This window comes from Prevotella sp. tc2-28, from assembly GCF_900107705.1.
Taxonomy (GTDB): Bacteria; Bacteroidota; Bacteroidia; order Bacteroidales; family Bacteroidaceae; genus Prevotella.
This window is the reverse complement of sequence record NZ_FNRE01000009.1, coordinates 1-176568: the sequence shown is the minus strand read 5'-3', so window position 1 is coordinate 176568 and position 176568 is coordinate 1. Positions and strand designations below refer to the sequence as shown.

Here is a 176568-nt window from a genome sequence, read left to right as displayed (position 1 = left end):
GGTAAGCAGACTCTTCCTCTATGGAGAGCCAGCGAGTAGGCTTCAATGAGAACCGCAGCGAGGCTCTGCCGTTGCGGGTATGCTGACGGGCAAGAGAGTGATTGATCAGCAGGTCGTAATTGGTCCATGAGTAACTTCCGTTCAGTGTTATACTGAGCTTTGCCCAAAAGATGGATTTGCCCAAACTGCCAGAAAGGCTAAAGGTCTCCCGGTCCTGACGGAAATCGGTAGCCTGACGAATATAGACATTATTCACAAGTTGGCTATGATAGATAACGGCATCACGCAGATTGCTGTACCCAGAAGTGAGCCTGCAGAACATTCCTGTCATCACGTTACGATAGCCTAATCCTAAACTTGCCATTTGTCCCGTAGTGTTTTCAAACTGTCCTGAGCCTTGCTGACAAGAGATGTAATCGGTGTAATAAGGCTGACAGGTGATAGTGGTGATGTCGCTGGGAGTCCATCGGTAACTATAACTGCCGCTGATGTCAAGTTTGGAAGTCAGACTGTAGCGGATGAAAAGGCGCGGCTCTACCAGAAGATCCTGGCTATGAGTTTCATGATACTGACGTATTAACCAGTTAAGCCGTCCGTTCAGGCTGATGCTCCACGCCCCTTCACGATAACTGAGTGATGGCTCCACGTATGGCTGGTATTCACTGTAGCGGTCTTTACCGTTTAGTGTCATCCATTGCGTTTTGGTTTCAAAGCCAGCCTGCCATGTTACTTTTACCTGCTTGATGCTATGTTGATAATAGGCGTATGCATTCCAATATAGCATTTGTTGAGTGATTTGTTGAGTGCTATCATTGGTTAGTAGTAACGTGCCTGGCAGATAACTATAACTAAATAATGATGTGACGGAATAACTTTGCCCATTCTTCAGTTTGTTGATGAGTTCGAAGTTATCCACGATGTATCGTTTGCGAGGCTCAACCCGCTGGGGCGTCGGGCACCCGTTTAGCATAGAAAGTCCCTCACTCTTTTTAAAGTCAATATAGCCTTTTAGTGTGTTCGACAGATAATGATTGTCGCGATTGGCCTTATAGAGCAGTTCTGCCTGCCACTCGCTACGGGTACTTTTTGCCGTTTGCTCTTCGGTGATAACGGCTGAGTCGGCATCAAGATAGACAGTCTTTCTGTCCTGTTTCTGTTGGTTACGGTCATAAAGGCCAGTAAAGTGCAACTTCAGGTCATCATCCTTCTTAGTCTTGAATAGCCAGTTAGTGGCAGCAATATAGGTATCGTTGAACTTGCTGCGACGCGCATCGAGACTTGGTGCCCCCAGACTAATATTTTCCAATATACCGTCCTCTGTAGGGGCAGTCTTGTCGGATTGTGTCAGGTCTGTCACTTCATGCTCTATATCTTTACCAGTATTGTTGGCCTTCACCATCGAAATGCTCTGTTTCTTGCGTCCAAACACCATTTCCAATAACCTACCATCTCGCAGCCACTCGTCACCATAACCCGTAGCCACATCCACCACTCCTTGCCATACATTCTTGGCTTCGTCTTTCAGTACCAGATTGAGTGCTGCCTGTTCAGAGAACTTTATATCTTTGAAAACTTTCACGGGTTGATGATTCTCATATACCTGTACGCTCTTCACTTTGTCGGCTGAAAGGTTTTCACTCGCCATAGCATACTTACCACCCAGCAAGTCCATTCCTTCTATATAAAACTTGTTGATAGCCTTGCCCTGATACCTGATAGTACCTGATGGGAGAACTTCCAATCCCGGCATTTTCGCTATGACATCTGCAATCGAACGGTCTTGCTTCTGCATGAATCCTGCTACTGAATAAGTTAGCGTATCACCTTGTTCGCGGATGCGCTGTGGCGTTACTTTTACTTCCTTTAAGGCAATGGTCTGTTCTTGCATCTTGATGGTCTGACCGTTCTTATAGTCTTTAAGCGGAATAACCACCTTGCCAAAACCCATCATCAGAAACTCAATACTCTTTGCTTCTTTCCCTTGTGGAATGGTCAGCGAGAAATGTCCATCCTGCCTAGCCCTTGCAAATGCAACGACAGAGCCGCCATCCCCTTTTGCCACGACGGAGGCAGACACAAGCGGTTTCCCGCTCTTGTCTGTCACCCGCCCTGTGAAGGTCTGCGCCCTACCAACGAGAGAGACTAATATAATAAGGTATAGCAGCAAGCGCTTCATTTTTTCTTTTTAGTAGATCTTTTCTTCTGTGAATATTTCTTCTTGACATTGACACCAGGAAACTTCTCATATAGAATTCGCGTCTTAGGAACTATCTTAACTTCATTCCCCTGAGGATTCCACATTCTTGTAACCTTTGCCGGCATGCCTGTCATTTGAGATAGATGAGCGGAAGGATCCCAATACTCCAACATCATGATCTCTGCAACACGTTCTGGCATATAGGTTTCAATGATACCAGCACTCGGCGTCTTCATCCTGATTTCGTGTCCGTCACCTTTCTCGATACCGATGCAGTTGAAGCGAAAACAACCATCTGAATCGTAAGCATGAAGAACTAATCCTGGTAAACCACAGAATTTCCACGGACCATCGCTGTATGGCAAATCAAGTGTATACCATACAGTCCATGTCCGGCCTCTGAATGTGGTAACAGCCTTATGACAAGGGTATTCACAAACAACGGAATCTCCTTCTAATAATTTCCATTCAAACAACCTGTCTATCTTGTCACGACAAGAAACCCAGCCCGGCATGTGAACAAACTGTATATAGCCACTTTTGGGAGTATTCTTATAAACTTCATCCCGCAATGTTGTATAACCTTCATAAGGAATCTTGATTTTCTTTGCAATAATATCATTCTTATGCTTGGAAACATATTCTAGTCTTACGCTAACATATTGCGATGAGTGCTCTCCAATATCCAAGCGCATAAGGTCTTTCTCGATCTTTGGCTCTTCTTCGAACTTTTGATAAAAAACATCATAAGTCACTGAAAGAATGGTTTCATCCAGCTTCGACTCAGCCGCTTTCACTTTCTTATTATTTTGCTGTGCATCAACTCCTGCCATGAATAGCATTGTCATCAGTAATAACAAGATAATCTTTTTCATATCGCAATTATTTTGGCGGCAAAGGTACAGAAAAAGTTCGATAGCCTGATACTATCGGAGTTTGCATTAAGTTTGCATTTGGTATTTAAAGGGTGCGGATTACCTCATCCCAATCTTTGGCACTGCCTTTTTTGCCAAATGTCTTTTCGTATAGACGACTGCGAACGGTAGAGACAGCAGACTTGCTGCGAAAGGTAAGTGTAGCAATACGTACGGGCTCGAAACCTGCCTTCAGCAGGAGACAGACATGATACTCGTGGGGAGAAGGATGGCAGAGCCGCATCAGTCGCGTAGAGAAGCCTTCGTAGGTTTGGTTGACAGTTTCTGATAGCTTTTGCCAGTCTTCATCCGATGGATGATCGTTATCTGAAAGGGTGGCAAGTCGCTGCCATATACTGGTGGATTCTAATGTCTCAACGGCCTGTTTCAGCGCATCCACGTCAGCCTTGGCATAGTCGCGCTTCAGCTGTTCCAGATGCTCTATGCGCATCTCCATCAGTTCCTGACGGCGGCGATGGCGATAAATATAGGTAACATAAAGTGCTGTCAAAACCACCAACAATGCCATACCTAATACAATAATATAGTACTTTTTATCATTATCAGCCCTTAGTTTCTCGTTCTCCTGTTCCTGCTTCTGGTTGTGGTAGAAAGCATCAGCCTGTGCTATGGCCTCGCTGTTGGCGATGTGCTTCAGTTCGTCATCCAACTCTATATATTGGTCCAAATGCCTCACGGCTTCATTCCTCTGCCCTCTGAGAATATCGATATAAGCAAGAATCTTGTGGGCATCGCGCTTACTCACGGAGTTGCCGTTTTCCATCACTTTCTCTCCATAATAACAGGCAGAGTCGGGCTGTCCCGTTTGATAGTAAATCTGGCAGAGCAGGGCATTCAACTTATGTTGTTCGCTTGCAGGCATCCTTTCTCTTAACGACACTGCCAGGGGTTTAGCCGTAAGATAGTGGCCTCTTTCTACAAAGTATGTGGCCAAAGCGAACTGGATTGAGTTCTGCAAACTGTCTTGCCCAAACTCCTTCGCAAGTTTGTTCGCTTTTTGGAGATGAGTAATTTCCTCTGGCAAGTTATGATATGTGGCGCTGATAAACAGTAATGCTTCCATCATGCCTGCCGTGTCGTTCTGCTGCCGGCAATAGTTAAAAACCAGTTTGGCATGTACCCTCGCGGCCTCTGGCATATTATGCCGCAACTGTAGTTTCGCCATCTTACCATAGAGTTTGTTTCTCAACTCCAAATCTTTTCTCTCGGCCAGCATGTCTTCTGCCTTGTAGAAATAGCTAAGCGCCTTGGGACTGTCGCTGCAGTTGGCATAGATTGTGCCCGCAACAATATAACTGCGTAACAGTTTCATCTTATCGCCCGATTCTTCATAATAGTCTATCAGTTTGCGAGCGGTGTCGATATTACGATTAGGTTTCACCTCCTCGCTCATCTCAGCTACGAGCAGAAGGTGATACATCCTAAGATCTTCCGATTGTCGGACAATCTCTCCACTGATGGCTGCAACCTCTTTCCTTGCCAGCTCTCTGTTCTGACGATGATCTATCTTTTCGAGTTCATGATAATAGTAGTCATGTCCCGTCTGGTGACAACTCACCATTGAGAATGCCAATATCAGGACTATTATGATAATCTTCGTTTCCCTCATGGCCTGCAAAGTTAGGCAATAAATACGAAAAACTCTCAGGGAATGAGCAAAAATCTGCCTTTGCAAACTATTTGCAAACTATTTCAGACCATCAATTGACAAGAAAGGCCCTTTGGTTCATCATTCGATGTGGTTGCTAAAAGCATGCACGCGGGGTCAGAAACAATGGGGAATCACGGGGTCGGTTCTCCTGATCATATTCAGGAGTCTGATATCTCTATGCTTTATTACTTGTCTCATTCGCATTTCACTTAATTTGAAAAATGATCAGAAGAACCGACCCCATGATGACCTATTCTACGTTTTCGCGGAAATATCCCGTTCGGGGCATTCACGTCATGCTGTAACCGCCTCCGAGAGTCATTCCGAGCCACAAAGTTACAGAAAGTCCCACGAAAAAGCCCCCGACAAGACCGAAAATCGGATGCCGGGGGTGAAACTCTGAAACTAGTTTCAGTGAATTTTTGTAAAAATGCTATTTTTGTGCTCCGAAAGAGATTTTTTTGCGAATTTTGGAAAGCATCTGCGGGGTGATGCAGAGGAACGAGGCGAGGTCTTGCAAGGCAAGATGCTCAACAATACCGGGACAACGCTGCAGCAGCAACTCATAGCGCTCGCGGGCTGTGGCGCGGTGGAGGTCGATGTAGCAGGCGCGGGCCTGACTGAGTAGATGCTCAGCTATGACACTGCGTAACTCCATCTTTTCAGCGTCTTGACGGAAAAAGTCCATTAGCTGTTCGCCGCTCACACGGAGCATGCGGCTGGGCATCATCGCCTTGATCGTAGTCTGAGCAGGACGACCGTCGAGGCAGTTGGGATAGTCGCCCGCAAACTCGCCCTCGAACGAGAACCATGTGATATGCTCCCTATCATCACTGATGCCATACGTTACATACTTGAAGTACCCTTCGGTGACGAAGCCGAACCATCGTGCGGGGTCGCCCTCGCGCTCCAGCTGATCGCCCTTACGGTAAGTCACCTCCTTGCCCTCGCGCTCGCAAAACTCGCGCAGCGCCTCAATGTCAATACTGTTTTTTCCGAATTTCTGTTCCATCGTCAGTGGTTGTTTGGCTGCAAAGTTACTAAATTTCCAACGAAAGCGTTCATGGCGAGACCTAAAAAGTGTCTGCCGAGGTGAAAGTCTGAACAAATGTTCAGGGGTTAGTTACATTTCGAAGGGTTACATCTGGTACACGCGGCTCATGCCGTCGGCCTCCATCGGGGCTATCGGCTGACGGAGGAGGACGAGGTAGAAGCGGGGGAAGGTCTCGACGGGTGGATGGTCGGCGATGTAGCGGTCTATCTTCTGTCGGGCATCGTTGCGCAGGGCATCGTCGTTGCAGGGCACGAGGCGTTCTTCATCGACAAAGGCGATGTGCCAGAAGGCCATGTAGCCGATGACGTAATGCTCCACGGCTGTGGCCTCGTCCTTGTCGATGCTGGGGATGCAGGACGAAAGGGGCTGGTGGGGATTCTCACAAATGCCCACCACGGCCCAACTCAAATCTATGAAATGATGAATAAGTTCCATATCAGAAGCGGCTCTTGACATCGTTACCGGCACCTTGTCCGCGATACTTGCTCTTGGCTGGGTTGAAGTTATAGCGTACGGTGAGTTCGAGGTTGCGGGTGTCGAGGCGCTTGTCAAGATAGATTTCGCGGATGTCGCTGTAGATGGTCGCTTTCTGGCGGATGCTGCCAAAGAGGTCGGTGCAGGCCAGTTTGACGGTAAGGCGGTCGTTCCAGAAGGCTTTGTAGAGGCTGATGTCGAACTGCCACGACTGTGCGAGGTGTATGTTCTCGGTATCGCCAGCCGAACGCCACGAGAAATCGGCATTGAGCCATGAGTCGAAGGGCAAGTTGATGGCATTATTGAAGCGAACGATGGTCATCGGGCTGTTCATCTTCTTGGTCTCGCCACGGTATTGCACTTCGAGGTTCTGCATCTGCGTGGCCACCATCAACTGCGGATGATACTTGCCGAAGGTGGGTGCAACCGATACCATCAGGGAAAGGTTGTCGTAGCTACGGGCATTGTCCTTACGCAGCAGGGCGATGGTCGGATCGTCCTTGTAGGATGAATAGGAGGTGATGATGTAGTCGTGAACGCGGGCATAGTCAATCATTCCCGTCAGCCATTTGTAATTGAGTGCTAGCGAGAGGTTGTCGCGGTACGAAGGTTTCAAGTAGGGGTTGCCGCTCTCGTAAGTGTAACGGTTGATGTACTTGACGTTGCCGCTGAGTTGGCTGAATGCGGGGCGGTTAATGTTGCGTGAATACGAGAGCCGGGCACGCACGTTCTTCAAGGGGTACATCAACATCAACGAGGGGAAGAGGTCGCTGTAGGTACGGCTCTCGTCGCCCATCTTCACGCCGCCCTCGTAGTAACGGCTGTCGAGGAATTCGTAGCGCAGTCCGGCTATGAGCATCAGTTTGTTCAGACGCTGCATCAGTTGGACGAAGGCCGCCGTGCTGTTTTCCTCAATCTTCGTGTCGCTGGCACTAATGATGTTTTCCACGTTGCCGAACACGTCGGTACGGTGAACGTAACTGCCCTCGGCACCAATTTCCAGCTTGCCTTTCCAAAGTGGGTGGCCTGCCACGAATTTGGCGGCATAGAGGCGGTTCTTCACGTCGTTGCGGGTGGTCACGGTGCGGTTGTCGCCCTGTGTGGCATCCTCAAAGGTTAGGTTGTCGGAGTTCTGTTTCTGTAGCAGCACGTCAGCATTGGCATCGAGCGACCATTTGCCCGTCTGTCCGGCATAGTAGCCGCTGATGATGTGCTGGATGTCGTCGCCGTCCACCTTGCCACGGCCTGTAATTTGGTCGTCAGTCTGCTGGCCTATGAGCATGGTCGTGAAGTAGTCGCTCGTCTGTCTGTTGGGGCGTGAGGTCACGGTGTAGGTCATGCCGATGGAATGTTTGTCGTTGAGCATGTAGTTGAATCCGAGTTTCCCGGCCAACATTTGGTTCTTGTTGTAGTAGTGCATCAGACTGTTCTGCTGATAGTGGCTCTGCAGGTAGGTGTCCTGTCGGCTGTCGTTGGTCTGACGGCTGCGGCGGTTCTCGTATTCGGCCATACCGAAGATGTCAAGTCCGCCCGTGCGGTAATTCAGGTTCAGTTCCTCCAGACCATAGACGTAGTGGTTCACGCCCGCCACCGTGCGGCTGTTGAAACTGAAACCCTCGCCGACGGGACGGATGGTCTTGATGCGGATGACGGCCTTGACGGTGGCGTCGTATTTGGCACCGGGAGTCATCACCACCTCCACATCCTTGATTTGGTCGCTGCTCAGTTGGTCGAGTTCGCTCTGGTTGCGCATCTGCCGTCCGTTGATGTAGATGAGCGGAGTGCCACGGCCCAGCACTTCCACGCCACCATGGTTGCTGATGACGCCGGGAATCTTGCCCAGAACGTCGCCCGCTGTTCCTGTCTTGGAAAGATAACTGCCCTCAACGGTGGTCACGAGTGCGTCATCCTTCATTTTCACCAGAGGACGTGAGCCTTTCACCACGACCTCGCCCAGCATCTGTGTGTCGGGCTGCATCTGGATGTCGCCCACATTGCCCGTCCGTGCGTCGAGAAACTTTGTCGTATATCCCACGCTCGTCACTTTCAGCAGACCGTCTTGTTTGTCGGTGCTGATGCTGAAAGTTCCGTCGTCCTTGGTCACGACTCCCGCAATGAAAGCGGAGTCGGCACGGCTGACGAGCACGACATTGGCAAATGGCATCGGCTGGGCTTGCTCGTCAATCACCCGTCCGCTGATGCCCTGTGCTGTCGAGGCGATTGCCACGAGGCACATCATTGAAACTAATACAATCCTTTTCATAATCCTTGCGATTTTATTACGTTTGACATTTTTATTCGATAGACGTACTTTTACACCGCAAAGGTTGCAATAGATTTCAATAAGTCCACTACCCAAATGGGTAATTCTGCATCGCGGGGATGAAAAATTACCCATTTGGGTAACAAAATATGTTAAAATCGTGGGGATGACGGCTTAGACGAGGCCGTAATTGGTAGCAAGGGCGAGGGCTTCGGTGATGTTCTGAACATCGAGCTTCTCGAAAATCTGGCGGCGGTAGAACTTCACGGTGTCGAACGAGCGGAGCATCTTCTCGGCTATCTCCTTCATAGTATAGCCCTGGGCTGAGAGTGTCAGGATCTGCTTCTCCTCAGGCTTCAGGGTGATGGTCTCGCGGCTCTTCCATCGGTGGGCCTCCAATGAGTACTCGCGCTTCTCGCCCGTATGGAATTGGAAGAACTCGATGTGTCCGGACTCCTTGTGGGGCGAGAGCGAGACGGTGCAGAGGGCGAGCCAGACGCGGCCTTCCGGGGTCATGGCAAGGGGCGTAATCTTGTGGTTGACAAGCAGCAGACGGTCACCGTGGGTGATGTGGAAGTCGTAGGACATCATGCACTGGCGGCGGTTCTCCACGGGCTCGTCGTAGAAGGCGCGGAAGCCGGAGCGGTTCAGTTCGGTGAGCATCGGCACCTCGTCCTCGGGCACGTGGCTCAGGTAGAAACCGTAGCCCATCTGGCGTACCTCGTCGGCAGTGTGTCCGCAGAGGAAGAGCGGATTGTCCGACACGTAGAGGAAGTTCTTGCGGTAGTAGTCGATGATGTAGATGCTCTGGTAGGTGGTCTGCGCGAAAGCCTGCGCCGCCTCCACATAGGGCTGTACCCGCTGGTAGTCGGCATCGGTGATGCCCTCCACGCGGTTCTCGTACATAAAGAAATCGTCTATCTGTGCCATATTGCTCTTTGTTTTATTCAGTTATACTGCTAAACGTGACGGCCTTGCGGATGCGTGACAACTGTTGGGGAGTGACGCAGAGGAACGAGGCGATGGCATTCAGGGGAAGATGGCGGGCGATGCCTGGGCAGCGGCGGAGCAGCAACTCGTAGCGTTCGAGGGGCGTGGCGCGGTGGAGGTCGGTGTAGCGGGCACGGGCCTGACTGAGCAGGTGCTCGGCAACGAGGCAGCGCAGATCCATCGACTTCTTATCCTGACTGAACCGCTTCACCAGCTGTTCGCCGCTCACACGGATGATGCGGGTGGGTACCATCGCCTCGATCGTGGTCAGCGCTGGGCCACCGTCGAGACAGGCGGGATAGTCGCCCGCAAACTCGCCCTCGAACGAGAACCATGTGATGTGCTCCTTGTTGTCGCTGATGCCGTATGTCACGTATTTGAAGCACCCCTCGGTGACGAAGCCGAACCACCGTGCGGGGTCACCTTCGCGCTCCAGCTGTTCGCCCTTGCGGTACTCCACCATCTTGCCCTCGCGCTCGCAAAACTCACGCAGCACCTTGATGTCAATGCTGTTTTTCCCGAATTTCTGTTCCATAAGTTAAAAGCGTAATATATATTCATCTTCTTCCTTGAAAGCGTTGCAGCGTTCCATGTAGTCGCGCATTTCCTCAAAGTTATCTCCACGGAGATTGTAGCTGAACAGCCGTACACGCTGGATGGCATTGATCAGCTTTTCGGGGTTGTCCTTTCGGGTGAGTTGGCGCAGTGCACTGAGATAGTCGGTGCGGAATACGGTGGGAATAATGACCTTCGACTGTCCGGCGGCTGTCAGTTCGGCATTCATCATGATGCGGGAGATGCGTCCGTTACCGTCGGAGAACGGGTGAACCTCGCTAATCATAAAGAGCATGAAGAGGGCACGGGCAAAGGGGTGACGCAAGGCGCTATAGACCTCGAAGCCTTTCTTCAGTGTTCCGCGAACCTGTTGGAAATCGACGAAATGGGTTTCGCCAGCGCGGTTGTTCTGTGTCTTGAACATGCCGGGATTGGCTTCTGGACGGGCAGACATCATCACTCGGTGACGATGCTGGAGGATGTCAAGCAGGTGGTCGGGCGAGGTGGGCGTGATGGCCATTTCCTTTCGGTTGGAAACGATGTAATATGTGCCCAGCACGTCGTGACTGTCGGCGTTGCGGGCAGGCATCGGGGTACGGGTCTCGATAATCTGTCGGGCATCCTCCACCTCGAACTCTGTTCCCTCGATATAGTTGGAGAAATAACTCTCAAAGAAGGCGAAGTTGTTGTAGGCGGCATCCGTCTCATTCGGCTCAGGGAAATTCTCAAACTCACGCTCGTTGAGTGCGGCCATCAGAATGCTAAAGAGCTTCAGTCGCTGACTGTCGAACGGCTCTCCCAAGGCACGGGCTTCGGCAACCGAGGAAGTGAGAATCTTCGAGGGCTTTGTGGAAAGGATGGCCCCGATGATGGAGTCCAGTTTCTTGAACTCGTCGGCCATGTCGAGCTGTCCGGCTATCTCGCGGGCTGTGTCGCGCAACTTGTTCAGTTCGTCCTCACCATTGGTCTGCAAGACTTTATCCAGTTTCTCTTCGATAACGTCCTGTGGCAGACACTTGGAAACGCCATCGCGGCTATAGCCTGTCTGTAGGTTTTCAAGATAGGCCCTGGCACTGCAAGACATGTGCAGACCTCCCATGAAAGGATAATCGGCGGGAAGGGCTTTCTGACCTTCAAGCAGATGGATGGTAATGCCTGGCAACGATACTTTCTTCGTGTAATTATAGGTGAGGTAGATGTGTCCGTCGTTAGTGGGGCGGCACTCGAAGGCACTACGATGACTCATGACGGCATCGGGGTAGAGTTCGCCAAGGATAAAGAAGAGATTTCTGCGGATGATGTTCTCTGGGGTGTCGTTGAGATTGGTAGTGTATATCTTCGTGGCAATCTTGACAAGACGGCCTTCTTTCTTCATCTTCGTAATGAAGTTGTTGGTTGTCTTGTCGGAAGAAGCCATTACGACTTCGTGATTCAATAGAGCATTTTTTTCCATAAATTATTGCAATTATGGTGCAAAGGTAGTAAAACTTTCCAAAAGAACATTTATTTTATGGAAAATCTTCCAAATTCAAGGTATTATTTGTTATTTTTGGCATTGGATTGCTTATAAAAGCGAGTTTTCACGGGTACAACGGGCCAAACCGCTCGTTGATGGCTACATAAATGGCGGTGCATATTCTTTTTGATAAAATCATGGTCTTGAATAGTGAAAATTGAACTGAAGGCATGAACATTTGTTCAGACTTTCACTTCGATGCCTACATTTTAGATTTGCAAAGGACTTATTGCTTGGTTGTTTTGTAACTTTGCTGTTTTTTGTAATCGGGAATAGTCCCGAATCAATTCAAATTTATTATTACTATGAAGAAAATTGTATTTTTTGCGTCAGTCCTGGCGGTGCTGGGGCTGACGGCGTGTGAGAGAACGCTCGACGTTGGGGAGGATAATGCCTCGGCGGCTACGGCTGTCACGGTGACTATTGCCCCGCTATGGCAGAGCCTGACCATCGGCGGGACGTACAGCACGACGAACGGCAGCAGCACCATTGCGCTGACTCGCCAAGAGGACGGGAGGACGTGGAAGAACAGCGGCAGTGCCTATCTGCTGCCACCAAGCAGTCAGCCCGCCAGCGTGAGCGTGAACATCACCGTGGGCGGCACAACGAAAACCTATACCTATTCGTGTAGCGACCAGTTGGAGGCGGGGTATAAGATCAATATCGACGGTACCTATACCGAGGCCGTGGGCGTCAACCTGACAGGAACCATTACAGGCGCAACGTGGCTTGGGGAAAGGACGATTAGCTTTACGTTTGACGAGGACGGCAGTAGTGTGTCGGGGAACGACAATAACGGTGGGGATAATGGTGGTGATACGCAGGACTTCCCATCGGTCGGTGACACGTACCAAGGATGCTACGTGCTTGCCGTGACGGTGGAAAATGATGGAAAGTCGGCTGAGGTTATGCTGCTTTCGCCCAACGAAAGGGCGGTGACGAGTGCCAGCGATGCCGAGTCGGCCCTGGCCAGCCTTGGTGTGGACGGCATAAGCGACTGGACGGTGCCGACCAAGGCGCAGATGGATGCCTTTGCAGCAGCACGGAACGACGTGACTCCTACACCTGCAGCCGGAATCTACCTCTATAAGAATAACAACGGGAATTATTGTCAGTACAATCTGGCCACTGGCGCAACTGGCTCTGCCAATTATCTTACAGGCATTAACCTCCGTCCTGTCGCCATCGTTTCTATCACTAAAGACTAAACCGCTATGAAGAAGTATTTGTTTATTGCTCTCACCCTGCTGGTAGCAGCGTGCGAGAAGCCTATCCTCGACGAAGAGGATGTTGTCACGAAGAATGAGGCGAATGTCATCCTACACATGAAGCAGTATGAGCAGGAGGCATTTGGCAATAGTGGAAATCGTGCAGCTACCCGTGCTGCTACCGACATCACGGAACTATGCTCGCGTCTGAACATCGCCATTTTCGATGATGAGGGGACAAAGGTCAAGACTGTGGCGCAGAAAGAGGGCGACGCGTCGTTTGGCACTGTTGCCCTGACGCTTGCTGCCGGGACGTACCAATTGGTGGTCATTGCCCACAACGCCGAAGGCTCGGCCACGATTACCTCGACCGAGAAGGTGACGTTCCCGAACAACAAAGTGACCGACACCTTCTATTACTATGGTGACCTGGTTGTGACCTCCGAGGTGCAGTCCTACGATCTCACGCTGACCCGTGCCGTCGCCATGTTCCGCATGGTGCTGACCGACGAGGAAATCCCGTCCTCCGTAGCAAAATTCAAGTTCTACTACACGGGCGGTTCTTCCACGTTCTCGCCATCGGCAGGCTATGGCTGCGTCAACTCAAAACAGACGGAAATCCGCACACTTGCCGACGGTGTAACCACTTTCGACATCTTCACCCTGCCTCATACCGAGGAAGATGTATTGACGAAGCTCACCGTCACTGCCCTCGATGCCAACGACAACACTGTGAAGGAGCGCGTCTTCGAGAACGTTCCTGTCACCCGCAACCAGATTACCCGCTACACCGGCAGTTTTTTCGGTAATGGCGGCAGCGGCCAAACCTCCGACGGCACCTTCCGCCTCACCGCCGATCCAGATTGGGACAGCGTGAACGGATATACGTTCTGATCTCACTAAACTTCGAGAGTCGAGGCAACTGCGCCCCGGCTCTCGTTGTACTAATCAATTTGGGATTTGAACCTGAAATGCGTTTCTAAACCTCAAATCAGCTTGTCATTCCATATTTTTCAAGGCTGCGACCAATGACGGGAGCAGCCGACGGACTGTAAGGGAAAGAAATGCCCGACACCGCTACACCGATTGATAACAGTGCCGGGCTGATGTTTCATAGTGTAGATTTTATATCTTGTAGTCTATCGTCTCTTTGAAAATGACCTCCCTATTCTCACGAACCGAGAGGCCGCCTAACAATATGCACAAACTGATGTGCAGACAGAAAAGTTCAATCAATAGCCGTACATCACCGCATCATAGACCTCGCAAGGTTGGCCGAACTCAGGAGTCAGAGAGAAATGTGGCTCTTGGCATGTGTCCCAATCAACGGAACATCCACGTGGGAAAGTCGCTGCCATAAAGCCGTCAATCAGCTCGATTTCGAGGTCACTCAGTCCTGTCGGGTCATCGTTGGCGATGTAGGGTACTGCATAAGCGGGAATTTGATACGTGTCGCAATGTCTCATATTTGCTATCTGTTTGAGGGTTTAACTTTTTCCCTTTGGTTTGGAGCCTTTGCTCCTTGCCGTTCGGGAATTGATTTTACGATGCCCGTAAAAGGTAGCCGTGCGGCGCATGACAATCGGAAGGTGTGTTGCCAACTGCCGAAAATACGCTCATCATGAAATAATGAGGAAGATTTTCGCCTGCTGGCAATGAAAACCGAGGCCATCCGACGACGGCTTCATACCTTTGCATCGTAAATTCATCTCCTGAACGCCAAGGAGTGGCTGGCAAGAACATCGGAACACCTTGCGGAGCAGCTTATGGCACGGCGGAAAGGGCAGGCGGAACGATGACAGAACTGCCAGCAGAGCCTCTGCCAGCAGTCAGCGGATTTCTGTCACAGGCTGAGTCATCGACCATCGGGAGTGCAGCCCGTGCGGAAATCTGCCGACTGTCTGACAATGGCTCGATGACCCTCACTTCCGTCCGTCCCTGAACGGAAGGCGAAAGCGGTGTCAGTAGTGACGTTCGCACTCGCTGCGGACATGACTACCGACACGGCTTTCGGGGAACTCCAGTATTCCAGGGATAAAGGCACAGTGCAGTATGACCATCGGAGATACCTATGTCCCGAAGCAGTGTCTGCGGCTCGTCCGCTGACTCTGAAATTGCCCTGCGCAATTTGGCCCCCTTGGACGGAACCTTTGCCTGCTGCCAGCAAGCCGTAAGCCGTCAGTCAGTACCGACTGATCAGTTGTCCGTGCAATACTTGTACTGCACAGACAGCGTAAGGAGCGTGCTGACCGACAGCCTACGGCAGCGGCAGTGGGTAGTGGTTCCGTCCCACATCCTCCCAATCCATCCGTAGCCCTCCCAATGATAAGGGCAAAGAACAATCGACCATCGGCGATACCTCTTTACGGGCGAAGCAGAACGGTTCGACCCGAAGGATGCGACCCATAGGGAGCATCCGACCCGACGAGGAAAAGGATGGAGAAGCCCTAAAGCTTCCCCACCTCATGATAACTGTAATAAGCCCCATCGGTCACTATCACATGGTCGAGGAAATGAATGCGCATCACCTCACATGCTTTCTTAATGGCCATTGTCAGCGTATCGTCGCACTTGCTTGGAGTCAGGCAGCCTGACGGGTGGTTATGCACAGCCGCGAGAATCGTGGCATTCGACAGCACCGCCTCACGCATCATCACGCGAATGTCGGCACACGTTTCGGTAATACCTCCCTGGCTAATACGTACCGACTTTATCAGCCGGTAGTTCTGATTCATCAGCAGGATATGAAACTCCTCCGTCTGCAGGTCGCGCATCCTTGGAAACATATAGTTGTAAATCCTCACTGCCGTACCCATGTCGGGCTTCGGCTCCGCTGCTGCCATCTGCCTGCGCCTGCCGAGTTCCACCGCTGCCATAATCTTACAAGCCGTCTGCACGCCCACGCCCTCGATGTCCTCCAACTCGTCGAAACGAGCCTTGCCGAGCGCATTGAGATTATTGCCGAACTTACGCAAGATGTTGTTGGCCACGTCAACGGCACTCTGCTGAGCCGTGCCGCATCCCACCAGCAGGGAAATCAGCTCTGCATCGCTCATCTGCTCTGCGCCGAGGTTCTGTAGTTTGTCACTTGGGCGGTCTTGTGGTGCCCACTGCTTAATGCTAAGTCTTAATGCTGCATTCATAATCAGTTATAATATTGTTTGGTTCTACGATAATTCTTTGTCTTGGCGAGGAAGAGCGTCATGCGCACGTCTGCCCCTGCTGCCTGCATCTGCTCGATGAAAGCGTTAGCGGTCTGACAGGTCGTGCAAATGTCATCTATCAGCAACACCCGCTTGCCTTGAAAGTAGTCGCTGTCTATCTGCACATTGCTCTCCGTCTGCTTGCCGTGCTTGCGGCTGATATGCACCTTTTCGCGCTTTCCGACCACTTGGATATGCTCAAAGCCGTTGATGGCTCCGCATTTGGCGCACACGTCAGCCGAGAACCGCTTATATCTGCGGTCGTTCGTGCGCTTGCAACTGGCAGGGATGCAAACGATGATGGTATTTGTCAAGTCCATCTGCGAGAGAGCCTTGCTTACAAGCTTCGTAGCCCAATGGGTAGCGAATCTCTGCCCTGCCTTGAACCCAAGCAGAAATCGGTCGGTCTCTTGCGTCTCGAAGTTCGCCTTGCGCATGTACCGCTGCGGAACGTAGTCTAAAAGTGCAATTTTGAGCATCTTGTATCTGAGTTTTAATCTTTTCCCTTTGGTTTGGAGCTTTTGCTCCTTGCCGTCTGCGGGACTTGTTTTTACGATGCTCACAAAAGGTGGCCGTCAGCGATAAGGCAGTCGGAAGGTTACGTTGCCAACAGTCCGAAATACTCGTTCACCAATGGGGAAAGGAAGATTTCTGTCTGCTGGCAATGAATACCGAGGCCATTCGACGACAGCCATTTACCTTTGCATCGGAAAATCTGGCACCGCCGACGGCCAAGGTGTTCTAAGACAAACAGGAAACAAAAAACCCACTCCAGTTACGAAGTGGGAATGAATATCGAAGATAACTGTCTCTACATGTTTTTCAGACTTTTCTTTTATAGAGGAAGACTCGATAAATTTTCTATAGGAATCTCATAATTATCCATTTCTGAAAAATCAATCATTCCTTCATTTGCAAATGCACCACAATCCTCACGGAAATCCAGCAAGAAATCACCGACAGGTCCTCTTACGTTCTTTGTAATGAAGATCTGAGCCTTATTATGGAGATCTCGCCCATAGCCATCCTCATAGATTTTATAAACAGACGGACGGTTGACTATCATAAGCACATCAGAGTAGCCATCTATGCTTTCTCTGTCATTGAGTTCTTTAATAGTTGGGTGCATCTTCTCATAATTAGATTCACCAACAACACCATTCATATAGGCTGTAATGAAGATAGGAACGTTCAATTCGCGAGCAAGTTGTTTCACTCTGCCGACCATTGATGTTTCAAAATGATGATGATATACCAATTCTATGCCATCAAGGAAAATTGCTTTGAGATGATGCTTTTCCACAGCATTCTTGCACATATCGCAGATTGGTCCTTCTTCAAAATGAAGGGAATCTTCAATAATAATGGGAGCTTGTACTAGTTTATCCATCTTGTCATTAAGAATTGACCATTGCCTGTCATTTATATCTCCATTAAGAAGGTTCCTAAGCGGCAATCCTGCTTGCAATGCAATCAACCGGTCAACACTTGCTTCCTTGACGTATCTTAATGAGTAGAACAACACGGGGATTTTATTCTCCACAGCCATATTCCTCATTATGGACATCTCCAATGACAACCTACCCATATTTGACCTGCCTGCTATCGTTATCAGTTCACCTTCTTGAAATCCACACACCGCTTCATCCAATCTATAGAAACCTGAGTGCAAGCCGGGTGTCCCTGTATTCAAAGCAGCCCTTCGAATAAGTCGCTCCAGCGATCTCTTGGTACAAGTACCAACATGTAGCAGCTCTTCCTGCCTATTCTCATTTGATTTATTCATATGCAATATCGTATTTTTAATGATAACTTTTGAAGTAAAAACCTCACGGCCTTCACAGGAGGTGAGGGAATGCATAATCTGATTAATCGTATGAACTAAAAGATATTATCCTGAAAATACTTAGTACCTTAATACTAACCTATTATATCTTGACCATAGCCGACTGGCTGCGACTGGCGAGCTGGCTTATCTCTGTGCCATAGCTCTGCTGGAGTGCCGATCTCAGCAGCACTTCTTTCTCAGCTCCACCAGTCAGCCGCAGGTATCTGATGCCCATTTCCGGCGTGATTTCCTTGTCGGGCAAGTCCACCCCATTCAGGCGAGCCCACACCATGTAGTCGCCATTGCGGGTTTTCTTGATTCCACTCTCATTGAAGTGTAGTGTCTCGTTCAGCCCTTCGTTCAGCGGACTCGGCTTCACGGCGAGTTCATCCCTCGACTCCATAATCCGGCTTTCCTCTATCAGAACGTCGTCCGCCTCGGAGAGAACCTTGTCCACCTGATTGATGTTCAGCATCACCATCGGCACGACGAGACCGTTACCAGCGTCTCTGTCCCAAAGCTTCAGATGATACTTGCTGGCCATCGACACCGCGTCGTCACCCAGAGCCTCGTAGAAGTCCTGCTGCTCCGTCAGCACATGGTCGTAGCGATACTTACTGAGGAAAGAGTTGTATTCCTCCATAATATCATCCGTCTTCAGCTGCCGTTGCATCTCCACCGAATTGTAGTTTAACAGCGTGTGCTTCACATCTTCGAGCTGAGTATTCAGCATGTTACCCGTACTGATGATATAATCTCCACCACCCATCATGTTCCATTCCTGGCCGTAAACCAGATTGATGGTCTTGCCGCTTTCTGTGAACAGATTGACGCTTCCGCGACCATCGAAATCGACGAAGCATATATCCTCTGTGGTGTCAATGTCGCCGTCTTTCGAGTAGATGGGGAACTTCCCAAGATTCACGATGGCATGATCATTGCGGTTAAACTGAAGCAGATAGTCCAAGGTCTGCTGAGCCAAAGAAAGCCTGTCGGCCTTATAATCCTCTTCCGATGACCATCCGGCAACATTGATTTCAGCGTGTTTCCAGAGACTGATAGGATTCAAGTCAGTGAGCAACAATGCTTCTCTGCCCTCATCACTGAGATTCATCCAACTGATGGCACCTTCATCCATCAGCTTTTCACTCGTCTGCCACCCCAGCACTTCAAAAATTCTGTTGGCATCATCGTCAAAGACAAACCAATTGTCACCATTCGGGAAAATAACAATGTCATCACGCCGGCTCTTTATCTTCGCGCGCTCTTTTCTCAAAGCCCGGATGTCATCCGAGAAAGTTTCGTCATTACCGACGGTATTCATTCTTTCTTGTGTCATAGTCGTTATGGTAATGGAAACTCGATAGTTTTGATAATCACACCATCTTCCTTGTCGAAGAAGAACCAGCGTTCGGCGCGGTAGTCCATTTCGTGCCCGCCTTTTGCCTCGTAGTCAATCTTCACCTTCCAGCCGTTCCATTCGCCTTTCTTGTCACACTCGGACAGCATTCCTCTCAGGTCGGCATTAGCCCTCATCTGACGCTCTGCCAGGTTGATGACATAATCATCACTGGGGTCGAAGGTTTCCATATTGTTCGTGCGGCTCATTATCTGCTTCGTCACCTTCTGCATTGTGGCCATCACAGCCTTCTTCTCTTCCGGTGACAGATAACTTGTCCCGAAAGTGGAGTCAGGCTCAGACACACCGAGGATCTTCACGTCCGTACTCTCGCCCAGGGATTGGCAGAGACTGATCTCCGCCAAATCCTTCATCTGCTGATTCTTGTCCGAGCATGCTGTCATTCCAAGCAGGACAGCCACTGCTATCATGAGTTTCTTCATTATTTCTGCAATTTAAATTCTGATTACCTGATTCTCCTTGTTCAATCCAAGGCGCTTGTAGTAAATCGTGCCGTCCTCCTTAAATAGTTCCAGCACTTCCTTGGTCTGTCCATCCTCACATATCTGTCTGGCTTCCTCCACAGTCACCTCATGACCCGAAATGTTCCGCCAGATGGAGAAGTTACAGGGATGATCCTTATCCTTGTAGTTACTGCAGTTGTAGGCTTTCATGCCCACATGTATCTCACCTCCGCAGACAGGACATTTGGTTATCTTCGACTCCAAGGACACACTTCCTTTCTCATTCAGCTGAAGCGTAGAGGAGAACATATGTCCGTCGTTCGTAGAAAAGCCGTCAAGTGTCAACCGCTCACCACTGAGGAATCTCTCCACTTCCTCGTCCGTAATCTTACGGTTGCAGATGATCCCCATCATATAGAAGTCGCAGGTAGGGTTTGGCCCGACATGATTTTCACAGGCATAGCCCTTACTCGTTTTCTTCACTCTTCCACCGCATATAGGGCAGCGGCCTTCCATATAGTGAGATACGAAATCCAGATGTACTTTACCATCTTCGATGATGAACATGGCCAGGAATGGCTGGTTCTTCTTGTTCTTCATCTCCATGATGCCCGTCCTGCCCTCACTGAGCAGCTGACGGCAAATCTCCTCCGTCATTTCCACCCCATGCATCTTGCGGTGGATGACGAACTGACAACGCCGACCCTCCTTGGTCGTGCCGTTGCAACAGAATCCCAATGGCGACTCCATTACGTCGCCACCACATACGGGACATTTTCCAATTACATTCTTTTCTGTCATTTCTATCTTTTCTCTTGTCATATTGTTAGCTTCTTCTTCCATCCCTTACAGATACTGCCAATCGTATATCAGACCTTCCACGATAGCCTTACCTGACATGACTGATGCCCAGCCTACAGGGTCAAGTCCGTACCAGAGGTCATTCCAAGAGTACGTCCTGATCTGCCATGCCAACAGCCAAAGGTCAGTATTGATGCTCTCCAGCTTAGTGACTACCTCATTGGCAACATAGTACCGTTCAGCCGAGTTCAGCAGGTTCACCTTGTGTTTCTTGTTCACTGGATTGCCCTTCTCGTCGTAATCCGATACGTTGTAGCTGCCACTGGTCACCAACTGCTTCATGAACGGATAGAGGCTAGCCATCTGCGTAGCTGCATCCGTCAGTTCGTCCGAAACCAGTATGGCGATAGCCGTACCCTTCAGATGACCAGGCAGCGACTTCTTCACAAGATTCATGTTCTGCGGAATCTCAGTAGTCACCAGTTCTGCAGCACGTTTTATCTGATAGAGGTTCTGCATGGCTCCCTGCGCATTCGACAGGTACTCCAGCATCTGATCCTCCACCTTGTGCATCCTGTCCATTGCTACAGTTACAGCCGTCTCAGCGGCAATAATCTTCTTCTGGGTCTTCTCACGCTTGCTGAACAGGCTGTTCAACATGGCACTTTGTGCGCCAACCGCTGCCGTCAGGGTAGGGTCAGTCTGCTGTGCAAAGCACTCATTCGAGAGTACCAGAAGCGAAATGAAACAAATCAGTTGTCTTTTCATCGTCTTTCCGTTTTTAAAGTTTCACACCTTTAGCCCTGTCCTCTGCCAGCTTCTCGTTGCGCTGGTATTTGTTAGCCAGAGCCATCGGCTCCATCGGTTTGTTCATGGCCTGGTCGTTCCAGTCCTTGAAAGCCTTGGCAGGCTTCCACTCAGCCACACGAGGGTTCACCTCCATGAACTTGGCCAGTTCGTGTATCGATGCCGTTGCTGCATCCATCACATGCTCCTGGCCTTTGACAGTCAGATGAACCTCCTCGTTTGTCTTTGAAATATTGAAATGAACGCCGTCCATCAGCCCTGCCATACGGATGCCATAGATACGTCCGTTCAGATCGTTGTCACAACAGTCAACCGCCTTAGCCAGACCATAATGACGCATGATGCCAGAAAACTGCTGATTGGAGAACGAACCACCAAGCGACACAAAAACGGAACTATCCTTCTCAATCTTCTGGCGGTTGAGTTGATAAAAGGCCATGATGTCATATCCACTTTCCCCAAAGAACACGTTCTTCACGTTATCGGGATTGCCGTCTGACATATCCACAATCCATGCAGCAGAGGAAGAATTAGTTCCTGCAGCCTTACTCTTATACCCTTTATAGCCTCGAATCTCGTAACCTGCCACTTCATCAGATCCAGGCACCTTGTAGGGGAAGCCCAGATTGAAGTTGTCGTAGTTCTTGGCCTGAAGGTCTTTGACACGGACAAGGTAAGGAGCGAACTCCTCCACCGTTTCCTGACGGATGCCGCGAGGCTCAAAGTAACTCATCACATGATGCATGTGCTCTGCTGCAGGAGTCACCTCCCAGCGTTTCGGGTCAAACGGCTGGTTGTCCTTGTAGCCAGCTTTCTCCAGATACTTGCTGTCACCATAGTCAGGAATAGGCTCATTGGCAAATTTTGCCATTACCTTTTGGGCTTTCTCCCATTTGTCCTTCCCCGATTCTGAAAAACTGTTGATATTCTCCATAATCAAATCTACTACATCACCGCCTTTCGCTCCACTCCGATGGAAATAGAGCTGACTGACCTTGGATTTCGGATTGCTGATGACCAAGGTGTCAGTGTTACCACCCCTGCCGTCTGGCAAGGCCATCTCGATATACTTGCCTACGCCAGCCTCTCTTTTCAACCGGTAGCCCAGGGAATAGGCGATGTCATCCACGCCTACCTTCTCTTTGAGTGCCTTGAAACTTGCATTTGTCATACTCCTCCAAATTTCAGTTAACCTACTTTATAACCTCTTGTCTGATGCAGATTCAACTTACTGATGTCAGCGGCATAGCTACTGTTCAGCGTCGTGGTCAGCAGACGTTCCTTCTCCTTGCCATCTGGTAGCGAGAAATAGCGGATGCCTATCTCACGGGCTACAGGCTTCATCTCCAGTTCCGTACCGTTCAGTGAGGCACGGGCTGCAAACTCACCATTCTTCTGCTTGACGATGGCAGCGTTCTCGAAGTTGGCACCCGCAGGCTCCAAATTCGTACCTTTCCGGTTAAGGATTGTAGTCTCACCGAGGGCAATCTTCTGCTCATCAATCTTCTCCAACAGCATGTTTGAAGCCTTGTTCACATCAGAGAGAATACTCAGAATGATCTTTGGGTTCTCCCGCAGGTTCTGAATCCACCCTTGGATATAGGCGGTGTTGTTATCGAGGATGCGCTTGTCGAAGCCGAGAGAGTTACCGACAACAGCGGCAGTCATTTCAGCTACATACTCCTCATGACCATACTGCTTGTCACCGAACTGCTTACCTTTGACACGGTTCAGGCGCTCAGGCGTACCTGTCGAGTGAGTGGCCTCATGGAGAAACGTTGAGTAGTATTCCATACCGTCCTTATAGATCTCCTCCGGCGTACTGCTGATGTTGAACTGTGACTTCATCGGAATGACGATTCGGTCTTTCGAGGGAGAGAAGGATGCACCAGAAGCCATCTGGTCATACTGCACAGGGCAGAGCCATTCCTGACGCTGGAGCATGCGGTCAATGGCTGCATTGACGTACATTCCCTTGTCATCACGCAGTTCGGGAGCCTTGAAACGTTCCTGAAGCTTCGCATATTTCTCTGGATTGACTTCTGCAAGATTCGTCTGATCGACATTGAACTCCTTATATACACGGAGGATGGGCGTAGATGTCAGTGCATTACGTTCCTCCTTGGTCATCATATCGATGTCGCTGCGGTCAACCTTCTTGCCGTTCTGGTCCTTATAGAGCATGTCCCAGAAGATGACAGGCATGGACTCCGCACCCTTATTGATGCGAAGTCCCATGTTCTGTGCTTGCAGGAAAGTCATATAGAGCGGCATCTTGTAGCCGTTCATGGCGGTGTCGAGCTGGAGGAAGAAGGAGTTACCACCGTTCAGGGTTCCGCTGGCGATGTTCTGCGGAAGGCCGTAGCCTCCTGTACCATCAATCCAGCCCTTTTTCCAGTGACTCTCCTTCATTTCCTCCATTCGGGCAATCATCATGTCGGCAAACTTCTCGATGGCAAGCTGCGTCTGCGGCTTGCTGTCGCTATGCTTATGATAATTCTTTCCGTTCTGCATAACTGATTAAGCTGTTGCCAATAACTCTATAGTCTTTGCGTCTGTCATTTCAACAAACAACTCGGCATTTTCTTCAGTGGGTTCTTCACCATGATCCTGGCACCACTGTTTGTACTCATCGGCATCGTCGCCTTTCATTACGAAGTCGAGCCAACCAATCTTGCCATCCTGCTTCATCTGCACCAGTTCATCGTAACTTTTATTCTGTTCCATTGTGTTCTTGCTTTAATGATTAAACCTGTTGATGATTCTCTTTATAGCTTCAGTCCCAGACTGGTTTCCTGTTTCACCCCCATCTTCTCGTTGATTTCGGGAGTGAGGTACTTGGCTGCCAGCTGCTGACGGGTAGCCGTCTTGGTATGGAACAGAGCATAGCCGTCATCAAAGCTCAGTTCCTTCTTGGCTGTAATGCCACGTTCGCCCATGTCGGCAGAGATACGCCACTTGTTGTCCGCGTCTTTTGAGACACGGATATCCTTGATTTCTGCTCCTTCGGGCAGTTTGAACTGTTCGTAGTGTGAAGCGAGGTGAAGACGCTGACCAAAATTCTTCTCCACAAGCTGGGAAGGAGTGGTCACGCGGTCGAAATAAGCATTCAGGTCATGGTTGGGGAGCGTCGTTGACATCTTCTGCTCACCCACCTGGGCATAGAGCATCCATTTGCCGAAGTTCTGGCTTTGTTCGTTAGCCTCCTTATAGACGTTCATCTTGTCGATGACGCGACCATCGGAAAGCGTGTTGGAAGCTTTGTATTCCTCAACAGGAATCTGCTTCATCAGCTTGGTGGGGTAGTAGGTCTGCATCAGCTGTTCCACTGTGCGTTCCTTCTTGCTGTATGCGGCAACATCCTCTGGAGTCATCTTCTGTGGATGCAGTTCCTTGCCGTCAATCTTGGCGGTAAAGAACCAGTCCTCCGGATTCTTGTTCGACTGGTAGGCATGGGCATGAGTGACCTTGCCACCATTGACAGTCACCATCTGCGGCTCACGGTGCTGCTTCTCGCCCTGCTGCTCTTCCTTCTTGGGAGCTTCAGCGGCAGACAGCTGCTTGCCGTCAGCCTTCTTCTCAGTCTTGGTGGATGACTCTTTCGGCTCCTCCTCTGATGTGGATGCGGCCTTATTCTTACTTGCAGACTTTTTCTTTGGCTGGGTTTCTGCCACGGCCTCGACGGGTTGCTGCTTAACCTCTTGATCCTTTTTCTTTGCCATAATCGTTTTTATTAAAAGTTTATGAAAGGTAAACTTCACTCAAAAACTGGGTTGTTACTCACCTGCTCATCAGGCGTATTTTCCCATCGATTATGCTTGGAAGCAAGGTGTTGCCACCCTACACCAATCGTTTTGCAACGTGGTTGTTGGAACCTTACCAGACCTTATTTCAAGGCCTGGCAAGGGGGAATATAAATAGAATGGCAACATTGTATTCAGGCATATCTTCAAGTGAAAATGCGCCATCGCCTATCTTTAGGCAATCAGGGAATACAATTTAAAGTCCCCACCTTATGGTACTCGGATTCGGGTTACGGTGGTTATAATATTAAAGCGACCCATCAAATGGTGCAACTGATATCTTATATAATCTCTCTTACCTTATTATATATAATACAGTGGGTTGATTACAGCTTCAGTCCGGAGCTGTTCTTCTCTTCTTTCTTAACGGTATTCTTTACGTTATCCTTCTTACTCTGCTCATTGACACACTTCTGGTATTCCCAGCGGTTCTCGTCCGTCTGGACATAGCCCATGTAGTCGTCATGTTCAAGGTCGTACTTGATCTTCATCTGACGGTTCCATTCATCCATATCGCCATTGACCACCTTAAAGCCCTGCTGCTCACGGAGGTCAACACCGACAACGACCTTCTGGTCACCGACATTCAGTTCAATAGGCTTGCCTTCCTGTGCCTGCTGTTTCTGGTTCGCACCCAGCTCAATGTGGTTGATCTTCTCCATGTCTTTAAGCTTTTCAGCAATACGGACATGGGCGACACTGCGAGGGATGAGAGCATTAGTCTCTTTGTCGAGCTGGATGAACTTCATCTTTCGGATGCCGTTCTCTTCCAGTTCCTTACGGATAACCTCACCGTTCTTCACACGATTCAACTCACGGGGAGTCAGACAATAGTCGTTCTGAATTTCCTTTGTACGCTGGTAGGTAAGCAGTTTGACACTACCGTCATCATCACGACTGAGCTGAATCTTCATGGGAATGGCAATCGTCTTACCGTTCTTGGCCTTGATGCGGGCTTCGATGATGGGTGACACCCTTCCGTTGATGATTGGATCGACCAGATTCTTGGGCATTGACAGGAATGCATCCTTGCTGATGCCAAGTTTCTCCAACTTCTCATAAGGAATTTCTTCCTCTAAAAAAGAATATTTACTTATCATATTTGTTAAAATATTGATTAACTTTGCTGCAAAGTTACGGATGTTTTATCAGAAAAGCAATATGAATAGAGTGATTTTTATGTTTTTATTACTAGAATTGGCATATATCAAGAGTTATGCCCAGTTTTTCACCATTATGCCCGATTCTGGTCAATCAACGAGATTGGCCGATGAAACTGCCTATGGTGACAGTATTAACAACCCTAACGCCCAGCATTCAGGCACTATAAGGACAGAAGCAGACAGTCTGATGATGGCTAAAAGGGAAGATAACCTGTTTCCGTCAACCAAAGGCCTTCCTATCTCAATAGAAAAGAGAGTGCTGGTATTTGGACACGTGAGAAACAACCCCCTTTTGCAGCTTCTCGAACAACGGGTGACGGTCTGCCTCCCCTTGGATTATATGACTGTCAACTCCAGATACGGCTACCGAAAGGATCCTGTATATAGATGTGAGCGTTTCCATGACGGTATAGACTTGAAATGCAACTATGGCAATGTCTATGCCATGATGCCAGGTATCGTCAAGGAGGTTCATCGTGGCACCAGAGGCTATGGGAACTATGTCATTCTCCAGCATGGAAGCATCGAGTGTCTGTATGGGCATCTGAGTGTCATTGCCGTTAATGAGAATGATGTGGTAGAGGCAGGTGACATCGTAGCGATCTCTGGAAATACTGGAAAATCGACAGGGCCACACCTTCATTTGCGGCTGAGGAAAGGAGGGAAAAGCATCGACCCGCAGCCCTTTGTCAACTATCTGAATGACTACATCGATGACCTTCAGGACAGAATAGCGACCTTGAAGTTCGGTGGAAAGCCTGACAGGGAACTGAATATCGAGAATCTTGCCAGAGTGCTGGAACAATACCATGTCAAATATCCCAAGATAGTCATTGCCCAGTCCCTTTTGGAAACGGGCTACTACACGTCGCGGGTTTGCTGGGAGTGCAAGAACCTTTTTGGCCTGCGCCGTCCAAGTGATGGCAGCTACTATAAGTTCGACCGATGGGAGGACAGCGTGAAAGCTTATCGGGACTATGTGCAGTATAAGTACAAGGGTGGTGACTATCTCCAGTTCCTCAACCGAATCGGCTATGCAGAGGATAAGTCGTATGTCCTGAAGGTGCGCCAGATTGCCAAAACCTTATAACGGCTATCTGAGCCAGTATATCAGCATCAGGTGTAAGGGGTAGAAGGCATAGAAAGCATATTTCATGGCCTTCCCCCTTATAAATCCTCGTTCACCGTTGTAGAGCCAGATGACGGAAAAGGCCATCATGATACCGATGATGCCGTATTCATACATCAGCGGTATGCCGAAAAGCGTCTGTATGTCAGGTCTGCCACGGAACATATAGAAGATGAGCACCAGCCCATATCCTTTCCAAGAGTAGTCCGTGTCAACGAGCAAGGTGACAAGTCCAAGGAGTGCAACAGAAACTGCTATTGCCCAATGTTGCTTCAGATTCTCAATGGCATAAAGCCCCAGAAGTCCGGCCAACAGCGTAAACAGGACATTATGACTGCCATCATGGTTCAGCAGCAGCCAGGGAATCTCCGATACCAGGGCAAAAGCAAAGAGGCTCAGCATATACTTCTGTCTGTTCCTTGAATAGACAAAGCCCTCTGCCAACAGGAAGGCGAATGTCGGGAAAGCAATACGTCCGACAGTCCGCATCAGTTCATAGAGATACGGATTGGAACAACCATAGTAATAAGCCACATGGTCTATAGTCATTGAGAGCATGGCGATAATCTTCAGCCAGCTCCCACTAAGATCTTTCGTCATTTCGTTATCCTAAAAAGTATTCAAAAAAGGCTGTCAGAAAAAACCGACAGCCCATTCATATCTTAGAGAAGTTCGATGGTTTTCTCCAGTGACTTTAATAAATCTTCTGACTGTTGCTTGGTGGCTTCCATCATGCGTTTATTCAAATCCTGAAACATGTCTTCCGTATGCTTCTCAATAATGATTTTTACGTTATCTTTGAAATCCTGCTGCATATTGGCTATATAGCCCTTGGAGTTTTGCTCCAACAATTGCAGGCGAGCCTTGACATGGCTTTGCAGAGCAGGATTCTTATCGTAGTTTTCATCATCGTCTGGATCAAAGTTCTTACTTAGCAATCTGTTCATATCAACGCTGATGGAGTAAAAGACAAGAGCGGCAACCGTAGAAGTCGTAATCTCACCCCTCTCCATACGCGAAATAGTAAGAGGTGCGCAACCTATTTCTTTGGCAACATCTGCCTGTGTCATCTTCAGGTGCTGTCTTACCTTCTGGAGTCTCTCGCCCAGAACCTTCACATCCAACTTCTCTACTAATTCATTCATACCTTACGGCGTTTGAGGGGTTATACCAAGAAGCTCGGAAATCATAGCGTCCACTTCATCATTTATACGCTTGAAATTGCGGTTAAGCATAATTTCTTTTTCCTTATCGCTTGCAAAGTTATACATTTTCGGCAAATTTTGGTAGTATTTCTCTTCCTTTTTGATCTTTTCCATATCAAAATTTGTCTTGCAGAAGTATTTGGTGGTCTTGAACTCCTCCGATTCCTCGATATTGAACACATCAAGAGATGCCTTGTCCGTTGGTGTGAAGTCACGGGCTGCCTGACCAGCAAGCCATCCTGTAGCCATGTCCGCTATCTTGGCTGCAGGAACGAGATAGTCCATCTTCTCCTGAATGGAGGTTGATACCCGCTGCTCATTGATAGTGACAGACTTGGAGGTTTGCTTGGCCTTGCCGAACACGTCATTCTGTGCCCATTCCAGCGTTTCCTTGTTACGGGCGGCACCCATGAAGATGTTACCGCACGTTGTCAGTATTTTCTGCATTCCGACCTTACCATAGTCGGCTTCGAGCTGCGGCAGTTCCTGAAAGCCCAAGGTAACGGCAACCTTATTGCTTCTTGCCGTACCTATCAGACGGTCTATCTTGTGGAAGTAGAGAGTCGGCAGCTCATCGACGATGATAGAGACAGGTATGTTGCCCTTGCTGTTCACACGAGTCACGAGACGGTTCAGGATCAGTGCGTTCAATGAGCCGATAACCTGTTCCTTTTCAGGGTCGTTGGCTATGACAAGATAGGAAGGATGTGCCGGGTCTGAGATTTTCAGATCGAAGTCATCACCCGTAAACACCCAGTAGGCTTCGGGCGATACCAGACGGGCAGCGTTAACACGGAGCGTACCGACCATACCTTCCAACTGGTCGTTGGCCTTGTTCTTGTAGGCAGACTGGAACGGAGCCATCAGCGACATAATCTTCTCATCCTGCATCAGAATGTCAAAGACCTCGCTGTAGGGTCGGCCCAGGAATGACAGTACATGGGGCATGTCAGAAAACTCCCCTGTGATGGTGTCCGGCTCAACAATATTTCCCTCATCATCCTCATACCAAGCCTTATCAATGATAATCAGGTCACCGTTCATGTCCTTATACATGAATCCGTTCAAGTCCACGAACATACCATCTTCATCGGTGGCCACATTCCGGCTATGCTCATCGAGGAAGTCAAGGACGACCTTACCGTTCTCATCGACAGCGTTATAGTCCGTCCAATAACGGGTCACCAGTTTCAGCCGTTTGCCATTATAGAGAATGTAACGGGTCAGCTTCTTGCCATTCTTATAGCCTGTCGGGTGGAAGTTGATGAAGAAGTAGATGATGCTTGCCAGGAAGTTCTCAGCAGAGTTCTGGAAGAAAGCCTCTGAGCCGCCTTTCTTCTCGCTTCCCTTATTCAGAGCCTCCAGCAGAGTGGCGGCAGTCTCGGATGCTCCTGCCAAATCGGGGATATACTTACGTTGGATAGGATTCACGCGGTTGGAATACTCCACATCGGAGAAGTTGACGATATGGAAACCACAGTTCTCAGGCAAATGACCATATCGTTTATTCTTGCAGTACTGGTAGAACAATGTCTTTCCAAGCGTCGGAAACTTGTAGTCATAGACCATCATCGCAAAGCCCTTCGCGGCATGTTGCCGGATGAAGGGATCGATAATGCCGAATGACTTACCAGATCCAGGTGTACCAAGCACAATCGTACCACGAAAAGGATTGATGATGTTGATCCAGCCCTTATGCATACGACGTTTGAAGTAGTACACCATTGGGATATTTACAGAATACTCGTTAGCATTCAAGTCCTCGGACTGCTCAAATGACTCGTTCTCGAAGTTGAAGCGATCCTCACCAAGCTTGTAATTGTAGTAACGGGCGATGCCGTCACCCCCCTGATGCACCAACATGGTTCCAACGATGCTTGACAGGGCATAGAGTACGCGGTTGGTGGCAAAACCGCCAAGCTCGCCTCCCCACAAGCCATGCTGTAATACGATACAGAGGATAATCAGTGAGAATCCCATGACGATAGGGTATATCACCATCGTCTTGACATTGAATCTCAGACTCACCTTCGCCCTTGTACCGATACAGGTCACGGCGATACAGACCAGCTCTATAAACTTGCAGGATGACACGCTATTGAAAATCTGGAATCGGCCTATCAGTTCCAGCACGAACTGCGTGGCACGGCTCTCAGAGGTGATAGGCAGGTTCATCACCAGCTCGATAATCAAAAAGATATAGATGCAGCTACGAAAGATGTTATACATCTGCTGCTGTTCCTTTGTCTCTTCTGTTCCCATTGCTTATGTCTTTATCAAGAGAGGGGACTACCACTATTGTAAATAGCCCCCTCTCCATCGATTATGAAAGGTATAAGTGTTATCTGATCCTCAATACAGGGCGTACCCTGCCGGGTGTTGTCTTGATGGTCGAAGTCACAAAACCGCTTCGCACAGCCACACTCAGATAGTACATCTGCTCACTCTCCGACGAACCGCCGTCCTGAGTCGAGCTGACATACTGGCCATCGGAAAAGGGCTCGCCACCGATCATACGCATGGAGTTCTCCACAACAGGCAGCATAGATGCCAATGCTCTCAGCTCTCCTGCCGACGGCAAAGCCCAGCTTGCCATAGGCGAACGGAAACCTGCCACAGCCTCGGCTGCAGGAGTGGGAATCTCCGATACCAGCAAGGCTGCTGTGTTCTCTGCACCGCACAGAGTACGGCTGTCACTATCCACGCTACCGACAGTACCTAAAGAGTCAGCATAGGCATAACTGCCCAGCTCATGGGTAGAGACGACCAGAGCCGTGTCGCGGTTGCAATAGAAGATGACACCGACGGCTTGCTGACCATCCGCATCATAGCCCTGTGGTGAAACGACGGAGTTATCAGCCAGCAGAATATTCCCGACTCTCAGGCTTCCGTCAAACTCATCAGTATGTTCCTCGCAGGAGGTCATGCCTCCCATCACGGCTACAGCCATCATCAGCATAGCCGCATTGTTCTTGATATATTTCTTCATATCGCTCATGATTAGAATGGAATCTTCAGACCTATCAGAAGACCGTTGCGGAAGGAATCGCCATGCAGGAAATTAACCTGGTTCTTCTGAATCAATGAAAACTGAACACCAGAGGGAAAGACATAATTATATTCCAGTCCACCCTCCACAGCAAAGAAGTATCTGCCAGTATAGGCACCGAACTCCGGGCCGAAACGCAGTCTGAGGTTACTGTTCTTAAACTTCTTCAGGCAGTGCTTGTAAAGCAAACCACCATCCCAGTAATAGCCCTTCCAGAACACATCCTTGCAGATCTTGCCACATACTGGGTCACGTTGCCATTGGTTTCCTATCTCTGCCGTCAGTTCAACGGCATTACCATAGGTCAGTTCATGCTCATAGCCCAATGTGGCATTGAGAGTACTGTTGAACAGGAAACCTGCATTAAACGTAAAATACTCGTCTTTCTCACCTGCCATCGCTCCAGTACCCACCAGAAAGGACAGCATCACAAACAAGAGCTTCTTCATAGTGCTTATCTGTTGATGTTAAACGGAAGACGGCGAAGCAATCCCTTGTCGAAACCATCGGCATTGAGGATGTCCTCGTATTCAATGGGGATATAGATGACACGTCCTGAAATCTGACGCTCGGCAATCTCAATCCTCAGAACCTTTTCGTCTGGGAACGTCAGCTTAGGCAAAACGATGACGTTTCGATAAGCCTTCTTGAAGCTATGCGCACTATTCAAAGAGTAAGTCGGAGTCAGCTCAATAGTCTGTGAGTTGGTGGCCTTAGCCTCCTTCTTGTCTGTCAGTTTGATGCGTACCTCGTCGATGTCATACTTGATCTTTGTGCGATTATAGAGTGAGTAGTCAATGAAATAGTAGTCATTCACCGTATAGATGTTATTTACCACAGCACGGATGCCGTTCGCGGTATAATGGATGTTGTTATAGTTGGGCTGACTGCCATAGATGGCCCAGGCGTATGCGGCCATCTCACTCTCAGGCATCAGCACGTCAGGGTTCTTGTAGCGTTTCATCTCGTCCAACTGAATGCGGTAGATGCTGTTGGCACAGGCAGGGCCAGCTGTATAGACCACATCATACTGAGCCAGATGACGCTCACCAATGACGGTTATCGTACCCACCAGTTCGTGGTCGCGCATCCTTGAAGACGGCTTTATCCGCACAATGTTATCCGCACACTGGTTGCCGACTATCTTATCCGTTGACATATCCACCAGCTTGATATTCTCCGGCATGATGACATGCGTAGTCACGTTCTCATTGACAAAGATGACATGGTTACGCTCAATACCCGGCATACAGTAGCCGTCTGTCTGCATGGTATAGATATACCTTACCTTGACGGAATCCTTCTTTGCTTCCGTATTCTCTTGGGCATTAGCCCCTGCCGACAGGGCTACCAAGCCCATGACGGCCAAAACAATTCTCTTCATACTGAATTTCTGATTTACTGTTTTACTGTAATTCATAATTTCTGATTTTCTATCTTTCTGTAATTCTGTCTTTCTTATTTTCAGTCTTTCTGCGCATCCTTGTTAATCAGATAGACGATGGTGTTGTATTTGATACGTGCCTTATTCTTGCGGATATTGCCCGAAATGGCCGTAGATGCGGACTGGTACATATTCTGTAGAGCTTGTAATGCTACTGCCTCGCCACTAAGACCGCCACCATAGCCACCATCCAAGCTGATATTGCTCTGCATGGCCTGCGCTCCTGCATCCTTCATCATATCTCGGAAAGCGGACTCAGGCACATAAAAGCCTTCCATGCCGTCGTTGTCAAAAACAGAGAGGCTGACCTTGATGAACTTGTCCCCCACAAGAATGCTGGTGATACTGGCCATGACACGCTGCTGCCCGAAGCCAGTGACAATGCCATAGAGGTAAGTTCCCTTTTTGAGTCGTACATCCTTGATGATGACATCATCGAGGAGTTTGAAGCGGAGTCGTGTACCCTCATGCGCCTTGGTGGTCTTGTCAATCATCGCCTTAATCAGCGGAGCATCAGCCGCCTGCTGGTCATTGATGGTATTGAACATCGAGGCACTGGCATCATCGGCTTTCTTCACAACCTCTGGCTTCACCTCGTTCTTCTTACGTTCCTCAGCCAGACGCTTTCGTTCTTCCTCTGCCTTACGCTCTTTCTCTTCCTCATCAGCACCGAAAGTTCGTTCCAGTACCCGCTGCCGTTCAAGGCTGCGCTGCTGTATCTCCTCCAGTTCACGGGCATAGTCATCCATTTCGGCGTTGCGTCCGTTACGGCTGCCAGCACCTCTGCCACCATAGGCACCACTACCTCCATAGCCGGAACCGCCATCATATCCGTAGGAATTGATGTGCTTGCGCGACTCTGCCAGACTGCGCTCCAGGTCTTCGAGTTCTTTCTGCTTACGTGTTCGCTTGGCATTCTCAGCATCGATGTCGTTCAGTTCACTCTCGGAGTAGCCGCTCATCGTACTGTCGGCTTCCTCCTTGTCATCACCCAATGCGCCGATGGCGGTATAGGCACCGTCCTCGCTGAAGTGCTTGTTCATTTCAGTCATCTTGTTACCCATCTCCTCATTGGCGGCATCGGGCAGCGACATGTTGATGTTGTCCGTCACCACGCCCTTCTTCGGGTCGTCACTTCCCTTGGTAAACTGGGATATTTCGTAAGCCAGGAATACGATGGGAAGAAGGATGACCAGCGGGAAGATGTACTTCGGCTGTTTCAAATTCAGTTTCTTCATTTGTCTATTGTCCTTTTTCTAAGTTGTTTACTATCAGTTCCAATTGCTTGTACTTGATGACAATCTGCAGGGAGTCATCATGCGTCTTGCGGGGCATCCTCACCAAAGAATCCAGTTCATGCTTCAATGCCTGGCCTTTCCTTGCCATCTCCTCCACCTGACTTACCTGATAAGCCTTGGCATTCTGGATCTGCTGCATACCGATGAACATGGGTTCTACAGGCTCTACACCTGTCATGAAGTTGTCGGTCTTGTCAGAATCCGTACCCAAGGTGAGGAATGCGCCGATGATAAGGGAGAACAGGAGGCAACCGACGGTAATCAGCATGGTATCACCCCTATTCTCATCTGCCCACTTGTTTGCCTTGGCCACCCGCTCACGGACTTTCCATTTGACAAAGAGCCTCCAGAGCAGAATCCTGAAACACCGGGTTGCCCTCGACTCTTTCCTGGCTTTCTTGTCTTTTCTAAACAGTCTCATAGCCATTAATAGTCAAGATCCTTGTTCTCCAATGTACGCCAGTTGGTCACGAGCAAGCCATGTGGATTGTTCTGTGTCCTTGGTACGGTCTCAATGCCCCCCACCGTAACGATGGAGCGTTTGACATCGCGGGAACGGCGTTTGATAATCTGCGTACCGTAATACTTGAACTTGCGTTCATGCTCGTCCAGATTGATGGAATCACAGATGATGGTACAGACAGCTGATGACGAAATGATGTCGGAATAAAAGCCGTTCTCGTCCATGGCCTGCTTCTGCTTCATAGCCGTACCGTCTGCCATGTAAAGTGCCTTGCCTACCGTCCACTTGATATAGTCATCGTCCGGGGGAAGGTTGAAGAAATACTGATGGAAGAGCTGGATATGTGCCTTGGCTTCCATCACGAAGTTGGCCTCCTGCTTGGCGCGTTCGGCCAGAAAGGGAATGTCACCGTCGATGACATAGATCTGTTCCCTCTCATCAGTGACCAGCTTGGCGCAGTAGAATACGGTGACGGCACATATCACCGTGCATCCTGCAATGGTGGCAAAGACTGTCATCAGCGCCAGCCTGGTCTTTTGTTCTAAACTCTGTATTAACATAATGTGAATCGTAGAAATAAAATGTTTATATCCTGTTGAAAGCCTCCTTCGCAGACTCATCACGGACAGTTACCCGTCCGCTCGCATGCTGCTCATAGACCTTGCCTCCCTCAGTCTTGCTGTTGATGACAGGGCCATTCAGTCCTCTCTCGCCCAGACTTCCTACTACTCCTGCAGCAGCTGCACCGCCGGACAGAACCATAGCACCACCAGCAATACCACCATAGATACCACCTGCAACACCTGCCGTAGCCACTGAGCCTGCTGCGCTGCCTGCACTGGAGCTGACACCACCGGGAATCAACCATGAGGCAACCTCTGGCACAAAGCGAAGGATAAAGGCACCAACGAGCATACCCATTGCATACATGCAGTTAGAGCCGATGCCCTGAAGACCGAGTGCGCCTATCTGGCTCCATGTATTCACCTGACCCTGCAACAACTTGGAATAGGCAGTAATATCCTCTTGAAGATTGTAAAGCAGGATGAAGTCGATATAGTACAGGCACATATAGGTCACGAATCCCCAAAGGGAAAGAGACAGGTACTTTGAGATCCATTGTGACCAGGCATTACTCCAAGGCGGCACTATCGAGAGTGCAAACATGATTGGTGCGAACATCGCAAGGATGGTCATAAAGATACGCTGTGCCACCAAGATACCATAGTAGGTCATCTGGAAGATAAGCTCACCGATAAACCTAATGACATCATTGATCCATTCCGACACCTTGGTTTCTGCTGCCACCGCTGCCTGTTGCGCATACTTGTTGATGGTAGAACCAAGATTTTCCATGCTGTAGATCAGTTTGTCCCACCAGTGGGCATCCTGTCCGATCTCCTGAATCTGCTTGGCCGTTTCTACGCTGTCCTGTACCTCACGTAGCCGTTTCAGATACTCTGCCTGCTTCTGAGCTACTTTGAGTTCCATAGCGGCAACCTGTTTGTTCTTTGCCTTGGCCATTGCCTTGGTGGTGTTCTCCAGAGCCTTGCCAGGCACCTGAAGCTCAGAGCATATCCAACTACTCGACGTGATACACATCGACAATGCTATGATTCGGGCCAGTTTCATGACATCCATAGCCCTGCGTCCAAGCATCATCATCCAGCATTCGTAAGAGCCGACACACAGAGCCAGCAGCAGACCGAGGACACGGGCATAGCCTACTGTGTCACCAAGAATGGCTGACTTCGGGAATGACTCCATCGCCACGAGCAATTTGTCAAGGCTCTCATCGATGGACGGCAGTCCCATGGTGAGGAACAAGTCCGATACGCTTAATAATAAATCCGTTGTCATCTTTAGTCCCTCCTTACTTGTAATAGTTCTGTGCCATGCCTACCAGATGGGCGGTACGGCTTACCAGTTCCTCCATCTGTTTCTTGGCATCAATGTAACCCTTCTGACGCTTGGCATTCTCCAACTCATAGCCGATGCCCGTCTTATGCAGATAGGCAATGTTCTGGCAGATGATATTGTTCTGGCGTGACAGTTCATCGACCTGGGCTTTCATCTTGCCCTTGCTCCTGGTCATGCAGAATACCAAACCCTCAGAAATGCTGTTCTGCATACGGTTGAAGTCATCCTTGAAGGACTTATAGACCAGATCGACGTTGCGGTCAGCCTGACGAAGCACGTCCTCCTTGTGAAGTTCCTCGATGTACTGTCGTTCGTCCTCGACCTTCTTCATCTTCTGCCGTTGCGTCTCTTCCGAGATAACACGCACAGGCATGATACGCTTTACATTGGAGTCCTCCTCTTCGAATTCGACATAAAGTCCACTATGGAAACCCCTCCATCTCCAGTGGAGCGATGCCCCGCTGTAGTTCTTGTGAAACAGATAATAATACCAATCGGGAGCAAAGTCCCAGGGGCCGTTCTCCATCGACTTCCATTGTTTCTCCTTCTGGTCATCGTGAGAAATCTGTACCCACTGTGCTGACATTCCCATCGGCAAGAGTGCCAAAAGGGAAAAGATTAATAGTTTCTTTCTCATACTTTATTCCATTGATTGATTAGTCCTGTTGCAATCTCATCAGTGACCTCGCTGTTCAGAATGTCCCAGATGTAATCATAGTGAAAGCCTCCGACAGCCACGATACTTGCCCAGCAATAGGCACTGTCTATGATGCCTCGCATGGTGTCTATACTTGTCTTGATGGAGTTCACAAGATTCAGTTTCTCGTCCATGGAAGCCTTCATCACGTTCAGGCCGCTGGCAGTCATCGTCAGGTAAAGTGCTTTGATGTTCTTGATCTCACGGGAACAGGCAAGGTTCGCTTCTGCGAAATACCAGGCTACCATCGGCTTCTTCGTGGAATACTGAACTGACAATTGGGCAAACTCGGAGTACTCCTGAATGAGCTTATACATGCTGCTGGCCGTGTAGCTAAGACTTGCTGCCAGCAGGACATAAGAGTAGCCGTTGGAGAGCTTGGAGTCCAAGGTGGTACGGGCATCATTGAACTTGTTGGCACCCTTGGTCACCATAGACTGCTCTCCGAAACTGACGGCAATCTTATCCCTTGCAGCATCCTCTTCACCCTTTATCATCTTGTGAAGACTGATCAGGGCCTCGATGGTTGGGAAATCCTGCGGCCACTCAATGGCTAACGCCTTTCCCTGTATAAGGAAGAAGGCCATCATTATCAGAATGATCCTTCTCATGTGCCCAGACCCTCCCAGTCGTTAATCAGTCCTTCAACCATGTTCTTGCCTGTGAAGTAGGTTGCCCATGAATCACAATCGATGGCCAGCAGGAGATTGTTCATGTCGCTGCAATACTGGCACATCATCGTAATGGCCTCCATCTTGTAGCGTATCTCCAGCAGATGGGTGTAGATACGGTTGGCCAGTGTCAGACGCTCATAGCGGTCAATGAAGTTATAACCGTCGCCGTTACCACTGGCGGCTGTCCCGACATTTGGGACATCCTTACTCTTCTTGATAGGGTTCTTCACCTTGCCGTTGTTGACAATATCCACGAAGTCCTTGACCAGCGACTCTGTTTCCAGTACGATGTCCGTCACCTCTTTGAGGCAGATGACATAGTTCTTGCCGGGCGACTTGTTCATATACTTCAGTACGACTGGCACATCTTTGAAGATTTCGGCCACACAAGAACCAATCTCCACATAATACTGTGACTCTGCACCGAAACCGCTGACATTTTCCATCGACATCTTGTAGAGTTCCTTGATGGTGGCCATCGTTGCCGTGTACTGCATGATCTTCTGCTGCTTGGAATTGATGGAGTCAAGCCTTGTGTTATGCTGACTCTCTATCAGTTCCTGTGAGGCGGCATTAGCGGTAACGGCTCCAGTCGTCCAAGGGTCAAACACTACCTTCCATCCTGCATGTGCTTGTACAGACAGCAGGACTGCGCCTAATACGATTGCTAATCTTGCTCTTACCATAGTGACATAATGTTTTGATGATTATTGATTTGTCTGGCAAAGTCGAGGTACTTTCCTACATTTGCCTTCTTACGGTCTTTCTCGATTTCTATGATGGCCTGTTGGATATTGCCGAAGTGACGTTCATAGATTTTCAGGGCTTCCTTCTCCAGTCGTTCAGTGGTATAAGCCCAGTAGCACTCAGGCGGTTCTTCTACTCCGAATACGTCCCAAGTGTCACCACGGCGAATCCATACCTCACGGAAATAGGCACGGCCTTCCTTGTTCTTCAGACTGTTGATAGTGAAGATCTGCTGAAGCTGTACCTGTGTCAGTCCGAGTTGGTCGGCCACATCCTGATAGTTGTCCTTGAACTTCGACTGGTCGAGAAGGATGGTCACGTCGGCATTGGCTACGACGGCTTTCTTCAGGATGTCCGATGAAAGCAAGTCCTCCAACTCCTGTGTCACCACGCCTGCGATACCGTTGAACTTACGGACAGTCTTGAAAAGGAACTGCAGGTAGGCAGCCATACGGGGTGTGGCAACGGCCTTCCATGCCTCTTCGATGATGATGGCCTTGCGACCTTTCTTCAGGCGCATTTTTTGTAGGAACACATCCATGATGATAAGCACGACGATAGGGAAAAGGACAGGATCCTCTTTAATCTTGTCAATCTCGAATACGACGAACTTCTGTTCAAAGAGTGAGGCGTCGGCATCGTTATTCAGCGTGTATTCCAGCTCACCACCCTTGTAGAAACGACTGAGCAGAGCCGAGAAATCAGCAATTCTGAACTTTACATCCTTATCCTTGCAAATCTGTGGGATGCGCTCGATGGCAAAGTCATAGAAGGAGTTGAAGGACAGCGTAGTCACCTTCAGCTTGCGGCGGCGCTCCTCCATACGGTCAACCTCCTCGTTGAGTTTCATGAGGTAGGTTCCCTCCATCACTTCTGGAGTTAGACGGGAAAGCTGGTTCTCTGCTGCAGCAACCTCTCCAGCAGATGCAGCCTTGTCATTGGCCAGGTTCTGAAGCTTCTCCACCCAGCGGCGTTTCTTCTCCTTCTCCCTGCGCATTTTCTCCTCAGTTTCATCTGATTGCTCAGTCTGCTCGACAGGTTCAACTACCTCTTGTTGCTTCTCCTGCTCTGCATACTTCTTCTCCAACTCTTCCTCAAACTTGTCGTATTCACCATTCATCTTGTGCTTCAGGGTCAGCAGATGGATGATATCCTGACGCTCCTGCTCAGTGTACTTCTCGAAGGGATGGAAATATGCCTCGTAATATTCCACGATGACCTGGTTAACTACCAGCTCCTCCACGTCATCAGGGGCTTTCTCACCGATATAGATGAGGAAGATAAGCGTTTTGAGGAAGTTCTTCTTCTCTCCGAAGTTATCGTCATACTCCTGACGGGTAATCTTGAACGGATTCATGGAGATTGGCCGTTCCTTGGAGTAGGTGATATAGGTTCCCTTGTAGTATCGGCAGATACCTTCATAGGAGTCACCTGTATCGACCAACACAATGTCGGTGTCCTGGATCAGCAACTGACGAACCACACTGTTCATATGAAACGATTTTCCACTACCAGATGGCCCGATACATAGGAAGTTGGCATTGTTGGTATGTTTAATCTTACCCTCCTTACCCGTGAAGTCGATACCGATGGGCAGTCCGTCACGGTCAGTATAATAGACCAAAAGGGGTGATAGTTCCGTCTGTTTGGTATGCTCCTTGAAAAAGAGGCAGACGGCAGCATCCGAAAGTGTCAGGAAGAGGTCATAGTCGGGATTGAAGGTGTAGGCATTGCCGGGAAAGGATGCCTGAAACAGCTCCAATTGGTTATAGGCAGTGCGTGACGGCATGATACCACAGCCATATAGCTTTGTCTCGATGAACGATGATACAGGTGTGACTTTGTTCAACGGACAGCTGACGATGATGTTATAGTTGGTGTTGACCAGCAGTTTATTGTCTGCTGCCAGCATATCCAGAACTGCGTCGATGTCTGCCTTGGCAATCTTGTTGGAAGGGTCAGGCATGGAGCCGTGACGCTTCGACTTGCTCTCCAGCTTGCGCTTCAGCTTCTGTTGGGCTGGAATCTGGATGACCTGATTGTAGATGATGCAGTCTGCAAAAGGAACATTGGTCATGAAGCCGAACAGATCGGTGGCGATGCGGTAGCCATTGATTGGAACCGGCAGATAGGGCTTTACCACTGTTGGCATGTCGATAACGTCCACATCAACCAGTGAGAAGGAGCGCACGGCACGGTCGCCGATGGTCAGGAACTCATCACTGGCCTTGAAATTGTTGACGCTGAAAGCACCGTCCTTGAAGTTGATGGTCATGAAACGGTGCAGATAGTCGGACACGTCGGTTTTGTTCAGCTTATAGAACCAGATGTTCTTGTCAGAGAGGATGTCGCACACCTTCGCCACCTTTGCGTGGAAGTCCAGCCACTTCTTCGGGTCGTACTTGACGAACATGTTTTTTCCTGCTTCCTGTGTGATGATGAGGAAGGTGCGGATGTCGGTATATTCCCTGCCCTCGAAATAGCGGAAGTAGCTCTGAGAAAGGAACTCCATTTCGGGCGGGATGTCATGATGATAGCCTCGCTTGCAGAAGATGTCCTGCTTCTGGAGGGCATAGCCCTCACCAAGCGTCTGGACGATATTGCTCAACACGTCACAAAACTGCATATACAGCTCTGCATCGGTGCTGAAGCGAGGCACGGGGTTCTTTATTTCGAGAATGACAGAGCAGTCGCCTTGCTTCGACCAGAGTACGGTGTTCAGATGTCTGCCGCGCTCGTCGTTGATGTCCTGAAGCTGGGCAAAGAGCTTGTCAAACGGTCTTTTCTTGTTTGCCATTGACAGTCGCTTTAATGATTGTACAGGCCCTGATAGACGAAGATTCCCCTGTCGTGCCGCTTGGCATGGAGTCCGCTGCGCTGCTTGACGTAAATCGTGATCAGTCCTGCGATGGCCAGCACAATCATGGCGATGAAGCCTGCCAACTTACCAATGAGGATGGAGAACACGATAAAGCCGATGAACGACAGTCCGATGGCTCCGGCGGCATAGGAAAGGAACCTGCCTCTGATTCCCATGAACTCCAAAGGACGCTGAAGCCCCTTGAAGACAGGATAGCCGTTGTAATTACCTTGCATGATAGTGTCTCTTGAAAACAAAGGAAGGAAATGCCCTGCTGTCGAAAGACGATGGCGAGGGCATCTCCTTCTGTCACGTCCTGCTTTACTTGAAGAACATGGGAAGAGCCTCCGACATGGCGATGAATGCCACGCATCCGCCGATGGTCATCATAATGGTCTTCTTCACATCCTGGTCGCCGTTCTGCATCTTGAAATAGACGTTGAAGGCACCCACCAACACGATGACGGCTGCGATGGCCTTCATCAGGTTGGCTACGGGGGTCTGATACGACGAGATTTCCGTCGTGGCCTTGGTGAAGCCACCTGCACCCTTGCTGCTTGCATAGGTTGCGACGGCACAGAAGAGGAACATGCCTACGAATGAGGCGATGCGCTTCTTGGGGAGATTCTTCCAGCCCTGCTGAAGGGCGTTCTTAATGGGGTTAACTACTTGTAACATAATTGTTTGAAAAGTTTTAATTTTAAATTCTATGTTACAATTTAAAGCACCACGTGTAGTGTGGGAAGGAAGCCTTAACAGGACTTCGGAGCATCAGCCCTCTGGCCGAGCTGCGGCATCATTCCCACTATAGCCGCTAACAAGTTAAAGTACAATATCAAAGCTGTCTGCCAGCTTATGCGGCCTCCGGAACCTCGTTCCAGTCGGCAAGGAGCTTACCGAAAGGACAGTCCTTGCCTTTTTCAGCAAGTTCGTCCACCTTGGGTATCAGCTCTTCGATTTCAATACCTCCACTCATAACTTCTTGTTCTGATTCTTCTTCCTTGGTCAGTTCCTTCTTCTTGTCCTTCACAATGTCCTTGGGGTGGAACTCGGCAGCCTCGCTGCTGATGTCGATTTCCTCTTCCTCTACAGCGGCCTCCAGAGGCAGCTCGTCCTTCTTGAAGAACTGGTCGTAGGTAATCATCCCGACATAGTAAAAGAAATAGCCGAAGAAAACAACCGTAAGTAAATTACCGAATGTCATACTTTTCTCTGTGCATATTGTTTGTTATCCTGTTTCCTCCGTCTCAAATCCACAGCCTGCCTGCCATTGACAGGACAGGGCTGCGGATTCTCTGAGCGAAGAAAATGAGCTTATGTAGTTGCAGCAGGGACGGGTGCGTCAAGACTCTCCACGTTCCAAGCTCTGTTGCTGCCATACCAGTGACCGTCCTTCTCGTCGGCGCGAGGGTCGTAGCTGACTTTTACGCGCATCTGCTCCTGAAGGGCATACTGTTTGATCTTGTCCTCCCCGAAAACGTCAAATAGACAACGTTTGGGGTACTGCTCTTCGGTTTCCAGCACATACTGCTGGCTCTTCCAACCTCCTCGTGCAGATGTGCCGCTCTTCTCCGGCAACACTGCGATAATCTTACCTTGAATTTCCATTTGCTTGATTACTTTTGATGTTTATTACTTGTGCCGGATGGTCATGCACCCAGCCACGTTTGCTTGTAAATCACTGCCGGTACGCTCCATGGGGCGAAGTCCAGTCCTGCCTTACGGGCATTCTCTTCACGGTGGCGATGGCGTTTCTGCTCTGGAGTGTAGTAGATGGTGTTGCTACCTCGCATCACGATATAGCCGTCATTCTTCAACTTGGTGCGGTACTTCACCTTCCTGGGGTTGGTGACCAGCTTGATATTGGTGTGCTGGTCCAAGCCAAAGACGATACGCGCACGTTCCTTCTTTATCAGTTTCCTACGGATTCTGGAGCGTATTTCTTTTTCTTCTTCCTTGGTGCGGGTCAGGTGGAGTCCTGTGACAACACGCCTGACAGTGCTCTTTGAGGTGTGTGTCGCCTCTGCTATCTCAACCTGCGAGAAGGTGGGATAGAGTTCTCTAACAGTTTCTTCATATTCGTTCTTGCTCATATCCTTGTCATTTTAGATGCTCATATCAGGCTGTCGTGCTGCTTGATGCACTCACGAAGTTCCTGCTTGTTCAGTATGATGAAGGAGCGAAGGATGGCGTTTATGGTGTCGGTGGCTGACATACGGTTGATGTCGCAAGCCTTCAGTGCGGTCACAATGTCCTCGTCAATCCAGTACATCTTCCGTCCGTCCTTCTTCACTCGGTAGCCATAGCCCTCTCCACATTTCAGAAAGGTGTTCCACCACTCGTTGCCCTCCTTGGGCATGGCGGTTGGTGTTGGCTTATGCTCAGTATTCACCCTTGGAGTCGGTTCGGCAACTGGCTCTTCCTGCGGCCTCTGTACAGGGGCGGCATTCTGTTTCTGCCGTCCCTGTACGTCGAGAACGATACCCTCAATGTCATCGGGTAGCGTCATCAGGTCGTCCGAGGTCATTTCATTTACCTTCTTTGCCATAGCCGTTCTCTCCAAAGATGTTGTCATAGATGCAATCAAAGGCAGGTGTCACAATGGACTTTTGGGTGTCCATTAGTCCCATCGTGTTATATCGCTGCATTTCCACACGCTGTTCAATCTTGGGGGTGACGATGCCGAACTTCGACCACTGCTCATCGGTCTCAGCCCAAAGCTTCTTTTCCCTCTCTGTGCCGTAACGCTTGTCGTGCTTGTTGACGATGAAGAATATCTTAGTAGCCATCGACTGCACACGCTTCTTCAGCTGCAGGATGAAGCCAAGGAAGGTCACGGTGGAGTTGATGGAAGTGGTCTCGTACTGATAAGGACATACAATATAGTCGGTCTGTACGAAAAGGGGAATGAGTCCCTGCTGGGCGAGGTTGCCGGGCGCGTCAATGAGTACCACACCATTAAGCTGGCGCAGATTCTTCATCAGATTCTTGACATTCTCAGGGTCTGCGATGCTGAAAGCCTGTACCTTGTACTTTTCCTTCTGGTCTGGGTACTTCTTGTAGTCAGCCTTACGCTTCTCAAAGATGGTCTGCTGACCGTCGCAGTCAATAACGATGGTTCTCTTGCCTCGGTTTACCAAATAGTTGGCAAACAGGGTACACAGTGTTGTCTTGCCTACGCCGCCTTTTTGGTTGGCAAACGTGATGATTGTTACTTCGCTCATAATTAATCGTCAATTTAAAGATGAATACTTGTTCTCTTCACTCTCTTTGGCTGCCGATAGTGACAGTCTTGACAGGCTCCCTTTTTTGTAGGCCAATTCTTACGAGGAGTCGGGCCCCAGAACAAGTATTCGTTGACGATGTACCAGTCATCACACACCCACTTTCGGGTGGTCAACCATTGATTTCGGGTGCAAAGTTACGCATAATAATTGAAACTGCCAAACAATTATTCAGAAATTTATAGTTTTGATATTTAATAATATCTAATTTTCCTAATTTTATCACATTAGAATACATAATACACGGAATTTTGTTACTAATTTAGAAATATGCCAATCTATCCCCTCTTGTTTATCGATGCAATCTTCTGGATTAAACATATCAAGAACTATTGATAATTATATTGTGGTTATTAGACAACTATGAATAGTAGTATTAATTATGCTTAATAATGATAATAATGATTCTTATTATTTGCATAAATGAGAATTTTTTGTAATTTTGAACAAAATTCTCATTTATGGGTAAACAATCAGATAGCATTGTCGCAAAGCGATTCCTAAAAATGGAGATGCTCCGTAGGGGCATCAGTACTGAGAAACTTCAGTCGCTTCATAATAAAAATAATCTGAATATCCAATGATTAATGGAATAAACTTGTAAAATTATAGAAAAATGGGACTGTTTTATTAAAAATCGACCTTTTCCCTTCTCAATACAATTCCTATCGTTTCAACTGCTGCTCATCATCGATGTCATTGTAACGAGTGTTGTAACCAACTTCCCACTCGCGGTTCTGATCTCGTGAGCCTTCCTTGGTAATAGTGGGCTTGCGCAGACGAGGATTGTTTGAGCGCTCGGGCTTTGGCTCTTTGTTGTGGTGATGGACTGTCGGATGCTGTTCGAGGGGATGCTCCTGCTGCCAGGCCTTGCGGTCGTTGGCTCGAAGGGTTTCTACCTGATAGTCCTGCAGGTCTATAAATTCGTCACCGTATGCGATGCGGCCTTTGGATATGTGGGTGCCGAACTGGCGGCGAAGCATACGGTTCAACTCGTGGGTGGTCAGGTCGGGATTGTCCTCCAGCATCGCATCGATAAACTCGTCCATGCGGTGCAGGCGTTCCTCCTTTGACTGGAATTGCAGGAGTTCGCAGAGCTTCCACACGTTGCCACCTTTGAAGACGGTCTTGGTCTGGTGGTCGATGATGGTATAGCCGTAGGGCTTGTCCTTGGAACCATGGAAAACGAGGTCGATGCCAAACTTCTCTTTCATCAGGGTGCGGAGTTCGTCTTTGTCGGCGGTCATGTCGCGGTACTTCTTCAGGATGGCACGGAGCTGTCGACGTCGCTTCTCATCAGGCTCGAAGGATTGCAGGTGCGACTGGACGGTGGCCATCGGCAGGGTGTCGATGACGTGGCCGTCGCGCTTGATGCAGAGACTGTCATCCTTCTCGTAGCACTCATAGCCGCTGGATTCGAGGATGGACTTGAACTGGTTGACGGTGGAGAAGCGGTAATCCAAGGCTTTCTTCACGGCATCGGATGCCCGCTGCTCCTGGTTCTCGCCCATAATGCGGTTGATGACTTCCTGAGAGCGGATGCGTTCCTGATTGTGGTCTATCTTGTGGCCATCGGGAGCCACACGGCTGGTGACGATGTGCAGATGATTGTTGTCGGTGTCGTGGTGAGCATAGATCAGAACAGGCTGGTTGGGGTCGCCATAGCCCATTTCATCGAGATATTTGTGGGCTATCTCCAGCAGTTGCTCATGGGTATATTCGTTTCCTCGGCAGGAAATGGCGAGGTGGAACTGGGGTTTCTGGATGCGATCATTATACTGATAAGTGTAATCGATGAACGCTTGTTTCAACTCTTCGGGTGTATAGTTCTGGTCAATGAGGTCGAAACCTTTCATCTCCAGAAGCTCGGCAACACCCTCTGAGACCTTTCGCTCGTTGTAATCGACAGCATGGAAGGTGGTGCTCGACGGTAGAATTGTTGCTATCATTTGCAGAATTACTGAAAAATAGAAATTATGAAATACAGTAATTCAGAAAGACAGAAAATATTAAAGAGACAATTTAAAGCGGCTCTGTCTCTGAATTTCAGATTTTATGAAAATCATAGTTTTGACACTTCTTTGGCTATGTCATGTAGTTCCCCCTTTATGCTGTTGATGAGTTTCTGAATTTCTGCAACTTGGGGATAGAGGGTCTGCTCGAAGAACTGCGGAGTGAGTTCTTCAGCGATTGCCAGCTCATTGGCTCGCTTGACAGTCTGGTTGAAGTTACCGCCAAGCCAGCTGAGTTCCTGCTGGTATTGGCGATAGAGGGCTGTCATTTCCTTCAGAGCCTTGACTTTGCCGTGGGTGGCGGTGTCGTCGAACTGTCTGACGGCATCGCGAATCATTGCGCTGACAGCCTTATAGCGGGCTGCTTTCCTCATGAATAGGGCATCCTCCTCTGGAGAGAGCCTCACTTTTCTTACGATAGTTCTCTTGTCCATTATTCCTTATATATAAGATACGAGTTGCGAGTATCGGCATCCCCAGGGCGGCAGCTCTGGCAAGGTGACTTTTTGGTCAGCAAATCCCGTCAGCGGGGTTTGTGGCCACAAAAGTACAACTTGCTATTCTGTTTCCGCAGGATTCGTCTTGCGGCTTGCTCGTCTGTTGCCTTGGTGGGCTGGCCTCGCATCTACAAAGGTACGGATTTTCGTTGATGTGGGCAAACATTACGTATCGAAAGTTACGATGAAATCAGCCGTTTCAGAAAGATAGAGTTTCTGATTTACTATCTTTCTGAATTACTGATTTGCTGTATTTCTTATTCTCTGAATATCTGAATTACTGATTTTTTGAAAATATGAATTTCAGTATTTCATAAACTTTGAATGATAGATTTGCTTAAACTCTGTCTTTCTTAATTTCTTATTTACTGAATAACTGAAACTCTTATTTTCTGTATTTCATAAAAACTGAATAACTGAATTTATGTACTTCATATTTACTGAATGATAGAATTGCTGAAAGATAGAATTACATAGTTTATAAGTTTATGAATCTCTGAAAATATGTCTTTCTGCATCGAGGGAAAAGAATGGATGGGGCGGCAGATGGAAGCCGGAAGCCTTGGTGGTCTCGCGGATTTTGTGTATCTTTACATAAACAAAACGTAAGTAGTATGCAGATATTTGTACTGTTCTTCATGCTCGGCTACGGCATTGTACTTGGAGCATTTAAGATACTCGCATGCATCGCCAAACTCGGATGGCTTCTGGCGACGCTTCTGTGCCGTGTAGTCGGCGAATTGGCTGGCGAAGTTCACTGCTAAGGGTAGTGGCCATCGACTGCTGAGAGCCAGATTTCAAGTTTCAACGCTTGGAGCCTGGCCAATATTTGTGTTCCTTTCGCTCGATGAAATGGACAAAAAAGGGGACTTTACTCACATGCTCAAAAGATGGCAAGACGAGGTGCTTTCGCTTTTTGAGCTGGTTTTTCGGCAAAAAAGTTGCATCAGGCTAAAAGGGAAAAGAAGTCTTGGCACTCTATCATAGAATTGCATAGAACATCGAACTTAGGAGAAAATGCGCTGAAATGTGCCTGAAAGCCTCGATTTTCTTTTCCCTTTGGTAAATCCATCGTATCATAGACCTTCATCTTTTTCCCTTTAAGCCCAGCCGCCTCTCTCGTGCGCGTATAAAGCTTTATTTATTAAATTATTTATTATAGCTTTATTTAAAGGAAGCCGAATTATGTGTATTTACAGGGTTTTCAGGAGTTTTTTCAGGAGAAAATGCGCTGAACTTAGGAGGTTTTGCGCTGGAAGTTAGGAGATTTTGCGCTGAACTTAGGAGAAAATGCGCTAAATGGTTGTCCCAGACGTTGACCCAAGAGCGGCGGGATGTGATATTCTATGAGAACAGAAATCGAACTTAGGAGGTTTTGCGCTTGTCTAAATAAGAAATCGTGACTTGGAAAATTAACATTCTTATTTTTATCATTACTGAATAGTTGTAGTAACTTTGCATCGAGAAATTCAAGCCATAAGGCAAACGTTTAACAGAAATGATCTTTAAAATGAAGCAGAAGATAGAAAACGAAGTCAGCTGCCTGAACCTTTCAGAGCCGATGAACATAACACTTCGCTATCCTGCGGTTGGTAAGATAACCCATGAGCAGGTGCGCTGGAGTAATGCAATCGTCAATTCGCCCGTCGTCTATGGACTGATAGAACGGAGGACGCTCTATTTCATTACAGGCGAGGTGAAGCACAAGTACACTGAGAAGAACCTTGGTGTGCCGGACAGCTGGAAGGATCTCTACTTCCATCTGACTGACGATGACCTGGGGCTTATCGGTGGTCAGAAGAATGTTCCTCGTACCTATGCTGCACTGCGAGAACTCGCAAAGAAACTGGTTCCCGTGATCTTCAAGAATGAGCAGGGACAGTTAATCAGGGGAGAAGTTCACTGGGTGGACTCGTTCTTCTATAATACAGAGACAGGTTTGTATGACGTGCGCGTATCGCCAGAGATTATGCCATACCTGATAGACATTTCCAAGAGTTTCACGACCTTCGACCTCGGAACGGCCATGCTGCTCAGATCGAAGTATTCGCAGAAGATGTATGAGCTGTGCAGCCAGTTCTGTGGCGATTTCCGATTCCTCGACAGTGGAGAGAAGGCATTGGGACATGTCTATAAGAAGAGGGTAGTGCCGATTCAGATGGAGGACTTCCGGCGCATCTTCAACCTCGATGAGGTGCGCGACCCAAGAACCAAGAAGATTATCACACCTGCCATCTACACCAGTTTTAAGGAAGTACGCCAGTTTATACTGGAAGCAACCCAGATGGAGCTGTTTGAACTGTATGCTGCCAAACACTCGAATCTCTGGTTCGACTTCCAAGAAGGGCCTCGGAAGGGGCGTGGAGGTAAGGTTTCATCGATATTTATCTTCATCTACACCAAGGATTTCCCCAAGGAAGGACTTGAAAAGCCCTGGCAGAAGGGTGACGAGCCACTTTCTCCATTTGAGGAGTATGCGGAGCCTGTAGAACACACCGACATCCATCAGCGAATGAGGGAGAATGTTTGGTACAATGCAGGCAAAGATGCCCAAGAGGTTGCCCTGCAGACGCTGCTCGGCCATTATCTGCATGAAGATGAAGTGCTTTATTACATGAAACAAATCCGCTTGAAGGCTGGTAGGAGCTACGATAGTTACATGCAGGTGATCCAGGTAATCCAAGACAAGGAGAAGCAGCCGAAATTCAAAAGTGGCACCGATGCATACCGCCGGAATAGCATCATCAAATATGCGCTCAGAGTTAATCTGAAGGAGTTCGGATGGTCATTGGAGCCAATGAATGCACCAACAAAACGCAAACAGAAGCCTATACAGCAGGATTTATTCTGCATGTAGATATAAGTTGTCCTTTGCGTCATATTTGATAGAAGAAGTACCCGTCACGCTCGAAAGCAGACCGCTTATGGCATTAGTTAAAAGTTCGAGGTCAGTTGACGGGCTTCTTTGTGTTTAATTCTTTTACTTTTTAAATGTCGAGTGCGAGTAATATAAGCATAGTGGATTTGCCAAGCCGAGATAACAATCCGACAAACAGAAAGACCGTCAGAATGGCCATTTTTGAAAATTTAACAGCACTGGTTCAAGGCGTTTTAGGAAGTCTTAATCTTCAAATAAACTATCACATGATAGCTAAAGAACGCTAAAAACGTTCAATTTTATTACTATTAGAAAATGAGTCTTTGTTCCCTGTTTGTTCCCAAAGTATATATAAGGGCAAAAAAAGAGAGTCACGCTTCTTGCGTAACTCTCTCAAAATCACCAACTTGATTTTGTGGACCAGCCAGGGCTTGAACCTGGGACCTCCAGATTATGAGTCTGTTGCTCTAACCAACTGAGCTACAAGTCCAGTGCTCGTAAAAGCGGTGCAAAGATAAGCAGATTCTTGCAAATCTCCAAATATTTTCCGAAAATAATGACTTTTATGCCTTTGCAAAGTGCTTTTTTAAGGTAAAGCAATCCGATGCCCATCGTATTCGACGGTCTTTGACGTACCGTCTGGGAAGACGATGGTAAACTGGCGCTTCTCTGTCATGCCGGGATAGCTACCCTGCCTGTCGCCAATGGTGAGCACACGATGGTTGTTGTCCCAATGGAAGGTGATTGTCGTGTAGAGCCCTTGTTCGTAATGATAGTTGTCGCCTTCGTCTTCATAAAGCGTGAAGTTGCCGTCGGCTCCCGGGTAGATACGGATTTCCAACTGGTTCCAAGGCTTCTCGCCAACATATTGCACTACTGGTGCCAGTAGGAGAATGGTGCCTGCTGCGACGAACATAGGAACGCGGTCGATGCTGGTCTGTAGTGTCACTTGTTGTCCGCCCTGATATTTTTTGTTGGTCCAGAAGTCATACCAAAGGGTTCCTTTAGGCAGATACTTTGTAGTCGATTTCGGATTGGTCCAGTCTGCTGTCTGGTTTTCGCCTGTTGCCTTGTTCTCCTTCCGGTCCCATCCGGTCATGGCATCTTCTTTGATAATCTGCTCCTGCGTGTACTGGGCTTCTAGGATGGGTGCTGCCAGGATATGGCGACCAAACATAAACTCGTCAGTTATGTTCCAGACGCGCTTGTCATTGGCATAGTCGGAGAATAGTGGACGCATATAACTGTCGTTGTTGCTGGTGACCTGCCAAGCAATGCTGTAAAGATAGGGTAGGAGGCGATAGCGCAGACGGATGGCCTTCTCTATGGCATCGTAGACGGGTTCCCCCTTCTTTCCAAACTGCCATATTTCCCTAGGGGCGTCAGCCCCATGACTGCGGAAAACTGGACAAAACAGAGCATACTGCATCCAACGGATGTAAAGTTCTTGGAACTGTGGGTTGCGAGGTGCTGATGCCGGACCATTTGTGTTGTAGGCATTGCAGAAGAATCCACCGATGTCGGTATTAAAGTTAGGGTTGCCGGTAAGCGTGAAGCTCAGTCCTGCCGGAACCTGCTTGCGCAGCATATCCCACGACGAAGCAACGTCGCCGCTCCACATATTGGAACCATAGTGTTGCTGGCCGGCAAAGGCAGAACGTGTCATGATGAACACACGTTTGCTGACCGATTGCTCTTGACGCTGTCGTTCATACACGCCCTTGACAGTTGCTAAGGGGAAGGCATTGCGCAGGGAGCGCCAGGTGCCTCCATAGACGGGGTGGGCATAGTCGCTCTCGGTAGGATAAAAACAGTCGGGGTCAGTTGAATCCATCCACCAGGCATCGGTGCCATAGTTGAAGAGCGTCTTCAGGTATTTCCAATAGATGGTACGTGCCTCGGGATGGAAGGCATCGTAGACCTTGACACCAGAGGGATAATCCATAACAGGGGGCCAAATGTGTGAAATTCCACTTTGGGGCCAGGTCTGGAAGGGCAGTAGCATCCCCTTCTCATAAAGTTCGCGATATTGACGAGTCTGGGGACCGAAACTGGCCCAGATACTAATCATGAAGTGGGCGTGTTTCTGGTGAACATTCTGTATCATCTGCGGACCATTGGCAAAATCTTCTGATAGAAAATCCATAGCGTTCCACAGATAGTTGGAGCCCCAATACTGCCAGTCCTGAATGATTCCATCCAGTGGAACCTGCAATTCACGATATTTGTCGACAATACCCTCTGTCTCACGAGCACTCTTGTAACGCTCCTTCGATTGCCAGAAGCCATAGGTCCATAGGGGGAACATAGGAACGTCGCCTGACAGGTGTCGCATCTGGGCTATCACGCCATCAGCAGAGCCGCCATACATGAAATAGTAGTCAATGCCTTTGCCTACCTCAGAGGTGAAAGACATACCGTTCTCGTCGTCGTCAAACTGTGTGGGCGAGTAGTTCTCCCAATACAGTCCCCATCCCTTGATGCTCTGAAGCACATTTTGAAAATCTTCCAGGTTTGACTGCTCCATGCGCTTATGCTCACCACGGCGGTTCATCTTGCCGTTTTGGAAAGTGCCCAGTCCGTAGACGGCCTCTTCTTTGTCAAGTATGAAAGTCTGACGCACCTGAGCGATATCATGGCTTTTCTCGCGCAGCAGCACTTTCCCTTTGGCTGTCAGGAATGTCAGACGTCCTTGAGTGTCCTGTCTCACAGTCAGTTGAGAACTGGATATACTGTTTCCTTTCCGAGTGACAACTACTGCCTCTGGTTTTGCTGTGACCACCATTGTTTTGGTTGGTTCACCTTTTGTTATGTGAACGATTGTTGGCGTAAAAAACTCAATTTTCACTTCCTGAGCCCAACTGGTTAGTGTGGCCAATAACAGCATCCAGCCTAAATGTCTCTTGTCCATATTTAACTAAATAGTAATGAAATAGTGTGCAAAGATACAAATTAATATGTATTATCGTTGTAAAAAAACATAATTTATTTTGCAATTCTATGCGTTTGCACTAACTTTGCAGACAATTATGAAAGAAAAGAATCAGGGACTGACCGCAAGAGAGGTTGAGCAAAGCAGGGTAAAGCACGGAGAGAACGTGTTGACACCACCCCGCAGACAATCGATGTGGCGGCTATATCTGGAAAAATACAACGACCCGATGGTGCGCATCCTATTGGTGGCAGCCCTTGTGTCGCTAGTTTTGGCATTTGTCAAGGATGACTATATCGAGACTCTAGGTATTATTGCTGCCGTTTTGTTGGCTACGACGGTAGGTTTCTACTTCGAGCGTGATGCTGCCCGCAAATTTGACGTGCTGACGCAGCTGGGCGAAGAACAGCCCGTGAAGGTGGTTCGCGATGGGCAGGTAGTAGAGATTCCACGTCGTGAAGTCGTAGTTGGTGATGTCGTCGTGGTGGAGACTGGAGACGAGGTGCCTGCTGACGGACAATTGTTCGAAAGTACAGATTTACAGGTAGATGAGTCGAGCCTGACGGGCGAACCAATGACTCATAAAGCGGTTCCAGTTGATCAGCAAGCGGTAAACGGAGAGGCTTATCCTAAGGATATGATGTTACGCTCGTCTATGGTGATGGGCGGTACAGGACGATATGTGGTGTCTGCCGTTGGCGATGCCACGGAGATTGGTCATGTAGCGCGACAGGCTACGGAGTTGACGGGTGTGAAGACACCGTTGAACATACAATTGGACCGGTTGGCTAAGTTGATAAGTAAGATAGGCGGCGTGGTGGCAACAGCCAGTTTCCTGATATTCCTCATACATGACATGCTGACCAACGACCTGTGGCAGACTGACGACTACCTAGGTATGGTTGAAGTGGTGTTGCGTTACTTCATGATGGCTGTGACACTGATAGTGATGGCTGTGCCAGAGGGATTGCCGATGGCGGTGACGCTGGCGTTGGCGCTGAACATGCGACGTATGCTGAAGTCGAACAATTTGGTACGTAAGTTACAGGCTTCTGAGACGATGGGTGCTGTCACAGTCATCTGCACAGACAAAACCGGTACACTGACCGAGAACCGTATGACGGTAAGTGATGTAAGAAGAACGAAGGAGGATAGAATAGGTGATCCCTCCGATCTCTTCAAAGCTATTGCCTTGAATACGACGGCAACTCACGAAGTGGGCAACCCGACGGAACAGGCTTTGCTACGCTGGTTAGTCAGCCAAGGTGTGGACTATGAACAGCTGCGTGAAGAGAACCCGATGACAAGTCGTGAACCGTTCTCTACAGAGCGAAAGTATATGTCGACAACCGTTGGTGATGTGACCTATATTAAAGGTGCCCCAGAAATCGTGATGGAGAAATGCAGTATCGAAGCTGATATGCGTCAGCAAATGGAAGCGCAGCTGCGTGACTGGCAGCAACATGCCATGCGTACACTTGCCATTGCACAGGATAAGACGCTGTTGGCCATCGTCGCAATCAGCGACCCATTGCGAAAGGAGGTGCCTGAGGCCATTGGACAGTGTCGCCAGGCAGGCATCGATGTCAAGATAGTAACGGGCGACACGTCGGCAACTGCGCAAGAGATAGCCCGTCAGATAGGTATAGAAGGGGATGTCATGACTGGCAGTGACTTTGCTGCCATGAGTGACGAGGAGGCACTTCAGCGAATAACGTCGTTGAAAGTGATGTCGAGAGCCCGTCCTACCGATAAGCAACGACTGGTATCCCTCTTGCAACAACAAGGCGAGGTGGTGGCTGTCACTGGTGACGGAACCAATGATGCACCAGCCTTGAACCGTGCCCATGTAGGACTGTCATTAGGCTCTGGTACGAGTGTGGCCAAGCAGGCCAGTGACATCACGCTGATTGATGACTCGTTCCGGAGCATTGTACAGGCCGTGATGTGGGGACGTTCGCTGTATAAGAACATTCAGCGCTTTGTCTTTTTCCAGTTGGTAGTCAATGTGACGGCACTGTTGTTGGTTCTTTTTGGTTCACTGATAGGAACGGAACTGCCACTGACCATCACGCAGATACTATGGATAAACCTGATTATGGACACGTTTGCGGCAATGGCACTGGCTTCGTTGCCCCCCAGTCGTGAAGTGATGCACGAGCGCCCTCGTAGTCGTGATGCCTTTATCATCACGCATGGTATGATGCGAGGCATAGGATTCATCGGTGGTCTGTTTTTCATTTTCATGGGTTCATTGCTCTGGTATTTCGAGCGTGTGGCGGGTGTTGACGATGTGGAGCTGACAGTGTTCTTTACCATCTTCGTCATGTTGCAGTGGTGGAACTTGTTCAATGCCCGTATGCTGGGCTCCACCCATTCAGCATTCCGTCGTCTATGGGCTTGCAAAGCTTTTTTGATGGTGCTGATGTTGGTCCTGGTAGGCCAATGGCTCATCGTCACCTTTGGCGGACAGATGTTCCGCACCGTCCCCCTCAGCTGGCAGACATGGCTATATATATTCATTGGTACGTCGCCCGTATTGTGGGTAGGAGAAGTTTATAGGAGGGTAAAAGGATGGAAGGTTATGTAGCAACGATAGGCATGTTTGACGGTGTACACCGTGGTCACCAGTTTGTGTTACACCAGGTCGTTCAGGCGGCTCGTGAGCGAGGGTTGCATTCGTTAGCTATTACTTTTGACCATTCGCTGCGCCGTGAGCAGGTGCTTACATCATTGGACGAGAAACTGGCACTCATCAAGGGTACAGGCATCAATCGTGTGGAGGTGTTGTCGTTTACGGACGCACTAAGGCAGATGACTGCTTATGACTTTATGCGACAGGTGTTGTTGCAACAACTGGGTGTCAAGGTGCTGCTGACGGGATATGACAACCGTTTTGGTCGGAACCGTGAGGACGGTTTCGAAGACTATGTGCGCTATGGTCGTGACATGGGCATTGAGGTCTTACAACTGCCTGCCGAGGGTGAGGTCAGCTCGTCGCTTGTCCGCAAACTGTTGGCTGAAGGCCATGTTGCTGAGGCTGCTGAACTCTTGGGGCGTCCTTATCAGTTGATTGGTCATGTCGGTCATGGTGAACATATCGGTACGCAGCTTGGTTATCCGACAGCCAATATCACGCCTGATGAGCCCTTACAGCTCATTCCCAAGGCAGGTGTCTATGCCGTCAAAGTACAGCTTCCGTCGTCCTTCCATCCACATAAGGGCATGATGAATATTGGAACACGTCCCACTTTCGGGCAACATCCTCAGACATTGGAAGTGCATGTGTTCGATTATGAAGGGGACCTCTATGGTGAACAGCTCCGCCTGATATTCTCATCGCGTTTGCGGGGTGAGCGTCGCTTCGAGAGTGCCGAAGCACTGGTGGCACAATTGAAAAAAGATATGATATTAGCAAAGAAACAATCATGAAGAAGGCAATCAGTTACTTACTCATATTCATGGGTATTCAGATTATCGGAGGCGCTACCGTTCCTCTTATCTGGCGCCTGGTGACAGGCAATAGCGACCAGACTGCAGGGTTGCTTATTACTATGGCAACCGTTAGTGCGGTACTTTCTATCGTCGTGTTCCTAGCCCTGCGTTACACTCTCGTGTCGCCCAACTGGTTGCGTACGCAGCCTTGGACGGTGCTGACATGGAGTGTCATTGCAGCCTTAGGTGCCCTCATTCCGTCGGCATGGATACAGGAACAAATCCCTGAGATGCCCAACCTGATGGAGCAGGAGTTCCAGTCTATCCTGAGTTCACCTTGGGGCTATGTTGCTATTGGGCTGCTTGCTCCTTTGAGTGAGGAGATGGTCATGCGTGGTGGTGTATTACGCATGTTGCTCGGATGGAGTAGTGAACCCTATGAGGAGGCTGAGCGGGTGAACAAGCACTTGCGCCCATGGACTGCCATAGCCCTGTCGGCTTTGTTCTTTGCCCTCATTCATTTTAATCCTGTACAGATGCCCCATGCTTTCATCATCGGCTTACTGCTGGGTTGGATGTACTGGCGTACGGGTTCTATCCTGCCGGGTGTGGCTTATCATTGGGCAAACAATAGTGCAGCCTTTGTATTCAGTGCTTTCTATCCCAACCCGGACATCAAGCTTATAGATGTGTTCAAGGGTTCTGAGATGCATGTCTATCTGGCTGTGGCTTTCTCACTGCTTATCCTGCTGCCCTCTCTTTACCAATTGCATCTGTGGATGCGTCGGGTTGAGCGGTGATGTTTCACGAAAAAAGAGAAATCGAATGGGCTGCCTCTGACACGTCAGACAGGCAGCCCATTCACCGTTAGTATGTTATGAAAAATTTGAGAGATTGAAACTTCACAGTTTCGCTTGGTGTTTTAACTAAACATGATTAAAATATAGAGAAAGCATAGAAAAATTCGTCAGTCTTTCGATTGGTTGGGAATCAGCACTTGTGTGCTGTCCACTGCCTTGTCGATGATGTTCTCGGCTTGTATGGGACTGCCCACATCGACAGTGTCTATCTGGAAGCTGGTATAGTCGTTGACAGGTGCATTCCAGCTCTTGTCCCACGGAGCCTGCAAGGCTCCACCGAGCGTGAGGATAATCGCAATGACAGCAGCGGCCTTGAAGAGGGGCATCATCCGTTGGGTGAGCTTGACCTCCTGGGCCTTGACAACCTTAGTTTCCTTGTTAGCTGTCTGCTCGTTTTCAATCATTGCTAAGATACGGGCATCGAAGTCGTCACCGAGTTGCTCGTTGGCATCAGCCGTGAAGAGCGCACGCCACTGCTGCATCTCTGCCGGGATATTCTCCTGACAGAAGAAGGTACGCAGTATGCTTTCCTCTTCCAAAGAGGTTTCTGCGTTGAAATAACGCTCCATGAGCTGCTCGATGTACTTGTAATCCATATCTTTTATTGGGTTCTCTATATTCAATGACGTTTGTTAAAACAAAAAGTTACAGAATAGATGAAATTTTTTCTTTGATGGTTTGGCGAGCCCTGAAAATATTGACTTTTACCTGCTGTTCAGTAATGTCGAGAATGGTGGCGATGTCGCGATAGCTCTTGCCTTCGATGTCGCGCAACTGCATGCAACTGCGCTGCTTTTCAGGTAGCTGGTTTATAAGTTTACGCACCAGTTGGATGCGGTCGTTCATGACGGCTTGTTCTTCTGGGTTGGAATAGTGACTGGAATCAGTAGGATCTATGCTGATATCGAGTGTCAACGCTTGATTGTCCATACGGCGTAGTTTATCGAGTGCCAAGTTACGGCAGATGGTTAGGCAGAATGCCTCCATCGATTCGATTTTTTCCCACTCCTCGCGTCGGTTCCATACTTTCATCATGGTTTCCTGTACCACGTCTTCTGCCTCCGCATGGTTTTGAGTGATGCGGAGTGCCAGTCTGAACAGTTCGTTCTTCAAGGGCAATACGTGGGTTTGGAAACTTTTGGTCATTCTCGTCTTATTTCTTGATGATGGTGCCGTGCAGTCCATCAATGGCTGTAGCCAGTGTGATGATGACTTTCGAAACACCGGCATCAACGGCATGCAAAGCGTTCTCTATCTTAGGCAGCATACCGCCGCTGATGGTGCCGTCGGCCTTGTAGCGTTCAAAGTCAACATGGTTGATGGTGGCTATCACACTGTCGTCGTCATCAGGATTGCTGAGTACGCCTTTCTTCTCAAACGAGAAGACGAGTGTCACGTCGTAGTGGGCAGCCAGTGCTTTGGCCGTCTCTGAAGCGATGGTATCTGCGTTGGTATTGAGTATGTGTCCTTCGCCATCATGCGTCAAGGGAGCCATCACGGGGGTGATGCCTGCTTCTATCAGTCGGCTCAGCATGTTGCCGTCGGCTTGGTCAACATCACCTACAAAGCCGTAGTCCACACCATTTTTCAAAGGACGTTTATGGCTACGGATGACATTGGCATCAGCGCCTGTTAGTCCCAAAGCATTCACACCGTTGGCTTGCAGACGGGCTACGAGATTTTTGTTCACCAGTCCGCCATAGACCATCGTCACGACTTCCAGCATGTCGGCATCGGTAATGCGTCTGCCTTCTACCATTTTGGTTTCGATGCCCAAGCGCTCTGCCATCTTTGTGGCCTTCCTTCCGCCACCATGTACTAGAACCTTCCGACCTTCGATGGCCGAGAAGTCACGTAACAACTGAGAGAGCTGCAGTTCGTCCTCGACTACAGCACCTCCCACTTTTACTATTGTCAGTTTCTCTTTCATCGTATTATAATCGTTTACTTTTTCTTGATGACCAACATGTCTTTACTACGGTTAGCAAAGAGTTCGAAAAGTTGTTTAATCATGTCGTACTCGTTATTCTCGTAGTTGACTTTGGTAAGTCGGAACTGACAGGTAATGGTAACCATGCGTTCGTCAGCGGACTCATAGAGGATGTGTCCAGTTATACTCTTGTCTTTTGAGAATACTCTGATGTTCTGTGGCATTTCCTCTAGTTTCCATCCCTCGGGTAATGTCAGTTGCAGAGACGTATTGAATGCCTGTTTGTAGGGGAATTCTATAGGCAGCAAGCGCTCTTTTTCAGTGAACGGATTGTTGGTAATGGGAAATGAGATATAAGGATTTAAATATATGTGGTCACCAGACGTTTCACCTTGTTTGGTAAATTGAATAGTCTCTGTGACATTAGGTGCAAAGTCACGTAATCCCTCTATGTTACACTGGCTAATCTTAATGCCGTTATCAGAAGATTTGCGAGCAATGAAAGCAGAACTATCGGTGACCGAATGGAAGATATCTCTTTCATTGGCAGCTGCATTGCCGGAATAAAGCGTCTGAATCTCACCTTTCATTTCTCCGTCAGCGGATAGCGTGGCCTTGACAGTCATCATGGTACGAGCCTCTCCCATCTTTTGCAGGTCAACCCATTGTCCTTCTTTCCCTTTTTGGATGATTCGTGCCCTATCCGTATAAAGATTGGCGGGCAATACATTAATATAGCCATTTACCGATGAGGCATCGATGTAAAGCCATGAACTGCCATAAGGAATGCCTACAATAAAGGTGCTCAGCTTATTCAAAGTGGGGTAGGTCTTTGGAATTCGTCCGTGCTTGCGCGTGCTCATGACGACAGGATAGGCTTTGACGCCAACATCGCCCAACATGTTAATGAGCATCATGTTAAGATCTGCATTCGTCCCATTTCTTTTCTTGGCAATCTCAGAGAATGATTTTGTCAGCAGTTCATATTCACCGTCCCAGGCCAGTCGTTGTTGCAAGAACTTGAAAGTAGCTGCCACTTTTTCCTTTAAATCGGTTATCTCACTGATTCCGCTTGTGGCCAGTTCATCACGATATTTGCTGTGTTTATACAACTTATGACCAAAATCAGGATGGTCAAATAGAATGTCGTCTATCTGTTCCCATTTTCTCTTCATGTCACGATAGCTTCCATCAAACTGATTGATCCGTTGCAACTCAGCTGTTATCTTGGTAAAATAGTCGTGGACATTCCAAACATAATCGTCTTTCTTAAGACCCTTTAGGTTCCGTCCAGTACAATTGTAAATATTGGTAAGACACTTGCTTTGTTTCGTCATGTTGCCACTATTGCTTTTATAGGCTAGCGAACCTGCAGTAACGGTGCTCTGTAATTTCTGTAGTCCTGAGTATTCCACGTTATAGATAAAGATGGAAGGAATCTCAAGCCGATAGTTGGCAAAAGCAACGGGAATCTCTGCACTGGCATACCAGTCGTGAATGTGGTAGAAAACATTGCTGTGTAGTTTGTACTCATATTCAACGACAGTGCCTACCTTTACCTGTGGAATGGCAATTTTGGCCAGCATATAGTCTTTGTCAATACGCTCAGAGTAAATTTGATCTATTCCGATTTTTGTCTTCTTCACTTTGCCGTTCTCCAGATTATAGGCTGTGGCTTTGAAAGATGTGAATTCTTCTTGGGAATAATTCTCATTCAGGTTGGATATATAAGGAATGCTGATATTAGCATACTCCTTACCCTCTTCTTTCAGGATTTTGATACGTGTTTTAACCTCATAGTCAACGAGGAAGTTGAATGAGTCCATCGTGTAATTTACATTAGTTAGGTGGCAAAGTACAACGGCAGATGCTTCCGGGTCTTGTTCATAGACGATCATTTGCATCTCTTCGTCAGTTGGTTTGCCGAACTTCAGGTTCTGTGCTTCAATAGTTGTCCAGCCCAGTGTCAGGCATGCCAAAAGGAATAATAGTTTTCTCATAGTGATAATTTTTTCAGTATTATTTTTTGATTGTAGATGTTGCTGATTGATTGCAGGAACTCTGTGAGTTGTGGAAAGAGTGACTTGTCAAACGTCCCCGACTTCATTAACAGGTGATTCTTAACATGAATAGTCTTATCGTTTTTCTTTATTGAGAATGAGAATGAGGCGAAGGGTTGTTCGATGTTAATGTCCTTGGGGCAAGCTTCAATAGCGTATCCCTCTGGAATGGTGAGTGTGATATCGTCCTCGTCTTGATAGCCCAATTCCAGCCAGATATCCTCTTGACGTCCTGCCGTGTCGTTGGGTACAGAGTAGCCGTGATGTAGTGGACAGATGGGCACAAAGAGCCGTTGTCCTGTCTGGTTAGCATATTTCTGGCTTTTGATTTCCGTGTCCATTGAAATTCTGGCACCATTCTCGCTGATGTCAATGCGGTTGATTTCAGTCAATGGGGCATAGACAATCCGTGGAAGTATCTTTTGGCGATCCTTTTCATTCATCTTAGTCAAAGGGATGCGATCTTCGTATTGTCTGTTGAAGGTCTCTTGTGACACCTTTAAGTCTGCAGTTCCGTCTTGGGAGAGATGGATATTTACGGTGCTTCGCATCAGATTCGTGCTGTCTGCATATAAGGGCAGACGAACAAGTCTGCCTCCCTGTTCAGTAATTTCAATGGCATCATGTCCGGCAATGTCCTCATGCACATAGCCCATGGGCAACTGAGGATTGGTACATTCCAGCCAAAGCGTATCGTTGGGAAGTGGTACCTGTAGGATAGCGTGGTTCATCTGGCCAGCACAGGTGTAGTCTTTCATAAACCTGCGATTGGTGGTGCTGATGAGTATGTAGTTCGAGGCAATACCCACCTCTTTCAGCATAGCGCGCATATAGTTCGTCAGACCTTTACAGTCGCCGAATCCGCTTTTATAGACACTGGTGGCTGTGGCCGGCTTCATTCCGCCAATACCCAGAAGGATGGCCACATAACGAGTGGTCTTGCCAAGATGCCGGTAAAGAGCCTCCACCTTCTCACGGTCTGTCTTCATGGTGTCTGTCAGTTGATGCAGTTGTTGACGGACATTTTCAGGCAGGACATCAAGTCCTTGGATGAGGCTGTATTGCCATAGACCAAGGTCTTTCCAGCTGCGTTGACTTCCCTGTGTGCCATAGTACGTGAAGTCAGCAGGGGCAAACCGTGCCATAGGAACCTTCTCCCTCAGCGGACGCGAATAGGGCTCGTTCTCCAGCATAGGCAAGTCGTTGACTTCAAGAGTGAGGAGCTGGGTGTATTTCGCACTTTTGTCGATGTTCACCTCGCTCGGAATGTTCTGCTGTGCATGGAGAATGGTCATGCTCTTCGGAACTTTAAGTCTATAGCTTGCTTTCTTGACACTGACGTCATAGCTTGTCTGGGGGCAGAAGCGAGGAAATGTTATCAGGTCATCGCGACTGTCAATGGTCCATTCGTAGGTAATGGTAACAGGATAAACAGGTGGTGCATAATCAAGATACATCGTGTAGTCGTCAACGGCAAGATATGGGGAAATCTCGTTCTTTTGCAACTCACTTTCTTTTAGTTTCCTGATAACACGTCCATTGGCATCCGTCACCAGACCTTTAAAACTGGTAAGCTTGTCCTTGTCACTGCAAGAACAGGCGAAATTTGCCAAAGAAGCCCCTCCTTGTGGGTTGAGGATAGTAACGACCTCTTTATAGTGAGTAATAGCATGGGTGGGACCGTCGCAGACAATATCTGTCACAGATTCCTCGATGACTGCCTTTTGTGCGTTTATAGGCAGCATCATGGTTATCAAAAGCCCAATCAACAGACCCTTTTTCATTTAAGCTTACTCCAAATAGGTGTAACCATACAGTCCTGAGCGGTAGTTGGAGAGGAACTCCTTGCCTTCTTCGAGCGTAATCTTGCCTGCCTTGACACTCTTGGCTACCCATATCTCTAACTGTCGAACCAGTTTCTTGGGATTGTATTGCACGTATTCCAAAACTTCCTCCACCGTTTCACCGTCGAATATCTGGTCGATGTGATAGTGGCCATCCTTCACGGAGATATGGACGGCTGTGGTGTCTCCAAACAGGTTGTGCATGTCGCCTAAGATTTCCTGATAGGCACCAACGAGGAATACGCCCAGGTAATAGTTCTCATTCTTCTTTAGTGCGTGGACGGGCAGTGAGTGCGAGTTATGGCGGTTGGTAGCAAAGTTGGCTATCTTACCATCTGAGTCACACGTGATGTCCTGGATGGTGGCATTACGAGTGGGGCGCTCTGTCAGTCGCTGGATAGGCATGATGGGGAATACCTGGTCGATAGCCCATGAGTCAGGCAGCGACTGGAACAGGGAGAAATTGCAGAAATACTTGTCTGCCAGCAACTTGTCGATGTTCATCAACTCTTCCGGCACGTGTTTCAGGTTCTTGGAAAGGGCATGAATCTCATGACAGACGCTCCAATACATGGCTTCCACCTCAGCTCGTGTCTTCAGGTCTACAATGCCATGAGCAAACAAGTCGAGCACCTCTTCACGGATTTGTTCCGCGTCGTGCCAATCTTCCAGCACGTTGCGTGGTGTTAGGTTGTCCCATATCTCATAGAGGTCTTTTACCAGTTGGTGTGAGTTCTCGTCGGGCTCAAACTCCTCCGGCATCTCGGGCAACGAAGCCGTCTCCAGCACATCGATGACCAGCACGGAATGGTGGGCAGCCAGTGAGCGCCCGCTCTCGGTAATCAGGTTGGGGTGGGGCAGTCCGTTCTTGTTGGCGGCATCCACGAAGGTGTAGATACAGTCGTTGACATACTCCTGGATGCTGTAGTTGACAGAACTCTCACTCGATGGTGAGCGTGTTCCGTCATAGTCAACACCCAGTCCGCCGCCACAATCAACAAAGTCGACGTTATAGCCCATCTTATGCAGCTGCACATAGAACTGTGACGCTTCGCGCAAGGCAGTCTGGATGCGACGTATCTTCGTAATCTGGCTGCCGATATGGAAGTGGATGAGACGCAAGCAGTCGCGCATATCTTTTTTGTCCAGGAGATCCAGTGCCTCCAACAGTTCAGCACTTGTCAGCCCGAACTTGCTGGCGTCGCCACCGCTTTCTTCCCATTTTCCGCTGCCCGAGGAGGCCAGCTTGATGCGGATACCGATATTGGGACGGACTCCCAGCTTCTTTGCCTCACGGGCAATAATCTCGAGTTCGTTCAGTTTCTCAACGACGATGAAGATGCGTTTGCCCATCTTCTGAGCCAACAGGGCGAGTTCAATATACGACTGATCCTTATAGCCATTGCAGATGATGATACTGTCGCTCTGGCACTGTACTGCGATAACGGCGTGTAGCTCTGGTTTGGAACCGGCCTCGATGCCTAGGTTGAACTTGCGTCCGTGCGAGATGATCTCCTCGACTACGGGCTGCATCTGGTTGACCTTGATAGGGAAAACCACGTAGTTTTCTGCCTTGTATTCGTATTCCTTGGCGGCTTTCTTGAAGCAGCTCCACGTCTTTTCGATGCGGTTGTCAAGGATGTCTGGGAAACGAAGCAGCACAGGTGAAGTGACATCGCGCAGTGACAGTTCGTCCATTACCTCACGTAGGTCAATTTGTGTACCGTCTTTACAGGGAGTCACAAAGACATTGCCCTGTTCATTGATACCGAAGTAGCTGGTACCCCAGCCATTGATGTTGTAGAGCTCCTTGGAGTCCTCAATCGTCCATTTCTTCATATCTTCAGCAGTTCACGTATATTTTGTACAGATAGCTTTATCTTGTCATAGTCATCCATCAGACTGACATCCAGCGAATAGCGTGCCTTCGTGTAGAACGGTTCACGCTCTTTTAGGTGCTTCGTGATGTAGGCAATCAGCTCTTCCGGTGTCTTGTCCTTTAGCAGGGGGCGTTCAACCTTGGCCATCAGCAGGTGTTTATACAGTACTTCCGGGGTGGCTTTCAGGTAAACCACGTCACCTTGTTGGTTCAGGTAGTCCATATTGTCAAAGAAACAAGGTGTTCCGCCTCCGCAGCTGATGATGACGTTTTCAAATTCTGCCACTTCGTGCAACATGTTGTATTCGATTTTACGGAAGCCTTCCTCGCCTTTCTCTGCGAAGATCTGGGACACAGTCTTTCGCATACGGCTCTCAATGTACCAGTCCATGTCATAGAACATCATGCCGGTCTCTTTGGAGAGTGCCTTGCCGATGGTGGTCTTTCCTGACCCCATGTATCCGATGAGGATGATGCGTCGCATTATGATTTGCTGTTTTGCTTTTCTATAATTTCCATACACTCGTCATAGGTCAGTTCTGCTGCACGACTATGCAAGGCCTTTGGCATTCGGTAGTTCTTGCCGTCGTAAGCCAGATAGGGACCGTAGCGACCATTGAGCACTTCCAGTTTCATGTCTTCCGGGAAGGTCTTCATGTGTTTCTGGTTCTCCTGGAGACGCTTCTCATTAATCAGGCGGATAGCCTCGTCGAGTGTGACGGTCATGGGGTCAGCGCCTTTGGGCAGGGATGTGTACTTCTTCTTATGGAGAATATAAGGACCGAAGCGTCCGGCACCGATAACGACGGGAGCACCTTCGAAATCACCTACTGTACGGGGCAACTTAAACAGTTCCAGCGCCTCTTCCAGGGTTAAGGTCTCCATGCTCTTGTCGCTGGGCAGTTGGGCAAACAGGGGCTTGTCAATGTCCTCTGCACTGCCAATCTGGACGACGGGACCGAAGCGGCCTATCTTGACGAAGACGGGCTTACCGCTCTTGGGATCTTTGCCTAATTGGCGCTCACCGGCCTTGCGCTCCTGGCGGGAGTTCATAGTCTTCTCTACGATGGGTTCGAAGGTCTTGTAGAAGTTCTTCATCATATCGGTCCATTCCTCGTCGCCTTCCGCAATTTTATCGAAGTCCTGCTCTACCTTGGCGGTGAAGTTGTAGTCCATGATGGTGGGGAATGACTTCATCAGGAAGTCGTTGACAACGATGCCGATGTCGGTAGGCAGCAGCTTACCCTTGTCGGAACCCGCCATCTCCTTGCGCTGCGTCTGCTTGATCTGCTTGCCTTTCAGCGTGTCGATGGTGTAGATTCTCTCCTCACCTTTCTTGTCACCCTTGTGAACGTATTCACGTTGCTGGATGGTCGAGATGGTAGGAGCGTAGGTAGAGGGTCGGCCGATACCGAGTTCCTCCAGTTTATGTACTAGCGAAGCTTCCGTATAGCGTAGCGGGCCTTGGCTGAATCGCTCTGTTGCCTGTATCTCGCGACGTGTCAGTTCCATGCCTTTCTTCAATGGAGGCAGGATGTGGCTTTCTTCTTCCAGCTGTTCCTCATCGTCAACGGACTCGCGGTATACTTTGATGAAACCGTCGAATTTGACTACTTCACCCTGAGCGACAAACTGCTCATCGCTGCCGCTGACAGCAATGTTGACAGTAGTCTTCTGAATCTCAGCATCAGCCATCTGACTGGCTATGGTGCGCTTCCAGATGAGGTCGTAGAGCTTACGCTCCTGAGCCGTTCCCTCTATCTCGGTACGATCCATATAGGTGGGACGGATAGCCTCGTGAGCCTCCTGGGCACCCTTTGAACTGGTGTGGTACTGGCGCACCTTGCTATATTCCTCGCCATAGAGCTTGACAATCTCATCCTTGCTGGCATTGATACACAGGGCAGAGAGGTTGACGGAGTCCGTACGCATATAGGTAATCTGTCCGTGCTCATACAGGTGTTGGGCAACCATCATGGTCTGTGATACGGTGAAGCCCAGTTTGCGAGCAGCTTCCTGTTGCAAGGTAGACGTGGTGAAGGGAGGTGCGGGAGTGCGTTTTAGCGGCTTGTTGCTTACAGACTCGACGGTATAGGTGGCGTCGATGCACTGTTCCAGGAACTTCTGCACCTCTTCATGGGTCTTCAGTCGCTGGGCGAGTGTGGCCTTTACCTCAGTTTGTGAACCGTCAGCATTAGCGATGGCAAAGGTACCGCTGACACTATAATATGGCTCGCTGTTGAACTCTTGTATTTCACGCTCACGCTCTACAATCAGACGGACGGCGACGCTCTGTACGCGACCTGCTGAGAGGGCGGGCTTCACCTTGCGCCACAGGACGGGCGACAGTTTGAAACCTACCAGACGGTCGAGCACGCGGCGAGCCTGCTGGGCGTTTACCAGATTCATGTCCAGGTGGCGTGGTGTTTCGATAGCTTTCAGGATAGCGGGTTTGGTGATCTCGTGGAATACGATACGGTTGGTCTTCTTCTCGTCCAGTCCCAGTACTTCACACAAGTGCCATGAGATGGCTTCTCCCTCGCGGTCCTCATCGGATGCGAGCCATACTTTCTCTGCCTTTTCAGCGTTGGACTTCAGGTCCTTGACCAGTTTTTCTTTCTCTTCAGGGATCTCGTATTCAGGTTTGAGCGTGTTGGTGTCAATGCTCATCTCCTTCTTTTTCAAGTCGCGGATATGGCCGTAGCTTGACATTACCTTATAATCGCTGCCCAGGAATTTCTCAATGGTCTTTGCCTTGGCAGGAGACTCTACTATCACTAAGTTCTTTTGCATATCTCGTTATACTTTTATTTCATTACGGGCTGCAAAAGTAGGCAAAAGATTTGGTTACACCTTATATATATAGTGGTTTTTTTATTTTCTTAACTTTTCGCGAAGGAATCTGATGACGGCATTGCGGATGCTGGTCAGCCCGAATTCGGCGGGATTTACCTCGTTGATGGGTATCCACATGGCCTCTGCGGCATCGTCTTCCGCGGTGACGGGGATATGGTCGCCGTGGACGCGCACCAGGTAGTCCATGTCGAGGGTGTGGACCCCCATGCCACTATACACGTAGACGTTGGGTGACGAGAACAGGTACTGGATGTCCGTCACGTCCAGTCCTGTCTCTTCCTTGATTTCGCGTATCATGCCCTGTTCCACGGTTTCGCCCATGTCGCAGAACCCGCCTGGGAGGTCGAGTGTTCCCTTGGCAGGCTCTTTTGCCCTGCGCACCACCAGCATCTCATCGTTGTCATTCACGATAAAGGCTGCCGTGGCAGAGCACGGATTGGCATAGTAGGTGAATCCGCAGTCCTGGCAATGCTTGCTCTTGAAGTTGTTGACCACGAAATGCCGACTGCCACAGACGGGACAGTATTTGAATTTCTCTAAGGGATGTTCCATTACCAGTTGTCTGTTCTGAAGGGGAATAGGGGTAGTCCGCCGGCGTTGGCAAGGTTGCCCAGCTGCCAGTTGCGGAAACAATAGCGCACGGCAACGGGCTCTTTCACGGCATCGCTCTTGATGACGATACACTCATCCCAGTAGCCGCCGCCCGGCTGCCAGAAATGGCTAGCCTTGGCAGGATGGAACACGTGGTCGGCACCTGCCAGTTCGAAGCCCTTGATGTCTTCGAATCGGCTGATGGCTCCGCATTCGTTGTTGAGGTGAATCATCGCGGTGTCGCCCTTGACCTGCATGTCCTTGTACGATGGACTCTCGCAGATAACGGACTGCATGCCGTAGGTCTTGTTCAGCGCCAGGAAGGCCAGTCGCTCACCCACCTTCTGCTTCTGGGCAGGGTGAATCTGTGTGCCCTCATAGGGATAGACGGCATCGTTGGTGCAGACCAGTCCGCTGTTGGGAATAATCTGCGAGGCGCGGAACTGCTGTTCCTGCAGCAGGGCGTTCCATGTGCCCTGCTTGTCACCGCTGTCGAAGGGGGCTATCTGTACGAAGTAGAAGGGTATCTCGCCCAGTTTGAACTGCGCGCGCCACTGTTCCACCAGCAGTTTCAGTCGCTCGGAGTATTGGTTGCCGGGGTCTCCCACGTTCGAGCAGCCTTGGTAGAACAGGATGCCCTTCACGGTGTAGTTCAGGATGGGGTTGAACGTGCCGTTGCCCCACACCAGTGCGCGATGGTAGTCCCATTCTTTCTTGAAGTTCACGATGCCCATCGAGTCGGTAGGCTCCTGCGTGTATTTCTTCAGGTTCTCCTTGGTCAGCCAGCTCTCCACGCGCGTGCCGCCCTTGTTGGCTTCAATGAGTCCGATGGGGATGTCGAGCGCTTTGTTGACCATTTTGGCAAAGAAATACCCTGTTGCGGAGAACTCTGCGACGGTCTGTGGCGAACACTCGCGCCACTGTGTGTCAGCATCCTCCTGTGGTGTCATGCGCATGATGCTGGGTATCTTGGCTGAGCGCACCTGGCGCTTGCCGGCGGCATTGATAACCTCCTTGTTGTAGTTCAGCACGGGACAGTTGCCGAAGCCCTTGACGGGCATTTCCATGTTCGACTGTCCGGCACATACCCACACCTCGCCCGCGAGCACATTATTGATAGTCACCTTGCCGTCACCGTCGTCGAAGGTGATGCTCAGCGGCTCGTAGCTCGCCTTGGGCGACTTCACCGTCAGCAGCCATCGTCCTTGCTTGTCGGCTTTTGCCTCAGCCTTCTCTTTCGACCATGACGTGGTGGCTACCACCTTGCTGCCCGCCTTGGCCCATCCCCACAGGCGCACGTCCGTCTGCTGTTGGATTACCATGTTGTCACTTACCAGGTGGGGCAGCTTCACCTTGGCTTGACCGCCCATCACCATTGCTGCCAGTGCAGCCATCAATGCTATTCTCTTGTTCATGTTAGTAGTTTTATTTCTAAACAATGGTGCAAAATTAATAAAAGTCTGGCGAAAAAGAAAATAAAACAGAAAAAAACAGTCGAGGGTGGATATGGTTGATGATAGGTATTAATGGTAGCAATTGTTACTATTAATTCTAGCAATTGCAAGTATTAATGGCTGCAATTTGTACTATTAATAGTCATATAAGTTTTATACAGTAATACAGTTTATATAGTGTAATATAGGTATTTTCACGCGTACCGCGTGCGCGGTACGCGTGAGAATACCTTTGGGAAATACTGTATTTGTTGTATCTTCTGTATTCAAGATACATTGAAGACTGCAAAGATAGTAAATTTTTGGGGCATTTCCAATTAATTGACTGATTTTTTCTTTTCTCTTTGTGAAATAGGAAGAAAAACAGTATCTTTGCAATCAGAAAACCAGATGATATGAGACAATTACTTATTTTTGCAATGATGTTAGTGGCAACAGCGGCTAACGCACAGAAGCCGATAGAGATGAATTTGTGGCCCGACGGTCCACGTGTGAGCAGTGGCGACCCGGAAGACCAGGCTAAGATATGGGTGTACTTGCCCGACAGCAAGAAGGCTACGGGACGGGCGGTGGTGTGCTGTCCGGGCGGCGGCTACCAGCATCTGGCGATGCAGCATGAAGGTCACGACTGGGCTCCGTTCTTCAACGGGCAGGGCATTGCGCTCATCGTGTTGAAATACCGTATGCCCCATGGCCACTACCAGGTGCCCCTGGAGGATGCGGAGAAGGCGATGAAGGTGGTGCGCGGACATGCTGACGAGTGGCATATCAACAAGAAGGACGTGGGCATCATGGGATTCTCGGCAGGCGGTCATCTGGCCTCGACGCTGGCTACCCACTCGTCGGGCGATGCTGCGGCGAATTTCCAGATACTGTTCTATCCGGTCATCTCGATGGAGCAGGGCACCACCCATCAGGGCTCACGCGAGAATCTGCTGGGCAAGAAGCCTAAGCGGAAGGAGGTGAATGAATATAGCAATGAGCAGCGTGTCAGCAAACACACGCCGCGAGCCTTTATCGCACTGGCCGGCGACGACCGCTCGGTGCCTCCAGCCAACAGTCTGAGCTATTATGAGGAGATGCGCAACAACAAGGTGCCTGCGACTATGCACATCTACCCGGAAGGAGGCCACGGCTTCGGCATCCGCCAGTCGTTCCCCAGTCATCTGGAGATGATGATGGAGCTGAAAGCGTGGCTCGGAAGTTTCTAAGTACTTTAGAGGTGAGAGGTTTTGGCTTAGAGCAGGTTTTTAATAGCCTGCTCTATGTCTTTGATGGTCTGTGAGCGACCTACGAGGTTGTTTCCACGGTCGATGAGGAAGAACTCGGGCACGCTCTGCACGTTGTAGAGATTAAGGATGGACGAGTTGAGGCCCTGGTCCTCGCGAACGTTGATCCACGGGAGGGCAGCCGTCTGCTGCTTCCAGAAGTGCTCGTCGGGGTCGAGGCTGACCTGATAGATCTCAAAGCCCTGATCGTGGTATTTGTTGTAGAGCTCGCGTAGCAAGAGGATGCGGGCGGGCGACTCGTTGGTGGCAAAGACGTGGAAGTCGAGCAGCACGACCTTGCCGGTCAGCTGGTTCAGGTGGCGCAGCTGTCCCTTGTTGTCGTTCAGCGCAATGTCGATGAGTCCGGCAGCCTGAATCTTGCTGGCATCGATGGTGCGGGCGCTGTTAGCCTCGCTGATGCGCACGTTCTTCATGCCCTCGATGGCGATGTTGTGCAGGTTGGCACCGCGCTCGGCGTTGGGGTAGTAGGTGTCCCAGCTGGTGGCGACGGCGGCATACACCTTGATATCGTCCTTGTTGGTGCGTGGATTGAAGAGCAGCATGTTGCCCAGCGTCTGGAAGAGCGCGAAATAGGCATACGACTTGTCGGGAGCCGGGAAGATATACTGCTTCTTGACCTCGTCCTTGTATTGCTGAATCATGTTGAGGATGCTGTCGTTCGACTGGTCGACGGTGAGCTGCTCGTTGTTGCTGACAAGGATGGCACGGCGCTGGAGGTCCATCTGCTTGAGGGCGAGCTCCTTGATTTTCTGACAGTTGTCGGAACCGCTGACCTCGTATTGCGTGGCCATCTGCGGATAGGCAGCCTTGACGGTCACCGTCTCGGTAGAGTCGATGGCGACGTTGATAATCTGGTCGCTGATGCGCAGTCGGTAGAACTCGGGAGCCTCCGTAGCCTCGCCGCTGAACGAGAAGCTGCCGTCGGCACTGAGCTTGACGGAGTCGACAGGTGTGATTTCGCTGATGCCGACGTTCTCCAGATAGAGCACGGAGTCTTGTGCCTCGGTGATGTTTCCCTCTACGTGAAATTTCTTTTCGCTGCACGAAGCCATGCCCAGCAGGGCCAGTGCCATGATAACATATTTCTTCATTTGTTGCGTCTTTTGTTTTAATTTGCGTGCAAAAGTACGAAATAATTATGAATTTCGCACTATGAAAAGGCAATTTATTTCAGAGTCGTCCGCTTTCGCGATAGCTGTAATAACTGCCGTCAGTGATGATGACATGGTCGAGGAAGTGGATGCGCATCACGTCGCATGCCGCCTTGATACTGCTGGTCAGCTGGCTGTCCTGCTGACTGGGACGGAGGTTGCCCGAGGGGTGGTTGTGGCAGACGGCGATGATGGTGGCGTTGGTGGTGACGGCTTCGCGCATGATGATGCGGATGTCGACAGCCACCTCTGTGATGCCGCCGTGCGAGATGCGTACCTTGCGGATGAGGCGGTAGTTCTGGTTCATCAGCAGGAGCCAGAACTCCTCGACGTCCAGGTCCTGCATCACGGGATGCATGTGGTTGTAGATGCGCGTGGCAGTGCCCAGGTCGGGGCGTTCCTCGGGTGTTTCCATCTGGCGCCGCTTGCCCAGCTCGCAGGCTGCCAGGATGCTGATAGCCTTCGCCTCGCCAATGCCGTTGTACTGGCATAGTTTGCGAATGGTCATCTTGCCGAGTGTGTTCAGGTTGTTGTGGCAGTCGGCCAATACGCGCTTCATCAGGTCGACGGCACTCTCCTTGGGAGAACCGGAACCTATCAGGATAGCCATCAGCTCGGCATTCGACAAGGCTTCAGCGCCTTGCTGCATGAGTCTTTCGCGGGGGCGGTCTTCTTCAGCCCATTGGTTGATGTTCAACTTCTCCATGTCCTATCGCAACTTTCCGCTGAAGAGTGACTCGAGGAATCCGATGCCGTAGCCTATGAGCTGTACGAAAACGGCTGCCACCGAGAGGATGCCTACCTTAAGGCTTTTCGACTGGATGCTTGAATCGATGAGGATAAGCAGGGCGTAGAGCAGCAGGAGAACCAGTGACAGTGCGCAGGTGAACGGTGCCAGTAGCAGCAATGCGGCTACACCGACGGTGAACACGGAGGGTAGGGCATGGACGGGTTTCAGCGCCTCGGGATACATGCGCCAGAGATTTACGCGGGCATAGCCGCTGTTATAGACCTGGCGCCAGAACTTACGGAAGTCGGTGCGGCGCTTGTGCCACACCCAAGCCTCGGGGAAGAGCCGACAGCTGTAGCCTGCCTTGTAGATGCGGATGGAGAAATCGATATCCTCGCCGTAGAGTGACATCTTCGAGAAACGCGTCTTGGAGAATCCGCCCAGTGCGAGGTAGGCCTCGCGTCGGATGCCGAGGTTAAACGAGCGGGGATAGAACTTGTCGAGTTGCTTCTTGCCGCCACGAATGCCGCCGGTGGTGAAGAATGAGGTCATCGCATAGGAGATGGCCTTCTGCACGTCGGTAAACGACTCGTGGGCAGCATCGGGACCACCCCAGGCATCGGAGGGCTGGCGCTGCAACTCGTCGTCGATGGCTTGCATGAAACCATGGGGCGCTACGGCGTCAGAATCGACAATCAGCACATACTCGCCACGGGCGCGCTCCACACCATAGTTACGGCTTTGTCCCGGACCGCTGTTCTCCTTGTAGTAATAATGCAAATCAAGGATGTTTGCGTATTTTTCGCAAACATCCTTGCATGTGATTTTTGAACCGTCCTCTACAATGACTACCTCAAAGTCCTTGAATGTCTGGGAACTGAGGCTCTCAAGCAGCTCGTCCACTTCGTCAGGACGATTGTAGACCGGTACAACGATGGAATATTTCATTATTCCTTAGCGCGAGCCAGATAAGAACCGTCGCGAGTGTCTACCTGAATCAGGTCGCCCTCGTTGATGAACAGGGGAACGCGAACTTCAACGCCAGTCTCCAATGTTGCGGGCTTCAAGGTGTTGGTAGCGGTGTCGCCCTTGATGCCGGGCTCAGAGTGGGTGACGCGAAGAATGGTCTTCACGGGCATCTCAGCGTAAAGAATGGTACCGTCGGTGGTGTCGCTGACAACAGAAACCACGTCGCCTTCCTTCATGTACTCGTGGCCGATAACAAGGTCGTTGGCAATGGGAATTTGCTCGAAGGTCTCCTGATTCATGAAGATGCGGCCTTCCTGATCCTCATACAGATACTGGTAGTCGCGGTGCTCGATGACAACGTCCTCCAGCTTCTCGCCGATGTTGTAGCGACGCTCCAAAACGCGGCCGTCAGTGACGTTCTTCATCTTGATGTTCATAATGGTGTTTCCCTTACCGGGCTTACGATGCTGGAAGTCGATGCAAACCCAAATGGCACCGTCCATGCGGATGGCGGTTCCTTTCTTAATGTCTTGTGAATTAATCATAAAAATAGTACTATTATAATATGTAAACTTTCATTTTCCGGCTGCAAAGGTACAACTTTTCCATGAAAAATGAGTAAAATATAGAGAATTTTCGCTCAAAACTTGCGTAATTCGAAATAATTACGTAATTTTGCAGCCCGAAACTCCGAATTTCAACAATAAAATTAAGATAGAACAATGAAAAGAACATTTCAGCCGCACAATCGTCGTCGCGTGAACAAGCATGGCTTCCGCGAGCGCATGGCAACGAAGAATGGTCGTCGCGTATTGGCTTCTCGCCGCGCTAAGGGCCGTAAGAAGTTAACTGTATCGGACGAGCATCACGGAAAGTAAATCCTGACACGTCTCAGTGATAAGAATTGGGTATGTTTTCAAGAAATATACCCAATTTTTTTGTTGTGTCAATTATTCTTTGTAATTTTGCTCCATTAAATCTTAATATATTAATGAACACAAAGGATTTTGGATCTAAGATATTCAGCCGTTACCTGATAGGACATCTGGTTGCGATGGCCGTTTTCATCGTGCTGCTGTGTGTGGGTATCAAGTTCGGTCTGGACTTATATACCCATCATGGACAGGGAATCGTGGTGCCGGATTTGAAAGGCATGACTTACGAGAAAGCTTTCCGTCTGCTTGACGAAAACGGACTGCTCATTGTGGTCAGCGACTCGGGGTATAACAAGAAATTGCCTGCCGACTGCATCTTGGCACAAACACCAGGCTTCGGACAGCGAGTTAAGGAGGGACATATTATCTATGTGACCGTCAATTCGCCCTCATCACCATCGTTCACTATACCGGACATTGTCGACAATTCCAGCTATCGTGAGGCAGAAGCCCGTCTGATGGCGCAGGGTTTCAAACTGACGGAGCCCATGAGGATAGATGGCGAAAAAGACTGGGTCTACGGCATCCTGTGCCGGGGACGCCGTGTGTCAAACGGAGACCGCATCCCTATTGAGTATCCGCTGACGCTTATGGTGGGCAGGGGAGCAATCGACGATTCAACTGCTGTGGAATTTGTTGAGCCCGTGTATAGCCAGGAAGACAGTGAGGTCGATGAGTTTGTAGAAGTAAAGGAACCGCCAAAGGCTAACTGATATGACAGAAGAACAGGATGATATGGAATTGATAGAAGACGAGGTGGACACAGCGTCTGACGGACAACTCTACGAGCATATGCGCATGGAGGTGGACCAAGGTCAGGTGCCTGTGCGCATTGACAAATATATGTCGGAGCATCTTCCTCACTCGTCGCGCAACCGCATCCAGAAAGCCGCTGATGCTGGCTTCATCCAGGTAAATGGGACTCCCGTCAAAAGTAACTACAAGGTAAGACCAGGCGATGTCGTCACACTGATGTTGGACCGTCCGCATTACGATACAACCATCGAACCGGAGGACATCCCGCTGAATGTCGTCTACGAGGACGACCAACTCATGGTCATCAATAAACCGGCAGGTATGGTGGTGCATCCAGGTGTGGGAAACTTCCACGGGACATTGGTCAACGCCATTGCATGGCACCTGCGCAACCTGCCTACCTACGACCCCAACGATCCCAGTGTCGGACTGGTACACCGCATCGACAAGGATACCAGTGGACTGCTTGTCGTCGCCAAGACACCTGAAGCCAAGACGGAGCTGGGCGCACAGTTCTTTAACCACGATACGCACCGCTCGTATCAGGCGTTGGTTTGGGGCAACTTCACAGAGGACACCGGGCGCATAGAAGGTAATATCGGACGAGACCCGAAGGACCGCCAGCGTATGGCGGTATTCCCGCCAGGATCAGACATCGGCAAGAGCGCTGTGACGCACTATAAGGTGCTGGAACGCTTTGGCTATACCACTCTGGTGGAATGCCGGCTGGAAACAGGACGTACCCACCAAATACGTGCCCATATGAAACATATTGGTCACCCGCTGTTTGCTGACGAACGCTACGGCGGCATGGAAATTCTGCGTGGGGAGCGCACCGCCTCGTATAAGGCATATATCCAGAACTGTCTTAGGCTCTGCGGGCGACAGGCACTGCATGCCAAGACGCTGGGCTTCGTTCATCCTACCACCCACGAACAGATGGACTTTACCAGTGAACTGGCTACAGATATGAACGAGTTGATAGACAAATGGAGAAAATATGTCAATGGTAAGATAGCTCAATAAATAGAAAATAGTTAAATTGTAAATTAAGATAATGAAACAACTGAAACGCAACATTGCCATCGTCTGTGGTGGCGACTCTTCTGAGCACGACGTATCGCTGCGCTCGGCACAGGGGCTTTATTCGTGGTTTGACAAAGAGCGGTACAATGTGTATATCGTGGATGTGAAAGGACAAGACTGGCACGTGGAGCTGCCTGGCGGAATCACAGCCAAGATAGACCGCAACGACTTCTCGTTCGTAGAGGATGGCAAAGCCAAGTTGTTCGACTATGCCTATATTACCATTCACGGAACACCCGGTGAGAATGGTATCTTGCAGGGCTATTTTGACCTGGTGGACATCCCTTACTCGACGAGTGGCGTGCTCGTTGAGGCTATGACGTTCGACAAGTTCGTGTTGAACCAGTATCTACGTGGCTATGGTGTGGCTGTGGCTGACTCGATGTTGATTCGCCGTGGTTATGAGCACCTGGTGAGCGAGGATGAGATAGAGCGCCGCATCGGCATGCCTTGCTTCGTGAAACCTGCCACCGACGGATCCAGTTTCGGTGTTAGCAAGGTGAAGAATAAGGACCAGTTGGCTCCTGCCTTGCGCAAGGCTATGCTGGAGAGCGACGAGATCATGGTGGAGCAGTATCTGGAGGGAACGGAAATCACCATTGGATGCTACAAGACCAGTGAGAAAGAGGTGCTGTTGCCCATTACCGAGGTGGTGACTAAAAACGAGTTCTTCGATTATGACGCCAAATACAACGGACAGGTGGAGGAGATTACCCCTGCCCGCATCAGTGAGGACTGGGCGCGCAGGGTACGTGAGATAACCAGCCACATCTATGACATCCTGCACTGCAACGGTATTATCCGCATAGACTACATCATCTCGAAGGATGGTAAGATACGCATGCTGGAGGTGAACACCACGCCAGGCATGACACCAACCAGCTTCATTCCCCAGCAGGTGAAGGCAGCCGGACTCACCATGACGGAAGTGCTGACGGATATTGTAGAAAACCAGTTTTAAGGAAAAGAGAATAACGAATGGTGAAAAGGGAAGAGTTTGACGAGATAAGGCCTTTCGAGGAAGGCGAGATGCAACAGGCGTTTGAGGAACTGCTGGCAGACCGCCAGTTCTCACACTTGTTGCAGGGCTTCGTGCCCTGGTTGCCCAAAGGTCTGCGCAATGGCGTGCTGAAACTGCTGTTCACGGGTATCAAGACACCTCTGGACTTCCAGAAGCGGTTTATGAAACCCATCGTATGGCACATCATCCACAAGCATACTGACGGCTGCTCGTTTGGCGACAAGGCGTTGCCAGCAGACAAATCGCTGCGATACACCTTCCTTTCGAACCACCGCGACATCGTGCTCGACTCCGCCTTCCTCGACGTGATGCTGGTTAAGAATGGCTATCCTACCACCGTGGAGATAGGCATTGGCGACAACCTACTGATATACCCATGGATTAAGCAGTTGGTACGTATGAACAAAGCCTTTACGGTACGCCGTGGACTGACAGCCCACGAAATGATGCGCTCCAGTCAGTTGATGAGCAGTTACATCCACTATGCCGTGACTCAGAAGCATGAGAACATCTGGATAGCACAGCGTGAGGGACGTGCCAAGGATTCGAGCGATCATACACAGGATTCGGTTCTGAAAATGCTGGCGATGGGTGGCGAAGGTGACTTTGCCGACAAGCTGCGCGACCTGAACATAGTACCGCTGACTATCAGCTATGAGTTCGACCCGTGCGACTACCTGAAGGCACAGGAGTTCCAACAGAAACGCGATAACCCCGCCTTCAAGAAGAGCAAGCAGGACGACTTGGACAACATGCGGACGGGCATCTTTGGCTATAAGGGACGTGTGCACTACCAGTGTGCACAGCCTATCAATACTTGGATTGACGAGTTGCGTGAACTGCCTAAGAATGAGTTCTATGCTGCACTCAGTCAGCGTATTGACCATGAGTTGCACCGTAACTATCGCCTGTATCCTTGCAACTATATCGCCCTTGACGAACTTGAGGGCACCACTGCTCATGCCAGCCAGTACACCGAGAAGGACAAGGCTCGTTTTGAGAAGTATCTGCAAGGTCAACTGGCTAAGATTAACATCCCTAATAAGGATGAAGCCTATCTCCGTGAACGTATGCTGACGATGTATGCCAATCCCGTCCGTAACTATCAGGCTGCACAATGAGGAAACTGCTCTTATATACCTTCTTGCTTCTGCTTTTCTCGTGTGAGACCGACAGTTATGAGAAAGGCCAGGGTAAGTATTCGCTCATGCGGGCTGATTTTGCAGAACTGGCAGTCAACAGTCAGCAACAGGGTGTCAGCTTTGTAACGGATGAAGGGGAACAGCTCGCATTGGCAAATCCGCTGACGGCATCATGGATAACACGTCCTGATACGACCTATCGCACTATTGTTTATTATAATAAGGTGGAAAACGGACGTGCAGAGATCGTTTCCCTTGGTAGAATGGGTGTGCTGTCGCCTGTTCCTCACTGGCGCCTCAAGGAGATGCCTCAGGATCCGCTTGGCGTAGAGAGCGTATGGCTGACAAGAAATGGGAAATACATCAACCTCGGTTTATTACTGAAGAACGGACGCATTGAGGATGAAGAGGGTACCCATGTACTGGGACTTTGCCGTGATACCGTGCTGAAGAATGACAACCAGACACAAACAGCCTACTACCGCTTGTTACATAGCCAAGGTGATGCCCCTCAATATTACACCAACCGTCGTTATGTCAGTATCCTGCTCCCTCAGGAGCATCTTGATACGGTGCGCCTGAGCATGGAGACTTATTCGGGCAGGTTAGAGAAAGTGATAGCCCTTCAGTAAGCTATGTTGTTCATCAGACGCTGGCTCGTATGGTTGAGCCGTATTCACCGTGTGTGTGGCTTCGGCATCCAGTCGCCTACCGACTATGCTTTTGTCCGCTACGTGGTGAACGAGCACTGGCCGTATTATGCCTATGAGGAATTGACTGACAAAGACTGGCTGACGGAGAAACTGGGACGGCTGTACTTCCGGCTAGCCAACTGGCGACAACCCAGGGTGATGCAGGAAGACCGTTATCAGCGCTATTGGCAGGCAGGATGTCGGAAAACTCGTTTTACTGCGGATGTGGATACCGTGGAACTGGCTCGCATTGAAGTGGAGGATATCATGACATGGAACCAATTGTTGCCAAAATGCAATGACCAGTCGGTTGTCGTAGTGGAGGACATCTGGCGGAACAAGGAACAATGGGAGAGCATGTCGCAAGACAAGCGGGTCGTCATCTCCTTTGACCTCTACTACTGCGGTATCGTCTTGTTCGATACACATCGATATAAACATCATTATCAGATAAATTTCTAAAAACCTGGAACAATGAAAATCACGAAAGTTTACACTCGAGGAGGCGACAAGGGAAAGACGTCGCTCGTGGGAGGCCAGCGCGTGTCGAAAGCTTGCATACGACTGGAAGCTTATGGTACGATTGACGAGCTGAGCGCGCATCTGGGACTCCTGGCTGCAGAACTGCCGGAGGGACGTGAGCAGATGATGGTGGAGCGTATCCAAAACTGTCTGTTCAATGTCTGCACCAATCTGGCTACCGACCAGTCAAAGACGCCACTTTACCCCTCTGCTCATCTGCCAGAGGGCGAAATTGCCTTGTTGGAACAGGAAGTGGACACCATCATGCATGAGTTGCCTGAGGCACAAGGATTCATCCTCCCTGGTGGCACCCGAGAAGCTGCTCAGGCACATGTCTGCCGCACTATTTGCCGGCGTGCTGAACGTCGCATCGTAGCCCTTTCCGAAGAGGCTGATGTGTCTCCGGAAGTACAACAGTATATCAATCGTCTGAGTGATTATCTGTTTGTTCTAGCCAAAAAGTTGAATTTTATTGCAGGTAAGCAAGAAAAAATTTGGCAAAATGCTTGCAAATAAGAAAAAAAATATTACTTTTGCGGGCAAATTCACGAGGTGAACTAATTATCGAAAATTGTAAATCGTCAAATTGTAAATATTATTATGTATTGGACACTTGAATTAGCTTCAAAATTAGAAGATGCGCCTTGGCCAGCAACCAAGGACGAACTGATAGATTATGCCATCCGCTCCGGTGCACCCCTTGAGGTGCTGGAGAACCTTCAGGAGATAGAAGATGAAGGAGATGTCTACGAAAGTATTGAGGAAATTTGGCCAGACTATCCCTCGAAAGAAGATTTCTTGTTCAACGAGGATGAGTATTAAACGTTAGATTTTAATCTAAGTAATTTAAAATCAGCGAGATAAGTAAATTTTATTTGTTTGTCTCGCTTGTTTTTTACCACCTAAAACTACACTATTTATTTGTCTAAATCACATCTTTTAACTCTAAAAACAGGGTTTGTTTGTCTAAAAGTTAGTACTTTTGCACATCCTCAGGAATAATAAGACAAACAAATAGTAATTATGGGAAGACCAAAGAGACTTTATCCGTTGGGTAAGTATCGTCTCCGCACTCCGAAGACGATAGACAAGAGTAAGACCTATCCTATTGAGTTGGAATACACATGGAATAGGCAGGTTCTAAGGAAGTCAGCTAATATATTCGTGAAAGCAGCTGACTGGAATCAGAATGGAAACCAAGGGCGTGGCGAAATACGTTCGAGTTACGGTAATGAGTATAAGAGACTCAACAAGGTGCTAATGGAGCGAGTTGATACCATGGATGCACAGCTTGCGGAATACAATGTCAAGCATCCGAATCAAATTACTGCGGAGGTGATCGCTGGCTTCTTGTCACACAAACCACTGACACGAAAAGATCAAGGTAAAGACTTCGCAGAGTTTGTATTGGAGCGATTGGAGTCTGAATATTCCCGTCATAAGATTGGACGCAGTAGATATAAGAATGGTATTTGCTGTATGAACGTTTTCACAACCTTCTTGCGAGCAACGAACCAAGGAACATACGAAAAGGACAAGATATATGTGGGCGATATTACCCCAGAGCTGATAGACGGCTATATAACTTGGCGACGAGATATAAGGCAGAATGGTGACGAGACGATTAATCACTCTCTGACTCCAATTCTCAAAGCATGTTCGTATGCTGCCGAGTTAGGTATGATCGAGCAGAGTGTGAATGCCCGTATTCAAGACATGATGATTGTAACCAAACCGTCACTATCGGATGAAGAGAGTGAATTTGATGGTAAGGCATTGACAAAGGAGCAGATGGATGCTCTATTGGAATATTACAAGAATTGCAAGGAACCTCGGCGAAAGGAATTCATGGAAATGTTCTTCTTTGCTTTCCATGCTTGCGGCCTTCGTATTGTTGACGTGATGACACTTCAATGGGGTCATATCAACTTTGAGAAAAAGGAGTTGAGGAAGATAATGATCAAAACCAGCAAACGCCATGTGATACCACTAACAGTACCAGCATTGAAAATCCTGCGTAAGTGGCAAGAGAAGCGGGTGGGATGTCGTTACGTTTTCGATTTGGTTAACGATAATCTGGATCTGAATGATGAGGAAGCTCTATACAAAGCCCGCATTAATGCCACGAAGTGCATTGGCCAATCATTGGCTGTGGTAGGTGAGCAACTTGAATTCCCCTTTAGTCTGTCGATGCATGTAGCCCGTCACAGCTTTGCCGTTATGGCATTAAACAAAGGACTGTCAATGTCAGTCGTGAGTCGCCTACTAGGGCATGGTAGTACTGACATCACGGAGAAAGTATATGCTCACTTCCTACCAGAGACTTTGTCTGCAGAAATGGATAAACTGCATGATGATTTGGTAGAGTTGGAACCATTTTAGTCAAAATTAGTGGAAAGAAGTGATACTTCAAGTGTTAAAATGTGGTTTTTCGAAGAATAATTCGTAATTTTGCAGGCTCAAACGATTGGTAAGATGGCAAACGATATAGTATCAGTAAACGAAGTGCAAGGTGAGGTAATCTTTTACCAACCTGATAACACCATGCGCCTTGAGGTTAGATTGGAAGATGAGACTGTTTGGCTGACCCAGCAGCAGATGGTTACGCTATTCCAATCCAGTAAGGCTAACGTGAGTGAGCATATTAGGAATATTTACGACCAAGGGGAATTAGAACAGGAGGCAACCGTTCGGAATTTCCGAACAGTTCGAAAGGAAGGTAATAGGATGGTCAACAGAACGTTAACCTATTACAACTTGGATGCTATTATCTCTGTGGGCTTTCGTGTTAATACCAAAAGGGGTATTATGTTTCGTCAATGGGCAAATAGGACGCTTAAGGAGTATCTACTCCGAGGTTATGCATTTCATCAGCAGATGATAGCCATGCAGCGGCAGATAGACGTACGCTTGGAAGAACAAAATGAACGATTGTCTGCGGTGGAGAATCATTTGCACGAACATGACCAGAAGTTTGACATGATAGTTAAAACGCCTGAGTTGCCGAATGAAGGCGTGTTCTTTGACGGACAGATTTTCGATGCTTTCAAATTGGTGATGCAGCTTATAAAGAGTGCTGAGCATAGGATTATTCTTATTGATAACTATATCAACGAGGAGATTTTGACGATGTTTGATCAACGCGCAAATGGTGTTACTGCTTGCATCTATACGGCAAGAATAGACAGTGCTATGCAACTTGCCATCCAACGGCATGACGCGCAATATGATCCAATACCAGTTAATGTGTTCCGCATGAGTCATGACAGATGGCTTATTATCGATGACAAAGTGTATCATTTTGGAGCATCATTGAAAGATCTGGGAAAGAAATGGTTTGGAGTCTCCCTGTATCAGGATATAACCCCAGAAGAATTGTTGTCAAAAATTAGCTGATGATGTTTCAAATTTCTTTTTTGGCGATAGGACTATCTGTTTTAATGCTTGCAATCGCTTATATTTTCAAAAGACATCAACGAGCAATCCTATGGGCTGCGGCGTTGATACTCTTTATAGGAACTGCATTGTCACTTGGTCTCGGTCTGGTGAAGATTGTTGAGAATGGTGTGGTTAATCAAATCGCAGTATATTCCATAATTCTCTCTTTTATTTGTTCTGCCATTTTTGCTTGTAATGCGGAAAAGGTTCATGCGGCAATGCAAAAGAAAGATTCTGTTTTAAAAATCTCATCAGAATCGCAGCTTGAAGAAAACTCTGAAGAAGATAGTAATCATGTAGATGATGATGGAGTAAATGAAGCTAAAGAACATGTCCAACTTCCCTCCAGACTTAATACACAACTTGCTTGTGAAATATTCTCAAAGGCAATAGAGGCGGGACTGATGGAAGAGAATGGCGACCATTACAAGTGGAAGCAGTCTAAGGTTCTTTTAGCTTATATGTGTGGAAGAATTTATTGCGAGGATAGACCCAAATATGACCGAATAGAAGATAAAACCTTCTGGAAATTTGGTCGAACAGAGTTCTTTCCAGAGTCCGACTTGAATGAATTGTTTGAAGTAACGGACTTAGCACAATCTCGACAAAATAGAAAAGACAGCCCTGTTCCACAGGGAAGTGACAAAATCGACGAATTATTTTGAGTAGCTGTATTAGCTACTCTTTTTTTGTTTATAATCAAGGAGTTATGGGTCTTTGGATAACTTCATCCTAACTTCATCCTAATACCATCCTAACATGTTATGCAGTGTTAGCCAAATTCAGGCTAACACCGTGTCTATGGCAATATAGGTACCTTTGCCGCCGATAAACGCAGACGCAAGTGCACAATTGCTCTGCATAATAATAATCGGTAAAGGACTTGAGTGTGCAATCAAGCTCTGGAGCCATAGCATTTTTAACATGAAGAAAAAAAATAGTGATTTTTCTGAGAAGGAACTTTTAGAAAAGATCCTCTCAATCCTGGCAGGAAAAGAAGATTCTCCTGTCAGAGCGAAGCAGGTATGCACACGTCAACTCTATAGCAATAAGGAACTGATGGACTTGCTTCAAGTTAAGGATAGGTACTTAAAGAAGTTACGTGACAATGGCTATATAGGCTATTCGCGTGAAGGCGATAAGTATTGGTATACGCAAGACGATGTAAACAAGTTCCTGCGCAAATTCCATTATGAAGCTTTTGCCACCAATCCAAACTTACCAGAGCGGAAAGGAGGTGATGTATGGTGATTGATACTGACCATCTGGTTAACCAAATCCATGCACAAGTGGAAGGAGTTGCTGAAACTGGCTTTCCGATGGATGTGTTCCCTGAGCGCATACAGAAGATTATCTATGATCTGGTAACTTACGAGAACTACAACATGGAATACACGGCTTCCATCATTCTCTCTGCCTATGCTACAGCCATTGGTAATACCTACCATGTGAAGATTAAAGGTAACTGGGTTAGCAGTTGCGCCCTGTTTATGATATTGGTGGGCAGACCGGGACTCGGCAAGACACCGCCATTGGGTTTCCTTTATCAGCCCATCCGTGAGAATGACCGCCAGTTGCTTGCCAAGGCACACAAGGAATATGAGTTGTACGAACAGCAGCAGGTCGTAAAGAAGGACGGTGAGGTGAAGGAACCGATGGAGAAGCCCCGTCTGGTGCAGACTGTTATTTCTGACTTCACCCCAGAGGCCATGTTAAGCATCCATTACGACAACCCTCGTGGCATCGTACTACTCGTTGATGAGGTGGTAGCACTGTTCAATTCTGTAAAGCGCTATAGTGCAAAGAGCAATCTGATAGAGGATTTGCTGTCTGCTTATAGTGGCCAGCCGATAAAGGCTGTCAGGAAGACAGAGGCTTTTCCGATGAGTATCCCCCGTCCTTGTATCAACCTGATAGGTGGTGTACAGACCAATATCCTTGATGAGATATTCAGGAAGGAGTATGTTGCCAACGGACTGACCGACCGTTTCCTGTTCGTATTCCCCAAGAACAAGAAAATTCCTGAATGGCAGTTGGGTATAGACCAGAAACAGCACCCTGACACCATGAATACGTGGTCATGGTATGTCAACAAGGTACTGAATATCCCCTTCCAACTCTGTGAAGATGGGGTTACCGCTAATCCGAAGGTGCTGGAGATGACGAAGGATGCCAAAAACTACTTCTATTGCTGGAATAATGAGATTATTGACAGGGTGAATGCCATTGAGGATGACAATGAGGTAGAAAGCCGCCAAATGAAACTCAACGGCAATGCAGCCCGTCTGGCTCTTATCCTTCAGGTGATACGCTGGTCGGCTGGAGAGTGCCAGATGGATGCCATAGATCTGATTTCTGTTAAGGGAGCGATAAGTCTGATAGACTATTTTGAGGAGTCCTATCAGCGGGTAAAGGCTTGCACCATCACTGAGCCCAATTCAAAGAGCAGCGATGATTGGTTGGAGTTTGTTGGCGATACCTTCACCTCAGCCGATGCAGAGGCAGCAGCTATGAGTATAGGGCTTTCACGCCGTACTGTCTATAGTTCTCTCAAAAGACTATGCGAGTCCAGCCATCCTACAGTGATAAGGGTTAAGCAGGGAGTCTATTCCAAGATAGTGCATGATTTCACTTCTGCACAATGCACTTCTGCACTTTCGGATTCAGACTCGTCAGAACCCTCCAGTGAAAAGGAAGTGCAAAGTGCAGAAGTGCAGAGTGCAAGCGGTGCACAGGAAGGAGGCAGCGATGAGTGATTTCAGGTTCCATCTCCAGAAGTACAAGCATGGTAGCAAAATCACCTGCCCTGAGTGTAAGAGGAAACGCTGCTTCACCCGCTATGTGGATGAAGAGGGTATCATTGAGTTTCCTGACACGGTAGGCCGTTGCGACCATGAGCACAGTTGTGGTTATCACTACACTCCCAAGGACTACTTCCATGATTATCCAGACAAGGCACCCAAGGATTGGAAGGATGACAACACCCATATATATAATAAGGTGACGAAATCAACAATAGGGAAAGAGAAACCCAAGCCCATGGAACCGTCGCTGATTCCCTATGAGATTGTGCAGAAGAGTATCGCCAGATTTGATATGAATCCTCTACATGCCTATCTGTGTAGCATCTTCGGCAAAGAAGAAACCAAACGTTTGTTCCAGTTGTATTTTGTAGGGACAGGACATAAGTGGGGCGGATGTACGGTCTTCTGGCAGATTGACTTCAACGGCAATGTACGCGGTGGTAAGCTGATGGGGTATAATCGCGAGACAGGCCACCGCATAAAAAAGCCAACAAGTCAAGTCACATGGGCACACTCAGAACTGAAGTTGCAAGACTTCCATCTGGTTCAGTGCCTGTTTGGCGAGTATCAGCTTCGTCAAAGACCCACAGCAATCGTTGCCCTTGTGGAAAGTGAGAAGACGGCTCTTATCATGGCACACTTCATGCCAGATTTCGTATGGCTGGCCACTGGCGGCATGGATGGCTGTTTCAATGAGAAAACGATGCAAGTACTCCGAGGACGAACGGTAGTTCTCTTTCCTGATCTCGGCGGTTGGGATAAGTGGCAGAAGAAAACACAAGTTCTGAAGTTCATCTGCAAACGGGTCATTATGTCTGATGTGATAGAGCAGCAAGCCGCAGACGAGCATCGTGAGGCAGGTCTTGACATTGCAGACTTCTTCCTGATGAAAGCTACCTCTCACGAGATTCTGGCAGACATGATAAGACGAAACTCTGCTGTTCAATCACTCGTTGACAAATTAGGCCTAGAGATATGCGATGAAGAAGAATCACACTATGTGGGAAATTTGCCTAATCTCCGTTGGAAACTCATTCAGCGCAAGAAAGGTTAGTACTTCGTGACATGCGTGCAGGGAGATAAAGGGCTTGCCCTTGATATAGCCCACTATAACTACGAGCTTCGCTTTCGTAGTTGTGGGCTCTTCCGAGGGACTCAGGGCTTTGCCCTAAGAACCTACCAAGGGCTGCTTGCCCTATGGAACCTCGCAAGGGGGGTGACCCTCCCCCTTGACCGCCCCGCTCAGTGGCATCTGCCCCTAAGAACCCTGAGCAGGAAGTGACTCTCTCCCTGCACCCACCAATCAGGGTTCACACCCCGATACCTCTTTGGGGCAATAGCACAATAATATAACGTATTAAACAGGAAAAGATATGGCTACAATAGCAAAAGCATCTGAGCACATCAAGCCGTGCAATATTGCTCAGTGCGAACGACACAACAGAAGAGACGAGGACTATATCAAGTCTCTCGATCCAGCACGGCTATACATACGTCTTGAATTGACCCACAACAACGAAATGTATATCGCACCTGGCATGGAAGGTGTTACCCTTCAGCAGCACAACGACTATTTGAAGGCATTGGTCAAGGAAAAAACTGGCAGGGCCATGCAGGAGAAGGATGTGGAGTATAAGGACAAAAATGGTAAAACGAGAGTTCGTAAGGGCAGCAGTCCCATTCGTGAGGGTGTGGTAAACATCAAGCCTGATACCAAAATGGACGATTTGTTGAACTATGTCAATCGAGTGCATGAGAGGTGGGGCATCAGAGCCATCCAGATACACATGCACAGAGATGAAGGGCATTATGAGAATCCAGAGGACAAATCGACATGGCAGCCAAACCTCCATGCGCATATCATCTGGGACTGGATAGACCACCAGACAGGCAAGTCCTTCAAACTGAATGCCGATGACATGTCCCAAATTCAGGATATGGTTGCAGAGACATTGGAGATGGAGAGAGGCAAGCGCAAGGAAGAGACGGGTGCCGAACATTTGGAACGAAAAGACTTCATCTTGGCTAATCAGAGAAAGCAGAGTGCTGAACTTGACAACGAGATTGCCGAGAAACGGGATAGACTGAATACAGAAAACGGCAATGCCATCGTTTCTGGAGTGGCCAACCTTTTTGGTAAGGGCAAGTATGCTGATATGGAGAAAGAAAATAAGCGCCTAAAAGAGGAACTGCCAAAGCAAAAAGCAGCCATGCAGCGTCAATATCAAAAGGCTTTAGATGCTGAACGGAACCACCATACCCAGCAACTTGCAGAGAAGGATAAGCAAATTGAGGATCTGCAGGGCAAGTATAAGGGTGAGGTATTCCGCCATCAGCAGGATAATCAAGAGAAAGACAGGATCATCCGTCTAAAGGACAGCATCATCAATGATTATCGCGAACGACTCGGTCATTATCTGTCAACCCTTTCAGAACTGCTAAGAGGTGCTGTTAAAGCTGTAATTGATTATATTCAGTCTGGCTATCGCAGTTTCAGTTATCGCCAGGAGTGCGATGTCAAACGCTACATGAATAGCCAGCCCGATAAGGAGAAAGCTGCTGTCACAGTACTTAATGCCTCACTTCCCTTTTTGAAGAGCGATGAACACGAACGAGTGAAGGGACAACTTTCCTATATCGTTCAAGACATGAAGGAAGAACGACAACAAACTCTAAGCCGTGGATACCACATGTAATACACCGAAAAACAAGCCTGTCAGTAATTGCTGCTGGCAGGCTTGTAATAAATGGAGTTAAAAACTTGGCTCTTGATTGCCGCGAAGGAAGGTAATCCATCCATCCTTGTCTTTGAAGTAAAATCCTTCGAATCGAAGCGTCGTTTCATCGGCGTAGTCGAAGGTGGCGATATTAGAGTAGGCCATGTGTCCACTATTTGCACCTTCATACTGGGCATTTAGAAATAGGCAGTTGCGCTTCTCGCCGCTATTGCCCTCGGGACTCCAGTATCTCAGCTGCCATGTTCCTGTGAACGTGCCGCTCAGTTCCACGTCCTCCCAGTCGGTGTAGCGTTGCTCGCCGTCGATGGTGACGGGCTTGCGGGTTTGCCATTTGCGCATTCCCGTCAGTGTGCCGTCGGCCTGGAATGTGAGGCGCTCGAAGTATCGCTGCGTGTCGCTGATGTTCTCGTAGTGCCATGTGCCGACTATGAGCGGCCCGTACTGTTCGTTCAGCTTCACGGTCTTTTCGTGTGCCTCCGGGTCGGCATATCTTGGTTCGTCGCTGCCGCAAGAGGCGAATGCGAGGGCGGCAATTAGGAGAAAGAGAAGTTTTGTATGTTTCATCTTGCTTATGCTTTATATCGTTTCTTTTGTCAATCCGTAAATAAGCAAGTCATAATCATTCCCATCCTTTATGACGGCATTTGGTATAGCACTTTTATACTTGAAGCCATTCTTCAGTAGCACCCTTATTGAAGCTATGTTTGGTTGAAAGACATTAGCCGTTATCTGTTCAAGTGACAAGACCTTGAATGCAATGGGGCATATCTGTTTGACTGCTTCTGTGCCTATCCCTTTGTTTGAATAGGCATTATGGAGCATATAACCGATTTCTGCATCATCATCTTTCTTCTCAACCGATATGCTGCCTATGGGTTTCCCATCACATACTATAGCCCGATAGATACCAGTAATTGTATCATTTTCGGTAACCATCTTCAACCATTCTTCCGCATCCTTTTCCGTATAAGGATAGGGCAGACGGTCTGAAAGGAAACGCCTGTCAACAGCATTGCACAGGCTTGTCAGTTCCATTGCATCTGCTTGCGTCCAATGTCTTAGTTCCAATTTCAGATGTTTCATTTTACAATAATTTTGTCATTCCGAGCCACAAAGTTACAGAAAGTCCCACGAAAAAGCCCCCGACAAGACCAAAAAAGTGTCTGCCGAGGTGAAAGTCTGAACAAATGTTCAGGGGTTTTGTAACATTTCGGGGGTTACATCTGATACACGCGGCTCATGCCGTCGGGTTCCATCGGGGCGATGGGTTGGCGAAGCAGGACAAGATAGAAGCGGGGAAAGGTCTCGACTGGCGGATGGTCGGCAATGTAGCGGTCTATCTTCTGTCGGGCCTCGGTGCAGAGTACATCATCTTGACATGGCACGAGGCAGTCCTCATCCACAAAGGCGATGTGCCAAAAGGCCATATAGCCGATAACGTAATGCTCTACGGCTGCGGCCTTATCCTCCTCGATGCTGGGGATGCAGGACGAAAGGGGCTGGTGGGGATTCTCACAAATGCCCACCACAGCCCAAGAGAGATTTCAGTTGAGTTTTGCTATGCTATGAGTCTTATAATACCAGTATGTAAGAATTGATAACGACATCAGCACACCAATGTAGATGCAATTCCTCGTGGAGACTTCTTCGCGGACGTTTGCAGCGACGTAAGCAAGTACGGAAAAGAAGAATACACATGATAGCATCTTGGCAATCTTAGAAAAATACTCGTCCCTGAATGCTTTGTTAAGAAGTTCGTCGCTGACGGATGGGTACTGATTGCGACACGCTTCTTTCTTTTGCTCGTAGTCGCGGCTATAATGCCGACCGATGGCAAACCAAATGAGTGCCCACACCACGAAGAAGGCCAGCGAAATGAGTCCGCCAGTCTCCTTGTCTAACAGTCCTTTCAGTGGAGCGTCCTGCACATAGGAATATGTGCCATACAACACAATCAAGAACAGAATCCAACACATCATAGAGACAAGCCCGTTCTTCGTATGCTTGTCCATGTTTCTTAAAAGTTTCATTGTTTTCATATTGCTTACACTTTTATTTAAGATAAAACTACTATGTCTGAAAGTTTTCTGATGCAAATTTACGACAAAATGCAGAACTCTCCAAAGAATTTGATTCTCAATGATTCTCAATAGTTCGCAAATGTCTTGCTGGTTTGCAAAAGTATGCAAACTGCCAAATAAATCTACTACCCAAATGGGTAATTCTGCATCGCTGGGATGTTTCTCCAGAGTTTCATTGTTTTCATTATCTTATTGCTATCTTTTCCATTTTACATCAAAATGCCCATCGGTTATAATGCAGTGCCTTGTCGTGCCATCCAAGAATTCGGCATCGCCCTCGAACTCGAATGTGCCAGACAGGACTTCGCCTGGCTTGCAGGAACGGATGCTAACGCGCGATTTGATGATGTCGAGGTTTCGGTTATGATAATGAGTGACATTACCCTCCTGAACCGCCCCGGCATGGTATGTCAGCCCGATGTCTGCCACGTTATCCAAGACTGCACCCGCTGTAAGTTTACTAATGGGCATGTCGATAGTTATAACTTCCGCCCCCATCAATTCTTCGATAGATTCCAGGTGTGCATAGATACGGAGTGTATCATTGCCATATTCTAAGGCTTGCACTGGTTCCGAATAATCGGTGAAAGGCAGAATTGGTTGCCAAGCATATTCCACTTTCTTCCCGTTCAGTAGGAAACCAAAGGTATTCTTGCCAGAATCAGTTTCCACAAACGGGTCGTCCTTGTCGCAAGAGGCGAGGGAGAATGCTGCGAGCAAGGCAAATGTAATTCTCCAGAGTTTCATTGTTCTCATTTCGATAATTGTTTGTTGTTAATGTTTCTGTCTATATAAACGCCGTGAAGCGGGAAATCCTGCATCGTAGGGCGTTAAATGTTCTTAACCGCAGGGCATAAAGAAAGCGTGAACAACCCATATCTTTCCCTCGTGGCTGTAGGAAGTGCCAAAATAGTCAGATAAGTTTCGCCCACGCTATAACGTGAACGCTCACCTTATCTATTCTCTGACTATTATTCCTTGAAACTTCCTACATTTCGAGGTCATTGAATGAGATAGCGAACGCCATTTCTCTTGCCCACAATGTCTTTGGGTATCGCACTAATGCGAAATCCAGCGACAAAGGTACTACAAATAATTGAAAAATGATAAAAGCATCCCCCACCTTTTATATATTTTATACATAAGAGGCTCGTTTTCATTCGTTTTTGGAGCCGAAACAAAGTTTTTAATTAAAATCTTGCATTAATTCAAAAGGAATTTGTATCTTTGCACACAGATAATAAGTTTGTCGAACTCACCAATGAATCGCCTTTGACCTCCTCAGGCCGTGCGGTTTATTTGGCTAAAAATAGTTAATTATGATGCAAGTAATTGAAAATCAGTATAGAATCGTCGGAAACCAAGTTTTCAACGAGGATGAGTATTAAGAAACAAGCGAAGTAGCATTCAAGTTACTTCGCTTATTTCTTATTTAGTATCATCCAAAGCGCCATTCATTCGAAACATCTCATGTTACTCTCCAGCATATCTCATGCATATCTCCATTCTATCTATATAGTAGCCCCCGCGTAGCGCCTATGCACCTCCTGTTGTTGTCCGCTATATGTTCGGTACTTGCCCGGTACATGTCCGCTTTTATACCGGACATATACCGGACATCTACCGTACAAGTACCGGACATGAATAGGAGATACTGACTTGTTATGTGCTTATTCCATTGGGGCGCTATACTTGATATGTTGGAGATCTTTACTTGATTAATTGGAGATCTTTACTTGATTAATTAGAGATCTTCCTTTGTTTTGGCAGAGACATCATGTACTTATGCCAGGGCTCCACGATGCAAAGTTACGAAATTTACAAAAATAGTTACGGAATATACAAAATGTGCGTACCTAACGTGATTTTTTGTTGCAATTATTGAAAAATTTGGTATCTTTGTAGCTCTCTATAGGCTATATAAATGCAATGGTTGAAAAGAAGATGTATACACTGACTACAGGAGGTGATTATAAACAGTTTTTGGCTGATACACTGAATGGAAAGGTTGACAAACGAGCAATACAACAACTTATTGTCGTGTTGGAGATTGTCATCACGGAGATGAAGGATACAGCCTACCAGTTGGTGCTTAGCATCGACTCTCAAGGAATCCGTATTGATATTTCCCATAGTGGCATCCCTATCAATACAGATTTGTTGAGTATTGTCAGAGATCTTATAGACCGCTCTCATTATAGCCACCCCTCACGTAACCACCATGTGCTAACCATTCGCAAAACTAAATCAAATGACTGACGAAAAAGTAATCAAGATGATTAATGAGGCTCTTTGGGCCGACAGTATGCGTATCCGTAGTAGGATAGATGAGACAACCTTTGCACCTCCCATGCAGACCCAGGAGGATCTGTTGATGCGTTTGCTACGTGATAATTCCCACACGGAGTATGGTGTGAAGTATGACTTTTCTAGCATTCAGTGTGTCAGCGACTATCAGCAACGTGTGCCCGTCTCTACCTATAGCGATTACCTCCCATACATCACTCGTATGATAGAAAAGGACGAGAAAAATCTTTTGACTGCTTACCGCACAGAGCATTTCACGCTTTCGTCCACTCACCATCGTGTACCACTCACAAGGCTAGGTGTCCTCTCTGTTAATGAATATACCCTAGGAACAGCGATTTATACGGCAGAATACAACGGTTTCCTACTCGATGGCTTCGTCCTTAATTTGTTAGACTGCCAGGTAGACACACTGACCAGCGGTGCTTCAACGGGTACGGTCTTCGGTTCTATGATGCGTAGCCGTCAGACTCTTTATGAGAAAATCAGTGTTCCACCCATTGACGTCTTGATGTCGCCTGATGTTATCAAGACCCGCCGCCTTCGCGCACATCATGCCCTAAGCCACGAGAACATTGCTTATGTCCTTTGTAATCGCTATGGAGATTTCGTCGAACTTATACGTTTTATTGAGAAACACTGGCCTGTTTTGTGCGATGAAATCGGGGATTCTGAACGTGCAAGTGTCGTTAAGGAAGTGATGCAGGTACATGCCATAGGTACTCAGCTCGTTACTCAGTTGTGGTCTAAACTGCGCTGCATTATCGTATTCGGAGAACATCGTTTCACTTCTGATACTGAAGTGCTCCGTAACTATTGTGGTACTGATGTTCATCTCATTTTGACAGGTATATGCATCCCTGAGGGTGTCGTCTCCACCACTCTTCATATTGACGATGCAGAGTCAGTCTTGCTGCCCGATAGTATGTTTTATGAATTCCGCCATTTGAGCGACAAAAGTTACCGCCATCTGCTTACTATTGATCAAATCAAGGCAGGACAAGACTATGAGCTCGTTATCACCAATCTTTCTGGTTTCTATCGGTATAGGACAGGTATGAATGTTCGTGTCGTGGGACGTTATCATGAATGTCCCACAGTAGAGCTGATAGATTTCGATGGAATGGGATAAAATGAATTAAAAATTCTCTATTTTATCGGAAAAGAGGTGTCGTAATCTCCTTCGTGTGTATGGGCTTGGCATTTCCCTCCATATCAAAGGTGAGCACCGTTTCTTCTGCATTGACGTCTAGATGTGCAAAGGCACCTTCAATGATGGGTAGGAAACTGTTGCTACCTAAAGCAGGTCGGCTGCCCGCTGGTCAGCCGTCCCTGCATAAGCATTGACATTCAGGTCTTTGGTATGCGGTCCTATCACAGGCACCAATCCCCATGACCTGATGACATTTGCTGCCATTTGGATTGCATTTTGTGGTATCCAATAGGCGGGTGACACAATGGCCACTTTGTCGCCCGCTTTCAAATAAGCGGGCTCAACAATCTTTCTACCTTGCTGCATTTATTATAAATGATACAGTGTAAACACATCACAAGGTACATAATTTTTTCATATTGACTTCCAAAATAATGCTTTCGGACTCACATTTTGTAAATTTCGTATCTCTTTTGTCAATTTTGCAACCATTTTTGCGAATTTTGCTAATGTTTGGCAAATTTGTAGATACAATAAACGAACTCGATTTGGAAGAGAAAGAAGATCCGGCATTCAGTACAACGGACGTCTCTGGAACAGCCCTCGACGTGTCGGCAGGCTTGTATTATTCACACCGCAATTGGAGCCACAAGCATGAGGGAGATGGGAAAGGTAATGGGCACAGCCCGCAAGCAGTTGGCAGGAAAGGCTGATGGCCGAGTCATCTCTGAAATTGTAAAGAACCTAAGTATGTGTATTAAACTTCAACGAGGTGTGCAAATTATTATTTTTTTGCACACCTCGTTTTTTGTGTATAAAAAGCCGTTTTTAGTGGCACAATAATGGCACAAATGCTCAATATTTGAACAGGGTTTGTCCGTATTGCCTTTGCAAACACTATTTTGTATGCAAGGCACTATAGCGCTGGAGGCCCTGTTGCAGGAAGTCCAGGTATGCCTGAACATCCTCATTGTAGGCACGGCTGGGACACAGGGGATGCCCCTCATTGTCGAGCAGCACATAGAACGGCTGGGCATTTGCCCCGAACTTATGGCTCTGCAGATAGCTCCACTTGGCACCAACGGTACGAAGCGTCTTCTGATTGCCCTGTGCATCGGTAACCTCCATCGGCTCAGCCAGCGGAGTCTTGTCATCGACATAGAGTGAAATCAAGACATAGTCCTTCGTCAACTTGTCAGTCACCTGGGGGTCTGTCCAGACGGCAGCCTCCATCTTGCGGCAGTTCACACAGCCGAAGCCCGTAAAGTCAACCATCACAGGCTTACCTTCCTGACGAGCAGCGGCCATTCCCAGGTCATAGTCTGTGAAGCGGGCCTCAACCACCTTGGTATTGAGGTTGAAGTCTTGAGTACTTATGGGTGGAGCAAAGGCACTGACAGCCTTGCAGGGCGCACCCCACAATCCCGGCACCATGTAGACAGCAAAAGCAAGTGATGCCAAGCCTCCCATGATGCAAAGGACGGGCATGGGCTTATGGAGTTCTCCTCCCACCTCGTCGGTCTGGAACTTGAGCCAGCCACAGAGGTAGGCACCCAACAGGGCGAAGATGACAATCCAGAGTGAGAGGAACACCTCGCGGTCCAGTATATGCCAGCCATAGGCCAAGTCGGCTACAGAGAGGAATTTCAGCGCAAAGGCCAGTTCCACGAAGCCCAAGACCACCTTCAGCGTGTTCATCCATGACCCCGACTTGGGAGCTTGTTTCAACCAGGAGGGGAAAAGTGCAAACAATGTAAAGGGCAGAGTCAGAGCCAAGGCAAAGCCAAACATGCCGACGGCGGGAGCCACCCAATTGCCGCTGGTGGTAGTCTCCACGAGCAGCAGTCCGATGATGGGTGCTGTGCAGGAGAAGGAAACCAGCACGAGGGTGAATGCCATGAGGAAGATGCTGACCAGTCCGCTGGTAGCCGATGCCTTGGTATCGACAGAATTAGCCCACGAGTCGGGCAGTTTGATTTCAAACCAGCCGAAAAACGATAGGGCAAAGACAACCAGCAGCAGGAACAGGAACACGTTAAAGACGGCATTGGTAGACATGGCATTGAGGGCATCGGAGCCAAAGAATGCCGTCACCAGCAGACCTAGCCCCAGATAGATGACAATGATACTCAGACCATAGGTCAGTGCATCGCGAATGCCCTTGCCCTTGTCATTCTTAGATCGTTTCAGGAAGAACGAGACGGTCATGGGTATGATGGGCCAGATGCAAGGCATACATACCGCCAAGAGACCTCCGACAAAACCCATCAGCAGGATATATAATAAGGAGTGACCTGCCAAGTCGTCTGCCCCACCCTCGCTGCGCAACTCATCGACGACGGACTGCCAGAGAGGTGCATTGGAGGAGGGAGAAATGTCTGCAAGTGTAGAGTCAGCAGAAGTAGAGTCTATAGGAGCTGTTTCCGAGGCAGAAGTTGTCTCCTTCTTCTCCTCACCGTCCGCTGGGAGGACCTGCGCTTTACCGCTCTGCTTAAAGTCTACCTGGGTGGGTGGCATACACATCTCGTCGTTACAGGCACCATACTCCAAGTAGCATTCAATGGTGTATTGCGGCTTGGTGAAACGTACCTGCTGTACAAACTCTGCCTTGTGCTCGAAGAAGCGCAGTTCCATGTCGAACATCTTGTCGAACTGCTTCACCACATGGCCGCGAGGTTTCAGCTTGCCCACCATTTCCACACCATCCATCTTGACAGCAGTAAAGGTGGCCGACACGGGGCCATCGTTGCCCAAATCGGTGGAATAGACATGCCAGCCGTTGTCGATGGTGGCCGAGAAGACAATCTCACCTTTATTGCCCTCCAACGTCTTTAGTTGTGAGGAAAAGTGTACGGGGTCCATCATCTGGCCCCGCACACTTATAGAGAAGATAACAGCCAACAGGCTGACAAATATTCTGTTCATTACAAATTACTTGAAGACAACTTTGCGAGTGACAGTTTCGCCATTCTTCAACTGCTGAGACTGGATATAAACACCGTTAGAGGGCAGAAGAACCTTGCGGCCAGAGAGGTCGAAGTACTCAGTCTTCACCACACGGTCGGCAGCAGCGTTCAGGTCGCGAATGCCTGTGCCGATATCTGTCACCTTACACTTGTTGGCATTGAATACCTCATTCCAGCTAACCAGCATGGCAACCACTTTGACCTTGTTCTTATCCTGAATGGCAGGCAGACCTTCAGTATTGACAATGTCTGAAACATTGAACGAGAACTCATGGGTATAGGGAGTACCCTTTACAATGGTCTCAGGCAGACTGCCCTCAACACCTTCGTAAGCAGAAGAAGCCACCAAAACGTCGTTGAACACGAGGCCAGTGACGTGGGATTCACCATTGGTGAACTTATCCATATACTGCGGGAAGCCCATCGAGCCTTCGCTGTAATAGTTAGACTGAGCCCAGCCGTCGCTGATTCCTGTCAGTCCGTCGGCCACAACAGCATAGCTGATGGCATAGTTGGCATACTCTTCGCTACGGGCGAATGTAGTGGTTGACTTGATATTGATGGTCTTCTTATCCTCAGACCATGAAGCCTCCACGTCAATATCAGCTACACCAAACTCTTCACTGCGCAGGAGCCATGCCTTGTCGATGCCGAAGGCGTCCTTTTCCAGACCATAATAGGGGTCAACTTCCCACTGACGGTCAAGATAAGCTGTTGGGAATGCTGGGTCGTAGGTGGGGAAGTCAGTTGTCACCTCCATGGGGTCATCACTATGATAAGCCATAGCCACGAAATCCTCAGGATAGAGTTCGTTCATCTTCTCCAAGCCGACGAAGCCACGCGGGCAGTAGCCACACCAGGTGCCGGTATACTCTTCCATCAATGGGCGCTTCTTGGGCACGAAATTCATCACGAAGACATTGCACTGGCCTTTGTTGTCCTCGATGGCATTAACCTTGTCATTAGCCTTGGTCACATCAGCATAGAAAACGTAGTCGTAAATCTTCTCGGCAGCAGGGATGTCCACAATGGCTGTTCCATAGCCGCCAAACACTCTCGGTATGTTGAGACCAGTAATCTCGCTCTTGCCTGACAGGGTAATCGGCTGGTCAGATGCTTCGTCGTAGCCCAACATCTCATAGTCATAGGCAATGCTCTTCAGACCATTATAGCCGTAGTTGACAATGCGGGCAGAAGACTTGCCAGCGGAACCGGCCTTCAGGAATACATCCTTTATCACGCTCACATCGGCAGCGTCAGCATCGCCACCTGCCAGGATGGCTTCAATACCCAGGTCGCCTTCTGCACCTGTCATGTCAGCCCACCCCAGACGGTAGACCTTGTCACTATGAATCATAAAGCCACCCGTGTTGGTATTGCCAGTCAGTGCAATAGGCTGGGCTGCCTCGTCAGTGTAGGCCTGCGTAAAGCTGTAGCCAATATATACGCCATCCTCAGGAATCTCATAAGGCTCATCAAACCTGACCGTGGTGAAGCCGTTGTCATGCAACGTGAGTGTCTTGGAAGGACCGTTAGGTGTGAACTTGCCGTCAGCACCCAGCTCGATAGAGGTTGACAGCCATACCTTGACATTGCTGATGCCATCGATGCTGATGAAAGGAACGCTGACACCCATGATCTTCTTTCCGGCTAGTTTGGCAGGATCCCACCCGTCTGCAATCTTCATGGCGACATCATAGTTCTCGGTAGCTTCACGGCCCGAACCGAAGGCGTAAGCCACCTCACCCAGGTTGAGGGCCATTTCACCCGTGGCCAACTCGCTGTTTACAACAGGATTCTCCACCTGGGGGAACAGACTCTCATAGCCTACTGCACCATTGTTTTTCCAGTACCATGTAATCTCGGAAGCGTGCTCTTCGCCACCGCCCTTATAGATGACCTGGAAGCCAATGTTCTTGGCCAGGTTGAAATAAATAGCAAGCTCATGTGACTCACCTGAGCACCAGAAATCACCATCATTGTAACTGAAAGGAATCTCTGTTACAGGACCATTCAGCGAAGCGTACTCTTCAGGGGTAAAGGTAAAGACGGAGTGGTTTTCATCGTCGCCTACATATACCTTATAATATAGCTTGTCCGTATCAAGATAGTTGCCCGAAGCATCGAACTTGGAAATAGAGAAGTCCACATATCCGTAGCCGTAAGAGGGCATGTAGTTGTAACCACTGATGGAGAGTTCGTCAACAGGCTGCGGAGTGGCAGCAGTTTCTACGAACGGGAAGATTTCCGGGTCTTCATAGAGGCTCAAATAATAAAGCTGGCCCTTGCCTCCATTTGCATAGATGTAAAGTTTAGAGTTGCTCAGCTTGTTGGTAGCGGGATCATAGTCGAATACTACATTCTCCGGGAAGTTATCATCCGCATCTCCTGCGAGGAAGTATGCCTGTTGCCCGTAAGAGCGGTCAGGGCCTAAATACTGGCGATTGGCAAAGGTAGCCTTGTTGCCAGAGATAGTACCCTTAATCCAGCTGTCGATGGATGTATAGTACTGCAAGTAGATATCGCTGCCGCTGACAGCTATCTTTACCTTCTGGGCATCTACAACAGGTGAAAGGGTGGTACCACCGTCTTCCGACTCAAGTTCCTGATAGCCGCTGATGTACTTCATTACCATCGTCTGAGGCTCTACACCTGCAGGCAACTTGGTAATGGCAACATCTGTCATAGGAGTCATGGTGACATTCCAGTTCATGACACTGCTCCAATAGCCACTATCGTCATAAGCACTAATGGTCGTGGCGAGGCTGTTGGGGTTATTAAATTCTGAGGCGGTACGCAGTATGCCGTCCTTCCAAGTAACCTTGATGTCGGTATTCTTGGCAGGAACCATCTCACCCGTTATGGCGTTATACACCGCCTTCATGATAGAATAGGTGTAGAGTTCACCATAGTAGTTCTCGACATAGATAGGCTGCTCATGGATGACATAGGTATCGGCCTCACCGTTCACCTTCTCTGCCTTGACCCAATAGCCTTCTTCTGTTGACATCTCTGTCAGCAGGTTGTGGATGTAGAGGCAACCATCGGTGCCTTCCACCACTTCGCCTAAGGCATCGCTATACTCACCAGCATACTGACCACCTATCCAGCTATAGCCAAAATAGCTGCATGCGTAGGCCATGTTGTGATAAGTGCCAGCGGGCTGGTCAATGATGACACCAGCCGCACGGCGCTGTGCCTTGTTGGCAGCAACGCGCTTGCGGGGCTGCAAGTTAACACCTTTTTCTACCTGCTTGCCAAGCGAAGGCTGCTTTTGCAGAGAAGCCTTAGGCAATTGGTGCTTGAACTTGCTGACAGCATTGTTGTCCAGTTCTGTAACTTTCAGCACCGGTCTTTCCGGAGCCTTTGTCTGGACCGTCTTCGAGACTTTCTTTTCGTTGGTCTGAAGCTTAGCCTTCGACTGAGCCGTTGCACCGACTACAGTCATCAGTGCAGCAACTATAAAAAGCGTAAATCTTTTCATAACTCGTTGTTTTTTTGATATATTAATAATTACTTGCGGATATACTTATGCACACTACCGTCACTGCTACGGACGATGTTCAGTCCGCGCTGAGCAGACATGCTCTGGTGTCCCATCAGGTCAAAATACTGACAACGGCCTTCATACTGGCTGTTCTTCACCTGTTCTATACCGGTTGCGCCAGCATACTTGTACTTAACGGTAACCGTGTACTTGTTCTTGTTCTTGGGGAAAGCACCTTGATAATTCTGTACGGTGTATTCCACGATACACTCGCCGTAGGCTGTGGGCAGCCATTCTGACAAAAGGTCTTTGACTTTACCTTGCTCCAATGCTGCCTTATCGTCGCTACCATGTATACCCACCTTGTCATAACTGTAACAATTGGTGGGGAAGCACAACTGGACAGCACCATTGTCAATGCGGGTAATATTGGCCTTGACGGTTGCCGTGTAGTTAGAGGGGGCATCGACGTTTTTCAAGTAAAGTCCCGACTTAAGCAACACGCTAAAGCCATCGTCCTCGACCTCTGTACGGGTAATGGTTGCCCCGTCTTCAATGACGTTGCCGTCTTTGTCTGCAAAAACATAATACTGTTGGGCAAAAGCCATCGCACCCAACATCAGAAATGATAAAAGTGTAAAAATCTTCTTCATAAGCATCTTGTTTATTTGATTATTATTCTACTTTTGCCTTGATAGCCTGCTCGACACCCTGGTCGTTATATACGAAAGCAACGACGCTGAGGTTTGCCTTATTCCATGAGGGGTCGACAGCAAACTTGTAGGTCTGATCTTTCGCCTTGCCCTCGGCAACTTGCAGGTCTTCACCCCACGTGCCATTGACTACAGCTCGTAACACATGCTGATGAACATACGCAGGATTGGTGGAACCATCGGGCATCTTCTGAGATGCTGTGATGCCATCTTCCAGAACCCACACCTGCACTTTTCCTTGATATCCGCCTCGAAGCGACTGTTCACCGACTTCTATCAGTATTTGATTATCTTGCAGCACCGCAGAAAGGGACATCTCCACATATGAGTCTTTCAGCACTTCCGCTTTCACGGCCGCTATCCAGTTTGTGTAGTTGACAGCCCCATGACGGTTTATCAATCCTACTGGCTGGTACTCTAACTTCCAATGGTTGTAGTACTCATCGCCTAACTCCGTAGCCAGTCCCATGGTTCTGCTATTGCCTTTGAACCCCAAGGGACCGCCATGTATGCCTACTGCTATCAAGTTATCCGGATAGGCTTCTAATAACTGTTCTATCACTTCGCTGCCATTAGGACAATTCACGCACATCTGGCCTGTATAGTCTTCCAGCAGCACTACGCGTTTTGCGGGAGGCTGAGGAACATAAATCAGTTCGTCACTTGAATCTATGTGGTCGCAGGCTGCCAAAAGGGGCAACAGGGAAAAGAGACACAAAGCCCAGATGACTCTCGTCAACTCGTCTACCTTATTCATATATATATGGCTCATCTTTTATGGTTACCATTAGAAGTTGTAATTGTACGTCAATGTCACACCTTTCGTGGCAGGCACATAGCGACAGACACCGCCTGAACAGTTATAGCCTGCACGAGTACGTCCGTAGCCTAACTGGATGCGATGCGACTTGATGTTATATGTGACAAGGCCTTGGTAGTAATGATAGTGGGTGTTTTCGCTATATTGCGCCATATCGCTGTCACCACAGTTCCACATATCGCTGACGGTTACCATCCAGTGTGGAGCCAACGAGAGTTCCAGCAGTCCATATACCCAGTCGCCTTGATCCTGCTTGGTCTGCAGATATTGCAATTCGCAACGCAACTTGGTCTTGGGTGCCAACTGGAACATACCGTCACCGACAAAGATATTGGAATGTACCATGCCACCCTCGCCTTCTATCACGCTTTTATTATAGCGTTGGTTCATATACATGAAATTCAACTTGAAGCCACGGGTAAAGCGGCGCGTCAGCTGAACATTCAAGTCTTGATAATAGGTATCGGTTCCCCACTTGAACCACGCTTTCTGAATGGAACGGACATAAGAGTAGTTGAACTTGACATTCATGCCATATTTACCGCCAATAGCCGTCTTACGCTTGAAATTGTAACCCAGTTCAGCTTGATAGGCCCATTCGCCCGATGCCAGCTGGGTGGCGTATGGGTAGAGGGCTGCCAAAGCATAGGTATGGTCAAGGGTAAAGGCGGGCAAGTGATTGATAAAGGCTGATGTACCCATCATATTCCGTTGACTGCGAAATGACATGTTCTCTGAACGCTTTGCCTGCAACAGCACGCTGAGTCCATGGCGGGAATAAGAACCAGAAAACATGGCGACCTGTCCGGCATCATAGTTAAAAAGATTGTCAAAGGACGGATCCTGCGTCTTTCGGGCATATTCTACCAACACGCCCCATGGGCCATGGTTCAGATTGGCGCGCACATCCCAAGCATTGACATACTTTGGCAGATTGTAACGATGTGTCAAGTCTGCAAAGATCTCTTCATCCTTTTCATATTTGTTCACCCAAGAGGCGCCAAGGGTCAAGCGCGTGTCATGTTGCTGAAGAGCCGGGAACCATTTATCAAGATTAATCTCTGCATCTGCACCCGAGACCAGTCCTCCTTTCCAACTCCAATAACGTCGTTGCTTACCGGAGAGGACTTTCAGTGTAAGGCCATCTATAGGCTTAACCACAAGTCGGCCACCCAGCAGCGAGTTATCAATGCCCAAGGAGCGTTCCTCATAGGTACGCAGGATAAAGCCCGAGCCGAATTGCTCATAAAAGGTTCCTGCCGTCAGTTCTGCACAACCTAACCGCCCTTTTACCCAGAAATTGGGGACACCCCATCCTTTGAAATCATTCTCAAAGCCGGGCAGTGGATGTTCCAAATATTCCAAACGGGCACCGGCATCAACATGCTGGCTCTGCAACAGCAAGTCCACATAGGTATTGGTCAGGAAATCATCCGTCTTTTTAGCCCCTATCTTGTCATCATTTTGGGGTATCAGCATGTCACTCTGAATGCTTCCAGAGAGGGTTAGTCCCTGTTGCTGCGACTGATCTTCCTGAGCAGCAACGGCAAGTGAACAGCTTAAGAATGCTGCATATAGTGAAATTCTCTTCATTTACTTAATCAGTTCACGGACTTTCTCTATCAATTCTGTCTCGGCACCGTCGGTATAGCCATTGTGCTTGTAGACAATGTTACCCTTGCCGTCGACGATGAGCACGTAGGGTATCATTTGGATGCCCAAGGCGCGCTTGAAATCGCTGTTGGGGTCGAGCAGCACCTCATACTCCCAACCATGGTTTTCAACGAGGGGCTTCACCTTGTTAATATTCTGGGCCTGGTCAATGCTGACAGCCACAATCTTGACACCTGTCTCCTTCTGCCAGTCCTCATAGACTTCCGCAATAGCATCCAGTTCCCTGTTGCAAGGCTTGCACCACGTGGCAAAGAAGTCTATGATGAACGGCTTACCATCATTTGACAGCGTGTCAGTGTTTACGCTTTGCCCGTCCATAGTCTTTAAGTTGACAGAGGGCAGTTGGGCATGGACAAAGTTCAAAGAGAAGAGCCATACCATAAGACTGAGTAGTATTATTTTCTTCATACACTTAGTAATTTTTTATCATTTAGGCTGCAAAAGTACAAAAAATGTAACAAATGATAAACGAAATGCATAATTTTTTTGTTGTTTTGTTACTTTTTTCGCATAAAATACCATTTCCATGTTACAATTCAACCCCAAAAGAGGATATTCGTTTGGGTATAGGCACGCGATAATTAGACAGGCATTAGCTCCCTGTAATCCTTAGGAGCCAAGACTTCCAATGCCCAAAGCAGGTCGGCTGCCCGCTTGTCAGCCGTCCCTGCATAAGCATTGACATTCTGGTCTTTGGTATGTGGTCCAATCACGGACACCAATCCTCAGGACCTGATGACATTTGCTGCCATTTGGATAGCATCTTGTGATATCCAATAGGCGGGTGACACAATGGCCACTTTGTCGCCCGCTTTCAAATAAGCGGGCTCAACAATCTTCCTACCTTGCTGCATTTATTATAAATGATATAGTGTAAACATATCACAAAGGTACATATTTTATTTCATATTGACTTCCAAATTAATGCTTTCGGACTCACATTTTGTAAATTTCGTATCTCTTTTGTCAATTTTGCAACCATTTTTGCGAATTTTGCTAATGTTTGGCAAATTTGTAGATACAATAAACGAACACAATTTGCGTTTATGATAACGTGATAAAACAAAAACTACTCCTGTTTGGCATGTTTTGGATGTTGATGTTGACCGCATCAGCACAACAAGAGCCATCCTTCTCCCACTATTGGGCGATGGAGACCTCGTTTAACCCAGCTGCAGCCGGCAAGGAGAAAAAACTAAACGTGACAGGTGCCTATGCGATGACGCTGACGGGCTTCGAACATGCTCCGCGCACGATGTATATCGGTGCCGATATGCCCTTGATGCTGCTGAACAGCTATCATGGGGTGGGGGCGCAGTTGATGAGTGACCGTATTGGACTCTTCGACCACCAGCGCCTGGCGTTGCAGTATGCCTACAAACATCGGATGTTTGGAGGTATGCTCAGTATTGGTGTGCAGTTGGGTATGCTCAGTGAGAAGTTCAAGGGCAGCGAACTCGATTTGGAAGAGAAAGAAGATCCGGCATTCAGTACAACGGACGTCTCAGGAACCGCCCTCGACGTGTCGGCAGGCTTGTATTATTCACACCGCAATTGGTATGCTGGCTTCTCTGTGCTACGGGCCACGGCCCCCTCTGTTGAGTTGGGAGACCGTTCTATTTTGAACATCAGTAGAACGTATTATTTGACTGGCGGATACAATATTAAGCTAAGAAATCCGTTTCTATCAGTACACCCCTCTGTGCTAGCCCATACCGATGGGACCGCTTATCGGGTGAATGTGACAACGCGTGTGAAGTACACGAATGGCCAGAAGATGTTTTATGCCGGTGCGGGGTACAGTCCCACCAACTCAGTGACGGCACTCATCGGAGGCTACTTTCATGGTGTTACGCTGGGTTATAGCTATGAGATATACACCAAGGCTCTCAAGTTAGGCAACGGCAGTCACGAGTTGTTTGTAGGTTATCAGACGGATCTGGACTTTCAGAAGAAAGGTCGCAACCGTCATCAGAGTGTGAGAATATTATAATAATAAATAAGGTATATGAACAAAGTAGTAAACATAGTGCTCTGTTTCTCAGCATCGCTGTTGCTGACGGCCTGTTTCGGCAGTAAGATGACCTCGTCGGCAGGCGGTGAGGTAACTGGCGTGAGCGGACGGCCCTTCAGCGAGCCGACCCCTTATGGTATGACACTCATCAAGCGTGGTCATCTTAAGATGGGTATTGACAAGCAAGACACGCTATGGGGCAAGCAGACGCCCGTTAAGGATATCTCCATCGAGGGCTTCTGGATGGACGAGCATGAGGTGACCAACTCCATGTATCGCCAGTTTGTCAATTACGTACGCGACTCTATTCTGCGTGAGCGCCTTGCCGACCCTGCCTATGGTGGTGACGAGAGCTATAAGATAGAGGAAGACAAGAACGGTGACCCCGTGAAGCCTCACCTGAACTGGAAGAAGGCGCTGCCCCGCAAGCCCAACGAGGATGAGCAGCGTGCTTTCGAGAGTCTCTATGTGACCAATCCTGCGACAGGTGAGAAGATGCTCGACTGGCGTCAGATGAACTACCGCTATGAGATTTACGACTATACGGAGGCTGCCAAGCGCAAATACCGTGAACGCCATGAGGAACGTGTGTTGAACACCGACGTGCGCCCTAATCCCAACGAACAGGTATGGATTTCGAAGGATACCGCCTATGTGAACGATGAAGGTCAGATTATCCGTGAAACTATCACCCGTCAGTATACGGGACCATGGGACTTCCTCAACACGTATATTGTCAATATCTATCCTGATACTACCTGTTGGGTGAACGACTTCCCTAATGCTGAGAACGAGAACTATATGCGCTATTATTTCTCGAATGCCGCCTATAACGACTATCCTGTGGTAGGTGTTACATGGGAACAGGCCAACGCCTTCTGTGCATGGCGCACGGAGTATCTCTTGCGCGGACTGGGTCCTGCTGCCCGTTTTGTGCAGCGTTACCGTCTGCCGACCGAGGCTGAGTGGGAGTTTGCTGCTCGTGGCAAGGACCAGAATGAGTTCCCTTGGGAAGACAAGAACGTGATGTCAGGCAACGGCTGTTTCTTTGCCAACTTCAAGCCCGATAATGGTAACTATACCAAGGACGGCAATCTGATAACCAGCAAGGTAGGTATTTATAGTGCCAACTCCAACGGTCTTTACGATATGGCTGGCAATGCTGCCGAGTGGTGTTCTACCATCTATACCGAGGCCGGTGTGGAGGCGATGAACGACATCAATCCGCAGTTGCGGTATAATGCTGCCCGCGAAGATCCCTATCGCCTGAAAAAGAAGAGCGTGCGCGGTGGCTCGTGGAAAGATCCTGAGAGCTATATCCGTTCTGCATGGCGTTCGTATGAATATCAGAACCAGCCCCGCTCGTACATCGGATTCCGCTGTGTGCGTAGTCTGGCCAATACTACCAGTGATAAGATTAAAGTGAAGAAAGGAAAGAAAAAATGACAACATACAGCAAACTGAACTTTATCTACCGCTTGCAGAAGTGGATGGACAGTGTGCCAGGCCAAACGTTTCTGAACTATGCCTATTCATGGGGTGCGTCCATCGTTATCCTAGGTACGTTGTTTAAGCTGACCCACCTGCCCGGAGCCAATTTCTTCCTGTTCTTGGGTATGGGTACTGAAGTCTTCGTGTTCTTCCTGGCTGCCTTTGACCGTCCGTTTGACAAGACAACAGATGGTATGGAACTCAACATCCATCCGGAAGAAGAAACAGCAGATGCTGCATCATCACCTGCCGTTGCCGGTGGTGGTACTATTGTTATCAATGGTGGTGGAGGAGGCCCCGTCGTAGGTGGTGTCGTCGGAAATGGCGATGAAGCCTCACGTTGGGAGGGCCAGCCCATCAGCTTTGCTGGTGGTCCGGCAGTCGTTACTCCGCCGCAGCCAGTAGAGCAACCGATGGTTGAAGAGCTGAAAGATGCAACCTCTAACTATATCGAGGAATTGAACCGTCTGACTGAGATGCTGACATTGGTCTCTGAACAGAGCAAGCGCCTGACGCGCGACTCTGAGGAGATGGAGAACTTGAACCGCACCCTGACAGGTATCAGCCGTGTCTACGAGATGCAGTTAAAGTCGGCCAGTTCGCAGATTAGCACCATCGACGAGATTAACGAACAGACACGCCACATGGCTGAGCAGATTCAAGAGTTGAACAAGATCTATGCTCGCATGATAGAAGCCATGCAGATTAGAAGTCAGATGTAAGAAGTAAGCTATGGCAATTAAGAAGAGACCCGTTTCGCCCCGTCAGAAGATGATCAATCTGATGTACGTTGTTCTGATGGCTATGCTGGCATTGAACATCTCTACGGAGGTGCTCAACGGCTTCTCTATTGTGGAAGAGAGCCTGAAGCGCACCACGCAGACGTCCATTCAGGAGAATCAGGCTATCTACGACGACTTTGCCACCCAGATGAAGAAGAACCCGCAGAAGGTCCGTCAGTGGTACGACAAGTCGCAAGAGGTGAAGCAGCTGAGCGACAATCTCTACAACCTCCTTGACGAGTTGAAACTGGCTATTGTTCAAGAAGCCGACGGCAAGGATGGCGACGTACATGATATTCGTAACAAGGATGACATCGAGGCTGCCAATCAGGTGATGCTCGCTCCAGGACGCGGACGCGGTAAGGAATTGTTTGACGAGATTACCGCCTATCGCAACAAGATGCTCCAGATGGTCACTAACTACCGTCAGAAGAAGACAATCGCGTCGAACCTTTCCACCGATTTACCCGACAATGCGCAGACGATGGGCAAGAACTGGCAGGAATACATGTTCGAGTCGATGCCTGCTGCTGCTGCTGTCACGCTACTCAGCAAGATGCAGAGCGACGTGCGCTATGCTGAGGGTGAGGTGCTCCACACGCTGGTCAGCAACATCGACGTGAAGGATATCCGCGTTAACGCATTCAACGCCTTCGTCATCCCCAACTCGCAGACTATCGTGCGTGGTGATAAGTTCTCGGCACGCATTGTTATGGCTGCTGTCGATACGACACAACAGCCTCAGATATTCATCGGTGGCAAGGAGGTCAACCTGCCCGGTGGACTTTATGAGACCATTGCCGGTCGTACGGGCGATTTCACGCTAAGCGGTTTTATCCAGGTGGAGAACGGCAATGGCGAACTGCTGAAACGTAACTTCGAACAGAAATATACGGTGGTAGACCCGTCGGCAACGGTTTCTGCCGACTTGATGAATGTGCTCTATGCCGGCTATAACAACCCGTTGAGCGTATCGGTTCCTGGTGTACCCGTCAACAAGGTACAGGCCACGATGAGTGGCGGTTCTCTGCAACCCGTCGGCCCAGGGCGTTACATCGCCCGTCCTACTGCTGTAGGACAGAATGTTACCATCACGGTGACGTCGACGAACACAGGGCGCGCCCAGCAGATGGGACAGTTCACTTTCCGTGTTCGCCGTCTGCCAGACCCCACACCGTTCATTGCGATGAAAGACGAGTCAGGAAGCCCTATTCGATACAAAGGAGGTGGCTTGTCTAAAGCACAGCTGATGGCGGTAGACGGCATTGGCGCGGCTATCGACGACGGCATTCTCGATATTGCCTTTCGTGTGCAGAGTTTCGAGACCGTCTTCTTCGATAATATGGGTAATGCGGTGCCTATGATTAGTGATGGTGCCAGCTTCTCAGCCCGTCAGAAGGACGCCTTCCGCAAGTTGCAACGTAACCGTCGCTTCTACATCTCTAGGGTGAATGCTATCGGTCCCGATGGTATTTCGCGTAAGCTGAATGCGTCGATGGAGGTGATTGTGAAATAATAGAGAAATGACAATTGATAACAGATAATTATGAAGAGAGTATTGTTCTTATTGATGATAACGCTGATGGCTGGTGCCGTAAGTGCGCAGCCTAAAGCTCGTCGCCAGCAGCAGAGATCGCAGCAGCAACAGCAGCAGAAGCAGGCAACTCAGAATCAGGGTATGTCGATGCGCGCTCGTCTGATGTTCCCTACAGCCATCGATATGCCTGAGGATGTGGTGTGGCGTCGCGACATCTATCGCGAAATCGACCTCAACAGCGACAGCAATGCAGGCCTCTACTTCCCCGTGGAACCTATTGACAAGCAGGTGAACCTGTTTACCTACATCTTCAAACTGGCGCTCAACGGCTATATCCCCGTCTATGAATACCGCTTGGATGGCAATGAGGCATTTAACGATTCTGCCCGTGTGCAGATGAAGACGGTACTCGACAACTACCACATCTTCTATGAAGAGAAGAACGGCAAGTTGCGTGTCGAGAATAGCGATATACCTTCTGCTGAGGTTAAGCTATACTATCTGAAGGAGAGTGCTTACTACGACCAGGCCAACTCCACCTTCCACCGCAAGGTGCTCGCAGTGTGTCCTGTCATGTTGCGTGAGGACGATTTCGGAGGCGAGGCCTCCAAATATCCCCTGTTCTGGGTGCGCTATGCTGATTTGGAACCCTTCTTGAGTCGCCAGACCGTGATGACTTCCAACTTGAACAATGCTGCTACCATGTCAATGGAGGATTACTTCACGCTGAACCGCTACGAAGGTAAAATATACAAGACCACCAATATGTTGGGTAAGACGCTCGCCCAGTATTGTTCTAACGACTCTGCTCTGGCTAAGGAACAGAAGAAGATTGAGGCTGAGCTGGTAGCCTTCGAGCAGAATATCTTCGGTGACAAGCATCGTAAAGATTCGCTGGATTCCATAGCCCGTCTAGACCCACAGCAGATGAAGCTGGCAGCCAAGAAGGCCCGTAAGGGCAGTTCAGCCAGCGTTCGTAAGTCGCGCACCAAGAGCAGTGGCAGTTCTTCGTCGTCAGGCTCAGCTCGTGTCACTGTTCGTCGTCAGCGCCACTAAAGTTTAAAAAAACAACGGGAAAAGGTTGCAAATATGAGCAGAAATGCTTATCTTTGCAGACAGAAAAGCAATTCATTAAAGTATACAGGATATGAAGAAGATATTGATGCTCCTTTTTGCGGCAGTAGCATTGTCTCTGCCCTCGCAGGCTCAGGTGAAGTTCGGTCTGAAAGGTGGATTGAACCTGACGAACCTATCGCTGAGCGAGTCAATCGGTAACAACCTGAAGAGTAAGGAGGGTTTCCACATCGGACCCACGGTGAAGATAGGCCTGCCTGTCCCAGGATTGAGTGTCGACGCTTCTGCCCTCTATGACCAGCGCTCAGCCAAGGTCAGCGTGACGAGGAGAGTTAGTGGCGCAGAGGTTGAAAGTACCCTGAAGAGCCAGTCACTCCAGGTGCCCATCAATATTCGCTATGCCGTAGGTCTGGGCAGTGTTGCCAACCTGTTTGCCTTTGCTGGTCCTCAGTTTGGTTTCAACCTGGGTGACAAGAACAAGAAGATTCTCGACGATGCCGCAAACTGGACGCTTCGTTCTTCCAATGTCAGCGCCAACCTTGGTATTGGTACGACGATTCTCGATCACCTTCAGATTACTGCCAACTACAACTTTGCACTCGGCAAGACTGGTGAGGTTGAGCTCTGGGATGCTACCAAGCAGACGTGGAATGCCTTTACTGACGGCAAGGCCAGCTCTTGGCAGATATCAGCGGCCTATTTCTTCTAGACTAATTTTCGTCCCCATATTTTATGCGACCCACTGCCTCGTGTAGTGAGGTCGCTTTTTTAGGGCTACCAAATGAAAAGAAAATCGGGTTTTCGTTTTGCGTTTCACTTGCTTATTTGTACCTTTGCAAAATATGATGCACTACGCCGACTTGATATTACCTGTGCCCCTACAGGGGTTGTTCACCTACGCCATTCCTGAAGGGATGAGCGTGAGGGTTGGAATGCGCGTGCTGGTGCCTTTCGGCCGTAACAAGACGTATATGGCTATTGTTGCTAAGGTGCACGACGTAAAGCCAGAGGGCTATCAGGTGAAGCCGATAGCGCAGGTGATGGATGAGGAACCCATCGTAACCGAACGACAGTTGCAGTTGTGGCAATGGATCAGCGACTACTATCTATCACCCATCGGCGACGTGTATAAGGCGGCTTTGCCATCAGGGTTGAAAGCGGAGGAAGGGTATAAGCCGAAGACCGAGACATACATACGGCTGACGGCGCAGTATTGCAACGTGACAGCTTTGCATATCGCACTGAACGTGTTGGGACGTGCGCCCAAGCAGTTGGAAGCTTTCACGGCTTACCTCGAGTTGTCTCACTGGGACGAGATGGAGGATGGTGTGAAGCCTGTCGAGGTGACGCGTGAGGAACTGCTGAACGCCAGTCACGCCTCGGCAGAGACGTTGAAGCAGTTGGAGAAGCGCCAGATGCTGGAAACGTATGAGGTGGAAGTGGGACGACTGAACCATAGTGGCGAATATCGTCCTGAACTCATCCAACTGTTAAGCGAGGCACAGCAAACGGCCTATAATGCCATTCTGATGTCGATGATGAAGCACCGCGTGACACTGTTGCACGGTGTGACGTCGAGCGGAAAGACGGAGATATACATCCATCTTATCAAACGGGCTCTGGAACGCAAGGAACAGGTGCTATACCTGTTACCAGAGATAGCGCTGACGGTGCAGATGATGCAACGACTGCAGCGAGTATTTGGCAATCGGTTGGGCATCTACCATTCCAAATATTCAGATGCGGAACGCGTGGAAATCTGGCAGAAACAACTCTCGAAGAATCCCTACGACGTGATTCTGGGAGCGCGCTCTGCCGTGCTCTTGCCTTTCCAGCAGTTAGGACTCGTTATTGTCGACGAGGAACACGAGACAAGCTACAAGCAGCAAGACCCTGCTCCCCGCTATCATGCCCGCAGTGCCGCTATTATGCTGGCACAGCAACAGGGAGCCAAAGTGGTACTGGGCACTGCCACACCCTCGATGGAGAGCTACCATAACGCCAAGACGAGTAAGTACGGACTGGTGGAATTGACGGAGCGATACAAAAGCATTGAACTGCCTGAGATACAGGTGGTTGACATCGCAGATCTGCAACACCGTAAGATGATGGCAGGGCCTTTCTCACCCCTCCTGTTGACAAAGGTCAGGGAGGCGTTGGAGCGTGGAGAGCAGGCTATCCTCTTCCAGAACCGGCGAGGCTTTGCGCCTATGATCGAGTGCAGGCAGTGTGGGTGGGTGCCCCGTTGTCAGCATTGTGATGTAAGCTTGACACTACACCGCCAGTTGAACCAGTTGACGTGTCATTATTGTGGCTACACCTATCGTGTGCCGACGGAATGTCCTTGTTGCGGGTCGACAGACTTGCGCACCAAGGGCTATGGCACGGAAAAGATAGAGGAACAGGTCAGGGAAGTGTTCCCTGAAGCGCGTGTGGCTCGCATGGACCTGGATACCACACGGACACGCAATGCCTACGAACGCATCATCACAGACTTCTCTGCAGGACGTACGAATATCATGATAGGTACGCAGATGATATCCAAGGGACTTGATTTCGACAAAGTGTCGGTGGTTGGTATCCTGAATGCCGACACGATGCTGAACTATCCCGACTTCCGAGCCTACGAGCATGCCTTCATGATGATGGCACAGGTTAGTGGAAGAGCTGGACGCAAGGGCAGGCGCGGACTGGTTATCCTGCAGACGAAGCAGAAGGACCTGCCTGTCATCCAACAAGTGGTTCGCAACGACTATACCTCTTTATATAAGAGTCTGGCTGCCGAACGACAGGCTTTCCATTATCCGCCTTACTACCACTTGGTATATGTCTTCATGAAACATAGTCATGATGATGTGGTCAATACGGCAGGCATTGAGATGGGAAGCCGACTGCGCCAGTGGTTCGGAGGACGCGTGCTGGGACCAGACAAACCTTCCGTTGCCAAGGTGAAGTCACAGAATATCCGCAAGCTGGTGCTGAAGCTGGAGAATGGCATAGACATGAAACGAGTCCGCAAGTACCTGCTGCTTGCGCAATCGCAGATGCTCGCGGACAAACGATATGCCTCGTTGCAAATCTATTATGATGCAGACCCGCTTTAGAGGTGGAGCTGGCAACCTACACCGAACACACGGTTGGTGCGGGTGAAGGAATCCTTCACTTGTGGATTGGTTGCTGATGTGCGGTCGTAGTCACCATAGTAGGTCTGGAAATAGGCTGCCTTTACAGATACCTTTGAAGACAGTTTGTAGTTGAAGCCGAAACCGATGCTGTAGCTGTTGACAACGAACGACATGTCGTTGATGTATTCGTCAGTATTACCATAGCGTGTCAGCTGACCACCAGCAGAGAAAGTGAGGTTCTCGGTGGTATCCCACTCAGCACCCAACAGGAATTCGTTGGTGTTGTGGCTCAGCAGTTCCTGTGAGTTGTTGTACCATGAGGCATCCTTATCGAAGAAGTGGTGCCAGCCGGCATTGATGCGAACAATGTCAATAGGAGAGTACTGAACACCGATAGTCAGCAGGGCTGGCATGTCCTCGTTAATCTTCTCTCCATCACGGAATTTGTTGACAGCAGCAATCTCGCTGGCCTCGTTGACAGTAGACTCATTCTTCATGCGAATCTGAGTGCGGAACTCGTACTTGGCAGCGAAGTTGAACTTATTCAGCTTGTAGTCAATACCAATGATAGGGGCAAAGCCGACACCATCCTGGTTACACAAGAGGTTAACACCATCGGCATACTTCTGCAGTTCTGCCACTTTGTCGCCATAACCGGCAGCGGTAACCTGCTGAAGGTAGCTGCCGAAGTCAACATAACCGGCACCTGTTTTCACCTGAATATTGCTGATCTTAGCCTTGTAAGTAGCATCACCATATACCATGCGCAGACCTCCGTAGAGCGAGAGGTTAGGAATGACCTTGCAGGCTGCACCCACCGTGACTCCATAATAGTACTGGCGACCTCTCATGTATCCGTCCATATCGTAACCTTGAGCGCCAAAAGGTTTCAGCATAGCGGCAATGTTGCCGACAACGCTCTCGAAGGAACCCAAACCATCTTCAAACTCACAAGCACCGCCACCACCAGGAACGGACAGGTTAGCCTGCAAACTCCAGTTCTCCATGTTGTAAGCAACCTGGATAGAAGGAATGATAGGTGCATTGGCTGTTCCTTCGAATGTCTTAACAGGGCTGGTTTGATTGTTCTTTCTTCCTAGTTGGAAAAGGGGATTAGTTGACGTGATGGTACGCGTCTGGTGAGCATACTGCCAGTTGATACCCAGATGGAAGCCTTCTGGCATAAAGACTACACCAGCAGGATTTGAGTAGACACCATCGAGGCTGATGGCAGCATCGCGTGCGGGATTTCGCAAGAAGTCAACACTTTGGTTGGTGTTAGTAAGAATACCACCGGCAAAGGTGGTGGCTGTTGTCATCATGAAAACAACGAATGAAACTAAAATCTTTTTCATTACTTTTAAACTTATTTTGCCAAAAACGGCTGCAAAGGTAAGGAAATTGCACAAAATGGCGCTAAAAGTGCATATATTATTAATACTTATTAACTAAAAATGGCACACTTCCTGCACAAATGTGCGAAAGTGTGCATGTTTTTGTGTGCGCAAACAGAGGCCGGCCTGTTATCTGGAACTAATTCTTTTTTTCTGGATAACTGACGCGTGTATGATAGATGGTCTTCAACTTCTCAATGAGTACCGTTTTGGCATATTGGATGTCGCGGAAGGTGATAGGACACTCGCGGAAATAGCCTTCTGCTACCTGAGTATCAATAAGTCGTTCTACTAGTCCGCGTATCGATTGCTCTGTATAGTCGGGCAGTGAGCGTGAGGCAGCCTCCACGGTGTCTGCCATCATGAGACAGGCTTGTTCGCGGGTGAAAGGATTCGGCCCAGGATAGGTGAACAGCAGGTCGTCAACGGGTTCGTCGGGATGCTCGTTGTGATAGCGGATATAGAAGAACTTGGCCTTGCCTTGTCCGTGGTGGGTGGCAATGAAGTCTCGGATGACCTGTGGCAGGTCGTATTTGTCAGCCATCTTCAACCCTTCAGTGACATGACTGATGATAATTTGGGCGCTCTCAATGTCGGTCAGTGTTTCATGTGGATCAATGCCCGACTGGTTTTCTGTAAAATAAATAGGGTTGGCCAGTTTTCCAATGTCATGATATAGGGCACCTGTGCGTACCAGTTGTGCTTTTGCTCCAATTTTGTTGGCAATCTCACCTGCCAGGTTAGCCACCTGAATGGAGTGGTTGAAGGTGCCGGGAGCCACTTCGCTCATCTGGCGAAGCAGTGTGCTGTTGGTATTGGACAGTTCGATAAGCGTGATGTCACTGGTAAAGTCAAAGGTCTTCTCGATGAGATAGAGCAGTGGATAGGCAAAGAGCAGAATGACACCATTGGCAATAATTGAGTTGTAGGTATTATAATCTATCTGTGTGATGGTGTCAGCTGTCATCCAGTCGAAAGACAGGTTGACAATAACGCTGGTTATGGTGATGACAATCGCTGTCTTGAACAACTGAGAGCGCTGGGATAGTTCGCGGAGTGACGTGATGGCTGCCAGACCTGCAATCAGTTCGATGACTACAAACTCATAAGGGTGTTGCAGCATGGTGGCACATACGAGAACCATGATAGTATGTGTCATGAAGGCTGTTCGGGAGTCCATGAACACGCGCACGAAGATGGGCACCATCGCATAGGGTAGGATGTAGATGTGGATGAACGTGTTGCGCATGACTAGTGCCGTCAGCAGGACGAACATGATGATGAGTGTGTAAAGCATGGCGATGCTTCGGGGCTTCTCGAAGTAGTCCTTGCGGTAGAGCGTCAGGTAGAGGGTGAAGCAAAACATGAGGATGGCAACATACATTACCTGCCCGAGGATAGAGATACGGTTCTGGGTGGTGTCCTCGTTGCGTCGTTCGTTCTCCTTCATGAACGACTCGATGATGCGGTAGGTCTTGTCCGTCACGATTTCACCGCGCCCGATAATCTTCTGTCCTTTCTGTACCAGTCCGCTGGCTAAGGCGATGCCTGCCAACAGGTCGTTGCGGCTTGTTTCGCTACGTATTGCGTCGTAGATAAGGTTAGGCACGATATAGGTGTTCAGGTTGCACTTTTGCAAGATTGGACGTACCACTTGAAGTTGCTCCTCGCTAAAAAGTTGTTCGTAGGCAGCTTTGGGGGAATAGACCTCTTCAACGGAGATGCTGGCAGCCTCCTTTCCACTGACGATATGTATCATCTGTGTCGTGTCGTTATGCAGTCTGGCATATTCCTTCTGCTCAATAATACCTTGTTGGTATAGGCTGTGGAGCCGGTTGGAGATAATGCTGACGAATACGGTGGGCAGTCCGGGGATGCCATTGGCATAGTCGGCTTTGAACTTCTCAACCATCCGGTGTTCCATCTCCCTGTCGAGCCTGTAATATGGTTCGTAATTGCGCATGACGCTGTCGCGTTCTTGTGCGATGGCAGCCTCCGACTTGTAGATAGGAAAGTCGTAGGGTGCCGTGAAGTCGGCATATTTCCAAGGACGACCTTGTTCTACATGGAAGTAACTGCGGTTGTCATGAGGCATGACCCACACTGCAATGATGACAGTCGCGATAATTAATGCGGAACGTATGAGAATATCGCGCCAATTCAATTCGTCTTTTTGGAATGTACTGCTCATTTTTGTTATTTTGTTTGCAAAGATAATAAAAATAAAATAAAATGTTGTACCTTTGCACCTAAAATCTATATATATACATGACAGAAAGAAGAGTAAGGGTGCGTTTTGCACCGAGTCCCACGGGGGCATTACACATAGGAGGAGTACGTACGGCATTGTATAATTACCTGTTTGCCCGTCAGCATGGCGGCGATTTGGTGTTCCGTATTGAAGATACTGATTCCAATCGCTTCGTTCCGGGTGCAGAGGAATATATCATCGAGTCATTCAAATGGCTGGGTATCCAGTTTGACGAGGGAGTCTCGTTCGGTGGCGACAAGGGTCCTTATCGTCAGAGCGAGCGTCGTGACATCTATAAGAAGTATGTCAAGCAACTGCTGGATGCAGGCAAGGCCTATATTGCCTTCGACACGCCAGAGGAATTGGAGAAGAAGCGCAGTGAGATACAGAACTTCCAATACGACTGCCATACACGTAGTCAGATGCGTAACTCGCTTACCCTTCCTAAAGAAGAAGTGGAGCAACTGATTGCCTCTGGTCATCAATACGTGGTTCGTTTCATGGTGGAGCCTGGACAGGAGATATTGGTAAATGACCTGATTCGTGGTGAGGTGCGTGTCAAGAGTGATATCTGTGACGACAAGGTACTTTACAAGAGTGCTGACGAGTTGCCTACCTATCATCTGGCAAATATTGTTGACGATCACTTGATGGAAATTTCGCATGTTATCCGTGGTGAGGAGTGGTTACCTTCTGCTCCTTTGCATGTGATGCTGTATCGTGCTTTTGGCTGGGAAGACACCATGCCCCAGTTCGCACACCTGCCGTTGCTGTTGAAGCCAGATGGTAAAGGCAAGTTGTCGAAACGTGATGGTGACCGTCTGGGGTTCCCTGTGTTCCCCTTGAGATGGACAGACCCGAAATCTGGCGAGACCTCGCGTGGTTATCGTGAGGATGGCTATTTCCCTGAGGCTGTCATCAATTTCCTTGCCCTTTTGGGATGGAACCCCGGCACGGAGCAGGAATTGTTTACCTTGGACGAGTTGGTTCCCTTGTTTGATATCTCCAAATGTTCGAAGGCAGGTGCTAAGTTTGCCTATGAGAAAGCCATCTGGTTCAACCATGAGTATATCCTGAAGAAGTCTAACGAGGAAATTGCTGCCCTATTCGAACCGATGGTCAAGGAACATTGTCCTAATGAGACCTCTGAGCGCATATTACAGGTAACCTCGATGATGAAGGATCGAGTATCCTTTGTCCATGAGTTATGGCCCTTGTGCTCATTCTTCTTCGTAGCTCCTACGGAGTATGACGAAAAGACTGCCAAGAAGCGTTGGAAGGAAGATTCTGCCCAGCAATTGACAGAGTTGATGCAGGTGCTGGAGGGTATTGACGACTTCTCTCTGGAAAACCAGGAGCAGATTGTACATGCCTGGATAGAGCAGAAAGCATACAAACTGGGTAACATTATGAATGCTTGGCGACTGACATTGGTTGGCGAGGGCAAGGGTCCTGGTATGTTTGACATCTCAGCTTTCTTGGGCAAGGAAGAGACACTGCGTCGCATGAAACGAGCCATAGAAATATTGGGTTGATGTATAATCTGATCATATATATATATCAATTAGGCGTTATTGTTGCGAGCCTTTTCAACGAGAAGGTTCGCAAGATGTGGCAGGGTGAACGAGAGTCCATCCGAATTCTGAAAGAAAAGATGGATCCTCAGGCTAAATATGTGTGGTTTCATGCTGCCTCGCTGGGTGAGTTCGAACAAGGGCGTCCGCTGATGGAGCAACTGCGTCGCGACCATCCGGAGTATAAAATCCTCCTCACTTTTTTCTCACCGTCAGGCTATGAGGTGCGAAAGAACTATGAAGGAGCCGACATAATCTGCTATCTGCCGCTTGACACCATCACAAATGCACGACGGTTCTTACGTACGGTGCGCCCGGTGATGGCATTTTTTATCAAGTATGAGTTCTGGTATAACTACCTGCATATCCTGCGTCATCGCGGCATTCCCGTATATAGTGTGAGCAGTATCTTCCGTCCAGGACAGATTTTCTTCCGATGGTATGGACGACAGTATGCCCACGTACTGAAGTGCTTTACCCGGTTCTATGTGCAGAACGAGGTCAGCAGGGAATTGTTAGGAAAGTTGGGCATTACAGATGTCCGAGTGGTGGGCGATACACGTTTTGATCGTGTCCTGCAAATCAAGGAAGCTGCTAAGCAGTTGCCTATTGTAGATAGTTTCTGTCAGGATGCCAACGTGTTCGTTGCCGGCTCGTCATGGCAGCCTGACGAGGAGATATTCATTCCTTTCTTCAACGAACATAAGGAGTGGAAACTTATCATCGCTCCCCATGTTATAGGGGAAGAACATCTGCAGCAGATAGAAAAGTTGTTGGCAGGTCGTAGGATTGTACGCTATAGCCAGGCAGCAAATGCGTCACTTCAAGATGCAGACGTCTTGATAATTGACTGTTTCGGACTCTTGTCAAGTATCTATCGCTATGCTAATGTGACGTATGTAGGAGGTGGCTTTGGCGTGGGTATTCATAACACGTTGGAGGCTTCAGTCTGGGATGTTCCCGTCTTTTTCGGTCCTAACAACGAGCGTTTCCAGGAGGCACAGGGACTGAAGCAGAGTGGTGCAGGACTGGAAATCGCCAATGCTGACGATTTCCGTCGGCTTATGAGCGGCTTCGTTGACAATCCTACTCTGGCAAAGGAACTGGGTGAGAAAGCAGGCGCCTTTGTGAAGCAGATGACCGGTGCTACGCAGAAAATTCTGGAAGATGTACAATTGTAAATCAAGATGGCTTTAATAAAGAGTTACCGCGGACTTACTCCTAAATGGGGAAAGGACTGCTATTTCAGTGAGAATGCAACTATAGTCGGTGAGGTGATGATGGGCGACGAGTGCAGCGTGTGGTTCAATGCCGTTGTTCGTGGTGATGTGGCACCTATCACGATAGGCGACCGGACCAATGTGCAAGACGGTTCATGTATCCACGTGACTCATGAAACGGGTCCCACGTACATAGGCTGTGATGTGACTATTGGTCATAATGTCACCGTCCATGCCTGTACTATCCATGATGGTGCTTTGATAGGAATGGGTTCCACACTACTTGATGGTTGCGAGATAGGCGAGGGCGCTATTGTTGCGGCAGGTGCACTGGTATTGCAGAATACCAAGATAGGTCCTCATGAGATATGGGGTGGGGTACCAGCCAAGTATATTAAGCCAACCAGTCCTGGGCAAACTGATAATGCCAAGCACTATGTTGAGTACGCAAAGTTCTATAAGGAAGAGAATCCTGAATGCCTATTTAGTGCTGAATAGTTACGACGACATACTCTGAGCGGGTTCCAATACGGAACATGCCGCCCCAAATACCTAGGCCGCTGCTGATGTAATAGTTAGTGTGGCCTCTTTTGTATGCACCAAAGGAACACTCGTAGATGGCATCAGTAATCCAGGAGATGGGCCATACTTGTCCGTGATGGGTGTGACCACTGAACTGGAAGTCCACATGATGGCGCTCTGCCTGTTCCAGATGATAGGGCTGGTGGTCTAGTAGAATGGTGTATTTGGTATTAAGCGGTAAATGTTGAGTCGCGAGTTCCATGATTTTCCCCAATGACTTACGATGCTGGTTGGTACGGTCATCGCGACCGATGATGCCGAGGTCTCCTACGATAACTGCTGAGTCTTGCAACAGATGGATGCCAGCGTCCTTATAGAATAGCTGGGCACCAGGTTCACCACTATAGTACTCATGGTTTCCCAGACAGGCATAGACAGGTGCGTTCAGACGTTGGAACTCCTCATGCATTTTTTGCTCCTTCAATGGGCGCATGCTTCCGTCAATAATGTCACCGGCAATCAATATAAGGTCAGGATGCTCTGCATTGATCATATCCACCCAGCGGTGTAATTCATCACGACGGTTGTGGTATCCCAGGTGCAAGTCGCTCATCATGACCAGTTTGATAGGTTTCGTTACTTTCTCAGAGGTTATCGTCATTTCTTCACGGTATTTATGCTTATAGTGCAGATGGCCATAGAGGAACAGGCCGAACATCAAAAGGGCGATGCCACCTGCTGTCCATCCATTATTATATAATAAGGTACGCGAGACAATCCGTAGCAGGCGACCAAGGTCTAACACCAAGAATAGCATGAACAGGTAAAGTAGGATAAAGATGCTTGACGTGCCGATTTCATATACGGTAATAGCCAGAGGCATGGGCATACGGTCGGTAGAGCGCCAAATGCCTGCAAACATCAACAGAAAAGAACCTGCTATCAACACGATGGCTATCGTTTTCCAAATCCACGATAAAGGAAGCAGACACCATATGTGCCAACTAATGTAGGTTATAGCCAATACAGGTAGTAGTGTGAAAGCCAACATCCACATCATTTTCATTTGCTTTTGTTATTTTTGGGTACAAAGTTATTGCTTTTCCGTCATATAAATATGAAGAGAGTATTACTTTTTTGCTTTTTTATCAGTTTCCTTTTGTCGGTAAATGGCCAACCAAAGGACTATGAGTGGCGTACGCCAAGTAAGAATTCGTCAGAGTCGATGCCTTGCGGTGGTGGCGACATTGGCATGAATGTGTGGGTAGAGGATGGAGATGTGTTGTTCTATCTTTCACGAAGTGGATGCTTTGATGAGAACAATACGCTTTTGAAGTTGGGACGTTTCCGTGTTCACCTGTCCAAACCTTTTGCCCTCTCCTCCTTTCGTCAGCAGTTGGTGCTGAAAGACGGCTATGTTCAGGTGACAGATGGACAGAAGTGGGTGCAGATATGGGCGGATGTCAACAAACCCGTTGTACATGTAGAGGTGTCTATAGAAAAGGAACTTACAGACGTGGACGTGACCTATGAGTCGTGGAGAACACACGACAGGGAGATTACCCATCGTGAGCGTTTTCAAACTAGCTATAAGTTCTCAGCCCCCCAAGGTCTCACCACTAAGCGTGACAGCATCATCGCTGCTACCGATGGCTTGACCTTTGTTCATCAGAATGGTGAACAGACGATTTTTGACGTAACAGTGACTCAGCAGCAGATGGATGCGGTGAAAGACCGTCTGTACAACCCCCTGAAAAATCTCATTTTCGGAGGACGTTTGCATGGGGATCAGTTTGTATTGAAAGGAACTACGCAGGGACGATATGCCAGCAGCGATTATCAGGGATGGACATACAGCTCCAAACGCCCTGCTCAACGCCATGCTTTTACGATTGCTTTGGCAACAAAACAAGGTTCCTTCGCTGACTGGCTGTCGCTGTTACGGGAAACCGAGCGTCAGATACAGACAAAACGTGACTGGAAACAGACTCGTGACTGGTGGCATCAGTTCTGGCAGCGTAGTTATGTAGAGATGAAAGAAGGAACTTTGGCGCGCAACTATACGCTCTTCCGCTATATGCTGGGCTGTAATAGTAGAGGCGGCTGGCCCACCAAGTTTAATGGAGGTCTTTTTACCTTTGATCCGGAATATGTAGAAAAGGCACCGGAATACCGGCTAACCCCCGACTATCGTAACTGGGGAGGAGGTGTACATACATCACAGAACCAACGTCTCGTGTACTGGCCAATGCTGAAGAATGGGGATTTCGATATGCTTTGTCCACAATTGGATTTCTATCTTCGTATTTATCCGAACGCAGAGGAGCGTAGTCGACTCTATTGGGGACACGAAGGTGCCTGTATCACAGAACAGGTAGAGAACTATGGTCTGCCATGTTATCCAGAATATGGAACAAAGCGACCTGCTGGTTTTGACCCAGGTGTAGAACGTAATGCCTGGTTGGAATATGAGTGGGATACTTGTCTGGAGTTTTGTATGATGGCACTGGAGGCTCATCGGTATAGCGGAATGAACATAGATAGATATCTGCCTATGATTCGCTCTTGTCTCCGTTTCTTTGATGAACATTATCAGTATTTGGCCAATATGCGTGGTGCCAAACGACTGGATGGCAATGGTAAGTTGGTGCTTTACCCTGGTTCAGGAGGAGAGACCTATAAGATGGCCTATAATTCTACGTCCACTATTGCCGCTCTTCGTACTGTCGCAGAAGCTATTGGCGATACGGCACTGTTGGGTCGCTTACCCGACATTACCATTCGTGATGGTAAGATCCAACCAGCCTTGCACTATGAACGCGTGAATAATACGGAAACGATGCAGCTCTATCCTGTATTCCCTTGGCGTATGTATGGAGTAGGACGTCCCAACTTGGATATAGCGCGTAATACCTATTTAAACGACTCACTGGCTATCCAGTTCCGTTCTCATGTTGGTTGGAAGCAAGACTTGATTTGGGCAGCCTGTCTGGGCTTGACTGACGAAGCCCGTCGTCTTCTTGAGTTGAAGATGGGTGATGGCCCTCATCGATTCCCTGCCTTCTGGGGACCAGGATTCGATTGGTCACCAGACCACAACTGGGGTGGGTCGGGCATGATTGGAATGCAGGAGATGCTGATGCAAGAGGCTGGCAACAAGATATACCTCTTCCCGGCCTGGCCTCGTGAGTGGGATGTACGCTTTAAGCTCCATGCCTCCGATAATACTATTGTAGAAGCAGAACTGCAAGGAGGAAAGGTGGTAAACGTGAAAGTCACCCCACAATCCCGACAACAAGACATCGTATATGAAACGAAATAAAAGAAGGCTCGTCATCACGACGAGCCTTCTTCATAAGTGTTAAAACCTTCACTATTATCCAATTACTATGAAAAAACTACTAACTAATGCTTATGCAAATGAAAAAATCTGTCTGTTATGATAATGCAAAGGTAGGTAGAAAAGTGTTCATAGGGAAAAAATATCAACGAACTCCTAATATTTTTCGGCGAAATGGTGACAATATTACACCCTATGCGTCTATTTAACGTTATACTACTAATATTAACTAAAACTTAACAAAAATGAAAAAAACTATTAAGACCTGTATGGCTTTTGGTTTGGTAGCATTTCTGTTGACGCCGACAAGAGCTATGGCGACTAATGATGTTACTCCCTCTCCTCAGGCAGCTGCCCAGCAGCAAGCCAAGCCAGTTAAAGGTAATGTGGTGGACGAGAACGGTGAGCCTCTGATAGGCGTATCCGTAAAAATCGTCGGTGCTTATGGTGGTGCCATTACGGATGTTAATGGCGACTTCTCAGTTCAGGGTGCAGAAGGCAAACAGCTTCAGTTCTCCTACACCGGTTACAAGACTCAGGTTGTACGAGCTGGTCAGGGTTTGATGAGTGTCAAGATGGAACCAGATGTCTTAGGATTGGATGATGTTGTGGTTGTGGGCTATGGAACGATGAAGAAGTCGGATTTGACGGGCTCTACTGCTAATGTCAAAACAGGAGCCATCATGGCTAATGTAACAGGTAATGCATTGGAAGCCCTGCAAGGTAAGGCTGCTGGTGTTGCTGTGTTTAATGACAACAAGCCTGGTGAAAGTCCTCAGCTCCGTATTCGTGGTTCCAGCTCTATCAATGCCAGCAATGCTCCGTTGTATGTTGTTGATGGCTTTCCCTTAATGGGTGATGGTGATATTAGCGACATTAATCCAGCTGACATTGAGTCGATGGAGGTGCTGAAAGATGCTTCTTCTACTGCTATCTATGGTTCACGTGGCGCTAATGGTGTTATAATGATTACCACCAAGTCTGGACGCGCAGGCCGTAAGAACTTGACATTCAATGCATCAGTAGGAACGCAGATGCCAGGCCGTAAATTAAACATTGTGAAAGGTCAGGACTTCATTAACTTTATGAATGCTGCCTATACGAACTATAACAACGATGCATCAAAGGCTCCGTTCCCCAATGGTGATACTTCTTGGACGACAAACCCTGCCGCAGACACAGATTGGGAAGATTTACTGCTGCGTGACAATGCCTGGCTGCAAAACTACAATCTTAGCTTCGACGGTAGTGCTAATGGTACTGATTATATGCTGTCAGGTGGCTATTACAAGCAGGATGGCTTGGTTGAGACACAGAGCTATGAGAAGTTCTCCATGCATACCAATCTGCGTCATCAGTTCAACAAGTGGTTGACGGTTGGCGGTAGTGTTCAGTTCACCTATTCTACTCGCAATGCAGAGGATAATGCAGTAAGTAATGCTGCTCGTTATGGTTGGGCAACAGACTCTCCTTACGATAAGAATGGCAATCTTGTGGTTCCTACGAATCCTTATATTTCTGATGCATGGAATCCACTGATTGATTTCCCCGAGCACACTAGTCGTACCAATACAACCCGTGTTATCATCAATACATTTGCTGAGGCAAAGATCTTGCCTGAATTAACGTATCGCCTCAGCATCGGATACGATACTCGTATCAATCGCGGTTATAGCTACAATACTAGCAAACTCGTAGGTAACATGGCTAGTAAAGCCGGTAATGGTGGTCATTCTTGGAATAAAGGTGCCAGCCGACTGATGGAAAACATCCTAACCTATAGCAAGCAGTGGGATGTTCACCGCTTTACAGCAACCGGTGTTTACTCGTGGCAGGACTATGACTACCAAAGCACAGGCGTTTCTGCACGTGGCTTCACGCTCGACCAGTTGGGCGCATGGGATATCACAAAGGGTGAGACGAGCACTTATACCCCGAGTTCTACGCGCTATAGCAACCGCCTAATCTCTTATACAGGTCGTGTTACTTATGCTTATGCTGACCGTTATATGCTGACTGCAACGGCCCGTTGGGATGGATCGTCACGCTTTGGTGAGGATAAGAAGTGGGGTTTTTTCCCCTCTGTGGGTCTTGCATGGCGAGCTACTGAGGAGAACTTCATGAAGAACATCAAGGATGTGCTCAGTGATTTGAAGGTTCGTGCCAGCTTTGGTGTAACTGGTAACCAGGAAATTGGTAACTACAAGTCGCTGGCCGTATTGGAGAGCTCGGGCAGTGCAACTAATTATGTCTATAACAATGCTGAGTTGACTGGTTATGCCCAGACCAAGTTGGCCAATCCTGACCTGCAGTGGGAGCGTACCAATCAGTGGGATTTCGGTATTGATATCGGTCTTTTCAATCGTTTCAATATCAACTTCGACTATTATATCCGTGATACCAATAAATTGCTTTACGAGGTGCCCCTGCCTCGTGAAACGGGTTTCTCTACCTTGCTGAGCAACGTAGGTGCTACGCAGAATAAGGGTTGGGAGTTGACCGTTGGTGGAACAATCTTCAAGAACAAGGACTGGTTTGTAGATGCTAGCGTTAACTGGTCGTATAACACGAATAAGATCAAAGAACTCTACAACGTCAGTGGTGTAGAGACTAAGGAGATTATCCTTCGCTCAGACGGTACAGGACTAGATCGTCGTTTGGTCGTTGGTGAACCTGTTGACGGACTCTATGCACGCCATTCGCTTGGTATCATCAAGACTCAGGAGCAGTTAGACTGGTACAAGCAGTATGCTCCCAAGACAACAGCTAACGCACAGTTGGGTGATGAGATGTACGAGGATATAGACGGTGATGGAAGTATAGGCTTGAATGACTATATCTGCATTGGTTCTGTTCAGCCTAAACATTTTTATGGTCTGAATATTAGCGCAGGTTATAAAGACTTCTCAATTAATATCTATGGACAGGGAGGTTTCAAATATGCCTCTATTGCTGGTGCAGAGAGCAGTGGCAACAATGGTACAGAATGGGCTCTGAGTTATGCTGATAATGGAAGTTACTTGCTTTGGGGTGAGAATAATATTCAGGAGCGTATGTATCTGCCCTCTACCTATGCTTATGAGCGCATGTGGAGTCCTACGAATCCTGATGGCGAATTCCCTGCAGCAGGTTCTCATGGTACCTATCTTTCGGATCGTACTAACGGTGACTGGAGTTATTTTATTCTGAAAAATATCCAGTTGAACTATGATTTTACAAAGTTGTTGAAAGTTAAGACAATCAAGGGCTTGAAGGTTAATCTGAACTTCCAGAATTTTGTTACCTTTGCAAATCATCGTGGATACAACCCTGTTAATGGTGATATATCAAACCCATGGGCTAAAGCTATCATCTTTGGTGTTGACTTGAAACTCTAGTATGTTGAATCAATTTAAAAGAATAATTATTATGAAACTATATCAATATATTGCAGCAGGACTCCTTGGCGCAACCATGCTTAGCGGTTGTACCGACTTGACGGAGAAACCTTATACGTTCGTTGATCCAGCTTCGTATTATCAGAATGAGGAACAGTTGAACTCTGCTTTAAACACGGTATATAACTCGTTCCGTTCTATTTACAATGATGGAGGTACGTTTATGCGCCTGGAAGGTTGCACAGACTATGGACAGCCCAACCGTGAAGGTAATAAGAACAACATCAACGACATCAATGCTTGGAAATACCAAAACCAGGCCAACAATGCAGGAACATTCACTGCTATATGGACAAAGGGCATGGCCTGTATCAATCGTGCAAATAATGTGATTGCACAGTTTGAGGCTGCCAACATGGAACCGACCCTGCAAAAGCGAGCCATTGCTCAAGCAAAGTTCATGCGAGCAGGTGCTTATTACCTAATAGCCCGTATCTATGGTGGAGCTCCTATCATCAAAACTGTTACCACCAGTATTGACAATCTTAGCTTCCCACGCGCAAGTCTGGATGATACTTATGCATTCATCATTGAGGACTTGGAGTATGCAGAGGAAAATCTTCCCGTACGGGGCACCAATGGTTATGATGTATGGCGTTTCTCTAAGGGATCAGCCCAGGCTTATCTGGCTAATCTCTATCTCTATCGTGCTTCTATGGCAGGTTCTGGAGGCTATACCACTTTTGACAAGGAATTGTTGAAAAAGGCTAAGGAGTATTGTGAGAAGGTTATACAGTCAAATGCTTATGACTTGGAGTCTGACTTTGGGAACCTCTGGTGTTCGCTGAATGGCGACAATGCCCGTAATAATAAGGAATCTATAGTAGAACTTCAGTTCTCAACTTTGAATGGTCAGCAGAATGGTATGCACCAAAACTTTGGTATGTTTGCCGATTCTACTTATCCTGAGGAATTCGTTTCATTCGGCAAGACCATCTCGACAGGTGGTGGTGGTAGTTATTACTATCTGCGTACAGGTCCTTCCGTAGAAGCTTGGAAGAGTTATGATGCAGCAGACCAGCGACTAAAGGTGCTTATCTCAGAGGGAACGTATAGCAAAGGTGGTAATACTGTACATTGCATCTTTGACCCTGATGTAGACAAGGGCTCCTTGAAAGGTCATTTGGGTTGGGGAAGTTGCTGTCCTGGTAACATTAAAGTTCATGATTTTTCCAAGGAGGCACGTTCCGCATTGCGCTCAGGCAACAATTTTATGGTAATGCGCTATGCGCAGGTATTGTTGGATTATGCTGAGATAATGAACTGCTTAGGTGATCAGGCTACAGCTCTGACTTATCTCAACAAGGTTCATCAACGTGCCGGCTTACCTGCAATGACAGCTGCTATTGCTAAGGCCACTTGGCAGAATGATGAGCGTTGCAGCATTTCAAGTGATGCTGATGCTGTCGACGAGGCCATTTTCCAGGAGCGCGGACGCGAGTTTATCGGTGAGGGAGTCATCTATTTCGACGAACTCCGTACAGACCGTTTGGGCAAACGCGTGGGCTATTTTGTTCAGAAGTACAATAAGATGGGCTATAACCAGGTGCTTCCGTTGGAATTCGTTCCTAGTAAGACTCACTTGTGGTGGATTTCTAATACCGATCTGAGTGCAAACTCAGATTTGATCCAGAATCCCAACAATGTAGAGGATTCTCGTTATATAAAGTATAAGAACTAAACTGATGTATATATGGTTGCCACGGGATTGATGCTAATTCCGTGGCAACATCTTTAACCAGGCAATGATGATTCGCGAAATAATAGGATTGTGGTTGTTGGCTGTCTGCAGTCTCTGTGAGGCTCAGGCTGTACAACCTGTCAAGAAGGATTTCAACTATTTCTTTCAGACGGCTGTTTATGATGAGAATCTTATTCCTGAGTATACCTTGCCCGATCCGTTATGCTATTTGGATGGCAGTATAGTGACCACTGTCACGGAATGGGAGCAGAAAAGGAGGCCAGAGCTGATGGAGATGCTGACGACATATATGTATGGCCGTGTTCCTAAGGCTGCAAACCAACCTTTCCCACATAGGGTGGAAGTTGTTGAACATAACGCTTTTGGGGGAAAAGCTGTTAGAAAGTCCATCAAAATTTGTATGACAGATGATATCGATGGCCCTTCTTTCAATCTACAATTATTTCTTCCGAATGCTGCAAAGGGTAAGATGCCTGTTATACTTGGTCTATCCTTCAAACGGAATGAGCAAATCGAAAATGCAACGGAATGGCCATTAAAGAAACTTCTTGGTAGTGGTGTGGGACTGGCAACCTTCTATTATCAAGATGTATGTCCTGACAACCCCAATACAACACTTGCTTACCAGCAGGGCATTATCCCATACTTTTACAGAAAAGGTCAGATGTATCCTGATCCAGACCAGTGGGGAAGTATAGCTGCTTGGGCATGGGCTGCAAGCAAGGCTATGGACTATCTGCAGACGGACAATCAAGTAGACGGAGAAAAGATTGTGGTGATGGGACATTCCCGTTTAGGGAAGGTCGCGTTGTGGACAGGTGCTACAGATCAGCGTTTTGCGGCAGTCATTGCAGCACAGTCTGGTTGTTGTGGTGCTGCATTGTCGCGACGCGGAATAGGAGAGACGGTAGAGTCTGTAAACACGATTCTTCCTTATTGGTTCTGTGGTAATTTTAAACAATTCTCCGGTCGTGAGCAGTTTATGCCTTTTGACCAACATGAAGTAATTGCAATGATAGCACCACGTCTTGTGTATATCTCTAGTGCTTCGGATGACCGTTGGTCTGACCCTCGTGGTGAATTTTTGGGAGCAGAGGGTGCAAAGCCGGTATATCTGTTGTATCAAAAAGATGGTATTGCGTATCATACACGAGCGGGGGGACATACTGTGTTGCCTTACGATTGGGACCAGTTCCTCTCATGGTTGGAGTCGAATATTTTTCTTCTAAAGGCTACCCGTTAGTCCGTAGGCTTCGGACTCTTAGTCCGTGCCGTTCGGACTAGGAGTCCGAGGCGTTCGGACAAAAATAAAGGTATAAACGAAAAAGCCCGTCGTTAATGACGGGCTTTTTATTTGTAGTTGATCTTGAATTACAAGTTCGGGTTGATCTTGTTCCACTCTGAGATGGGGGGAACGATGTTCAGTGTAACCAACTCGTCACGCATCTTGCACAGGTGCTCGTAGCTCTGGTCGAGCTTGGCGTTCTCCTCGGGAGTGCCCTGAGGAATCTCGTACTTGGCACCCTCAGCAGTCATAGTGGTCTTCATAGCCATCATGATATGGTCGTACTTGTCAGTCTTAACGTATGTTCCTACGGGGAAGCGGAAAGCCTCACCACCCATAGCGGCACGAATCATCTCTACGGAGAGGTAAGAGGGGCTCTGGAAAGAAGAGCGTCCGCGAAGCTCGATGATCTTGGCACCACCCTTGGTGACGTCAACTTTCATCTGCTCCCACTCCTCAGCGGGGAATTCTGCGGTGCCGATGATATCGGTCAACTTGCGGCCCTTGATGGTAACGTGGCTACCGAATACAGCCATCTGCTCGCCGTGACCACCATAGGTAGCACAACCCTCAATCTCGCTCTGCATTACGCCAAACTTCTTGGCCAGTGCAGACTGCAGACGAGTGGTGTCCAGACCAGCCAGTGTGGTAACCTGTCCGGGTTTCAAACCTGAATAAAGCAAGGTAACCAGACCAGTCAGGTCAGCAGGGTTGAAGATAATAACAACATGCTTTACGTCGGGGCAGTATTTCTTGATGTTCTGTCCCAGTTCCTCAGCGATCTTACAGTTACCAGCCAGCAAGTCCTCACGGGTCATGCCAGCCTTACGAGGTGCACCACCGGAAGAAATGATGTACTTAGCGTTCTTGAATGCCTCTTCGGCATTGGTGGTGGCTACTATGTTCACATTGTCAAAGCCACTCTGGCGCATTTCCTCTGCAACGCCCTCGGGAGAGAATACGTCGTAGAGACAGATTTCACTTGTCAGACCCATCATCAGGGCAGACTGAGCCATGTTTGAACCGATCATGCCAGCTGCGCCGACGATGGTCAGTTTGTCGTTAGTTAAAAATGCCATAATTCGTTGTATTATTATAATTATCTATTCTTTGTGCTGCAAAGTTATAAAATAATTGTGAATTGACCGTTGTGAAATGGAAATTTATTTGTTATTTATTCTGAAAAAGTGTATCTTTGCAAAGTGGAAATGACAAAACGTGATGGATAAGGCAATGATTAGAGAGCGTTTAGCGCTTTTACGAGAAGAATTACGACGCGAGCACCTCAGTGCTTTCATCTTTCCTACCAGTGACCCTCATAACAGTGAGTACACGGCGGACCATTGGAAGGGTCGTGAGTGGATTAGTGGCTTTACTGGTTCAGCCGGTATTGCCGTGGTAACGCTGAAAAGTGCAGCACTATGGACGGATTCGCGCTATTTCATTCAAGCGGAAGAGCAACTCAAAGGGACGGAATTTCAGTTGATGAAGCGAAAAGTGGATGGAACACCTACTATTCGTGAGTGGATATCCGGCGAATTGACTGATATGAGAGACAAGGAAATAGGAGTAGATGGTTCGGTCACTTCTGTAGCTGACGTGGAACAGTTGAAAGAGGAAGTGAAGCGTAGGGGTGGCATCACCGTGCGTACTAACTTCGACCCTTTACAGCGGATATGGAAGGACCGTCCGGCGATACCTCAGAACCCTGTCGTGATACAGCCTATTGAATTCGCTGGCGAAGAGGCAAAATCGAAGATTCATCGCATTCGTCAAGCTCTCCGCAAGCTACATGCTGATGGAATGTTGGTGGTGGCATTGGATGAGATAGCCTGGACGCTTAATCTGCGAGGCAGTGACGTGCATTGCAATCCGGTGTTTGTTTCCTACTTGCTGATAGCATCTAATAAGACCACGCTGTATATTAATAAGGAAAAAGTGTCGGACGAGGTGCTTTCCTATCTGAAGAGCCAAGACGTTGAGGTGGCTGAATACACAGAAATCGTTCAAGGACTGAAAGGCTATTTCGAATACAATATCCTGCTTGACCCTGACGAAGTGTGTTATACGCTCTATCAGCAGGTAACGCGTCATATCGTAAGGGAAGCATCGCCTATTCCTGCCTTGAAGGCTATAAAGAATGAAAGGGAACTGACGGGTTTTAGGTCGGCGATGCTGCGTGACGGCATCGCCTTGGTTAAATTCCTGAAATGGTTGGATGAGCGAATCGGTAAAGAGAAGTTGACGGAGATTTCCGTTTCCGACAAGTTGGAGTCATTGCGTGCGGAACAACCACTCTATCGGGGCCTCTCCTTTGACACTATAGCTGGCTATGAGGAACATGGGGCTATCGTCCACTATGAGGCTACCCCGGAAACAGATGTGGAGTTGCAAGCAAAGGGCTTGTTGCTCATTGACAGTGGAGCGCAATATCAAGATGGCACGACGGATATTACCCGTACTATAGCGCTGGGACCGCTGACCGAGGAACAGCGAAGGGTCTATACCCTGGTTCTGAAAGGTCATCTGCAATTGCAGAATCTTCACTTCCCTGACGGGGCGAGTGGTACCCAACTGGATGCTGTAGCCAGACAAGACTTGTGGAAAGCAGGTTTGAACTATCTGCATGGTACAGGTCATGGGGTGGGGAGTTATCTGAATGTACATGAGGGACCTCATCAGATACGCATGGAGTGGCGTCCGGCAAAGTTGCGTGAGGGTATGACAGTAACTGATGAACCAGGTGTCTATCTGGAGGGACGATTCGGGGTCCGGATAGAGAATGTTCTGCTTGTCGTGCCTGCAGACAAGACAGAATGTGGACAATTCCTGAAGTTTGCCCCATTGACCCTTTGTCCAATTGATTTGTCACCAGTGATAAAAGAGATGATGACACCAGAGGAAATACAATGGTTGAACGACTACCACAGCATGGTTTATGAGCGTCTTTCGCCTTATCTGGACGAAGATGAGAAAGCGTGGTTGAGACAGTCAACAACACCTTGGTAAAGAAAAAACGATGGAAAAATTTGGTGGGTTGCAAAATATGTTGTAACTTTGCACCCGCTTTTCGTGGCACCTGTGCCCGAAGGCATAAGTTTAACGTAAAATTTTAAAATCAAGAAAGAACATGATTATCGTACCAGTAAAGGAAGGCGAGAACATCGAGAAGGCCCTCAAGAAGTTTAAGAGAAAGTTTGAAAAGACCGGTGTCATCAAGGAACTCCGTGCACGCCAGCAGTTCGACAAACCTTCTGTACTCAAGCGCCTGAAGATGGAGCACGCTATTTACGTACAGAAGTTGCGCGCCACTGAAGAGTAAAAAAATCACGGAATTATTTGGTGGTTTGAAGAAAAAGTTGTAAATTCGTTGCCGAAAAAGAGATGCAACGAATGAATATGACGAAAGAATTCTTAAACTACCTCCGTTATGAGCGAAACCGTTCGGAGTTAACGGTGCGCACCTACGAGCGAAGTCTGAGAGACTTTGAGTCGTACTTCAAAAATCGAGATAGTCATCTCTCGTGGGAGTCGGTAGACTCGGATATCATCCGTGACTGGATGGAGAGTATGATGGATAAAGGCGACATGGCATCAACAGTGAATAACTGTTTGAGTGCCGTGCGTTCCTTTTTTCGTTTTGCGATGAGCCGTCGCTTGGTGTCACGTGACCCTGCCTATGCCATTAAAGGTCCTAAGAAACAAAAGCCACTTCCCCAGTTTGTACGTGAAGATGAAATGGATCGGTTGATAGACGTTTCGGAAATGTGGAGCGATACCTATCAAGATCTTCGCGCGCGTACTATTATTATATTATTTTATGAGACAGGAATCCGTTTGGCTGAGTTGATTGGACTGAAAGATAATGACATTGACTTTGCAACCCGTCAGCTGAAAGTCACTGGTAAGCGCAACAAACAGCGGATAGTCCCTTTCGGGCAAGAACTCGAAAGTGCTTTGAAGACCTATATCGAGCATCGGAACCAAAAATTTGTCAATCCAGCTGATGATGCACTCTTTCTAAGTGACAAAGGTCAGCGGATGAGTCGTTTCCAGGTAGAGATGATTGTGAAGAAGTGTCTCTCACTGGTGACGACGCTGAAGAAAAAGTCGCCTCATGTTTTGCGGCATTCCTTCGCGACAGCCATGTTAAACAACGGAGCCGGGCTGGAGAGTGTACGGCTGCTCTTGGGTCATGAGAGTGTTGCCACAACCGAGATTTATACCCACACGACATTTGAACAACTAAAAAAAGTATATGAGAATGCCCATCCAAGGGCTTAACCTTATTATTTACCCTAAAAAATAGGAGGTAACTATGGAAATTAAGATTCAGTCAATTCATTTTGACGCAACTGAGAAACTCGAGGCGTTCATCGAAAAAAAGGTCGCCAAGTTGGAAAAAACTTTTGAAGACATCAAAACCGTCGAAGTGCAGTGTAAGGTTGTAAAGCCAGCTACGGCACAAAATAAGGAGGTCAGCCTGAATGTGTCCGTTCCTGGATCAACGCTTTTTGTTGAGAAAGTGAGCGATACATTTGAGGAAAGTGTGGACCTTTGTGTTGATTCTATGAAGGTCCAGCTACAGAAAATGAAGGAAAAAATGCGTAATAGATAAAAAAAATCTCGAAAAGTTTTGGTAATTCAAAAATAATGCCTACCTTTGCATCCGCTTTCCGACATTCAGACTCCATCGGGGAGCGGATGCTTAAATGCCTCTTTAGCTCAGTTGGCCAGAGCACGTGATTTGTAATCTCGGGGTCGTTGGTTCGAATCCGACAAGAGGCTCGGAAGGACGAGGCCAATAAAAGGCTGAGACGAGGCAAAAACATTGAGGGTGGTTTCCAGAGCGGCCAAATGGGGCAGACTGTAAATCTGTTGTCTTTCGACTTCGGTGGTTCGAATCCATCACCACCCACTTCCAAAAGAGGAAGTTAATGTTGCGGAAATAGCTCAGTTGATAGAGCACTAGCCTTCCAAGCTGGGGGTCGCGGGTTTGAGCCCCGTTTTCCGCTCAATGCTCGCTGTTATAGCTCAGTGGTAGAGCACTTCCTTGGTAAGGAAGAGGTCCTGAGTTCAAATCTCAGTAACAGCTCAAAACGTTAGTGAAAACGATTTAAATCGGAATAATTCATTTAATAAAACAATAAACAAAGAAAAGCTATGGCTAAAGAGAATTTTGTGCGCACCAAACCGCACGTAAACATTGGTACTATCGGTCACGTTGACCACGGTAAGACTACTCTGACCGCTGCTATTACTACTGTACTGGCTAAGCAGGGTCTTTCTGAGGTTAAGTCTTTCGACCAGATCGACAATGCTCCTGAGGAGAAGGAGCGTGGTATCACCATTAACACCGCTCACGTTGAGTACGAGACAGCTAAGCGTCACTACGCTCACGTTGACTGCCCGGGACACGCCGACTATGTGAAGAACATGGTAACTGGTGCTGCTCAGATGGATGGTGCTATCCTTGTTGTTGCTGCTACTGACGGTCCTATGCCTCAGACTCGTGAGCACGTTCTGCTCGCTCGTCAGGTAAACGTTCCCCGTCTGGTTGTGTTCCTGAACAAGTGTGATATGGTTGAGGATGAGGAGATGCTGGAACTCGTAGAGATGGAGGTTCAGGAGATTCTCGCTCAGTATGAGTTCGAGGACGATACTCCTATCATCCGTGGTTCTGCCCTCGGCGCACTGAACGGTGTTGAGAAGTGGGAGCAGAAGGTAATGGAGCTGATGGATACCTGTGATACTTGGATTCAGGAGCCTCCTCGTGCTACCGACAAGCCCTTCTTGATGCCTGTTGAGGACGTGTTCTCAATTACTGGTCGTGGTACTGTTGCTACTGGTCGTATCGAGACTGGTGTTATCCACGTAGGTGATGAAGTTGAGCTCCTCGGTCTGGGTGAAGACAAGAAGTCTGTTGTTACTGGTGTTGAGATGTTCCGTAAGATCCTTGATGAGGGACAGGCTGGTGATAACGTAGGTCTGCTGCTCCGTGGTATCGACAAGAACGAAATCAAGCGTGGTATGGTACTTTGCCATCCGGGTCAGATTAAGCCCTTCAAGAAGTTCAAGGCTTCTATCTATGTCCTGAAGAAGGAAGAGGGTGGCCGTCACACACCATTCGGAAACAAGTATCGTCCCCAGTTCTATCTCCGCACTATGGACTGCACCGGTGAGATCACTCTGCCTGCAGGTGTTGAGATGGTAATGCCTGGTGATAATGTAGAGATCACTGTTGAGTTGATCTACGCTGTTGCTCTGAACCAGGGTCTGCGTTTCGCTATCCGCGAAGGTGGTCGCACCGTTGGTTCTGGTCAGATCACTGAGGTGTTCGAAGACTAATTGTTCAATAGATTGCGATTATTCGCAATACACTCAACTAAATAAAATAGCCCCCGCTTATGGGTGGGGGCTTTTATACGGGAATAGCTCAGTTGGTAGAGCATCGGTCTCCAAAACCGAGGGTCGTGGGTTCGAGTCCTCCTTCCCGTGCTAAGAAAGAAGATAGTATGAAGATTTTTAAGACATTCATCAATTATTGCAAAGCTTGCTATGAAGAGCTTGCGCACAAGACGACTTGGCCAACCTATAAGGAACTGACACAAAGTGCAGTGGTTGTGTTGTCTGCTTCGCTTATTATTGCAATAGTAGTATGGCTGATGGACGTTGCGTTCAAGGCAGTCATGAGTTCAGTTTATCCTAACTAAAGAATAGAACGGAAGATGGCAGAGGCTTCAGAGATGAAATGGTACGTTCTACGTGCTGTTAGTGGAAAAGAAGGAAAAGTTAAAGAGTTCATCGATGCTGCAAAGAAGCATAATGATGTGCTCGAAAGTCACGTTGGTGAAGTCCTTCTTCCAACAGAGAAATATGCCATGCTCCGTAATGGAAAGCGTGTTATCAAGGAGAAGCTCTTCCTTCCGGGTTATGTGCTTGTTCAAGCTCATCTCCAAGGTGAGGTTGCCCATATGCTTCGCTTTATTCCTAATGTCTTAGGATTCCTTGGTGGAATGGATAATCCTCAGGTCGTACGTCAGTCGGACATCAATCGCATTCTGGGTACAGCCGAGGAGACGACAATAGAAAGTGCTGAGGTTAATATCCCATACAGTGTTGATGAAACAGTCAAGGTTACTGATGGGCCGTTCAGTGGATTCAGTGGCGTTATCGAAGAGGTTAACGCAGAGAAGCGCAAACTGAAGGTGATGGTAAAGATCTTCGGACGTAAGACTCCTTTGGAGTTGGCTTTTACACAAGTTGAGAAAGAATAAGGTGTAAATGTTACGGTACACCTGTTCTATATACGGTCATAGGAGGCTTCCACTCCTGCGGCTTATATAACAATCAATAAATATTAATAAACAGAAATGGCTAAAGAAGTTGCTGGATTAATCAAATTACAGATTAAAGGTGGCGCTGCGAATCCCTCTCCTCCCGTAGGACCTGCACTGGGTTCGAAGGGTATTAACATTATGGGATTCTGCAAAGAGTTCAACGCCAGAACCCAGGATAAGGCAGGTAAGATTCTTCCTGTTGTTATCACATACTATGCAGACAAGTCTTTTAGCTTCATTATCAAGACTCCCCCTGCTGCCGTACAGTTACTGGAGGCCGCTAAGGTGAAGAGTGGTTCTGCTCAGCCTAACCGTAAGAAGGTTGCTACCGTTACTTGGGATCAGGTACGTGCAATCGCTGAGGATAAGATGAGCGATTTGAACTGCTTTACAATTGAGTCAGCTATGAAGCTGATTGCTGGTACAGCTAGAAGCATGGGTATCACTGTTAAAGGGGACTTCCCTGGTTAAATAACAAATAACTTCAATTAAGAAAATGAGTAAACTGACAAAAAATCAAAAGTTGGTAGCTGATAAGGTTGAAGCAGGGAAAGCATACTCTTTGAAAGAAGCTGCAGAGCTGGTAAAGGAAATTACCACTACTAAGTTCGATGCTTCTGTCGATATCGATGTACGCTTGGGTGTTGACCCGCGTAAAGCTAACCAGATGGTTCGCGGTGTTGTATCACTGCCGAATGGTACTGGTAAGGTTACACGTGTCCTCGCTCTCTGTACTCCCGATCAGGAAGCTGCTGCTAAGGAAGCTGGCGCCGACCACGTTGGTCTTGACGAGTATATCGAGAAGATCAAGCAGGGTTGGACTGATGTTGATGTGATTATTACAATGCCCTCATGCATGGGTAAGTTAGGTCCTCTCGGACGTGTATTGGGTCCTCGTGGCTTGATGCCTAACCCCAAGAGCGGTACTGTTACTATGGACGTTGCTAAGGCAGTCAAGGAAGTAAAGCAAGGTAAGATTGACTTCAAGGTTGACAAGGCAGGTATTGTACACGCCTCAATCGGTAAGGTTTCTTTCACTCCCGAGCAGATTTTCGAGAATGCAAAAGAGTTCTTGCAGACTATTATCAAGCTGAAGCCGGCTGCTGCCAAGGGTACCTATATGAAGAGTGTCTTTATCTCCAGCACGATGAGCGCTGGTATCAAGGTAGATCCTAAATCAGTTGAATAACTCGTAAAAGTTTAGTAAAATGAAAAAGGAATTAAAAGATACTATCGTAGTAGAACTTGGACAGAAGCTGAAGGAATATCCTCATTTCTATCTGGTTGATATTGCCGGACTGAATGCAGAGCAGACTAGCGACCTTCGTCGTAAGTGCTTCAAGAATGAGATTAAGATGGTCGTAGTGAAGAATACGCTTCTCCACAAGGCTTTTGAGGCTTCTGATGTAGATTTTGAACCTCTTTATGATAGCCTGAAAGGCAGTACAGCTGTGATGTTCGCAAATACAGCTAACGTACCTGCTAAGCTCTTGAAGGAATATGCCAAGGAAGGTGTTCCCGCATTGAAGGCTGCTTATGCCGAAGAGGGCTTCTTCGTAGGTGCAGACAAGCTGTCAGAGCTGGTTGCTATCAAGAGCAAGAACGAACTTATTGCCGACGTTGTCACATTGCTGCAATCTCCTATCAAGACTGTGGTGTCTGGCTTGAATGCTGGTGGCAAGATTCACGGATTGCTTGACGCTATCGCAGAGCGTAACAAATAATGCGAACGAGTAAAAACATTAACATTAAAAAACAATTAAAATTTTAAATAAAATGGCAGATATTAAAGCTATTGCTGAAGAGTTGGTAAACCTCTCAGTTAAGGAAGTACAAGAGTTGGCAACAGTCCTGAAGGACGAGTATGGAATTGAGCCCGCTGCAGCCGCTGTTGCTGTTGCTGCTGGTCCCGCAGCTGGTGGCGCTGCCGCTGCTGCTGAGGAGAAGTCTTCTTTCGACGTTGTTCTGAAGGAAGCTGGTGCTGCTAAGCTCCAGGTAGTTAAGGCCGTTAAGGAAGCTTGCGGTCTGGGTCTGAAGGAAGCTAAGGATCTCGTAGACGGTGCTCCTTCTACTCTGAAGGAAGGCCTGTCTAAGGACGAGGCTGAGAACCTGAAGAAGGCTATCGAAGAGGCTGGTGCCGTAGTTGAGCTGAAATAATTTAGCACAACAACAATAAATATGGTTGGGAGCTCTCCAGTAGAGGGTTCCCGACCATTTTCTTGTCTTTTATAATCCGGGCTGTCCGGATTCTCCGGAATTTCCGGTTATAAATCAAAACAATAATATATGGCTTCAAAAGTAATAGATAACAGAGTAAACTTTGGCAGCGTCAAGAATCCGATGCCGTTTCCGGATTTTCTCGATGTGCAATTAAAGTCTTTCAAAGACTTCCTACAGTTGGACACTCCACCTGAGGAACGCAAGAACGACGGTCTGTATAAGGTGTTCGCAGAGAACTTCCCCATTACAGATACGCGTAACAACTTTGTTCTTGAGTTCTTGGACTACTATATTGACCCGCCCCGCTACACCATTGACGAGTGTCTTGAGCGCGGCCTGACTTATAGCGTACCTTTGAAGGCTAAGTTGAAACTTTATTGCACTGATCCTGACCATGAAGATTTTGGAACAGTGATACAGGATGTATTCCTTGGCCCTATTCCATATATGACAGCTAATGGTACCTTTGTGATAAATGGTGCCGAGCGTGTCGTTGTTTCACAGTTGCACCGTTCTCCTGGTGTGTTCTTCGGACAGAACGTACATGCCAATGGTACTTTGCTCTATTCTGCACGAATCATTCCATTCAAAGGTTCATGGATAGAGTTTGCTACTGATATCAACAACGTCATGTATGCTTACATTGACCGTAAGAAGAAGTTACCTGTTACCACACTGCTGAGAGCCATTGGTTTCGAGACTGATAAGGATATCTTACAGATTTTCAACCTTGCAGAGGAAGTGAAAGTCAATAAGGCTTCGCTCAAGAAGGTTGTCGGATGTAAGCTTGCCGCTCGTGTCTTGAAGAGCTGGAATGAGGATTTCGTTGACGAGGATACAGGTGAAGTTGTATCTATTGAGCGTAACGAAGTCATCATGGAGCGTGAGACGGAGATAACCGATGATAATATGATGGAGATCCTGGAGAGTGGTGCTTCAACGATTCTCGTACACAAAGACGAGTCGGTAGCACAAGACTACTCTATTATCTTCAATACCCTGCAAAAGGACCCGTCGAACTCGGAGAAGGAGGCCGTGCTCTATATCTACCGTCAGCTGCGTAATGCAGATCCTGCCGATGATGCAAGCGCACGTGAGGTTATCCAGAACCTGTTCTTCTCAGACAAGCGTTATGACTTGGGTGATGTAGGTCGTTATCGTATCAACAAGAAACTGGGCCTGAACACGGAGATGGATGTTCGTGTCCTGACAAAGGAAGATATTATTGAGATTATCAAGTACTTGATTCAATTGATAAACTCAAAGGCTACCGTCGATGATATTGACCACCTGTCTAATCGTCGTGTACGTACAGTCGGTGAACAGTTGTCTAACCAGTTCTCTATTGGCTTGGCCCGTATGAGCCGTACCATTCGCGAACGTATGAATGTCCGCGATAATGAAGTGTTTACGCCGACAGATCTTATTAACGCCAAGACTATTTCCAGCGTTATTAACTCGTTCTTCGGAACGAACCCGTTGTCACAATTCATGGATCAGACCAATCCGTTGGCTGAGGTAACGCATAAGCGTCGTCTCTCCGCTCTGGGTCCTGGTGGTCTCTCGCGTGAACGTGCAGGTTTCGAGGTTCGTGACGTACACTATACACACTATGGCCGTTTGTGTCCTATTGAGAGCCCTGAAGGACCAAACATCGGTCTGATTTCATCATTGTGCGTATATGCAAAGATTAATGAACTTGGCTTCATCGAGACACCATATCGTAAGGTTGAAAACGGTGTCGCTAATCTGAATAATAATGACATCGTATACCTGACAGCCGAAGAAGAGGAAGATCACGTAATCGGACAGGGTAATGCACCATTGAATGATGATGGTACCTTCATCCGTCCTGTTGTCAAGTGCCGTCAGGATGCTGACTTCCCTGTCGTGCCTCCTACGCAGGTTGACTTGATGGATGTTTCTCCACAGCAGATTGCCTCAATTGCTGCTTCGCTGATTCCGTTCCTGGAGCACGACGATGCTCACCGTGCGCTGATGGGATCGAACATGATGCGCCAGGCTGTTCCTCTGCTTCACAACGAGGCACCTATTGTTGGTACTGGTATTGAGAAACAGGTGTGCGAGGACTCTCGTACAATGATTACTGCCGAGGGCGATGGTATCGTAGACTATGTGGATGCTACAACAATCCGCATTCTGTATGACCGTACTGAGGATGAAGAGTTTGTCAGCTTCGAACCGGCATTGAAGGAATATCGTATTCCGAAGTTCCGTCGTACTAACCAGAACATGACCATTGACCTGCGTCCTATTTGTGATAAGGGCCAGCGTGTCAAGAAGGGTGATATCCTGACAGAAGGCTATGCTACAGAAAATGGCGAGTTGGCACTCGGTCGTAACCTGCTTGTGGCTTACATGCCTTGGAAGGGTTATAACTATGAGGATGCTATCGTGCTCAATGAGCGTATTGTTCGTGAGGACGTCTTAACTTCTGTACACGTTGATGAGTACTCACTGGATGTTCGTGAGACAAAGCGTGGCGCAGAGGAATTTACCGCAGATATCCCCAACGTTAGCGAAGAGGCTACTAAGGATCTCGACGAAAACGGTGTTATCCGTGTCGGTGCTCGTGTAGAGCCTGGTGATATCCTTATTGGTAAGATCTCACCGAAGGGTGAAAGCGATCCCTCACCAGAAGAGAAACTGCTGCGTGCCATCTTTGGTGACAAGGCTGGTGATGTGAAGGACTCTTCTTTGAAGGCCAATCCTTCGTTGACTGGTGTTATCATCGACAAGAAACTTTTTACCCGTGCCGTTAAGACACGTCAGACAAAGCAACAGGATAAAGTTACCCTGGCTAAGATTGACGAAGAGCATCAGGCAAAGATTGACGACCTGAAGGATATCTTGGTAGAGAAACTCATGACGCTCACCAAGGGTAAGACCTCACAGGGTGTTAAAGATTATACTGGTGCAGAAATTATCTCGAAGGGCAGTAAGTTTACTGTTACCAACCTGAAGAATTTGGAATATGGTGATATACAGATCAGTCATTGGACAAGTGATGAGCACAAGAATGAGCTTATCGCCAAACTGATTATTAACTATATGAAGAAGTTCAAACTGCTTGACGCTGAGATGAAGCGTAAGAAGTTTGCGATCACCATTGGTGACGAGTTGCCCTCAGGTATCTTGCAGATGGCAAAGGTTTATGTAGCCAAGAAACGTAAGATTGGTGTCGGTGATAAGCTGGCCGGTCGTCACGGTAACAAGGGTATTGTATCGAAGGTGGTACGTCAGGAGGATATGCCGTTCTTGGAGGATGGTCGTCCTGTTGATTTGGTACTTAACCCACTGGGTGTGCCTTCTCGTATGAACCTCGGTCAGATTTTCGAGGCTATTCTTGGTGCAGCAGGTAAGCGTCTGGGTGTGAAGTTTGCTACTCCGATTTTTGATGGTGCAAAACTTGACGACCTCGCAGAATGGACTGATAAGGCTGGCCTGCCTCGTCTTTGCTCTACTCATCTTTACGATGGTGAGACGGGTGAGAAGTTCGACCAGCCTGCAACGGTAGGTATTACCTACTTCTTGAAACTCGGCCACATGGTAGAGGATAAGATGCACGCACGTAGCATCGGTCCGTACTCTCTGATTACACAGCAACCCCTCGGTGGTAAAGCACAGTTTGGTGGTCAGCGTTTTGGTGAGATGGAGGTTTGGGCACTGGAAGCCTTCGGTGCCAGCCATGTACTGCAAGAGATCTTGACCATCAAGTCTGATGATGTTGTGGGTCGTGCTAAGGCATATGAGGCCATTGTCAAAGGTGACCCGATGCCGACTCCTGGTATTCCAGAGTCACTCAATGTGTTGCTGCATGAGTTGAAGGGTCTAGGCCTCAGCATCAAGATGGACTAATAGATAATGGATAATTGAAAAAAAGAAAATAGAAAATTATGGCTTTCAAGAAAGATTCAAAGATAAAGACAAACTTCACCAAGATTACCATCGGACTGGCTTCTCCTGAGGAAATCCTCGAAAGTTCTTTTGGTGAGGTGACAAAGCCTGAGACCATCAACTACCGCACCTACAAGCCTGAGCGTGACGGTTTGTTCTGCGAGCGCATCTTCGGTCCTACCAAGGATTACGAGTGTGCCTGCGGTAAGTACAAGCGTATCCGTTATAAGGGTATTGTCTGCGACCGTTGTGGTGTAGAGGTTACTGAGAAGAAAGTACGTCGTGAGCGTACAGGTCATATCGAACTGGTTGTTCCTGTTGCCCACATCTGGTACTTCCGTAGCCTTCCAAATAAGATTGGCTACCTCCTTGGTCTTCCCACCAAGAAGCTCGATGCCATCATTTACTATGAGCGTTATGTGGTTATCCAGCCAGGCGTTATGGCAGGTAAGAAAGACGCAGAGGGAAATGATGCCCTTGGTGCTAATATGTATGATTTGCTGTCAGAGGATGAGTATAACGACATTGTCGACAATCAGATTTCTCCTGAGAACGCCTATCTGGATGACAGTGATCCTAATAAGTTCATCGCCAAGATGGGTGCTGAGGCCATTTACGACTTGCTCATCCGTCTTGACCTCGACTCGCTTTCATATGAGTTGCGTGACCGTGCCAACAGCGACTCTTCAGTTCAGCGCAAGAACGAGGCACTGAAGCGTCTGCAAGTTGTTGAGTCATTCCGCACCAGTGTTGAGAAGGGCATTAATCGTCCTGAATGGATGATTATGAAGATTATTCCCGTAACTCCTCCCGAGTTGCGTCCGCTCGTTCCGCTGGATGGTGGTCGTTTCGCCACTTCCGACTTGAACGACCTTTATCGTCGTGTCATCATCCGTAACAATCGTCTGAAGAGACTGATGGAGATTAAGGCTCCTGAGGTGATTCTCCGTAACGAGAAGCGTATGTTACAGGAGGCAGTTGACTCATTGTTCGATAACTCCCGTAAGTCATCAGCAGTGAAGAGCGACTCAAACCGTCCGTTGAAGTCACTCTCTGACTCACTGAAAGGTAAGCAGGGACGTTTCCGTCAGAACTTGCTTGGTAAGCGTGTCGACTACTCAGCCCGTTCGGTAATCGTTGTAGGTCCTGAGTTGAAGATGGGTGAATGCGGTCTTCCTAAGCTGATGGCAGCAGAGCTCTATAAGCCGTTTATTATCCGTAAGCTCATCGAGCGTGGTATTGTAAAGACGGTGAAGAGCGCTAAGAAGATAGTTGACCGTCGTGAGCCTGTCATCTGGGACATCCTGGAGAATGTGATGAAGGGTCATCCTGTGCTCTTGAACCGTGCACCAACACTGCACCGTCTGGGTATTCAGGCCTTCCAGCCCAAGTTGATTGAGGGTAAGGCAATCCAGTTGCATCCATTGGCTTGTACAGCGTTCAATGCCGACTTCGACGGTGACCAGATGGCTGTTCACCTTCCCTTGTCAAATGAAGCCATTCTGGAAGCTCAGATTCTGATGCTCCAGAGCCATAATATTTTGAACCCTGCCAATGGTGCTCCTATCACCGTTCCTTCACAGGATATGGTGCTCGGTCTCTACTATATCTCAAAGATCCGCCCAGGTGCAAAGGGTGAGGGACTGACGTTCTATGGCCCAGAAGAGGCTATCATTGCCCACAACGAGGGCAAGTGCGACCTGCATGCTCAGGTGAAGGTAATGGTTGATGATATTGTTGACGGAAAGCCCCAGAAGCATATGGTTGAGACCTCTGTCGGCCGTGTCATTGTAAATGGCATCATTCCGAAGGAAGTAGGTTATGTCAACAAGATTATCTCTAAGAAGTCACTGCGTGACATCATTGCTGACGTTATTAAGAACGTAGGTTTCGCAGAGGCATGTGAGTTCTTGGATGGTATTAAGAACCTTGGTTATCGTATGGCCTATGAGGCCGGTTTGTCATTTAACCTTGACGACATCATTATCCCTGAGGCCAAGAAAGACCTAGTAGAGAAAGGTAACGAGGAGGTTCGTCAGATTACTGAGAACTACAATATGGGCTTCATCACCGATAATGAGCGTTATAATCAGGTTATTGATACCTGGACGCATATTAATAATGACCTCGGCAATGTGCTGATGAAGGAAATGACTGAGGCAGACCAGGGCTTCAATGCCGTATTCATGATGCTTGACTCCGGTGCCCGTGGTAGTAAGGACCAGATTCGTCAGCTCTCTGGTATGCGTGGTCTGATGGCCAAGCCCCAGAAGGCCGGTGCAGAGGGTGCTCAGATTATTGAGAACCCGATTCTGTCAAACTTCAAGGAGGGTATGTCCGTGTTGGAGTACTTCATTTCTACACATGGTGCCCGTAAGGGTCTTGCCGATACGGCTATGAAGACGGCTGACGCCGGTTACCTGACACGTCGTCTGGTCGACGTATCACATGACGTGATTATCAACGAAGAAGACTGTGGTACCCTTCGTGGTCTTGTCTGCACTGCTCTCAAGAATGGTGATGAGGTCATCTCAACCCTTTATGAGCGTATCCTTGGCCGTGTATCTGTTCATGACATCATCCATCCTTCTACGGGTGAACTGATTGTAGCTGCCGGTGAGGAGATTACGGAGCCTATTGCTCAGGCTATCGAAGACTCTCCTATTGAGAGCGTCGAGATTCGTTCCGTACTCACCTGTGAGTCAAAGCATGGTGTCTGCATGAAGTGTTACGGACGTAACCTCGCAACCCGTCGTATGGTACAGAAGGGTGAGGCCGTTGGTGTGATTGCTGCACAGGCTATTGGTGAGCCAGGTACTCAGCTGACACTGCGTACGTTCCACGCTGGTGGTGTGGCTGCTAACGCAGCAGCAAATGCCAGCATTGTGGCTAAGAACGACTCAAAGATCGAGTTGGAAGAAGTACGTGTTGTACCGTTCGACGAGGATGGTCGCGAGTGCGAGATGGTAGTGAGCCGTTTGGGTGAATTGCGCTTTATTGATACGCACACCAATATCGTATTGTCTACAGTTAACGTTCCTTATGGTTCTTCGCTCTATTTCAAGAACGGTGATACCGTGAAGAAAGGCGACAAGGTTGCTCAGTGGGATCCGTTCAATGCCGTTATCGTTACGGAATACGCAGGTACTTTGAAGTTCCATGATGTAGTAGAGGGTATCACCTTCCGCGCTGAGACTGACGAGACAACCGGCTTGACCGAGAAGATTGTTACAGAGTCGAAAGATAAGTCAAAGGTTCCTACTTGTGACATCATTGATGCTAATGGTGATGTGATTGGTACCTATAACTTCCCTGTGGGTGGTCACGTTGTCGTAGAAGACGGCCAGACCGTCAAAACAGGTGAGACTCTCGTTAAGATTCCTCGTGCTGCAGCCAAGGGTGGTGATATTACCGGTGGTCTGCCTCGTGTTACAGAGTTGTTTGAGGCTCGTAACCCATCTAACCCCGCTATCGTATCTGAAATCGACGGTGAGGTAACCATGGGTAAGGTAAAGCGTGGTAACCGTGAGATTATCGTAACCTCTAAGACAGGCGAGCAGCGTAAATACCTCGTATCTTTGTCAAAGCAGATCCTGGTACAGGAGCATGATGCTGTACGTGCTGGTACGCCGTTGTCTGATGGTGTTATCACTCCTGCCGACATCCTTGCCATCAAAGGTCCTACGGCCGTTCAGGAGTACATCGTCAATGAGGTACAGGACGTTTATCGTCTGCAGGGTGTGAAGATCAATGACAAGCACTTTGAGATTATCGTCCGTCAGATGATGCGTAAGGTACAGATCAACGATGCCGGTGATACCTCGTTCCTTGAGTCCGACATCATCGACAAGCTTGACTTCGCTGAGGAGAACGACCGCATCTGGGGTAAGAAAGTCGTTGTTGACGCCGGTGACTCTGAGAATCTGCAGAAGGGTCAGATTGTCACGGCTCGTAAGCTGCGCGATGAGAACTCCATGTTGAAGCGCCGTGACCTGAAACTTGTACAGGTGCGTGATGCCGTTCCAGCAACGTCAACGCAGATTCTGCAAGGTATTACCCGTGCAGCTCTGCAGACCAAGTCGTTCATCTCTGCTGCATCGTTCCAGGAGACCACCAAAGTGCTCAACGAAGCCGCTATCCGTGGTAAGGAAGACCACTTGGAGGGTATGAAGGAGAACGTGATTGCCGGTCACCTGATTCCTGCTGGTACAGGTCTTCGTGAGTTCGACAAGATCATTGTCGGTTCGAAGGAAGAGTACGAGCGTATGCAGGCTAACAAAAAGAATGTGCTCGACTACGCTGAAGAGGCCGTTCTTGACGAGAAGTAAGCTAGTAATCATTAACTCATAAATAAGAAGGCACCGTCGCATGCTGTTGTGGCGGTGCTTTTTTCAACGAAAGATGAAGAAACTGTATATCGAGACCTATGGTTGCCAGATGAATGTGGCCGACTCTGAAGTGGTTGCCTCTGTCATGCAGATGGCAGGCTATGAGTCGACAGAGGTCCTTGAGGAGGCTGACGCCGTATTCCTGAATACCTGTTCCGTACGAGATAATGCCGAACAGAAAATCTATCACCGTCTGGATGCACTCGATGCCATGCGTCGCAAACATCCCATGATTATCGGTGTGTTGGGCTGTATGGCTGAACGTGTGAAGGAAGACCTGCTGGAGCATCATCATTGCGACTTGGTTGCCGGCCCTGATGCCTATCTCTCTCTGCCCGATCTGATAGCACAGGCTGAAACCGGTCATAAGGCGATCAATATCGAGTTGTCGACCAGTGAGACTTACAAAGACGTTGTACCCCAACGCTTGCATGGAGCGAAGATAGGTGGTTTTGTCAGCATCATGCGAGGCTGTAACAACTTCTGCCATTATTGCATCGTTCCTTATACCCGTGGTCGAGAGCGTAGTCGAGATATAGAAAGCATCCTGCGTGAGGTACGAGATCTGCGGGACCGTGGATTTAAAGAGGTTACCCTGCTTGGTCAGAATGTCAACTCTTACCATTTTGAGGAGATAGGTTTCCCCGAACTGCTGCGTCGTGTAGCAGAAGAAGTACCAACCATGCGTGTACGTTTCACGACATCACACCCCAAGGATATGAGTGACGAGACACTGCATGTGATAGCGGAAATGCCTAATGTCTGCAAACATATCCATCTGCCGGTGCAGAGCGGTTCAGACCGTATATTGAAACTGATGAATCGCAAATATACCCGTGAGTGGTATCTCGACCGGGTTGCGGCTATCCGTCGTATCATCCCTGATTGTGGTCTGTCGACGGATATCTTCGTGGGTTATCATTCTGAGACGGAGGAAGACCATCAACTATCTCTTTCGCTGATGCGTGAGGTGGGCTATGACTCTGCCTTTATGTTCAAATATTCCGAACGTCCTGGTACCTATGCTTCCAAACACCTTCCCGACGATGTTCCCGAAGAAGAGAAGATTCGCCGGTTGAACGAGTTGATAGCCTTGCAGACGGAAATTTCTGCCCTGCAAAATAAGAAGGATGAAGGTAAGGAGTTCGATGTGTTGCTGGAGAATTTCTCGAAGCGCAGTCGCAACCAACTGATGGGTCGTACTGAGCAGAATAAAGCTGTCGTCGTAGACAAGGGCTCCCGCCATATCGGTGAAACCGTACGGGTACGTATCACCGGCTCTACCAGTGCCACATTATTAGGAGAAATCATATAGATGATGAGATGTTGAAGAGAGCAGAATATCTGTTGAGGTTCTATCTGTTAACATTGCTGTTGTTTATAGCAGCCAAGGTGTTATTCATGCTATGCAACGCAGCAGGCAACCCGTTCAAGGCTGGTGATGTCGTAGACGTCATATACCACGGCATCAGCCTTGACCTCAGTACGGCTCTCTATTTTCTGATATTGCCCTTCCTTATCACCATCATCAGCATCTATTGGCAGAAGAAACCCTTGTTTGTTCTTCTGCGTGTTTACCATCTTATCATTGCCATAGCCTTTGCGTTGGCTTTTGTAGCAGATACCAGCCTATATGGTTTCTGGCATTTCAAACTTGACGCCTCGTGCCTGCAATATCTGGAAACACCCACAGAGGCAATGGCAAGTGTCAGTTGGGGATATATTGCCATTAGACTGGTGATATTCGTGCTGGTTGCCTGGCTGATATTTAAAGCATACCAGAAAACAGTCCGCCCTGCTCGGACTGCCAGTCCGCCCCGGGCGGACTACAAGTCCGCCTTGCTCGGACTATTAGCGTTCATATTGTCCATTCCTGTTTTTGTTATTGGCATACGAGGTGGCTTGGGTGAGTCGACGACGAATATCGGACAGGTTTATTATTCGCAGAACCAGTTCCTCAACCACTCTGCTGTTAATCCCGTATTCAGTTTCCTGGCTTCTTTCGAGAAGACGGCAAATAATATTGTAGACTACGACTATTATTCACAGGAAGCGTGCAATAGCCTGTTGGAAGGCGTCTATCCCGTTACTTCCGTCGATACTGATACCTTGCTGACAATGCAACGACCTGACATCGTCATTATCCTGATGGAGAGTGCTGGTGACTTTCTGGCTGATGTGATGCCTCGTTTGCAGCAGTTAAAGAAGGAAGGCATCAATTTCTCAAACTGCTATGGTAACACTTGGCGTACTGACCGAGGAACGGTTTGTACCTACAGCGGTTACCCTTCATTTCCCACATCTTCTGTGATGAAGATGCCCAGCAAGACCCAGCATCTTCCCAGCATCGCCCGTACATTGCAGAAAGCAGGCTATCAGACCAGCTATTTCTATGGAGGTGACATCAATTTCACGAATATGCGCAGTTACCTGGTAGGTACGGGCTTTGAGCAATTGACGTGGATGAAGGATTTCAGCAAGGCCGAGCAAGAGACCTCTGAATGGGGAGTACGCGATGATATCATGTTTAAGGCTGTTTATCAGAAGCTGACAAACCACCACGAGAAGCCACAGTTGATAGGCTTTTCAACGTTAAGCAGTCACGAGCCCTGGGATGTCCCCCTGCAAAAGATTGATGAGCCTATCAAGAATGCTTTTTATTATCTGGATGATTGTATCGGACATTTCATCGATCAGTTGCGTCAGACACCACAGTGGGACTCCACGCTTATCGTGCTCTTACCTGACCATAGCATTGACTATGGCGAATTGAATGAGTCGAAAGAAGCGCGCAATCGTATCCCGATGGTATGGACGGGTGGGGTAGTGAAGGCTCCAAGGGACGTTCGTCAGATTTGCAACCAGACCGACCTGGCAGCAACGTTGTTGGCACAACTCGGACTCCCGCACGATGATTTTCGTTGGAGCCGTGATGTGCTCAGCAAGACTTATCAGTATCCGTTGGCTGTTCATAATTTCAACAACGGCTTTACGATGATTGACTCTACAGGTTTCATGGTCTACGACCTGAATTCCAAACAGATAATGGTGAACCGTAGCAGCGATGCCCAGCGACTTGAACAGTTGGGCAAAGCGGTGTTACAGGCCACGACAAAAGACTTAAAAGACATGCAATGATGAAACGACTCGGACTATTATCACCTTTAGCGGCTACGCTCTGCAACTTGCTGATAGCCTATGGAGCCTATTTCTTGGCTCGTATCATCTATTTTTGTGAGAATTATAGTTTCTTCTCGCAAGGTCTGTCTTTTTCCTATATCATGGAGATGATGCGAGGTGCCTTGGTGTTCGATACGAGTGCCATTCTCGTAACTAATATTCCTTATATCGTGCTGATGTTGTTCCCCTTGCATTTCAAGGAGACAATATTCTATCAGAAGTTGTGCCGCTTTATCTTTCTGCTGATAAACGGACTGGCATTGGCTATCAACCTTTGCGATGCCGTCTATTTCCGCTTCACGATGCGTCGAACCACCACCACCGTGTTCAGTGAGTTCTCTAACGAGGGCAACTTAGGTGGTATCTTCATGACAGAGACCCTCCGTCATTTCTATCTTGTCATCTTGTTTGTGTTTATCGTATGGGCAATGTACCGCCTATATCGCCTCTCGCCACTTGCCTCTCACCACTCACCTCTAAAGTGGTGGCACTATGACTTGGCAACGCTGCTTTCTCTGGCAGCCTTTGCCCCTTTCGTGGTGGCAGGCATCCGAGGTGGCTTTACCACAGCTGTTCGTCCTATCACCATCAGCAATGCCAATCAGTACGTCAATCGTCCTATTGATGCAGCGTTGGTGCTCAATACCCCCTTCTCTTTATATCGCACCATTGGTAAGGCTGTCTTTGTCGTACCCGACTACTTTCGGGATGCAGCAGAGGTGGACGCCGTCTATTCGCCTGTTCATGTCCCCAACGATTCCGTGCCCATGATGAAGAAGAATGTGGTGGTATTGATTGTGGAGAGTTTTGGACGCGAGTATATCGGCGCATTAAACCGCACACTCGATAACAGCCGATATCAAGGATACACCCCTCATGTCGATTCATTGATAGCCAAAAGCATTACCTTCAGTCATAGTTATTGTAACGGACGTAAGAGCATCGACGGCATGCCTTCTATCCTGTCGAGCATCCCGATGTTCGTCGAACCCTTCTTCCTGACTCCAGCTTCGATGAACCATGTCAGCGGAATCGCATCATTGTTGGCAGGCGAAGGCTACCAGACGGCCTTTTTCCATGGGGCTCAGCGTGGTTCAATGGGTTTCCAGGCCTTTGCACGAAGCACAGGTTTCCAGGCCTATTATGGGCGCGAGGACTATGACGCTGATAGCCGTTTCGGAGGAGATGACGACTTCGATGGCATATGGGCTATCTGGGATGAACCGTTCTTGCAGTACTATGCCACCAAGATGTCAGAGATGAAGCAACCCTTTATGACTGCTGTCTTTACGGCTTCCAGCCATCATCCCTATGTTATTCCTGAGAAATACAAGGATGTCTATCCGGAGGAAGGCATCATCATTCATAAGTGCATCCGTTACACAGATATGGCTTTGGGCCGCTTTTTCCAGACGGCCAGTCGTCAGCCGTGGTTCAAGAACACCATCTTCGTGCTGACCAGTGACCACACCAACCTCTCTGACCATCAGGAATACCAGACCGACTTAGGTGGTTTCTGCTCACCGATTATTATCTACGAGCCTGGTGTTACGGACAGCCAGCCAGAGGTACAGCAGAAGATTGCCCAGCAGATTGATATCCTGCCAACGGTGATGGGGCGTCTGCATTATCCCAAGCCTTACTTTGGTTTCGGCATCGATGTGTTGAACACACCTGCTGAGGACACCTGGGCAGTGAACTATCTTAATGGCATCTATCAGTATGTCAAGCATGGACATGTCATCCAGTTTGATGGACAAAAGACAAAAGCAGTCTATGCCCTTACTGATTCCTTGATGCAGCACAATCTTCTCACCTCTCACCCCTCGCCGCTTACCTCTGAGATGGAACGTGAGGTGAAAGCCATCATCCAGCAGTATATGAGTCGCATGACGCAAGACCGTCTGCAACCCTAAAATCGCAAAATCAATTGTAAATTGTAAATCGTCAAATTGTAAATAAGTTATATGCTGAAACAGTTTTTCTCCGTCATGGGGCGTTACCTCAAGCCTTATCGTAAATACCTTGCTTGGTCAGTAGTGCTCAACTTCCTGTCACAGTGGATGAATGTCTTCTCATTTGCAGTATTGATCCCTATCCTGAACATCCTATTCAAGATCGATACGGCAGTATATACCTATAAGCCCTGGACATGGGACACGCTGGACAAAGACCTCGTGGTCAACAATGCCTATGCCTATGTGCAGGAGTTAATCAATACCAATGGTGCCTTCCTGACGCTGGTGTATATGGGACTTGCATTGGTGATTATGACTGGATTGAAGACACTGGGCTATTTTGCTTCTTCGGCTGTGATGATACCTTTGCGTACAGGTGTTGTCCGCGATATTCGTATCGAGGTATACGAGAAAGTCCTGAAACTCCCACTGAGCTTCTTCTCCGAAGAGCGAAAGGGTGATATCATTGCCCGCATGTCAGCAGACGTGAGTGCCGTGGAGAACTCCATCACCAGCAGCATTGATATGCTGATACGTCAACCGATAGCCATCATTGTGTGTTTCGCCACCATGTTGACAGTCAGCTGGCAACTGACGGTGTTTGTCATTGTCGTAGCACCTCTGGCTGGATGGATCATGGGTACTGTCAGCCGGAAACTGAAAAGCCAGTCGGCCAGTGTACAAGGCAAGTGGGGCGACATGTTGGCTCAGCTTGACGAGACACTCGGTGGACTGCGCATCATCAAGGCTTTCATTGCTGAGCGCAAGATGCTTCAGCGCTTCATCAATATCAACGACGACTATCGTCGGGAGGCCAATGCGATGACGATTCGCCAAAGTGCTGCTCACCCTATGTCCGAATTCCTGGGCACGGTCATCATCGTGGTCGTCTTGTGGTTCGGAGGATTTCTCATCCTCAGCGACTCCCATTTGATAGACGCCTCCACTTTCATTTTCTTCATGGTCATTCTCTATAGTGTCATCAACCCGCTGAAAGACCTGTCGAAGGCAAGCTATCAGATACCTGTCGGACTGGCTTCCATGGATCGTATCGACTTCATCCTGAAGGCTGAGAACCCTATCAAGGAGCCTGCCAATCCTGCGCCCATGCCGTCGTTCGAGAAAGAAATCGAGCTGCGTGACGTGTCGTTCAGCTATACAGAAGGACGTGAGGTGCTGAAGCATATCAACCTGAAGGTGCCCAAGGGCAAGACCATTGCCCTCGTAGGTCAGTCAGGCTCAGGCAAATCGACACTGGTCGATCTCGTCCCCCGCTATCATGATGTCTGTGCCGGCGAGGTGCTCATTGACGGCCGGAACATCAAGGACGTGCGCATCTCAGAGCTCCGCACCCTCATCGGCAATGTAAACCAGGAGGCCATCCTCTTCAACGACACCTTCTACAACAACATCACTTTTGGTGTCGAGAATGCGACGATGGAACAGGTCATAGAGGCCGCCAAGATAGCCAATGCCCACGACTTCATCATGGAGAGCGAGCAGGGCTACGATACGATGATAGGCGACCGTGGCGGACGCCTATCAGGCGGTCAGCGCCAGCGAGTATCCATAGCCCGTGCCATTCTGAAGAATCCGCCCATTCTTATTCTCGATGAGGCTACCTCAGCCCTTGATACCGAATCGGAGCGACTCGTGCAGGAGGCTCTGGAGCGCCTCATGAAGAGTCGCACAACCATCGCCATTGCCCACCGCCTCTCTACTATCAAGAATGCCGACGAGATATATGTTCTCTATGAGGGCGAAATCGTGGAGTGCGGCCAGCATGACGAGCTCATTGCCAAGAACGGATACTATAAGCGCCTCTATGACATGCAGCAGCTGTAAGAATGCAGACTTAAGCAGGTAAATTTTCTTGATATTTCTAGGCGTTTGGCAACTATTAGCAAAAAGCCTTCTAAAAAATGAGTTAACTCAAATGGTTGATTGAGTTAACTCATTTGATTAATCGAGTTAACTCAACTCAAAATAAGGGGAGAAAAGGGTGTCATACAAAGTCACGAAAAATCTTTGATAAATAGTTTTTTTCTTTGTCGTATAAAAAAAACTCCGTATCTTTGCATAATTAATATAATCTATTGCACATTATGATGCTTGACAAACCTCTGATATCTATTGTGGTTGCCTGTTACAACACGGAAAAGTATATTGAGTCATGTATGGACAGTATACTTCATCAAAGTTACAGCAATATTGAGATAATATGTGTAGATGACTGCTCGACGGACGATACGGAAAGGCTGGTTCGACAGACAATGAAGAAGGACAACCGTATAAAATGGTTGTCAACGGAGAAAAATAGCGGCCTTTCTGATTCGCGCAATCTGGGGCTTGAGTATTGTCAAGGGGAATACGTAATGTTTGTCGATGGTGATGATTGCTTGTTGCCAGAGAGTATATCCAAACTTTACACGTCTATGGACGATGACGACTGCGTTGTTGTAGGTGGGGCAATTGTTAACTATGAGGAAGACAAGGAGCAGTATGGGATTTTGGTAGATAATGACAAGAATTATTTTACGATAAAACATGAAATAAAAACAAATGCTTTATCTGACATCAGTACCACGATGAACCTACCTGTCAATGCTTGGGGAAAATTGTGGCGTATGTCCATCATCAAGGCTAACGAGGTGAAATTCCCTTCAGGGCTGTTATATGAAGATGCATGTTTCTTATGGAAATATTTGCTGGTAGCTCCTTATATTCATACGGTTAAGACACCTATTGTTAAGTACCATCGTCATATGGAAGGCTCCATCATGAGCGATACGTTCAAGAAAAGTCCCAGAATGAGCATCAATCATATATTTATTCTAGAAGACATTTTCAACTTTGCCGTATTACATCATTCTGAGCACATACTACGAAGCAAGATGACGAAGTTATATGAGGATAATTTCTGGAATGCATACAACATGGCTCCGTCAAGCGATTACGAAGAGATATTTAGCACGATGTGTCGTATATTACGTGAGCAAAGAATAGACACAACGACTTCTCCTGCACTGCAATATGTGGCACGTTATGACGAGATCTCAAAGAGTGAGATATTTATGGAAGCCTATAAGGGTTTAAAAGGTGTTGGAATAGATATTTCGCCATTGGCCTTGAAACTAACGGGGAAATTGGCAAAATACCGTAAATTGACCAAGTTGTTTGCGTGTATCTCATCTCTTTTGCTGGTAATATTAATGTTTGTAATACTAAGATTTTATATATTCCACTAATGAAACAGTACGATTACCTTATTGTAGGAGCAGGGCTATTCGGGGCATCTTTTGCTTGGCGAGCTCGTCAGGCGGGTAAGACCTGTTTGGTGATTGACCGTCGTGAGCATGCGGGCGGAAACATCTATTGTGAAGAGATTGAAAGTATTCATGTACACCGTTATGGTGCACATATTTTCCATACGAATAATGAGCAGTTGTGGAGATTTGTCAACTCGCTGGTTCCCTTTAACCGATACACAAATAGTCCACTGGCTAATTACAGGGGCGAATTGTATAATCTGCCATTTAACATGAATACATTCCATCAGATGTGGCGTGTATGTACTCCTGCGGAAGCTTTAGTCAAATTGGAAGAACAACGTGCAGCGGCTCGAAGGCGGTTGGCAGAACAGGGGGTGGATGAACCGCGTAACCTTGAAGAGCAGGCTTTACTCCTTATTGGTCGGGATATCTATGAAAAACTAATAAAAGGCTATACGGAAAAGCAATGGGGAAGGGATTGTACGGAATTACCAGCCTTCATAATCCGTCGGTTGCCTGTTCGCATGGTGTTTGACAATAATTACTTTAATGATGCTTTTCAGGGAATACCTATTGGAGGTTATAATCTGTTGGTAGACAAATTGCTTGAGGGTTGTGAGGTCAGATTGGGAGTAGACTATTTTACTCATCGTACAGAACTTGATAACTTGGCTGAGAAGATAGTATATACGGGTGAAATAGACCGCTTCTATGATTATCGTTTTGGTAGACTACAATGGAGGACTGTGCGTTTTGATACTGAAGTTATGAGTATGTCAAACTATCAGGGTAATGCGGTGGTCAACTATACCGAGCGCGATGTCCCTTATACGCGTATTATAGAGCATAAACACTTTGAATGCTTTGGAGCAGACGTAGACAAGAATCCTCATACAGTCATCTCGCGTGAATACTCTACGGAATGGCAGCCAGGAATGGAGCCTTATTACCCCGTGAATGATGAATATAATCAAGACATAGCTGATAGATACAAGCAATTAGCTGACCAGGAGACTAATATCATATTTGGAGGCCGTTTGGCTGAGTATAAGTACTATGATATGGCTCCAACTATGGAGAAAGCTTTTTCAATCAAGATAGGTGGATAAAACTATTCTTTTCCTTGATGAAGGAAATCTATTTTGGGACTAAATGTAAAACCTGCAAGTAGCCCTTTCCTATTGGCATCTAGCAGTTTCTTTTCTTCGTCTTTCGGCAAATTGCGTTTTTTTATATGATGGGCATGGGAATGGAAGCAATTTATTTGTGCGAAGAAGAATTTTAACCATCCTTTTCTCTTACGACGTAAAAAAGATTCATTTCGTACACCATAAAACACTTTCCATGCAGCAGATGCAGGAACGGTATACAATGACGAAACGTAGTTTTCTGCCGTTTTATGCAAGGCAACACTTTTTGGGACATAAATACCATAATACCCACTTTGTATTATGCGATTTGTATATTCTGAATCATCACACCATATAAAAAATTCTTTATAGGGTAAGCCAACTTCCCAAGGAATATTTCCTTTAATTAACACTGATACAAATGAAGCATGCTCAATTAATGTTACATCATCGTAAGGAAGAGCTACAGATTCAAAAACTTGTGGTTTGAGGCTTTGATCTAGCATAACCCTTGGGGCATTCATTTTATGGATAGTATTATCAATCCATACAACTTTACTACAAATAATGCCCAAACGTTCTATTTGGGTGTATGGTATCATCTGCTCTAATGTGTCAGGATGAGGTATAGTATCATCGTCCATAATCCAAATCCAGTCAGCGTGAGTCAGTGCTGCTTGCTTAATACCTTCGGAAAACCCTCCTGCTCCGCCTATATTTTCAGTCATTGTGATGATATGAAATAGAGGGTCGTTCTTGTAAGATGAGAGATAGTCGGAAGTTCCATCTGTAGAATGGTTATCAATAATGATGATACGACTGACGGGGTAAGTTTGTTTCAGTACACTTTCAATACATTCTGTGAGAAGCGCTAAACGATTGTAGGTTACAATAACACATGTGATATTCATATAAATGCTAATAGTGGTTAGTTGGTTATATACACTTGATAATTATCTGAAATATTCGTCGTAGTGGCGAGATTGATAATCGAAAAGACGGAACGACTGCATGGAGAACTGTAAGTCGTGGTCGGCGAGCCAATGGAGTGGTACATCACGATACATGGAGGCAATCAGCGTAAAGGTGCTGACTGGTCCGATGATGTAGTCGCATTCTGAGAGCAGGCAGAGGTCCTCGGCTGGTGTGCCTTTAGGGAAGAAGACCTCGGCATTACCCAGTCGTTGGCTGAATATTAACTGATTTAGCTGAGGATCGTTACTGCAGACATACACATCGACCTTTTTGTCTGGATGTAGTTGGCAGAACTGTTGTATGACACTGATGTATTCTTCGTCGGTGAAATAGAATCGTCCATTACACCAAGTCTTATAGTCTCCTCGACGGATGTGAATGCCCAATTTTAGGGAATCTTTGTCTGAGGATTCCAGGACCTTCTCCACATTGTTTCGTACTTGAGGAGCAAAATCGAACAATTCAACAATCTCCTTTTTGTATTTCTGAAACAATTCTGGGAATCTGACACTCCATCCTATAGCCAACACATGGTGGTGTTTTTCCATCACCTCAATCTGTTTTCTGTCCTTACCATCAAAGACTACCGTGGGAATGAGATGCATTTTGGCTGCTAGTTTCCCAACTACATACATATAGAAATGGTGGTAACGTGTATGTGATATCCTGAAATCTGGATATTTGTACGCAAAACGCATAGACATTGTTTTCCGTCCATGCTCACGTCCCCAGGCGTATAACTGCCCGTATTGGAAGATGTTGTTGGCCAGTCGGCCTTTGTCTGAGACAAATATCATATCAGTTCATTGAAGTGTTTAAGAGTGGATTTAAAGAGAAATTCTTGTTGGTGCTTTTCTGCCTGATGGTGTATATGTTGTTGCAGTTGCTTGTCAGACAGTAGCTGATGAATGGCCTCTGCCATTGCTCGTGCGTCTCCTACAGGCACCAACAATCCTGCTTTCCCGTCGTCGAGAATCTCACGAGGCCCTGTTGGACAATCTGTGGCAACAATCAGTTTTCCGAGGATGAGTGACTCTATCATAGCGGTGGGCAGTCCCTCCATTTTTGCGCTGTGGGCTATCATCTTGGCGTGCTTTATCCAAGGATATGGATTAGCGGTGAACCCTAGGAAAACGACATTCTCCGGGATTCCCAATTCTACGGCAAGCTGTTGTAGCATGTCTTTGTCACGCCCTTTTCCAAGGATGAAAAGCTTCTCGGGCTGATGATAGGTTTCTTTTAATATTTTGTATGCTTGAAGTAGGGTTGACGTGTCTTTCTGAGATTCTTCCAGCCGTTCTACGGCTAGAATATAAGACTGATGGATACGTGGGTCGTCAATGGCTTCGTTTGCCCGTTGTTCAAGTAATAGCTTATCTTTAGCGTTATAAATGAGTTTCCACTTTCCGTCAAGCCACGGGAATAGTTCCTCTCCTTCTTCTTTCATAGCTTTGGAGATGACGACGATGTGGTCGTAATAGGTCAGATACTTCCCTATTCGCGTCGTCCTGCGTGGATTTTGTTCCATGAGATGTTTGAAACTAAAGTGGTACCATGCAATTTTCTTTTTAGGAATACTCTTCAGATAGGCGTAATGGCAACAGTCAAAGTCTATCAGTATGTCATATTTGCGTGCAAGCTCGTTTAATCCTTTCTTGATGAGGTAACGACGAATAGGTGACAGTAGTAACTCGTCGTATATCTTAGTCATAAGGGGCAGCTTGCTGACAATTTTTTGTTTTCGCCAACGGGTCAGATATTTACTTTCTACTAAATGATATACACTGACGTTCCGAGGTACGATGTCAGAGAAAACTTCCAGTTCGTCCATCTTCGTGCTGACAGCCAATCCTATCTGATAATCAGGGCATTGCGCCAATTGACGTAGGTAGTCGACCAGTACTATGTCAATGCCTCCGTCAAGGAACCTGCTGAGGATGAACAAAATATGTTTCATGATCGCTCTTTTTGGTACAAAGATACTTCTTTCGCGCTGATTATCCAAGTTATAATATTTCTATTTAGGATAATTTAGGATTTCTCTTCATGAGTTTCTCCTTGTCTGCCAGAATTTTCATTTTTTTTCGATAAGCGTGAAGGGTTTAGGGGTGTGTTTCTACAAAAATGAAAGAAAAGTCCCATAAAATTAGGTCTTTTATTCATTATTATGTATCTTTGCAAAAGTTAAAAACGGGAAATAATGTATTATATAATCTTTGCTTTCTGGTATATTTTCTCATTGCTGCCTTTTCGAGTGCATTATGTGATTTCAGATATATTGTATTTCTTTATATATCGAATAGCCGGATATCGGAAGAAGGTGGTAAGAAATAATCTGTCAACATCGTTTCCAGAGAAATCTGACGCTGAACTTAGACATATTGAACACGGCTTTTATCATTGGTTTTGTGATTATATAGTAGAAACTGTTAAGATGTTTTCTATATCCCGAGATGAGATGCGTCGTCGTATGCAATTTGAAGGTGTGGAGCAACTCAATGCAGAACTGGATAACGGTCGTGATATAACCATCTATCTGGGACACTATTGTAATTGGGAGTGGATAAGTTCGTTGCCACTTCATGTCAAAGATAAAGGAACCTTTGCTCAATTGTATCATCCTATAGAAAATAAGTCAATAGATAAACTCTTCCTTCGCTCACGAGAACGTTTCGGAGCACATTCACTGATAATGAAAGAAGCTTTTTCCATACTGCGACAATGGAAGAAGGAGGGACGCTTGTCTGTGACGGGATATATCTCTGATCAAGTTCCCGGATTCAGCAGTATGCACTACTGGCCTACTTTCTTACATCATGAGACTCCTACATACACTGGCGCAGAACGTATAGCTCGCTTGTTGAACACTTCCGTCTATTATTTGGATATCTACAGACCCCGTAGGGGTTACTATGTCGCCAAGGTGATAAAGATGTGTGATGACCTGGAGAATGTTCCCAAGTTTGCGATAACCGAAAAATACTATCGTTTATTAGAGGAGAGCATTATGCGTAATCCAGAGTATTGGTTGTGGAGCCATAACCGATGGAAAAGAAAGTGGAAAGATTTTGTGGATTATTTCCCCGATGAGAAGGAGCGTGAGCGTATATTAAACAAACTATAATGATTACGGATATGAAGATAGGAATACTATATATAGGGATAGGACGTTATGCTTGTTTCTGGTCTGGTTTTTATAAGAGTTGTGAACAGTTCTTGGTTACGGAGGCAGAGAAACATTACTACGTTTTTACAGATAAAGAAGCGGATATTGAGTCCAATGAGCAGGTGCAGGTATTCCATCAAGACGATATGGGTTGGCCGTGCAACTCCTTGTTCCGTTTTAAAATATTTAATAGAATCAAAGAACAGTTACAAGATAACGACTATCTTTTCTTTTTTAACGCCAATGCAGAGATTGTAGCACAGGTTACAGCAAGCGACCTGCTGCCTGTCGATGAGGATTATTCTGCCCTATGCATGGCGGAGGCTCCAGATCATCTCGGGCACGAATCGCGTATGGCGTCTGTGAACTGTGTCGCTCCTGGAGAAACTGACTACTACTTCTCAGGAGCTTTGAACGGTGGAAAGTGCCGCCCTTATTTACAGCTGATAGAGGAATGTAACCGATTGGTTGATTTAGATTTGGAACATGGCATTATGCCGATTTGGCACGACGAGTCTGTTCTTAATCGATTCTTAGTCGGTAAAAGCGTGAAGCGCATGACACGTGTGATGGGTAAACCTGCCAACTGGAGCGAGCCTCGTCATGCCAAAATAATTCTCCGACGCAAAGAAGATGTGTTGGGACGTAGTTGGCTCCGTAATTACAAAGGGCGTGAACACACCAATACCTGGTTTCGTAAGCTGATACGTAGAATCGGACTAATCAAATAGATTGCTCGTATTTCTTGGCGAGGAAGATGAACTGATAATAGCCTTCCAATACGGCTTTGATAAATCCTGGACGACCATCAAGAATGGCGCCTTTCAGGATGTAGGTTTTGAAAAAACGGAAGAAGGGACGCCAGAAAAAAGCCATTGTCCCATAGTGCTTATGCTGCTTCCGTTCCAGTTCGTTGCGAGTGTATTGGTTGGTCTTGTAGACAATGTTCTCTATAGTGTCGTTGGCTAAATGCTCAAATGCCAACTCTTTTCGTTTGGCGGGAATCTTCTCCACCCGTCCTGCTACCTCAGGTACACAATGGATAATAGCAGGCCAGTGGGTCTTGTCTTTACGGAAGAAACGTAGGATGTGGTCAGGATAGTGGCAACGCATGAAACGTCCCATGAAGTAGTTCTTGCGTGGAATGAATAATCCGTCAGGACAATGCTCCTGCTGAACAAGCGTGTAGAGATAGTTTTTCAGTGCGGGTGTAACCACTTCGTCTGCATCTACTACGAGTACCCATTCGTTGCTGGCTTCATGAATGGCATATTCACGGGCAGGTTCCACTATATTGTATTGCTTGCGTTCGAACGTGACGATGCGGCAATGGTGTTTTCGGGCGATTTCCAGTGTGTGGTCCGTACTCTCCATGTCGCATATCAGTATTTCGTCAAAGTCCTTGACTGCAGTCAACACCCTGTCCAGATGCTGCTCGGCATTATAGGTGTTGATGACTACTGATATCTTATTTTTCTCGTTCATGTGTGCAAATTTAGGGATTTTTTTGTAATTTTGCAAACAAAATATGTAAATAATGAAAGATAAGTGCAAGGCGTTTTTCGCCAAACCGTTTTTTCATGACTATCGCACCCTGTTAGGGTTGTGGTTGCTGTTAGGTGTTCTGGCAGCTGTCATGAAGATGCATAGTCATAATAATTTCCTTGTTTTCCGAGGTGTCTTCTGGCATACATGGCAACAGGTATCACTCTTTGCGGAATATCCTGCCGAGTATTGGGATATCAACCACTACGGTCCGCTGTTCTCACTCGTTTTCGCTCCGTTTGCCGTTGTGCCAGAGTGGCTTGGCATGCTGTTATGGTGTGTGGCTCTGTCGTTGTTCCTGTATGTGGCTATCCGTCGTTCCGACATGACGAAATACCAGCAGTTGTTCGTTTTGTGGTTCTGTGCCCATGAACTGTTGACAGCCCTTTATATGCAGCAGTTTAACATCGCTATAGCTGCCATCATCGTGCTTGCCTTCTTCCTGATTGAGAAGGAGCGAGATACGGAAGCGGCCTTTTTTATCATGCTGGGTACGTTTGTGAAGCTCTATGGTATAGTGGGTTTGGCGTTCTTCTTCTTCTCCAAGCATAAGGTGCGCTTTGTCTTGTCGTTGATAGGGTGGGGCATTGTTCTTTTCGTGGCTCCTATGTTGATTAGTAGCCCCGAGTACATTATTGGTCAATACCAGGAGTGGTATGCCAACATCGTGGCTAAGAATGGCGATAATATAGACTCCATAGCGCAGAATATCTCAGTCTTAGGTATGGTACATCGTATCTTTGGCGTGACGTTCAGTGATTTGTGGCTCATCGTTCCTGGACTTCTGATGTTTGCAGTTCCCTATCTGCGTTTCAGCCAATATCAGCATGTGGCTTTCCGTCAGACCCTGCTCGCTTCGGTGCTGATGTTCGTAGTGCTGTTCTCTACCGGCAGTGAGTCGAGTGGCTATATCATTCCCTTCGTAGGTATAGTGATTTGGTATACTGCAGCTCCGTGGCAACGTAACGGTTGGGATGTGGCGCTGTTGGTGTTTGCCTTCATCTTGAGCAGTTTGTCTCCCAGCGACTTGTTCCCCGCCTATCTCCGCAAGGAGTGGGTACAACCCTATGCCCTGAAGGCTCTGCCTGTCACGCTTATCTGGTTGAAGTTATGTTTTGAGATGTATACTAAGGACTATGCAGCAAAAAGTATTCGATAAGACCTTTCTGACCTTTTTGGTGGTGGGGGTGGTTAATACGCTGTTCGGTACCGCTATCATGTTTGTGCTTTACAACGTCTTTGGCTGCAGTTATTGGGTAAGTTCTTTTTGTGACTATTTCTTTGGCAGTATCCTAAGCTATTTCCTGAACAAACATTTCACGTTCCACTATCAGGGCACTGACTGGCGAAGCATCGTGAAGTTTGCACTGAACATCGTGGTGTGCTACTTGATAGCCTATAGCTTGGCATTGCCTCTGACGCGTTATGCGCTGGAGAGTATGCACTTCAGCAAGACTATTGTTGAGAATATCGCCATGCTGGTAGGTACGGGTCTGTTTATGCTTATCAACTACGTAGGACAGAAGTTCTTCGCCTTTAAGAAGAGGTAAAGACAGGATGGCGAGGGAGACTAAAATCGCCAATAGTTTGTAGTTTTAAATGTAAACTCTCTGGATGTTCTGATTCTTATATTAAGAACCATGAAGCGATAAGATAGTAGATTGTTCGTTCTGGAATCTGGCTGATGTTATTCCTGTCTTGTGCCAGAAGAACTTGCACTATATAGCAAATTTCCTTGGAATATTCAGAAAATATCCATATCTTTGCAGTGCGTTAATTTAATAAAAGAAATGAAAAAGGTCTCGATTCTTATCCCGTGTTATAACGAAGAAGCTTCCTTGCATGCACTCTATGAGGCATTGAAGGAGTTGATGGATAGCCAGAAGAACTATGATTGGGAGGTCATAATGGTTAACGATGGCAGTAAGGATTATACGTTTGATATTATCAAACAACTGCGTGAGAAGGATCCACGAATTTGCTATGTGAATCTTTCCAGAAACTTCGGAAAGGAGAATGCGATGTTGGCGGGGTTCGATTATGCCACAGGTGATTGTATGGTCATTATGGATGCAGACTTACAGCATCCCCCTACGGCAATCCCTGATATGTTGGCAAAGTGGGAAGAAGGTTACGAAGATGTGTATGCCAGAAGAATAACGCGCGGAAAGGAAAGTTGGTTGCGCAAGCAGTTCTCTTTGCTCTACTATCGTATGTTGCAGCATGCAACACGTGTGGAAATCTTAGAAAATGTAGGTGATTTCCGCCTGTTGGACCGTAAGTGCATCAATGCACTGAAGGAACTGCGTGAGACACAGCGCTATACAAAAGGCATGTATTGTTGGATTGGCTTCAGAAAGCATGAAATCTGGTTTGAACAAGGTGACCGCTTTGCGGGAAAGTCTTCCTTTAATTTCTTCCGACTGCTCAATCTGGCTATTGACGGAGTAACCTCGTTTACGACGGCTCCTTTACGTTTGGCAACGTTATTAGGGCTCATCGTGTCGTTGGTAGCCTTTGCTTTCATGTGCTATGTGTTGCTTACCACTTTGGTTTGGGGAGACCCTGTGCAAGGTTATCCGACCTTGATTACCGTAATCCTATTCTTAGGGGGAATCCAGCTCTTGTCGCTTGGAATCATCGGTGAGTACTTGGGACGTATTTTTTATGAAACCAAAGGGCGCCCGGTCTATGTGGTCAGTGAGGTTGCTGGTCTCTGAGGCGAATAGTCGCGATTATACATCTCGTAACAGAGTTTAAACCAAACAATGCTGACTGGCAGGGCTTTCAGCGCATAAGGTTGTATAATCTCACGATAGATAACTTTTGGGAAAAGGTCGCCAGGGGAAAGACTGGAGAATATAAAAACGATAACCATTAGCGCCACATCCCATCTTGAACGCTTCCAAGGAGCACAACAATACCAAAGGGCAACTCCAACGAAGGCGATGATGTAGGTGCTGTTCTCTGAACCAGTACTGAACAATACCGTAAACATCAATACAGAAGCTAATAACGTCTGATGGAAAGCGATATTCTTGTATTGGCTGATGCGCAGATAGGGAATGCCAAATGCAATGACACCAGGGATGATGAGCCAAAGATCACTGTACGTGATAATCTGAGTAGTCCTGCGCACGATGCCCAATAGTGAGATGTTTGTTGAGAGGTCAGCCATGTTGCCTGTTAATACGTTGGTGTTGTCGGCATTTTTCTCGATAAGGTTAGTATACCACTCGCCATACTGTTGTACAACATATTCAGGACTTGATATCAACATGGGGGCAGCAAACATGACAATTCCCCAAAATAGGCATGAGAGGATTAGCGTCACTTTATTCTTGGAAAAGAAAAAGAATGCAAGTCCAACAATACCGTAGAGCTTTATCATGGTTCCTAACACTATAAAGAATGCTCCCCAAAAATCTTTACCACGTTCTATCATGGTGAATGTCAATAAGATACCTGCAACGATTGCGATGTTGTACTGCTGCATGAAGAGGGCGTTAAGTAACTCATGAGTACAGAACCAGAGGATAAAAAGCTGTTGGAACTTAGCCAGGTCTGAGCGACGAACGCCAATGTACAGGAACAGGCTTAAGAATAGGAGCCAACATAAGAGTCCAATCCATCTTGGCATGAGTGCGAAAGGAGCTATGACTAAAGAGAAAAACGGACCGTAGTGGTTGATGTCGTTATATTCTTGTGGGTATGCGTCATATAAGGGTAATTGTGCCAAGGTATGTTCCCAGACACCTCTGAATACCATGAAGTTATTGTCGCTATTGTAGACTTTAGTCAAGGAAACAATCAAGCAAATCAGAACCCAGAGCAGAAGGATGGTTCGAAAGTCGTGAAAAAAAGGTTTCCTAAGCAACTGTGAGATGTTGTTACGACATATTGTAAGACAGGCACTGCTCATGCCAGAAAAGTAGTTGCTAGACATGTTGTCGGTTAACAAATTCGGTGAAAGTGATAAACTCGTGGTTGCGGTCTTTCAGCATCTTGATGAGGCTATCCAAGCGCTGCATCATCTGGCGTCCGCTATGGTTTTTGATGATGAAAGGCATCTTAAATTCAGGATGCTCCTTCAGATCGTAAAACTCCCAGGGATGGAAATAGGTGACGAAATAGCCGTCCTTGCTTAACACGCGTCGTACCATCCAATGGTAGAGTGCTTGTGGCAGATTGTGTAATGCCAACCAGAAAAGCGGGAATCGGATGAGTGGTGTGACGGATGCAGGAATCTGCATGACACCACCCTTCATAAACCAGGTTCGGGGCTCTGTCAGGTGCATATAGCGCCCAGGAATGAAAGCGGGGTTCAGTGAGGAGTTGTATCGGTAGCCCGCCTTTTCTATCTCCTCGTCGCTGACGGGGAACATGCGTGGCTGTCGGTAACCATATACTTGGCGCCCGGTCACTTGTTCTACGATTTGTTTTGATACGGCGAAGTCGGTCTCCTTGGGTTGCCAATGGTCTACACCATGACAAGCCACCTCGTGCCCTTCGTTCATGATGCGTTGCATCACCTCTGGGGCATTCTTGGCGAAGTTGCCCGTACAGAAGAACGTGGCTTTCACCCCGTTCTGTTTCAGGACGTCGAGGATGCGGTTGGTGCCTTCTACTGACACCTTCATGCCGTCTTCCAAGGTAAAGTCTACACCATGCTCACGAGGAACATCAAATTCCTCCGTATCAAAACTGAGTAATATCATACAAATGCTTTTTGAATCTTGTCGGCAATCTCCTTGAACTCTTCTTCGGTCAGCTTCAGTTTCTCGCGACGGAAGTCGGCGTCGGCCTCACTCTGCATGGGAATAAGGTGGATGTGGGCATGAGCCACTTCCAATCCAAGTACCACTTGGGCGACTTTCTTGCAGGGGAAGGCCTTCTTGATGGCAATGGCTACGCGCTTGGCAAACTGCTGATAGCGGGCCAGCTCATCGTCGTCCATATCGAAGAAGTAGTCTACCTCACGACGCGGAATGACCAATGTGTGACCTTTTACCAGAGGATTGATGTCTAGGAAAGCATAGAACTCGTCGTTCTCCGCACACTTATAGCTGGGAATCTCACCGGCAGCAATCTTACTGAATATATCCATAATTATGCAATTGAGATGTTCTCGATACGCAGTTTGATGGTGCCACGAGGAATGGTGATTTCTACCTCGTCGCCTACCTTCTTACCCAGCAGTCCCTGTGCAATCGGGGTTTTGATAGAGATTTTGCCTGCACGCAGGTCAGCCTCGTTCTCACTGACGATGGTGTATGACATCTTGGCCTTGGTGGTCAAGTTGGTCATCTCCACTTTGGTCAGAATCTGAACGCAGTCGGTGCTCAGGCGGGAGGTGTCTACAATCTTGGCTTCTGAAATGGTCGCTTTCAGACGATTGATCTTATCTTCCAAATGAGCCTGTGCCTCCTTGGCGGCATCATACTCGCTGTTCTCACTAAGGTCGCCTTTCTCACGTGCCTCTGCAATAGCTGCTGAGGCTTTGGGGCGTTCTACCGCTTCTAGGCGGTGCAGTTCGGCTATGAGTTTGTCATAGCCTTCTTGTGACATGTAAGCCATACTTTTACAATTTACTATTTTACTTTTTCTATTTACAATTTTAAGTCGGACGTAAAAAATAAAAGAATTCCGACCCATCTTATCGTCGGAATCCCTGAATCTCTCTATGTCCTATTTTCGTTTGCAAAGGTAGTGATTTTTTTGTTGACGACCAAATTTTCGGCAAAAAACTTTAATTTTTGCTTGATTTAAGTCAAGAAAGTGTGATGTGGACACTATTTTCGGGAGGCGATTTCTTGGAGTTTCCCCTAAAAAACTTATCTTTGCAATGTGTTTTTCATAGTATTAGATTTAAGGTTAACAAAGGTTAGGGGTTCAGCGGAGCCCCATTTTTTTATGTCTTTTTGTAGCAGAAGCACAAGATATAGTATAATAAAATGCCAGTAATAAGTCCGGCTATAGCGTCGATGGCGTAATGGGCGTAGATGTAAACGGTAGAAAGACACATCAATAGATAGAATGGTAACATGCCGAAGAAGAGCCTGCGACTGCGTGTGCGAAGGGCTAACATCATCAGGACGGTGGTGACACCGACATGACTGCTGGGGAATGCTGCTGTCGGTCGTTCGCCTGCATCGTGGGTGATGTCCAATAGGTGGTAGAAGAATCCTTCATTCCATCCGGGGGCTGCCATACGCTCTGAGTGCGTCAGAAACCAGTCACCGAGATGGGGGAAGATGCCTGCAGCTATCTTATCCGTACCAACAGCCAGGTAATAGAACTGAGGTCCTGTGACGGGCAGTAGGATGAAGATAAAGTAATAGATAAAGAAAGATGTCAGGATGACAAAGGTAGCCAGTTGGAACTCTTTGTATCGCTTAAAAAAATAGTAGAGGGTAATCGTGGCAATGAGGGGGAAGTACGACACATATCCCAGGCACATCAGTTCCGAGAACCACCCGTAGGGAACTACCTGAGAGAAGAGCAATGATGGCTGACAACCAAACAGATTTTGTTCCCATTGGGCAAACACATAGTCCAAATTGGGCAGCAAGCGGTTCAGTTCGTAGGTGTCAGGGTACCACCATCCCAAGAAAGCCATCTGAGCGATGATGCGAGCCAGCATGGTCAGCCTGCAGGGTACCATCCTGTACACTACCCACATGGCCAATGTCACTGCAGTATATTGGAAACGCCCCCAGAGCATGGGTTCGGGATTGACCAGCTTGGTCCACATGAAAAGCATCATCAGCAACGTAAACACCATGTAGCTCATGGTGATCCATTCCACTGCCAGCAGTCCGCGCTGAGGTTTCTTCTCGATGATGAATAAGTCCTTAATCTTCAATTTTCAAAGCCATTTATTCTTCTTATACCATGCTACGCAACGGCGCACGCCTTCTGCCAACTGAACCTGAGGCTCGAAGCCCAGTTCTTGTCTGGCGGGTTCAATGTCGCACCGCCAGTTACGCTGTTTCATAATATGGTATTTGTCATTGTTCAATGCGGTTATCTTCCCCGTCATGTGTCCGATGCGGTCACCACAGAATGTGATGATGCGAAGCAGCCACAAAGGAGCCGTGATACGAATCCACCAGGGGTTGCCCAGTTCCTTGCGTATCAGGTCGCTGAACGTGCTCGACTGGTAGACTTCACCGTCTGACAAGAAATATCTGCGACCGGTTTCTCCTTTCTCTAAAGCTAGGAATACGGCCTGCACGACGTCTGTGACGTAAACGAACGTGATGTCTTGCTGTTTGTATCCTACGGCGAAGTCGGTATGTGCCTGAATACTCTTGAACATCATGAAATAGTCGCGCTCACGAGGACCATAGACGCCTGTGGGCCTAAGGATCACATACGGAAACAATTTCTCCTTTTGCGAATCCAGCCATTGCTCGGCTTCTAGCTTGCTTTTACCGTAGGCCGTGTTAGGCTGTGCCTTGTCGCGCTCGTTGATTTCGCGATAGGGTTGTTCTTCGCGGATAGCCCCCATGATGCTCAATGAACTGATATAGACAAAGCGTTTCAGGGGCATCTGCAAGTCGAGCAGGGCGCGCACCAGGTTCTTCGTGCCTTCGGTGTTGATGCGGAAGAAATCCTCTGGATGCAGGCATTTGGTTACACCCGCAGCATGTACCACATAGTCGAACTGCAGGTCTTTCAACTGTTCATGTAGCTGTTCTTCCGACGAGAGGTTCAGCTCGATGAAATGGATGCGCTCATCCTGCAGGAAGGCTTTCGAACTACTTTTCCTGATGGCTGCCCATGTCTCAAAGCCCTGTCTGAGTGCTTCCTCCACGATGAAAGAACCAATGAAACCACTGGCCCCTGTAATGAGTATTTTCGGATTCATGGGTGCAAAGGTATAAAATAATTCATAATTTATAATTCATAATTCATAATTATTTCTTATCTTTGCGCTTAGAATACTAAAAACATGATATACTATGAGTAAAGGAAAAGGCAAACGACTGAACAAGAAACAGATTGCGGAAATGCTCCAGACATTGTTTCAGCAGAATCCCAATGAGACATTCTCGTTAAAGCAGATATTCAAAGCGTTGAAGTTCGATACGCATCCCGTCAAGATGATGGCTGTCGACCTGATGGATCAGATGGCGTGGGACGACTTTCTCACCAAGGCTTCTGATAATTCCTATCGGTTGAATCTGAAGACGCAGGTGCAGGAAGGTACTTTTATCCGAAAGGCCAACGGCAAGAATTCTTTCCAGCCTGACGATGGCGGAAAGCCTATCTTCGTTTCGGAACGTAACTCCATGTTCGCACTGAACGGCGACCGTGTGAAGGTTGCTATGATGGCTCGCCGTGAGCGTCATATCAAGGAAGCGATGGTGGTTGAGATCCTCTCGCACAAGATGGACCAGGCTGTTGGTAAACTGAAGGTGGAGAAGGACTATGCCTTCCTGGTGACTGAGGGTAACATCTTCGTGCATGATATCTTGATACCGAAAAAGAAGCTGAAAGGCGGAAAGACCGGCGAGAAGGCTGTCGTCAAGATTACGCAGTGGCCTTCGAAGGATTCCAAGAATATCGTGGGTGAAGTGATTGACGTGCTGGGTAAAGAGGGCGACAACAATGTGGAGATGCATGCCATCCTGGCTCAATACGGACTGCCTTACAAGTATCCGAAACAGGTTGAAGAGGCTGCCGAGAAGATTGAACCAGGCATTACCCCGGAGGAGATAAGTCGTCGTGAGGACTTCCGTGAGGTGTTTACCTGTACCATCGACCCCAAGGATGCTAAGGACTTTGACGATGCACTGAGTTTTCGTCCCATCGCAAACGGAAAGTACGAGGTCGGTGTACATATCGCTGATGTCAGCCATTATGTCAAGGAGGGCTCTATCATCGACAAAGAGGCCGTGAAGCGTGCCACTAGTGTCTATCTGGTCGACCGTACCATACCGATGCTCCCCGAGCGCCTCTGTAATTTCATTTGTTCGCTGCGTCCCGACGAGGAGAAACTCTGTTATAGTGTTATCTTCACGTTGGACGAAGAAGCCAATGTCAAGAGCTATCATATTGCTCACACGGTGATCAAGAGTAATAGAAGGTACGCGTACGAGGAGGTACAGGATATCCTAATGGGCAAGGACGGCGACTATGCCAATGAACTTCGTACCCTCGACCGCTTGGCCAAGAAATTGCGTGAGAAGCGTTTCAAGGGCGGTGCCGTGAAGTTTGACCGTGAGGAGCTTCACTTTGACATTGATGAGAACGGAAAACCTGTCCGTGCCTATTTCAAGAAGTCGAATGATGCTACCCAACTCATTGAGGAGTTCATGCTGTTGGCCAACCGTACCGTAGCGGAAAGTATCGGTAAGGCTAAGAAACCAGCTGGTAAAGGTCAGCCGTCAAAAGCCAAGACGCTGCCATACCGTATCCATGACCAGCCAGACCCCACCAAACTGGAAACCCTGCGTGAGTTTGTGGTGAAGTTCGGCTACAAGATGAAGACCAGTGGTACGAAGGGGGCCATTTCCCGTTCGCTGAACACGCTGATGGAGGACTGTCAGGGCAAGAAAGAGCAGAAGCTGATAGAGACCGTGGCATTGCGTGCGATGATGAAGGCCAAGTATTCTACCCATAACATCGGACACTACGGACTGGCTTTCGAATATTACACCCACTTCACGTCACCCATCCGCCGTTATCCCGACACGATGGTACACCGTCTGCTCACCAAGTATCAGGACGGAGGTCGTTCGGCTAATCAGGAAAAGTATGAAGAGCTGTGCGAGCATTGTTCCGACATGGAGCAGGTTGCCCAGCAGGCTGAGCGCGACTCTATCAAATACAAGATGGTGGAGTTCATGGAAGACAAGATCGGTAACGAGTACGATGCCCATATCTCCGGCATTCAGTCGTATGGCATCTATTGCGAGATAGACGAGAACCACTGCGAAGGCATGGTGCCCATGCGCGACTTGGATGATGACTACTATGACTTCGACGAGCGCAACTACTGTCTGGTAGGCCGTCGCCATCATCATAAGTATCAGTTGGGCGACGCTGTGCGTATCAAGGTGGCGCGTGCCAACTTGGAGAAACGTCAGCTCGACTTTACCATTGCTGACTAGTTCTCAGCCGTTTTGCTAAGCAAGTGTGATGTTATCCACCTCTACAGGCTCGTGGAGGAAGATTTGCGCTGACTCCTTGAACTTCTCGGGGTTCTCAGTGGTCAGGTAGTGAACGTGTCCGCCCTTTGTGCAACGCTCCTCTATGGCGGGATGATGGACGAAATAGCGTTGCAATGCTCCTGCCACGTACTCACCCTGTGACACGATGCGGATGCCACGAGGTGTGTATTTGTGAATCTTCGGCAGTAGGAGCGGGTAGTGTGTACAACCTAAGATAATCGTGTCGATGTCTGGGTCTAAGCGCATCAACTGGTCGATACGCTTCTTCACAAAGTAATCGGCACCCGGCGAGTCTGCCTCGTTGTACTCTACCAATGGAACCCAGAAGGGACAGGCGACACCGCTTACTTGTATGTCCGGGAACAGTTTGTGAATCTCCAGATTGTACGACTCACTCTTGATAGTACCCTCTGTGGCAAAGATGCCAACGTGACGAGAATGCGTCAGCTGACCGATGACTTCTGCCGTTGGACGGATGATGCCTAACACGCGCCGGTTGGGGTCCAGGTTAGGCAGGTCGTTCTCCTGAATGGTGCGCAGGGCCTTTGCCGAAGCCGTGTTACACCCCAGAATGACCAGGTGACACCCCATTTCAAACAGGCGTGTTACCGCTTGGCGCGTAAACTCATACACCACATCGAATGAGCGTGTTCCGTAGGGCGCACGGGCATTGTCGCCCAGATACAAGTAGTCGTATTGGGGAAGCAACTGTCGAATGCCATGCAGAATGGTCAATCCGCCGTATCCACTGTCGAAGATGCCAATCGGACCTGGTTCGCTGGGGAGAACTGCCATGATCTTATTGTTTAACGTTTATTGTTTCTTGTTTATTGGTTACCGTTTTCTTTACGGCCTCTGTAATGTCTATTCCTTGGGCGGGATTGACATAAGTAACGGCACCCTTATCCATGTTTAATACAAAAGCCAGTTTGTTTTCTTGTGCAACGCTGCTTACAGCCTGGTCAATCATGTTGATGATCTCCGTTGTCAGTTTTTTCTCGGCATTGTCAAGCAGTAACTGACTCTCTTTCTTGAATGCTATGTTCTTGTCCAGAATTTCCTGCAGTTCGCTCTGGCGCTTTTGCAGGATGGTCTTCGGATAAGTGGCTTGTCCGTCCAGGAATTCCTCATATTTCTTGTTGAAGTCATCCTCCACGCGTTTCTGTTCGGCCTCATACTGCTTGCGCAACTCTGCCATACTGGTGGTCATTTCGGCATATTCGGGCATGGCTACCATTACCGAGTCGTAGCTCAGGAAACCATATCTCATCACAGCAGTCAAGCTGTCGGCATTCAGCTCCTGTGCGTAGGTTGTCAGTCCTGCCAGAAGCGTTACGAGGATCATCATTATCTTCTTCATCGTTCTCATTTTTATGTTATTCGCCGACAAAGGTACGAATAAGTGAGCGAAATGCCAAATTTATTTGAGCATTTCCGAGCGTGAGTACCTTTGAAGTGACCCCAAGAAGTTGGACGGGTTAAACATTTACGTATTTAATTGAGTCATTCTGTATTGTACTGGACTCATACCATTTAACTTGATTTTTATTCTTTTATTGTTATAATAGTCAATATATTCTTCTAAAGCCTTGATAAATTCTTCTGGGGAATCAAAGTTTTCTGCATATAGCAGTTCCGACTTCATTATCCCAAAGAAATTCTCAGCCACAGCATTGTCTAAGCAGTTCCCTTTCCTTGACATGCTTTGGATGATATCATGGCTTTGTAGTTTTCTGCAATATCCGTAATGCTGGTACTGCCATC

At 48.0% G+C, this 176568-nt stretch carries 158 protein-coding genes, 6 tRNA genes and 1 pseudogene; 73 read left to right on the top strand and 92 right to left on the bottom strand.

All coding sequences use genetic code 11. The annotated features are described in order from the left end of the window. The 9 genes from BLU47_RS09655 to BLU47_RS09615 form a co-directional block, all read right to left on the bottom strand. On the bottom strand, positions 1–2176 hold a 2176-nt coding region (locus BLU47_RS09655; RefSeq protein WP_091961773.1), incomplete at its 3' end, for a TonB-dependent receptor. Then, positions 2173–3072, bottom strand: coding sequence for a GLPGLI family protein (locus BLU47_RS09650; protein ID WP_091961770.1), 900 nt, complete (start codon positions 3070–3072; stop codon positions 2173–2175). The genes BLU47_RS09650 and BLU47_RS09655, both read right to left, overlap by 4 nt. 85 nt (positions 3073–3157) lie before the next feature. Then, on the bottom strand, positions 3158–4741 hold the full coding sequence (locus BLU47_RS09645; RefSeq protein ID WP_091961768.1) for an ATP-binding protein: 1584 nt from the start codon (positions 4739–4741) through the stop codon (positions 3158–3160). Positions 4742–5216: 475 nt separating this feature from the next. Further along, positions 5217–5795, bottom strand: a complete 579-nt coding sequence (locus tag BLU47_RS09640; protein ID WP_091961765.1) for a Crp/Fnr family transcriptional regulator — start codon at positions 5793–5795, stop codon at positions 5217–5219. Between the two features lie 126 nt (positions 5796–5921). Next, a complete protein-coding gene (locus BLU47_RS09635) occupies positions 5922–6272 on the bottom strand; it encodes a hypothetical protein (RefSeq protein ID WP_091961763.1) in 351 nt (116 codons plus the stop codon). A gap of 1 nt (position 6273) precedes the next feature. Then, positions 6274–8574 carry a TonB-dependent receptor domain-containing protein gene (locus tag BLU47_RS09630; RefSeq protein WP_091961760.1) on the bottom strand — a complete coding sequence of 767 codons (2301 nt, stop codon included), beginning with the start codon at positions 8572–8574 and terminating at the stop codon, positions 6274–6276. A 174-nt stretch (positions 8575–8748) separates the two neighbouring features. After that, positions 8749–9504, bottom strand: a complete 756-nt coding sequence (locus tag BLU47_RS09625; RefSeq protein WP_091961758.1) for a helix-turn-helix transcriptional regulator — start codon at positions 9502–9504, stop codon at positions 8749–8751. A 13-nt stretch (positions 9505–9517) separates the two neighbouring features. Then, on the bottom strand, positions 9518–10099 hold the full coding sequence (locus BLU47_RS09620) for a Crp/Fnr family transcriptional regulator (RefSeq protein ID WP_091961755.1): 582 nt from the start codon (positions 10097–10099) through the stop codon (positions 9518–9520). A gap of 3 nt (positions 10100–10102) precedes the next feature. Next, positions 10103–11572: a Fic family protein gene (locus tag BLU47_RS09615; protein ID WP_091961752.1), complete on the bottom strand. Its 1470-nt coding sequence runs from the start codon at positions 11570–11572 to the stop codon at positions 10103–10105. A gap of 368 nt (positions 11573–11940) precedes the next feature. Here BLU47_RS09615 and BLU47_RS09610 point away from each other — a divergent pair, with 368 nt between their 5' ends. Further along, entirely contained in the window at positions 11941–12843 is a 903-nt protein-coding gene (locus BLU47_RS09610) for a fimbrillin family protein (protein ID WP_143025526.1), read from the top strand. A 6-nt stretch (positions 12844–12849) separates the two neighbouring features. Beyond that, positions 12850–13737 carry a FimB/Mfa2 family fimbrial subunit gene (locus BLU47_RS09605; RefSeq protein WP_091961748.1) on the top strand — a complete coding sequence of 296 codons (888 nt, stop codon included), beginning with the start codon at positions 12850–12852 and terminating at the stop codon, positions 13735–13737. A gap of 338 nt (positions 13738–14075) precedes the next feature. Here BLU47_RS09605 and BLU47_RS09600 read toward each other — a convergent pair whose 3' ends face one another. Beyond that, a complete protein-coding gene (locus tag BLU47_RS09600; protein ID WP_091961745.1) occupies positions 14076–14309 on the bottom strand; it encodes a DUF6926 domain-containing protein in 234 nt (77 codons plus the stop codon). A 260-nt stretch (positions 14310–14569) separates the two neighbouring features. Between BLU47_RS09600 and BLU47_RS09595 the strand changes: the two genes are divergently transcribed. Further along, a complete protein-coding gene (locus tag BLU47_RS09595) occupies positions 14570–14785 on the top strand; it encodes a hypothetical protein (protein ID WP_091961743.1) in 216 nt (71 codons plus the stop codon). A gap of 505 nt (positions 14786–15290) precedes the next feature. Here BLU47_RS09595 and radC (BLU47_RS09590) read toward each other — a convergent pair. Together radC (BLU47_RS09590) and BLU47_RS09585 are read right to left on the bottom strand one after the other, a co-directional pair. Next, entirely contained in the window at positions 15291–15986 is a 696-nt protein-coding gene (radC, locus tag BLU47_RS09590) for a RadC family protein (protein ID WP_091961740.1), read from the bottom strand. A gap of 2 nt (positions 15987–15988) precedes the next feature. Beyond that, on the bottom strand, positions 15989–16525 hold the full coding sequence (locus BLU47_RS09585; RefSeq protein ID WP_143025524.1) for a phosphoribosyltransferase: 537 nt from the start codon (positions 16523–16525) through the stop codon (positions 15989–15991). A gap of 89 nt (positions 16526–16614) precedes the next feature. Between BLU47_RS09585 and BLU47_RS14785 the strand changes: the two genes are divergently transcribed. After that, positions 16615–16791, top strand: coding sequence for a hypothetical protein (locus BLU47_RS14785; protein WP_176780528.1), 177 nt, complete (start codon positions 16615–16617; stop codon positions 16789–16791). 90 nt (positions 16792–16881) lie between these two features. Here the strand turns inward: BLU47_RS14785 and BLU47_RS09580 are convergent, their stop codons facing one another. From BLU47_RS09580 to BLU47_RS09535, 10 genes are all read right to left on the bottom strand, one after another. Continuing rightward, on the bottom strand, positions 16882–17832 hold the full coding sequence (locus BLU47_RS09580) for a DnaB-like helicase C-terminal domain-containing protein (protein WP_176780527.1): 951 nt from the start codon (positions 17830–17832) through the stop codon (positions 16882–16884). Positions 17833–17974: 142 nt separating this feature from the next. Then, positions 17975–19213, bottom strand: a complete 1239-nt coding sequence (locus BLU47_RS09575) for a hypothetical protein (RefSeq protein WP_091961732.1) — start codon at positions 19211–19213, stop codon at positions 17975–17977. Positions 19214–19218: 5 nt separating this feature from the next. Then, positions 19219–19716 (bottom strand): hypothetical protein, encoded by a 498-nt coding sequence (locus BLU47_RS09570; RefSeq protein WP_255402143.1) that lies wholly within the window; start codon positions 19714–19716, stop codon positions 19219–19221. 12 nt (positions 19717–19728) lie between these two features. Continuing rightward, the gene (locus tag BLU47_RS15175) at positions 19729–20559 is read right to left on the bottom strand and encodes a topoisomerase C-terminal repeat-containing protein (RefSeq protein WP_255402142.1); all 831 of its coding nucleotides are present in this window, start codon (positions 20557–20559) and stop codon (positions 19729–19731) included. Positions 20560–20583: 24 nt separating this feature from the next. Continuing rightward, complete coding sequence (locus BLU47_RS09560; RefSeq protein ID WP_091961730.1) at positions 20584–21306, bottom strand: hypothetical protein; 723 nt, start codon at positions 21304–21306, stop codon at positions 20584–20586. 13 nt (positions 21307–21319) lie between these two features. Then, positions 21320–22516, bottom strand: a complete 1197-nt coding sequence (locus BLU47_RS09555; protein ID WP_091961727.1) for a toprim domain-containing protein — start codon at positions 22514–22516, stop codon at positions 21320–21322. Between the two features lie 17 nt (positions 22517–22533). Continuing rightward, positions 22534–23859 carry a zincin-like metallopeptidase domain-containing protein gene (locus BLU47_RS09550; protein WP_091961724.1) on the bottom strand — a complete coding sequence of 442 codons (1326 nt, stop codon included), beginning with the start codon at positions 23857–23859 and terminating at the stop codon, positions 22534–22536. A 6-nt stretch (positions 23860–23865) separates the two neighbouring features. Beyond that, positions 23866–24072, bottom strand: a complete 207-nt coding sequence (locus tag BLU47_RS09545) for a hypothetical protein (protein WP_091961721.1) — start codon at positions 24070–24072, stop codon at positions 23866–23868. A gap of 41 nt (positions 24073–24113) precedes the next feature. Further along, a complete protein-coding gene (locus tag BLU47_RS09540) occupies positions 24114–25067 on the bottom strand; it encodes a hypothetical protein (RefSeq protein WP_091961719.1) in 954 nt (317 codons plus the stop codon). A 407-nt stretch (positions 25068–25474) separates the two neighbouring features. Then, positions 25475–26248 carry a DUF4099 domain-containing protein gene (locus BLU47_RS09535; protein ID WP_091961716.1) on the bottom strand — a complete coding sequence of 258 codons (774 nt, stop codon included), beginning with the start codon at positions 26246–26248 and terminating at the stop codon, positions 25475–25477. Positions 26249–26309: 61 nt separating this feature from the next. Here BLU47_RS09535 and BLU47_RS09530 point away from each other — a divergent pair, with 61 nt between their 5' ends. Next, entirely contained in the window at positions 26310–27401 is a 1092-nt protein-coding gene (locus tag BLU47_RS09530; RefSeq protein ID WP_369796974.1) for a peptidoglycan DD-metalloendopeptidase family protein, read from the top strand. A 3-nt stretch (positions 27402–27404) separates the two neighbouring features. Here BLU47_RS09530 and BLU47_RS09525 read toward each other — a convergent pair whose 3' ends face one another. From BLU47_RS09525 to BLU47_RS14775, 24 genes are all read right to left on the bottom strand, one after another. Then, positions 27405–28040 (bottom strand): TraX family protein, encoded by a 636-nt coding sequence (locus BLU47_RS09525; RefSeq protein WP_091961712.1) that lies wholly within the window; start codon positions 28038–28040, stop codon positions 27405–27407. A 62-nt stretch (positions 28041–28102) separates the two neighbouring features. After that, positions 28103–28585, bottom strand: a complete 483-nt coding sequence (locus BLU47_RS09520) for a helix-turn-helix domain-containing protein (protein WP_074759983.1) — start codon at positions 28583–28585, stop codon at positions 28103–28105. A gap of 3 nt (positions 28586–28588) precedes the next feature. Continuing rightward, the gene (locus BLU47_RS09515; protein WP_074759982.1) at positions 28589–30907 is read right to left on the bottom strand and encodes a type IV secretory system conjugative DNA transfer family protein; all 2319 of its coding nucleotides are present in this window, start codon (positions 30905–30907) and stop codon (positions 28589–28591) included. Between the two features lie 79 nt (positions 30908–30986). Then, positions 30987–31634 carry a DUF1566 domain-containing protein gene (locus BLU47_RS09510; RefSeq protein WP_143025523.1) on the bottom strand — a complete coding sequence of 216 codons (648 nt, stop codon included), beginning with the start codon at positions 31632–31634 and terminating at the stop codon, positions 30987–30989. An 11-nt stretch (positions 31635–31645) separates the two neighbouring features. Next, complete coding sequence (locus tag BLU47_RS09505) at positions 31646–32143, bottom strand: hypothetical protein (protein WP_091961705.1); 498 nt, start codon at positions 32141–32143, stop codon at positions 31646–31648. A gap of 5 nt (positions 32144–32148) precedes the next feature. Next, positions 32149–33078 carry a conjugative transposon protein TraN gene (gene traN, locus BLU47_RS09500; protein WP_091961703.1) on the bottom strand — a complete coding sequence of 310 codons (930 nt, stop codon included), beginning with the start codon at positions 33076–33078 and terminating at the stop codon, positions 32149–32151. Positions 33079–33158: 80 nt separating this feature from the next. Continuing rightward, a complete protein-coding gene (locus BLU47_RS09495) occupies positions 33159–34376 on the bottom strand; it encodes a conjugative transposon protein TraM (RefSeq protein ID WP_091961700.1) in 1218 nt (405 codons plus the stop codon). A gap of 4 nt (positions 34377–34380) precedes the next feature. Further along, on the bottom strand, positions 34381–34857 hold the full coding sequence (locus BLU47_RS09490; protein ID WP_143025522.1) for a hypothetical protein: 477 nt from the start codon (positions 34855–34857) through the stop codon (positions 34381–34383). Between the two features lie 5 nt (positions 34858–34862). Further along, the gene (gene traK / locus BLU47_RS09485) at positions 34863–35459 is read right to left on the bottom strand and encodes a conjugative transposon protein TraK (RefSeq protein ID WP_091961694.1); all 597 of its coding nucleotides are present in this window, start codon (positions 35457–35459) and stop codon (positions 34863–34865) included. 25 nt (positions 35460–35484) lie between these two features. Beyond that, the gene (locus BLU47_RS09480; protein WP_254771635.1) at positions 35485–36759 is read right to left on the bottom strand and encodes a hypothetical protein; all 1275 of its coding nucleotides are present in this window, start codon (positions 36757–36759) and stop codon (positions 35485–35487) included. Positions 36760–36772: 13 nt separating this feature from the next. Next, entirely contained in the window at positions 36773–37456 is a 684-nt protein-coding gene (locus BLU47_RS09475; protein WP_091961692.1) for a DUF5045 domain-containing protein, read from the bottom strand. Next, the gene (locus BLU47_RS09470) at positions 37453–38127 is read right to left on the bottom strand and encodes a hypothetical protein (protein ID WP_369796973.1); all 675 of its coding nucleotides are present in this window, start codon (positions 38125–38127) and stop codon (positions 37453–37455) included. Before BLU47_RS09470 ends, BLU47_RS09475 begins: the two co-directional genes overlap by 4 nt. After that, the gene (locus BLU47_RS09465) at positions 38124–38876 is read right to left on the bottom strand and encodes a hypothetical protein (protein ID WP_091961689.1); all 753 of its coding nucleotides are present in this window, start codon (positions 38874–38876) and stop codon (positions 38124–38126) included. Before BLU47_RS09465 ends, BLU47_RS09470 begins: the two co-directional genes overlap by 4 nt. Then, positions 38870–41734, bottom strand: a complete 2865-nt coding sequence (locus tag BLU47_RS09460; protein WP_091961687.1) for a TraG/VirB4 family ATPase — start codon at positions 41732–41734, stop codon at positions 38870–38872. Before BLU47_RS09460 ends, BLU47_RS09465 begins: the two co-directional genes overlap by 7 nt. An 11-nt stretch (positions 41735–41745) precedes the next feature. Beyond that, positions 41746–42033, bottom strand: a complete 288-nt coding sequence (locus BLU47_RS09455) for a DUF4133 domain-containing protein (RefSeq protein WP_091961684.1) — start codon at positions 42031–42033, stop codon at positions 41746–41748. 85 nt (positions 42034–42118) lie between these two features. Beyond that, entirely contained in the window at positions 42119–42475 is a 357-nt protein-coding gene (locus tag BLU47_RS09450; protein WP_074759972.1) for a DUF4134 domain-containing protein, read from the bottom strand. Between the two features lie 175 nt (positions 42476–42650). Next, a complete protein-coding gene (locus BLU47_RS09445) occupies positions 42651–43001 on the bottom strand; it encodes a hypothetical protein (protein WP_091961681.1) in 351 nt (116 codons plus the stop codon). A 110-nt stretch (positions 43002–43111) separates the two neighbouring features. Further along, entirely contained in the window at positions 43112–43405 is a 294-nt protein-coding gene (locus BLU47_RS09440) for a DUF3127 domain-containing protein (protein ID WP_091961678.1), read from the bottom strand. Positions 43406–43446: 41 nt separating this feature from the next. Next, positions 43447–43890, bottom strand: coding sequence for a hypothetical protein (locus tag BLU47_RS09435; RefSeq protein WP_091961675.1), 444 nt, complete (start codon positions 43888–43890; stop codon positions 43447–43449). A gap of 20 nt (positions 43891–43910) precedes the next feature. After that, positions 43911–44345 carry a hypothetical protein gene (locus BLU47_RS09430; RefSeq protein WP_091961672.1) on the bottom strand — a complete coding sequence of 145 codons (435 nt, stop codon included), beginning with the start codon at positions 44343–44345 and terminating at the stop codon, positions 43911–43913. After that, positions 44326–45021, bottom strand: a complete 696-nt coding sequence (locus BLU47_RS09425) for a ParA family protein (protein WP_091961669.1) — start codon at positions 45019–45021, stop codon at positions 44326–44328. The genes BLU47_RS09430 and BLU47_RS09425 overlap by 20 nt, the downstream gene beginning before the upstream one ends. A gap of 725 nt (positions 45022–45746) precedes the next feature. Then, positions 45747–47030, bottom strand: coding sequence for a relaxase/mobilization nuclease domain-containing protein (locus tag BLU47_RS09420; protein ID WP_091961667.1), 1284 nt, complete (start codon positions 47028–47030; stop codon positions 45747–45749). Between the two features lie 113 nt (positions 47031–47143). After that, a complete protein-coding gene (locus tag BLU47_RS09415) occupies positions 47144–47527 on the bottom strand; it encodes a hypothetical protein (RefSeq protein WP_091961664.1) in 384 nt (127 codons plus the stop codon). Positions 47528–48180: 653 nt separating this feature from the next. After that, on the bottom strand, positions 48181–48348 hold the full coding sequence (locus BLU47_RS14775; RefSeq protein WP_176780526.1) for a hypothetical protein: 168 nt from the start codon (positions 48346–48348) through the stop codon (positions 48181–48183). A 752-nt stretch (positions 48349–49100) separates the two neighbouring features. Between BLU47_RS14775 and BLU47_RS09410 the strand changes: the two genes are divergently transcribed. Next, positions 49101–50447: a replication initiation protein gene (locus tag BLU47_RS09410; RefSeq protein ID WP_176780525.1), complete on the top strand. Its 1347-nt coding sequence runs from the start codon at positions 49101–49103 to the stop codon at positions 50445–50447. 437 nt (positions 50448–50884) lie between these two features. Here BLU47_RS09410 and BLU47_RS09405 read toward each other — a convergent pair. Together BLU47_RS09405 and BLU47_RS09400 are read right to left on the bottom strand one after the other, a co-directional pair. Next, positions 50885–50958: transfer RNA gene (locus BLU47_RS09405), tRNA-Ile, on the bottom strand. 96 nt (positions 50959–51054) lie between these two features. Continuing rightward, complete coding sequence (locus BLU47_RS09400) at positions 51055–53379, bottom strand: glycoside hydrolase family 31 protein (protein WP_091961658.1); 2325 nt, start codon at positions 53377–53379, stop codon at positions 51055–51057. A 118-nt stretch (positions 53380–53497) separates the two neighbouring features. On the opposite strand from BLU47_RS09400, the gene BLU47_RS09395 reads away from it, so the two are divergent. Genes BLU47_RS09395 through BLU47_RS09385 form a run of 3 tightly spaced genes read left to right on the top strand, consistent with a single transcriptional unit; the run spans position 53498 to position 57635 of the window. Beyond that, on the top strand, positions 53498–55990 hold the full coding sequence (locus BLU47_RS09395; RefSeq protein WP_091961656.1) for a calcium-translocating P-type ATPase, PMCA-type: 2493 nt from the start codon (positions 53498–53500) through the stop codon (positions 55988–55990). After that, positions 55975–56832, top strand: coding sequence for a riboflavin biosynthesis protein RibF (gene ribF, locus BLU47_RS09390; protein WP_091961654.1), 858 nt, complete (start codon positions 55975–55977; stop codon positions 56830–56832). Before BLU47_RS09395 ends, ribF begins: the two co-directional genes overlap by 16 nt. Then, a complete protein-coding gene (locus tag BLU47_RS09385) occupies positions 56829–57635 on the top strand; it encodes a CPBP family intramembrane glutamic endopeptidase (protein ID WP_091961652.1) in 807 nt (268 codons plus the stop codon). Before ribF ends, BLU47_RS09385 begins: the two co-directional genes overlap by 4 nt. A 167-nt stretch (positions 57636–57802) precedes the next feature. Here the strand turns inward: BLU47_RS09385 and BLU47_RS09380 are convergent, their stop codons facing one another. From BLU47_RS09380 to BLU47_RS09335, 10 genes are all read right to left on the bottom strand, one after another. After that, entirely contained in the window at positions 57803–58291 is a 489-nt protein-coding gene (locus tag BLU47_RS09380; protein ID WP_091961649.1) for a hypothetical protein, read from the bottom strand. A gap of 49 nt (positions 58292–58340) precedes the next feature. Further along, positions 58341–58841 carry an RNA polymerase sigma factor gene (locus BLU47_RS09375; protein WP_091961646.1) on the bottom strand — a complete coding sequence of 167 codons (501 nt, stop codon included), beginning with the start codon at positions 58839–58841 and terminating at the stop codon, positions 58341–58343. A 7-nt stretch (positions 58842–58848) separates the two neighbouring features. Continuing rightward, on the bottom strand, positions 58849–59625 hold the full coding sequence (gene argB, locus BLU47_RS09370; protein WP_091961643.1) for an acetylglutamate kinase: 777 nt from the start codon (positions 59623–59625) through the stop codon (positions 58849–58851). A 14-nt stretch (positions 59626–59639) separates the two neighbouring features. Next, positions 59640–61625, bottom strand: a complete 1986-nt coding sequence (locus tag BLU47_RS09365) for a DUF3857 domain-containing protein (RefSeq protein ID WP_091961641.1) — start codon at positions 61623–61625, stop codon at positions 59640–59642. Further along, a complete protein-coding gene (locus BLU47_RS09360; protein WP_091961638.1) occupies positions 61622–63469 on the bottom strand; it encodes a DUF3857 domain-containing protein in 1848 nt (615 codons plus the stop codon). The genes BLU47_RS09365 and BLU47_RS09360 overlap by 4 nt, the downstream gene beginning before the upstream one ends. 6 nt (positions 63470–63475) lie before the next feature. Then, positions 63476–65368, bottom strand: coding sequence for a biosynthetic arginine decarboxylase (gene speA / locus BLU47_RS09355; RefSeq protein WP_091961635.1), 1893 nt, complete (start codon positions 65366–65368; stop codon positions 63476–63478). Beyond that, complete coding sequence (locus tag BLU47_RS09350) at positions 65365–65892, bottom strand: shikimate kinase (RefSeq protein WP_091961632.1); 528 nt, start codon at positions 65890–65892, stop codon at positions 65365–65367. Before BLU47_RS09350 ends, speA begins: the two co-directional genes overlap by 4 nt. After that, the gene (gene topA, locus BLU47_RS09345) at positions 65892–68201 is read right to left on the bottom strand and encodes a type I DNA topoisomerase (protein WP_091961629.1); all 2310 of its coding nucleotides are present in this window, start codon (positions 68199–68201) and stop codon (positions 65892–65894) included. Before topA ends, BLU47_RS09350 begins: the two co-directional genes overlap by 1 nt. A gap of 81 nt (positions 68202–68282) precedes the next feature. Further along, a complete protein-coding gene (locus BLU47_RS09340) occupies positions 68283–68816 on the bottom strand; it encodes an NUDIX hydrolase (RefSeq protein ID WP_091961626.1) in 534 nt (177 codons plus the stop codon). Next, entirely contained in the window at positions 68816–70270 is a 1455-nt protein-coding gene (locus BLU47_RS09335; protein WP_091961623.1) for a sialate O-acetylesterase, read from the bottom strand. Before BLU47_RS09335 ends, BLU47_RS09340 begins: the two co-directional genes overlap by 1 nt. Before the next feature lie 434 nt (positions 70271–70704). Here BLU47_RS09335 and BLU47_RS09330 point away from each other — a divergent pair, with 434 nt between their 5' ends. Continuing rightward, positions 70705–71520 carry an alpha/beta hydrolase gene (locus tag BLU47_RS09330; protein ID WP_255402141.1) on the top strand — a complete coding sequence of 272 codons (816 nt, stop codon included), beginning with the start codon at positions 70705–70707 and terminating at the stop codon, positions 71518–71520. Between the two features lie 26 nt (positions 71521–71546). On the opposite strand, the gene BLU47_RS09325 is transcribed toward BLU47_RS09330, so the two are convergent. The 4 genes from BLU47_RS09325 to efp all read right to left on the bottom strand — a co-directional run bounded on the left by BLU47_RS09325 (position 71547) and on the right by efp (position 74993). Beyond that, positions 71547–72689, bottom strand: coding sequence for a TlpA disulfide reductase family protein (locus BLU47_RS09325; protein ID WP_091961618.1), 1143 nt, complete (start codon positions 72687–72689; stop codon positions 71547–71549). Between the two features lie 79 nt (positions 72690–72768). Then, positions 72769–73455 (bottom strand): RadC family protein, encoded by a 687-nt coding sequence (radC, locus tag BLU47_RS09320; protein WP_091961615.1) that lies wholly within the window; start codon positions 73453–73455, stop codon positions 72769–72771. A gap of 3 nt (positions 73456–73458) precedes the next feature. Next, the gene (locus tag BLU47_RS09315; RefSeq protein WP_091961612.1) at positions 73459–74427 is read right to left on the bottom strand and encodes a glycosyltransferase; all 969 of its coding nucleotides are present in this window, start codon (positions 74425–74427) and stop codon (positions 73459–73461) included. Further along, the gene (efp, locus tag BLU47_RS09310; protein ID WP_072288455.1) at positions 74427–74993 is read right to left on the bottom strand and encodes an elongation factor P; all 567 of its coding nucleotides are present in this window, start codon (positions 74991–74993) and stop codon (positions 74427–74429) included. Before efp ends, BLU47_RS09315 begins: the two co-directional genes overlap by 1 nt. Before the next feature lie 177 nt (positions 74994–75170). Between efp and rpmH the strand changes: the two genes are divergently transcribed. The 16 genes from rpmH (at position 75171) to BLU47_RS09230 (ending at position 89540) form a co-directional block, all read left to right on the top strand. Next, positions 75171–75326 carry a 50S ribosomal protein L34 gene (rpmH, locus tag BLU47_RS09305; protein WP_004336902.1) on the top strand — a complete coding sequence of 52 codons (156 nt, stop codon included), beginning with the start codon at positions 75171–75173 and terminating at the stop codon, positions 75324–75326. Positions 75327–75439: 113 nt separating this feature from the next. Next, on the top strand, positions 75440–76096 hold the full coding sequence (locus tag BLU47_RS09300; protein WP_176780524.1) for a PASTA domain-containing protein: 657 nt from the start codon (positions 75440–75442) through the stop codon (positions 76094–76096). Between the two features lies 1 nt (position 76097). Beyond that, entirely contained in the window at positions 76098–77165 is a 1068-nt protein-coding gene (locus BLU47_RS09295) for an RluA family pseudouridine synthase (RefSeq protein ID WP_091961608.1), read from the top strand. Between the two features lie 31 nt (positions 77166–77196). Beyond that, the gene (locus BLU47_RS09290) at positions 77197–78186 is read left to right on the top strand and encodes a D-alanine--D-alanine ligase (protein WP_091961605.1); all 990 of its coding nucleotides are present in this window, start codon (positions 77197–77199) and stop codon (positions 78184–78186) included. A 20-nt stretch (positions 78187–78206) separates the two neighbouring features. Next, positions 78207–79367, top strand: coding sequence for a lysophospholipid acyltransferase family protein (locus BLU47_RS09285; protein ID WP_176780531.1), 1161 nt, complete (start codon positions 78207–78209; stop codon positions 79365–79367). Then, the gene (locus BLU47_RS09280; protein WP_091961600.1) at positions 79364–80020 is read left to right on the top strand and encodes a NigD1/NigD2 family lipoprotein; all 657 of its coding nucleotides are present in this window, start codon (positions 79364–79366) and stop codon (positions 80018–80020) included. The genes BLU47_RS09285 and BLU47_RS09280 overlap by 4 nt, the downstream gene beginning before the upstream one ends. Positions 80021–80023: 3 nt before the next feature. Further along, positions 80024–80542 (top strand): hypothetical protein, encoded by a 519-nt coding sequence (locus tag BLU47_RS09275; RefSeq protein WP_091961597.1) that lies wholly within the window; start codon positions 80024–80026, stop codon positions 80540–80542. A gap of 12 nt (positions 80543–80554) precedes the next feature. Then, on the top strand, positions 80555–81118 hold the full coding sequence (locus BLU47_RS09270) for a cob(I)yrinic acid a,c-diamide adenosyltransferase (protein ID WP_091961595.1): 564 nt from the start codon (positions 80555–80557) through the stop codon (positions 81116–81118). An 84-nt stretch (positions 81119–81202) separates the two neighbouring features. Next, positions 81203–81424, top strand: coding sequence for a DUF2795 domain-containing protein (locus tag BLU47_RS09265; RefSeq protein ID WP_091961591.1), 222 nt, complete (start codon positions 81203–81205; stop codon positions 81422–81424). A gap of 201 nt (positions 81425–81625) precedes the next feature. Continuing rightward, positions 81626–82984: a tyrosine-type recombinase/integrase gene (locus BLU47_RS09260; protein WP_091961588.1), complete on the top strand. Its 1359-nt coding sequence runs from the start codon at positions 81626–81628 to the stop codon at positions 82982–82984. Between the two features lie 93 nt (positions 82985–83077). Next, a complete protein-coding gene (locus BLU47_RS09255) occupies positions 83078–83998 on the top strand; it encodes a virulence RhuM family protein (protein ID WP_091961586.1) in 921 nt (306 codons plus the stop codon). Beyond that, positions 83998–84705, top strand: a complete 708-nt coding sequence (locus BLU47_RS09250; protein WP_091961583.1) for a hypothetical protein — start codon at positions 83998–84000, stop codon at positions 84703–84705. The genes BLU47_RS09255 and BLU47_RS09250 overlap by 1 nt, the downstream gene beginning before the upstream one ends. A gap of 259 nt (positions 84706–84964) precedes the next feature. Continuing rightward, positions 84965–85291, top strand: coding sequence for a helix-turn-helix domain-containing protein (locus BLU47_RS09245; RefSeq protein ID WP_091961788.1), 327 nt, complete (start codon positions 84965–84967; stop codon positions 85289–85291). Then, a complete protein-coding gene (locus BLU47_RS09240; protein ID WP_091961580.1) occupies positions 85285–86796 on the top strand; it encodes a DUF3987 domain-containing protein in 1512 nt (503 codons plus the stop codon). Before BLU47_RS09245 ends, BLU47_RS09240 begins: the two co-directional genes overlap by 7 nt. After that, positions 86789–87898, top strand: a complete 1110-nt coding sequence (locus BLU47_RS09235) for a DUF6371 domain-containing protein (protein ID WP_255402139.1) — start codon at positions 86789–86791, stop codon at positions 87896–87898. The genes BLU47_RS09240 and BLU47_RS09235 overlap by 8 nt, the downstream gene beginning before the upstream one ends. A gap of 319 nt (positions 87899–88217) precedes the next feature. Next, entirely contained in the window at positions 88218–89540 is a 1323-nt protein-coding gene (locus BLU47_RS09230) for a plasmid recombination protein (RefSeq protein ID WP_091961577.1), read from the top strand. Positions 89541–89597: 57 nt separating this feature from the next. Here BLU47_RS09230 and BLU47_RS09225 read toward each other — a convergent pair whose 3' ends face one another. The 5 genes from BLU47_RS09225 to BLU47_RS09205 form a co-directional block, all read right to left on the bottom strand. Beyond that, positions 89598–90146 (bottom strand): hypothetical protein, encoded by a 549-nt coding sequence (locus BLU47_RS09225; RefSeq protein WP_091961574.1) that lies wholly within the window; start codon positions 90144–90146, stop codon positions 89598–89600. 12 nt (positions 90147–90158) lie between these two features. Next, on the bottom strand, positions 90159–90665 hold the full coding sequence (locus tag BLU47_RS09220; RefSeq protein WP_091961571.1) for a GNAT family N-acetyltransferase: 507 nt from the start codon (positions 90663–90665) through the stop codon (positions 90159–90161). 134 nt (positions 90666–90799) lie between these two features. Then, the gene (locus BLU47_RS09215; RefSeq protein WP_091961567.1) at positions 90800–91111 is read right to left on the bottom strand and encodes a hypothetical protein; all 312 of its coding nucleotides are present in this window, start codon (positions 91109–91111) and stop codon (positions 90800–90802) included. Between the two features lie 15 nt (positions 91112–91126). Continuing rightward, positions 91127–91621, bottom strand: a complete 495-nt coding sequence (locus BLU47_RS09210) for a hypothetical protein (RefSeq protein ID WP_255402138.1) — start codon at positions 91619–91621, stop codon at positions 91127–91129. Positions 91622–91858: 237 nt separating this feature from the next. Beyond that, positions 91859–92419, bottom strand: a complete 561-nt coding sequence (locus tag BLU47_RS09205) for a hypothetical protein (protein WP_091961562.1) — start codon at positions 92417–92419, stop codon at positions 91859–91861. 1188 nt (positions 92420–93607) lie between these two features. On the opposite strand from BLU47_RS09205, the gene BLU47_RS09200 reads away from it, so the two are divergent. Continuing rightward, positions 93608–93922, top strand: a complete 315-nt coding sequence (locus BLU47_RS09200) for a hypothetical protein (RefSeq protein WP_176780523.1) — start codon at positions 93608–93610, stop codon at positions 93920–93922. Next, positions 93915–95102, top strand: coding sequence for a GH3 family acyl-acid amido synthetase (locus tag BLU47_RS09195; RefSeq protein ID WP_091961558.1), 1188 nt, complete (start codon positions 93915–93917; stop codon positions 95100–95102). Before BLU47_RS09200 ends, BLU47_RS09195 begins: the two co-directional genes overlap by 8 nt. Before the next feature lie 165 nt (positions 95103–95267). Here the strand turns inward: BLU47_RS09195 and BLU47_RS09190 are convergent, their stop codons facing one another. Continuing rightward, positions 95268–95489, bottom strand: a complete 222-nt coding sequence (locus BLU47_RS09190; RefSeq protein WP_091961555.1) for an LD-carboxypeptidase — start codon at positions 95487–95489, stop codon at positions 95268–95270. A 276-nt stretch (positions 95490–95765) separates the two neighbouring features. On the opposite strand from BLU47_RS09190, the pseudogene BLU47_RS15170 reads away from it, so the two are divergent. Next, positions 95766–95870 (top strand): annotated as a pseudogene (locus tag BLU47_RS15170) (GatB/YqeY domain-containing protein); the annotation flags it as partial. A 150-nt stretch (positions 95871–96020) separates the two neighbouring features. Here the strand turns inward: BLU47_RS15170 and BLU47_RS09180 are convergent. The 7 genes from BLU47_RS09180 to BLU47_RS15165 all read right to left on the bottom strand — a co-directional run bounded on the left by BLU47_RS09180 (position 96021) and on the right by BLU47_RS15165 (position 105496). After that, positions 96021–98048, bottom strand: a complete 2028-nt coding sequence (locus BLU47_RS09180; protein ID WP_091961553.1) for a protein-disulfide reductase DsbD family protein — start codon at positions 98046–98048, stop codon at positions 96021–96023. Positions 98049–98054: 6 nt separating this feature from the next. Next, positions 98055–101573: a hypothetical protein gene (locus BLU47_RS09175; protein WP_143025521.1), complete on the bottom strand. Its 3519-nt coding sequence runs from the start codon at positions 101571–101573 to the stop codon at positions 98055–98057. A 29-nt stretch (positions 101574–101602) separates the two neighbouring features. Then, entirely contained in the window at positions 101603–102229 is a 627-nt protein-coding gene (locus tag BLU47_RS09170; protein WP_143025520.1) for a hypothetical protein, read from the bottom strand. Positions 102230–102251: 22 nt separating this feature from the next. Further along, complete coding sequence (locus BLU47_RS09165) at positions 102252–103046, bottom strand: Omp28 family outer membrane lipoprotein (protein ID WP_176780522.1); 795 nt, start codon at positions 103044–103046, stop codon at positions 102252–102254. A gap of 30 nt (positions 103047–103076) precedes the next feature. Then, positions 103077–104702 (bottom strand): DUF6029 family protein, encoded by a 1626-nt coding sequence (locus BLU47_RS09160; RefSeq protein ID WP_091961540.1) that lies wholly within the window; start codon positions 104700–104702, stop codon positions 103077–103079. After that, on the bottom strand, positions 104703–105191 hold the full coding sequence (locus tag BLU47_RS09155) for a TlpA family protein disulfide reductase (RefSeq protein WP_091961537.1): 489 nt from the start codon (positions 105189–105191) through the stop codon (positions 104703–104705). Between the two features lie 173 nt (positions 105192–105364). Continuing rightward, positions 105365–105496, bottom strand: coding sequence for a hypothetical protein (locus BLU47_RS15165; RefSeq protein ID WP_255402137.1), 132 nt, complete (start codon positions 105494–105496; stop codon positions 105365–105367). Between the two features lie 341 nt (positions 105497–105837). Between BLU47_RS15165 and BLU47_RS09150 the strand changes: the two genes are divergently transcribed. The 7 genes from BLU47_RS09150 (at position 105838) to priA (ending at position 114785) form a co-directional block, all read left to right on the top strand. Beyond that, on the top strand, positions 105838–106776 hold the full coding sequence (locus BLU47_RS09150) for a PorP/SprF family type IX secretion system membrane protein (RefSeq protein ID WP_091961534.1): 939 nt from the start codon (positions 105838–105840) through the stop codon (positions 106774–106776). A gap of 15 nt (positions 106777–106791) precedes the next feature. Beyond that, positions 106792–108243, top strand: coding sequence for a T9SS ring complex lipoprotein PorK/GldK (locus BLU47_RS09145; protein ID WP_091961532.1), 1452 nt, complete (start codon positions 106792–106794; stop codon positions 108241–108243). Then, entirely contained in the window at positions 108240–109010 is a 771-nt protein-coding gene (gene gldL / locus BLU47_RS09140; protein WP_091961529.1) for a type IX secretion system motor protein PorL/GldL, read from the top strand. The genes BLU47_RS09145 and gldL overlap by 4 nt, the downstream gene beginning before the upstream one ends. 10 nt (positions 109011–109020) lie before the next feature. Then, positions 109021–110586 (top strand): type IX secretion system motor protein PorM/GldM, encoded by a 1566-nt coding sequence (gene gldM / locus BLU47_RS09135; RefSeq protein WP_091961526.1) that lies wholly within the window; start codon positions 109021–109023, stop codon positions 110584–110586. A 30-nt stretch (positions 110587–110616) separates the two neighbouring features. Beyond that, a complete protein-coding gene (gldN, locus tag BLU47_RS09130) occupies positions 110617–111663 on the top strand; it encodes a type IX secretion system ring subunit PorN/GldN (protein ID WP_091961524.1) in 1047 nt (348 codons plus the stop codon). 91 nt (positions 111664–111754) lie between these two features. Beyond that, positions 111755–112390, top strand: a complete 636-nt coding sequence (locus BLU47_RS09125; RefSeq protein ID WP_091961521.1) for a porin family protein — start codon at positions 111755–111757, stop codon at positions 112388–112390. A gap of 136 nt (positions 112391–112526) precedes the next feature. Next, on the top strand, positions 112527–114785 hold the full coding sequence (gene priA / locus BLU47_RS09120; protein ID WP_091961785.1) for a replication restart helicase PriA: 2259 nt from the start codon (positions 112527–112529) through the stop codon (positions 114783–114785). Here the strand turns inward: priA and BLU47_RS09115 are convergent. Both BLU47_RS09115 and BLU47_RS09110 read right to left on the bottom strand, forming a co-directional pair. Continuing rightward, positions 114782–116161, bottom strand: coding sequence for an OmpP1/FadL family transporter (locus BLU47_RS09115; protein WP_091961518.1), 1380 nt, complete (start codon positions 116159–116161; stop codon positions 114782–114784). The two genes, priA and BLU47_RS09115, sit on opposite strands and share 4 nt — an antisense overlap. Before the next feature lie 178 nt (positions 116162–116339). Next, positions 116340–118391, bottom strand: a complete 2052-nt coding sequence (locus tag BLU47_RS09110; protein WP_091961515.1) for an HD family phosphohydrolase — start codon at positions 118389–118391, stop codon at positions 116340–116342. Positions 118392–118468: 77 nt separating this feature from the next. Here BLU47_RS09110 and gltX point away from each other — a divergent pair, with 77 nt between their 5' ends. The 3 genes from gltX to BLU47_RS09095 are packed head-to-tail and all read left to right on the top strand — an operon-like array spanning position 118469 to position 121743. Further along, positions 118469–119986 (top strand): glutamate--tRNA ligase, encoded by a 1518-nt coding sequence (gene gltX / locus BLU47_RS09105; RefSeq protein ID WP_091961512.1) that lies wholly within the window; start codon positions 118469–118471, stop codon positions 119984–119986. Continuing rightward, positions 119986–121206 (top strand): 3-deoxy-D-manno-octulosonic acid transferase, encoded by a 1221-nt coding sequence (locus BLU47_RS09100; protein ID WP_091961509.1) that lies wholly within the window; start codon positions 119986–119988, stop codon positions 121204–121206. Before gltX ends, BLU47_RS09100 begins: the two co-directional genes overlap by 1 nt. Before the next feature lie 6 nt (positions 121207–121212). Next, a complete protein-coding gene (locus BLU47_RS09095) occupies positions 121213–121743 on the top strand; it encodes a gamma carbonic anhydrase family protein (RefSeq protein WP_091961507.1) in 531 nt (176 codons plus the stop codon). Here BLU47_RS09095 and BLU47_RS09090 read toward each other — a convergent pair. Further along, complete coding sequence (locus tag BLU47_RS09090; protein ID WP_091961504.1) at positions 121730–122833, bottom strand: metallophosphoesterase; 1104 nt, start codon at positions 122831–122833, stop codon at positions 121730–121732. The two genes, BLU47_RS09095 and BLU47_RS09090, sit on opposite strands and share 14 nt — an antisense overlap. A 51-nt stretch (positions 122834–122884) precedes the next feature. On the opposite strand from BLU47_RS09090, the gene BLU47_RS09085 reads away from it, so the two are divergent. The 4 genes from BLU47_RS09085 (at position 122885) to BLU47_RS09070 (ending at position 131489) form a co-directional block, all read left to right on the top strand. Then, positions 122885–125089, top strand: a complete 2205-nt coding sequence (locus BLU47_RS09085) for a DUF5703 domain-containing protein (protein WP_091961501.1) — start codon at positions 122885–122887, stop codon at positions 125087–125089. 263 nt (positions 125090–125352) lie between these two features. Next, the gene (locus tag BLU47_RS09080; protein ID WP_091961498.1) at positions 125353–128484 is read left to right on the top strand and encodes a SusC/RagA family TonB-linked outer membrane protein; all 3132 of its coding nucleotides are present in this window, start codon (positions 125353–125355) and stop codon (positions 128482–128484) included. 31 nt (positions 128485–128515) lie between these two features. Beyond that, positions 128516–130225 (top strand): RagB/SusD family nutrient uptake outer membrane protein, encoded by a 1710-nt coding sequence (locus BLU47_RS09075; RefSeq protein ID WP_176780521.1) that lies wholly within the window; start codon positions 128516–128518, stop codon positions 130223–130225. A gap of 64 nt (positions 130226–130289) precedes the next feature. Beyond that, positions 130290–131489, top strand: a complete 1200-nt coding sequence (locus tag BLU47_RS09070) for a glucuronyl esterase domain-containing protein (protein WP_255402136.1) — start codon at positions 130290–130292, stop codon at positions 131487–131489. Between the two features lie 128 nt (positions 131490–131617). Here the strand turns inward: BLU47_RS09070 and BLU47_RS09065 are convergent, their stop codons facing one another. Beyond that, positions 131618–132610: a malate dehydrogenase gene (locus tag BLU47_RS09065; RefSeq protein WP_091961491.1), complete on the bottom strand. Its 993-nt coding sequence runs from the start codon at positions 132608–132610 to the stop codon at positions 131618–131620. A 154-nt stretch (positions 132611–132764) separates the two neighbouring features. On the opposite strand from BLU47_RS09065, the gene BLU47_RS09060 reads away from it, so the two are divergent. The 24 genes from BLU47_RS09060 to glf all read left to right on the top strand — a co-directional run bounded on the left by BLU47_RS09060 (position 132765) and on the right by glf (position 158916). Further along, the gene (locus tag BLU47_RS09060; protein ID WP_091961780.1) at positions 132765–134540 is read left to right on the top strand and encodes an aminopeptidase P family protein; all 1776 of its coding nucleotides are present in this window, start codon (positions 132765–132767) and stop codon (positions 134538–134540) included. A 121-nt stretch (positions 134541–134661) separates the two neighbouring features. Continuing rightward, a complete protein-coding gene (rpsU, locus tag BLU47_RS09055; RefSeq protein WP_091961488.1) occupies positions 134662–134853 on the top strand; it encodes a 30S ribosomal protein S21 in 192 nt (63 codons plus the stop codon). A gap of 71 nt (positions 134854–134924) precedes the next feature. Then, positions 134925–135815, top strand: a complete 891-nt coding sequence (gene xerA / locus BLU47_RS09050) for a site-specific tyrosine recombinase/integron integrase (protein WP_176780529.1) — start codon at positions 134925–134927, stop codon at positions 135813–135815. Positions 135816–135849: 34 nt separating this feature from the next. Beyond that, positions 135850–136149, top strand: coding sequence for a ribosome hibernation-promoting factor, HPF/YfiA family (hpf, locus tag BLU47_RS09045; protein WP_091961481.1), 300 nt, complete (start codon positions 135850–135852; stop codon positions 136147–136149). A 96-nt stretch (positions 136150–136245) separates the two neighbouring features. Beyond that, a tRNA-Thr gene (locus tag BLU47_RS09040) sits at positions 136246–136319 on the top strand. Positions 136320–136366: 47 nt separating this feature from the next. Further along, positions 136367–136449 (top strand) — tRNA-Tyr (locus BLU47_RS09035). Between the two features lie 24 nt (positions 136450–136473). Then, positions 136474–136546: transfer RNA gene (locus BLU47_RS09030), tRNA-Gly, on the top strand. 8 nt (positions 136547–136554) lie between these two features. Next, positions 136555–136626: transfer RNA gene (locus tag BLU47_RS09025), tRNA-Thr, on the top strand. Between the two features lie 68 nt (positions 136627–136694). Beyond that, a complete protein-coding gene (gene tuf / locus BLU47_RS09020; RefSeq protein ID WP_091842969.1) occupies positions 136695–137879 on the top strand; it encodes an elongation factor Tu in 1185 nt (394 codons plus the stop codon). Positions 137880–137956: 77 nt separating this feature from the next. Then, positions 137957–138029, top strand: a tRNA-Trp gene (locus BLU47_RS09015). Positions 138030–138046: 17 nt separating this feature from the next. After that, positions 138047–138244, top strand: a complete 198-nt coding sequence (gene secE, locus BLU47_RS15280; RefSeq protein ID WP_143025519.1) for a preprotein translocase subunit SecE — start codon at positions 138047–138049, stop codon at positions 138242–138244. A 15-nt stretch (positions 138245–138259) separates the two neighbouring features. Further along, entirely contained in the window at positions 138260–138808 is a 549-nt protein-coding gene (gene nusG, locus BLU47_RS09005; protein WP_091961474.1) for a transcription termination/antitermination protein NusG, read from the top strand. Between the two features lie 96 nt (positions 138809–138904). After that, positions 138905–139342, top strand: coding sequence for a 50S ribosomal protein L11 (gene rplK / locus BLU47_RS09000; RefSeq protein WP_091961471.1), 438 nt, complete (start codon positions 138905–138907; stop codon positions 139340–139342). Between the two features lie 25 nt (positions 139343–139367). Next, positions 139368–140060 (top strand): 50S ribosomal protein L1, encoded by a 693-nt coding sequence (gene rplA, locus BLU47_RS08995; protein WP_091961470.1) that lies wholly within the window; start codon positions 139368–139370, stop codon positions 140058–140060. 19 nt (positions 140061–140079) lie between these two features. Next, positions 140080–140595 carry a 50S ribosomal protein L10 gene (gene rplJ / locus BLU47_RS08990; RefSeq protein ID WP_091961466.1) on the top strand — a complete coding sequence of 172 codons (516 nt, stop codon included), beginning with the start codon at positions 140080–140082 and terminating at the stop codon, positions 140593–140595. A gap of 52 nt (positions 140596–140647) precedes the next feature. Then, positions 140648–141028 (top strand): 50S ribosomal protein L7/L12, encoded by a 381-nt coding sequence (rplL, locus tag BLU47_RS08985; RefSeq protein WP_091961463.1) that lies wholly within the window; start codon positions 140648–140650, stop codon positions 141026–141028. Positions 141029–141157: 129 nt separating this feature from the next. After that, complete coding sequence (gene rpoB, locus BLU47_RS08980) at positions 141158–144970, top strand: DNA-directed RNA polymerase subunit beta (RefSeq protein ID WP_091961460.1); 3813 nt, start codon at positions 141158–141160, stop codon at positions 144968–144970. Between the two features lie 38 nt (positions 144971–145008). Beyond that, positions 145009–149337, top strand: coding sequence for a DNA-directed RNA polymerase subunit beta' (gene rpoC / locus BLU47_RS08975; RefSeq protein ID WP_091961457.1), 4329 nt, complete (start codon positions 145009–145011; stop codon positions 149335–149337). A 73-nt stretch (positions 149338–149410) separates the two neighbouring features. Continuing rightward, the gene (gene miaB / locus BLU47_RS08970) at positions 149411–150712 is read left to right on the top strand and encodes a tRNA (N6-isopentenyl adenosine(37)-C2)-methylthiotransferase MiaB (RefSeq protein WP_091961454.1); all 1302 of its coding nucleotides are present in this window, start codon (positions 149411–149413) and stop codon (positions 150710–150712) included. Between the two features lie 11 nt (positions 150713–150723). After that, positions 150724–152535, top strand: coding sequence for an LTA synthase family protein (locus BLU47_RS08965; protein WP_176780520.1), 1812 nt, complete (start codon positions 150724–150726; stop codon positions 152533–152535). Beyond that, entirely contained in the window at positions 152532–154493 is a 1962-nt protein-coding gene (locus tag BLU47_RS08960) for an LTA synthase family protein (protein WP_091961449.1), read from the top strand. The genes BLU47_RS08965 and BLU47_RS08960 overlap by 4 nt, the downstream gene beginning before the upstream one ends. A gap of 51 nt (positions 154494–154544) precedes the next feature. After that, a complete protein-coding gene (locus tag BLU47_RS08955) occupies positions 154545–156380 on the top strand; it encodes an ABC transporter ATP-binding protein (RefSeq protein WP_091961447.1) in 1836 nt (611 codons plus the stop codon). Positions 156381–156640: 260 nt separating this feature from the next. Continuing rightward, positions 156641–157783 carry a glycosyltransferase family 2 protein gene (locus BLU47_RS08950; RefSeq protein ID WP_091961444.1) on the top strand — a complete coding sequence of 381 codons (1143 nt, stop codon included), beginning with the start codon at positions 156641–156643 and terminating at the stop codon, positions 157781–157783. Then, positions 157783–158916 (top strand): UDP-galactopyranose mutase, encoded by a 1134-nt coding sequence (gene glf, locus BLU47_RS08945; RefSeq protein ID WP_091961440.1) that lies wholly within the window; start codon positions 157783–157785, stop codon positions 158914–158916. Before BLU47_RS08950 ends, glf begins: the two co-directional genes overlap by 1 nt. Positions 158917–158918: 2 nt before the next feature. Here the strand turns inward: glf and BLU47_RS08940 are convergent, their stop codons facing one another. The 3 genes from BLU47_RS08940 to BLU47_RS08930 are packed head-to-tail and all read right to left on the bottom strand — an operon-like array spanning position 158919 to position 161869. After that, positions 158919–159848, bottom strand: a complete 930-nt coding sequence (locus BLU47_RS08940) for a glycosyltransferase family 2 protein (protein ID WP_091961437.1) — start codon at positions 159846–159848, stop codon at positions 158919–158921. A 42-nt stretch (positions 159849–159890) separates the two neighbouring features. Continuing rightward, complete coding sequence (locus BLU47_RS08935; RefSeq protein WP_091961435.1) at positions 159891–160709, bottom strand: alpha-1,2-fucosyltransferase; 819 nt, start codon at positions 160707–160709, stop codon at positions 159891–159893. Continuing rightward, positions 160706–161869, bottom strand: a complete 1164-nt coding sequence (locus BLU47_RS08930) for a glycosyltransferase (protein ID WP_091961433.1) — start codon at positions 161867–161869, stop codon at positions 160706–160708. The genes BLU47_RS08935 and BLU47_RS08930 overlap by 4 nt, the downstream gene beginning before the upstream one ends. A gap of 243 nt (positions 161870–162112) precedes the next feature. Here BLU47_RS08930 and BLU47_RS08925 point away from each other — a divergent pair, with 243 nt between their 5' ends. After that, positions 162113–163036 (top strand): lysophospholipid acyltransferase family protein, encoded by a 924-nt coding sequence (locus tag BLU47_RS08925; protein ID WP_091961430.1) that lies wholly within the window; start codon positions 162113–162115, stop codon positions 163034–163036. An 11-nt stretch (positions 163037–163047) separates the two neighbouring features. Then, positions 163048–163809 (top strand): glycosyltransferase family protein, encoded by a 762-nt coding sequence (locus tag BLU47_RS08920; protein ID WP_176780519.1) that lies wholly within the window; start codon positions 163048–163050, stop codon positions 163807–163809. Here BLU47_RS08920 and BLU47_RS08915 read toward each other — a convergent pair. Continuing rightward, on the bottom strand, positions 163802–164563 hold the full coding sequence (locus BLU47_RS08915; RefSeq protein ID WP_091961425.1) for a glycosyltransferase family 2 protein: 762 nt from the start codon (positions 164561–164563) through the stop codon (positions 163802–163804). The genes BLU47_RS08920 and BLU47_RS08915 overlap by 8 nt on opposite strands. A gap of 52 nt (positions 164564–164615) precedes the next feature. Between BLU47_RS08915 and BLU47_RS08910 the strand changes: the two genes are divergently transcribed. From BLU47_RS08910 to BLU47_RS08900, 3 genes are all read left to right on the top strand, one after another. Next, positions 164616–165782, top strand: coding sequence for a glycosyltransferase family 87 protein (locus BLU47_RS08910; protein WP_091961423.1), 1167 nt, complete (start codon positions 164616–164618; stop codon positions 165780–165782). After that, a complete protein-coding gene (locus tag BLU47_RS08905) occupies positions 165760–166173 on the top strand; it encodes a GtrA family protein (RefSeq protein WP_091961420.1) in 414 nt (137 codons plus the stop codon). Before BLU47_RS08910 ends, BLU47_RS08905 begins: the two co-directional genes overlap by 23 nt. 240 nt (positions 166174–166413) lie before the next feature. Beyond that, the gene (locus tag BLU47_RS08900) at positions 166414–167343 is read left to right on the top strand and encodes a glycosyltransferase family 2 protein (protein WP_091961417.1); all 930 of its coding nucleotides are present in this window, start codon (positions 166414–166416) and stop codon (positions 167341–167343) included. Here the strand turns inward: BLU47_RS08900 and BLU47_RS08895 are convergent. The 6 genes from BLU47_RS08895 to BLU47_RS08870 all read right to left on the bottom strand — a co-directional run bounded on the left by BLU47_RS08895 (position 167313) and on the right by BLU47_RS08870 (position 172496). After that, positions 167313–168545, bottom strand: a complete 1233-nt coding sequence (locus tag BLU47_RS08895) for a glycosyltransferase family 87 protein (protein ID WP_091961778.1) — start codon at positions 168543–168545, stop codon at positions 167313–167315. The two genes, BLU47_RS08900 and BLU47_RS08895, sit on opposite strands and share 31 nt — an antisense overlap. 16 nt (positions 168546–168561) lie before the next feature. Continuing rightward, positions 168562–169341, bottom strand: a complete 780-nt coding sequence (locus BLU47_RS08890; protein WP_091961414.1) for a polysaccharide deacetylase family protein — start codon at positions 169339–169341, stop codon at positions 168562–168564. Beyond that, positions 169338–169730 (bottom strand): HIT family protein, encoded by a 393-nt coding sequence (locus BLU47_RS08885; protein ID WP_091961411.1) that lies wholly within the window; start codon positions 169728–169730, stop codon positions 169338–169340. Before BLU47_RS08885 ends, BLU47_RS08890 begins: the two co-directional genes overlap by 4 nt. A 2-nt stretch (positions 169731–169732) precedes the next feature. Further along, the gene (greA, locus tag BLU47_RS08880) at positions 169733–170200 is read right to left on the bottom strand and encodes a transcription elongation factor GreA (protein ID WP_091961408.1); all 468 of its coding nucleotides are present in this window, start codon (positions 170198–170200) and stop codon (positions 169733–169735) included. Between the two features lie 334 nt (positions 170201–170534). After that, the gene (locus tag BLU47_RS08875) at positions 170535–171488 is read right to left on the bottom strand and encodes a phosphatase PAP2 family protein (protein WP_255402135.1); all 954 of its coding nucleotides are present in this window, start codon (positions 171486–171488) and stop codon (positions 170535–170537) included. Positions 171489–171491: 3 nt separating this feature from the next. Next, the gene (locus BLU47_RS08870) at positions 171492–172496 is read right to left on the bottom strand and encodes an NAD-dependent epimerase/dehydratase family protein (protein ID WP_091961406.1); all 1005 of its coding nucleotides are present in this window, start codon (positions 172494–172496) and stop codon (positions 171492–171494) included. Between the two features lie 94 nt (positions 172497–172590). On the opposite strand from BLU47_RS08870, the gene rnr reads away from it, so the two are divergent. Next, on the top strand, positions 172591–174744 hold the full coding sequence (gene rnr, locus BLU47_RS08865; RefSeq protein WP_091961403.1) for a ribonuclease R: 2154 nt from the start codon (positions 172591–172593) through the stop codon (positions 174742–174744). A gap of 15 nt (positions 174745–174759) precedes the next feature. Here the strand turns inward: rnr and murI are convergent, their stop codons facing one another. The 3 genes from murI to BLU47_RS08850 form a co-directional block, all read right to left on the bottom strand. Continuing rightward, positions 174760–175599, bottom strand: a complete 840-nt coding sequence (gene murI / locus BLU47_RS08860; RefSeq protein ID WP_091961400.1) for a glutamate racemase — start codon at positions 175597–175599, stop codon at positions 174760–174762. A 4-nt stretch (positions 175600–175603) separates the two neighbouring features. Further along, a complete protein-coding gene (locus BLU47_RS08855) occupies positions 175604–176164 on the bottom strand; it encodes an OmpH/Skp family outer membrane protein (protein ID WP_176780518.1) in 561 nt (186 codons plus the stop codon). A gap of 126 nt (positions 176165–176290) precedes the next feature. Continuing rightward, on the bottom strand, positions 176291–176568 hold a 278-nt coding region (locus tag BLU47_RS08850), incomplete at its 5' end, for an IS3 family transposase (protein ID WP_143025518.1).

Bases quoted from the DNA above. Each gene is read 5' to 3' on its own strand.
- BLU47_RS09095 (WP_091961507.1), top strand. From the start codon at position 121,213: ATGGCTTTAATAAAGAGTTACCGCGGACTTACTCCTAAATGGGGAAAG.
- BLU47_RS09415 (WP_091961664.1), bottom strand. From the start codon at position 47,527: ATGGACAAGAGAACTATCGTAAGAAAAGTGAGGCTCTCTCCAGAGGAG.
- BLU47_RS09400 (WP_091961658.1), bottom strand. From the start codon at position 53,379: ATGGACAAGAGACATTTAGGCTGGATGCTGTTATTGGCCACACTAACC.
- BLU47_RS09525 (WP_091961712.1), bottom strand. From the start codon at position 28,040: ATGACGAAAGATCTTAGTGGGAGCTGGCTGAAGATTATCGCCATGCTC.
- BLU47_RS08870 (WP_091961406.1), bottom strand. From the start codon at position 172,496: ATGAATCCGAAAATACTCATTACAGGGGCCAGTGGTTTCATTGGTTCT.
- BLU47_RS09255 (WP_091961586.1), top strand. From the start codon at position 83,078: ATGGCAAACGATATAGTATCAGTAAACGAAGTGCAAGGTGAGGTAATC.
- BLU47_RS09645 (WP_091961768.1), bottom strand. From the start codon at position 4,741: ATGAGGGAAACGAAGATTATCATAATAGTCCTGATATTGGCATTCTCA.
- gltX (WP_091961512.1), top strand. From the start codon at position 118,469: ATGACAGAAAGAAGAGTAAGGGTGCGTTTTGCACCGAGTCCCACGGGG.
- BLU47_RS08940 (WP_091961437.1), bottom strand. From the start codon at position 159,848: ATGAATATCACATGTGTTATTGTAACCTACAATCGTTTAGCGCTTCTC.
- glf (WP_091961440.1), top strand. From the start codon at position 157,783: ATGAAACAGTACGATTACCTTATTGTAGGAGCAGGGCTATTCGGGGCA.
- BLU47_RS09070 (WP_255402136.1), top strand. From the start codon at position 130,290: ATGATGATTCGCGAAATAATAGGATTGTGGTTGTTGGCTGTCTGCAGT.
- traN (WP_091961703.1), bottom strand. From the start codon at position 33,078: ATGAAGAGAATTGTTTTGGCCGTCATGGGCTTGGTAGCCCTGTCGGCA.
- BLU47_RS09075 (WP_176780521.1), top strand. From the start codon at position 128,516: ATGAAACTATATCAATATATTGCAGCAGGACTCCTTGGCGCAACCATG.
- BLU47_RS09395 (WP_091961656.1), top strand. From the start codon at position 53,498: ATGAAAGAAAAGAATCAGGGACTGACCGCAAGAGAGGTTGAGCAAAGC.
- topA (WP_091961629.1), bottom strand. From the start codon at position 68,201: ATGCAAAAGAACTTAGTGATAGTAGAGTCTCCTGCCAAGGCAAAGACC.
- BLU47_RS09125 (WP_091961521.1), top strand. From the start codon at position 111,755: ATGAAGAAGATATTGATGCTCCTTTTTGCGGCAGTAGCATTGTCTCTG.
- BLU47_RS09640 (WP_091961765.1), bottom strand. From the start codon at position 5,795: ATGGAACAGAAATTCGGAAAAAACAGTATTGACATTGAGGCGCTGCGC.
- BLU47_RS09230 (WP_091961577.1), top strand. From the start codon at position 88,218: ATGGCTACAATAGCAAAAGCATCTGAGCACATCAAGCCGTGCAATATT.
- BLU47_RS09555 (WP_091961727.1), bottom strand. From the start codon at position 22,516: ATGACAAATGCAAGTTTCAAGGCACTCAAAGAGAAGGTAGGCGTGGAT.
- BLU47_RS08905 (WP_091961420.1), top strand. From the start codon at position 165,760: ATGCAGCAAAAAGTATTCGATAAGACCTTTCTGACCTTTTTGGTGGTG.
- BLU47_RS09530 (WP_369796974.1), top strand. From the start codon at position 26,310: ATGAATAGAGTGATTTTTATGTTTTTATTACTAGAATTGGCATATATC.
- BLU47_RS08930 (WP_091961433.1), bottom strand. From the start codon at position 161,869: ATGAAACATATTTTGTTCATCCTCAGCAGGTTCCTTGACGGAGGCATT.
- BLU47_RS09475 (WP_091961692.1), bottom strand. From the start codon at position 37,456: ATGAGAAAGAAACTATTAATCTTTTCCCTTTTGGCACTCTTGCCGATG.
- radC (WP_091961615.1), bottom strand. From the start codon at position 73,455: ATGGAGAAGTTGAACATCAACCAATGGGCTGAAGAAGACCGCCCCCGC.
- xerA (WP_176780529.1), top strand. From the start codon at position 134,925: ATGAATATGACGAAAGAATTCTTAAACTACCTCCGTTATGAGCGAAAC.
- BLU47_RS09440 (WP_091961678.1), bottom strand. From the start codon at position 43,405: ATGGAAATTCAAGGTAAGATTATCGCAGTGTTGCCGGAGAAGAGCGGC.
- BLU47_RS09060 (WP_091961780.1), top strand. From the start codon at position 132,765: ATGATTAGAGAGCGTTTAGCGCTTTTACGAGAAGAATTACGACGCGAG.
- BLU47_RS08935 (WP_091961435.1), bottom strand. From the start codon at position 160,709: ATGATATTTGTCTCAGACAAAGGCCGACTGGCCAACAACATCTTCCAA.
- BLU47_RS09110 (WP_091961515.1), bottom strand. From the start codon at position 118,391: ATGAGCAGTACATTCCAAAAAGACGAATTGAATTGGCGCGATATTCTC.
- hpf (WP_091961481.1), top strand. From the start codon at position 135,850: ATGGAAATTAAGATTCAGTCAATTCATTTTGACGCAACTGAGAAACTC.
- BLU47_RS09360 (WP_091961638.1), bottom strand. From the start codon at position 63,469: ATGAAAAAGGGTCTGTTGATTGGGCTTTTGATAACCATGATGCTGCCT.
- BLU47_RS09190 (WP_091961555.1), bottom strand. From the start codon at position 95,489: ATGCAGCAAGGTAGAAAGATTGTTGAGCCCGCTTATTTGAAAGCGGGC.
- BLU47_RS09460 (WP_091961687.1), bottom strand. From the start codon at position 41,734: ATGGCAAACAAGAAAAGACCGTTTGACAAGCTCTTTGCCCAGCTTCAG.
- BLU47_RS09275 (WP_091961597.1), top strand. From the start codon at position 80,024: ATGTTGTTCATCAGACGCTGGCTCGTATGGTTGAGCCGTATTCACCGT.
- BLU47_RS08960 (WP_091961449.1), top strand. From the start codon at position 152,532: ATGATGAAACGACTCGGACTATTATCACCTTTAGCGGCTACGCTCTGC.
- BLU47_RS09090 (WP_091961504.1), bottom strand. From the start codon at position 122,833: ATGAAAATGATGTGGATGTTGGCTTTCACACTACTACCTGTATTGGCT.
- BLU47_RS09210 (WP_255402138.1), bottom strand. From the start codon at position 91,621: ATGAAAACAATGAAACTTTTAAGAAACATGGACAAGCATACGAAGAAC.
- BLU47_RS09505 (WP_091961705.1), bottom strand. From the start codon at position 32,143: ATGAAGAAGCTCTTGTTTGTGATGCTGTCCTTTCTGGTGGGTACTGGA.
- BLU47_RS09605 (WP_091961748.1), top strand. From the start codon at position 12,850: ATGAAGAAGTATTTGTTTATTGCTCTCACCCTGCTGGTAGCAGCGTGC.
- secE (WP_143025519.1), top strand. From the start codon at position 138,047: ATGAAGATTTTTAAGACATTCATCAATTATTGCAAAGCTTGCTATGAA.
- BLU47_RS09200 (WP_176780523.1), top strand. From the start codon at position 93,608: ATGTATACACTGACTACAGGAGGTGATTATAAACAGTTTTTGGCTGAT.
- BLU47_RS09585 (WP_143025524.1), bottom strand. From the start codon at position 16,525: ATGCTCAAAATTGCACTTTTAGACTACGTTCCGCAGCGGTACATGCGC.
- BLU47_RS08855 (WP_176780518.1), bottom strand. From the start codon at position 176,164: ATGAAGAAGATAATGATGATCCTCGTAACGCTTCTGGCAGGACTGACA.
- BLU47_RS09155 (WP_091961537.1), bottom strand. From the start codon at position 105,191: ATGAAGAAAATAATACTACTCAGTCTTATGGTATGGCTCTTCTCTTTG.
- BLU47_RS09385 (WP_091961652.1), top strand. From the start codon at position 56,829: ATGAAGAAGGCAATCAGTTACTTACTCATATTCATGGGTATTCAGATT.
- BLU47_RS09295 (WP_091961608.1), top strand. From the start codon at position 76,098: ATGACAGAAGAACAGGATGATATGGAATTGATAGAAGACGAGGTGGAC.
- BLU47_RS09635 (WP_091961763.1), bottom strand. From the start codon at position 6,272: ATGGAACTTATTCATCATTTCATAGATTTGAGTTGGGCCGTGGTGGGC.
- gldN (WP_091961524.1), top strand. From the start codon at position 110,617: ATGAAGAGAGTATTGTTCTTATTGATGATAACGCTGATGGCTGGTGCC.
- BLU47_RS09365 (WP_091961641.1), bottom strand. From the start codon at position 61,625: ATGAGAAAACTATTATTCCTTTTGGCATGCCTGACACTGGGCTGGACA.
- BLU47_RS08915 (WP_091961425.1), bottom strand. From the start codon at position 164,563: ATGAACGAGAAAAATAAGATATCAGTAGTCATCAACACCTATAATGCC.
- BLU47_RS09620 (WP_091961755.1), bottom strand. From the start codon at position 10,099: ATGGAACAGAAATTCGGGAAAAACAGCATTGACATCAAGGTGCTGCGT.
- miaB (WP_091961454.1), top strand. From the start codon at position 149,411: ATGAAGAAACTGTATATCGAGACCTATGGTTGCCAGATGAATGTGGCC.
- BLU47_RS09335 (WP_091961623.1), bottom strand. From the start codon at position 70,270: ATGAACAAGAGAATAGCATTGATGGCTGCACTGGCAGCAATGGTGATG.
- BLU47_RS09260 (WP_091961588.1), top strand. From the start codon at position 81,626: ATGGGAAGACCAAAGAGACTTTATCCGTTGGGTAAGTATCGTCTCCGC.
- BLU47_RS09515 (WP_074759982.1), bottom strand. From the start codon at position 30,907: ATGGGAACAGAAGAGACAAAGGAACAGCAGCAGATGTATAACATCTTT.
- rpsU (WP_091961488.1), top strand. From the start codon at position 134,662: ATGATTATCGTACCAGTAAAGGAAGGCGAGAACATCGAGAAGGCCCTC.
- BLU47_RS09625 (WP_091961758.1), bottom strand. From the start codon at position 9,504: ATGGCACAGATAGACGATTTCTTTATGTACGAGAACCGCGTGGAGGGC.
- rplK (WP_091961471.1), top strand. From the start codon at position 138,905: ATGGCTAAAGAAGTTGCTGGATTAATCAAATTACAGATTAAAGGTGGC.
- BLU47_RS09180 (WP_091961553.1), bottom strand. From the start codon at position 98,048: ATGAACAGAATATTTGTCAGCCTGTTGGCTGTTATCTTCTCTATAAGT.
- BLU47_RS09350 (WP_091961632.1), bottom strand. From the start codon at position 65,892: ATGCGACGCATCATCCTCATCGGATACATGGGGTCAGGAAAGACCACC.
- rpmH (WP_004336902.1), top strand. From the start codon at position 75,171: ATGAAAAGAACATTTCAGCCGCACAATCGTCGTCGCGTGAACAAGCAT.
- BLU47_RS09240 (WP_091961580.1), top strand. From the start codon at position 85,285: ATGGTGATTGATACTGACCATCTGGTTAACCAAATCCATGCACAAGTG.
- efp (WP_072288455.1), bottom strand. From the start codon at position 74,993: ATGATTAATTCACAAGACATTAAGAAAGGAACCGCCATCCGCATGGAC.
- BLU47_RS09615 (WP_091961752.1), bottom strand. From the start codon at position 11,572: ATGGAAAAAAATGCTCTATTGAATCACGAAGTCGTAATGGCTTCTTCC.
- BLU47_RS08885 (WP_091961411.1), bottom strand. From the start codon at position 169,730: ATGGATATATTCAGTAAGATTGCTGCCGGTGAGATTCCCAGCTATAAG.
- gldL (WP_091961529.1), top strand. From the start codon at position 108,240: ATGACAACATACAGCAAACTGAACTTTATCTACCGCTTGCAGAAGTGG.
- BLU47_RS15175 (WP_255402142.1), bottom strand. From the start codon at position 20,559: ATGACAAGAGAAAAGATAGAAATGACAGAAAAGAATGTAATTGGAAAA.
- BLU47_RS09270 (WP_091961595.1), top strand. From the start codon at position 80,555: ATGAAAATCACGAAAGTTTACACTCGAGGAGGCGACAAGGGAAAGACG.
- BLU47_RS09340 (WP_091961626.1), bottom strand. From the start codon at position 68,816: ATGGAACATCCCTTAGAGAAATTCAAATACTGTCCCGTCTGTGGCAGT.
- BLU47_RS09600 (WP_091961745.1), bottom strand. From the start codon at position 14,309: ATGAGACATTGCGACACGTATCAAATTCCCGCTTATGCAGTACCCTAC.
- BLU47_RS09445 (WP_091961681.1), bottom strand. From the start codon at position 43,001: ATGACATTCGGTAATTTACTTACGGTTGTTTTCTTCGGCTATTTCTTT.
- rplJ (WP_091961466.1), top strand. From the start codon at position 140,080: ATGAAAAAGGAATTAAAAGATACTATCGTAGTAGAACTTGGACAGAAG.
- argB (WP_091961643.1), bottom strand. From the start codon at position 59,625: ATGAAAGAGAAACTGACAATAGTAAAAGTGGGAGGTGCTGTAGTCGAG.
- BLU47_RS09375 (WP_091961646.1), bottom strand. From the start codon at position 58,841: ATGACCAAAAGTTTCCAAACCCACGTATTGCCCTTGAAGAACGAACTG.
- gldM (WP_091961526.1), top strand. From the start codon at position 109,021: ATGGCAATTAAGAAGAGACCCGTTTCGCCCCGTCAGAAGATGATCAAT.
- BLU47_RS09550 (WP_091961724.1), bottom strand. From the start codon at position 23,859: ATGCAGAACGGAAAGAATTATCATAAGCATAGCGACAGCAAGCCGCAG.
- BLU47_RS09455 (WP_091961684.1), bottom strand. From the start codon at position 42,033: ATGCAAGGTAATTACAACGGCTATCCTGTCTTCAAGGGGCTTCAGCGT.
- BLU47_RS09410 (WP_176780525.1), top strand. From the start codon at position 49,101: ATGAAGCAGAAGATAGAAAACGAAGTCAGCTGCCTGAACCTTTCAGAG.
- rplA (WP_091961470.1), top strand. From the start codon at position 139,368: ATGAGTAAACTGACAAAAAATCAAAAGTTGGTAGCTGATAAGGTTGAA.
- BLU47_RS09580 (WP_176780527.1), bottom strand. From the start codon at position 17,832: ATGAATAAATCAAATGAGAATAGGCAGGAAGAGCTGCTACATGTTGGT.
- BLU47_RS09420 (WP_091961667.1), bottom strand. From the start codon at position 47,030: ATGATAGCAACAATTCTACCGTCGAGCACCACCTTCCATGCTGTCGAT.
- BLU47_RS09160 (WP_091961540.1), bottom strand. From the start codon at position 104,702: ATGAAGAGAATTTCACTATATGCAGCATTCTTAAGCTGTTCACTTGCC.
- rpoB (WP_091961460.1), top strand. From the start codon at position 141,158: ATGGCTTCAAAAGTAATAGATAACAGAGTAAACTTTGGCAGCGTCAAG.
- BLU47_RS09510 (WP_143025523.1), bottom strand. From the start codon at position 31,634: ATGAAGAAATATATCAAGAACAATGCGGCTATGCTGATGATGGCTGTA.
- BLU47_RS09450 (WP_074759972.1), bottom strand. From the start codon at position 42,475: ATGTTACAAGTAGTTAACCCCATTAAGAACGCCCTTCAGCAGGGCTGG.
- BLU47_RS09280 (WP_091961600.1), top strand. From the start codon at position 79,364: ATGAGGAAACTGCTCTTATATACCTTCTTGCTTCTGCTTTTCTCGTGT.
- BLU47_RS08910 (WP_091961423.1), top strand. From the start codon at position 164,616: ATGAAAGATAAGTGCAAGGCGTTTTTCGCCAAACCGTTTTTTCATGAC.
- BLU47_RS08890 (WP_091961414.1), bottom strand. From the start codon at position 169,341: ATGATATTACTCAGTTTTGATACGGAGGAATTTGATGTTCCTCGTGAG.
- BLU47_RS09535 (WP_091961716.1), bottom strand. From the start codon at position 26,248: ATGATAAGTAAATATTCTTTTTTAGAGGAAGAAATTCCTTATGAGAAG.
- rplL (WP_091961463.1), top strand. From the start codon at position 140,648: ATGGCAGATATTAAAGCTATTGCTGAAGAGTTGGTAAACCTCTCAGTT.
- traK (WP_091961694.1), bottom strand. From the start codon at position 35,459: ATGTTAATACAGAGTTTAGAACAAAAGACCAGGCTGGCGCTGATGACA.
- BLU47_RS08955 (WP_091961447.1), top strand. From the start codon at position 154,545: ATGCTGAAACAGTTTTTCTCCGTCATGGGGCGTTACCTCAAGCCTTAT.
- BLU47_RS08950 (WP_091961444.1), top strand. From the start codon at position 156,641: ATGATGCTTGACAAACCTCTGATATCTATTGTGGTTGCCTGTTACAAC.
- BLU47_RS09495 (WP_091961700.1), bottom strand. From the start codon at position 34,376: ATGAAGAAACTGAATTTGAAACAGCCGAAGTACATCTTCCCGCTGGTC.
- BLU47_RS09205 (WP_091961562.1), bottom strand. From the start codon at position 92,419: ATGAGAACAATGAAACTCTGGAGAATTACATTTGCCTTGCTCGCAGCA.
- BLU47_RS09425 (WP_091961669.1), bottom strand. From the start codon at position 45,021: ATGAGCGAAGTAACAATCATCACGTTTGCCAACCAAAAAGGCGGCGTA.
- BLU47_RS09065 (WP_091961491.1), bottom strand. From the start codon at position 132,610: ATGGCATTTTTAACTAACGACAAACTGACCATCGTCGGCGCAGCTGGC.
- rpoC (WP_091961457.1), top strand. From the start codon at position 145,009: ATGGCTTTCAAGAAAGATTCAAAGATAAAGACAAACTTCACCAAGATT.
- BLU47_RS09220 (WP_091961571.1), bottom strand. From the start codon at position 90,665: ATGAAACATCTGAAATTGGAACTAAGACATTGGACGCAAGCAGATGCA.
- BLU47_RS08920 (WP_176780519.1), top strand. From the start codon at position 163,048: ATGAAGATAGGAATACTATATATAGGGATAGGACGTTATGCTTGTTTC.
- BLU47_RS09490 (WP_143025522.1), bottom strand. From the start codon at position 34,857: ATGAGACTGTTTAGAAAAGACAAGAAAGCCAGGAAAGAGTCGAGGGCA.
- BLU47_RS09250 (WP_091961583.1), top strand. From the start codon at position 83,998: ATGATGTTTCAAATTTCTTTTTTGGCGATAGGACTATCTGTTTTAATG.
- BLU47_RS09170 (WP_143025520.1), bottom strand. From the start codon at position 102,229: ATGAAGAAGATTTTTACACTTTTATCATTTCTGATGTTGGGTGCGATG.
- BLU47_RS09630 (WP_091961760.1), bottom strand. From the start codon at position 8,574: ATGAAAAGGATTGTATTAGTTTCAATGATGTGCCTCGTGGCAATCGCC.
- priA (WP_091961785.1), top strand. From the start codon at position 112,527: ATGCACTACGCCGACTTGATATTACCTGTGCCCCTACAGGGGTTGTTC.
- BLU47_RS09300 (WP_176780524.1), top strand. From the start codon at position 75,440: ATGAACACAAAGGATTTTGGATCTAAGATATTCAGCCGTTACCTGATA.
- BLU47_RS09610 (WP_143025526.1), top strand. From the start codon at position 11,941: ATGAAGAAAATTGTATTTTTTGCGTCAGTCCTGGCGGTGCTGGGGCTG.
- BLU47_RS09575 (WP_091961732.1), bottom strand. From the start codon at position 19,213: ATGACACAAGAAAGAATGAATACCGTCGGTAATGACGAAACTTTCTCG.
- BLU47_RS09165 (WP_176780522.1), bottom strand. From the start codon at position 103,046: ATGAATAAGGTAGACGAGTTGACGAGAGTCATCTGGGCTTTGTGTCTC.
- BLU47_RS09540 (WP_091961719.1), bottom strand. From the start codon at position 25,067: ATGGCAAAGAAAAAGGATCAAGAGGTTAAGCAGCAACCCGTCGAGGCC.
- BLU47_RS09115 (WP_091961518.1), bottom strand. From the start codon at position 116,161: ATGAAAAAGATTTTAGTTTCATTCGTTGTTTTCATGATGACAACAGCC.
- BLU47_RS09245 (WP_091961788.1), top strand. From the start codon at position 84,965: ATGAAGAAAAAAAATAGTGATTTTTCTGAGAAGGAACTTTTAGAAAAG.
- BLU47_RS09265 (WP_091961591.1), top strand. From the start codon at position 81,203: ATGTATTGGACACTTGAATTAGCTTCAAAATTAGAAGATGCGCCTTGG.
- BLU47_RS09330 (WP_255402141.1), top strand. From the start codon at position 70,705: ATGAGACAATTACTTATTTTTGCAATGATGTTAGTGGCAACAGCGGCT.
- BLU47_RS09100 (WP_091961509.1), top strand. From the start codon at position 119,986: ATGTATAATCTGATCATATATATATATCAATTAGGCGTTATTGTTGCG.
- BLU47_RS09520 (WP_074759983.1), bottom strand. From the start codon at position 28,585: ATGAATGAATTAGTAGAGAAGTTGGATGTGAAGGTTCTGGGCGAGAGA.
- BLU47_RS09470 (WP_369796973.1), bottom strand. From the start codon at position 38,127: ATGAGAAGGATCATTCTGATAATGATGGCCTTCTTCCTTATACAGGGA.
- BLU47_RS09380 (WP_091961649.1), bottom strand. From the start codon at position 58,291: ATGGATTACAAGTACATCGAGCAGCTCATGGAGCGTTATTTCAACGCA.
- BLU47_RS09145 (WP_091961532.1), top strand. From the start codon at position 106,792: ATGAACAAAGTAGTAAACATAGTGCTCTGTTTCTCAGCATCGCTGTTG.
- nusG (WP_091961474.1), top strand. From the start codon at position 138,260: ATGGCAGAGGCTTCAGAGATGAAATGGTACGTTCTACGTGCTGTTAGT.
- BLU47_RS09545 (WP_091961721.1), bottom strand. From the start codon at position 24,072: ATGGAACAGAATAAAAGTTACGATGAACTGGTGCAGATGAAGCAGGAT.
- greA (WP_091961408.1), bottom strand. From the start codon at position 170,200: ATGGCTTACATGTCACAAGAAGGCTATGACAAACTCATAGCCGAACTG.
- murI (WP_091961400.1), bottom strand. From the start codon at position 175,599: ATGGCAGTTCTCCCCAGCGAACCAGGTCCGATTGGCATCTTCGACAGT.
- BLU47_RS09430 (WP_091961672.1), bottom strand. From the start codon at position 44,345: ATGGCAAAGAAGGTAAATGAAATGACCTCGGACGACCTGATGACGCTA.
- BLU47_RS09480 (WP_254771635.1), bottom strand. From the start codon at position 36,759: ATGACAACGGATTTATTATTAAGCGTATCGGACTTGTTCCTCACCATG.
- BLU47_RS09315 (WP_091961612.1), bottom strand. From the start codon at position 74,427: ATGAAATATTCCATCGTTGTACCGGTCTACAATCGTCCTGACGAAGTG.
- BLU47_RS09435 (WP_091961675.1), bottom strand. From the start codon at position 43,890: ATGAGCAAGAACGAATATGAAGAAACTGTTAGAGAACTCTATCCCACC.
- BLU47_RS09175 (WP_143025521.1), bottom strand. From the start codon at position 101,573: ATGAAAAGATTTACGCTTTTTATAGTTGCTGCACTGATGACTGTAGTC.
- BLU47_RS09325 (WP_091961618.1), bottom strand. From the start codon at position 72,689: ATGAAGAAATATGTTATCATGGCACTGGCCCTGCTGGGCATGGCTTCG.
- BLU47_RS09290 (WP_091961605.1), top strand. From the start codon at position 77,197: ATGAAACAACTGAAACGCAACATTGCCATCGTCTGTGGTGGCGACTCT.
- rnr (WP_091961403.1), top strand. From the start codon at position 172,591: ATGAGTAAAGGAAAAGGCAAACGACTGAACAAGAAACAGATTGCGGAA.
- BLU47_RS09570 (WP_255402143.1), bottom strand. From the start codon at position 19,716: ATGAAGAAACTCATGATAGCAGTGGCTGTCCTGCTTGGAATGACAGCA.
- BLU47_RS08895 (WP_091961778.1), bottom strand. From the start codon at position 168,545: ATGAGCAGTGCCTGTCTTACAATATGTCGTAACAACATCTCACAGTTG.
- BLU47_RS08900 (WP_091961417.1), top strand. From the start codon at position 166,414: ATGAAAAAGGTCTCGATTCTTATCCCGTGTTATAACGAAGAAGCTTCC.
- BLU47_RS09225 (WP_091961574.1), bottom strand. From the start codon at position 90,146: ATGAAACATACAAAACTTCTCTTTCTCCTAATTGCCGCCCTCGCATTC.
- BLU47_RS09650 (WP_091961770.1), bottom strand. From the start codon at position 3,072: ATGAAAAAGATTATCTTGTTATTACTGATGACAATGCTATTCATGGCA.
- speA (WP_091961635.1), bottom strand. From the start codon at position 65,368: ATGAAGAAATGGACGATTGAGGACTCCAAGGAGCTCTACAACATCAAT.
- tuf (WP_091842969.1), top strand. From the start codon at position 136,695: ATGGCTAAAGAGAATTTTGTGCGCACCAAACCGCACGTAAACATTGGT.
- ribF (WP_091961654.1), top strand. From the start codon at position 55,975: ATGGAAGGTTATGTAGCAACGATAGGCATGTTTGACGGTGTACACCGT.
- BLU47_RS09465 (WP_091961689.1), bottom strand. From the start codon at position 38,876: ATGGTAAGAGCAAGATTAGCAATCGTATTAGGCGCAGTCCTGCTGTCT.
- BLU47_RS09080 (WP_091961498.1), top strand. From the start codon at position 125,353: ATGAAAAAAACTATTAAGACCTGTATGGCTTTTGGTTTGGTAGCATTT.
- BLU47_RS08925 (WP_091961430.1), top strand. From the start codon at position 162,113: ATGTATTATATAATCTTTGCTTTCTGGTATATTTTCTCATTGCTGCCT.
- BLU47_RS09085 (WP_091961501.1), top strand. From the start codon at position 122,885: ATGAAGAGAGTATTACTTTTTTGCTTTTTTATCAGTTTCCTTTTGTCG.
- BLU47_RS09235 (WP_255402139.1), top strand. From the start codon at position 86,789: ATGAGTGATTTCAGGTTCCATCTCCAGAAGTACAAGCATGGTAGCAAA.
- radC (WP_091961740.1), bottom strand. From the start codon at position 15,986: ATGAATGCAGCATTAAGACTTAGCATTAAGCAGTGGGCACCACAAGAC.
- BLU47_RS09195 (WP_091961558.1), top strand. From the start codon at position 93,915: ATGACTGACGAAAAAGTAATCAAGATGATTAATGAGGCTCTTTGGGCC.
- BLU47_RS09560 (WP_091961730.1), bottom strand. From the start codon at position 21,306: ATGAAAAGACAACTGATTTGTTTCATTTCGCTTCTGGTACTCTCGAAT.